Here is a 186,724-nt window from a genome sequence, read left to right as displayed (position 1 = left end):
CCCCCCCCCCCCCCCCCCCCCCCCCCCCCCCCCCCCCCCCCCCCCCCCCCCCCCCCCCCCCCCCCCCCCCCCCCCCCCCCCCCCCCCCGCCCTCCGGGCGACCCGGGGCGGGCTCCGCTCCCCCGGCGGCCACCGGGGCCCCTGCCGGAGACGCTGTGCGACCGTCCGCCGACCCGGCCGCGGCCCTGCGGCGCATGTACGTCGACACGAGCCCGTTCAGCCCGGCGCACCTGAGCCTGAACGCCGAAGTGCTGGGGCCGGAACGGATGTTGTTCGGCACCGACTCTCCGCCGATGGCCGCGCCGCTGGAGGACTTCATCCACATGGTCGAGAAGCTCCCGGTCGACGCGGCCTCCCAGCAGCTCATCCTCGGCGGCAACGCCCAAGCCCTCTTCGACCTCAGGAGTCGTCCGTGACCACCACGCAAGAGGCCGTCACCGCGGCCGAGCGGTGCACCCCGGAGTTCCGGCGCGATCCGCACGCGTTCTACGCCCATCTGCGCACAGCGGCGCCGGTCTGTCCCATGAGACCGCCGCACGGCAACGAGACGTACCTGATCACCCGGTACGACGACGCGCGGGCCGCCCTGGCGGACCCGCGGCTGAGCAAGGACATGTACGGGGCGATGGACGCGTACCGGAGGATCTTCGGCGACTCGTCCGTCGCGCTGGACGACAACATGCTCAACTCCGACGCGCCGAAGCACACCCGGCTGCGCCGGATGGTCAACTCCGCGTTCACCCCGCGGCGCGTGGAATCGCTGCGGCCGCGCATCGAGGAGATCGTCCGGGGCCTGCTGGACGCGTGCCCGACCCGGGAACCCTTCGACCTGCTGCCCGCGTTCGCGTTCCCGCTGCCGATCGTCGTGATCTGCGACCTGCTCGGCGTGCCGCCCGAGGACCGGGCGCGGATGCAGCACCTGTCCACCACGGTGGCGCAGACCGGTTTCGGCGAGGAGGCCAAGCGGGCCCAGCAGCAGGCGGAGGAGGACCTGCACGCGTACTTCACGGACCTCATCGACGCCAAGCGGGACCGCCCGGGTGACGACCTGCTGAGCGCGCTGATCGCGGTCCGCGACAACGACGACGCGCTCACCGAGAGCGAACTGGTCTCGACGGCGTTCCTGCTGATGTTCGCCGGCCACAAGACGACCGCCTACCTCATCGGCAACGCCGTCCACCACCTGCTGTCCCACCCCGAGCAGCTCCGCGCCGTGCGGGAGAACCCGGACCTGACCCGGGCGGCGGTCGAGGAACTGGTGCGCTACGACGGCTCGGTGGAGAGCGCGACCTTCCGCTACGCGACCGAGGACGTCGAGTACAGCGGGACGCTGATCCCCAAGGGCGCCCTGGTCCAGATCGCGATCAGCTCGGCCAACCGCGATCCGCAGAAGTTCGACTGCCCGGACGAGCTGGACGTGATGCGGCCGGGCAACGCGCAGGACGCCCATCTCGGCTTCGGGCACGGCAGCCACTACTGCCTGGGCGCCCCACTGGCCCGGCTGGAGACGCAGCTGGCGCTCACCCGCCTGTTCGACCGGTTCCCCCGGATGACCCTGGCCGACCCCGCCGGCGGCCCCCGGTGGCTGGAGGTTCCGTTCCCGGCCTTCCGGGGCCTCGCGGAACTGCCGGTGATCCTCGATCCCGAGGGCTGAACGAGAGCGACCCGCACCGCCCGGCCGCCGCCCGCGGCCGGGCGGTGTGTGCTGGCCGCGGCCGGGCGGTGTGTGCTGCCCGGCCACCGCGGGTCGTCCTTCCGCGCCGCCACAGCCGTCCTCGACGTGCTCACCCTAGGTGTGTTCGATAGGTGTGTTCGGTGCCGTCGACGGCCGGGGTCATGCCGGTCCCGGCGTCGTCAGCGTGAGCCATCGGCCGGCCGGACCAGGGTGTCCGGGCCCGCAGCCCCAGGCCGTCGTCCGAGTGTTCATGCGCGGTCCCTCGCCGCCGGCGGTGCACCGCGCCGCCAGGCCCCGGACCGCACCGGGCCGCCGGACCGCCGCCTCGGGCGACGGAGGGCGGGCGAGGGAGTGGTGAGGACGGCGAGGCACGCGATGACCAGCGCGATGCCGGCCCAGCCGGCGGCGGGGAGGCGTTCGCCGACGACGAGGACGGCGAGGACGGCCGCGACGGCCGGTTCGAGCAGGGACAGCGTGGTGGCGGTGCTGGCCGGCACGCGTGCCAGCCCCCAGCCGAAGAGGACGTAGCCGGCGAACATGGGAACGAGCGCCATGTAGGTGCCGACGGCCGCGTTGGACCACGAGGCGACGAGCGGTGCGCCGGTGGCCGACAGGACGGGCAGCAGGAGCAGCCCGCCGAGACCGAACACCGTGCCCATCGCCGCGCGGGAGGGGAGCCGGCGGGTGATGAGCCGGTGCGCGGCCCAGGAGTAGAGGGCGTAGGTCGCGGCGGCGAGCAGGCCGAGGCCGACGCCGGACAGCGTGGCGGCCACGGACGCCTGTCCTGTGCGGCCGGCGGCGCGGGCGGCTTCGGCGACGCACAGCAGGACGGTGCCGAGCAGACCGAGGGCGGCCGCGGCCATCCAGCGGCGGGTGAGCCGGCGGCGGTCCAGGACGCGTTCGATCAGCGCCGAGGCGAGCGGGGCCGTACCGATCGACACCACGGTGCCCACGGCGACGCCGGCCAGGCGCATGGAGCTGTAGAAGGCCAGGGGGTAGACCGCCACCGAGGCCGCGCCGAGCAGCACCGTGCCGCGCTGCGCGCGCAGACGGGATGCGTGGCGGACGATCTCCGGGGCGGCGACGAGGGCCTGGAGCAGTCCGCCCAGCCCCATCGCGACGGCCCCGATGGCGAGCGGGCCGGCGTCCGGGGCGAAGGTGGCGGCCGTACCCGTCGTCCCCCACAGGACGGAGGCGGCCAGCACGCACAGTGCGCCGGTGCCGTGTGCGGCGGGCCGCCTCACAGCCGGTCCAGCAGGTCGGCCGCCAGGGAGCGGGCGTGCCGGACGCGGTCGCCGTCGCCCTCCAGTCCGGCGCGGGCCATCGCGCCCTCCAGGAGGAAGGCGAGGTGCTCGGCCAGCGCGGACACCTCGTCCGGCCGCCCGGGCAACAGCTCCTCCAGGTGGCCCGCGATCAGCCGCTCGACCTCCTCCTTGTGCGCGCGGACCACCGCCCGGCCCTCGTCCCCGGCCGGAAGCTCGGCGGCGGCGTTGAGCAGGCCGCAGCCGCGGAAGCCGTGCTCGTAGGCGAAGGCCGCGTGGTCGGCGTAGGCGTCGAAGACCGCCAGGACGCCGTCGCGCGGGCCCCGGGCCCGCTCCAGCCGGGCCCGGTACAGCCCGAGCCACTCCTCGTGCCGTGCCTCCAGGTACGCCCTCACCAGCTCGGCCTTGGAGGAGAAGTTGTTGTAGAGGCTCATCTTCGCCACGCCGGCGTCCGCGGTGATCGTGTCGATGCCGGTCGCCGCCACGCCGTCGGCGTAGAAGCGCCGAGCCGCCGCGGCCAGCAGCCGCTCCCGCGCTGGACGCCGCCGTCCGCTCTCCGCCGTACTCATCCGGGTCTCCCTCGCCGCCGCTAATTAGGTAGGTCGGTCTACCTAGAATATGCGACGTTGCTCCCGGCGGCAGTCACCTCGCCGCGCGCGGGCCGGCGCGCACGGACAGCAGGTCGGCGTCGTACTGCCCCGCGGACACAACTCTCTAGTTCCCGCGGGGCTCCTCATCCTTCAGGGCTTCGGCGATCACGGTCGCGCCGGACCCGGGCCGGCGCTCCGGCACGACCGCCACCGGGCACTGGGCGTGGTGCAGCAGGGTGTGGGCGACGCGGCCGAGCTGGTGTCCGGAGCGGTCGTGCCGGTGGCGGGCGCCGATGACGACGAGGTCGGCCGCGGCCGAAAGCTCCGCGAGGACCTTCCGGGCCGGGCCCTCGGGTGTCGCGGGCCGGACCCGGACCCGGGGGTGGCCGGCCGTCATGTCCCGCAGCAGGGCGTCGAGCAGCTCGGCTGCCTGCCGCTCGTGCCGGTGCGCGGTGTCCTCGGCGAGCAGGGGACGGACGACGCTCTCGTGCGCGGGGGCGTGCCAGGCGCGTACGGCGTCGAGGACACAGCCGCGTGCCTCGGCCTCCTGGAAGGCGAAGCGCACGGCCTCACCGCCGGTGTCCGGTTCCCCGGCGCCGAGCAGCACCCGCCCGTGGGTGCCCGCCAGGCCGGCCCGGTCCCCGCGGACGACGATGACCGGGCAGTGGGCGCGGGCGGCCACGGCCGGCCCGACCGAGCCGGGCAGCAGCCCCTTGAGTCCGCTCCGGCCGCGTGCTCCGACGACCACGGCGAAGGCCTCGTACCCTTCGCGCAGCAGAGCGTCCACCGGGGCCTGCGGGAGGATGTCGGTGACCGGCTCGACGTCCGGGGACCGCTGCCGGGCCCGCGCGGCCGCCGAGGCGAGGATCTGCTCGGCCATCACCTGCTCGGAGGGACGTTCCTGCTCGCCCGGCGGTACGGCACCCTCGTAGCGCTCCCAGAGGGAGGCGTACACCAGCCGCAGCGGCAGTCCGCGGCGGGCCGCCTCGTCCACCGCCCAGTCGACGGCCGTCAGACTGGGCTCCGATCCGTCCACTCCCACGACCAGGGGCAGTTCCGTCATCGGGCTTCACCGCCTTTCGCCGGGCTGCCCTGCCGGCAGCACGCGCCCTCGATGCCACCGTGACACGCCTCGCGCGCGGGCACGAGCAGACGGCCCCGCTCCGGCCCCGCGGACCTTCGGCCCGCCGGCCCACGCCGACCCGCGGCGGGCGAGTGCCAGACCGCCCGGCGCCACCACCCGGCCCCACCCGACCAGCCCCGCCCCACGAACCCCGCGAACCAGACCGGCCTGGCACCCCGCCCCACCCGACCAACCCCCCGGCCCCGCGAACGCGCACGCCGAACCAGCCCGGCCAGCCCTTCGTCCCCCCAGCCCGCGCCGACCCGCGGCGGGCGAGTGCCAGACCGCCCGGCGCCACCACCCCGCCCCGCCCGACCAGCCCCCCGGCCCCGCGAACGCGCACGCCGAACCAGCCCTGCGCCGCCTGCGCCGAGGCCGGACTAGCCCTCCCCGCCCCCCAGCGGTGCGTGCCAGATCAGGCTGGTGCCGCCGGTGGCCGGGCGGTCGAGTCGCATGTCGCCGCCGAGTCCGCGTGCCCGTTCCGTGAGGTTGCGCAGGCCGCTGCGGCGGCCCTCGGGCGGGATGCCGACGCCGTCGTCGGTGACCGTGAGCCGGACCTCGTGGCCGTCGGTCTGGAGCACCACGTCGGCGCGGCCGGCGTGGGCGTGCCGGGCGATGTTGGTGAGGGACTCGGCGAGGACGGCCACGACGTGGTCGGCGGTCTCCTGCGGTACATGGGTGTCGAGCAGGCCCTCCATCCGGACGCTGGGCGCGAAGCCCAGTACCGGTGTCGCCTGGCCGACCACGCGCACCGCGCGGGCCCGCAGCCCGGGTGCCTCGTCGGCGTCGCGGGTGCGCAGGCCGAAGATGGTCGACCTGATGATCTTGATGGTCTCGTCGAGGTCGTCCACGGCCCGCCGCACCCGCTCGGAGGCCTCCGCGTGCTGGATGAACCGGCCCGCGCTCTGCAGCGTCATGCCCGTCGCGAAGAGCCGCTGGATGGCGAGGTCGTGCAGGTCCCGGGCGATCCGGTCGCGGTCCTCCAGCAGCGCGATCTGCTCGGCGTCCCGGCGGCGCTCGGCGAGTTCCATGGCGACGGCGGCCTGCGCGGCGAACCCCTTCAGCAGCTCCGTCTCCGTCTCGGAGAAGTCCCCCGCCCCCGTCTCCCGCGCGAGCAGCACCACACCCCGCACCCGGTCCTCCCGGCCGATCGGTACGGCGACGGCCGGGCCGAGGCCGGCGAACCGCGGCGGTCCCGCCGTGACCCGGTCGTCGCGCGTGACGTCCGGGCTGGTGACCGGCGCGCCGAGGGCGAAGGCCCGTCCCGTGAGGCTGCCCTCGACGGGCAGCACCAGGCCGCGGTGGGCCTCCGCCTCCCGGCCGAGGGCCAGTTCCACCGCGAGGGTGCCGGTGTCCCTCACCGGGGTCGCCACCGTGGCGAGCGCCGCGCCGGTGATGTCCCGGGCCCGCTCGGCGATCAGCCCCAGCACCTCGTGCTGGCCCGCGCCGGACATCAGGGTGCTGCTGATCTCCGCGCTCGCCTCCAGCCAGCGCCCCCGCAGCCGGGACTCCTCGTACAGGCGGGCGTTGTCGATGGCCACGCCCGCCGCCACGGCCAGCGTGGACAGCAGCGACTCGTCGTCCTCGTCGAACTGCCGCCCGCCCCGCTTCTCGGTCAGGTAGAGATTGCCGAAGACCTGGTCGCGCACCCGGATGGGAACGCCGAGGAAGCTGTTCATCGGCGGATGGTTCGGCGGGAAGCCGTACGACGCGGTGTGCTCGGAGAGCTTGGCCAGCCGCAGCGGCGCGGGGTGGCGGATGAGTTCGCCCAGGATGCCGCGGCCCTCCGGGTAGCGGCCGATGCGGGCGATCTCCTCCTCGCCGACGCCGACCGTGATGAACGCCGAGAGCCGCTTGCCGTCCGAGCCGATCACGCCGAGTGCCGCGTACTCGGCGTCGACCAGGGCCGCCGCGGCCTCGACGATGCCGCGCAGCGCCTGCTCCAGGTCGAGTTCGCGGCCGACGGAGAGCACCGCCTCCAGCAGGCTGTGCACCCGGTTCTGGGTGCCGCGGGCGGCGTCCAGGCGGGCCTGCAGCTCGTCCAGCAGCTCGTCCAGCCTCAGCTGCGGCAGCCGGACACCCCGTGCCGCGCGTCCGTCCTCGGAGCTTCCCACTGCCGTTCCTCCAGCCCCGTCCCCGCGTACGACCGCCCCACCGGGGTTCACGGTAGCGGGCCCCGGGCCGGGGGGACGACACGGGATCGCGGCGTACGGCGGCCCGGCCGGGGCGCCGGCGGCTCCGGCTCCGGCTCCGGCGAACCGCCCCGGGACAGGGCCGGTCGGCCCTACCCCTCCGGAGTGCCCGCGCCGACGATGGCCTGGTGCTTCGGAACGGCGACCTTCACGCGCTCGACCGACGGGCCTGCCTGCGCCTGCTGGGCGGGGTGCCGGTCGGCCGTGTCGTGTACACCCAGCAGGCGCTCCCGGCCGTGCTGCCGGTCGACTTCCGCCTCGACGCGGACTCCTCGGTGGTGCTGCGGACCGCGGCCGGCTCGGAGCTGGCGCGCGCGGTCGACGGTGCCGTGGTCGCCTTCGAGGCGGACGAGTTCGACGCGGTGACCCACTGCGGCTGGAGTGTGGTGGTGACCGGCCGGGCCGCGCTCGTGACGGATCCGGCCGAGCACGAACGCCTCTCGCGGTACGGCCCCGACTCCTGGATGCCGGTCCAGGACGGGGTGTTCGTACGGATCGAGTCGGACATGGTCACGGGGCGCCGGCTGACCGGCACGTGAGCGGGGGGCACCGGGGCGTTCAGTGTCCTTCGGCGCGCAGGCGGTCCTGGGCCTGGGTGGCGATGACGGCGGCCTGGACCCGGCGCTCGACGCCGAGTTTGGCCAGCAGCCGGGAGATGTGGTTCTTCACCGTCTTCTCGGCCAGGTACAGCCGCCGGCCGATCTCCCGGTTGGTGAGACCCTCGCCGACGAGGGCGAGGATCTCCCGCTCCCGCTCGGTCAGGCCGGGCAGGACGTCCGGCTCGGTCTCCCGCCGCCGGCCGTCCCGCAGCCTGGCCATGAGCCTGGTGGTGGCGCTCGGGTCCAGCAGGGACTGTCCTCCGGCCACCGTGCGCACGGCCGAGACCAGGTCGGAGCCCTGGATCTGCTTGAGGACGTAGCCGGACGCACCGGCCATGACCGAGTCGAGCAGGGCCTCCTCGTCGTCGAACGAGGTCAGCATCAGACAGACCAGCTCCGGCAGGTGCGAGCGCAGTTCCCGGCAGGCGGTCACCCCGTCGCCGTCGGGCAGCCGGACGTCGAGCACGGCCACGTCGGGGCGCAGGGCGGGGACGCGCACCAGGGCCTGCGCGACGGTGGCCGCCTCGCCGGCCACCGTGATGTCCGGCTCGTCGTCCAGCAGGTCGCGCACCCCGCGCCGGACCACCTCGTGGTCGTCCAGGAGGAAGACCCGGATCGGGTGGTCGGGTCCGGCCTGCTCGCGCTCCGCCATCGGTCGCTCCTCGTGACGCGTTCGGTTCTCCCCGGCGATCCTTCCCCTCCCCGGGACCGAAGACCAGGGCCGATCGGCCCTGCCCGACACGGCGGGTCCCTCGTCGGCGGCGCCCGGCGGGCGTCCGCACCGTCCGGCGGTGACACGGGCTACGCGCGTGGTTCCCGTGGCCGGTACCAGGTGATAGACACAGCGGGATCACAGTTCCTGTCCGCCAGCAGGAAGGTTGCTGCCGCATGTCTGCAACACGCCGTCAGGTCCTGGCCAAAGCGAGCGCCTTGGGAGCGGGTATCGCCTTCACCGGCGCCCTGTCCGAGCTCTTCGCGGGCACCGCCGCCGCGCAGAACACGGGCCACACCGGCTACGGCCCGCTCGTCTCCGATCCGAACGGCCTGCTCGATCTGCCGAAAGGTTTCCGCTACACCGTGCTCTCCCGCGAGGGCGACCAGCTCCGCTCGGGAGAGGGCCAAGTCCCCTCGAACCACGACGGCATGGCCGCCTTCGCCGGCCGAGGGGGCCGTACGCACCTGGTCCGCAACCACGAGAACCGCGTCACCGCGAAGATCCCGGTACCGACCGTCAGCGGTCTCACCTACGACCCCGCGGGCAAGGGCGGCTGTACGGCCCTGACGCTCGACGCGGGCAACCGTGTGCTGTCCGAGCGGGTCGCCATCGCCGGTACGGCCGTCAACTGCGCGGGCGGCCGCACCCCTTGGGGCACCTGGCTGACCTGCGAGGAGACCGAGGACAGGGCGGGCACCAACGGCTACACCAAGGACCACGGCTTCATCTTCGAGGTCCACCCCACCGACCCGCACCGCACCGGCGCCGTCCCGCTGACCGCGATGGGACGCTTCCAGCACGAGGCGATCGCGGTCGACCCGCGCAGCGGCGTCGTGTACGAGACGGAGGACGCCTTCCTCAAGCCGTTCGGCCTGTTCTACCGCTTCCTTCCGAACCAGCCGCTGGGCGGCGTCGGTTCGCTGCGCGCGGGCGGCCGGCTGCAGGCGATGCGGGTGCCCGGTGTGCCGGACCTGTCCACGATCCAGGAGACCGGCGCGCGCTTCGACGGCGTGGAATGGGTGGACGTACCCGACCCGCTGGCCGCCGCCACCCCCACCCGCCTGCAGGACTACGGTCCGCGGGGCATCACGCACGCGCAGAAGCTGGAGGGCTGCTACTGGGGCGGCTCCTGCGTGTACTTCGTGTCGTCCTTCGCCCGCAGCGCGGACGGCTCGGCGGCCGACCACTACGGCCAGATCTGGCGCTACGACCCGCGGCGGCGCCGCCTGACGCTGGTCGTCGTCTTCGGCCCGGCCACGGACGTGCAACTGCCCGGCGAGTCCCCGGACAACATCTGCCTCGCCCCGAGCGGCGGCCTGATGGTGTGCGAGGACGGCAACGGCGCGCAGCACGTCTTCGGCGTGACGCGCACCGGCGAGGTGTACGCCATGGCCCGCGGCCGGCAGAACATCGGCACCCCCGAGGCACCGGAATGGGGCGAGTTCGCCGGGGTCACCTTCTCCCCCGACGGCGGGACGATGTACGTCAACTGCTACACGCCCGGCACCACGTTCGCGGTGACCGGACCCTGGCGCGGATAGCACGCACAGCTCCGGCACCCGCCTGCGGACCGACCGCCGTCAGTGCTCCTGCTCGAAGTGGCTCGGCCTGCCGTCACGCAGGACCAGGCGGCCGAGCCGGGCGGCTCGGGCACGCGGCAGCAGGGTCCAGCTGCCGTCGGCGCGGCGCAGGGCCGCCGAGTGCCAGGGGGTGGTCCAGGCGTCGGGGGCGTCGAGGAGGCGGATGCCGAACTTGGGCCCGCCGACGGGCTGCGGGTGGATGGACAGCCGTACGGCGCGCCGGTGGTGCTCGGCGACGATGCCGCCCCAGGCGCGGCTGCGCTGGATGACTCCGTAGGCGCGTCTGCGGCACTCGCGTTGCAGGGCCGAGCGGGTGCCGGTGAACTCGGCGGTGTCGTCGACGAGGAAGCGGGTGATGCCCCGGTAGAGGGCGCGGGTGGTGGCGTCGGTGCGGATCTCCTTGCGGAGGGTGTCCAGCGGTGGGGCATACCGGTCGTGGACGAGGGCGCGTTTGGTGTCGTACGGCAGGTCGCCGAGGATGTCGCGCAGACCGAAGAGGGAGAGCCGGGCCGACGCCGACTCCGCCATGAGCAGGCGGAGTCGGTCCGCGTAGGCGTCTATGTGGGCGTCGGGGACGTGGATCACGTCGCCGAAGACATGGCCGTCGGAGCAGATGACGATCCGGGCGCCCGGCGGGTAGATCCGCTCGATGTCCGTGCACAGGGCGTGGAGGAAGCGGAGGGAGAGCCGTTCGGCCTGGTCGGGCAGGTGGCCGAGGACCTTGGCCGGGTTCGGGGACTTGCACGGGAAGCCCGGCAGGGTGAAGGTGACGGGTTCGCCGGTCCGTACGAAGTCGGCGAGGAGACGGAGTTGCAGGGGGAACGCCTCGGGAGTGGGCGGCGTGGCGGTCCGGTCGGTCGTGCGGTGGTACGGCAGCAGCAGGTTCAGGATCGCGGCGCTGATCCTGCCCGTGGTGCGGGTGGCGGGGGCGGTCGGGGCGGTCGTCGGCGGCATGGGGTCCTCCGTGCGGGCGTGCGGGCGGGGCGCAGGGGTGGGGTGGGTGAGGTGCTCCGTCACAGGCGCCGGTCGTACCCGACGGGCAGGTGGTGGGCGCCTCGGCCGAGGACGGACGGGATCCACTCGATGTCCTCGTCGGCGATGGCGAGGTGCAGGCCGGGCAGCCGGGCGAGGAGGGTGCCCAGGGCGATCCGGAGTTCGGCGCGGGCGAGGGCGGCGCCGGGGCAGAAGTGGATGCCGTGGCCGAAGGCGAGGTGGGGGTTGGGGCTCCGGCCGAGGTCGAGGGTGTCGGGGTCGGGGAAGCGGCGCGGGTCCCGGTTGGCGGCGCACAGGGAGACGATCACCGAGTCTCCGGCCGGGACCTCGGTGCCGTACAGGTCGCTGTCCCGGTCGAAGAAGCGCCAGGTGGTCAGCTCGAAGGCGCTGTCGTGGCGGAGGAGTTCCTCCACCGCCCGCGGCAGCAGAGCCGGGTCGTCCCGGAGCCGGGCGAGTTGCGCCGGATGGCGGAAGAGGGCGATCAGGGCCGTGGTGATCTGGTTCGTGACGGGTTCCTGGCCGGCGACGAGCAACTGGAAGATCATCGAGTCCAGTTCCTCCGGCGACAGTTCGCCCAGGTCGCGGGCGGCGACGAGCCGGCTGAGGAGGTCGTCCCCCGCGTGGTCGCGTGTGTGGGCGACGACGTCGGCGATGTAGCCCTGCAAGGCGTGCAGGCGCGCCTCGTACCGGGCGCGTCCGGGGTCGGTGGGGCCGACCGGCTGCACGACCTTGCCCCAGTCCCGGTCGAAGCGGTCCGCCAACTGCCGTGGCAGGCCGATCACTTCCGCCAGCACCCGGAAGGGGAAGTGCGCGGCGAAGGCGCCGACCAGGTCGGCGGGTCCGGTCTCCGGGAGGCGGTCCACGAGCCGGTCGGCCAGTTCCTGGATGCGCGGGGCGAAGCGCTCGATCCGGCGCGGGGCGAAGGCGTCGGTGACGTGGCGCCGCATGCGGGTGTGGTGCGGTGGGTCCTGGTGCAGCAGATGGACCTGGAGCTGGGCGTGCTGGGGCTCGGGCATGATCGAGGCGCGGGCCCGCCAGCGGTCGTTGCCCCGGTCGTGGTTCTTGCCGAGCCGGTCGTCGTTCAGGGCGGCGTGCGCGGCGTCGTACCCGGTGACGAGCCAGGCCCCGACGCCGCTCGGGAACAGCACGCGGTGGACCGGGCCGGCCTCGCGCATCCGCGCGTACAGGGGGTAGGGGTCTCTCTTGTAGGGGCAGCCCATCAGCGGTACGGGATCGGGAAGTCCGGTGTCCGGCAGGGACTCTCGGGGGTTCACGGGGCTCCTTCGGAGGGTGGGGTCGGCGACGCGTCCGGGACGGAGGCGGCGGTGGCGCCGCGGCTGCCGGCCGGGGGCGGGGTCTCCGGCTCGGCCGGTGTCCGGTGGTCGTAGGCGATCAGCGGGTCGCCGGTCAGGGGATGGTCGACCACGGCCGCCCGTACCCCGAAGACCTCGGCCAGCCGGGCGGGCGTGAGGACCTCACGGGGCGGCCCCGAGGCGACCACGGCACCGGCGTGCAGGACGTGCAGCCGGTCGCAGACGGAAGCGGCGGCGTTGAGGTCGTGCAGGGACACCAGCGTCGTACGGCGCCGGGCGCGCAGCAGGGCCAGCAGCTCGACCTGGTGGCGGACGTCGAGGTGGTTGGTCGGCTCGTCCAGGACCAGCACGTCCGGGCTCTGGGCGAACGCCCGGGCCAGCAGCACCCGTTGGCGTTCGCCGCCGGACAGGGCGGAGAAGCGGCGTGCCGCGTGGCCGTCCATGCCGACGTCGGCCAGGGCGCGCGCGACGAGGTCCCGGTCGGTGGCGTCCTCGCCCGCGAAGGCCCGCTTGTACGGCGTGCGCCCCATGGCGACCACCTCGCGCACGGTCAGCTCGAAGTCGTCGCCCCGCTCCTGCGGCAGGGCGGCGATGTGCCGGGCCGACCGTGCCGGGCTCAGCTCGCGCAGGTCGGTGCCCGCCAGCAGCACCCGGCCCGCGACGGGCTCGAGATGCCGGTAGACGGCGCGCAGGAGGGTGGACTTGCCGCTCCCGTTCGGTCCGACCAGGCCGGTGATCTCCCCTTCCGCCGCCACCAGCCGGGCGCCCGCCACGACCGTACGGCCCGCGTAGGCGATGTGCAGGTCCTCGATGTCGATCCTCACCCTCGGCTCCCCGTCCGCCGGTCCAGCAGATACAGCAGGGCGGGAGCGCCGAGCAGCGAGGTGACCACGCCGACCGGCAGCTCCTGCGTGTCCATCGCGACCCGGCAGACGATGTCGACCACGACCATCAGCAGCGCCCCGGACAGCGCCGAGACCGGCAGCAGGCGCCGGTGATCGCCGCCGACGACCAGCCGGCAGGCGTGCGGCACCATCAGCGCGACGAACGCGACCGCGCCGGAGACCGCGACCAGGACCCCGGTCAGCAGGCTCGTCGCGGTGAACAGCTCCCGGCGCGACCGCGTGACGTCGACGCCCAGACCGGCCGCCGTCTCGTCACCCATCAGCAGCGCGTTCAGCGGGCGGGCGCGTGCCTGGAGCCACAGCAGGGCGGCCGGCACCGCGCAGGCCGGTACCGCCAGCAGCTGCCAGCTCGCGCCGCTCAGGCTGCCCATGAGCCAGAACAGCACGCCGTGCGTCTGCTGTTCGTCCCCGGTCTGCAGCACCAGATAGCTGGTGAAGCCGGACAGGAACTGGCCGATCGCGACCCCGGCCAGGACCAGCCGCAGCGGTGCGAAACCGCCGCCGCGCCGGGCGACGGCCCACACCAGGACGAAGGTGGCCAGGGCGCCCGCGAACGCCGCCGCCGGCAGGCCCAGCCCCAGCGCCCCGCCCGCGCCGAGGCCGAGCACGATCGCGGCGACCGCGCCGAGCGAGGCACCGTGGGAGACGCCCAGCAGGTAGGGGTCGGCCAGCGGATTGCGCACCAGGGCCTGGGTCGCCGTACCGACGAGACCGAGCCCGGCGCCGACCAGGGCCGCCAACAGGGCGCGCGGGACGCGGAGTTGCCAGACGATCAGGTCGTCGGTGCCGGGTCTGGGCGGCTCGCCGGACAGTCTCCGTCCCACCACGCCCCACACCTCGCCGGGCGGGATGGACGTCGACCCCCAGGACACCGCCGCGGTGAGCGCCAGCAGCAGGGCGAGGCCGAGGGCCGCGGCGACCGGCCCGGCGGGCAGGCCGCGCGTTTTCCCGGACTCAGCACCGGACTTGGGGCGGGACACAGGCGGCGGGGAGACCACGGCTCAGCCGACCTTGTCCGGGTGGATGGTCTTGGCGATCTCCTGGACGGTGTCGGCGTTCCCGACCCCGGCGATGGTGGTCCGCTCGGAGTTGATCCGCAGGAAATGGCCTTCCCGGACCGCCTTCAGCCCCTTGGTGGCGGAGTTCGTCTCCAGCCACTTCCGTGCCGCGTCGAACGCCTTGTCGTTCGACGCCTCGCTGCCCCGGGTACGCACGCCGAGCTGGATCCAGTCCGGGTTCCTGGCGATCACGTCCTCCCAGCCGGCCTGCCGGAAGTCGCCGTCGCAGTCGGCGAAGACGTTGCGGGCGCCCGCCAGGGTGATCACCGCGTGGGCGATCTGGCGGTTGCAGACGGCCATGGGCTGCCGGGTGCCGGCGTCGTAGTCGAAGAAGAAGTACGTCGGCCGTTCACCGGCCGCCATACCGCCGACGGCTTTCCGGACGGCGTCGAGTTTCCCCTTCATCCCGGCGACGAGTTCCTTCGCCTTCGCGCCGGTTCCGGTGACCGCGCCGAGCGTGGTGATGTCGGCCTCGACCGCGGAGAGGTCCGTCAGGGGGCTCTTGCGCGTCGCGGCGCAGGCGGTGGACTTCAGGAAGACGTGCTTGATCCCGGCCGCCTTGAACTCCTCCTCCGTGGGCGTGTCCCCCATGCCGGCGCCCATGTTCATGGAGGCGAACGTGTCGAGGTACAGGTCGGCGCCCGAGCCGAGCAGCTTCTCCTTCGGGATCACGGTCCGGCTGAGCACCTGGACCTTCCGGGCCTGGGCGTCCAGGCCGGCGGGCAGGGTACCCCGCCCGGGCGGGAAGCCGGTGCCGATCACCTTGTCCCCGGCGCCCAGCCGCAGCAGCAGCTCCAGGCCGGCGCCGTTGCTGGTGACGATCCGCTCCGGGGGTGCGGAGAACGTGGTCCTGGCGCCGGCGCAGTCGGTGACGGTCACCGGACGCCCGCCGGAACCGGTGCTCCCGGCCCCGCCCGCGCTCGCCGTCTCCTTCCCGCCGCCGCAGCCCGTCACCATCAGGCCGCCGAGCACGACGGCGGACAGACCGCCCCACACACGAGAACGCATCGCAAGTCTCCAGGAATCACTCGGTACACGGGCGAACCTCCGTCACCCGTCCAGAAGTCGGAGCGAACCCGCGATGAGTTCCCGACCGGACCGGTGCCGCCGGTGAGGGGGGCCGGCGCCGGGACCCTCCGGCCCGGCGCCGACGCCGTACCGCCTGGCTCAGGCCGCCAGAGCGGCGGGCTCGTCCGCCTCGGCCAGCAGGTCGAGGAGCGCGGCCCGGGCACGCGCCACCCGCGAGCGGACCGTGCCCACGGGGCAGTCGCTCACCTCGGCGGCCTCCGCGTACGGCAGACCGACCATCTGGGTGAGGACGAACGCCTCCCGGCGCTCGTCCGGCAGCGAGGCGAGCAGGTCGAGCAGCGCGATGCCGTCCTCGAAGCCGGGCAGGTCCTGCGGCTGGGCCAGTTCGACGGCCAGCTGCCAGTCCGGTGCGTCGGACAGACGGGGCCGGCTGGCGGCGTACCGGTAGCTGTCGATCACGGCGCGGCGGGCGATCGACAGCAGCCAGGAACGGGCGGACGAGCGGCCCTCGAACCGGTGCAGGCTCCCGAGCGCGCGCAGGAACGTGTCCTGCGCCAGATCGTCGACCGCCTGCGGATCGCCGCACAGATGGGCGACGTAGCGCTGCACGTCGCGGTGGAGGGCACGGACGAAGTGCTCGACGGCGTGCGCGTCACCGCCCCGGGCGGCGAGCGCCCAGGCCGTTATCGCGTCGTCGACGGATCTCTCCGCGGGCGCGTCGTGCGAGGTGGTCGGGGCAGGGGTCATCACCTGGTGTCCTTCTCGGATCGTCCGGCTCCGGACCACGGGCACGCGGGGGCGCGAGCGGTCCGGCGGGTGCCGGTGCGGGGAGACGGCCCTACGGCGTCGTGGCCGTACGGCCGATGCACCGAGGCGCTCACGGGCGGCCTCGGCCTCGGGGTGAACCGGCTGTCGTCAGGCGACAGCGGTCCCCTCGGGCGGACCCCGGGTGGTGATCGCGTGGACGAGAAGGAGGAGCCGCGGCGCCCGGTCCGAGCGGCGGCGACGTACGCCGAGGCGCGGACCGTCCGGGGCCGCGGGCACGACGAGCAGGAGCCGCAGCGGTGCCGCCAGCCGTCCGGCGACGGCCCGCAGGATGCGGAACGCGGCCTTCTCGCCGCACGCCAGCCATAGGCCGCACAGCAGCGCGGCGAGCAGGTGGGCGGCGAGCATGCCGAAGGACGAGGTACCGCCGCCCATGGAGTGGCCCATGTTCATGTGACCCGGGCCGATGTGGGTTGGGGCCATGTGCGTTGAGCCCATGTGTGCTGAGCCCATGTGCACCGCGGCCATGTGCACCGCGCCCATGTCCCCTGAACCCATGTGCGGCGAGCCCATGGGCAGAGGACACAAGCCGCCCCCCGTCCCCCCGGAGACCCCCCGCTCCCCCGCTCCCCCGGTCACCGACTGGGCCAGCGAGAACGCCGAGTGCAGGACGGTCTGGACGGCGACGACGACCGTCACGATCAGCGGCAGCCCGCGCTCACGGCCCGCCAGGCACCAGCCCAGGGAACCCGTCACGGCGAACCCGGCGGCCAGCACCCAGGCGGGCACATGGCTTCCGGACATGAGGACGTGGCCGAGGGCGGCGAGCAGCACACAGACGGCCGCGAACACCGCGGCCCGTACCGTGCGAGAACACCACCCAGCAGTCACGGTGCCTCAGGAAACGCCGTCGGCCGGGCGGATCAGAACGGCTGTCGTCCTGATCGTCCCGCTGTGCTCGAAGTGCAGGGTGAACGGCACGACGTCACCGGCCTTCCACTCTTTCCCCGCCCGGAGCGTCACGTCGACACCGGCCGGTGACATGAGGACTGCCCCGCCGGCCGGGACGGTCACCGAGTCCACGCGCTGCCGGTAGGCCGCCCCGCGCCCGGACATGCGGTGGCGGCTGAGCGCGACCTCGCCGCCGGTCGCGGTGGACGTCACCTTGACCAACCGGTCGTCGGCGCCGCCGGAGTTGAGGAACGAGAAGAACGCGGCGGTCTCCGTCGTACCGCCGTACGGCAGGAAGACGCGTCCGGGAGCCACCTGGATCCGGGGCGGGCTGCCCGCCTGCCCGGCCGTCACCCAGAGGGTCAGGCCGGCGAGGGCGAGGCCGGCCGCGGCCACGGGGGCGAGCGCGGCGCTCAGGGCGTCCGTCAGGCGACGGCGGGCGGGCCGCCGGAGGTTCGTGGTCATCAGGCAGGCCTCTTCCGGACGGGCGACGGCTGCCAGGCGCGCAGCCGCAGGCTGTTGCCGACCACCAGCAGGGAACTCACCGACATCGCCGCCGCGGCGGGCATCGGGGCGAGCAGGCCGACCATGGCCGGCGGCACGGTCACGAGGTTGTAGCCGAAGGCCCACGCGAGGTTGGCGCGGATGGTGCGCAGGGTGCGCCGGGCCAGCCGGACGGCGTCCGCCAGGGCCTCGATGTCGCCGCGCACCAGGGTGACGTCGGCGGCCCCGATGGCGACGTCCGTGCCGCTGCCCATGGCGATGCCGAGGTCGGCCGCGGCGAGGGCGGCGGCGTCGTTCACGCCGTCGCCGAGGACCGCGACCCGACGGCCCTGTTCCCGCAGGTCCCGGACGAGGCGCGCCTTGTCCTCGGGGGTGCAGCGGGCGTGCACCTCGTCGATGCGCAGGGCGGCCGCGACGGCCCGGGCGGGTGCCTCCCGGTCGCCGGTGGCCAGCACCGGACGCACACCGAGGCGCCGCAGCCGGTCCACGGCCCGGTAGCTTCCGGCTCGTACGACGTCTCCCACCTCGATCAGGGCCTCCGCCCTGCCGTCCACCCGGACCAGCACCGGGGTGTGGGCAGCGGCTTCCGCCACCGCCAGCGCCTCGGCCAGGACCGGAGGCAACGCGCCGCCCGACAATGCGCCGTCCGGCACCTCGCCCTCTGGCAGCTCGCCCTCTGGCAGCTCGCCCTCTGGCAGCTCGTCCGGCAACTCGCCCTCTGGCGCGACGACTTCGACCCACCGGCCCTCGACCCGCCCGCGCACGCCCCGGCCGGGCTCCGCGGTGAAGTCACGCGTGTCCGGCAACGGCCGCCCGCCCAGGGACTGTCGGGCGTGGGCGGCGATGGCCCGGCCCAGCGGGTGTTCCGAGCCCCGCTCCACCGCTCCGGCCAGCCGCAGCACCGTTTCCCGGCCGAGTCCGTCCGCTGTGACGGTGACCCGGGCGACGGTCATGTGTCCGGAGGTGAGCGTGCCGGTCTTGTCGAGGACCACGGTGTCGATGTGCTGCAGCCCCTCCAGCGCCCGTGGTCCGCGTACCAGGACGCCGAGTCGGGCGCCGCGTCCGGTGGCCGCCATCAGCGCGGTCGGGGTGGCGAGGCCGAGCGCGCACGGGCAGGCCACGACGAGGACGGCCACGCTCGCGGTGACGGCGGCCTGCGGATCGGCTCCGGCGCCGAGCCAGAACCCGAGGGCGGTGACGGCCAGCGCCAGGACGACCGGCACGAAGACACCGGCCACCGAGTCCGCCAGCCGTTGCGCCTTCGCCTTCCCGGCCTGGGCGTCGGTCACCAGCCTGGTGATCCGGGCGAGTCGGGTGTCGGCGCCCACCGCGGTGGCCCGGACGGCGAGCAGTCCGCCGGCGTTGACGGACCCGCCGACCACCGTGGCACCCGGGCGGACCTCGACGGGCTCGCTCTCGCCGGTGACCAGGGACAGGTCCACCGCGGAACGCCCCTCCACCACCTCGCCGTCGGTGGCCACCCGCTCCCCGGGGCGGACGACGAAGACCTGCCCGACCGCCAACCGCTCGATCGGGACGAGCTGTTCGGTCCCGTCCTGCCGTACCGACACGTCCTTGGCGGTCAGTTGAGCCAGCGACCTGAGGGCCGCCCCGGTCCCGCGCCTGGCCCTGGCCTCCAGGAACCGTCCCGCCAGTACGAACAGCGGGACGCCGACGGCCGCTTCGAGATAGAGGTGTGCGGCGCCGTCCGAGGCGGTGGGCGCCAGGCTGAACGGCATCCGCATGCCCGGAGCGCCGGCACCGCCGAGGAAGAGCGCGTACGCCGACCAGGAGAAGGAGGCCACGACGCCCAGGGAGACCAGCGTGTCCATGGTGGCCGCCGGGTGGCGCAGCCCGCGTACCGCCCGCGTGTGGAACGGCCCCGCGCCCCACACCGCGACCGGGGCGGCCAGGACGAAGCACAGCCACTGCCAGTTCCGGAACTGGAGCGCGGGCACCATCGACAGCACGAGCACCGGCACGGCGAGCAGTGCCGTGACCAGCAGCCGTACACGTTCGGCCCGGTCCTCCTCGGACTCCTGCTCGGACTCCTGCTCGGGCCGCCGCTGCCCGGGCGGCTGGGGCAGGGCGGCCGTGTACCCGGCCTGCTCGACGGCGGCGACGAGTTCCCCGGGACGGATCCGCTGCGGATGGGTCACCCGGGCCCGTCCGGTGGCCAGGTTGACGCTCGCCGTGACCCCGTCGAGCCTGCCGAGCTTCCTCTCGACACGCCTGACACAGGCCGCGCAGGTCATGCCGCCCACGGCCAGGTCGGTCGTCGTCAGGTCCGCCGCCCCCGGCTCGGCGCCCATCAGCGGTCTCCCCCGTGCATGCCGCCCATGTCGTCCGTCTCGCCGCCACCGCCGTCCCGGTGCGTGCCGGTGTCCTGCATCCCGGGTGCCACGGGGCCGGCGGCCGCCCCGACGGCGTACGCCACCGCGCCCATCAGCGCGAGCAGCAGGAGGAAGCCGCACAGGGCGGGCGGGGGCAGCACCTTCCGCAGCGGCGCGCCCTCGCCGGAGGGGGTTTCTCGCAACTCGTCCATCACCGGTCCCCGATCACGTCGTACGGCATCGGCGGATCAAGCCGTACCGCTTCAGGAGTCGGCGCGGTCCGGGGACGAGTTCCGGGCAACGGGTGTGGTGCGTGTCACGGCTCAGCCCAGCTGCTTCAGCAGCTCGGTGGCGACCGGGGCGGAGGAGGCGGGGTTCTGGCCGGTGACCAGGGTGCGGTCGACCACCACGTTCGGCGCCCACGGCTCGCCGACCCGCACCTGCACGCCCGCCTCGGTGAGGCGGTCCTGCAGCAGCCACTTGGCGTGTCCGGCGAGGCCGGCCTGGGTCTCCTCGGCGTTGGTGAACGCGGCGACCTCGTAGCCGGCGAAGGCGTTGGTGCCGTCCTCGCGGGTGGCGGCGAGCAGCGCGGCGGAGGCGTGGCAGACCACGCCCAGCGGCTTGCCCGCGGCGAGGATGTCGATCAGCAGGCCGCCGGAGGTCGCGTCGACGGCGAGGTCCTCCATGGGGCCGTGGCCGCCGGGGTAGAAGACGGCGGCGTAGGCATCGAGGTCGACGTCCTCCAGCCGGAGCGGGTGCTGCAGCTCGCTCATCGCGGCGAGCCGGGCCACGATCCTGTCGGCGTTCTCCTGGCCGCCGTTGACCTCGGCGGCGAGGCTGCCCTTGTCGACGGTGGGGACGACGCCGCCGGGGGTGGCGACGACGATCTCGTGCCCGGCCGCCTTGAACGCCTCGTAGGGGGTGACGGCCTCCTCGGCCCAGAAGCCGGTGGGGTGCTTGGTTCCGTCGGCCAGCGTCCAGTGGTCGGCGCCGGTCATCACGAAGAGGATCTTCGACATGGTGTTTCTTCCCAGGGTGGCGGACGTGGTGCCGTACCTGACGCGGTGAGTGCAGAGCGCCGGCGCGGCGTCGTCCTCGAACGTACGACGGTCCGCGATAGCTTTCCAATGAGGAAACGAATGTCCGGGATTGGAAATCCTATGGGTGGTCCCGGCCGGGGTGAGGGGCGGTCCGTGACGGCTTACCGTCGAAGGAGCGCGACTGCGCGGCGCCGTCCCGTGGCCATCCGAGGGAGGCATACGTGGAGTGCGGTTCGTCAGTGACCCTGCGTGACCTGTGGCCTCGGCTGCCGGATGGCGCCCGCTCGGAGCTGCTGCGGCGCAGCGCCGAGGGCGACTGGTGGGTGCTCGACGCGTCGCCGGGCAACTGGGAGGCGCTGCGCCCGCTGGTGTTCTCCGCAGCGGACTACCACCGCTTCGGCGCGCTCGCGGCGGGCGTGCTCCGGTGCGCTCTCCTCGCGTGCAGGCGCAGGGCCGGGACCGCCGGCGAGCTGTACGGGGCGCTGCACGACCACCCCGCTCTGCCGCTCCTGGACCCGTCGCAGCCGCTGTCCGCCTCCGCTCTGCTGCGCATGGCCCGGCCCGACGCGCTGCTGGCGGGCGGTACGCCGTGGTTCGTGGAGCTGAACATCGGGCCGAACATCTACGGGGTGCCGGGTCTGGAGGAACGGGGTGCGGCGTTCGCCCGCAGCTGGCCGGACGGCACCCTCGCCGAGCCTGAGTCGACCCTGCGTGCGCGGGCGGCCGCCCTGGCCGGAGTCGTACCGGCGCCGGACGGTACGCGTCGCCGGGCGCTCGTCCCGACCTGGCGGGCGGCGTCGGGCCTCGCGGCGAAGCTGGACGGCGCCCCCGCCCTGCGCCGCTATCTCCGGCCGGCCGCGGAGGCCGCACGGGCGGCGGGCCTGGACGTGTCCGTCGCGGACCTGTCCCAGGTGCACGGCGGCGCCGGTGGGCTGTGGGTGGGCGACGACCGTATCGATGTGGTCTTCAACCAGTTCGCCGGTCGGGTGCTGACGGACGGCGCAGCCCTCGGCGTCCTGCGTGGCGCGGTCCTGGCCGGCACCGTGCGGCTGTTCGTCCCCGAGGCGTCGTGCCTGCTCAGCGCCAAGCAGGTGCTGGCCTGGATGCACGAGGATCTGGACCTGTACGAGTCCGCGGACCGCGAGCTGATCGTGCGGCATGTGCCGTGGACGGCGTGGCTGGGCCCTCGGCAGTCCGCTGAGCTGCGCCGGCGCGTCCTGGACCGGGCCGTGCGGGACAGGGCCGGTCTCGTCGTCAAACCCTCGTGCGGTCACGGGGGCGCCGGCTTCGTCGCCGGGAACGGGGTCACGGAGCGGGAGTGGCTCGAGCTGCTGACGCAGCGGTCCGTCGCGGAGACGGTCGTCCTCCAGCACCGGGTCGTGCCCGACAGGACAGGGATGCGGTTCCGGAGCCGCGACGGGGCCCGGAGCGCGGCCCGGGTGCCGTTCGTGCTCTCCCCGTTCCTGGTGGACGGCCGTGTCGCGGGCGCCTACGTCCGCCATCCGGATCCCGCTGCGGGCGCCGCCGTGGGGCCCGTGAACACCGCGTCGGGAGCCGTCTCCAACACGGTGCTGCTGCTCCGGGACCGAGAGCGGCAGCTCCCGCGGTGACCGGCAACGGCACGGCTCGGCCGCTCGGACGACGCCGCCCTGCTGCCGGCCCGCACCCGGGACGGCCTGGCGTGCACGACGGAGCTGATCGGCGGCGAACTGGTCACCGGCGTCCTCCGCCACGGCAGTGCGCCGACCCGGCTGCGCGTGATCCGCGACCGCAGGCTCCAGGGCAGCTCTCCGACCGTGCGAGCAGGAGAGGGAGAGCGGCCGCCGGCACCTGTACGCCTCACACGGCTTCGCCGCGGCATGTGCGGGGGGCGTAACCCCGTGCGCTCCCGACGCGTGACCGGGCGGAAATTCGATCTTCCTACGGTGCTGGTAACGGGGGCCGGCCGCCGGCGGCGGGTCGGTCCGGAACGGTACACGCGCGGTAGGTGGGGGTTCGGTGGCGGCTGGCTCGAAGGACGGGGACGGCGGCGTCCGCACGGTCTGCTCGTACTGCGGTGTCGGCTGCGGGATCGTTCTGGACGTCACCCGGGATCCCGTCGACGGCCGGCGGCGTGTGGCGAAGGCGTCCGGCGACAAGGCGCACCCCGCCAACCTCGGCCGTCTGTGCACCAAGGGCGCCACGAGCGCGGACATGATGGCCGCGCCCGGCCGTCTGGCCAAGGCTCTGGTGCGTGCCGAGCGCGAGGCACAGCCGGCCGAGACCGATGTGGACGAGGCCGTCGCGGCGGTCGCCGGGCGGCTGCGGGCGATCCTGGACGAGCACGGGCCCGACGCGCTGTCGTTCTACGTGTCCGGGCAGATGTCCCTGGAGGCCCAGTACCTGGCGAACAAGCTGGCCAAGGGCTTCGTGCGGACCAACCAGATCGAGTCGAACTCCCGGCTGTGCATGGCCTCCGCCGGCACCGGCTACAAGCTGTCGCTGGGCGCCGACGGCCCGCCCGGCTCGTACCAGGACTTCGACCACGCGGACGTGTTCTTCGTCATCGGCGCCAACATGGCCGACTGTCACCCGATCCTGTTCCTGCGGCTGATGGACCGTGTGAGGTCGGCGGGCGCCAGGCTGATCGTCGTGGACCCGCGGCGCACCGCCACCGCCGACAAGGCCGACCTGTTCCTGCGGATCAGGCCCGGCACCGACCTGGCCCTGCTGAACGGCCTGCTGCACCTGCTGGTGGCGGACGGCCACACCGACGAGGAGTTCGTCGCCGAGTTCACCGAGGGCTGGGAGGAGATGCCCGCCTTCCTCGCGGACTACCCGCCCGAGAAGGTCGCGGAGATCACCGGCATACCCGAGAGCGACCTCCGGCAGGCCGCCCGGTGGATCGGCGAGGCCGGGGCGTGGATGAGCTGCTGGACCATGGGCCTGAACCAGTCCACGCACGGCACCTGGAACACCAACGCCCTGGTCAACCTGCACCTCGCCACCGGTGCCCTGTGCCGCCCGGGCGCCGGTCCCTTCTCACTGACCGGCCAGCCCAACGCCATGGGCGGCCGCGAGATGGGCTACATGGGTCCCGGTCTGCCCGGCCAGCGCTCGGTCCTGGCCGACGCCGACCGCGCCTTCGTGGAGAAGCTGTGGAACGTCCCGGAGGGCACGCTGCGTACGGAGGTCGGGCGCGGCACGGTCGAGATGTTCGAGCGGATGGCGGCGGGCGCCATCAAGGCGTGCTGGATCATCTGCACGAACCCGGTCGCCTCGGTCGCGCACCGCAGGACCGTCATCGCCGGTCTGGAAGCCGCGGAACTCGTCGTGACGCAGGACGTGTTCGCCGACACCGAGACCAACGCGTACGCCGATGTGGTGCTGCCCGCCACGCTGTGGGCCGAGTCCGACGGTGTCATGGTCAACTCCGAGCGGAACCTCACCCTCGTCCAGGGGGTCGTGGACCCGCCGGGGCAGGCGCTGCCCGACTGGCAGCTGATCGCCCGGGTGGCCTGCGCGATGGGCTTCGCCGACGGCTTCTCCTACACCTGTGCCGAGGAGGTCTTCGAAGAGCTCAAGCAGGCGTGGAACCCGGCGACCGGCTGGGACCTGCGCGGAGTGACGTACGACCGGCTGCGCGGCACCCCCGTGCAGTGGCCGGCGCCGGCCGCCGACGGGCCGGACCGGAACCCGATCCGCTACCTGAACGACGGTGTCAGCCAGACCCTGCGGGTACGGGAGGACGGCAGCCGGCCCCGACTGGCCTTCCCCACGGCGAGCGGACGTGCCCGGTTCTTCGCCCGTCCGCATCTGCCGGCGGCGGAACTCCCCGACGACGACTACCCGTTCGTGCTGAACACCGGTCGTCTCCAGCACCAGTGGCACACGATGACCAGGACCGGCAAGGTCGCCAAGCTGACCAAGCTCAGCCCCGGCCCGTTCGTGGAGGTCCATCCCGAGGACGCGCGGGCGCTGGGCGTGACCGAGGGCGACCACCTGGAGGTCGCCTCCCGCCGGGGGCGTGCCGTCCTGCCCGCCGTGGTCAGCGACCGTGTCCAGCCGGGCACGTGCTTCGCGCCGTTCCACTGGAACGACCTGTTCGGGGAATACCTCAGTGTCAACGCCGTCACCAACGACGCCGTCGACCCGCTCTCCTTCCAGCCCGAGTTCAAGGTCTGCGCGGTCGCCCTCACCAGGACGGCAGCCCCCGTCCCGGCGAACCGGCCGGTCGCCCCGCACGAGAACACCTCCGTCCCGGCGAACCGCCCCGCCCCCGCGCACGAGACCGCCTCCGTCCCGGCGAACCGGCCCGGCGCCCCGCACGAGAACACCTCCGTCCCGGCGGACCGCCCCGCCCCCGCGCACGAGACCGCCTCCATGCCGGAACCGGTGACCGCGGCGACCGCCCCGGCGGGCTCGCCCGTCCACGCGCTCGCCGCCATGTTCGGCATCGGCGGCCTCGACCCCGCGCCCCTGGCCGAGCGGGAGCGCCGCTATCTCTCCGGCTATCTCTCGGGCCTCGCCCTGACCCCGCCCGACGGGCGTGTCCCGGTGCTGCCGCCGGGCGCGCCCTTCGACCCGGACCACGCCGAGTGGGTCGACGGCGTCCTCGCCGGCATGTTCTCCCGCGCCACCGCCGAGGCCCCGGCCCCGGTGCCCGCGCGGCCCGGGGCGCAGGCCGCCGGGACGGCCGTACCGGCCCGCCGTGTGCTGGTCCTGTGGGCGTCCCAGACCGGCAACGCCGAGGAGTTCGCCGCCTACACCGCCGTACACCTCACCGAGGCGGGCCGGGAGCCGGAACTGCTGCCCATGGCGGAGGCGTCCCCGGACCACCTCGGCGCCGACACCGATGTGCTCCTCGTCACCAGCACGTTCGGCGACGGCGACGCCCCCGACAACGGGGCCGGCTTCTGGGAGGCGCTGTCCGCCCCGGACGCGCCGCGGCTGGAGGGCGTCCGGTTCGCGGTGCTCGCCTTCGGTGACTCCGCCTACGACGACTTCTGCGGCCACGGCCGCCGGCTGGACGAACGCCTGGCAGCGCTCGGCGCGACCCGGCTCGTCCCCCGCACGGACTGCGAGCCCGACTTCGAGGAGCCCGCCGAGGAATGGCTCGGCCGGGTGGCCACCGCGCTGGCCACGGCCGACGGCCGGGAGCCGGTGCCCGCGGGCCCGGTCGGGACGGCCGCGCCGGAGGCGGACGGCGCCCCGGCCACCGCACGGCGGGCCGCCGCCCCGCCGCCCGCTCCGGCGCCGACCGGCTACACCAAGGCGTCACCGTTCGCGACCCTGCTGATCGGCAACCGGCTGCTGAGCCTTCCCGGGTCCGGGAAGGAGGTGCGGCAGTTCGCCTTCGACACCCGTGGCGGGGAACTGGCGTACGACGCCGGCGACGCCCTCGGCGTGTGGCCGGCCAACGGTGGCGGACTCGTCACCGAATGGCTCGCCCTCACCGGACTCGACCCCGATGAACCGGTGGACCTCGGCGGCGGCACTCCGCTCCCGCTCGAAGAGGCGCTGCGTACGCGCCTGGACATCTCCCGCATCACCCCCGACCTGCTCAGGTTCGTGACGGAGCGGACCGGCAGCCGCGAGCTGAAGCGGCTGCTGCGCCCGGACAACAAGGACGCGCTGGCGCGGTGGAGCTGGGGCCGCCAGGCCGCCGACGTCATCGCCGAGTTCCCGGTCCGTGCCTCGGCCGGGGACTGGGCGGGCGTGCTGAGGCGCCTCCAGCCCCGGCTGTACTCCATCTCCTCCAGTCCGCTCGCGCACCCCGGCGAGGTCCGCCTCACCGTCTCGGTCGTCCGCTACACCAACGACCTCGGCCGCGCCCGCAAGGGTGTCTGCTCCACCTATCTCGCCGACTGCGCGGACGACGGCCCGGTCCAGGTCTTCGTGCAGCGCTCACCGCACTTCCGCCCGCCCGCCGACCCGGCCACCCCCATGATCATGGTGGGTCCGGGGACCGGGGTGGCGCCCTTCATCGGCTTCCTCGAAGAGCGTCGGGCCCGCGGCCACACCGGCCGCAACTGGCTCTTCTTCGGGGAACAGCGCCGGGCCACCGACTTCTACCACCGCGAGGAGCTGGAGGCGTACCGGGCGTCGGGCCATCTCGACCGCCTCGACCTCGCCTTCTCCCGCGACCAGCGCAACAAGATCTACGTCCAGGACCGGATGCGCGAGAACGGCGCCCGGCTGTGGCAGTGGCTCCAGGACGGCGCCCACTTCTACGTCTGCGGCGACGCGGGGCGCATGGCCAAGGACGTCGACCAGGCGCTGCGGGACATCGTCGCGGGCCACGGCGGCATGGACACCGACGAGGCCGCGGCCTACGTCAGGCGCCTGGCGGCGGAGAAACGGTACGTCCGCGACGTCTACTGACCGTCCGGAGATCGCCGCGCGTACGCTCTGCCCATGGTCGAGCATCGCATGGTTGACGTGAACGGCATCCGGCTGCACATCGCCGAGCAGGGCAGCGGCCCCCTGGTGGTGCTGTTGCACGGTTTTCCCGAGTCGTGGCATTCCTGGCACCACCAGTTCGGTCCGCTGGCCGACGCGGGCTTCCGCGTGGTCGCCCCCGACCAGCGCGGGTACGGGCGCAGCGACCGTCCCGAGGCCGTGGACGCGTACACGATCCTCCACCTGGTCGGCGATGTCGTCGGACTGATCCACGCGCTCGGCGAGGAGAAGGCGTACGTCGTCGGGCACGACTGGGGCGCGCCGGTCGCCTGGCACACCGCGCTGCTGCGGCCGGACGTGGTGCTCGGGGTGGCGGGCCTGAGCGTGCCGCCGCCGTTCCGCGGGACCCGGCCGCCGCTGGCCGCCATGGAGGAGCGGTTCGACGGCCGGTTCTACTGGAACTACTTCGACCGCCCCGGCGTCGCCGACGCCGAGTTCGCGAGGGACACCCGCACCACGTTGCGGAAGTTCTTCTACTGGGCCTCCGGGGACGCTCCCGACGCCGGCTCGGGCCGGCAGCCGCTGGTCGACCCCGAGCGCGGCTGGCTCGCGACCATGCCGGACCCCGAGGTGCTGCCGGAGTGGTTCACCGAGGACGACCTGGACGCGCTCACCGAGAGCTTCTCCGGCGGCTTCACCGGCGCTCTCAACTGGTACCGCAACCTCGACCGCAACTGGGAACTGACCGCCGCCTGGCACGGTGCCGTCGTCACCCCGCGCGCCCTGTACGTCTACGGCGACCGCGACCTCGTCCCCGCTTTCCCCGGCACCCCCGAACTCATCGATAAGCTCCCCGAGCTGATGCCCAACCTGTGGCGCAAGCCGCTCGAGCTGGAGGGCTGCGGGCACTGGACCCAGCAGGAACGCCCTCAGGAGGTGAACGAAGCCCTCATCGACTTCCTCAGGGCCTGACTTCACAGCTCTCCTATAACATGATCGAACTCACCCGAAGACCGACCTGTTCGCCTTACAACCAACAAAACGGCCAAAACAATTGATAAACAGACCATCGCGGGCGTTTTCGCGAATAAACGACAGAACCGATATCGCGGTGTGGCGCCGGCCCCAGGCCATTCTGTGGGCCACGGCGGCAGTGGTGACCCTCGGTTTCCTCATCGCGCTGGAGATCGCCGCACGTCACTACGGCATGCCGGGGCCGATCACCAACCAGGCGAAAGAGGTAATATTTGCGCCTAAATCAGGACCACTGCTGTACGCCAGCATGGCGTTGATGATGGTGGTGCTCACCTGGCGGGAGCGGCTCACGGCGGCCGGGATCGCGGTCGGCATCGACATCGTCTTCTTCGTGGTGCGATGGGCGGTCGACGCGAAGACGCCGCCGCACAGCGGCCACCCCTTCGGCAACGGCGCGTTGTGGGTGCTGCTCGGCTACGCGGTCATCGCGCTCACGCGCCGCACCGGCCGGGAACGCGTCCTGCTGCTCAAGGGCGTCGGGCTGGGCCTGCTGCTGGTGGCCGGCCGCAAGACCGGGGACACCTGGCTGCTCATCACGTCGAAGACCCGCCCCGCGGTGCTCGACCAGTACGTGGCGACCGCCGACCACGCCCTGGGCAACCCGTCCTGGGTGGTGGGCCGGATGGTCGAGGCCACCGGCACGATCGGCGCGCACGTCCTCGACTACGTCTACATCCAGCTCGCGGTGGCCGCGGTGGTCGTCGCGCTGTACCAGCTGCGTCACGTGGCCGTCGAGCGCCGCTTCCCGGCCCACCACCTGGTGCGCACCTTCCTGGTCATCGGCCTCCTCGGGCCCGGCATCTACATGATCTTCCCGGTGGTCGGACCGATCTTCGCCTACGGCGCCGACGGCGGGCACTGGGCGGTGGCCGACCTGTGGCCGAACACACCGTCGCCGGTCATCACCCCGCACGGCATGCCGTTCGACGAGATCACCCCGCGCAACTGCATGCCCAGCCTGCACACCGCGTGGGCCACCGCGATCTTCATCCACTCCCGCAGGGGACCGCGGATCCTGCGGTTCGCCGGCACGTTCTGGCTGATCGCCACCCTCGGCGCGACCCTGGGATTCGGCTACCACTACGGCGCGGACATCATCGCCGGCGTGGTGTTCACGCTCACGATCGAGGCGGCGCTGCGTTCGCTCGCCCGCGGCTGGGACCGGTCGGGAATCCAGCTGGTCGCCCACGGTGCGACGGTCTTCGTCGCGCTCCTGGTGTCGTACCGCTTCCTGCCGATGCAGATGGCCGCGCACGCGTGGCTCTTCGGACCGCTTCTCGTCCTGGCGACGGCCTCGGTGGTCCACGCCTACGTACGCACCACCCGGCTGTGGGAACCGAAGGCCGCACCGGCCCTGCAGCCGGAACCGCAGCCCGAACCGGTGTGAGTCATGCCGGTGCGCCGGCGTCCTGAACGCCATGTGCAGATTTGGCCCCCGCTGGTCCGCCGCCCCGGGACCGGCGGACCAGCGCCACCGAGGGCGCCTTCGCGGGGTATACGGAACCTACGCCTCCACCGGGCGCGGTGGAAGACCTGGAGATGTGGCCCAGGTCACGCTCCTCAGGCGGTCCGAGAGCCTGCCGCCGACCGGGATCCCGGGCGCACCCGGGGGTAAACCCCCGGCAGGGGGTGGGGACGGGCCTTGTGTGCATACGGTGGCTGGCAGGCTTCTTCGGGCGGCACGGCCGAACCCAGAATTCTCGGCATGACGATCACTCCTGATGTCCCCGTCGCGACCGGCAGCGACTTCGCGAGGCTGGCCCGGCGGATCACCGAAGCCGGCCTGCTGGAGCGGCGACCCGGCTACTACACCGTGCGGCTCGCTCTCGTGATCGGTTCGTTCGCCGCCGGCTGGGGAGCCTTCTTCGCCCTCGGCGACACCTGGTGGCAACTGGCCGTGGCCGCCTTCCTGGCCCTGGTGTTCGGGCAGGTCGCCCTGGTGGCTCATGACCTCGCGCACCGGCAGGTCTTCCGGCGGCGCCGGCACGGCGAGATCGGAGGGCTGCTGTTCGGCAATCTCGGGATCGGGATGAGCTACGGGTGGTGGATGAACAAGCACACCCGCCACCACGCGAACCCCAACCACGAGGAACTCGATCCGGATGTCGCCCCGGACATCCTGGTGTGGTCCGCGGACCAGGCCCGCGCCAGCCGGGGCCTGGCCCGCCTCCTCGGGGGGCACCAGGCGCTGCTGTTCTTCCCGTTGCTGACGCTGGAGGGCTTCAACCTGCACGTCTCGAGCGTGCGGGCGCTGCGCTCACCGTTCATGAAGAACCGGCTGCTGGAGGGCGCTCTGCTCCTGCTGCACGTCGCCGCCGTGCTCTCCGCCCTGTTCCTGGTGCTCTCACCGGGCAAGGCGGTGGCGTTCCTCGCCGTGAACCAGTGCCTGTTCGGCGTGTACCTGGGCTGCACCTTCGCCCCCAACCACAAGGGCATGCCGACGCTCACCGGCGACCAGCGGCTCGACTTCCTGCGCCGCCAGGTGCTGACGTCCCGCAACGTGCGCGGCGGCTGGTTCACCGACGTGATGCTGGGCGGGCTCAACTACCAGATCGAGCACCACCTGTTCCCGAGCATGCCCACGGTCCATCTGCGCCGGGCCCAGGTGATCGTGCGGCAGTACTGCGCCGAGATCGGGGTGCCGTACCACGAGACCGGACTGATCCGGTCCTACCGCGAGGCGCTGACGCACCTGCACCGCGTGGGAGAGCCGATCAGGCAGCGGCGCAGGGCGTGAGCAGCGGGACGCCTCAGCTCGCCGGGGACGAGGTCCGGCGCGGCAGCTTCCAGTTGGGGCGCGGGAAGTGGCAGGTGTAGCCGTCCGGATAGCGTTCCAGGTAGTCCTGGTGCTCCGGCTCGGCCTCCCAGAAGTCGCCCACGGGCTCGACCTCGGTGACCACCTTGCCCGGCCACAGACCGCTCGCCTCGACGTCCGCGATGGTGTCCAGGGCGACGCGGTGCTGTTCCTCGTCGGTGTAGAAGATGGCGGACCGGTAGCTGCGCCCGATGTCGTTGCCCTGGCGGTCCTTCGTGGTCGGGTCGTGGATCTGGAAGAAGAACTCCAGGATGTCGCGGTAGCTGGTGACCGCGGGATCGAAGAGGATCTCGATGGCCTCGGCGTGGTCACCGTGGTCGCGGTAGGTGGCGTTCGGCGTGTCGCCGCCGCTGTACCCGACGCGGGTGGACACCACGCCCGGCTGCCTGCGGATCAGGTCCTGCATCCCCCAGAAACAACCGCCCGCGAGTACGGCTCGCTCGGTTTCCGATGCCATCGGTCGCTCCCTCACCTTCGAGCCGCTGTCCGGCGCGGTCGTGTGCGTACGGTTCTCACGTCCCTCCAGCTTATTACTACGCGCGAGTAACCATCGAGCGGGCCGGGCGGCATGCCCGCGGCCGGCCTCGCGACCGGTGTCTTGACTCGGCAGGCCGCACCGCCCATCCTCATGGCGCACAGTTTACGTAGACATGACAATCGGGTTTCCCGTCGACCGAGGGACGTGGGCCGTGGCCATGACCAGCCGCCCGTACCGCCGACGCACAGACGTCACCGTAGTCTCGCTGCTCCTCCTCGTCCTGGCCGCCGTGCTCGGCCCCACCCCGAGTTCGGCGGCCGGGAACGACTGGTGGGTCCCGGGCGCACGGCCGTCACCGGACTCCGGGATCGGCGTCACCGGCGAGCCGTTCACGGGAACCGACGCCCGGGGCGAGGTGCGCGGGTTCGTGGACGCCCACGACCACCTGTTCGCCAACGAGGCCTTCGGCGGCCGGCTCATCTGCGGCAAGGTCTTCTCCGAGGCCGGGATCGCCGACGCGCTCAAGGACTGCCCCGAGCACTACCCCGACGGCTCGCTGGCCGTCTTCGACTTCATCACCAAGGGCGGTGACGGCAGGCACGACCCGGTCGGCTGGCCCACCTTCAAGGACTGGCCGGCGCACGACTCGCTGACCCACCAGCAGAACTACTACGCGTGGGTGGAACGGGCCTGGCGCGGCGGCCAGCGGGTGCTCGTCAACGACCTCGTCACCAACGGCGTGATCTGCTCGGTGTACTTCTTCAAGGACCGCGGCTGCGACGAGATGACGTCCATCCGGCTCCAGGCGAAGCTGACGTACGACCTCCAGGCCTACGTCGACAGGATGTACGGCGGCCCGGGCAAGGGCTGGTTCCGGATCGTCACCGACAGCGCACAGGCCCGCGAGGTCGTCCGGCAGGGCAAGCTGGCGGTCGTCCTGGGCGTGGAGACCTCCGAGCCCTTCGGCTGCAAGCAGGTCCTGGACGTACCGCAGTGCGACCGCAAGGACATCGACGCCGGTCTGGACGAGCTGTACGCGCTGGGCGTGCGCAGCATGTTCCTGTGCCACAAGTTCGACAACGCGCTGTGCGGGGTGCGTTTCGACTCCGGCAGCCTCGGAACGGCCATCAACGTCGGGCAGTTCCTGTCCACCGGCACCTTCTGGAAGACGGAGCAGTGCGCGGGGCCGCAAGCCGACAACCCCATCGGCTCGGCCGCGGCGCCCGGGGCCGAGGCGAAGCTCCCGGCGGGCGTGAGCGTTCCCTCGTACGACGCGGACGCGCGGTGCAACGTGCGGGGGCTCACCGACCTCGGTGAGTACGCCGTGCGGGGCATGATGAAACGCAAGATGATGCTGGAGATCGACCACATGAGCGTCAAGGCCGTCGGCCGCGCGCTCGACATCTTCGAGTCCGCGTCCTACCCCGGCGTGATCTCCTCGCACAGCTGGATGGACATGAACTGGACCGACCGGGTCTACGGTCTCGGCGGTTTCGTCGCCCAGTACATGAACGGCTCGGAGGGCTTCGTCGCCGAGGCGCACCGCACCAAGGCGCTGCGGGACAAGTACGGCGTCGGTTACGGGTACGGCACGGACATGAACGGTGTCGGCGGCTGGCCGGGACCCCGGGGCGCGGACGCGCCGAACAAGGTCACGTACCCCTTCCGCAGCGTCGACGGGGGCTCCGTCATCGACCGGGTGACCACCGGTGAGCGCACCTGGGACCTGAACACCGACGGGGCCGCGCACTACGGCCTCGTCCCGGACTGGATCGAGGACATCCGGCTCGTCGGCGGCCAGGACGTGGTGAAGGACCTGTTCCGCGGCGCCGAGTCCTACCTCGACACCTGGGGAGCGACCGAGCGGCACCAGGCGGGGGTCAACCTCGCCGACGGGGCGTCGGCCACGGCCAGTTCGGCGGAGTGGTGGAACCCGTTCACCGGCTTCGCCCCCGGTCGCGCCGTCGACGGCACCCGCGACACCCGCTGGGCCAGCGAGTGGAGCGACAACCAGTGGCTGCGGATCGACCTGGGCTCGACCCACCGGGTCGGCCGGGTCACGCTCGACTGGGAGCGGGCGTACGGGAAGGCGTACGGCATCCAGCTCTCCACGGACGGCGCGAACTGGCAGACGGTCTGGTCGACCGGCACGGGCGACGGCGGTCTCGACACCGCGCGTTTCACCGGGACACCGGCGCGCTACGTCCGCGTCGCGGGCACGGAGCGTGGCACCCGGTGGGGCTACTCGCTGTACGAGGTCGGCATCCACAGCAGCTGACGAAAGGGCCCGGCGGTGCCGCCGTGGAGCAGGGGCGGCACCGCCGGGCTTCAGGGTCCTCGTGGACCTACTCGGTCACCTTCAGCAGCTTGTTGGGCGTTCCGCCGCTCGGGTTGCTGATCTTGTCGCTGGTGGCGCCACCGGTGAGCGCGGCGGCGACGTCGGCGGGCTTGGCGTCCGGGTGCCCGGCCAGGTAGACGGCGGCTGCTCCGGTGACGTGGGGGGTGGCCATGGAGGTGCCGGAGATCGTCTTGGTGCCCTGGTCGCTGTCGTTCCAGTCGGAGGTGATGTCCGAGCCCGGCGCGTACAGGTCCACGACCTTGCCGAAGTTGGAGAAGTCCGACTGGGCGTCGTCCTTGGTGCTGGAGGCGACCGTGATGGCCTCGGGGACCCGGGCCGGTGAACCCTGGCCCGCGTCCGCCGACTCGTTGCCGGCGGCGACCGCGAAGGTGACGCCCGAGGCGATGGCCTTCTTGACCGCCTCGTCCAGCGCCGGGTCCGCGCCTCCGCCGAGGCTCATGTTGGCCACCGAGGGACCCTGGTGGTTCTTGGTCACCCAGTCGATACCGGCGACGACCTGCTCGGTGGTCCCGGAACCGTTGTTGTCGAGGACTCTCACCGCGACGACCTTGGCCTTCTTGGCCACACCGTGGGCGGCACCGGCGACGGTTCCCGCCACATGGGTGCCGTGGCCGTTGCCGTCGTCGGCCTTGTCGTCGTTGTCGACGGCGTCGAAGCCGTAGGAGGCGCGGCCCTCGAAGTCCTTGTGGCTGATGCGTACGCCGGTGTCGATGACGTACGCGGTCACCCCTTCGCCGGCCTTGTCCGGGTAGGTGTACTTGCCGTCACCGGCCGTGTCCTGCTGGTCGATGCGGTCCAGGCCCCAGGACGGCGGCCTGTCCTGGCCGGCGTCGATGTGGAACTTCTTGTTCTGGACCACCGTGGACACCGCGGGGTCGGCGGCGAGGCGCTTGGCCTCCGTCTCGGTGAGGCTGTCGGCGGAGAAGCCGTTGACCGCCGAGCCGTAGCTCCGGCTGAGCTCGCCGCCGTACTCGGTGGCCAGCTCCTTCTTCTCGGCCGTGGACGCCTTCTGGTCCAGCAGGACGATGTAGCTGCCGGCCACGGCTCCTTCGGCGTTCAGGCCGTAGACCGTGCCCTCCGCGGGCTGTCCCGCCTGGGCCATGGGTGACACGTAGAAGGCGGTGCCTACGACGGTTGCGGCGGCCGCGATCGCGGTGGCGGTCCTGGCCTTGCCCATGCGTTTGTGTTGCGCCGTCAAGAGGGGTCTCCTCGTGGAAGTGGGGGGATTCGCGGTCGAACGGCAGCGCTGCGCGTGCTCTGGAGCGTGCCGACTTGTCGCGAGCAGATCAATCCCTTGATGTGCTCCTGACACCTTCCGGAAGATCGATCTCCACAGGATTCACGCACATTCGAGGCAACCGAAGCGCAAACGTGCAGCGCTCAACGCTGGTTGAATACCCAAGGAACAGGCCGGGATTATCCGTGCCGATTTCTTCACCGTCTGCTCACGTGCGGTGCGGGGAACCTCCCTGCGCACGATCCCCTCTGACACAGCGGCAGGTCACCGTCGACGGAAATCGGAGACACCCCCCCATGCGTCTTTCCACCGCCCACAGAACCGCGCCCCGGCGGATCGCCGCCGCCGCGATCGCCGCCGGCGCGGTGCTCGGACTCGTCGGTACGGCCGCCGGGACGGCCGGCGCGGCGACACCGGCACACCCCGGCCGCCCGGACAAGCCGATCATCGGCGGCACCGAGAAGCCCGTCGGCTCCTATCCGTTCATGGCGGCGCTGCTGGCCAAGGGCCGGGGCAACCCGCACGACCGGCAGTTCTGCGGCGGCAGCCTGCTGGACCCGAACGTCGTCATGACGGCCGCGCACTGCGTCGTCGGCGAGCAGCCCAAGCAGCTCGAAACGGTCGTCGGCCGCACCGTGCTGTCCAAGAAGAACCAGGGCCACCTGCGCAATGTCACCGACATCGTCGTCCACCCCCGCTACGCCAGGGGCCAGGAGGCGTACGACATCGCGTTCCTGGTCCTCGACAAGCCGGTCACCGGCACGGCGCCGGTGAACCTGCCGACCGCGGGCACGGACGCCCTCATCCGCCCGGGTGCCAAGGCGACGGTCATCGGCTGGGGCAACACCGACACGGAGGTGCCCGACTACCCCGACCGGCTGCGCGCGGTGGACGTCCCGATCGTGTCGCACATCGAGTGCAAGGCGTCCTACCCGGGTTACGACAAGAAGGTCAACGTCTGCGCGGGCGTCGAGGGCAAGGACTCCTGCCAGGGCGACAGCGGCGGACCGATGTTCCGGAAGCTGCCGGGCCGCCGCGGGGTCTACCAGGTGGGCATCGTGTCGTACGGCGACGGCTGCGCGGCCCAGGGCGCTCCCGGCGTGTACACGTACACCGGTTCGGCCAAGCTGTGGGACACCCTGGGCGAGTCGGCCCAGGGCAGGAAGATGAAGCGGCTGCTCGGCCGCTGATCGGCGGGAGCGTCGAACTCGCCCGGTGACCCGGCCCGTTCAGGGCCGGGCCCGGGCGATGAGCAGGGCCACGTCGTCGTCGCCGCCGGGCGGCCGGAGCATCGTGAGGATGCGGTCGCAGGAGTCGCGCAGATCGTGTCCACGCGTCGCGGTGAGGGCGTCGAGCAGGGTGTGCAGGCGGGCGTCGATGGGTTCGCTGCGGGTCTCGACCAGGCCGTCGGTGTAGAGGACCAGCTCGTCACCGGGGCCGAAGGGGATGGTGGTGGCCTCGAAGGGCACCCCGCCGACGCCCAGCGGGGCCCCGGTGGGCAGGTCGAGAAGCCGGGCCGCCTCACCCGGCCGCAGCAGGGCCGGGGGCAGATGACCGGCGAGGCAGATCTCGCACTCGCCGCGGCCGGGGTCGTAGACGCAGTAGATGCAGGTGGTGATGGTCTGCTCGACACCTTCGGTCAGGTGATCCAGGTGGCGCAGGGCCTCCGCCGGGGGAAGGGCGAGTTCGGCGAACGCCCGGGCCATGCTGCGGAGTTGACCCATGGTGGCGGCGGCCGTGATACCGCTGCCCATGACGTCCCCGACGACCAGGGCCGTCTTGTCGCCCTGGAGGGGAATGGCGTCGTACCAGTCGCCGCCGATCTCGCTCGTGACGCCGGCCGGCTGGTAGCGGCAGGCGAGTTCCAGACCGGGCAGGTGCGACGGGGGCTCGGGCAGCAGACTGCGCTGGAGCGTGAGGGCCGCATGGCGCTGGGCCTGGTACCCGCGGGCGTTGTCGATGCAGACCGCGGCGCGGGAGGCCAGCTCCCAGGCGAGGAACAGGTCGTCGTCATCGAAGGGGGCCGGGTTCCGGGTGCGTTTGAGGTCGAGGGCGCCGAGGACCTCACCCCGGGCCAGTAGCGGTACGGCCAGGTAGGAGTGCACGCCGGCCGCCGCGAGCCGGGCGGCGGCCTCGCCGTGGCGGGCGATGCGCTCCAGGTCCTGACGGTCGGTGTGGGGCAGCAGAACCGGTTGACGGGTGCGCACGCACTGGGTGATCAGGCGGTCGCTGTCGTAGGTGGCGAGTTCCCCCGGCGGATCGGCCGCGCGGACCGCCTCGGTGGCGTGGGAGGCGCTGACGGCGAGGGCGCGGAAGCGGGCCGGGCCGTCGTGCGGTGCGATCCGGCCGTCGAGGGCGCTGTCGAGGACGTCCACGGCCGCCACGTCGGCCAGGACCGGTACGACGACGTCGGCCAGCTCGCACGCCGTCTTCTCCAGGTCGAGGGTGGTCCCCACGGAGGCGGACGCCCTGGCGATCAGTGCCAGCCGTTGCCGGGCCTGTGCCGCTTCGGCGGCGGCTTGATGGCGCTCGGTGACGTCGATGACGGAGTAGGCCAGGCCCAGCACCCGCCCGGCGGAGTCCTCCAGCCGGTAGTACGAGACGGACCAGGCGTGCTCGTGGTCCGGGTCCGCCGGGGGGCGGCAGACGATGTCCCGGTCCACGACCGACTCGCCCGTCTCCAGGACCCGCCGCAGACGTGCCTCGGGGTTGGTGTACAGGTAGGTGAGGACCTCGCCGACCGGCCGGCCGAGACGGTCGGCGGCGGACTGGCCGCTGATGCGTTCGAGGGCGGGGTTCACGGCGAGGTACCGCAGGTGCGGATCGAGAATCGCGAGCCCGACCGGGGACTGGGACACCAGGCGCATGGCCAGGGCGGCGTCCCGCTCGACCCGCTCCACGGCCGCCTGGTCCGCGGCGAGGCCCAGGACGTAGGTGTCACCGAGGTCGTCCAGCAGCCGCATGTTGCGGAACTCCACCAGGCGGGTGCTGCCGTCCTTGTGCCGGATCGGGAAGGCCCCGGCCCAGTCCGTGCCGGACTCCATGACCTCGGCGAACAGCTTGATCACCTCGTCCCGGTGCTCCTCGTGGATGGTGAGCGGAGCCGCGTACTGACCGAGCGCCTCCGTCGCGGTGTAGCCGAACAACTCCTCGGCCTTCGTGCTCCAGAAGACGACCTGGCCGTGCGTGTTCAGCACCACCGCGGCGACGCTCAGCAGATCGAGCAGGCCGCTGGGCGGCGTGGCCGGGCCTGCCGCCGACCGGGCGTCGCCTGATCGGGAGGAGTCCGTCGTACCCATGCCTCATCCTCCCTCCCGCTCGGTGCCATGGCTCGTGCGGTACCGGCGGGCGTTCTCCCCATCCATGGTCGTCGCAGACCGGGGCGGCACAACACCTGGACCACCTGGTGGACACACCGGGCCGCCGCGGGCACGGGCCGGGCGGCGCGGTCGCGTGCGAAGCTGGAGCTGATCACGAGCGCCACGCTCCTCGGTGTCACGCCCGGAGAACGGTGAGTGGTGAGTACAGATGACCTCGACGTCCGCCGACGCCCCCGAGCCCGGACCCGCCGTTGCCGGCAACGGGCCCGCCGTCTCCCGCCCGGAGTTCGACGCGCTCTTCGAGGCGGTCCGCACCTGGGGCCACTGGACCCCGGCCGACCGCGGGGCCTGGAACCGTGTGACCCCGGACCATGTGCGGCGGGCCACGGCCGGAGTGCGGTCCGGCGTGGTCGTCCCGCTGGCGCTGCCCTGGAACACCCGCCCCGGCCCCGGCAACCCCAGGCCCGCCCTCCACCACATGACCGACCTCGGTGACGTCGAGAGCCCGGAACCCTCCGCCCACAAGGACTTCATCGCCGCCGACTACCACGGCAAGGGCGTCACCCATCTCGACGCCCTGTCCCACATCGCCTACCGGGGACAGCTCTACGACGGCCGGACCGCCGCCGATGTCGTCGGCAGCGAAGGCGTCCGCTTCGGCGCGGTGTCGACACTGGGGCCCCTGGTCACGAGGGGTGTGCTCCTCGACCTCCCCGCGGTCCTCGGGGTCCGCTGGCTGGAGCCGGGACGCGCGGTGCACGCGCAGGACATCACCGCCGCGGAACGGGCGCTCGGTGTGACGATCGGCGAGGGTGACGCGGTGCTCCTGCGGTCCGGGCAGGTCCGCCGCCGCACGGAGCTGGGCGCCTGGGACCCGGACACGGCGAGCGCGGGCTTCCACGTGGACGCCGTACCGCTGCTGGCCGAGCGGGGTGTCGCCCTGCTCGGCGGGGACGGCGACAGCGATGTGCGGCCCTCGCCGGTGGAGGGCGTGCACTCGCCGGTGCACGCCCTGGCCGTGGCCGCGATGGGGGTCCCGCTGCTGGACAACCTCGACCTGGAAGCACTCTCCGCCGCGACCGCGGAGGCCGGGCGGTATGCGTTCCTGCTGGTCGTGGCGCCGCTGAAGGTGCCGGGCGGAACCGGGTCACCGGTCAACCCGGTGGCGGTCCTGTGACGACCGCCCGACGTCCACACCATGTCCGTATTCTCCTTTTATGTCAGACTGTTTCCGAAAAGCGGACTATCGCGAGTGAGGCGAAGCGTGGTTCGGTCCGGCGGGGCACCGACACCGAGGGGGCGTGCGACAGGCGACGCAGAGCCCGCCCGTTCGCGCGAGCGTTTTCTGGAGGGCGGGCCGGTCGACGCGCGCGTGCGGACGCCCATCTCCGACTCGTGGCAGCGCTGCCGGTCCCTGGGGCTCTCCCCGGACCGGTCCGACCTGCCCTTCCGCGAGGACCTCGACACGGAGGCCCGGATCGTCAGCGCGGCCGTGCCGGTGCTCGACCGGCTGCAGTACAGGTTCGCCGGCACGCAGATGAACATCTGTGTCGCCGACGCGAACGGCACCGTCCTGCTGCGCCGTTTCGGAGAGTCGTCCCTGGCCAGGAGCCTCCCGGCGATCCAGCGCGTGCCGGGGTTCGTGTTCGCCGAGCAGTACGCGGGGACGAACGGCATCGGTCTCGCGCTGGCGGAGCGGCAGCTCGTCCACGTCTACGGAGCCGAGCACTTCGCCGAGCGCGCCCAGGGCAGCGCCTGCCGCGCGCTCCCGGTCCGCGACCTGCTCAGCGGCCGTATCGAGGGCGTCCTCTGCTTCGGTTATCCCCGCGGCTACGAGGACCCCGCGCTGGCCACCGTCATCCGCAAAGCCGCCCGAGCCATCGAACGGCGGCTGCTCGGGCACAGCTCCGCCCGCGAGCGCGCGCTGCTGCGGGCGTACCTGGACACCGAGGCCGAAGCCGCGGTCAGCGGTCACCACACCGTCGGGCTGGACGAACTGGCCCTCGCCCAGCACCCCCGTGACCGGGCGATCCTCATGGAGAAGGCCACCGAGCTGATCTCCTTCGCGCAGCGGGCCGCTGTCCACGTCCCCCTCTCCGACGGCCGGCGTGTCACGCTGATGAGCCGTCCGATGACGAGTGCCACCGGCGTGGAGGGCCTGGCCATCGAGGCCGTCCTGCCCGGCCCCGCACCACGGCATCCCCTGGTCGCGCCACGGCAGATCGACGCGTTGCCGGGCTTCCCCGCCGAGGCCGCCGCCTCCTCCCGCGCCGTAGTGCCGGCGGGGGCCGCTGCCGTCGCCGTCCCCGGCCGGATCTCCTCCGCCGGGGCGGAGGACGGCCGTCCCGGCCCCGCGCCCCCGTCGCGAGGGCTGCTGCTCGTCGGGGAGCCGGAGGTGGCGCGGCACGCCCTCGCCGCACGACGCCGCCTGGAGCTGCTGTCCGAGGCCAGTACGCGCATCGGCACCACCCTGGACGTGCGCCGCACCGCCCAGGAACTGGCGGAGACGGCGGTACCGAAACTCGCCGACTACGTCACGATCGACCTGCCCGAGGCCGTACTGCGCGGGGAGGAGGCCGCGGACCCGCGCGGCGACCTGCACCGCACGGTGGTCCACGGCATCCGCGACGACTGTCCCTTCCATCCGGTCGGCAAGCAGGTCGACTACGGCCCGGCCACGCCCCAGCTGCGCTGTCTGACCGGCGGGGAGGCGGTGCTGGAACCGGACCTGAAGGCCGCCGCGGGCTGGCTCGCCCACGACCCCGAGCACACCGGGGAGCTGCTGACCCACGTCCACTCCCTGATCGCCGTCCCCCTGGTGGCCCGCGGTGTCGTGCTGGGCGTCGCCGCCTTCTACCGCGGCCGGGATCCCGTACCCTTCGGCGACGACGACCGTTCACTGGCCCAGGAACTCGCCAGCCGTGCCGCCCTGTCCATCGACAACGCCCGGCGCTACACACGCGAACGCACCATGGTCCTGGCCCTGCAGCGCAGCCTGCTCCCGCACGGGCTGCCCGACCACGACGCCGTCGAGGTCGCCCATCGTTACCTGCCCGCGGAGTCCGACGTGGGCGGGGACTGGTACGACGTCATCCCGCTCTCCGGCACCCGGATCGGGCTCATGGTCGGGGACGTCGTCGGCCACGGCATGCTCTCGGCCGCCACCATGGGCCGGCTGCGCACCGCCGCCCGCAGCTTCGCCGAACTCGACTTCCCCCCGGACGAAGTCCTCACCCACCTCGACAACCTGGTGGGACGCCTGGACCGGGAGGACCCCGCCGCCGACACGACGGACATCATCGGCGCGACCTGTCTGTACGCCGTCTACGACCCGACGACCCAGCGGTGCACCATGGCCCGCGCCGGACACCCGCCGCCCGCTGTCGTCGGCCCCGACGGCACGGTGTCCTTCCCCGAGCTGCCCGCCGGGCCTCCGCTCGGCCTCGGGGGACTGCCCTTCGAAGCGGTCGAGACCGACCTGCCCGAGGGCAGCCAGCTGGTCCTCTACACCGACGGACTCATCGAGGACCGGCACCGCGACGTCGACCGGGTCCTCGACCAGTTGCGCACGGCGCTGGCCCACCCCGAGCGCACGCCCGAGGAGACCTGCCAGGTGGTCCTGAACAGCGTGGCGCCCGCCCACCCCTGCGACGACATCGCCCTGCTCGTCGCCCGCACCCACGCCCTGGACCCCGGCCGGATCGCCGCCTGGGACCTGGAGCCGGACCCGGCCGTCGTCGGCGAGGTCCGCGCCCGCGCCATGCGCCAGCTGACCGACTGGGGGCTCGACGAGGCCGCGTTCGCCGCGGAGCTGATGCTCAGCGAGCTGGTCACCAACGCCATCCGCCACGGTTCCGGCCCCGTCCGGGTACGGCTGCTCCACGGCCGCACCCTGATCTGCGAGGTCTCCGACGCCAGCAACACCGCCCCGCACCTGCGCCGGGCGGCCAGCACCGACGAGGGCGGCCGGGGCCTGTTCCTCGTCGCCCAGCTGGCACGGAGCTGGGGCACGCGCTACCTGCCCCAGGGCAAGGTCATCTGGGCCGAGTGCGGCCTCGACGGCGTCTGAGGCCCGACCGCGTCCGCCACCCGGCGGCGCCGCTGACCCATTGGCGTTACCGAAAGCGGCAAATACGGTAAATGCCGCTTATAGGGCCACTAGCATCAGGGGCGACCGTCGGGAAGAACTCGCCAGGCCGACCTTCGGAGATGTCCGTGCACGACCCTCCCGACACCCCTGCGGAGCCGCTGGTCCGCATCCGCGGGCTCGCCAAGCGGTTCGGCGGGACCCGCGCACTGGACGGGGTCGACCTCGACGTCCACGCGGGCAGCGTCCTCGCCCTCCTCGGCCCCAACGGAGCCGGAAAGTCCACCCTCATCAAGGTGCTCGCCGGCGTCCACCACGCCGACGCGGGACGGATCACGGTGGACGGCCACCCGCTCGGCAGCCATGCCGCCTCCCGCGCCATGTCCTTCATCCACCAGGACCTGGGACTGGTGGAGTGGATGACGGTCGCCGAGAACATCGCCCTGAGCATCGGATATCCCCGTCGTGCCGGAGTGATCTCCTGGCGGCGCGCCCGGGAGCGCTGCGCCGAGGCCCTGCGGGCGGTCGCCGGACACCTGGACCCGGCCGCGCCGGTCGCCCTCCTCTCCCCCGCCGAACGCTCGCTGGTCGCCATCGCCCGCGCCCTGGCCGCCCGGGCGAAGCTCATCGTCCTGGACGAGCCCACCGCCCGACTGCCCGCGACGGACTGCGCCCGGCTCTTCCGCGTCCTGCACGCCCTGCGCGACCAGGGCCACGGCATCCTCTACGTCAGCCACCGCCTGGACGAGGTGTACGAGGTCGCCGACGCCTTCGCCGTCCTGCGCGACGGCCGCCTCGTCAGCCACGGCGCTCTGGCGGGCCACAGCCCCACCCGTCTGGTGCACGACATCGTCGGCGAGGAACCGGCCGCCCACCGCCCCGCGCCGGCTCCCGCCGACGGGCCGGCCGTGCTGACCCTCGACGGCGTACGGACCGTGGGCGCGGGACCGGTCGGCCTGGAACTCGGGGCCGGGGAGGTCCTCGGCCTGGTGGGTCTCTCGGGCGCGGGGCACATGGACCTGGGCCGGGCCCTCGCCGGTGCCCGGCCCCTGCTCGGCGGCCGGGCACTCCTCGGCGGCCGGCCGTACCGCCCCCGCACGGTCGCCGACGCCGTCCGCCTGGGCGTCGGCTTCGTGCCCGGCGACCGACTGCGTGAGGGCTGCGCCGCCGAGCTGACCGTACGGGAGAACCTCCTGGCCAACCCGCGCGCCGGGGGCCTGCCGGCGCTGCGGTGGATCGCCCCGCGCCGCGAACGCGCCGAGGCCGCCGGCCTGATCGAACGGTTCGCGGTGCGGCCCCGCGACACCGAGGCACCCATCGGCACGCTGTCCGGCGGGAACCAGCAGAAGGTCATGATCGGCCGGTGGCTGCGGGTGGGGCTGCGCCTGCTGATCCTGGAGGAACCGACCGCGAGCGTGGACGTCGGGGCCAAGGCCGCCGTCTACCGCCTGCTCGACGAGGCCCTGGCCGGCGGTCTCGCGGTGCTGCTCGTCTCCACGGACTTCGAGGAGGTCGCGGGCGTGTGCCGGCGCGCGCTGGTGTTCGTCCGTGGGGCCTTGGCGGCCGAGCTGAGCGGTCCGGCCCTCACGGTCGCCGGACTCACCCGGGCGGCCTCGGCCCTGCCCCCCGCCGGCACCGCGACGGCCTCATGACCACCCCGCCCACTCCCCCCACGCCCCCGTCGCGGCCGCGCCGGCGCGGGCCCGCCGCACACCACATCGGCGCCTACGGCCTGCCGGCCCTCACGGCTGTGCTCTTCCTGGTCTTCTCCCTGCTGCTGCCGCGGACGTTCCCCACGCGGGACACCATCCACGCGCTGCTGTCCAGCCAGTCGATCCCCGCGGTCCTCGCGCTCGCCGCCACCGTCCCCATCGTGACCGGCGCGTTCGATCTCTCCCTCGGCTACGGCCTCGGCCTGGCGCACGTCATGGTGATGCAGCTCGTGGTGAACGAGCGGTGGCCCTGGCCGTGGGCCTGCCTGGTGGTGGTCGCCGGAGGGGTGGCCGTGGGGGTCCTCAACGGTGTCGTGGTCGAGTTCGGCCGGATCGACTCCTTCATCGCCACCCTCGGCACCGGCAGCATGATGTACGCCGTGACCGGCTGGGTCACCAAAGGCGGCCGGATCGTCCCCGGCCCCCAGGGCCTCCCCGCGGCCTTCACCGATCTCTACGACTCCGGCTTCCTCGGCCTTCCGGTCCCCGCCTTCTACGTGCTCGTCCTCACGGTCGTCCTCTGGCTGGTGCTGGAGCGGCTGCCGCTCGGCCGGTACCTGTACGTCGTCGGCTCGAACCCGCGCGCCGCCGATCTCGTCGGCATCCCGACCCGCAGGTACACCGTCTACGCGTTCACCGCGTCAGGACTGATCGTCGCCTTCGCCGGGGTGCTGCTCGCGGCCCAGCAGCAGATCGGCAATCCCAGCGTCGGCCTCGACTACCTGCTGCCCGCCTTCGTCGGCGCCCTCCTCGGCTCCACCGCGATCAGACCGGGCCGGCCCAACGCCCTGGGCACGCTCGTCGCCGTCGCCGTACTCGCCGTGGGTCTCACCGGCATCGGCCAGCTGGGCGCCGACTTCTGGACGATCCCCCTGTTCTACGGCGGCACCCTCCTGCTCGCCGTCGGCCTGGCCGGCTACTCCGCCCGCCGCCTGCGCACCGGCGCCGACGCGCCCCGCGAGGCGCCCGCCCCGTCCCCGCAGCCGCCGTCCTCGGGGCGGGACGGCGGCACGCCGGGCACCACCCCGTGATCCGCGTCCCGTCCGGAAGGAGCTGCCGTGCACCGCGACCGCGAGGCCGTCCCCGGCGTCGTCAAGGCACGATCGGTCTCCGTCGCCCTGCTGCTGGCGGCCACCGCCCTCACGGGCTGCGAACGCGGCTCCTCGCATGACACCGCCCCCTCCGCCACGGGCCCGAGCGGCTGCCCCGCGGCCCAGGCCGAGGCCGAGGCCGCCGTCGCCCGGGCGGAGAAGACCGACATCCCCTGGAACGGGCCGGCCGGCGGCCCCACGGCGGTGCGCGGCAGGACGATCGTCTACGTCGCGCAGACCATGACCAACCCCGGGGTCGCGGGTGTCGCCCAGGGGGTGCGGGAGGCCGCGCGGGTCATCGGCTGGACGGTCCGGGTGATCGACGGCGAGGGCACCCCCGCCGGCATCCAGGCGGCGCTGAGCGAGGCCGTGGCGCTCAGGCCCTCGGGCATCGTCATCGGTGGTTTCGACCCCAACTCGACCTCGCAGCAGGTCGCGCGGGCCACCGCGGCGCGCATCCCGCTCATCGGCTGGCACGCGGTCGCGTCCCCGGGCCCCAGCACGAGACCCCGGCTCTTCACCAACGTCACCACCCACGTGGACGACGTCGCCTCGATCAGCGCGCAGTGGGTCATCGCACGCTCCCGCGGCAACGCCGGGGTCGTCCTGTTCACCGACGCCTCGATCCCCTTCGCCCAGCACAAGTCCGAGCTGATCAGGAAGGCGCTGGCCGCCTGTCGGGGCGTGCGGCTGCTGGCGTACGAGAACATCCCGATCCCGGACGCGAGCAGCCGTACGCCCCGGGAGGTCTCCGTCCTGCTCTCCCGTTTCGGGAGTCGGTGGACCCACTCCGTCGCGATCAACGACCTGTACTTCGCCGACGCCGCCCCCGCCTTCCGCGCGGCCGGGGAGAAGGGCTCCGGGCCGCCCTTCAACATCGGCGCCGGCGACGGCGACCCGTCCGCCTTCCAGCGCATCAACACCAGGCAGTACCAGGCGGCCACCGTCCCCGAACCGCTGTCGCTGCAGGGGTGGCAGATCCTCGACGAGTTCAACCGCGCCTTCTCCGGCCGCCCGGCCAGCGGCTATGTCGCGCCCGTCCACATCTCCACGGCGGACAACAGCGCGGGCGCCACGACCTGGAACCCCTCGGGCTACCGCGAGGCGTACCGGAGGATCTGGGGCAGGTGACGGGCCGCCCGGGACCGATCACCGGACCAGCCGCCCGTCGCGCCCTGTTGCGGATCGGGGCGGCGGACGGGCGGCTGGTGGGGCCGGGTCAGAGGACCTTGACGGCGCTCCAGGCCGCGGCCACGGTGTCGTACTCGGGGCTGGTGGCGCCGTAGAGGTCCTTCGCCGCGTTCAGCGTCGCGGTGCGGGCGCCCTTGTAGTCCGTGGTGGAGGTCATGTAGACGGTCAGCGCCCGGTACCAGATGGCGGAGGCCTTCTGGTTGCCGATGCCGGTGACGGTGGAGCCGTTGCAGGTGGGGCTGTTGTAGGAGACGCCGTTGATGGTCTTGGCCCCGCTGCCCTCGCTCGCGAGGTAGAACCAGTGGTTGCCGACGCCCGAGGAGTTGTGCACGTCGAGCCGGCCGACCGACTTCGACCAGCAGTCGGCGGAGCGGCCGTCCAGGGACGGCTTGTCGAAGCGGCGCAGCCACGGCGGGGTGGACTGGTCGCTGAAGAGGTAGTCGGGGGTGTCGATCGGGTTGTCGGCGTACCACTCGACCATGGTGCCGAGGATGTCGCTGGTGGCCTCGTTCAGGCCGCCGGACTCCCCGCTGTAGCGCAGGTTGGCGGTGGCCGAGGTGACGCCGTGGGTCATCTCGTGGCCCATGGTGTCGAGGTCGACCTGCTCGGGGTCGACGGTGCCGTTGCCGTCGCCGGTCATCATGCAGAAGCAGGTGTCCGACCACTGGGCGTTGTCCCAGTTGGTGCCGACGTGGACGAAGACGGTGGCGCCGCGGCCGTCGTTCTTGATGCCGTTGCGGCCGAAGGTCGTCTTGTAGTAGTCGAACGTCTTGGCGGTGTTGGCGTGCGCGTCGACGGCGGCGGTGGCGCGGTCGGTGGAGAACTTCCTGCCGTCGCCCCAGATGTTGTCGGCGTCGGTGAACAGGGTCCCGGAGGTGCTCTTCAGGGACGAGGACGAGATGTTGTGCGCGTCCTTGGTGATGTGGCCGCGCAGCGGGTCGATCAGGGCGTAGGTTCCGTCGGCCTGCTGGGTGGTGTCGAGGCTGACGTCACCGGTGTACTCGGAGTGGCCGGTGCCGGTGGACTCGCGCTCGGCGTCGTAGTTCTCGATCGCCGCGCCGGTGGTGGCGTCGGTGACGAAGACCTCGCCGTGCGGCTGGCCCTTGTCGCCCAGGCCCTGCACGGTGGTGCGCCAGGCCAGGCGCGGGGTGCCGTCGGCGGCCCACACGATCAGCTCGGGGGTGGACTTGGCGTTGCGGACCAGCCCGTGCGAGCGCTTCAGGGCTCTGGCGGCGGTGCCCTTGGCGTCGACGGCGGGAGTGACGGAGGTGAGCGCCACCTTGTGGGCCTTGGCACGGGTGGATCCCTTGAGCGTGGCGTCGGCCTTCTGGTGGACGACGAAGTCGCCGCCGACGACGGGGAGTCCGCGGTAGGTCCGCTCGAAGCGGACGTGCTGGGTGCCGTCGGCGTCGATCACGACGTCCTTCGCCTTGAGCGTCTGGCCCGCGCCGAACCCGAAGGTGTCGGCGTGCCGGGCCACGTTCGCCTTGGCCTGGGATATCGCCGTGTCGCGCGGGGACGTTCCGCTCTGTGCTGCGTGGGGCTGCGAGTACGCGGGTACGGCCATGGCACCCGCGGTGATGACGCCGGCGGCGACCATCGCGGAAAGGGCAAGAAGAGGACGGGGCATGACGGGGTGATTCCTTCGCTCGTCGTGGGGTGACGACGTCCCGTGGACGTTGACGCGAAGTGTTCACCAGGTGACATGTTCCTGACGTGATCCCATCTGGGATATAACCGCGGAGCTATAGGGCACCGGTGGCCGCGGCCCGGCCGGTCACCTCTCCTCGCCGAGGGCGAACTCCTCTCCCCCGCCCTCCCACCAGGCCAGATACTGCGGCCGCTGCCGCACCAGCGACAGATAGGCGGCCAGCAGACGCTCGCCCGCCGCGTCGGCCAGCTCCGACGGAAACGATTCCCTGTTCCAGGCCAGCATCAGCCGCCGGTGGAAGGGGACGTCCACGAGAGGCCGTTGCACGGTGCCCTGCGCGGAGACGTCGGCGGTCGGCCACACCCCGCAGACGGCACGCCGGCCGGCGACCAGGATCTGCGCCACCGACAGGTCCGGCGTCACATGGGCGATGCGCGGGGTGAACCCCGCCGACTGGCACGTGAGATGCAGGTACGCGTGCACACCGCTCTCGTCGGCCTCCGGCATCACCCAGTCCTCGTCGGCCAGTTCCCGGAGGCTGACCGTCTCCTGGCGCGCCAGCGGATGGTCCTCGGCGAGGAGGACGAAGACCGGCTCGCGCAGCAGGGTGCGCGTCGCCACCGACTCTCCGACCGGGAGCGGGAAGCCCGGGAACTCACCGAACACCGCGATGTCGCACTTCGCCTGGCTCAGCGATTTGACCAGGGTGTGCACGGAGCGGCGGGCGTCTATGGTGAGCCGGCGCTCCGGGAGGAGTTCGAAGAGGGCGGAGAGCAGCAGGGACACCAGGGGGCCGGCGGTTCCGCCCGCCCTCAGCGGCGCGGCGGCCCGTCTGTCCGCCTCGGCCGCCGACCGCGCGTGCGCGCGCAGCCGGTCGAAGCCGGCGACGAGGTCACGGGCGCAGCTCAGGACGTACTGCCCGTTCTCGTTCGGCTTCACCCCGTCGGCACCGCGGACGAAGAGCGGGCCGCCCAGTTCGAGTTCGATCCGCTTCAGCTGAGCGCTCATGGCCGGCTGAGAGAGCTGCAGGCGCGCGGCGGCCTTCCGGATGCTGCCGGCCTCGGCGACCGTGAGCAGGACACGCAGGTGCCGGAACTCCAGGTGCATGAACAATCCCCGCTCAGCGCGGGGGACCCCTGCACCCCCCGTGACCAGCAGAACCAGCTGCCCGAGGGCATGGTGACCAAGAATCCGACGAGCCCGTTCCGGACGACAACCACGGAACGGTAAAACCTGCGAGCGAACGCGGGGGCGTTTCCCACCAGCAGGGCAACCATCCGGGCAGGTCGTGAGTCTTCTGATCGATCATGTCGTGATCGGATCCACGAGGAGACCATCATCAGCGCCATACACAAGACCCTGACCGCCGCCGCCATCGCCGGTGTCGTCCTCGCGGGGTCCGCCGCCTGCGGAACGGTGGAGCAGCTCTCCGCCGGCAAGAAGCTCGACCGGGCCTTCGAGAAGCTCGGCAAGAAGAACCGGCTCTCCTTCGAGCTCGACCTGGACACCGACGCCGCGTCCCTGAAGGCGCTGGACGCGAAGTCCGACCCGGAGCCCGGTGAGGAGATCCCGGACGAGGCCGCCGACATGCTCAGCGGCGCGAAGATCACTCTGACCGTGCAGTCGAAGAAGCCGTTCGAGGACTCCGGCGAGAAGGATTTCGTCGGCATGGCCATGAAGGTCAGCAGCCCGGACGGCGACCTCGCCGAGTACCGGGTGATCGGCGACGTCGCCTACGTCCGTGCCGACATGGACACCCTCGGCAAGGTGACGGGCAGCCCCGTACCGTCCGCCGACGACCTGCCCCCGGAGGCCGGGGCGTTCAAGAACGTCCTCGAGGGCAAGTGGGTGAAGTTCAGCACCAAGGACATGGAGAAGGCCACCGGGGGCGCGGAGGCCGAGGGCGCTCCCGCGCCCGCACCGTCCTTCGACGCCAAGACGCAGAAGAAGCTCGTGGACGCCCTCCGCAAGGTGGTCGCCCGTGAGGTCGATTTCAAGACCGCCGGCGGTGAGGACGGCACCGAGCACGTCACCGCCACGGCCCCCTTCCGCACGCTCGTCACCGAGCTGTTCGGCGAGATCCGCCCCCTGGCGAAGGACCTTCCGCCGGGCATGGAACTGCCGACGGACAAGGACCTGAAGGACGCCCCCGACAAGAAGGTGACGGCGGACTTCACCCTCAAGAACGGTGAGCTGACCGAGGTGGACGTGGACCTCGCCAAGCTGGCCGACGACGCCGAGGTCAAGAAGCTGGGCCTGACCCTGCGGATGAGCGAGGGCACCAAGCCCACCGCCCCGGCCGGTGCCAAGGAGCTGGACCTCGGCGACATCGCGCAGGGCTTCTTCGGCGGCGCGCCGATGGACGATCCCGACATCGACGTGAGCGGTCTCGGCGGCGAGGACCTCGCAGACGAGGACTTCTGATCGCGTCGAGCGCGTACGGACCGGGCGCCGTATCCGGACTCAGCGGATCTCGAGGTCCGCGAAGTCCGGATGGCGCAGGAAGCGCCACACCTCGCCGGCCGAGAAGGGGCACTGGGTCGCCGTGCGGCCCACCTCCGTCCAGTAGTAGTTGCGGGCCCGGGGATCACTCCAGGTCTTGGTGAGGTTGCGCCGGTCGACCTCCTCGTTGAACCGCCAGTACGGCTCCTCCTTGACCGTGATCGCCTTCTTGCCGTCGAGAACCAGGCGCTCGATGCATTCGAGGGCGTGGACGGTGATGAGTTCGTGGTAGGTGGGGATGTTGAGCATGCTGCTGGTGTTCGGGCCGTAGATGGTCCACAGGTTCGGGAAGCCCGGCATCATGCAGCCCTTGTACGCCCGCGCCCCGCCCTCGCTCCACAGCTGGTCCAGCGTCAGCCCGCCGCGACCGGTGACCTTCATCGGGAACAGGTAGTCCCGGGCGCGGAAGCCGGTCGCGTAGACGATCGCGTCCAGCTCGTGCTGTGTGCCGTCCTCCGTCTCGATCCCCGTGCGGTTGATCCGGCGGATGCCGTCGGTGACGAGGGTGACGTCGTCGCGCTGGATGGCGTCGAGGACGCTGTACTCGGGATCCACCAGGACCGGTCGCGCCGCGAGCACGGGATGCGGAGGTGTCATCCTCGTCACGAGCTCGGGATCGCCGAGTTTGCTCTCGAGGAAGGCCAGGGCGTTGTCCCGGGCCGCCTTGTTCGCGGCACTCAGGGCGTGCGGATCGTCGAAGTCGGGGTCGATCTCGGTCACGCTCCCCAGCGCTTCGGTCGCGTACGTCGCCCTGAACCGCATGAAGTTGGTGTGGTACGGCATGTTCCGGTCGAGCCAGGTGACCTGCTCGGGGAAGGGCGAGCGGTAGCCGGGCACCCCGAACAGCCACTGCGGGGTGCGCTGGAAGACGGTGACGTGCCCGGCCTCCAGGGCCAGCTCCGGGATGAGCTGGTAGCCCGTGCAGCCCGTTCCGACGACCGCCACCCGCTTGCCGGCCAGGTCGGCCCCCTCCGGCCACCGGGCTGTGTGCCAGGACGGGCCGTCGAACTCCTCGGCCCCCTCGATCCGGGGAACGTTCGGCCGGTTCAGGAAGCCCACGGCGGAGATGACCGCGTTGGAGCGGACCGTGTACTCCCCCTGCGGGCCTGTGACGTGGATCGCCCATGTCCCGGAGCCCTCGTCCCAGTCCATCGCGCGCACCTCCGTGTCGAACACGATGTCGGTGCGGACGTCGAACTCGTCGGCGACCCAGTCCAGGTACTCGGCGTTCTTCTCCGCCGGGCAGAAGGGGTACGGGTAACCGAAGTCGACGCCGTACAGGTGTGTGTACGCGCGGCTCGGGGAGTCGACGCGGCAGCCCGGGTAACGGTTCTCCCACCATGTGCCGCCGACACCGGAGTTCTTCTCGATGACTGTGTAGGGGATACCTGCCCGCTTCAGCTGGACGGCGGCATTGAGGCCTCCCAGGCCGGCGCCTATGACGGTGACGTGGAACTCCTCCAGCCGCTCGCGGGGCGGCGGACCCTGCCACTGCAGGGCGCGCGCCCACGGGTCCAGGGCGAGGTCCTCCAGCCACAGCCCCATGTCGTCCTCGGGGATGTCCTGGCCCGCCGCCAGCGTCAGGCTGACCGGCAGGCGCTCGGCCGGACCGGGCTCGATGGCCCCGGCTCCCGCGGCGCGGTACGCCTTCAGGAACCGTGCCGCCTTCCGCTGGAGCAGCGCGATGTCCTCGTCGCGGTACAGGACCTGCAGGGAGAGGGCGCCTGCCGGCACGGTCGTCACCTTCGTCGCGGCGACCTCCTCGTCCCCGGTCAGCTGGTACAGCAGGCCCCGCAGCACCATCGGGTCGGCGTACCGGACGGCGTCCTCGATGGTCTCGTCGCTCGCGTCGAGTAACTCCTTGCGGGGCTCGTCACGTGTCCCCATGGGGCCGTTCCTTTCGGTATGAAGTCTTCGGTATGAAGTCATCGCCTGGCTGTCGTGGACACACCAGCACCTACCTTAACTTCCTTGATCGGCAGGTTGGTTGAAAAGTGACCGATCAAGCGGTCAAGGCGCGTCACATGAACGCGACGGTCACCTTTGGGCCAACCGCCGGGGCGCGGTGGCGTAAAGGCATCCTCAGGAGGCCATCGAGCAGTTGTTCCCGTCTCAAAGCTTGCGCACAAATTCCACACATCCCCTCTTCATATCGGTTCCCATGGTCTAGATTGACCGTGCTTCAGCTGTTCGGACACGAGGCGACCAGTAATGATCTTCGTGTGAATGATCAATTCTTGGAGCCCGAGAGGGGGGCCTTGGGTGCGGGGAGCACCCGAGGTATTCGACGGGTTCTGACGCACCTTGAGCGCGTGGCGGGTCATGCGAATCCGCTGCCGCAGGGGCGGGTTGTCCAAGTAACTCCGAAACAGCCGGGACGGCATGCGCGGGGGGCCTCCTGAGGGGAGGAACAGTGCGGGGGGCGGGGGCCTCCCGAGGGGAGGAACAGTGTTAGGCGAACACGTCGAACCACTGGGACCTGGGGGGGTTCTGTGCGGCAAGGGGGACTTGTCAGCTCGTTTCCGTCGACGCGCGGGCGTCTGGAGAACGGGACAATCAGCCATCCCGCGAACGACTGGGAGCAGCGGTACCGCCGTACCGTGATCATCAGCGATACCGTGGCCACCGCCTTCGTGGTGGCGGCGATCGGCAACTTCTTCGGGGCCCGGGACGCGGCCAACTGGCACGAGAAGTGGGGGATTCTCGCATTCGGCACCGAGTTACTCGTGCTGGGGGCGCTCGCGGTGAGCCGGTCGTGGGCTCCGGCCGTGCTCGGCCAGGGCGCCGAGGAATTCCGGCGGCTCGGGCGCTCACTGTTCACGGCGACCGTCGTACTGGCGCTCGGCGGAATCGCCCTCACCTCACGCAACATCAAACTCTGGATCTTCGTCGCGATCCCCGCGATCGCGCTGGTCACCATGACCGCGCGGTATCTGCTGCGTCTGTGGCTGCACAAACACCGGAAGGAAGGACGGTGCCTGAGACCGGTGCTCGCCGCCGGAAGCGCGGCCACCGTGCGCGACCTGATCACCCGAACCCGCAAGTTCCCGCACCTCGGCTGGCGCGTGGACGCGGTGTGCACGACGGACGGTCTCGGGCTCGACGGTGACGAACTGGACGGAGTGCCGATCGTCGGCCGGCTGGCGGACGTCGCCCACCACGTCCGCCGCGACGGCTACCGCGTCGTCGCGGTCACCCCGGACCCGCACTGGTCACCGGACCGGCTGCAACGGCTGGCCTGGAACCTCGAAGGCAGCGACGCCGAGATGGTCGTGGCACCCGTGCTGATGGAGGTGGCCGGCCCCCGGCTGCACGTCGACGCGGTGCTCGGGATCCCGCTGCTGCGGGTCAGCATGCCGGCCTTCACCGGGGGCCGCCGGGCGGTCAAAGAGGTCGTCGACCGGATGGGCGCGGCGATCCTGCTGGTGCTGTTCGCGCCGCTGATGGTGCTCGTCGGGCTGCTCGTGGTGGCGGACAGCCGGGGTGGGGCGTTCTACCGCCAGCGCAGGGTCGGCAAGGACGGCCGCGAGTTCACCATGTACAAGTTCCGCACCATGGTCGTCGGTGCGGACGGGGCACGTGCCGAGCTGGCGCACCGCAACGAGGGCGCCGGCCCGCTGTTCAAGATGCGCCGGGATCCGCGGGTGACCCGGGTGGGCACAGTGCTGCGCCGGTACTCGATCGACGAGCTGCCGCAGCTCTTCAACGTGCTCACCGGATCGATGTCGCTCGTCGGCCCGCGGCCTCCGTTGCCGGAGGAGTGCGCTGCGTACGGGCCGGACATCCGGCGGCGGCTGCTGGTCAAGCCCGGACTCACCGGTCTGTGGCAGATCAGCGGACGCAGCGACCTGTCGTGGGAGGAGGCGGTCCGGCTGGACCTGCGGTACGTGGAGGACTGGTCGCTCGCCCTGGACACAGTGATCTTGTGGAAGACGCTGCGTGCGGTGGTCTACGGACAGGGCGCCTACTGATGCGCGGGGGTCGTCCGGCCGGGCGCGCGGACCGCAGGCCACAAGGCCTGCCTGGGGGGAGGAACGGGTCATGAGAGTCAGCGTTTTCGGGCTCGGCTACGTGGGCTGCGTGTCGGCCGCGTGCCTGGCCAGCATGGGGCACGAGGTCATCGGGGTGGACGTGAACCAGGTGAAGGTCGACCTGGTCAACGACGGCAAGGCCCCGGTGGTCGAGGAGCGGATCGGCGAACTCACCGCCGAGGTCGTGCGGACCGGGGCGCTGCGCGCCACCGGCGACGTCCGCGAGGCGATCATGGGCAGCGAGGTGTCACTGGTCTGCGTGGGCACGCCGTCGGAGCCCAACGGCAGCCTGTGCACCACGTACCTGGAGCGGGTCACCGAGGAGATCGGCGCGGCCCTGGCCGAGCGGGGCGGGCGGCACACCGTCGTCTTCCGCAGCACCATGCTCCCGGGCACCTGTCTGAACCTGCTGGTGCCGATCCTGGAGAAGTCCGTCGGCGGTACGGCCGGGGTGGACATCGGGGTCGCGGTCAACCCGGAGTTCCTGCGCGAGGGCACGAGCGTGCGGGACTTCTTCGACCCGCCCAAGACCGTCATCGGTGAACTCGACACGGCGAGCGGCGACGCGGTGGCGGCCCTGTACGACGGCCTGCCCGGCGAGGTGTTCCGGGTGCCTGTCCCGACGGCCGAGGCGATCAAGTACGCGGACAACGCGTTCCACGGCCTCAAGATCGGCTTCGCGAACGAGCTGGGCGCGGTGTGCCAGGCGCTCGGGGTGGACTCGCACCAGGTGATGGACGTGTTCCTGGCCGACCGCAAGCTGAACATCAGCCCCGCCTACCTGCGGCCCGGCTTCGCCTTCGGTGGCTCCTGCCTGCCCAAGGACCTGCGCAGCCTGGTCCACGCGGCGCGGCGGGCCGACGTCTCGGTACCCATCCTCGCCCACGTACTGCCCTCCAACTCCGACCATCTGCAGCGCGCGGTGGAGCTGGTCGAGCGCACCGGCAAGCGCCGGATAGGTGTGTTCGGGCTGTCCTTCAAACCCGGCACCGACGACCTCCGTGAGAGCCCGCTGGTCGAACTGGCGGAGCGGCTCTTCGGCAAGGGGTACGACCTGCGGATCCACGACGCCAACGTGAGCCTCTCCCGGCTGATCGGCGCGAACCGCGAGTACATCGAGAACCGGCTGCCGCACCTCGCGCAGTTGCTCGCGGACTCCGTCGACGAAGTGCTGGAGCACGCCGAGGTGTGCCTGGTCGGGACCAGGGATCCGGCCGTCCTTTCCGCGCTGCCGCACGGCGACGGCCCGGTGATCATCGATCTCATACGCCTTCCCGACGCCGAGGCGCGCCGGGCCGAACCGGGGTACGTGGGCCTTGCCTGGTGACGCGATACGCGGTGACGGATCGGGCCGGCGCGCCTTGATCCTGGTGGAGAACCTGTCGGTGCCGTTCGACCGGCGGGTGTGGCAGGAATGCACGACGCTGCGCGACGCGGGCTGGACCGTGCACGTCATCTGTCCGCAGGGCAGCAAGCGGGACACGGAGGCCGAGGCGGAGATCGACGGCGTGCGGATCCACCGCTACCCGTTGCGCGCCGCCACCGGAGGACCGGCCGGCTACCTGAAGGAGTACGGATCGGCGCTGTGGCACACGGCCCGGCTGGCCCGGAAGGTCGGCCCGGTCGACGTGGTCCACGCCTGCAACCCGCCCGACCTGCTGTTCCTGCCGGCCCTGTGGCTGAAGCGGCGCGGCGCGCGGTTCGTCTTCGACCAGCACGACCTGGTGCCCGAGCTGTACCTCTCCCGGTTCGACCGCGGCGAGGACCTGCTCTACCGCGCCGTGTGCGCGCTGGAACGGCGGACCTACCGGGCCGCGGACGTCGTGCTCGCCACGAACGAGAGCTACCGGGACGTCGCGATACGCCGAGGCGGCCGACGCCCCGAGGACGTCTTCGTGGTGCGCAGCGCGCCCGCCATCGAGCGGTTCCAACCAGTTCCGCCCGAACCGGAGTTGAAACGCGGCAAGCCTCATCTGCTGTGCTACCTCGGGGTCATGGGCCCACAGGACGGCGTCGACTACGCCCTGCGCGCCCTCGCGAAGCTGCGGGACGAGTTCGGGCGGACCGACTGGCACGCGGTGTTCGTCGGCTCCGGCGACGCCTTCGACGCGATGGTGGAGCTGTCCCGGCGGCTCGGGCTCTCCGACCAGGTGCAGTTCACCGGGCGCGTTCCGGACGCCGACCTGGTGCGCTACCTGTCCACGGCGGACGTGTGCCTCTCCCCCGACCCGCGCAATCCGCTCAACGACGTGTCGACCATGAACAAGGTCCTGGAGTACATGGCGATGGGCCGGCCGATCGTCTCGTTCGACCTGAAGGAGGCGCGCGTCTCCGCCGGTGACGCCGCCGTCTACGCGCCCGCCGACGACGAGGCCCAGTTCGCCAAGCTCATCGCGGTGCTGCTGGACGATCCCGAGAAGCGGGCCCGGATGGGCAGGATCGGCCAGGAGCGGATCAGCGGACCGCTCTCCTGGCGGAACTCGCAAGCGTCGCTGCTCGCCGCCTACGCCGCTGCCTGCCGTGACCACGCTCCGGTGCCGGCCGGCGCCCCGGACCGGGCAGGGAAGAGGCCGCGCCGTTGAGCGATGACACGATACGCCTGGTCACGATCGGGCGGATTCTCCGTCGGCGCCGGCGGCTGCTCGCCGTCCTCACCCTGGTGGGCGCGCTCGTCGGCTACGGCGCCTCCCTGCTGTTTCCGCCGCGGTACACGACCTCGGCATCGGTACTGCTGCCGGGGCAGTGGGAGGAGCGCGAGCTGCTGACCCAGGCAGAGATCGCGACCAGTTCGGTGGTGGTCGACCGCGCGGCCGCCACGCTCCGCTGGCCCGGGGTCGGCGGCAGAGAGCTGCGGGACCGGGTGAGCGCCAAGGCCGCCGACGGGAACATCATCAGGATCTCGGGTACGGCCGATACCCCGGAGCGTGCGCAGCGGCTCTCCGACCAGGTGGCCCAGCAGTTCGTCACCTTCGCCGCGCGGCTCACGGGCGACAGCACCGACCCCGAGTCGGCGGCCGGGCCCGAGACACTGCGGAAGATGGTGGTGCAGACCAACCGCCGCATCACCGACCTGGCGGAGGCGGCGGATCCGGGGCAGACCGTGGAGAGCGTGCAGGCCCGCACCGAGCTGGAGAAGCTGCGGACCGCGCTGCAGGACGCCATGAAAAAGCTGGACGAGGCCGACCCGGCGACCGACAAGGCCACCATGGTCGTCATGGGGCCGGCGACCCGGCCGACCGGCGAGGCAGCGCCGACCAGGACGCAGTTGATCGTCGCCGGGGCGCTGCTGTTCTTCCTGCTCACGGTCATCGGCCATCTCGCCGCCGCACGGGTGAGTCGCCGGCCGCGCACCGCACCGGAGATCGCCGCGGCGCTGGGCTCCGTGCTGCTGGGTACCGTCGACGTACCTGCCGAACGGCCCACGCGCCGACCGGAGGACGGCGGCCCGCGGGCCTGGATCCGCTGGCTGCTGGGCGTCGACACCCGGTGGGACGTACCGACCCCGCAGCCGTCCGGCGGCGAGGCCGGCAGGCAGATCCGCTACCGGCGGGTGTGTGCTCGCCTCCGGGACCAGGTGCCGGCCGCCCGGCGGCTGCTGGTTGTGGTACCGGACGGCGACGAGACCGCCCGCCGGGCCGCCGGGCAGCTCGTCGCCGAGGCCGAGAGCGATCCTTCCCCGGGCACTTCGAGCCGCGGCTGCCCCATGCTGCGGGTGGTGGAGGTTTCGGTGTCCCGGCCGCTGGTGCCGGACCGGGACACCGAGTCCGGTGCCCTGGTGGTGCTCAGCGCGGGCAGCTGGACCGCGGGCGAGCTGGCCGGTGTCGCCGAGGCGTGTGCGGACGCGGGGCACGAGGTCGTCGGCATCGTCGTCGCCGGCGCGGTCCGGGCCCGTCCGGCGCGGTCCGGGCCCGTCCGGCCCGCGGACGAGGCCACGGTGGCGCTCGCGGTGCGCGGCCGCGCGACGGGAGGTTCAGTGTGACGACGGGCAAGACTCCGGAGTCGTCGGCCGCCGCTCCCCTGCTGGATCTGCAGGCGCTGGTGGTGGCGGTGCGCAGGCGCCGCCGCCTGTGGTGCTCCCTGGCGCTGCTGGGGCTGCTGGTCGGCGCGGCGGTGGCGGTCCTGCTGCCGCAGCCCCCGACCGCGGTGACCAAGGTGCTGGTCACGCACAAGGAGGACCAGCCGAACGACACCGGAACGCTGATCCGCACCGACGTCGCGCTGCTGCACACCACGCGGATCGCCGGCGAGGCCCTGCGGTCCCTCAAGTCCCCGGAGGACCCGGAGGACTTCATGCGGGACTACCGCGGTACCGGCTTGACCAACAACCTGCTGCAGATCGATGTGACGGGTGACAGCGACGCGGACGCGGTGGCCCGGGCCAAGGCGCTGGCCGACGCGTTCGTCGCGGACCATGTGCGGCGGATGCGGGAGACCGCGAAGGCCGAGGCGAAGGCCCTGGTCGACCAGCGTGACCGCATGCGGAGGGAACTCGCAGACGTCAACAAGGCGATCGGGGACGGACCGCCGCAGAGCGACCCCAAGGCGTCGGCGAGCATGGAGTCGCTGTTCGCCCGCCGGGCCGAACTCACCTCGCGGATCGCCGACTTCGACCAGCGCGCCGAGGAGGCGCGCATGGGCACGCCCCAGCTCGTCGCCGGCACGCAGATCGTGGACGCCCCGCGCGCGGTACGGCACTCCCTGCCCAGGTCCGCTGTCACCGACGCCGCGATAGGGCTCGTCCTCGGGCTCGTGCTCGGGCTCGCGGTGGCCGCGGTCGGCGCGGTGGTGGCGGACCGCCCGGTGCTGCGCCGGGAGATCGCGGCCAACCTCGGCGCCTCGGTCGTCGCGGAGCTGCCCCGCGCGCCCCGCCGGCCGGCCGGGCTGTGGCAGCGCCGAAGGACCCGGGCGGCCCGTGAACGGCTCACCGCGTCCCTGGCCCGCACCGTGCGCGGCTCCGCGGAACCGGTGTCACTGCTGGAACTGGGCTGTGCGCGCACCACGAGCGTGATCGCCCTGGACGTCGCCAGGGCACTGGCCGCGGAGGGGCCCGTGGTCGTCGTCGACGGTCTGCCCGGCCGGCAGCTCGCGGGCCGCCGACAGAAGCCGGGAGACCCGGCCGTGGTCGGCGACGAGGGCACCGAGGCCGTGCCGCACCAGGGGCTCCGGCTCGGCGTCGGCTCGGTCGCGCCCGGCACGGCGTGGACCGACCTCCAGTACCTCGGCACCCGGACCGTGCTCGTCGTGCGCGCCGGGCACGGCAGCGCCGCATGGCTGCACACCGTGGCGCGCCAGCTCGCGGACCAGCGCATTCCGGTGATCGGTGTGGTGCTGGTCGACCCCGATCCGCGTGACCGGACCGACGGCACGCTGTGGGACGGGCTGCACATCGCGCTGCGCGGCCACGGCGAGCGGCCGGCCCGGCAGGGCGGTGGGGGTACCTCCCACGCCGTTCAGGCAGTGGCGGAGGGCCGCCATCGGACGGAGCGGCTGCCGATGTGGGCGGCACGGGTCCCGGACAGCGACCAGGAGGCACGGTAGGACATGTGTGGCATCGCAGGCACATACCGGTGGCCGGACGGGAAGGCCGTGACCGACCGGCTGACCGACACCCTCGCCCACCGCGGTCCGGACGGGGCGGGCCGGTACAGCCACCGGGCCGGTGACGGCGAAGTGCACCTCGGGCACCGCCGGCTGGCCATCATCGACCTCTCCGGGACCGGCGCCCAGCCGATGGGCAAGGACGGCCTCGTCCTGACGTACAACGGCGAGCTGTACAACGCGCCCGAGCTGCGGGCCGAACTGGCAGCCGCCGGGGTGCGCTTCCGCGGTACCTCCGACACCGAGGTGCTGCTGGAGGCCTGGCGGCGCTGGGGCACCGACTGCCTGCCCCGGCTGCGCGGCATGTTCGCGTTCGGCGTCTTCGACGAGCGCACCGGTGACCTGGTGCTCGCCCGCGACCAGCTCGGCGTCAAACCGCTGTTCCTGCTCCGGCGCGGCGCTGGCCTGGTGTTCGCCTCCGAGCTGAAGGCGCTCGCCGCCGCGACCGGCGAAACGCTGGAGGTGGACCACGCGGCGCTGGTGGCCTCGCTGCTGTACTACTGGGTGCCGGACTCACGGTGCGCGTTCCGCGAAGCGGAGAAACTGCCGCCGGGGAGCTGGCTGAGGTGCCGGCCCGACGGCAGGGTGGAGCGCGGCCGGTTCTGGAACCTGAAGGACGTCGCCGCCGAGGGCCGGGAGCGGGCCCGGGCCGGCGAACGGCCGGACATCGCCGCCGTCGTGGAGGAGTCGACGCGGCGCCACCTGCTCTCCGACGTGCCCGTGGCGACCTTCCTCTCCGGCGGCCTGGACTCCAGCTGGCTGACCGCGCTGGCGGCCCGCCACCGACCCGGGATCTCCGCCTACACGATCGGGTTCCGCGCCGAGGACGCCAGGTTCGAGGCCATGCCGGACGACCTGCGCTACGCCCGGCAGGTGGCCGAGCGGTTCGGCGTCGACCTGCACGAGATCGAGATCGCTCCGAACGTGCTCGACCTGCTGCCGCGGATGACGTACCACCTGGACGAGCCGATCGGTGACCCCGCCGCGATCAACACGTTCCTGATCTGCTCGGCCGCCCGGGAGGCCGGGGTCAAGGTGATGCTCTCGGGGATGGGCGCCGACGAACTGTTCGCCGGGTACCGCAAGCACCTGGCCAACCTGATCGCGTTGCGCTACCAGCGCGTCCCACGGCCCCTGCGGCGCGGGGTGTCCGCGGCCGTGGACCTGCTGCCGGTCGCGACGAGCCGCCGGGGGTACCGGTCGGTGCGCTTCGCGAAGCGGTTCCTGTCCTTCGCCGATCTGCCGGAGGAGACCGCGTTCCGGCGCAGCTACACCATGTACGACCAGGACGAGCTGCTCGCCCTGCTCGATCCGGACCTGGCCGGGACGGTCGACGACGTACTGACCGAACACGCGGACACCTACCAGGACAACGACCTCGACGACTTCGTCAACCGGATGTGCCTGACCGACGCCCGGATGTTCCTGCCGGGCCTGAACCTCACGTACACCGACCGCTCCAGCATGGCCGCGTCGACCGAGGTCCGGGTGCCGTACGTGGACGTCGAGGTGGTCAGGGCGGCGTTCGCCGTGCCCGGCGAACGCAAGATCGTCGGGCGGCAGGGCAAGGCCGTCCTCAAGGAGGCGGCCACCTCCATCCTGCCCCGGGAGATCGTCTACCGGCCCAAGGGCCTGTTCAGCGCCCCGCTGCGGGCCTGGATGAGCCGGGATCTGGCCCCGCTGGTGCGCGAGGTGGTCAACGACGGCGAACTCGTCCGCTCCGGGTTCCTGCGCCGCGACGCGCTGCGGCGGCTCGTCGCCGAGGACGCCGCCGGGCAGCGGGACTTCTCCAAGCATCTGTGGCACGTGCTGACCCTTGAGTACTGGTACCGCGACGCGACCTCTGGGTCCGGCCAGAGCACTCGGTTGACGGCTTAGGAATTTCAGAGGAGTTCGGGTGAAACAGGTTGTGCAGAACTACAAGAGCGGCGAGCTGGCGGTGCTCGACGTGCCGGTGCCGGGGTGCAAGCCGGGCGGTGTGCTGGTCCGCAGCGCCTACTCGCTGATCTCTACAGGGACCGAGCTGATGAAGGTCTCCGAGGCCGGCATGTCGATGCTGGGCAAGGCCCGCTCCCGCCCGGACCAGGTGGCCAAGGTCATGCAGAGCGTGGCCACCAACGGGGTGCCCGCCACCTACCGCAAGGTGATGGGCAAGCTGGACTCCTACACCCCGCTGGGCTACTCGCTGTGCGGGGTGGTCGAACAGGTCGGTGCCGGGATCGACGACGTGAAGGTCGGCGACCTCGTGGCCTGCGCCGGCAACGAGCACGCGCTGCACGCCGAGCTGAACTGGGTGCCGAAGAACCTCTACACCCCGGTGCCGGACGGCCTCGCGCCCAGGCACGCGGCCTTCGGCACCGTCGGGTCGATCGCGTTGCAGGGCGTCCGCCGCGGCGAGCCGCAGCTCGGCGAGGTGGCGCTGGTCATCGGCCTCGGGCTGATCGGACAGCTGGTGGTGCAGCTCCTCGCCGCCTCGGGGGTCCGCGTCGTCGGGGCCGACCCCGACCCGGCGCGCTGCGAACTCGCCGAGCGCCTGGGCGCGGCGGCCTGCGGCGATCCGGCGTCCATGGCCGTGGAGAGCGCCGTCGCCGAACTCACCGGCGGACACGGCGTCGACCAGGTGTACCTGGCCGCCGGCGGCGGCAGCAACCAGCCCGTCGAGCTGGCCGCCAAGCTGAGCCGGGACCGCGGCCGGGTCGTCGACATCGGCAAGTGCCGCCTGGACCTGCCGTGGAACGCGTACTACGAGAAAGAGCTCGACGTCCGGTTCTCCCGCAGTTACGGCCCCGGGCGCTACGACCCGGAGTACGAGCTGGAGGGGCGCGACTACCCGATCGGCTATGTGCGCTGGACCGAGCGCCGCAATCTGGCCTGCTTCCTCGACCTCGCCGCCCGCGGCAGCGTCGACGTGGAGCCCCTGGTCTCCCACGTCGCCGACTTCGATGACGCCGTCGAGACGTACCAGAGCCTGAAGGACGGCGGTCTGAAGGCCGTGGCCGTGCTGTTCCGTTACCCCGGACACGCGCAGGAGGCACCGGCCCCGGAGGTGGCCGTGCCCGCGGTGAACGTGCGGCGGAGTGCGGCTGCGGCCCGGGCTGCCGGTTCGCCGGTACGGCTCGCCTTCGTCGGCGCGGGGAACTACGCGACGTCGATGCTGCTGCCGCACCTGGCACAGCGCGACGGCGTCGAGTTGTCGACCGTCGTCACCACGACGGCGCTGTCCGCGGCGAACGCGCAGCGGAAGTTCGGCTTCGCCGAGGCGACCACCGACCTCGACGCCGTACTCGGCGACACGTCCGTCGACGCGGTGTTCGTCGTCACCCGGCACAGCTCGCACGCCGAACTCACCCGAAGAGCACTGCTGGCCGGCAAGACCGTGTTCGTGGAGAAGCCCCTGGCCCTCACCGAGGACGAGCTGGCCGGTGTGCTCGCGGCGGTGGAGGAGTCCGGCAACGACCGGCTGCAGGTGGGCTTCAACCGCCGGTTCGCGCCGCTGCTGCGGGAGGCCAAACAGCGGTTCGGCGCCCGGACCGGCCCGGCGAACCTCCGCTACCTGGTCAACGCGGGCCGGCTGCAGCCCGGCAGCTGGTACCTCCACCAGGGCACCGAGGGCTCACGGTTCGCCGGCGAGGGCGGCCACTTCATCGACACGGCGAGCTGGCTGCTCGACGCCGACCCGGTCTCGGTGTACGCGACCGCCACGTCCGGCAACGAGGACCTGCAGGTCGTACTGCGCTACCCGGACGGGTCCACCGCCACCATCAGCTACGTCACCACCGGCCCGGCCGGCTTCCCCAAGGAGACCCTGGACCTGGTCGCGGACGGCCGTGCGCTGCGGCTCGACGACTTCGTCCGTGCCTCGGTCTACGGCCGCAAGCGGTGGGTCAGTTCGCGGCTGCCCAAGGCCCGGGACAAGGGGCAGAACGCCGAACTGGCCGCGTTCGTCAAGGCCGTGCGGACCGGCGGGCCGATGCCGGTGCCGCTTCAGTCGCTGGTCGCCACCACGGCGGCCACCCTCGCCGTGCAGGCAGGCCTGGCCGGCGGTGCGCCGGTGACGTTGGCGAGGGCGCGATGACCGTGAGCTCGGGGAGTCCGGGCTGGTACCTGCGGCGGCTGTCCCGGATGGGACCGCAGGAGGTCGCGGGCCGGGTGGGCGACGCGGTGCGCAGGCGGCGGTGGCGGTCGGCGCGGCCGGACTGCCCGAACGTGACCGGCGCCCGGTTCACCGCCGTACTGCCCGCCGGGGCGATCGCCGCGGTACCACCGGACGCCGCGAAACGGCTCGTCGCCGAGGCGGACCGGCTGATGTCCGGGCACGCCGAGTTCTTCGGGGTGGTCCGCGACGACATGGCCGACCCGGACTGGTGGTACGACCCGAAGACCGGGCGCCGGGCTCCGTGGGGCTACGCCTTCGACGTGCCGTACCGGAACGAGGACGCGGTCGGGGACATCAAGCAGATCTGGGAGCTGTCCCGGCACCAGTACCTCACCGTGCTCGCCGCCGCCTACGCGCTCACCGGGAACGAGCGGTACGCCGAGCGGGTGGCCGAGCACCTGCGGTCGTGGTGGGCGGGCAACGCGCCGCTGCGCGGAGTGCACTGGACCAGCGGCATCGAGCTGGGGATCCGGTTGCTGTCCTGGGTGTGGATCCGCCGGCTGCTCGACGGCTGGCCGGGCGCGGCCGCCCTGTTCGAGGACAACCCGGTGGCGCGGAACCAGATCTGGCACCACCAGCGCTGGCTGGCCGCCTTCCCGAGCCGGGGGTCGTCGGCGAACAACCACGTCGTCGCCGAGGCCGCCGGGCAGTTCGCCGCGGCCTGCGCGTTCGGGTGGTTCCCCGCCTCGGCGCGCTGGCGAGCCGACGCGCTGCGGTCGCTGGAGCGGCACCTGCGCGGCAACACCTTCGGCTCCGGCCTCAACCGCGAGCTGGCCACCGAGTATCACGGACTCGTGCTGGAGCTGGGCCTGGCCGCGGTGGCCGAGGCGGATGCCGCGGGCGTGCCGGTCCCCGCGTCCGTCCGGCTGGTGCTGCTGCGGATGACCGACGCGCTCGCCGCCGTCGTGGACAACCGGCTACGGCCGCCGCGCCAGGGGGACGCGGACGACGGGCACGGTCTGGTCGTGGACGGCACGGGCACCGACCGCTGGGCCTCGCTGCTGGCCACCGGGGACGCCGTGTTCGGCCGGCTCGCCTGGTGGCCGGAGGTGCCCGGCACCGCTGTGCGCACCCCGCTGCTCGCCGCGCTCATCAAGCCCACCGAACTGCCCGTGACCCGCCCGGCGAGCCGGCCGGCCCACTTCGCCGACGCGGGGCTCACCATCCTGCGCGGCCCTGAGAAGATCTGGTGCCGCTGCGACGGCGGTCCGCACGGCTTCCTGTCCATCGCCGCGCACGCCCACGCGGACGCGCTGTCCGTGGAGGTCCGGCACGACGGGGTCGACGTGCTCGCCGACCCGGGGACGTACTGCTACCACGGGCAGCCCGAGTGGCGGCAGTACTTCCGTTCGACCCTCGGCCACAACACCCTGCAACTGGACGGCGGTGACCAGTCCGTCTCCGGCGGCCCGTTCCTGTGGACCCGGCACGCCACGAGCCGCGTCCTGACCGCGGACCCCTCCGGTGAGGGTGTGGCCCGCTGGTGTGCCGAGCACGACGGGTACCAGGGTTCCGTGCACCGCCGCCGGGTGGAGCTGACGGCCGCGAGCCAGGAGCTGAGGGTGGTGGACGAGGTGCGCGGCCCGCGCCGGGCCGCGCGTCTGGCGTTCCACCTCGGGCCGGCGATCACCGCGGACCTGGCGGGCCATCGGGCCGTGCTCACCTGGACCCGGGACGGCGAGGACCGCTCCGCGGTGCTCGACCTGCCCGGGCAGCTGTCCTGGCGGGCGCACCGCGGCGAGACCGGCCCGCCGCTGGGCTGGTACTCCGCCGGCTTCGGGCGCAAGGAACCCACCACCACGCTGGTCGGCACCGGTTTCACCGACGGCGCGGAGGGCTTCACCACCGTGCTCAGGTTCCACGGCTAGGGGGGCGCGTGGGGATCAGGAGGCGGCCCTGGGCGTGGGCGGCGGCACCGCTGGCGCTGGCCCTGCTGACGGCGGCCGGCTGTGACGGCACGCCGGACGCCGGGGCGAAGCCGGCCGCCGCGCCGACCGCCGCGCCGTCCACGTCCGCGGCCCGGTCCGTGGCCCGGGTGTGCGCCGAACCCGCGGCCGGGCCGGCGAAGGCGCCGGCGGGCGCGGTGACGGTCGACCCCCGGGTGGTCGGTGACCTGGCGGCGAAGACCAAGAGCCACCCCCCGCACACCACGTTCTGGCTTCGGCCGGGCAGGCACAGGCTCGACCCGGACCGCTACGCCCAGATCGTCCCCAAGGAGGGGAACCGCTACCTCGGTGCGCCGGGCGCGGTGCTCGACGGCCGGCGGAAGAACCAGTACGCGTTCAGCGGCACCGCCCGCGACGTCACCATCCGCCACCTGACCGTGCAGGGTTTCGTCGCGCCGCAGAACGAGGGCGTGGTCAACCATGACTCGGCCGACGGGTGGGTGATCGAGCACGCGACGATCCAGAACAACTCCGGCGCCGGACTGATGGCCGGTGCCCACCAGCGGGTCCGCGCCAACTGCCTGCGCGGCAACGGGCAGTACGGCATGAACGCGTACAAGGCCGGCGGCCCCATCCGCGATCTGGTGGTCGAGGACAACGAGATCGTGGGCAACAACAGGGACGACTGGGAGCGGCGGCGGCCGGGCTGCGGCTGCACCGGGGGCGTGAAGTTCTGGGCCGTGGGCGGCGCCGACGTGCGCGGCAACTGGGTGCACGACAACCGTGGGGCCGGGCTGTGGGCGGACACCAACAACAACGACTTCCGCATCGAGGACAACGTGCTGGAGGCCAACGACGGCGCCGCGCTGATCTACGAGACCAGCTACAACGCGGTCATCCGGAAGAACACGATCCGGCGGAACAACCGGGTCGAGGGCCGCAGGTACGCCGACCGCGGCGACACCTTCCCGTTCGCGACCGTCTACGTGTCCGAGTCCGGCGGCGAACCACGGATCCGAGCCCGCACGGACGAGATCGAGATCTACGGGAACCTGCTGGAGAACAACTGGTCCGGGATCACCCTGTGGGAGAACGCCGACCGGTTCTGCAACAGCCCGGCCAACACGTCGTCCGGTGACTGCACGTTGCTGGTGAAGAACACCGGCCGCTGCGCACAGCCGGCGATCGCCACCGCACCGCTCTACGCCGACTGCCGGTGGAAGACCCAGCGGGTGGACATCCACCACAACCGCTTCGTGCTGGACAAGTCCGTCGTCGGCTGCACGGTGCAGTGCGACCGGATGGCGGTACTGGCCAACTACGGCACCTACCCGGACTGGTCGCCGTACCAGGGCGAGCGGGTGGCCGAGGCGATCACCCGCAAGCAGCACAACCGCTGGCACGACAACGTCTACCTCGGACCGTGGAAGTTCGTCGCCCACGACCCGAGCCGGACACTCGACTACGGGCAGTGGCAGGGCACGCCGTACCAGCAGGACGCGGGCAGCACCTTCGACCCACGGGCCGGTGGTTGAGATGGGCGAGGAGACACCGAAGACCGTGGGGGTCGTCTGGGGGCTGCTGGTCCTCGACACGCTCGGTTCCGCCGGGGCGAAGACCATCGTCCCGCTGCCCCGCTCCCTCATCCAGATGGTCACCATGGGTGCGCTGGTCGCCGCGTTCGCGCTGGCACTCGCGGTCAATCTCCGGCTGCGCGTCCGAGCCAGCGCCTACGTCTTCCTGCTCACCCTGCTGCTGGTGCCGAGCGTGATCTCCAGCGCGGACCTGGAGTCCGGGTTCGGCGCGCTGTTCCGCTGCGCCCGGCTGGCTCTCTTCGTCGGCACGCTGTGGCTGCTCAGCCGCTGGTGGGACGGCGGCCTGACGTTCGTCCGGCACCACATCCGGATGTACTTCGCGGTGCTCGGGTCGGTGGCCGCCGGCCTGGTCGTCTCACCGGGCGCGGCCATGCCCGACCTCTACGGCGGACGGCTGGTCGGCGCGTTGTGGCCGCTCACCCCGCCCCAGATCGGACAGTACGCCGCGGTGATCACAGGGCTCACCGTGCTGCTCGTACTGGGCCGCCGGACCGACAGGACCAGCGCGGCGCTGGTCATCGTGCCGTCACTCGTCCTGCTCGCGCTGACCCATACCCGGACGGCCACGCTCGGCCTGCTCATCGGGCTGGCGTTGGCGATCGGCTCGCTCGTCCTGACCAGCGCCGCCGCCCGCCGGTTCTTCGCCTGGGCGGTGCTGTGCGCCGCCGTGGCCGCGGTCGCTCTCGGCTCCGTGCTCCAGGCGTGGTTCCTGCGGGGACAGAGCAAGGAGAACTTCTCCAGCCTCACCGGCCGGGCCAAGGTCTGGGACGCCCTGCTGGCAGCGCCCCGGACGACCTCGGAGCAGCTGTTCGGCACGGGCCTGGGCGACAAGTCGTTCGGCGGGCTGCCGATCGACAACAGCTGGCTGGCCGTCTACCACGAGCAGGGGCTGACCGGTGTCACCCTCGTGGCGGCGGTCGTCATCGTGCTGGGCGGCGTCGCGTTGCTGCGGCCTCCGTCGCTGTCGAGGGCCTGCGCGATCTTCCTGATCAGCTACTGCGCGATCGCGTCGTACACCGAGGCCGGGCTGGGCGACGCCTCGCCGTATCTGCTGCATCTGGCCCTGGCCGCCTCGTTGCTGGCGGCACCCGCCGCGGCCACTCCCCTGCCGGCGCCCGACATCCGTCGACGGCGTGTCCCGCGATGGGCCCAGAGATCGGAGGTGACGTGAGCATGCACGTCCTTGTGGTGCACAACCGCTACGCCTCGGCGCAGCCGAGCGGGGAGAACAAGGTCGTCGACCAGGAGGTGGCGCTGCTGCGCGGGGCCGGCCACCGGGTCGAGGTGTTCGAGCGGCGCAGCGACGACATCGCCGCCCGGTCCCTGCTGGGCAAGGCCGCGGTGCCGCTCCTGGTGCCGTGGAACCCGGCGGTCCGCACGGAACTCGCCGCCCGGCTCCGCACCGGCCGTCCGGACGTCGTCCACGTCCACAATGTCTTCCCGCTCCTGTCGCCCGCGGTCCTCGCCGCCTGTGCCGACGCCGGCGTGCCGGCCGTCGCCACGCTGCACAACTACACCCAGGTCTGCCCGCCCGGCACGCTGCAGCGGGACGGCCGGCCGTGCACCGAGTGCGTCGGGTCGGCGGCACCGCTGCCCGCCGTCCGGCACGGCTGCTACCGGAACTCCCGGCTGGCGACGGTGCCGCTCGCGGTCAGCATGTCGGTCAACCGGCGGCGGTGGTGGTCCGGCGTGGAGCGGTTCCTCTGCATCTCCGCGGCGCAGCGCAACGTCCTGGTGCGGGCCGGCATGCCGCCCGAGCGGCTGGCGGTGAAGCACAACTTCGTGCCCGACCCGGGCACGTGCCGAACGGGCGAGGGAGAGCATCTGCTCTATCTCGGCCGGCTCGCGGAGGCCAAGGGCGTACGGCTGCTCATGGCCGCGTGGGACGAGATCGCGGCGAGCGGCGGTGTGGGCGTGCCGCTCGTGATCGCCGGCACCGGGCCACTGGAGCGCGAGGTGACCGCCTGGGCTGCGCGTCGGGACGACGTGCGCTACGTCGGCCTGTTGGACCCGGCGCAGTGCCGTGAGGCCATCGCGCGGTCGGTCGCCGTGGTGGCTCCCTCGACGTGGCTGGAGGCGTTCGGTCTGGTGGTCGTGGAGGCGATGGCGGCCGGCGTCCCGACCGTCGCCGCCGGTCACGGCGCCTTCGTCGAACTCGTCGAGGACGGGGTCACCGGGCTGCTGCACCGGCCGGGCGAGTCCGCCTCGCTCGCGTCCTGCATACGCCGGCTCGCGGCCGAGCCGGCCCTGGGCCGGGAGATGGGCCAGGCGGCCCGGAGCCGTTACGAGCAGGGTTTCAGCCCGGCCGTCGGTCTCGAGCGCCTGGTGGAGGAGTACCGCACCGCGATCGCGGGTCGGACGGAATCAATGGGGGGAAGTACATGACACGATGCCGACTGTGCGGCTCGGCGGCGCTGGCGAGCGTCGTCGACCTCGGGGCGACGCCACCGTGCGAGAGCTTTCTCGCCGCGGACCAACTGGACCAGCCGGAGCCCGCGTTCCCGCTGCACCTGCGGGTCTGCACCGACTGCTGGCTGGCGCAGATCCCGCCGCTGATCACACCGGAGGAGACGTTCAAGGAGTACGCGTACTTCTCCTCGTACTCCACCTCCTGGGTGGAGCACGCACGCACGTTCGTCGCCGACGCCGTGGAGCGGGTGGGGCTCGGACCCGACGCCTTCGTGGTGGAGGTCGCGAGCAACGACGGGTACCTGCTGAGGCACGTGGTGGACCGGGGGATCCGCTGCCTGGGCATCGAGCCGTCGGTGAACGTCGGTGCCGCGGCCCGGGACGCGGGTGTGCCCACGCTCACCGAGTTCCTGAGCCCGGAGGCCGGCTCGGCCGTCCGCGCCGAGCACGGCCCGGCGGACCTGGTCGTGGCCAACAACGTGTACGCGCACATCCCCGACGTGGTCGGGTTCACGCAGGGGCTGCGCGCCCTGGTCGCCGACGACGGCTGGGTCTCCATCGAGGTGCAGCACCTGCTGACCCTGATCGAGGAGAACCAGTACGACACGATCTACCACGAGCACTTCCAGTACTACACGGTCGCGTCCGCGATCCGGGCACTGGCGAGCGGCGGACTCGCGCTCGTGGACGTCGAGTTGCTGCCCACGCACGGCGGCTCCATCCGGCTGTGGGCCCGGCCCGCCGAGGTGGCCGGCGAGCCGACGCGGCAGGTGGCCGACGTACTGGCCCGGGAGAAGGCCGCCGGGCTGCAGGAGCTGTCCGGGTACACCGAGTTCTCCGCCCGGGTGGCCAAGGTGCGCCGGGACCTGATGAAGTTCCTCATCGAGGCGGCCGAGCGCGGGCAGACGGTCGTCGGCTACGGCGCCCCCGGCAAGGGCAACACCCTGCTCAACCACTGCGGCATCCGGCCCGACCTGCTCGCGTACACGGTCGACCGCAACCCCTACAAGCACGGCCGGTTCACCCCGGGCACCCGCATCCCGATCCTGCCGCCCGAGCAGATCGCCGCCGACAAACCGGACTACGTGCTCGTCCTCCCGTGGAACCTGCGGGCCGAGCTGGTCGAGCAGCTGTCCTTCGTACACGACTGGGGCGGCCGCCTTGTCTTCCCCATCCCGGAACTGAGCATTGTCGAGGTCGCGTCTTGAGAGGTCACAGCATGAAGGTCGTCCTGTTCTGCGGCGGTTACGGCATGCGGATGCGCAACGGATCCTCCGACGACGTGCCCAAGCCGATGGCGATGGTCGGCCCCAGGCCGCTGATCTGGCACGTCATGCGCTACTACGCGCACTACGGGCACAAGGAGTTCATCCTCTGCCTCGGCTACGGGGCCCACCACATCAAGGACTTCTTCCTCAACTACGAGGAGACGACGTCCAACGACTTCGTGCTGCGCGGCGGACGGACCGAGCTGCTGTCCACCGACATCTCGGACTGGACGATCACGTTCGCGCAGACCGGCATCGAGTCCCCGATCGGGGAGCGGCTGCGCCGGGTGCGGCACCACCTGGACGGCGACGAGATGTTCCTCGCCAACTACGCCGACGTGCTCACCGACGCCCCGCTGCCGGAGATGATCGAGAAGTTCGCGCAGCGCGACGCGGGTGCGTCGATGATGGTGGTGCCGCCGCAGTCGTCGTTCCACTGCGTGGAGTTGGGCGAGGACGGCCTGGTGGGCGGCATCACCGCGGTGAGCGAACTGCCGCTGTGGGAGAACGGCGGCTACTTCGTGCTCCGCCAGGAGGTCTTCGACCACATCCCGGAGAACGGGGACCTGGTCGCCGACGGATGCGCCCAACTGGCCAAGCGGGGACGGCTGGTGGCGCACCAGCACCGCGGCTTCTGGAAGCCGACCGACACCGTGAAGGAGCGGGCCGCGCTCGACACCGCCTACGCGCGGGGCGACCGCCCGTGGGCCGTGTGGGAGCGGGACAGCGCGGGGGTGAGCGCGTGATCCGGCTCGGGGCCGGGCGCCCGGAGAGGATCGTCGCGGTGGGGGCGCACTGCGACGACATCGCCATCGGCGCCGGCGGCACGCTGCTGACGCTGTGCCACGCGCGGCCGGGTGTCCGCGTCGACGCGCTGGTGCTCTCCGGCGGCGGCGGCGAGCGCGAGCAGGAGGAGGCGGCCGCGCTCGCCGCCTTCTGCCCGGGCGCCGACCTGCGGCTGACCGTGCACAAGCTGCCGGACGGCCGGCTGCCCGTGTACTGGGACGAGGCCAAGGCCGCGGTCGAGGAACTGCGCGCGCGGACCGACCCGGATCTGATCCTGGCCCCGCGCACCGACGACGCCCACCAGGACCACCGCGGCCTGGCGAAGCTGATACCCACCGCCTTCCGCGACCACCTGGTCCTCGGCTACGAGATCGTCAAGTGGGACGGCGACCTCGGCCGGATGGCCGCGTACCAGCCGCTGTCGCCTGAGATCGCCGAAGAGAAGGTACGGCTGCTGCAGGAGCACTACCCCTCGCAGCGGCACCGGCCCTGGTACGACCGCGAAGCCTTCCTCGGGCTGGCACGGATCCGCGGCATCGAATGCCACGAGCGATACGCCGAGGCGTTCGCCGTCACCAAACTCACGCTCAACCTGGGGGGTTGAACCTTGCGCGTACTGCTCACCGGACACCAGGGATACCTGGGCACCGTCATGGCCCCGGTCCTCGCCGCCGCCGGGCACGAGGTCGTCGGCCTCGACGCCGGCCTGTTCGCCGACTGCGTGCTGGGCCCGACGCCCGCGGACCCGCCGGGGCACCGGGTGGACCTGCGTGACGTCACGGCCGACCACGTGGCCGGGGTCGACGCCGTGATCCACCTGGCCGCGCTCTCCAACGACCCGCTGGGCTCGCTGGCCCCGGAACTGACCTACGACATCAACCACCACGCGTCCGTACGCCTGGCCCGGCTGGCCCGCGACGCCGGAGTGCGGCGCTTCCTGTACGCGTCGACCTGCTCGGTCTACGGCGCCGCCGGCGGCGACGACCTGGTCGCCGAGGACGCCCCGCTGCGCCCGGTGACGCCGTACGCGGAGTCCAAGGTGCGGGTGGAGGACGACCTGCACGCGCTGGCCGACGGCGACTTCAGCCCGGTGTACATGCGCAACGCCACCGCCTTCGGCTACTCGCCCCGGCTGCGCGCCGACATCGTGCTGAACAACCTGGTGGGCCACGCGCTCCTGTCCGGCGAGGTGCTGGTGCTCTCCGACGGCACCCCGTGGCGCCCGCTGGTGCACGCCGCCGACATCGCACGCGCGTTCACGGCCGCGCTGACCGCGCCGCGGGAAGCGGTGCACGACCGGGCGTTCAACATCGGCAGTGAGACCAACAACGTCACGGTCGCCGAGATCGCCGGGCAGGTCGCCGAGGCGGTGTCCGGCGCGAAGGTGGTGATCACCGGGGAGACGGGTGCCGATCCGCGGTCGTACCGGGTGGACTTCTCCCGGTTCCGCGCAGCGGTGCCCGGCTTCGACTGCGAGTGGACGGTGAAGCAGGGCGCGCTCGAACTAGCCGACGCCTACCGCACCCACGGGCTGACCCGGGAGGACTTCGCGCAGCGCTTCACCCGCCTTGCCGTGCTGCGCGCGGCGTCCGAGGCCGGTGCCGTGGACGACACCCTGCGGTGGCGCCCGTGACCGCGGCCGGCGAGGAGATGTACGCCCTGGTGGAGCGGCTGTACCCGCTGTGCCGGAGCATCACCGGCGACGGTGTGCGCGCCACCCTGGACATCGTCGGCGCGTACATCCCGCTACAGGTGCACGAGGTGCCGACCGGGACGCAGGTGCTCGACTGGACGGTGCCGCAGGAGTGGAACATCCGGGACGCGTACATCGCCGACAGCGCCGGCCACCGGGTCGTCGACTTCGCCGCGTCCAGCCTGCACGTGCTCGGCTACAGCGTGCCGGTGTCGGCGACCATGCCGCTGGCCGAGCTGCGCGGACACCTGCACACGCTGCCGGACCACCCGTCCTGGGTGCCGTACCGCACCAGCTACTACCAGCGGGAATGGGGGTTCTGCCTGGCCCAGGAGACCCTGGACGCGATGCCGGACGGCGAGTACGAGGTGCGCATCGACTCCACCCTCGCGGACGGCCACCTCACCTACGCCGAACACGTGATCCCCGGACAGGTCCCCGACGAGGTCATCGTCTCCTGCCACGTCTGCCACCCGTCGCTGGCCAACGACAACCTGGCCGGCATCGCGGTGGCGGCGTTCCTGGCCCGGTCGCTGGCGCAGCGGACGCCGTACTACACCTACCGGTTCCTGTTCGCGCCCGGCACCATCGGGGCGATCACCTGGCTGGCCCGCAACGCGGAGCGGGTGGAACAGGTCAAGCACGGGCTGGTGCTGGCCTGCGCCGGCGACCCGGGCAGCCTGACGTACAAGCAGAGCAGGCGCGGTGACGCGGAGATCGACCGGGTGATGCGGCACGTGCTGGAGGCCTCCGAACGCCCGCACCGCATCGCCGCGTTCACTCCGTACGGCTACGACGAGCGGCAGTTCTGCTCGCCCGGGTTCGATCTCGGCGTGGGCTCGCTCACCAGGACCCCGTACGCGGGCTACCCCGAGTACCACACCTCGGCGGACAACCTGGACTTCGTCTCCCCGGAGGCGATGGCGGACACCCTCGCGGTCTGCCGCGAGGCGTTCGCCGTCCTGGACCGCAACCGGCGGTATCTCAACCTCAGCCCGTACGGCGAACCGCAGTTGGGCCGGCGCGGGCTGTACGACGCGCTCGGCGGCCGCAGCGACACCAAGCAGGCCCAGATGGCCATGCTCTGGGTGCTCAACCTCTCCGACGGCGAGCACAGTCTGCTGGACGTCGCCGAGCGGTCCGGGCTGCCGTTCGACACCGTCGCCACCGCCGCCGGCGCCCTGCACGGCGCCGGGCTGCTCAAGGCATGACGCCCATGACCACCGAGGGGGAGAAACCGCGGACGACGGCGCCACCGGGCGGATCCGCCAAGCGGGCCCTCGTCGGCCGGCTGTCCTGGGGACTGGCCGACCAGGCGGCCTCCAGCATGTCCAACTTCGCGGTGGGCATCTACGTGGCCCGCTCGCTGGGGGTGACCGCCTTCGGCGTGTTCAGCCTGGCCTGGGTGACCTACGGCGTGGTGCTCAACGTCTCCCGCGGCCTGGCCACCGACCCGCTCGTGGTGCGCTTCAGCGGCGTGCCGGACGCGTCCTGGCGCGGGGCGGTGGCGCGGTCGTCGGGTACCGCACTCGGCGTCGGTGCCGCCATCGGTGCCGTGTGTCTGGTGGTCGGGCCGGCCCTGGGCGGCCGGGTGGGGCCCGCGTTCGCCGCCCTCGGCATCATGCTGCCGGGACTGCTGCTGCAGGACGCCTGGCGGTTCTCGTTCTTCGCCGCCGGGGCCGGGCGGAAGGCGTTCGTCAACGACGTCGTGTGGGGCGTCGCGCTCGTCCCGGCCATGATCGTGGCGGCCCGCGTGGGCAGCGTGGCCGCCTTCGTGCTCGCCTGGGGCGCGTCCGCCACGGTGGCCGCGGGGTACGGCTACGTCCAGTCCGGTATCCGGCCCCGGGTGACCGGGGCGCGCCGGTGGCTTCGCGAGCAGCGCGATCTCGGCTACCGGTACCTGGTCGAGAACGTCAGCCTCAGCGGCGCGAGCCAGCTGCGGGCGTACGGGCTCGGCGCGATCGTCGGGGTCGGCGCGGTGGGTGCGGTGCGGGGCGCCGAACTGCTGCTCGGCCCGTTCCTCGCCGTGCTGATGGGTCTTTCCCTGGTCACCGTCCCGGAGGCGGCGCGGGTGCTGCGGCGGGCCCCGCACCGCCTCGGCGCGTTCTGCCTCCTGCTGGGTGGCGGGCAGGCCGCCGGCGCGCTGCTCTGGGGCGGGGCGCTGCTGCTGATGCCAAACCGGCTCGGCGCCTTCGTGCTCGGCGGCGTCTGGCACTCCGCCGCGCAGCTCATCGTGCCGGTCACCCTCGGCGTCGCGGGCGCGGGTCTGGGCACCGGCGCGGCGGCCGGGCTGCGCGCGCTCGGCGCGGCCCGGCGCAGCCTGCGCTGCCAGCTGTTCGCCTCCGCCTGTTACGTCGGCGGCGGGCTCGGCGGAGCGGCCGCGGCCGGCACGGTCGGCTCGGCCTGGGGCGTCGCCGCCGCGACCGTCGGCGGCTCGGCCGTGTGGTGGCTGCACCTGCGGTCCGCCCTGCGCGAGCACCACCATCCCCTCCCCGAAGTGAGGACCGCATGACCGACCGACCCAGGCTGAGCATCGGCCTGCCCGTGTACAACGGCGAGGAGTACCTGGCCGAGTCGCTGAACGCCCTGCTCGGCCAGACCTACGAGGACTTCGAGCTGGTCGTCTCCGACAACGCCTCGACCGACGGGACCGAGGACATCTGCCGCAAGTACGCCGCGCAGGACTCCCGCATCCGGTACATCCGGCTGCTCCGGAACGTCGGCGCCACGCCGAACCACAACTACGTGTTCACCCAGTGCCGCGGCGAGCTGTTCAAGTGGGCCTCGCACGACGACCTGTACGCCCGGGACCTGCTGCGGCGCTGCGTCCAGGCGCTGGACGAGCGGCCGGACGTGATCCTCGCGCACGCCGACCAGGCGGTCATCGACGCTGACGGCCAGGTGAAGGTCCCCTACGAGTACACGCTCGCCACCGCCTCCCCGCACGCCCCGGAGCGCTTCCGCAGCCTGCTCTTCGAGCCCGGCGGCGACGACTTCTACGGGGTGATCCGTGCCGACGTGCTGCGCCGGGTGAAGCCGATGGACAGCTACCACCACGCGGACCGCACGTTCGTCGCCGAGATCGCCCTGCACGGGCCCTTCCACCAGGTTCCGGAGCTGCTGTACTTCCGCCGCGACCACCCCACCCGCGCCGAGCGGGCGAACCCTTCCAAGCGCTCCCGGTGCGTCAACCTGGACCCGCGCCGGGCGGGCCCGCTGCACCCGACGCCCCGGCTGCTCGCCGAGTACGTCTGGGGCTTCGTCTCGGCGGTCCGACGGGCGCCGCTGACCCCGGCCGACCGGCGCGCGTGCTACCGCCACCTGGCCGCGTGGATGACCAGCCGGGCCCGGCCGGGCGCCGGCGAGCGGGTCGAGGACCGCGCCCCGGTCGACCCGGCCAAGCTGACCGTCTCCGTCGACGCGCTCGTCGCCGGCCGTGAAGGGCGGCGGGCATGAGGACTGCGCCACGCGTGGGGGTGTTCGGCCTGCTCGGCTCCGGCAACCTCGGCAACGACGGGTCGCTCGAAGCCGTGCTCGGGTACCTGCGCGCCCAGCACCCGGAGGCGGTCGTGGACGCGCTGTGCGGCGGACCCGAGGCCGTCGCGGCCCGGTTCGGGATCCCCGCGACGCGGCTGCACTGGTACCGCGGGGAGTACCGGACCGCGTCACGGGCGGGCGCGATCGCGGCGAAGGGGCTCGGCAAACTCGTCGACGCCTTCCGCACCGCCGCCTGGGTGCGCCGGCACGACGTGGTGATCGTGCCGGGCATGGGCGTCCTGGAGGCCACCCTGCCGCTGCGGCCGTGGGGCTTGCCGTACTCCCTGTTCCTGCTCTGCGCGTCCGGCCGGCTGTTCGGCACCCGGGTCGCACTGGTCGGCGTCGGCGCCGCGACGATCGGCGACCGGCCCACCCGGGCCCTGGTGCGCTGGTCGGCGCGGCTGGCCGCGTACCGGTCGTACCGGGACGCCCAGTCCCGTGACGCGATGCGGGCGATGGGCGTGGACACCGCGCGCGACGAGGTCTACCCGGACCTCGCGTTCGCCCTGCCGACGCCGCCGTCGCGGGTGAGCGCGCCCTCGGACCCGCCGGGCACGGTCTGCGTCGGTGTCATGGACTTCCACGGCGGCAACGACGACCGCGCCCGGGCCGAGGAGATCCACCGGCGCTACCTCGACGGGACGATCCGGTTCGTCCGCGCGCTGGTCGAGGAGGGCAGGCCGGTCCGGCTGCTCACCGGCGACGAGTGCGACAAGTCGGTGGTCGACGCGATCCTCGACGCGGTGGACTCGCCGCTGGTCACCGCCGCCGAGCCGGCCTCGCTGGCCGACCTGATGAAGGAGATGGCGGCTGCCGACACCGTGGTGGCGGTCCGGTACCACAACCTGATCTGCGCGCTGAAGACCGGCACGCCGGTGCTCGCCCTCAGCTATGCGGCCAAGAGCGACGCCCTCATGGACCGGATGGGGTTGGGCGCGTACTGCCACCCGGCGCGCGAGGTCGACGTCGACCGGCTGCTCGCGCAGTTCCGGGACCTGGAGCAGCGGTCGGCAAAGCTGCGGCGGACGCTCGCCGAGCGGAACCTGGCCGCCGCCCGGCACCTCGAGCAGCAGTTCACCGCCTTGACCACGGCCCTGTTCCCGGCGGCCGGCCACGCCCACACCTCGCGGGAGGCTCCATGAAAGCGACCGAAGTCCCGGAGATCGCCGGCGCGTACCTGTTCGAACCGACGCCGTACACCGACGAACGCGGCTTCTTCTGCCGCACCTTCGACGCCGACGTGGTCCGCTCGGTGGGCCTCGACCCGCACGCCTTCGTCCAGGACAGCGTGTCCCGCTCGGCCCGGGGCGTACTGCGCGGCCTGCACCTGCGCTCCGGGGCCGGCGAGGCCAAGCTGGTGCGCTGCTCGTACGGGAGGATCTTCGACGTCGTCGTGGACCTGCGACCGCAGTCGCCGACGTACCTGGGCCGGGCCTTCTTCGAACTGTCCGACGAGACGCAGACGACCCTGTACATCCCGGCGGGGTGCGCGCACGGCTTCCAGGCGCTGACCGGGACCGCCGACACCTCGTACCGGATCGACCGCCCGCACGACCCGGCCGAGGACGTGACGATCGCCTTCGACGACCCGCAGCTGGCCATTCCGTGGCCACTGCCGGTCGCTTCGATGTCCCAGCGGGACCGGGAGGCGCCGAGCCTCGCCGAGGTCCTGAAGCACAAGGAGAGTTGAGGTCCGCGTGGACGCTGAAGAGTTCCATCTGCCCCGGTCGCGGACGGCGAACGAGCGGCTGCACGCGCTGATCCCCGGCGGCGCGCACACCTACGCCAAGGGCGACGACCAGTACCCCGAGAACCTGGCCCCGGTCATCAGCCACGGCCACGGCGCCCACGTGTGGGACGTCGACGGCAACCGCTACGTCGAGTACGGCTCCGGGCTGCGGTCGGTCAGCCTCGGCCACGCCCACCCCCGCGTGACCGAGGCGGTGCGGCGGGAACTCGACCGCGGCAGCAACTTCGTCCGGCCGTCCGTCCTGGAGGTCGAGGCCGCCGAACGCTTCCTGGCCACGGTGCCGACCGCCGAGATGGTGAAGTTCGCGAAGAACGGCTCCGACGCCACCACCGCCGCGGTGCGCCTCGCCCGCGCCGCCACCGGGCGCCCGCGGGTGGCCCTCTGCGCCGACCATCCGTTCTTCTCCGTCGACGACTGGTTCATCGGCACCACACCGATGTCCGCCGGCGTTCCGGCGGCGACCACCGAGCTGACCGTGGCGTTCCCGTACGGTGACCTGGCCGCCGCGGAGGAGTTGCTCACCCGGTACGAGGGCGAGGTCGCCTGCCTGATCCTCGAACCCGCCACCCACACCGAGCCGCCACCCGGGTACCTCCCCGGCCTGCGCGAACTGGCCGACCGGCACGGCTGCGTCCTGATCTTCGACGAGATGATCACCGGGTTCCGCTGGTCCGAGGCGGGCGCCCAGGGCCTGTACGGCGTCGTCCCCGACCTGTCCACGTTCGGGAAGGCGCTGGGCAACGGGTTCGCCGTCTCCGCGCTGGCCGGGCGCCGCGAGCTGATGGAGCGGGGCGGGCTGCGCCACTCCGGCGACCGGGTGTTCCTGCTGTCCACCACGCACGGTGCGGAAACGCACTCGCTGGCAGCCGCGATGGCCGTGCAGACCACCTACGTCGAGGAGGGCGTCACCGCACGGCTGCACGCCCTCGGCGAGAAGTTGGCCGCCGGTGTCCGCGACGCCGCGGCGAGCATGGGCGTCGGCGACCACGTCGTCGTCCGGGGGCGGGCCAGCAACCTGGTCTTCGCCACCCTGGACGAGAACCGGCAGCCCTCGCAGCAGTACCGCACGCTGTTCCTGCGCCGGCTCCTCATGGGCGGGGTGCTGGCCCCGTCGTTCGTGGTGAGCAGCGCGCTCAGCGACGCCGACATCGAGCACACCGTCGACGTGGTGGCCCAGGCGTGTGCGGTGTACCGGAAGGCACTGGACGCGGCCGACCCGACCCCGTGGCTGGCCGGACGACCGGTGAAGCCCGTGTTCCGCCGCCTGGCGTGAGGTGACGTGACGTGACGTGACGTCAGCGGCGGTCGCGCCGACCGGCGCCGGCCGTCCGGTCGACCAGCCACGCGGTCACCGGAACCACCGCCAGCGCGGTGCACCAGCCGCCGAGGACGTCGGTCGGGTAGTGCGCGCCCAGGGCGACCTGCGCCCATCCCATCGCGGCGCCGGCCACCAGCGCCGCGGCGAGCACGAGTGACGTGCCGGCCGCCCTGCCGAGGCCGAGCCGGCCGGTCGCGGACAGCGCCACGACGAGGGCGAGCGCGGTGAGGAAGGCGGTGTGCCCGCTCGGATAGGACAGGTTGCCGTCGCCGTGGATGGTGCGGCCCACCAGGTGCTTGAGCAGCGTCGCGGTGCCCACGGCCACGCCGGCGCCGGCGACGACGAGCACCGCGGCGCGAGGACGCCGGAGCAGCAGACAGCCCGTCACGGCGGCCACGACCAGCGTCACTGCTCCGGCGGGCTCCCCCAGGAAGTCCATGGCCAGAGCGACGCGCCGCCACGGCGGCCGCACACTGTCCGCCGTCGGCCGGACGATCCACCTGTCCACCCTGCCGGGCTCGCTGCGACCGGCGTAGAGCACCCCGAGCACGACGACCACGAGCGCGGCGAGGACCGCGACCGGCGCGAGCCAGGCGCGCAGCGAGCGGGGCAGCACCGCGGGCACCGACCGGCCGCTCACCCGCCCACCTCCCCGTCCCCGCCGACTCCCCCACTGGCCACCCTAACCAAGGACTGACAGGTCGATGTCGTGGATCGGGACGTCGGGGGTGGTGGCGGCCGTACGCAGCAGTCGCGCGTAGCGGGCGCAGAGTGCCTCGACGGTGGACCGGTCGAACAGTTCGGTCCGGTATTCGACGACACCGTCGAGGCCACGGCAGGTGCCGTCGGCGTCCCGCCGTTCGAACAGGCCGAAGGTCAGGTCGAACCCGGCGGAACCCCTGCCGGCCAGGTCCACCGTGGCGGACGCGCCCGGTAGCTCCAGCCTTTCGGGGAGGGCGGGGGTGAGCACCAGCATCACCTGGAACAGGGCCCGGCCGAACACGGCCTGTCCGCTCGCCGCCCGCCGTGGCCCCTGCGCCTCCACGACCAGGTCGAAGGGCACGTCCTGGTGGGCGAAGGCCGCCAGATCGGCCTGTGCGACCCGGCCGAGCAGCTCACGGAAGGTCGGCTCCCCCGAGGTGTCGGTGCGCAGGACGAGCGTGTTCACGAAGAAGCCGACGAGGCCGTCGAGCTCCGCGTCGGCGCGGTCGGAGACCGCCGTGCCGATCGGGATGTCCGTACCCGCGCCGAGGCGGGTGAGCAGCGCGGCCAGTGCGGCGTGCGCCACCAGGAAGAGGCTGGCCTGCTCTTGCGCGGCCACCTCCAGGAGCCGCCTGTGTACGTCCGCGGGGACGGTGAAGGCGACCGTGTCGCCGGGGGTGCGCGCCGGGCGCCCGGACGGCGTCTGCTCCGTACGGTCGGTGGGCAGCGGGATGCGTTCCGGCAGACCGGCCAAGGTCTTGTCCCAGTGGGCGAGCTGACCGGCCCGCAGGGCGCTCGGCTCGTCGTCGGTGCCGAGCAGCGCACGCTGCCACAGGGTGAAGTCGGCGTACTGGACGGGCAGCGGTGACCAGCCCGGGGCGGCACCGCTGAGCCGGGCCCGGTACGCGGTGCCGAGGTCGTCCAGCAGCCGCCGCAGCGAGGCGCGGTCGCAGGCGATGTGGTGGAGCAGCAGGAGCAACGTCTGCCTGTGCGGGGTCTCGGTGGTGAACAGGACCGCGCGCAGGGGAAGTTCGCTCTCCAGGCGGAAGGGGCGGCCGGCCGCGGCGCTCAGCGCGTCCGGCAGCCGGTCCGGGGTGACGGGTTCGACCGTGAGTGCCGGGCGTGCGGCCGGGACCGGCAGGATGTGCTGGACTGCCTGGCCGTCCCGCTGCTGGACGAGGGTGCGCAGGGTTTCGTGCCGGGCCGTGAGGTCGCCCAGGGCGGCACGGAGCGCCTCCTGGTCCAGCTCGCCGTCCCAGCGCAGCACCAGGGGGACGTTGTAGGTGCTGTCGGGGCCGGCGAGCCTGTGCAGGAACCAGAAGCGCCGTTGGCCGAAGGAGAGCGGGACCGGCTCGGCGCCCCGGTCCTCGGCCGGCGGAATCCTGGGGACGGGCCGGGGCCCCGAAGCCACGGAGGTGCCGCCCGGGCGGTCCGTGTCGCCCAGATGAGCGGCGAGCCCGGCGACGGTCGGGTGGACGAAGACGTCCCTGACATCCAGCTCCGCCCGGGCGCCGAGGCCGGCTCGGCGCACCATGGTGACCAGCCGCGTCGCCCGCAGGCTGTCGCCCCCGAGGTCGAAGAAGTCGTCGTCGGCGCCCACCCGCTCCACGGCGAGCAGTTCGGCGTACAGCCCGGCCAGTCCGGCTTCCAGCGGCGTGTCCGGGGCGCGTGACGGCGTGTGCGCGCGGGCGTGGGGGGAAGGGAGCACCGCCCGGTCCAGCTTCCCGTTGGGGGTGAGCGGCAGCCGGTCGAGGGGGACGAACAGGGACGGGACGAGATGTGCCGGTAGCCGCGCGCGCAGCCATTCCCGCAGCCGGGCCAGACCCGGTCCGGGATCGTCCGCCGCCGTCTCGCGGGTGGGGACGACGTAGGCCACCAACCGTGCGGCCCCGTCGGCTGCCGGACCGCCGTCCGCCCCGGTGCGGGCCGGACCGTGCGGAGCACCGGAGGTCGCCAGCACGGCACCGCCCGCCACGCCGGGGGCGGCCAGCAGCGCCGCCTCGACCTCGGCCGGTTCGATCCGGAAGCCACGGATCTTCACCTGGTCGTCCGCCCTGCCGAGGTACTCCAGTGAGCCGTCCCGCCGGGCCCGTACGAGGTCGCCCGAGCGGTACAGCCGGGACCCGGCGGGGCCGAAGGGGTTGGCCACGAAGCGTTGCGCCGTCAACGCGGAACGGTGCAGATAACCCCTGGCCAGGCCGGCACCGGCGACGTACAGCTCACCGGCCACCCCGGGGGGCACCGGGCGCAGCTGGTTGTCCAGTACGTACAGGCGGGTGCCGGCAAGGGCCTTGCCGATCGGGACGGTCCGCGCCGTACCGTGGTCGTGGTCCAGGTCGAGCCGGGTCGAGAGGACCGCGGTCTCGGTGATGCCGTACGTGTTGACCAAGGCGGGCGCGGAGTCCTGGTGCCGCCCGTACCAGGAACGCACGACGGCGGGGGAGAGCGCCTCGCCACAGAAGACGACCCAGCGCAGGGCCAGCTCCCGTCCCCGCTCCGGTGCTTCCGCGTCGGCCTGCTCCAGCGACCGGAAGGCGGAGGGCGTCTGGTTGAGCACCGTCACACGCTCCCGCACCAGCAGGTCGAGAAAGGCGCGGGGGGAGCGGCTCACCTCGCGGGGGACGACCACCAGCCGGCCACCGTGCGCGAGGGCGCCCCACATCTCCCACACGGAGAAGTCGAAGGCACAGGAGTGGAACATCGTCCAGGTGTCGTCGGGGCCGAACCCGAACTCCGCGGCCCCCGCCCGCAACAGCGCCACCGGACCGCGGTGCGGGACCACCACGCCCTTGGGGCGGCCGGTGGATCCGGAGGTGTAGATGACGTACGCGGCATGGTCGGGCGTCAGCGGTCCCGTGCGGTCCGCGTCGGTCAGGTCGGCGTCGCTGTCCGTCGTGTCGGCGTCGTTCGTCGCCGACACGGTCGCGGCAGCCCCCGTCGGATCTGTTTCGGTGAGAACGCACACCGGCCGGGCGTCGGCGAGGATCCGCTCCGTGTGCTCGGGCGGCCATCCGGTGTCGAGCGGGAGGTAGGCCGCGCCGGTCTTGGACACCGCCAGGATCGCGGTGACCAGGTCCTCGGAGCGCGGGAGCAGGACGGCGACGGTGCGTTCCGGTCCTGCGCCGCGCCGGATCAACGTCCGGGCCAGCCGATTGGCGCGCGCGTTGAGCTGGGCATAGGTGAGCTGCCGCTCGCCGTGGCCGACCGCCGGGGCGTGCGGAGTGCGTGCGGCCCAGTGTTCGAACAGCTCGGGGAGGGTACGGGGCGAGGGTGGTTCGGGGGTGCCGACGCACGGTACGAGCAGCCGGCGCTCCTGCGGGGACAGCAGATCCAGCGCTCCGATGGGGCGTCCGGGTGCGTCGATCAGCTGGTCGAGGAGGCGTACGCAGCGGTCGGCCTCGGCGGCGACCTCCTCGGGTTCGTACCGCCCGGCCTCGGCGTGCACCTCCACCACCAGACCGGACCGGCCGCGTTCCGGCCTGATCATGACGGAGAGGTCCTCCCCCGCGCCGGTGTTGAGCTGTCTGAGGGTCATCGGCCGCCCGGCGAAACCGCGGCCGAAGCTGAAGGGGACGATGTTCGCGGTCAGTTGGTACGGCGCCCGCGCGGACCCGGTGAAGCCGAGGTCACGGCGGAGATCGTCGTACCGGTAGCGCTGGTGGTCGAGGGCGAGTGCGGTTGCCTCGCCGACGGTCCTGATCAGTTCGGCGGCCGGCCGGCGCGGGTCGACCGGTACCCGCAGCGGGAGCACGTTCGACGCCGCACCGGTCACGGCGCCCGCGGTCTTCGAGGTGCGGCAGGCGACCGGGAATCCCACGACGACCTCGTCGCCCCCGCCGGTGCGGGCGTGGTCCAACAGGACGGCGGCGGCGGTCGCCACCACCGTCCAGGGGACGTCGAGTTCGCGTGCGCGTGCGCGGAGAGCGGCCACCCGGTCGTCGGGCATCCGGGACGCGGCGTGCACGGGTGCCCCGCCCGTCCGGCCGGTGCCCGTCCCGCCGGGTATGTCCGCGCCGGGCGCGGCCGGCTGGGGCAGACCCGGCCAGCCGGCCATCCTCGCCGCCCAGAACGCGCGGTCGGCCTCGAAGTCGGGCGAGGAGCGGTAGGCCCGCTCGGCGTCGAGCAGGGTGTCCAAGGGCACGTGGTGGCCGGGCTCCGGGGGCTCGCCGCGCTCCAGCGCCGCGTAGACCTCGCCGAGCCGTCGGGCGAACAGCGCCAGGCCGAAGCCGTCCACCGCCAGGTGGTGGACGAGCAGGTACCAGCAGACCCGGTCCTCGGCGAGGCGCAGGAACGCGGTCCTGAACACCGGACCGTCCGCCAGGTCGAGCGGGCGGGCGATGTCCGTCCGCATCCAGTCCAGCGCGGCGGCCATCGGTGCGGGTTCCCGCCGGAGGTCGACGACCGGCACGTCCCAGGCGGGCAGGGGGCCGGCCCATTGCCGCGGCTCTCCGGAGGCCGTGACGGTGAACCGGGACCGCAGCGGCTCGGTCTCCGTCACGGCGAACCGGAAGGCCTCCTCGTACAGTTCCGGGTCGAGGTCTCCGGCGATCTCGAAGGCACTCGCCAGTTGGTACCGGGCCGGAGGCGCCAGCTGCTGCCCCAACCAGATCCCGTGCTGCGTCGTCGTGAGCGGCATCGACGGGCGATCCGCCGCGTGCACGTGCTCCGGCTCGTTCCTCACGGAGTGTTCACCGACCCCTTCCGCGGTGCCTTGGCGGCCCACTGTTCGACCAGGACACGGCCGACGTGGCCGAGCACAGCGGGGTGTCCCATCTCGTTGTGCGCGCAGTCGGCCGGCAGGACCTCGAGCGACCCCTTGACCAGCGGGCGCCACACGCCGAACGCGGCCCCCGGCGGATGCTCCCGCGCGGTGAACACCACGGCGTTCCCGCCGAACGGGCGGGGCTCGTGCAGGTCGGCGATGCGCGCGATGTTGCTGAAGGTCCCGGCCAGCGCGGCGATCCGCTGCTCGTCGAACGAGGCCAGCGGTCCCTCCTGCGCACGGGTGGTCTCCACCGCCCGCGGATACGTCAGCGACTCGCCCGCCCACAGGGTGGGGTCGTAGCCGAAGTTCTCGAGGAGCGTCGCGAGGACGTCCCGGCCGGCGACCGGAACCGGCGTGGCCGCGGGGTAGGAGTCCAGGATCGCCAGCGTCTCCACCGACTCGCCGCTCTCCTCCAGCTGCACCGCCATCTCGTGGGCGACCACCCCGCCGAAGGACCAGCCGAGGAGGTGGTAGGGGCCCATGGGCTGGACGGACCTGACATGGTCCAGGTAGTCCGCCGCCATCTCCCGCAGGGACGCCGGCAGAGCTTCGGGGCCGTTCAGGCCCCGGGCCTGCAGGCCGTACACCGGCCGGTCGGGGCCGAGCGGCGAGGTGAGTCCCGCGTAGCACCAGGAGAAGCCCACCCCCGGGTGCACGCAGAACAGCGGCGCCTTGTCGCCCGACTCCCGCAACGGCAACAGGACTCCGCTGTCGGTTTCCTCGGAACCCTCCTCGGGCGCTGCTTCGGCGGTCGTCCCGGGCAGGACGCGGGCCAGCGCTCTGACCGTCTTGTGCTCCAAGATGTCCTGCGGTGTGAGGACCAGACCCGCCCGCCGCAGTCGGCTCAGCAGCCGGATCGACATGACGCTGTCGCCGCCGAGGTCGAAGAAGCTGGCGTCCGCGCCGACTTCGGGGAGCCCGAGCACCTCCCGGAACACCCGCGCCACCTGCTCCTCCCGCGCTCCGTCGACGGTCGCAGGGTCGGCCTCCAGCGGCCGTACGCCCGTCGGCGGCTTCCCGCGGTCGAGCTTGCCGCTGCCCGTACGCGGCAGCACCGAGGCGGCGTGCAGCTCGGCCGGGACCAGATGCGCCGGCAGCCGCTCGGCCACCCACTCCCGCAGCGCGTGCCGGCCGGGGACGCGGGCCCCCTCCGCGGGCACCAGGTAGGCCACGAGCCGGGCGTCGCCACCGGTCCCCTTCCGGACACAGGCCATGGCCTCGGTGACGGCGGGGTGCCGGGTGATCACCGCCTCGACCTCGCCGGGTTCGACGCGGAAGCCGTTGACCTTGACCTGGGCGTCCGCGCGGCCGAGGAAGTCGAGCTGCCCGTCGGGGCGCGGGCGGGCCAGGTCACCGGTGCGGTACATCCGCTCGCCGGGCGGGCCGAAGGGGTCGGCGACGAAACGCTCCGCGGTCAGCCCGGGCCGGCGCAGATATCCCCGGGCAAGGCCGTCTCCCGCCAGGTACAACTCGCCCTGACGGCCGGACTCCACCGGGCGGAGTGAGCTGTCGAGCACGTAGGCGCGTACGTGGCCCAGCGGCCGTCCGATGGGCGGTGCGCCCTGCGGCACACGACCGTCGCCCACCGGGGCGGCGGCCTGGACGGTGGCCGCGGTGGCAAGGACGGTGGCTTCCGTGGGCCCGTACACGTTGAGCACCCGGGTGCCGGGCATGGTCTCCCGGATCCGCGCGGCGAGGGTCGCGGGGAGTGCCTCGCCGGTCATCGCGAGCGTGGTGGCCGACACCTCGAGACCGCCGGCCCCGATCAGCTGGGAGAACACCGAGGGGATGGCGCACAGCAGACCGCCCGACCAGCGCGGCGGGTCGCCGTCGAGCAGCGACAGGAGATTGTCGACCACCTCGACGCTGCCGCCGCCCGCCAGCGCCGGGAAGATCTCGGCCACCGACACGTCGAAGCTGAAGGAGCTCGCCGCCAGCACGTGTGCCAACGACTCGGCGCGGAACCCGTCGGCCGCCCAGTCCACCAGCGCGACCACACCACGGTGCGGCACCACGACCCCCTTGGGCGTACCGGTGGAGCCCGAGGTGTAGACGACGTACGCGGGATGCGAGGGCCGCAGTGGCTCGGGGCGGTCGGCGTCGGACGGTGCCGTGGGTGAGAGGTGCTCCAACTCCCCGGCGATCACGGGGTCGTCGAGCAGGATGGTCGTGGTTGACCGGCTCACGACGTCCGTGATGTACGAGTCGGTGGCCGTGTCGGTCAGCACACAGACGGGTTCCGCGTCCTTGACCATGAAGCGGAGTCGCTCGGCCGGGTAGGCGGGGTCGAGCGGCAGGTACGCGGCGCCGGTCTTGAGCACCGCGAGCATCGCCACGAGTGTCCCGGCGCGCCGAGGGAGCAGCAGCCCGACGACCGACTCCGGCCCGGCCCCCCGGTCCAGCAGGAGCCGGGCCAACCGGTTGGCACGCGCGTGCAGTTCCCCGTAGGTGAGCCTGCCGTCGGCGCCGATGACGGCGACCGCGTCGGAGTGGCTCAGGGCGGCGTTCTCCAACAGGTCGGTGAGCGTGCGGCGGGGTGCTCCGGAGGCCGGGCTGCTCGTCCGGGAGTGAACCGCCGCCCGCTCGTCCGCCGCTGCCAGGTCGAAGGTGTCCAGCGGGTTCCCCGGGCCGGCCACGGCCTGGGTCAGCAGGCGCCCGAAACCCCGGGCGTGCGCGTCGAGTTCGGCGGCGCAATAGCGATCCGCCGCACCGCTGAACACGACCCGCAGCCGCTGGTCCACGGGGTCGTCGTCCAGGACGACGCGTATGTCGTGGACCGCTTCGGGCACCAGGTCGTGGACCACCGCGGACAGTTCGGCGAACCGCACGCAGGTCCCGGGGGTGCGGATGTCGGCGATCGGCCCGAACAGCCGGGGACGGTCGTCCGGCGCCCCGGCCTCACGGCACAACTCCCGGTGGCCCAGCCGCTGGTGGCGGACCGCCTCGCGCGACTCCCGGGCGGCGTCCTGGACCAGCTCGGCGAAGGTGGCGGTGGACCGTACCGTCAGCCGGAGCGGCACGATGTAGTCGCTCGCGTCCGGGACACGCCGGCTCACCCGGCTCGGCCGGCCGTCCACCGGCATGCCGATCACCACGTCCGTGGCGCCGCTGAGCCGGTGGGCGTAGGCCGCCACGGCGGCGCACAGCACCGCCCGTGCCGGCACACCGCCGTTGCGGGCGGTGGCACGTACGCGTTCGGTGTCCGTGCTGCCGAGCGTCACCGGGCGGGAGTTCACCGGTGCCCGCAGCCACTCCGCGTCCCGGGCGGGAACGGACGCGAAGGTCACCGGCTCGGGCAGGCCGGCCAACCGCCGGCGCCAGTGGGCGCGGTCGGCCTTCTGCGCGGGGGATCCGGCGTACCCGGCCGCCGCCGAGGCCGGCTGGGCCCGGGTGGCCAGGGCGCCGTCGGTGGCCGGGCGGCCCTCGGCGAGCGCCGTGTACACCTCGGAGACCCGACGGGTGATCAGCGCACAGCCGAAGCGGTCGACAACGGCCCGGTGGTGTCGGTGGAACCAGTGGTGGCGGTCCGGGCCGAGCCGCAGCAACGCCTGGGCGGACCAGGGCCGCCCGGTCTCCTCGCCGCCCCGTGCGAGCACCGCGCGTGTCCACGCGTCGGCCGCGCCCCACGGGTCCGCCTCCGTGCTCAGGTCCACCACGGGCAGCGGCACGCCGTCCGGGATTGGGGCGGGCGGTCCGTCCGCTCCCTCGCCGGCGCAGCGCACCGGCCGTGCGGTGGTCTCGGCCACGACCTGGGCGACCGCCTTGCCCAGCATGGTGAGGTCCAGGTCGCCGTGGATCTCCACGAGCTGGGCGGTGTGGCTGCCGGGGGCGTCGGGCCCCGGACCCGAGTGCGGTACGGCACGCCAGGCGTCCTGTCCGGCGGCGGACAGGCCGGTGGGCGCGCCCTGGCGGTCAGCCATGGCCGGTTCCTCCCCGCGCGACGAGGTGCCGTGGCGGGTACGGGTAGAAGCCACGGCCCGACTTGCGTCCCACGTTGCCTTCGGCGACGAGACGGGCCAGCAGGGAGCAGGGCCGGAAGCGGTCCTCGCCGGTGTGCCGGCGCAGCACCTCCAGCGAGTCGACGATGGTGTCGAGACCGATGAGGTCGGCCGTGCGCAGCGGCCCCATGGGGTGACCGAAGCAGTCCTGGAAAACGCGGTCCACGGTCTCGGCGTCGGCGGTTCCCTCGCCGAGCACGGCGGCCGCCTCGTTGAGCGTCAGCATCAGCACCCGGTTCGTCACGAAGCCGGGGGCGTCACGCACCACGAGGGCGTGCTTTCCGAGGCGGGCGAGGAAGCCTTCGGTACGCTCCAGGGTGAGATCGCTGGTCTCCGGGGCGCAGATCACCTCCACCGCGTCCTTGAGCGGCGCCGGGTTCATGAAGTGGGTGCCGATGACCCGGTCGGGGCGGGCGGTGAAGGACCCGAGGCGACTGACCGGGATGCAGGAGGTGTTGGACGCGAAGATCGCCTCGGGCCCGCAGATCCGGTCCAGTTCGCGGAGGATCCCCTCCTTGATGTCCTCGTCCTCCCGGGCGCACTCCACCACCAGGAGTGCGGCCGCCATGTCGGCCGGCTCGGCGGACCAGGTCACGAGGGACTCGGCGCGGGACGCGGACGCGCCCGCCCGCGCCTGCCGGGACCTCCGGCGCAGCAGCGTGGCCGTCCTGATCCCGGCGCGGAGCCGGGCCGGCCCCGAGGCCAGCGCCCCGGGGTCGTTGTCCACGACGACCACGGGGTGTCCGGCTTCGGCGAAGCACTGCGCCACACCGACCCCCATCGTGCCCGCGCCGACGATGCCGACCAGTGCCCCGGCCGGAACGGTCTGCGCGGCCTGTTCGGCCTGTTCAGCCTGTTCGGCCTGTTTCGTCTGCGCGGTCTGCGCGGTCTGTTGTACGTCTGTCTGATCGCTCACTGTTGCAGGTCTCCTTCGTCGGCCGGGCCGCGTCAGTCGGTGTGCGCGGGCCGTGCCGCGGCCGGCCTCGCAGGTGTGCTTGCGCTGGTCGTCGTGCGGACGGGCCACAGGCTGGACAGCGGTGCACCGGGGGCGCGGGTGGCCGCGCGCAGCATCGCGAGCAGTCCCTCGACGAGAGCCCGGGCACTCGACCGGTCGAAGAGTTCGGTGCGGTAGTCCAGCGAGACGGACAGCTCGTCCGGTCCCGGCCCTTCGACCACGGACCAGGAGAGGTCCGGTTCGCTGCGGCCGGGCGGCAGCGTGAGCCGTCCCGCGTCCGTGCCGGGCCACCGCACCGGGGTCGCCTGCACCCCGGCCACCGAGCCGAGTGCCGCCGGCAGCGCCTGGTAGGAGTACGCCACATCGAACAGCGGTGCCCTTCCGGGCTCGTCGGGCAGGCCGGCCGCGCGCACGATGTCGGCGAGCGGCACATCCCGGTGCTGTTCCGCGCCGGTGACGGCACGCCGCACCCGGTCGGTGAGCTTCGCGAAGGACGGGTCGTCGGCCAGGTCCAGACGCAGCGGCAGGCTCCGCGCGAAGGGCCCCACCCGCGTGCGGGCCGCCGAGGGCGCGAGCGCCGTGCCGCTCAGCCCGATGAGCGCCTCGTCCGCCTCGGTGTGCCGGGCGAGCAGGGCGGTGAGGGCCGCCAGCACGCTCTCCCTGGTCCCGGACCGGCCCACCGCGTGGGCGAGGTCGTCGGGAACCCGGCACCCGAGGGTGGCGGTGGCGCGGGGCCGTGGGCGGGCCGGGCCCGGTCGAGCGGCAGCGCGCCATCGGCCAGTCCCGTCAGCGTCCGCCTCCAGTAGGCGAGCTGGTCCTCCCTCGGCGGTCCTGCCCAGGGCTCGGTCCGCTCACCGGACAGCGGGGCAGGCGTGGGCAGTTCGGCCGGGCGTCCGTCGAGGCGGGCACCGTACAGAGCGAGCAGGTCCCGGAAGAACACCTCCGGCTGACCGCCGTCGTAGGCCTGCCGGTGGGTGGTGACCAGCAGGACGTGCCGGGCCGGGCCCGTCGTCGCGAGGAGCGCGTGGAGCCGGCGACCCGATGCGGGATCGAGTACGGGGGCGGCCTCGGCCTGCGCGATCTCCCTGGCGGTGAAGAGGGGCTCGCTCTCGCCGGAGACGTCCGCGGTGGTGAGGAAACCGTCGCCGAGCAACGAGCCGTGCCCCACGGCTGTGCCGGTCCCGGCACGCAACACCTCGTGCCGCTCCGCCAGTTCCTCCAGCGCCGCGCTCAGCGCGGGGAGCCGTACCTCGCCGCGCAGCTCCAGACAGCTGACGACGGGGGTGGCGACCGGGACCACCGGGGCGGGCCGCGTGTCCGGCCGCTTTGCGACCGGTCCGGTCACCGCCCGGGGACCGTCGGGGAGGTCGCCGTAGCACGTGTCCTGGTTGTCCGCGACGGCGTGCAGCAGCTCCAGGTACGCCTCGGACATGGCGGAGATCGTGTCGGCGTCGAAGAGCTGCGTCGCGTACTCCGTCATGACCACGATCTCGTCCTCGTCCGCCAGCTCGCCGACGACCATCGAGAGGTCGAACTTGGCGGTGCCGGGGGGCAGCCCGGGAAAGTGCGGGATGATCTCCGGGTCGTGCGCCGGTCCGCTGACGATCTCGCCGAAGGCGGCGGCCGGCGGCAGCGTCTGGTGCACGTACATCACGTCGAAGAGCGGGTTACGGCTCGCATCGCGGTCGGCCGCGACCTCGCGCACCACCTTGTCGAACGGGATCTCCTGGTGGTCGAGGGCGCCGAGGACCACTGCGCGCTCCTGGCGCAGCAGCTCGCGGAAGCTCGGGTCACCCGACAGGTCCGAGCGCAGTGCGATGGTGTTGTTGAAGAAGCCGAGCAGACCCCACAGTTCGGGCCGGTTACGACCGACGGTCGAGGTGCCGACGACGATGTCCCGCTGGCCCGACCAGCGCGCGAGCAGCACTTTGAGCGCGGTGAGCAGCACCATGAACAGGGTGGCCGACTCCTGGGCGCCCACCTCGCGCAGCCGCCGCACCAGTGGGCCCGGGACGGTGAACCCGTGGGTCGCACCCGCGAAGTCCATCCGGCCGGGGCGCGGCCGGTCGGTGGGCAGCTCCAGCGCGGGCGGGTCGCTCAGCCGTTCGCGCCAGTAGCTCAGTTCGCCGTCGAGGAGGGAGCCGGCCATCAGCTCGCGCTGCCAACGCGCGTAGTCCGCGTACTGCACCGGCAGCGGGGCGAGGCCGGGGGCACGGTTCTCCAGGCGGGCCGTGTAGAACTCCAGCAGCTCCCGCAGGTGGATCTGCGGAGCCCAGCCGTCGTTCACCGCATGGTGCATGCACCAGCAGACGATGTGGTCGTCATCGCCGATCCGTACGACGGTCACCCGTACGAGCGGATCGTCGGCGATGTCGAAGACCCAGCGCATGGCGGAGGTGATGACGGCATCCGCCGCGGCCTTCGGGGCGTCCTCGCCGGAGACATCCAGGTACGTGAAGAAGTCGCCCAGTTCGGGCCGGATCTCCAGCCCGGGTCTGCCGTCGGCCTCGACGAGGTTGGAGCGCAGCACCTCGTGGCGCCACGCCAGGTCCTCCCAGGCGAGCCTGAACGTCTCGACGTCCAGGGGGCCGCGGTACCGGGAGGCGCCGGGGAGGTTGTAGAGCGTGGTCGTCGGGTCGAGCTGGTGGTGGAACCAGATGCGCTCCTGCCCGTACGACAGCACCCTCTCCCCGCCCGGGACGACCGGCGGCAACGCGGCGTCGGGCACCTCGGGGACGACCGGGGCCGTCGGCGCGGCCGCGGCACCGGACGCTTCCGGCGCGGGAGCGTGCCGCGCCCTGGCGTGGATGGCGTCCGCGAGCGCGCCGACGACGGGGTGGTCGTAGACGTCCGCCATCTTGAGCCGGACCCCGTGCTGCTCTCGTACCAGCGTCAGGAGCTGGGTGGCGATGACGGAGTTGCCGCCGATGGAGAAGTAGTCGGCGTCGGCCGGGACCTCGTCCGCGTGCAACAGCTCGACCAGGGTCTCCCGCAGCCAGGCCAGTACGGTCCCGGATCCCGCGGTCCGTTGCGGGCCGGGTGCGGGGACCGGCTCCTCGGCTGCCGGAGAGGAAGCCGGAGACGGAGCCGGTACCGGAGACGGAGGAGACGGAGCCGGTACCGGAGAGGGAGGAGACGGAGCCGGTACCGGAGGGAGAGCGGTGGGCCGGTGGAGCGCTTCGTGGGAGGACAGCACCTCACCCAGCGGCCTGGCCCAGCAGCGAACGCCGGTGAACGGATGTCCCGGCAGTGGAACCCGGCCCGCCGACGGGTCGGCCCGCAGCATCGGCCAGTCCAGGCCGCCACCCTCCTCGTACAGCTTGCCCAGCAGCTCCAGGACGGCGGCGTCGGTGTCGTCGGCACCGGGCCGCAGACGGAACACGCGGGCGTCCGCGCGGTCGTGGAGGAGGGCTGTCAAACGGTCACTGATCTCGCCGCGGGACGCCAGCTCCACGAACACCACCGGGCCGTCGGCGAGTTGCTCGTCCGCCGCCGCGTGGAGCTGCTCCACCCGCAGCGGGCTGCCCGCCACCGCGGGATCCTGCCCGCTGCCCGCCCGCCGCAGGGTGGCGGTGTCCTCGGCGCTGAGATCGCCCCGCAGGTACCGGGCGGTGTAGCGGGAGATCCCCGAACTCATCAGCCCGTCCGGCGAGACACCGGCCCGGACCAGCCGCTGGTACGTCGCGAGGTGTCCGCCGGCCATGGCGGCGCAGTCGGCCGGTACGGGCAACTCGTCGGGCAGCTGAGCGCGTGGCTCGCCGGGTGTGGCGTCCGCCGAGAGCAGGAAGACCACCCGTGGTGCGGCCATGGCGACGGTGGCAGCCGTCTCGGGCGTCTCGGCCCGGCGCCAGGTGACCTCGGCGGCCAGGCGTGCCGCCAGCTCGGAGGTGTCCCGGGCGACCACGGACACGCGGTAGGGGTCGTGGTCCCTGCCCTCGTTCAGCGTGCGCGCGACGTCGGCCAGCGGGTGGGTCCCGTCGCGCAGTTCGAGCGACAGCCGCTCGCACTGGGCGAGCAGGTCCGCCCGGCTGCGGGCGGACACCGCGACCAGCTGCGGGGTGCCGGCGGCGGGGCGTGCCGGGGCGGTCACCGGAGGCTGCTCCACCACGCAGTGCGCGTTGACCCCGCCGAGGCTGAACGAGCTGACGCCCGCCCGGCGCGGCTCGTCGTCCCACTGCTCGAGGGAGGTGACGACCTCGAGTCGGGCGCCTTCGAGGTCGACCTCGTCGGCGGAGTCCTCGAAGTGCAGCGAGGGATACAGCTCGCCGTGGTGCACGCTGAGTACCGCCTTGACCAGCCCGGCGATTCCCGCGGCGTGGTCCAGGTGCCCGATGTTGGTCTTGACCGAGCCCACTCTCACCGTACGGTCCCCGTCGGGACGGGCCAGGGCCAGGCCCTCGGCTTCGACCGCGTCGCCGAGCCGGGTGCCCGAACCGTGTGTCTCGATGTATCCGGCGGTCGCCAGGTCCAGCGAGGCGTTGCGCCACGCCTTGGTGATGACCTGTGCCTGCGAGCGGGCACTCGGTGTGCTGATGGTCGCGGAGTGCCGGCCGTTGTGCACCACGGCGCTGCCGCGGATCACGGCGTGGATGAACGCGCCTTCCGCCAACGCCCGTTCCAGGGTGGTGAGGACCACCACCGCGCCGCCCTCGCCGAAGCCCGCGCCGTCCGCGGCACGGTCGAACGCGCGGGACCGGGCGGTGGGCGAGCTGATGCCGGGGAAGTCGGCCGTGGTGGCCGCCGGCGGCACGATGTGGCGCACGCTCACCCCGCCCACGACGGCGTGGTCCGCGTCGCCGTCGCCGAGTTCACGGCATGCCTGGTGGACGGCGACGAGTGAGCCGTTGCAGCCGGTGTCCACGCCGTAGCAGGGGCCGGTGAAACCGAAGAGGTGGGAGATCCTGGCGGGCAGGGCACAGGGGATGTTCCCGTTCATGCTGAGCGTGCCGTGCTCGCGCACCAGAGGCGCGTAGCCGTTGTTCGGCGAGCTGAAGATCACCGCTGTCGGGCTGTCCCGGAGCACGGACGGGGCGTATCCGGCGTTTTCCAGCGCCTCCTGGGTGAGCTGGAGTGCCAGCCGGTGCTGCGGGTCGGTCACCTCCGCCTCGCGCCGGGACAGTCCGAAGCGCTCGTGGTCGAAGAGGTCGATCCGCTCCAGATAGCCCATCTCCGGATAGTCCTGCCGGGGATCGAGCCCTGTGCTCCGGATCCGTTCCGGCGGGATCGGGCGCACCGAGTCCCTGCCCGCCCGCAGGTTCGCCCGGAAGGCGGCGAGGGAGTCCGCCTGCGGGAATCTCGTGGCGATGCCGATCACCGCGATGGCCGGTCTGCCGTGGGTCACGCCCGTGCCGCTCATGTCGCCTCTCCGTTCACGCGTGTCAGAGCTCGTATGTGGCCGGTGGGGCGTGTCCGTCACCTGGCGCGCGCTCGCCCAGGCGGTCGGCGATGCGCTGTGCCTGCGCGGCGATGGTGACGTGGTCGAACAGCTCACCCACCCGCAGCGCCTCAGGCCATCGCTGGTCCAGCCTGTCGTGCAGGTCGATGACCTTGAGCGAACTCCCGCCTACGGCGAAGAAGTTGTCGTCCGGACCCGAGCGGGAGTGTCCGAGGACCTCCGCCCAGATCCGGCCGACGGCGAGCCGGTGCCCGCTCCAGTCCCCGCCCGCGGTGCCCCCGGACGCCCGCCTGCCGGTCGGGATCAGCGTGCGGAGCGCGGCCCGGTCCGCCTTGGTGCTGCGGTCGAGCGGTATGTGGTCGACCGGTACGAACAGGGACGGTGTGGCCTGTTCCATCAGCCGGCCCCGGCAGTGTTCGCGCAAGCGCGAGGCGTCCGGCGGCCCGCTGCCGGGTGTCGGCAGGACGAACGCGATCACCTGCGGCTCGTCCTGCCCGTCACGTTCGCAGAGCACCACGGCCTGCTCGACGTCCGGATGGCGTTCCAGCACGCTTTCGATCTCGCCGAGTTCGATCCTCGCACCGCGGATCTTGGCCTGGTCGTCGGTTCTGCCGTGGTAGTGCAGCGCGCCCCGCTCGTCGACGCTGGCGACGTCCCCGGTGCGGTACAGGCGCCCGCCCGGCCGCCCGTAGGGGTCCGCGACGAATCGCTCGGCCGTACGGGCCGGCTGGTTCGCGTAGCCGAGTGCCACCAGGGAGCCGCCCACGTACAGCTCGCCCCGCTCCCCGGCCGGGACTTCCCGCAGCCGCTCGTCCAGTACCAGGGTCTCGGCTCCCGGCCAGGGCCGACCGATGGGGATACGGTCCCGGGTCGGGTCCGGATCGGTCTCCACCGTGCAGGCGATGGTCGTCTCGGTGGGCCCGTACTCGTTGACGATCCGGGTCCGTGGCAGTCGCTCCTTGTGCGCGCCCACCAGCTGGGGGGTGCACGCCTCACCCCCCACGACCACCAGGCGCAGTGTGTCGGGCAGGCCGCCGGGATCCTGGAGCACCGCCCGGTAGTAGGAGGGGATGTTGAACAGGTGTGTGACACGGTGTTCCCTGGCCAGCCGGGTGAACTCCGCCACCCGCAGGAGCTGTCGGGGGTCGGGGAGCACCAGCGTGTGACCGCCGGTGAGCGACCAGAACATTCCGCCGAGGATCCCGTCGAAGGACAGCCGCAACGCGATCAGGAAGACGGAGTGCTCGGTGCCGTACACCGGCCCCCGGCAGCTGATGGACGCCGCGAGCTGGCCCCGGCTGACCATCACGCCTTTGGGCACACCGGTGGATCCCGAGGTGTAGGCGACGTAGGCGGGGCTCTGCTCGGGGACCGGTGGGTACGGGTCGGTGGGCAGCTCCCGGCCCGCCGCGACGAGCCGCGTCAGACGGAGGCCGGCCGCGTCCACGACCGTCGGCGGGGTGGACGTCGCCGCGAGCGCGGAGGCCGGCACGGCGTCGCCGCCCTCGCTCAGCACCACCGCGCAGTCGACGTCCCGGCACAGCGCCTCGAACCTCCCGAGGGGCAGGTCCGGTTCCAGGACCGCCCAGGTGGCACCGGTGCGCAGTGCGGCGAGCATGGCGACCACGGACAGGGCGCTCTGCCGCGTCCGGACGCAGACGACCCGCCCCGGCCGCAGCCCGTGCCGCCACAGCAGCCGGGCGAGTCCGGCCGAGGCGTGGTCGAGCTCGCGGTACGTCAGCGAGACCCCGCCGATGACGAGCGCGGTCGCCTCGGGCGTCCTGACCACCTGGCTGCGGAAGGCTGCCCACACCGGCCGTACCTCCGCCGGGGCGTCCACGGGGGCGAACTCGTCGGTGTCACCGGGATGCCGGGTCATCGCGGCCTCGCTTCCTCTGCCGTTGCCGTCGCACCGGCGATCACGCGCGTGTGGCCGGGGGCCTCGGGCAGCGGGCGCTCTGGGTCCACGGTGAGCACGAGGCGGTCCTCGTCGGTGACCGTCGCCTCGTAGCCGGCGAAGCGCATCGTGACCAGCATGTTCCGGTTGGCCTCGGTCGGGACGAAGTGCGCGACGGGGCGCCGGCCGGCCGCCAGGGCCTGCCGGATCAGATGGTGCAGCAGCACGCTCCCCGCACCGCGCGAGGCGACCCGGCAGGACATCAGCATCAGCCGCAGGACCGAGTCCCGTCCGACGAGCTCCGTGACGGACAGGCCGATGGTCCCGTAGTCGCCGAAGCGGTCACGGAGCGTGGCCAGCAGCACCTGATGGTCCGGTGAGGAGATCAGCCGGCGCAGTTCGTCGATACCGTAGGTCAGTCCTGTGCTGTTGAGCTGGTGCGTGCGGACGGTCAGCTCGCCGGCCCGGGACAGGTCTTCCTCGGTGGCCGGGCGCAGCTCCATGACCAGGCCGAGGGAGTCGAGGAACGCCTGGCGTCCTTCGGTGAACTCCGCTTGGGCCTCCCGGCGTTGCCACTCGGCCTGGTAGAGCCGGCGTCGCCCGGCGGCTTCCGGGGTGATGTGCTCGGGCCTGAATTCCCGGAACTGCGGCAGCTGTCCGACCTGCGCCGCCGGGTAGCAGCGGACCATGGGGAGTTCGCTCGCGACCTCCGCCCGCTCCACCGGGTCGTTGTCGACGAACGCGATCGTGTCCAGACCGATGCCGAGGGCCTTCGCGATCCGGCGCAGCGCACCGGATTTGGCGCCCCAGCCGACCTGCACCGCGCAGAACCAGTCGGCCAGTCGGCGTTCCGCCAGATGACGCTGGGTGACACCACGTTCGCCACGGCCGGCGGCGGCATGCAGGATGCCGCGGCGGTCCAGCTCGGCCAGGGTCTCCAGCGCCGCGGGGAAGGGGACGGGATCGTCGCCCTCCAGTACCACTCCGTCCCACAGCGTGTCGTCCAGGTCCCACACCAGGCACTTGACGGTGGGCGCGCCCGCTGCCGCCGTCACGGCGACTCTCCGGGACGTCGGGGCCCGACGGGGCGGTCCGTGCCGGTCGCCGCGTCACCGAAGCGCCGCAACAACCGTTCGGCTATGTGAAGTTCGGACACTTCCTGTGCTCCTTCGATGATCTCCATGACCTTGGCGTCCCGGAAGTGACGGCCCGCCCTGCTGTCGGGCGCGCAGCCGGCCGAGCCGAGCAGCTGCACGGCGGCGCGGCTGCCCGCCGCCGCCGCGGACGCCGCCGCGTACTTGGCCATGAGCGTCTCCGACACCCCGTGGCCCGGGCCCGCGGCCCGCACCTCGGCGGCCCTGCGGGCGAGTTGCCGGGCCCCGGCGGCGTCCACCGCGGCCCTGGCCAGCAGTGACCGGACCAACTGGTGGTCCCCCAGAAGGCTGTCGCCTTGCCGGCGGACCGCGGCGTGGGTGGCGGCGTCCTCGACGCACGCCTCCGCCATGCCCACGCATCCCCAGGCGACCGTGAACCGGCCGTGGTCGAGGGCGGTGCCGGCGACATGGGAGAGCCCCAGGCCGGGAGGGGCGACGAGCTGACGCCGGGGCACCCGCACGCCGTCGAAGGCCAGATGGGCGATCCGGGCGGCCCGCATGCCGAGCTGGCCGTTCACCGGCTCCCGCCCGACACCGGCGCGGTCCGCGTCCACGAGCACGGCGGCCGGCTTCCCCTCGTACGTGCCGAGGACCAGGAACACGTCGGCGACCGCCCCGAAGGTGACCCATCTCTTGTGGCCGCTCACGACCAGTTCCTGGTCCGACCGGCCCGATGCCTCGATGCGGGTCTCCACCGACCCCAGCGCGCTGCCGGCGCCCTGCTCGGTCGCCGCGAAGCCGGCGGTCAGCTCGCCGCCGGCCAGCCTGGGCAGCCAGTCGGCCCGCTGTGTCTCGGTGCCCCAGCGCAGCAGCGCCGCCGCGACCATGCCCTGTACGGTCAGCAGCCCGCGCAGGGCGCTGCACTCGGCACCGATCCGGGCGGCGATCTCCCCGAGCACGAGCGGGTGGAGGCCGGCACCGCCGTACCGCTGGGGCAGGTCCGCGGCGAGCAGTCCCGACGCGGCGAACTCCGTGCGCACCGCATCGGGCAGTCCGCCGTCCTGGTCCCAACGGGAGGCGTTGTCATGCGCGTCGGCCGCCAGATCGGCCGCGACCCGGGACAGGTCCACGGGCTCCACGGGCTCCACCGGCTCCACCAGCTTCACGGGCTCCACGGGCTCCACGGGCTCCACGGCCGGCGGATGGGTCGTCGCGGCGTCGGAGCCGCTTTCAGGGACTGTCGGCATGTGTCTCTCCCGACTCGGGCGCCCCGTTCTTGCGCCGGACGAACTCCGTGATGCGGTTGGCGGTCCTGAAGCTGTCCAGATCCAGGTCCTCGACCTCGACGGTGAGGGCGAAGCGGCTCTCGACGAAGGTCACCAGCTCCAGTGCGAACAGCGAGTCGGCCAGGCCCTGTGCGAAGTAGTCGTCGTCCGGCTCCACCGGCCGGCGGAGAGCCGCGCTCAGAAAGCCGGTGATCTGCGAGGTGATGTCGTTCATGCCGGGTCCTCCTGTGAACCTGTCTCGACCAGCAGCAGACTCCAGGCGGCCACCGGGCTCACGTTGATCAGGACCGCGAGGTCGCCGGGGGCCAGCTCCTTGCGGTCGAGTGCTGTGCGGAGATTGAGGAAGACGTCATTGGGACCGAGGTGTCCGTACTGCCGGAGGTTCTCCCGGCACGCCGGCAGCAGTTCGATGTCCAGGGAGTCCTCGATGAAGGTGAGGCTCCCGACGGACAGGTTCTGGCTGACGAAGCCGGCGACGTCCCCCCGGCCGATCCCGTTGCGCCGCAGCAGGTCGCCCAGCATCGCGGAGAGGTGGTTGCGTGTCTCCATGGCCAGGCGGAAGGAGTAGGTGCTGGGCTCCGTGCACCGTTCGCGCCACTGAGCGGTGGGGCGGTCCCGGTAGTCGACGTGGAAGAGGTCCCAGTAGCGCCCGTTGGTCAGCTGCGCGATGTCGAGTACCCGCGTCCTCCCGCTGCGGGAGAGCAGCAGTGCCTGCCCGCCGTCGCCGTTCACCGTGACGGGGTGGCGGTAGCGCAGGGTGGTGGCCGGCTTGCTGCCGTGCACGACCAGGACATCGTCCAGGGCAGGGTCGGCGGCCAGCAGCCCGCGGGCCGTCAGCAGGGCCGGGGTGATCGAGACACAGCCGAGTCCGCCCACCGAGAAGGTGAGGGCGTTCTCGGCGCCGAGCCGCTGCTGGAGCCGGGTCACCTCGGAGCTGAGGAACGTCTCCTGGACCCGTGACTCCACCATCACCAGGGCGCCCAGGTCCCGGGCGTCAAGCCCCGCCTGTTCGAGAGCCCGGCGCGCGGCGCGTTCCGCGAGAGTGACGGAGCCGAGCCGGTCGTCCGCCCGGACCGTGTCGATGCCCAGACCGTCGCGGGTGGCGCGCTCGGTGTCGTCGAACGTCCGTACATCGGTGATCGGCAGAGTGTGCTCGGGCAGATACCAGGCGGCGCTGCGAATGGCGACGGGAGCTGCGCCATGCTGGAGGGCCTGCTGGGACACGGTCGTTCCCTCTCGTCACATTCGTCGGACGTCCCAGATTCTGCTGAGGGCAACTGACGCCGAACTGACGCTCCGCTGACGGCAGGCCGCGCGGGCGTCCGCGCCCGTCGCGTACGGGGGAACCACGGGGGAACCCCTTTCTATCTCTAACCCGGATTGTTCATAGAATGGCCGGGTGGAGGACATCGACTCGATCGCACTGTTGCAGGATCCGGTGCGGCGCCGCCTGTACGAGTACGTGGCGGCACAGGGCCGCGAGGTCGGCCGCAACGAGGCCGCCGAGGCAGCCGGGGTGGCACGCACGCTCGCCGCGCACCACCTGGACAAGCTGACCGAGGCCGGCTTGCTGGAATCCGGCAGCCGCCGGCTGACGGGCCGCTCGGGGCCGGGGGCCGGCCGCCCCGCCAAGGTGTACACGCGGGCCCGGGTCGAACGGTCGGTGTCGCTGCCCGCCCGCGACTACCGCACCGCTGCCGAACTGCTCGCCGAAGCGGCCGAGCAGGCCGGGCTGGACGCCGGACTCTGCGCGGCCGCGCGTCGCCGGGGTGAGGCACTGCGCGGCTCGGCGGCACCCTGCAAAAGCCTCGAAGACGCCATGCAGGTGCTGGCCGCCCGCGGTTACGAACCGCACCTCGAAGGCACCGAGAGCACCGACGCCGTCCAGGCCGCCGAAGGCACCCAAGGGACGACCGGGGCGGCCGCACCCGTCGTCCGGATGCGCAACTGCCCCTTCCACGCCGTCGCCGAACGCTTCCCGCCACTTGTCTGCGGCATGAATCTCGCGCTGCTGGAGGGGTTGCTCGGCACCGACGGTTCCGTCCGCGCCCGCATGGCCGCCCGGCCCGGAGAGTGCTGCGTAGTGGTCGAGTCTTCTAAAAACAACGGTGATTGACATAGAAAGCGGGGGCGTGCTGGGATGAGGCCATGACCGCATCCGCGCATGCCGCCCACCTCGCCGAACTGAACGTCGCCACGCTCCGACACCCCTTCGACGACCCGCGCATGACGCCGTTCGTCGAGATGCTCGACCCGGTCAACTCCGCCGCCGACAGCGCTCCCGGCTTCGTATGGCGACTCGTGGAGGAGGGGACGGCCGACGCCACCGGCCTGCGCCCGGCGGGCGAGGACGTCATCGTCAACCTGTCCGTGTGGGAGACCCAGGAGGCCCTGTGGGACTTCACCTACCGCAGCGGGCACCTGGAGGTCATGCGGCGGCGCCGTGAATGGTTCGAACGGCACGTCGAGGCACACCTGGTGCTCTGGTGGATCCCCGCCGGTCACCTCCCGACCGTCGACGAGGCCCTCGAGCGGCTGGCCTACCTGCGGACGCACGGGCCGTCCCCGCGCGCGTTCACCTTCGCGTCCGCGTACACCGCGGCCGAGGCCGCCCGGCACCTTCCGGCGGACTCGGCGGCGGTTCAGGCCGTCTCCACCACCACAGGCAGGCAAACGCACGTGTGAACCTGCCGGTTGAACGCGGCTGAGCAGCCACACCAAGGCAAGTGTCCTATTTGCCCGATTATCCTGGAGCTGTGGAGTCGTACCCAACTCCTTCGGGCAGCGATCAGGGCGACCGGGCACCGCTGGTCTCCGGAGTACGCCCGGAGATCCTCGCTTCCTGGCAGCGCTCACAGTCCCTCGGCATCGACCGCGAGCGGGCCGCTCTGCCGATCGAGAACGACCTGGATCCCGACTCCCGGCTGCTCAGGGCTGCGGCGCCGGTGCTGACCCGCCTGTACGAACGGTTCTCGGGCGTACCGGTGACCGTGACACTGGCCGATTCGCGGGCGCACATCGTGGACCGGTGGGGCGACCCGGCGGGTCTGGCACTGATGGACGCCGCCTCCCTGGTGCCGGGCGCCAATGTCGACGAACGGTTCATGGGAACCAGCAGCGTCAGCATGGTGCTCAGCACCCGGGCGCCGTTCGTGGTCGTGGGCCACGAACACTTTCTGCACGACCTCAAGGAACTCACCTGCATGGCGGCGCCGGTGCGCGACCCGGTGGGCGGCACCGTGCGGGGCGCGGTCAACCTCTCCGTGCCCAGGGAGCTGGCCGACCCCGGCATGGCGCTGGTCCTGCAGGACGCCGCCGAACGCATCGGGGAACGCCTGCTGGAGCTGGGCACGGCCCGCGAGCGCGAACTCACGCACTCGTTCCGCCGGGCCATGGAGCGTGGCGGGCACGCCGAGCTGGACCTCGACTCGGGAGAGCTGTCCCTGCGCGGCGGACCGCCGCCCCGCCTGGCCTCCCAGGAGCGCCTGATCCTGCTGGAGCGTGCCGTCGAGCTGATCTCCTCGCCCGGTGAGGCACTCGCCGAGGTGCCGCTTGCGGGCAGTCGCGTGGCCGTCCTGCGCCGGCGGGAGCTGCACCACGGCGACGCGGAGGGGGCGGCGGTCGAGGTCACTTTCGAGGACACCGGCGGTACGGGTACGGCACGTCCGGCTACGGCGGTCCGGGGGCCGCGCGCGCCGCTCCCGGACCGCCCCGCGGAGGCGGCGGAACCGCCCGCCGCCGGAGCCACCGACGCGTGGCTGCTGCTCGTGGGCGAGCCGGGCGTCGGCCGGCTCGCCGCCGAGGCGCGCGGACGGCTGGCCCTGCTGAACGAGGCGGGTGTCCGACTCGGCACCACCCTGGACCTGCGGCGCACCGCCGAGCAACTGGCGGAGATCAGCGTGCCGCGCTTCGCCGACCTGGTCGTCGTCGACCTGGTCGAAAGCGTCCTGGCGGGTGAGGAGCCACCGCCCGGGCCGCTGCGCCCCGGCGTACCACTGCGCCGGGTGGCCGCCTGGGCCGGCGAGGACTCCCCCGGCCTCCCGAGCGGCGGGGTGAACGAGCCGAGCGGCTACCCCGCCGGTACACCCCAGGCCCTGTGCCTGGAGAGCGGGCAGCCGGTCACGGACTCGGTGGTGACCGCCGCCCTGGCCGGATACCCGGCCGGCCGGGTGCACCCCGTCGGCTTCCTCGGCCCGGGCGAGCACTCCTACCTGGGCGCTCCGCTGTCCGCGCGGGGCTCCGTCCTCGGCCTGGCGGGGTTCTACCGCCGCGGCAGGACGAGGCCGTACGAGCAGGACGACCTGACGCTGGCGGGCGAGCTGGCGGCCCGTGCCGCGATCAGCATGGACAACGCCCGCCGCTACGGCCGCGAGCATCGCGCCTCCCTCACCCTGCAGCGCAGCCTGCTGCCGCACGCCCTGCCCCGGCTGAGCACCGTCGGCCTCGCCTCCCGCTACCTGCCCGCGGACGCCAGGTCAGGTGTGGGCGGGGACTGGTTCGACGCGATCCCGCTGTCCGGTATGCGGGTGGCGCTGGTCGTCGGCGACGTGCCCGGGAACGGGCTGCAGGCGGCGGCCACCATGGGCCGGCTGCGTACGGCGGTACGGACGCTGGCCGGTCTGGACCTGCTGCCCGAGGAGGTACTGGCCCACCTGGACGACCTGGTCAGCCGCACCCCCGACGAGGAGGTCGACGAACAGGACCCGGCAACGGGGACGACCTGCCTGTACGCGATCTACGACCCGGTGTCCTGCCGATGTACGGCGGCGACCGCCGGTCACCCGCCGCCGGCCCTGCTGACCCCGGACGGGGAGGCACGGCTGATCGACCTCCCGACCGGTCCGCCCCTCGGCCTCGGCGGGATCCAGCCGTACGAGTCCGCCACCGTCGACCTGCCCGCGGGCAGCCTGCTGACGATGTACACCGACGGCCTGCTGAAGGAGAGCCGCGGCTACGAGGACACCGAAGCGCGCACCGCGCAACTGCTGGCCTCCCTGAGGCTCGCCGGTCCGGAGCTGGAGGACACCTGCGACCGGGTCACGGACACCTTGCTGTCCAGCGGCCCGTACGACGACGTGGCCCTGCTGCTGGCCCGTGTGCACGCGCTGCCCGAGGACCGGGTGGCGTCCTGGGAACTCCCGTCCGACCCCGCGGCCGTGGCCCGGGCCAGGGCGCTGACCCGGGCCCAGCTCGCCACCTGGGGCATGTCGGAGCTGGACTTCAACACCGGGCTCGTGGTCAGCGAGTTGGTCACCAACGCCGTGCGGTACGGCGGCCCGGGGCCGGTGTGCCTGCGGTTGCTGCGCGACGAATCGCTGATCTGCGAGGTCTCGGACGGCAGCAACACCTCTCCGCGCATCAGACGCGCGGCCACGACCGAGGAGGGCGGGCGCGGCCTGTTCCTCGTGGCGCAGTTCACCAAGAGCTGGGGTGCCCGCTACATGCCGCAGGGCAAAACAGTGTGGGCCGAGCAGATTCCGCAGCTGGAGCAGCCTGCGCCCGAGACGGACGAGCAGACACTGCTGGCTCTTTTCGACGACCTCGGCTGAACCCCCGGCCGACAGGGCGAGGCCGGCGTCACTCGGGGACGGAGTCCAGGGTGGGGTAGCTGTACCGCCTGGTCCGTTCCGGTCGGCGCCGGCATGCGCCCGCGCCGCCCTTGCAGCAGGCGTGGACGGCCTGCCGCACGGCGGCGGCTCCCCCCTGCCGACCAGGGTGGGAGCCGCCTGGAGAGTTGCCGTGACGGGTACGGCATCCGTCGGTCATGCGTGACGGTGCGAGTGCCGGTTGCCGGTGATGACGCGGTAGAGCGCGAGGAGGATGAGGGAGCCGACGATCGCGGCGATCCAGGTGGACAGGTCGAAGAACCCGTCGATGGAGTCGACGCCGAAGATGACCTTGCCGAGCCAGCCGCCGAGCAGACCGCCGGCCACGCCGATGAGCATGGTGATGATGATGCCGCCGGGGTCCTTGCCGGGCATGATGGCCTTGGCGATGGCGCCGGCGAGCAAGCCGATGATGATCCACGCGATGATGCCCATGTGCCTCTCCGTCTCGTCGTGTAAAGACTGTGTTAGCTCCTCGTGTGTACCGTCTGCGCTCGCACAAACGTCCTTCCGCCGGATCGCCGACTTCTGCGCCTTCCAGGGTGGCCAGTGTGCTCATCTGTGAGGTCATGCTCTCCAAGGAGCATTCCTGCTTAGTAACGGGCCTCGTGGGAAGTCGGAGGTGCACAGCCCGCCTCCGGTGGACCGGCGGGGCGGGTCGGTTCCCGGGTGAGGCAGTCAGCGTTCGCCCGTCACCTTAGGAGTGCCGTGACCGTTCGCATCGGAGTGGAAGAGGAGTTCCACATCGTCGAGGTGGAGACGGGCCTGCTCGCGCCGCGAGCCGACACCATGCTGGAAACGCTCCCCGCCGACACCTTCACGACCGAACTGCAGCAGGCGACCGTCGAGTCGAACAGCGGTGTGCACGAGTCTCTCGCCGGCCTGTACGACGACGTGATCAGTGCCAGACGCAGGCTCGATGCCACGGCGAGCGCACACGGGCTGGCCGTGGTGGCCGCCGGTACCGTACCGCTGGCCCGCACGCAGGACACTCGCCCGACCGCCGGGCGCCGCTATCGCCACATGGTCGACGAATACCGCATGATCGCCGACGAGCAGCTGATCTGCGGAACCCACGTCCACGTCGACGTGCCCGACCGCGACCTGGCCGTGCGCCTCATGTGCGAGGTGTCCCCGTGGCTGCACGTCCTGCTGGCCCTCTCCGCCAGTTCTCCCTTCTGGCTGGGCGCCGACACCGGCTATGCCAGCTGGCGGACCATGGTGTGGCAGCGCTGGCCCACCGCGGGCCCGCCGGGATGCTTCGCCGACGCCGCCGAGTACGACGCGGCCGTGCGGTGCCTGATCGACTCCGGTGTCATCAGCGACGCGGGAATGATCTACTACGACATCCGGCCCTCCGCCCACCAGCAGACCCTCGAACTGCGCATCTGCGACGCCTGCCCCCGACCGGAAACGGTCGTGCTGGTCGCCGGGCTCTACCGCGCCCTGGCGACCGAGGCCCGCGAGCGGCTGGAGGCGGCGGACGCGCCCGTCTGCGCCGGGCGGCACGAGTGGTTGCGCGCCGCTGCCTGGCGGGCCGCGCGGTCGGGCCTGGAAGGGGCCCTGATCGATCCCGAGACCCGCCACGAGGCACCCGCCGCCCAGGTCGTCCGGCTCCTGCTGAGGCGGGTCCGCCCGGCGCTGGAGGCCGTCGGGGACTGGGACACGGTCCGGGACCTCGCGGAGCGGGCGCTCGCGACCGGCAGCGCCGCCCACCGCATGCGCCGCACCGCCGCGGAGGAGGACCTGCTCGCCTGCACCGATCTGGCGATCGCGGAGACCCGGGGCGATGACCACGCGCGCCGACGGTCCGCTGCCCCCGCCCGGCACCTCACCTCCCCGGGGCGGCCCGCCGCCCACCCCTCCGGGGCCGCCCGGGCCAGGATCGCCGGCCGCTGAGCCCGCGCCACATCCCGTACACACTCTTGTCGTGAAGGAGGAGCACCACCGTGTCCATCAGTCCCGGCCACATACCGGCGGACGGCCCGCCGCGCACCTCACCGCCGCACACCCCGTGCGACCCGTACGCGCAGGGGGGAGGTGGTTCCGGATGTGCGGCCTGAGCGGAGAGATGCGCTTCGACGGCACGCGTCCCGACCTGGCCGCCGTCGAGCGCATGAACGACCGGCTCGCCGCCCGCGGACCCGACGGCGAAGGGATCTGGTCACGGGACGCCGTAGCGCTGGGGCACCGCCGTCTGAAGATCATCGACCTCTCCGAGCGCGGGGCCCAGCCTCTGACCGACACCGAGCAGGAGATCACCGGCGTCTTCAACGGGTGCATCTACAACTACAAGGAACTCCGCGCGGAGCTGTCGGCCCTGGGCCACCGTTTCCGGTCCACCTCCGACACGGAGGTCGTCCTCGCGGCGTACCGGCAGTGGGGTACCGCCTGTGTCGACCGCTTCTACGGCATGTTCGCCTTCGCCCTCGTCGAGCACCGGACCGGCCGTCTGATCCTGGGCCGCGACCGGCTGGGCATCAAGCCCCTGTACCTGGCACAGACGCCCGGGCGGCTGCGCTTCGCCTCCTCGCTGCCCGCGCTGCTCGCGGCCGGAGACGTCGACACCTCGCTGGACCCGGCCGCCGTCCACCAGTACCTCAGCTGGCACGCGACCGTGGCCGCACCCCGGACCGTGCTGGCGGGGGTGCGCAAGCTCCTCCCGGCCACCGTGCGGGTCGTCGAGCCGGACGGCACCTACCGGGAACGCCGCTACTGGCAGCCGTCGTACACGCGCCGCCCGGAGCACGCCGGCATGGGCCCCGCCGAGTGGCGGGACGCGGTGCTGGACGCGCTGCGCACCGCCGTACGGCGGCGGATGGTCGCCGACGTCCCGGTCGGTGTCCTGCTGTCCGGAGGACTGGATTCCAGCCTGATCGTGGCCCTGCTGGCCGACGAGGGGCAGCGGGACCTGGCGACGTTCAGCGTGGGCTTCGAGGCGGAAGGCGGCGACGAGGGGGACGAGTTCCGCTACTCCGACCTGGTGGCGAGGGAGTTCGCCACCGATCACCGGCAGCTGGTGGTTCCCTCGCAGCGCGTGTCGACGGCCCTGGACGCGGCGGTCGCGGCGATGAGCGAGCCCATGATGAGCCACGACGTGGTCGCCTTCCACCTGCTGTCCGAGGAGGTCTCCAAGAGCGTCAAGGTGGTCCAGAGCGGGCAGGGCGCCGACGAGGTCTTCGCCGGCTACCGCTGGTACCCGGAACTGGCCTCCGTGGCCCGCGAGGACGAGCCGGACAGATACGCCGAGACGTACTTCGACCGGCCGCACGCCGACCTCGCCGCGATGCTGCAACCGGACATGCTGCCGCGGGACGACGTCTCCGGCCGGTTCGTCCGGGAGCACATGGCGGTGCCGGGGGCCGAGACGGCGCTCGACGCCGCCCTGCGCCTCGACACCCATGTCATGCTGGTGGACGACCCGGTCAAGCGGGTCGACAACATGACGATGGACTGGGGCCTGGAGGCCCGCGTGCCGTTCCTGGACCACGAACTGGTCGAGCTGGCGGCCGCGTGCCCGCCGGAACTGAAGCTGGCCGACGGCGGGAAGGGCGTCCTGAAGGAGGCCGGCCGCAAACTGCTGCCCCGCGAGGTGGTCGACCGTCCCAAGGGCTATTTCCCGGTCCCGGCGATCACCCACATGGCCGGACCCGTCCTGGACAGGGTGCGTGAGGCGCTGGGCGCCCCCGAGGCGAAGCGGCGCGGCCTCTTCCGGGACTCCTACGTCGCCGAACTCCTGGCGGCCCCCGACCGACACCGCACCAAGCGCGGAGCGAACGCACTGTGGCAAGTGGCTTTGCTGGAGATATGGCTGCAGACGCACGGAATCTGACCGGGGAACCCCTCGCGGTACGGCCGCCCGACAGCGGCACGGCCGGCGCCGAGCGGCCTTCCACCACCCACCCCCAGCGGACCGCCCCGCCGCCCCCGCCGGCCCCGGACGGCCGTACCGCCGCGTTCGCCGCACCCGCCCGCGTCCCGCTGCCGAACGCCTCCGGGCCGCGCGAGGCGACGACCCGGCTCATCGCGCACGGCTGCTGGTACCCCTCGGCCGACCCGGCCGGCACACAGGTCGCCTTCATCTGCGACCGAGGCGGTGTGCCGCAGCTCTGGACGGGGCCCGTCGACGGAACGGCCGTACACCTGCTCGACGACGGACCGGACCCCGTGACGGAGGTGGCCTGGTCGCCCGACGGCCGCTGGATCGCCTACACCACGGCCCCCGGCGGCGGTGAGCACACACGGGTGCTGTGTGTCCGCCCCGACGGCAGCGACCGGCACATCCTCGCCGGAGCCGAGCCGGGCAGCTCCGCCCACCTGGGCTGCTGGGCGCACGACGGGTCGGCGGTCGCGGTCACCGTCGCGGTCCCCACCGCCGTACCCGCCCCGGACGCCACGGCGGAGGCCGGTCCGCCCGGCCCCGGCCCGGCCGACGGCCTGCTGCCGGCGCCCTGGCAGGGCCGGACGGGCGACACGCAGCTCCTCGGTCCGGCAGCCCACACGGACCCTGGACCCGGACTGCCGTCGCCCCTGCTCACCGTGGAGACGACGGCGATCGGCGCACCGGGCGGCAGGACCGCCCCGGCAGCCGGATTCGGTGACGGACTGTCGGCGTACCTCATCGACCCCGACGGTGTCGCCGCCCCCGTCCTGCTCGCCGTCGAGAAGGACGCGGCGACGCTCCGCGTGTGCGATCTCAGCCGGGACGGCGCGCTCGCGCTGCTGCGCCGGGGACCCCGCGGCCGGCGCGAGGCGGTCGTGCTGCGCACCGCCGACCTGGTGACGACCTGTGTGATGCCGGTGGCCGACGGGGACCCGTGGATCGGCGGCTTCTCACCCCGCGCGGAGACCCTGTGGCTGCGCAGCAACGCCCACCGGGAGTTCGCGGTCCTTCTCGCCGCGGACCTCGACCCGGACGGGCGACCGCGCGGCTGGTCGGTCGGTGCCTCGCGTGAGGGCAGCGACCTGGAGCTGCTGCGGTGTGCCCGTGACGGCGCTTCGGCCGTGCTCGCCTGGAACGTCCGGGGCGTGAGCGAGGTGGAGGTCCTGGACACGAGTGAGGCCGGTCGGCCGGGGGCAGACGCCGGCGCGTCCGGTCGGGCCGGGCGGGGCCGGGACGCGTCCGCTCGGCCCAGGGCGGACACGGGCCCGTCCCGGCCCGTGTCCCTGCCGCACGAGGTGGTCACCCGCATCACGGACGCCGGCCCCCGGCTGCTGCTGGCCCTGTCCGGGTCCCGCCGTCGTCCCGGCATCTGGTGGCTGCCCGACGGCGCGACCCCGGTGCGCACCCCGTGGTCGTCACGCGACGAGGAAGCCGTTCCCCCGGGTCGCCCGCCCGTGCGACCGGTCCCCCTGCGTCCCACCGCCCGGGACGGGCTGCCGCTGAACGGCTGGTACTACCGCGCGCCGGGCCGCGGCCCCGGCGAACCGGCGCCCTGCGTCATCCATCTGCACGGCGGCCCCGAGGACCAGGAACGCCCCGTCCTCAATCCGCTGTACCACGAGATCCTCGGGCGAGGACTCGATGTCTTCGCACCCGACGTGCGTGGCTCCTCCGGATACGGCCGGTCGTTCGTCGACGCGGACCTGGGAAGAGGACGGTTCGCCGCGATCGACGACGTGGCGGACTGCGCCGCCCACGCGGTGCTGGCCGGCCCGGCCGATCCCGCCCGGCTGGCGGTGATGGGCCGTTCGTACGGCGGCTATCTCACGTTCGCCTCCCTGGTCTGGCACCCGGACCTCTTCCGCACCGGAGTCGCGGTCTGCGGCATGTCGGACCTCGCGACGTTCTTCGAGGGCACCGAACCCTGGATCGCCCAGTCGGCGGCCCACAAGTACGGCCATCCCGAACGCGACCGTGAACTGCTGCGGGCGCTGTCACCGATGAGCCGTATCGACGCGCTGCGGGCACCGGTGCTCGCCGTGCACGGGGAGCACGACACCAATGTGCCGCCGCGGGAGTCGGAGCAGTTCGTCCGGGCGGCGCGCGAGCGCGGTGTGACCGCCGAACTGCTCACGCTGCTCGACGAAGGCCACGAGTTCCTCCGCGCCGACAACCGCCGGTTCTTCCGTCGTGCCGCCGCCGACTGGTTGCAACGGCACCTGAGCGGCTGACCGCCGTGCCCGGGGTACTCGGCCGGGGGCGGGGGTACCCAGGACGGCCTGCCACCGTGCGAGGAGCGTGCCATGACCGGGGAAGGACCACCGGCCCGCAGACGGTGGGCCGGGCGGCTGCGCGAGACGGCCGCCGAGGTGTTCGGCTGGAAGGAGCTGCGTCCCGAGCAGCTCACCGCCATGGAGTGGGTGCTGGAGGGACGGGACTGTCTCGTCGTCATGCCGACCGGATCGGGCAAGTCCGCCGTGTACCAGGTTCCCGGCCTGCTGCTGTCCCGGCCGGTCGTCGTCGTGTCACCGCTGCTGGCCCTGCAGCGGGACCAGATCGCGGGGCTGCCCGGCGGCGACCGCGTCCCGGGCGCCGTCGCCGTCAACTCCGACCTCGGCGCGGCCGAGACCGAGGATGTCTGGGCAGCGGTGCGCGAGGGTTCGGTGCGCTATGTCTACCTGTCCCCGGAGCAACTGGCCAAGGACGAGGTCGTACAGCGGCTGGCCGAGGCGCACCCGGCCCTTCTCGTGGTGGACGAGGCCCAGTGCGTGTCCTCGTGGGGCCATGATTTCCGGCCCGACTACCTGCGCCTGGCCCAGGCGGTACGACGGCTGGGCCGGCCGCCCGTCCTCGCGCTCACGGCGACCGCCGCGCCTCCGGTACGGCAGGACATCGTCGTACGGCTCGGCATGGACCGGCCGCGGCAGCTCGTCACCGGATTCGACCGTCCGGGCATCAGGCTCGAGGTGCGCCGCCACCTCGACGACACCGAACGGCGGTCCCGCGTGGTCGAGGATGCCGCAGCCGCTCCCAAGCCCGGCATCGTCTACGCGGCGACGCGCAAGGACAGCGAGTCCTACGCCGCGGAGCTGGCCTCCCTCGGTCTTGCCGCCGGCGCCTACCACGCGGGCCTGCGCGCCGCCGAACGCCGTCGGATCCACGAGGCGTTCCTCCGCGGTGACCTGGATGTCGTGGTGGCGACCTCGGCCTTCGGGATGGGCATCGACAAGGAGAACGTGCGGTTCGTGCTGCACGCGTCGCTGCCGGGCTCCCTGGACGCCTACTACCAGGAGATCGGGCGCTGCGGCCGCGACGGACGGCCCGCCCTCGCCGTCCTGCACTACCGCACCGAGGACACGGGGCTGCAGGCCTACTTCAGCAGCCGCACGCCCCGTCCGGAGGCCGTGGACGCGGTCGTACGGGCGGTCCACGCCCACCGTGACGCGCCACCGGACATCGCCGGACTGCGACGGGACACCGACATGTCGCGCGCCAGGGTCACCACGGCCGTCAACCTGCTGGAGGAAGCCGGTGCCCTGGTCACGGACGCGTCGGGCGCCATCCGTCCGGTCCGGGGCACGCCACCGTCACGCGCGGTGCGGCGCGCCGTGGACACCGCCGAGGCCCACAAGCGCATGGACCGCTCGCGAGTGGACATGGCACGGGCGTACGCCGAGACCACCGGCTGCCGGCGGCGCTTCCTCCTGGGCTACTTCGGCGAGGAGTACGAGGCCCCCTGCGGCAACTGCGACATGTGCGACGAGAACGAGCAGGAGAGCGGCGACAGCGACACGACGAGCACCGGCCGGCATCCGGACGCCGGCGCCTATCCGCCCGGCGCCGCGGTACAGCACGGCGAGTGGGGCCGCGGCACCGTGTTGAGCGAGGAAGGGGACCGCATCACCGTGCTCTTCGACGAAGTCGGCTACCGCACGCTCTCCCTGGACGCCCTGGCCGCGCGGGACGACCTGCTCACCGTGGTGAGCGGCCCGGACGAGAGCCGGGCAGAACCCTGAGCCGGCGGCACTCCCGGTCGTGCCGGGCCGAGCGGCCGGGCGGCTCCCGGCGCGCAGCCGTCCGGGCGGGAGAGCGCGCGTGTGGCGAGGCCGCTGCTCCGGTCACCACCGGTGGTCACCCGGCGTGGCTCTGTGATCAGCGTGTCAAGCGGGTCAGGGCGAGGGCGTCGTGCGGGTGAACGAGGCGGTCGAGTTCACCGCCCGGGAAGGCCCCCTGGGGGACGCTGGGGGCGTAACGGCGGCCGCAGGGTGTCGGGGGCCGTCCGTTCCGGCGCGCGAGGTGGTCCAGACCGTGCGCGGCGCCGCCCGCGGGACCCTGCCGACGAAGTGAGGAGGCCCACCGTGGTTGACAGGGCCGTGGCCGCGCTGGCGATGGTGCGGATGATGGAGGCCGGTCATACCGCCACGCTGGAGCAGCTTCCGGACCTGATCGCGGAGCACGCTGCCGGCGCCGGGCTGTACGACGTCGCCGTCTACGTCGTCGACATCCGTGAGACGGTGCTGCGTCGGCTCACCGGCAAGGGGGGCGACGCGGCGGGCGGAGGACAGGAGTTCACCGTCCAGGGCAGTCTGCCCGGTCAGGCGTACCAGCGGGTGGATGTGCTCGCCGAGTCGGGGTGGAGCGGGAGGCCGGACGGGCGACGGCGGTGGTGGGTGGCCGTCACCGACGGTGTGGAGCGTCTGGGTGTGCTCCGGGCCGACACAGACACCGGCACCGATGACGAGCCGACCCGTGACGCCCTGCGCGATCTGGCGTCGACGACGGCTCTGCTGCTGCTCAGCAAGCGCTCCTTCAGCGATTCCTACGCGCGGCTGGTGCGGACCGAGGCGATGAACGTCGCCGCCGAGATGCAGTGGAACCTCACCCCGCCTTCCGCCTATTCCGGACACGAGGTCACGGTCGGTGCGGTGATGGAACCGGCCTATCAGGTCGGCGGTGACGCCTTCGACTACGCCGTTGCCGGCACCACGCTGCATCTGAGCGTCTTCGACGCCATGGGCCACGACACGACGGCCGGTATCACCGCGAACGTCGCCGTGGCCGCCTGCCGCAACGCCCGCCGCCAGGGTGCGTCGCTGGCCGAGACCAGTGAGCAGGTGGAGCACGTGCTGCTGGAGCAGTTCAGCACCAGCCGCTACGTCACCGGCATCCTGGCGGACCTCGACATGGCGAGCGGACGGCTGACCTGGATCAACCGCGGCCATCACCTGCCGGTCCTCATCCGTGACAACCGCTGGACCATCGAGTTGACCTGTCCGCCGGCCGGTCCCATGGGTACCGATCTCCGTCTGCCGGTGACGGAATCCACCGAACAACTGCAGCCCGGCGACCGCCTGCTGCTGTACACCGACGGGATCACCGAGGCCCGTGACACTCACGGTGCCGAGTTCGGCCGGGACCGGTTCACCGACTTCATCCGCCGCCACCACGCAGGCCGCCACACCGTGCACGAAACCTTGCGCCGGCTCATGGCGGCTGTCATGGACCACAACGACGGGCGGCTCACCGACGACGCCACCGTCCTGCTCGTCGAGTGGCGCGGCGGCCACCAGGAGGAGCTGACCCCATGAGACGCACTCGCGGGCAGGTGCACACCCTGGCTCCGGACCGCCGTCTCGTGACCGTCACGGGTCATCCGGACCCGCATCGCTGATCGCACCGAGCCCGCAGGTACAGAAGAGTGCCGTGTCCCACGTGGCGAGGCGGTAACCGGGGAGGAGTGCTCAGTCCCCCCTCTCCGCGGCCGGGGTCCATGGCGCGTTCGTTCCGACCCGCCTGCGGAACACGGTGCCTGGCGCCGCGAACGCCGCGTCCAACGCGCCACGGACGACGGTCCGGCGGGCCGGGCGTCTGGGTACCTTCTGGTACCCGCAGGCCCGCATGAGATCGGTGGCCGTTCTCCAACTGTCCGCGGCTACGACGACCTCGTCGACTGCGTCGCAGGCGTTGCTCGCGTCAGCCAGGACCGCGTAGGCGATTACGCAGTCGGCGATGTTCATTCGCGCACTCGTGTCATTCATGTCCACTCGCACAACACTGTAGGCCAGGCGGCTGCCGCTCCGTCGGGTTTTTTCACGGTCCTGCAAGAGGGCCGCCGCCTTCGCCGGCACCCCGCTCCCGGTTCCAGTCCCAGCCGGTGAGGGTGGTGCGCAACTTCCGGGCAGCGGCCGGGAGAGGGCCGCCGGTGCCCCAGCTCAGCGTGACCGTGCGACGGCAGTCGGGACTGTCGACGGGAATCCAGTGCGTTGTCGTAGCCCCAGCACAGGTCGGCGGGCTTGCTGCCGTCCGCGTGCTTGACACCGTCGTCGGAGCATGGTTTGTAGCGGCGTTCGATGTAGCCGGGCCACAGCTCGAAGCCGTCCCCCACCCAGGAGGCCTGGTTGTTGGTGTTGGCCGTGCGTCCGTCGATTGATGCGGAGGAGTAGGACAGGCCTATCTGGGGCGCCAGGCGGCCTGGGACGTTGGGGGTCGGCATGCCGTAGGACCAGGTGAAGTCGCCGGTGTTAAGGCTCGTTTTCCAGGTCGCCGAGGGCGAAAGAGAGGTCGCCTTGTAGTCTCCCTTGTTGCTCTGGGTGCCGGAAATAGCCGCGAGCACCGTGGCCGAACCGGCGTTCAGAGTCACGTTCTGCGCGGTCAGCGTCTGCTTTTCCGCGTCATTGACCGTAGTGACGGGCTTGCTGGAGCGGCAGGCGGACTTGTGCGGTGCGGTGAGTACGCAGGCAGGGAGCTGGACTACGGTGAGGCGGGAGGCGTAGCCGCCACCGTAGGCGTCGGCAAAGCGTGAGTAGTTGAGGTGGGCCTGGACGTTGCCCGACTGCCCAGCCTTCGTCTCGGTCCTGGGCTTCAGGGCGAAAAGCAGTCCGTCGACGCCGGCTTTCTGCGCCACATTGTGGCTAAGGAGGCGAGCCTCGACGTCCCCCCTGAAGGGCTTTTTCGTCGCACTGCCCTGGGCGTTTAGCGTCAGTGGCAGGCCTTCGGCACGGACGGACGCCGTGGGACGCTTTGCGTCCGCGGCGGGAAGTGCAGCACAGTGGTCGCTGCCTTGGGCCAGGCGGCATCGGGCACTGCCTTCGGGGTCCGCGGCCCCTTCATCAGGGTGCGCGGCTTGACCTTGCCTGTTGTGGTGGCGACCGGTCGCTCGGAACTGGGCAGGGCGGGCCGCCCCTTGCTGTTATCCGCGGCAAGAGCCGGCTGCGTCACTCCCTGCAGGAGCGTGGCCATCATCACCGTGGCCGAAGCCAATGCGAGGCGTCGCCGGAGCTTTGCGAAGCGCCTGCTCGATCTGCCGTTCATCGTGTCCTACGTCCTTCGCTGCGGTGGTCCGCGTGTATGCCGAGCGCACGGTGGAGCGGAAATGAGGTTGGGAGGCCAAGCCTGGGAAGAGGCCGGGCGGGCCCTGCGTACAAGGGCCCGCCGGACTCGTCAGCCCGCGCCGGGGACGTCTGTCGGCATGCACAGACGGTAAACAGGAGTTCGAGGGAAGGTCTAGGCCTCACGAAACGGCCATCGCACCCCGGAGAATGCAAAGAGTCCCAGATCAACCAGTGACGTGGGCCACAAAATAGTGATTCTGTGGCGGGCGACCATTGGCGGAAATCGCATCCTCATCTACATGAAATCGGCCACATAGAGCCCTGATTCGCTCTGGCGTTATGCGCCGTCCTCTGATCCGAAAATTAGACTGCCGGGCCCCGTGGCGAGTCGAGATACGGAGGTCGGTTAAAGGGCGGGACCATGTCGGGCTGTCGCCGGTCGACCAAGGCCGTCCGGATTCCCCCACCACGTGCTCGTCGATCGCCGCGGCGCCCTGCTCGCTGTGTCGCTTACTGGCGGGAACCGGCACGACGTGACCCAGCTGCACGCCTTTCTCGACGCTGCCCCCCGCATACGAGGGGTGTGAGGCCTATACGCCGACCACGGCTCCGACTTCCACAAGCACCGCTGCCTGCCGTGGGAGCGCGGCATCAAGCCCTCATCACCCGCGGTTCAAGTCTAAGGGCTGTCCCGTAACTGCTGGTACAAATGAGATGATCTTGTCGTGTCTGGTGTGATCACGGCGTCGGAACCCTCCTGAATAGCTCCGTTCACCGGGCTGAGTCCACGTCAGTTGACAAGCTCATCATCGCGTTGCGGCGTGAGGGTGCAGATCCGGTCCGCAAGGGGCGACCGTGGAGCCAGCCTCTGGAGGACCGAGTGCTGCTGGTAGCCGCGTACTGGCGCACGAATCTCACTTTGCGCCAGCTGGCTCCGCTGTTCGGGGTGTCGAAGTCGGCCCCCGACCGTGTCATCGCTCGGCATCGCACGGCTGCACAACCTCGCCCTCGCGGCGTAACGCCCCACACGAGACCAGAGAGGCCCAATGGAGGTGGCTCCCCACCTCCCCGACTCGAAGAATCTTCAGTCGATACAGAATTCGTTGCCCTCGATGTCTAGCATCGGGATGCACGACTCGTTTTCCTCATCGGCATAAAGCGTTTGCACGTGGGTCGCACCGAGCGCGACCAGTCGTGCACACTCGGCTTCGAGCGCGGCGAGGCGCTCATCCCCCACGAGTCCGGTGCCGACCCGGACGTCGAGATGCACGCGATTCTTGACGATCTTGCCTTCGGGGACGCGCTGGAAGTAAAGGCGCGGGCCCACGCCTGAGGGATCACTGCAGGCGAACCATGATCCCTGCTTCTCAGGAGGCAGGGTGCGGTTGAAATCGTCCCAGGTGGCGAACCCCTCTGGTGGCGGCGGTGTGACATACCCCAACGCTTCACACCAGAAGCGAGCGAGGCGCTCAGGGTCTGCACAGTCAAAGGTGACTTGGAACTTCTTGATCTCTGACATCGGCGCACCGTACCGCGTACCAGGGGACCCTGCCGCTCATTTCCCCAGGCAGCTCCGCCCACCACCCGTCGCATCCTGGGCCGCCTTGGACACCAAGTGATCAAACCGAGCAGGCCAGGAGAACGACACGACCGTGGCCGCGGCGCGCCCCAGTGGTTCCCAGGCTCCAGTCCTGACCAACCACCTTCAGACCAAGATCAGTTGCAGGACGAGGTTTTAGCGCAGTCTTCTCGACACGATGGCTCGCGCTTGCCCAGAGCGGGCCGGTCACGTGTCTGGCTGTCGGCCGGGGGCCTCGTCGCTGGGTGCCGAACTGCCGGGTTCGGCGGCCGGATCGCTGGCCATATCGCGGAAGTACGCGAGATTCTGTCGGATCAAGATCACAAGTGGGTGGTCGGTGCCGAGGACCTGCAGATAGTCGGCGAGCAGCCCCTCGTACGCTGCCGCGGCGGAGGCCGGGTCACCGACCGAGCCGTAAACTTCGGCGATCTTGGCGCGGACGAAGAGGACGGCGGGGTGGTCGGGGCCGTGTATGCGAAGGCAATCGGCCAGCAGTTCCTCGTAGTCGGCGATGGCGCCTGCGTGATCTCCAGCGTCCACGCGCCACCGGGCCAGATGGGCGCGGGCCATGAGCGTTTCCGGGTGGTGCGGACCGTGGATACGGGTTAAGTCGTTCACCAGTTCCTGCAGGGTAGCCACAGTGCCGGCAATGTCGCCGGTCTCCGCCCTGGCCATCGCAACGTTGCCACGGATTCGCCAGATCTCAGGGTGGTCCGGCCCGAGGGCGCGCAGGCTCGCGGCGAGCAGCTCCTCAGGGACGCGCACACGCGGGTCGGCATCATTATCTCGCAGGAGAGTGATCAGGAGACATGCATTCCAGGCGTCGTCATGAGAAGGGCCGAGGGCGCGCAAGATGTCGTCGAGCAGCGCCTCCAGCTCGGCGATGGCGGCCGGCGCCCCGGGGCCAACATCCGCGCTCACGTCGATCAGGTGGAGGCGGGTGTTCAACGTGTCGGGATGGTCAGGCCCAAGGACCCGTTGCCGGTGAGCCAACACCGTGTCGAACTCGGCACGCGCGGCGGCCGGGTCGCCGGAACGCCCGATGGCGGCAGCCAGTTCATTGCGGGCTTTGAGAGTATGTGGATGATCAGTCCCCAGCACTCGTACTCGATCGGCGAACAGTTGCGCGAACTCGGCTGCGGCGCCGTCCGGATCACCCGCCAGGCTCCGCCATCGAGCAAGCTCATGGCGAGCCGAGAGGGTGTCGGGATGGGCGGCGCCAAGGACCCGCCGGGTGTCGGCGAGGATCTTCGTAAACTCGGTGACGACTTCGGCAACGTCGACACCCCGGCGCAAGGCGAGGTCGCCCTGGCTCTGGGCAAGGTTGTGCCGGGTCGTGAGGGTATCGGGATGGTCAGCGCCGAGGATCGCTATCCGGTCGGCGAGCAGCGATTCAAGGTCGGCCACGGCACCTTCTAGGTCGCCCTGCTGGCCGCGTGCGCGGGCCAGGGTGTGCCGGGCGGTGAGGGTGTCGGGGTGGCGGGGCCCGAGCACGCGCTCCCGGGCGTCGACCAACCGTCGAGCGATGTCCACGCTCGCCCGGTCCCCAGCTTCAGCCAGCCAGACAGCCTGGTTGCCAAGAGCGGCCAGGGTGTACCGGTGGTCCGGGCCGAGCCGCTGCACGGCCTGCTCGTGCAGCCACTCGAAGTACGTGGCGGCGGCGACGACCTGCCCGGCGTTGCCGAGGCTCTGGCCGGTCACGGCGAGGAGATCGTGATATCCCTCGGCAGTCCACAGAGCCTCACCGGCGTGCGCACGGAGGGCGTCGGCGTTGGTGCGCAAGGTCTGGCCGAGTTCGTCGCGTTCGATACGTGGCCATACGGCCAGCAGGGCGTCTGCGGCGGTGTCAGCGAGGGCGGCGAACAACTCGGGGCCGAGGCCTGTCTGGGAGGTGAGGTTTTCGCGGGTGGCGCGCTGCACCAGTCGGTGCACACGGACCTGGCGGTGGGCGGCCGTGCGGTCGTGTCCGATGAGGCTGTAGCGGTGCAGCACCCGCAATGCGGCATCTACAGTCTCGGCGTCCATCGTCTGCTGCTGGGCCGGTTCGGGCAGATAGGTGGCCAAGTAGTTGAGTGCGGGTGGGCTGGACAGTACGGCTTGGGGGATCCCTGCCGGATCCAGCAGGCTGATCAACTGCAGGACCGGCCGCGCAAGCCCTAAAGGGCGCGCGGAGTCGGCTTGGTCGATGGACAATTCCCACGTCGCCGTGATGATCCGTTGGTGATTGTCGGTCAGATCCTGTTCCTCAGGAACCACCTCGGCCAGGCGCTTGCCGGCCAGCAACTCCCGGTAGTCGTCGATGCTGGTGTCTTCGTTGACGATGTAGGCGGTGGCCTGCGCCAGCGCCAGCGGCAGCCGGCCCAGGTCTTCGGCCAGGGCGTCGGCGACGGTGGGATCGGTGGCGCGGTCGCCGAGCTTGTGGCGCAGGTAGGCGCGGGCCTCGGGTTCGGTGAAGGTATCGATCGGCACGACCTGCCGGTCCGCCCCGTCCAGGGCTGCTGCGCGGAGGCGGGTGGTGACCAGTACCTGCCCGCCTGCGGACGACTCCGCAGCGGGGGGCCACAGCCCGGTCAGAACGGCGGGATTGCGTACGTCGTCCAGGACCACCAGCCACCACCGGTCGGTGGTGGTCTCCGCCCACGTCAGGAACGCCTGCGCGGATCGGTCCGGGTTGTCCCGGTCGGCCAGCGGCAGCCCGAGCTCCAGGGCGCTGTCGGCGTAGGCGGAGACCACGCCGTCGCGGGTGGCGGCGTTCACCCATACCAGCAGCCCCACCCCCTGGTCCCAGGCGCGGCGGGCGTAGGCGGCGGCGAGCTGTGTCTTGCCGACGCCTCCCATCCCCGCCAGCACCTGAGTGAGCACCACGGTCCCGCTGGCCTCAGCCGCCTCCTCCAGACGGCCCGCTACGGCCCGGTCCTGGAAACAGTCAGCTGGCAACGGTACGGTCCCGACGCGGATCTGCCGGCCGCGCGGTGTTCGGTGCCGTTTTAGAAGGGGATCGGCCTTGGCGACCCGGGCCCGGGCCTCCAGCCACGGCTGGACGTCGCGCTCGCCGCAGGCCCGGACGAAGAGCCCCACGGTGGAGGGTCTGGGGAAGCTCTGCCCACTGACCATCTTCTGCAGCGTCGACGTCGACATCGACGTCTCGCAGCGCTCAGCCAGAGCGTGGTAACTCAGCCCGGCCTGAGTGAACAAGGCCCGCAGCGCCTTGGTCCACTCGTCCCGGGTCCGGATCTTGGACGGGTTCACCATCTCACCCCCGCAGCCGGTGCCCACGCATTGCCTGCCCGCCGATCGGTGTCCTGTCGTGACCGTAGACCATGACCTGCCGCTTTGTGTGCTTGATATCAACACTGCTGCAACCGAACAGCGAACACTCGCACGCTGCTGCCGACCGTTTTGAAAGGAGAACGCGGTGACCAGCAGCGCTACCACCACCGTGATCTTGGCGCTAATCGGTGGCATCACCCTGATCCTGACCGCCGCAGTCCGCATCCCCACGGCGCTCGCCGAGTTCCTGCGCGCATGCATCCCCGTGGTCACCGCTTGGCGTGAAGTCCACACTGCTGTCAAGGGACGAGCCCCTCGCGATGACTCAGCCAAGAACGAAGATCGAGAGTCGGCTGACGAAACCGGTCGGAGTTCATCCGCGAGCTGATCGTCTAGGCGAAGCGCGGCGAGGACAAGGTCCACGCCCCGCGCCGCCGCCGGGTCGTGCAGCGCAACGGCCGGGAGCCGGCCGGGTTCGCCGCCGCGCTCCAAGGCCCTTGGACCTCCCTGCCGCCAGCGGCACCGTGCTGGACCGCTACCTCGACATCGCGGCCGCAATCGCCCCGTAGCTGCCCGACCACCTGGCTGCCGTCGCTTTCCACCCGGTGACCGGCCATCTGGACACCTGCGCCCCGACTCCCCGGTCTACGCAACCCAGCTGCGGCTGATCAACCCCCGGATCATCGCCAGGGCGAATCAGGAGGTCGATTGACTCTGCAGCCGGTCGATACCCGGCTGCGACGCCGTCCTGCGTGATCGTTTACGGGACAAGTCTTAGGGCCGGACACCGAGGTCGCCCAGGCATTGGACCCGGCGATGCGGGATGAGATGACGATGAACCATACGCTCGGATGCCGGGGACGGTACCGACGTCACCTGCGGACACGAAAACCTCCCGCCGGGATTGCACCCGCTGACAACGCACTCGGCTGGCGCATTTCGCTCGATAATATCGCCACGCTTGTCGAAAGCCCCCTCCCCCGCAGGCCGCAGGCCGCAGGCCGCAGGCCATCCTCGCCGATCAGGGTTACGACTGCGAAACGACAGGGAGTTCTGTTTGGGCAGATGTTCAATACCGCTGTAGATCCCTAAGATCTATCCACGTTGAACACCTGTTACTCTTAATCCGATTCGCTCGGCGAGCGATCTCCGGATTCTTACCCAATACTTGAAAGTCAGCACGTGCCGCAATTGCGCGGCGCCGCACCTCCTCACACACCGCGGCACTCGGATTGCCCAAAGCGTCAGCTAGCATCATTGCACTTAGCGCCCAGTATACACGCGTGAAATGAAGCGCTTCTATTCGGATATATCTATTGCGCCCGCCTTCCAACTTGACGATTGCGAGCGCCGCTTGATACTCATTGGTCATCTTGGCTAGATCCAAGTTTTGCGCGGCGACATCGGCAAGCACTCGATGCGCCTGTAAGGCCTCCAGAGGGTCCGCCATACGCAGGCCACCAGCTCCGTCTGACTCCATACGAGTGGCCAATTTCAACGCCTGCTGGCCCATACGCTCCGCAAGTTCGAGATCCGTGGTCGAAAGCGTAAGGAATAGTCCCGTTAGTCGATAAATCGAAGCACTTAGATGTAGTCTCTCTTGACCGTATTGCGAGATGAGGGCCTCTACTTGACTTGCGAGAGTGACAATTTCATTACGTCGACTGTTTCCACCCGTGCGGTCAAGCTCACTCATCTGAACGACGTATTGGGATATCGCGGTTCGAGCTGCATCCAGCCGCTGCACATCAGCGAGGTCTCTCGAAGCATCGACACCGTAGAGCGAGGAAGCTGTCGCAGCGATGGCGGCGAGCAGGGCGATCACGGCACTAGCAACTGCTGCCCTGGCGGACAGTCTTTCAGTACCCGTGGGGGATCGCCCGCTGCGCTGGACCGGTCTGCCACTCCGAGGCACATCCACCTCCCTGGTGGTCCGACTCACGGTGGCCTATTGGCTTCAACGGTGACGCATCCAGTTCGACCGATACAAGCCGAGGCAGCCGAGAGAGGGCAGAGACAGAGTGTGACGCTGGCGTTCGTGTCGGATGTGGCGGAGCCTGAGGCCGGCACTACAAGCCAGATCAGTTGCCAATGCAGTGAGTGATCCAGGTTGCCAGCCCAGATCTTCATCATCTCAGAAGACGCGCCAGTCGGGGCGCTCCGGGCGAGCGAGCAGCTCGCGTCACGTGGCTTCACGACCGCCTCGTTACGTTCGGCTCGGGAGCGTCCCCGGACCGGAGGCATCACTCGACCCGGGCGGGCTTACGTCGCTACCTGCGGGACGCGTCAGAGCGGTAGCCATCGGCAACCGACGACGATCAAGTTTCGAAAATGTTGCTGCTTCCACCATCTACAGCAATGAAAGATCACGAAATCGCTTTCCTTGCGGTGTGTGCTCAATATGTAAGACTCAAAGAGCTGGGTGCCGCGCCGAACAGGCGGTGAAAAGAATGTCGAGTCTCATAGTTTCAATCATCGCTGCGATAATATCGCTAGGGTCTCTCTATGTCGCCCTCAGAACCATTCGCCCCATACCCAAACTGCGAGGGCGAATCACCTCAGTTTGGCACCTCGGAATCAGGTTTGCAGACCCAGGCAAACGTGGACTGGTTTCACTCGTGCATGTATTTCTGACCAACGCGTCGACTCACCCCGTTCACATACTCCACTACAAACTGGACTTGCGCATTAAAGGGGTCTGGATTCCCTCAAAACGCCTTCGCAGCCTAGGAAAAGCAACACTGCCAGAGATCCTCATCTCTAACGGTCAGTATCGAGTCGACCTCCGCCCTGAACACTTGATCGACTGGCCTCCTCTGCCAGTTCATCATGGAGCCCCGCTTATGGGATTCCTGATGTTCGCAACCACGGAGCCTGTAGATGGTGGCGCTGTCGAAGCTTACCGACTGACTGCATTTGATGCATTCGATCGCGAGGTAGAATTCATCATAAGTGCAGCAAAGGCGAAGGAATGGCAGCAAACCCCGGACACCGTCTCCCTTCCGGAATTGTTTGAATACGCCAATGTGCCAATCATTCCCGTCGATCAGTCGGGTAGCGATGGGGTCGCCGCCCCGTCGCCGCAGCTTCCCGAAGGGGAAGGCAGTTCGGCTTTAGGGCGTACTACCGGCCAGTAGTGCAGCACGAGGGCCGTTCCGTGCAAAAGACCGACGAAAGGTGGCAAACAGCCGAGGGCGGACGCTGTCTGCAATGCCTTCGCCGCCAAGCAGGCTGGCGACCCGGACCGGACGGAAGATACTCGCCAGCGTGTGGGCAGGAGCATGGCTCACAGCCGGTTCGCCACGCCTCCGTCGCCATCCGTACATTGAGCGCCCGAGCGGCCCAGGAGTAACCCTGTACGCCTGCCCGAGCCACGCCGTGGAGTCCACGCCCGTCCTCATCCCGGAAGAGCTGGAAGAGGCACGTGATGAGTAGGCGCACCTGACGGAAATGCGGCTTTGACAAGCTGACTCCCCTACCGCGTCTACTACTTGAGGCGGGGCATCGGTGTATTCTTAAGCTTGATTCTCGGTGACGTTGCGCTTGTAGCCGACGACACACCGGGTGCGACGGCGAGGAAGCTACTGCCGTCGTCCCACTGCTCACGCTCGGCATCGCGGATGTCCTGAGGAGCCGAGAGCATCCGCACCTTGTCCAGGTCGAGGACTTCGGCGAACGCGGTCGCCAGATCGGAGTTCGCGGTGGCGTCGAAACCGGTCTCGCGCTCGGAGCTGGGCCGCAGCGTCCAGGAGCGCAGGGAGTCGGCGAAGCCGGGGTAGATGACGAAGGCGTCGCGGTCGACCATGGTCAGCACGGTGTCCAGGTGCATGTACGCGCGGGCTTGCGGGCAGTTGGACGACGATCAGCTTGTTCGCTGTGCCGGTCGCGAAGAGCCGGGCGGCCAGGTTCTCCACGGCCTGGGCCTTGGTGCGCTCCCCAGGTCGACCATGACGGTGCCGTTGCCGAGGACGTGGACGTCCCCTCCTTCGAGGGTGCCGACGGGTCCGTCGAGGAGAGGGGTGGGCGCGACGCCGGCGAACATCGGGTGGAACCGGTAGATGGCCTCGGCGTGCAGGCTCTCGCGTCACCGGGCGCGCTTGGCCATCGGGTTGACCGACACCTGGTCATACACCCAGCGGGAGTTGTCGCGCGGAAAGAGGTGGTTGGGCAGCGGGGTCACGGCGAAGTCGTCAGCGCCGAGCATGTTCCACACCAGGCTGTGCGGAGTGGCGAGCGGCAGATCGCTCTTCAGGAGCCCACCGATCAAATAGCCAGCGAGCGTCTGCCCGTCGAGTTCAGCGCACAGTCGCGCACCGGCTCGATGAGGGCCGGGCCCACGGTGCCGGGAGTGACGACCCGGTCCAGGAGCCAGTCACGGGCCTCTGCGACGTCGAGGGTCTGCGCCAGCAGGTCGGCGAAGTAGTGGACACGGGCGCCGTGGTCGCACGGGACCTGGGCGTAGGCGTCGTGCTCCTCGCGGGCGCGCTTGGCCCACAGGATGTCGTCGAAGAGAAGGGCGTCGATATTGCGCGGGCTGAGGCGGGAGAGTTCGAGGCCGGGGCGGTGCAGGATGACCTGGCGCAGCGGGCCGACCTCGGAGTCGACGTGGAAGGTGTTCATCGCGGAGGTTCCTCTGTGCCTGGGGCGGTCAGTCGTGGTGGCGGAAGTCGTTGCGCTTCCGGGCTCCGCCGATGCGGCTGGTACGGAGCCCCCGGGAGAGCCGCTGGGCCGGCGGGGGCGTCTCGGGTGCGCGTTCCGGCCGGTCCACGGTCGCCGCGGTCCTCGGCGCCGTGGCCTCGCCGAAAGTGTCCTGGCCCCGCCTCAGCCAGACGTAGACGGGGACGCCGAGCAGGAGCACGAACAGGCCGTAGTCGACGATCTGGTAGCCGCTTCCCTGGATCGACCAGCACGAGAAGACGAGGGCGAGCGCGGCGAGGGTGATGTCACGGGCGAGCCTGTGGGGGTTGAGGTTCTCCCGGCCGCGGACCAGGAGCCAGTACAGCTGGGCGGCGGCGGAGAACAGATAGGGGACGACGGCGGTCAGCATGCTCAGTAGCACGATCTTGGTGAAGACGTCGTCGAAGCGGGTGTAGCTGAACACCGTGATCAGCGAGGCCAGCACGGTGGAGGCAACGATGCCGAACGCCGGGACGCCGCTCTCGCCGCGCAGCCGGGCGAAGGCCTGCGGGAAGAGGCCGTCGCGGGCGGCCGCGTACGGCATCTCCGCGCACAGCATGGTCCACCCGTTGAGGGCGCCGATACCCGAGATGATCGCGGCAACGGCCACGATGTCTCCGCCCCAGCTGCCGCCGAAGATGCTGTTCGCCGCGTCGGTGAAGGGAGCGGTGGATCCGCCGAGCTTGCCGTGGGAGACGGTGCCGATGACGGGGAGGGTGCCCAGGATGTAGACGACGGCGCAGATGAGAGTCCCGTAGACGGTGGCGCGGGGAGCGTTGCGCTCCGGCTCGCGTACCCGGCCGGCGACGACGGAGGCCGCTTCCAAGCCCAGGTAGCTGAACAGGGCGATGGCACCGGCGGCCGAGATCGCGCCCGACAGGAACTCCCGGCCCTGTCGGTTGTCGGGCTTGCCGGGCTGGAGCCGATCCGGGTCGTGCCCTGACCCCACCCGTCATGCCCTCGACTGCCCGGTATCCGGCTTCTCACAGCCGGCTCTACGCAGAGTCATGTTCAGCTCATTGAGTACGAGATCTGCATGGCTGCCGTCCTGGACGAGATCCAGCACACGTTGCGCGGCAGTCTGCACGTCCCCGTCCAGGCTGTGGGAAAGCTCTCGCAGGGCTCGGCCTGCTTCCCCGACGGGCAGCTGTCCCAAAACAGCCAGAGCGCCTTCCGCCATATGGATCACCGATTGCGCTGCCAAAGCCCGGCGGAGCTGATCCTGTTGCGAGCGCAACAGCTCCACGCTGACTGCGTCCGTCGGAGATCGCGGCTCTAGGATACTAACCTGACCAGCTCGCGCGACCCATTGGACAGCTCCTAGCGGTGGCACTGGACTGACCGGCCCGAGCTGCCCTTCGGGCACATGCCCAGTGCCCCAGCTTTCAGCTGACTCAGGCGTCGCCCGTCGAGGCGCTGCCGATATGACCGCCCGCTGCGATGGACCGGTCGCCGACTGCGGTTACCGTCCCGGACGCCGGAGGCGGAGTGGGGGCCGAGGACGGCGTCGGCGCGAATGCGGGGGCGGTGCCATTGCCTGTCGAGGCGGAGCCGATGCTGCCTCCGGCCGCGATGGACCGTTCTCCTTCGGCGCTGACCTGGGTTCCGCTGGTAGCAGGAGCGGCCGACTGCGCGAATTGGGCGTACAGCGCCAGGGCGATGCCCGCCAGACTTGCGATGCCACCACCGACGCTGGCCCACGGGTCCGCCGCCTCGACGTCGACAACCGCGCCGATAATCAAGGCGACCATGCCGGCGCCGCACAGTCCGACTCCGGTGTACATGAGCGGCTTCATGTCTCGATCAACTCCTGTGCGTGGTCGTAAGCCGGCAGGTCACGCCTGCCATCGTGGCGCGGGCTCGGCCCGTCCATCTCATCCGTGCTGGGTTGGTCTTTCGAGGCGCCGAGTGTGCCGGTGGTGGCCCGCTTTGCTATGGCAGGTCCTCCTTCTCTCTTAGCAGCGGCCCCAATGCGGCTGGCAGGGCCTGGGACGCTGTCCGGCGAACGGCCTCCAAACAGGCGGGCCATGAGGCAAGGCTCAGTGCTTCAACTGCGGCTGCACGGCCTGCGGGGCAGTTCCCCCACCCTTCGGCCGCGGCGGCCTGAAGTTGGCCTCGCCGGCGTCCCGTCCAGTCTTCCCTCGGCTCCAAGGCGGCCGTCAGCAAGGCATCGACCTCGTCGGTGAACTCGTCGATGCAGTGGTGGTCGCCGTGTCGACGGGCGGCCGCCGCGATGGCGCACAGTGCGCGCACCTGGTCCGCGGTGTCCCAGAGGGCGCGGGCGGCGACAGCAGCTTCAGCGTACTGTCTCTTCGCAGCCGCGAGGTCCACGACGTTGAGCAGAGGGAAATTGCTCTGCTCAGCGGGGTGTTCCGCGGCGCACAGGTCAATGGCGATGAGGAAGTCGCCGCGCCGAGCGGCCCAGCAGGCGACGTCATCAAGCACCCGCTCTGGCTGGAACCCTTTCGGCAGGTCCCGTGCCAGTGCGCGACCCACTTCGTAATGCCCAGAAGCCGCAAGGGCATCGGCCAACGCGGCAGCGGCCTCAGCCCTGCTGGGACAGTCATCCGGCAGTGAGTTGAGCAGGGACCATGCGCGGTCGTGCTGTCCGGTCCAGGCCAGAGCGGCCACGACCGAGGCGAGGGCCTGACGGTGATCGTGCACGTTCGTGATCTGTTCTACGAGGAAGGCCGCCTCAGCAGTCATGTCCTCGTCGGCCGGGCCGGTGCCGGAGACCGCCGTCAATCCAGCAGCGGTGACGCACAAAGCGCCCAGCTCCATACGTCGACCCGGGTCTGTGATGTGCTGGCTCAGGGCCGCGGCGAGATCGGTGCGGTCGTGGCGGAGCAGCAGTTCCGCCTGTTCCGACAGCACGTGGTCGGTCCAAGCTGGGCTGATCAGAACGTCGGCCAGGGCGTGGGCGTGACGGGCCAGGACCGAGTTCCGTACGATGCCGTCCGCCCCGGCCAGGGACTTCGCGGTCAGCGCCAGTGCCTCCGCCTGGTCCGCCGCTCCTGACAGGAGGTCAAGGGCATCCACCGCACGTGAAGTTGATCCTGCTCTCGCCCATACGGTGGCTATCGGCGCGGCAAGGTGCGCAGCACGCGGAGATATCACCAACTGCCCCACAAGAGAATGTGCTTTGTCATCCTCTCCGCGGTCGGCGAGACTCCCGGCGATCGCCGCGAGGACCTTCGGCCGACCCGAGTTCTCCTTTACGGAATCGGCTACGGCGCCCGCGGCGTCGTCCTTCCCGTCCTCGGTGAAGGCCTTGGCAAGTGCGGCAAGGGCCGCTGTGCGGTGATCGCTTGAAACGAGGCCCCCTGGAGGGAGACGGCTCTCGATGTCTCGCATCTCCTGGATCAGGCTGCCCGCCAAGCCCGTACAACCGCCTCGGGCCGCCGCCGCTGCCACCCAGCCGAACGCTTGCGCCCGGCGCCAGGCGTCCTCGATCGCGCGGGCGATGTCCGCGCCATGGGCCGGCTTGTCGGAGACTGCCGCGCCGACGGCCGCTTCCATGAGGGCCATGGCCTGTCTGTCCGGCTCGTCGATCTTCCGGGCGGCCTCGACGGCAAGACCCGGCGCGCCCGCATGGGCCAGGACCATGGCCAGTTGGGCGACGTGATGGAAGTTGTCCCACCCGGTGTTCTCACGGGTCGCGTCCGTCGCCTCCTCCGCCAAAGCCTGTGCCCGCGCACGGTCTCCGGCCGCGAGGTGGGCGGCCGCCAGGTACGCCAACGCCCGGCTCCTGCTGCGCGGAGAGCTCAGGCTGCGGGCCAGTTCGGTGGCCCGCTGGAGATCGTCCGACATTTCCGCCAGGCCCCTCACCATGTCCGCCACAGCCTCTTCCCGGGCCGCAGTCGACCTGAGAGGAGCCAGCAACTCCAAAGCTTGCTGGTGCTGTCGGGCCAGGGCCAGAGCCACTGCCCCCATGGTGAGACCGTCGGCGCGCTGGTTGTCCGCGGTCACCTTGTCCGCGAGGGCAGCGGACTCGTGGGCCAGGTCCGCGGCTTCGCCGACCTCGCCTGAGGCGGCGAGCACCGCTGCGACGCGAGCCAGGGACGTCATGCGGTCGAACGGGTCGGGCAGCGATCGGCAGATCTCGCCTGCCCGCCTGGGTTCACCGGCGTACGCGAAGGCGAGAGCAGCTGGGATGAGCGCTCGTGCTCCTCCCTCCGCGAGGGCTTCGGCGAGGGCTTCCTCGGCAACGAGCACCGCATCGGTGTGCCCGTCCTCGGCCATGGCCGACGCGACGGCCGCCAGCAGCTGTGCCCGCAGGCCGCGGTCACCGACCGTCCGGATGACCGCCACAGCCTGCGGACAGTCGCTGTCCAGGATCATGGCCTGCGCTGCCATAACCGGCACAGAGTCGGGGAGCGAGGCGGCGGCCGCACGGGCGAGGATCTCCGCAGTACCGCGCTGCCCCGCGTCCAGGGCGGCCGTGGCCGCCGACGCCAGCACCTCGTCCTGCCCTTGCTGGGGCACCCGAGCACACGCCATGTTGTACGCCCGGTTCGTGGACCCGACCAGGGCCAGTATGATCACCGCGTACGTCACGGCCTCCCTACGGCCCTCTCCAGCTACGGCATCGGCCAGCTGGGCTGCCTCGTCGGCCACCTCCGTCGCACGCTGCAGCTCACCGTTCGCGACCAGTACCCGCACCACTTCCACGAGGGCTCTCAGGCAGGCCACTTCACTCTGCCGGGCTCGAGCCAGGCTGACAGCCCGCCGCACCCGCCCCAGACCCGCCCACACCGCGATCAAAGTGTCCGACAGACTCTCGCTGCGTGACAGCAGGGCGTCGCGCCGCACGGCGAGCACGAATGCGTCGGCAACGTCAGCAGGGTCCTCGCCATCCCCGGCCACCAGGCCCTCGAACGCCGCGGACAGCTCGGCCAGCCCGTCCAGATCGGAACCGGACCGCTGCCACAGCCGGGTGTGACGGTGAGCGTCAGCGGCCAGCCGGGCAAGGCGCCGTGTGTCGCCTTGTGCGCGCAGCAGTTGGCTGTAGCCACGGAGCAGATACTCGGGCGTGCGGGGCGGCCAGCGCTGCTCTTGGAAGTCGTCCGCCCACTCATGCAGCCGCTCCCGGTTCGCCGCCAGCTCCTCTTCGGTGAGCAGTTCAACCGCGCTGCGCCGGATCTCCTCATGGGCCAGGACGTAGACGCCGGAAGCGGACGCGTCGGCGTCCTGGGAGGACCAGTGCGGCGTGCGGACGCGAAAGGCTCGTCCGGTAACGGTACTCAACTCCTTTTCGACCAGCCGGGGACGGGTGCCTGCCAGGCGGGCGAGGTCCGCCGCCGTCAGGCCACCACCGGCCGCCGTCACCAGCCCGAGCAGTTGCCGTGCGAGGCCACCGGCCTGGAGCATCCGCATGAGGCTGTCCTCCGCCTCCCTGCGCACGACTTCCGCGTACGGCGATGGTGCCAGCCACCGGTCGATGGCGCCGCTTCTCAGCGGGTGCGCGTGGGCCACATCGTCCGGGATGGGAGGATGCGGCCGCCCGGCCACCACTACCCGCATTCCGTGCCTGGGCGAGCGCGGCAGCAGCGCGGCGATGCTGTGGCTTCCGGGGCCCGCGAGCACCCCACAGTCCTCGTCCAAACCGTCGACGACGAGCACCAGTCGTCTGCCGCGGCTCTCGCACAGGGCTCCGGCCCGGTCCATCGCGGCGAGCAGGCTCTCCTCGCGCGTGTGCTCGGTGACCGCTGGTTCCTCCTCACCCAGCAGCGCGTAAAACTGCCGGTGCACCACCTCGCAGTACGCCTCACGGTCGTTTTGCCGGTTCAAGCGCGATGTGATGAAGAAGGACACGACGTCGACCCCGGCAGGGGGCTCCATCACGAACTGGGCCATGAGAGCCGTCTTTCCGGCCCATGCGGGGGCGAGCCACCTCCAGTACGAGCCCTCGGCACTGTCGGCATCTTCCCGCGCGGTGCAGAACTCTGCCATCAGCGCCAGCTCTTGAGACCGTCCGCGAAACTCGGCGGCTGCCAGGGACTCCACTTGGTAGCGGTAGTTGGACGTCGCGACGCGCTGTGGGGAGGCGACGAACTGGAACTGATTGCCGTCGCCCGTGACGACCAGATCGATGTCCCCTGCTGCCACCACGGAGCGAGCACCAGTCGCCATAAGCATGCCCTCCACGGGCAGCGACTTCTGTCGCTGTGGACGGCCCCACCACCTACCCAACAATGGTGCCGGGCCTCCCCACATCCCTCGGCGCTTCGCGACCACGCGTCACTGGATCCGGCACAGAAGATCCTGATGCATCGTCTCGACGAGTCTAGTCCCGCGAAATCACACGGCTTCCCGGATACGATCGAGGACTTCACGGCACGGGGCTCAATGGATGCGCCGGTGCTGCTGCTCGGCGCTGTACTCGTTCACGTACTGCCCGCGCGGCCCCACGAACAGCCCTTCGGCCACCAGCCGGCGCACCGCGTCTGCGGCTTCATTGGTGTCGACCTGCATCGTGTGGGCGATCCCGTCGCGGTTCACGAACCGCTCGTCGGGCAGGAAATGCGGTGGACCGAGGCACGGTTGATCCGGTAGGCGCGCTCAGCTGCGCGATCTTGGCCAGCGCGGGCAAATAAATGCCCTGCTCCGTACACGACAGCCGCACCCACCGGAGTACTGACTCCACGTCCTCCTCGCTCGCCACCAGCACGACTGCGACCGTCATGACCTGCACTCCCAATCCAGCTGGTCTTTAGGCGCTGTTTCCCGGGTCTCCCTCCGTGAGCGGGGGCGTTGGGGGCAGGCTGGCCGCATGGGACACGGAGACCCGACGAACGCGGAGTGGGATCGGCTGAAGTCGTTCTACCATGTGGTGGCGCGTGGGGGCCGGTGGAGCGATCACCCACGGTGATCTACCGGGTCCGTACGGGGGTGCAGTGAGGGATCTTCTGGAGCGGTTCGGGCCGTGGGAGACGGTCTACAAGCGCCATCGTCGCTGGTCGGCGGATGGGACCTGGCAGATGCTGCCGTCGTGGGTACAGGCTGCTGAGGGCGCCGCCAGCCGGATCGACTGGGATGTGTCCGTGGGCTCCACGGCGGTGCGTGCCCATCAGCACGCCGCCGGTGCAAGGAAGGCACCACCCCGCTCGGGGCCATTCGACTGCATAGCCGGGCACGAGCGTGGAGCCCAGAAAGACGGATCAGCCCAGGTCAGAGGTGTTCCAGCAACATCACCGCAGGTCAGCACCACTTGGTAGACGACTTCAAGAAGATCGCGTGGTCCACTGGCTTCGCGCATCACGCCTGATCCAGAGCGAGCCCCTCTCCGCCTCCGGCCTCGCCCAGTTCACGATCAAGATCCGGACATTGTACGGGCCAGAGCCAGCTCTCCCTGTCTTGAAAACTGGCATTCATACTGGTCAGAGCCAAGTGCGCCGTGCACCACCAGGAGACGAAGAACGTGCTGGGATGAACGCGCACCGCGTTCAGGCGCAGCGCCTTGCCCATGCCCGCAGAGGCTGAGCAGCGAGGTCGGGCTCGGTCTCTGAGGCCGGGCAGCTCTTACGCAACGACTCTGAGTCGATCAACCCCAGATGTCCGAGTTCAACGGAGCATAGTCAGCACCAAACCAGCACGGGAGTCAGCACCGCACCATCAAATCATCCCGAACTGCGCGTCCCGGACAGCACTCGTTTTCGACCACCTTCGAGCCCCTGAACCGCCCTTCCGCGAGCTGGCATGGTGGCCGCGCGCATAGCTACCCCCGGAACTATGGTGTTCCACCACATGTGCGCCTGACCTGCATGTTTCTACGGTGTGCCGACACGTACCCGTCCCCACCGCACACGAGGAAGTGGCGCACATGGCCTCCGGAACCACCGCTCCCCCTCCCCCCGCCAGCCTCCCCAGAATCGTCGCGGCCAGCCTCATCGGGACCACCATCGAGTGGTACGACTTCTTCCTGTACGGCTCGGCCGCCGCGCTGGTGTTCAACACGTTGTTCTTCCCGGACTCGGACCCGCTCGTCGGCACGCTGCTGTCGTTCCTGACGTACGCCGTGGGGTTCGCGGCGCGGCCGTTGGGGGCGCTCGTGTTCGGGCACTACGGTGACCGGCTGGGGCGGAAGAAGCTGCTGGTGCTGAGCCTCGTGCTGATGGGCGGGGCCACGTTCGCCATCGGGCTGCTGCCCACGCACGCCACCGTCGGCTCCGCCGCGCCGGTGCTGCTCACCGTGCTGCGGCTGGTGCAGGGCTTCGCGCTCGGCGGCGAGTGGGGCGGTGCCGTCCTGCTGGTGTCGGAGCACGGGGACGCGCGGCGGCGCGGCTTCTGGGCGTCATGGCCGCAGACGGGCGCGCCGGCGGGGCAGTTGCTCGCGACCGGTGTGCTGTCGCTGCTCACCGCCGTACTGTCCGAGGACGCCTTCGGCACCTGGGGCTGGCGGGTCCCGTTCCTGCTCTCCGGGGTGCTCGTGCTCGTCGGCCTGTGGATTCGTCTGTCTGTCGATGAATCACCCGTCTTCAAGGAGGCGCTGGAGCGGGCCGAGGCGCGGCGGGACGGCGCGGAGGAGAAGCTGCCGCTCGTCTCCGTGCTGCGGTACCACTGGCGGGACGTGCTCGTGGCGATGGGCGCCCGGATGGCGGAGAACATCAGCTACTACGTCATCACCGCCTTCATCCTCGTCTACGCCACCACCTCGGCCGGCGTCTCCAAGCAGACCGCGCTCAACGCCGTCCTCATCGCTTCCGCCGTGCACTTCGCCGTCATCCCGGCCTGGGGCGCGCTGTCCGACCGGGTCGGGCGGCGGCCCGTGTACCTGCTGGGCGCGGCCGGTGTCGGGCTGTGGATGTTCCCGTTCTTCGCGCTGGTGGACACCGGTTCGTTCGGGTACCTGATCCTGGCCGTGACCGTCGGGCTCGTGCTGCACGGCGCCATGTACGCCCCCCAGGCCGCGTTCTTCGCCGAGATGTTCGCGACCCGGATGCGGTACTCGGGCGCGTCGATCGGCGCCCAGTTCGCCTCCGTGGCGGCCGGTGCGCCCGCCCCGCTCATCGCCACCGCGCTGCTCTCGGACTACGACAGCTCCACCCCGATCGCGCTGTACGTGATCGCCGCCGCCGTGCTGACCCTGGTCGCGGTGGCCGTCTCGCGCGAGACGCGGCATCGGGATCTCGCACAGGTCGACGGTGAGGACGAGGAGACCTCCGGGACGGCGCCGGCCGCAGAGGCGCGGACGGTCTGACCGACGCCGTCACCACCGCCGCGCTGACCGGCTTCCGCACGGGGCCGGTCAGCGCCGTCCCGGTGCGGCCAGCCGGTGCAGCCGCAGGGCCAGTTGGATCTCCAGGGCCCGGGCGGGGGTCTGCCAGTCCGCGCCGAGCAGGCGGCCCACGCGTTCCAGCCGCTGCGCCACCGTGTTCACGTGGACGTGCAGCGCGTCCTTGGTGCGCGCCGGGCTCATCCCGCCCTCGAAGTACGCGTCCAGGGTGCGCACCAGTTCCGTGCCGCGCCGCTCGTCGTACGACACCACCGGGCCGATGGTCCGCTCGACGAAGCCGGCGATGTCCCGTTCGCCCGCGAGGAGCAGGCCGAGGAAGCCGAAGTCCTCGGCCGCCGCACCGTCCCCGGCCCGGCCCAGCAGGTGGAGCGCGTCCAGGCAGCGGCGGCCCTCGGCGTAGGCGGCGGCCACCGTCTCGGGGTGCACGGCGAGGTCGGTGACGGGTGCCGAGGCACCGACCGTGACCGGCTGGTGGACGGCCGTGCCCAGATGGCGGGCGGTGCGGCGGGCCACCTCCGTGGCGGTGTCCCGGGCGGCGAGCGGCAGCAGCAGGACGGTGCCGCCGTCCCGGGCGGCGGCCAGGCCGTGCCGGGTGGCCGCGAGGTGGGACGCGGCGGACCACAACCGGCGGCGGGCCGCGGCCTCCTCGTCGGCGTCGGCCGCCGGGCCGTCGAGGCGGGCGGCGAGGACGACATGGGTGGCGTCCAGGTCCGCCTGGAGGCGGCCGGCGCGTTCGCGCAGCAGGCGGGGGTCGCGGTCGCGGGCGTCGAGCAGGTCGTCCAGCAGCTCGCCGCGGACGCGCTGTTCGGCCTCGGCGGCGGAGCGGCGGGCGAGCAGCAGCAGGGAGGTGACCATCGCCGCGCGCTCCAGGGTGCGCTGGTCGACGGGGTCGAGGCCAGGATGACCGCGCAGGACCAGCGCGCCGAGGAGTTCCCCGCCGGCGGCCACCGCGGCGATCCAGTCGCTGCCGTGCCGTACGGCGTGTCCCTCGGCCCGGGACGCCTCCAGTGCCTCGGCCGGCGCCGCGGCGGCCTCGGTGAATCCGACGGTTCCGTCGAGGACCTGGGAGACGGCGGCGGCGACGTCGTGCACCCCGCCGCCGCGCAGGACGAGCTCGGCGAGCCGGTCGTGGACCTCGGACGCGCGCTCGATGACGGCGCTGCGGTCCCGGATGATCTCGTTGGCGCGCTCCAGGCCGGCCAGCGCGGCCCGGGTCTCGGTGAGCAGGTTGGCGGTGTCGATGGCCGCCGCGGCGAGCGCGGCGAAGGAGCCGAGCAGGGCGATCTGTTCGCGTTCGAAGACCCGCGCACGCCGGTCCGCCGCGAAGAGGACACCGATGACGTGCGGGCCGAGCATCAGGGGGACGCCGAGGATGGCGACCAGGCCCTCGTCGCGGACACCGGCGTCGATGGCGCGGGTGTGCTGGAAACGGCCGTCCTGGAAGTAGTCGTCGGTGACGTACGGCCGTGCGGTCTGGGCGACGAGCCCGCCGAGCCCCTCTCCCATGCCGAGGCGCAGCTGCTGGAAGCGGGCGGAGACGGAGCCCTCCGTGACCCGCATGTAGGTGTCGCCGCGGACCGGGTCGTTGAGGCTGAGGTAGGCGACGTCGGTGCCGAGCAGGGAGCGGGCGCGCTGCACGATCGCCTGCAGGACGGCATCCAGGTCGCGCAGCCCGGCGAGGTCGTGTGCGGTCTCGAAGAGCGCCGACAGCTCCGCCTCGCGCCGTCTGCGGCCCTCCAGCTCCGCGCGGACGCGCAGGGCGCGCAGTCTGGCCTCTTCCAGCGCGGCGATCCGGTCGGCGGGCTCGCCCGCGGCTCGGGCGAGCAGGACGGGCTGCTCGTAGGCCTCCACGGAGGCGTCGCGGGCCAGCAGGTCGAGGTACGGGGCCTCGGCGCTGCCGCTCGGTGCCGACTGCAGGTGATCGCGGGACATGGTCACAGGATTCCGTATCGGCCACCCGCCCCGGCAGGCCTGTGGATAACTCCCGGAGCCGGAGCGGGAACCGGAGCCGGAGCGGGAACCGGCGGAGCGGGGGCCGGAGCCGGAGCGGGAACCGGAGCCTGAGCGGGGACCGGTGCCGGCCTCGCCGGACCGGTCAGTGGGCCGTCCACCCGCCGTCCAGGACGAGGGAGGTACCGGTGACGAAGGACGCCTGCGGGCTGCACAGGTAGGCCACGGCCTCGGCGACCTCCTCGGGTTCGATGAGCCGCCGCAGGGCGCTGTCCTTCAGCAGGATCTCGGCCAGCACACGTTCCTCGGGGATGCCGTGTGCCTGCGCCTGGTCGGCGATCTGCTTCTCGACCAGTGGTGTGCGCACATAGGCCGGGTTCACACAGTTCGAGGTCACACCGTGGGCGGCGCCTTCGAGCGCGGTCGTCTTGGACAGGCCTTCGAGGCCATGTTTGGCGGCCACATAGGCGGACTTGAAGGCCGAGGCGCGCAGACCATGGACGGAGGACACATTCACGATCCGGCCCCAGCCTTGCGCGTACATGTGCGGGAGGGCGCCGCGGATGAGGCGGAAGGGTGCCTCCAGCATCACGGTGAGCACCGTGTGGAACACCTCGGGCGGGAACTCCTCGATGGGCCGCACGAGTTGCAGCCCGGCGTTGTTGACCAGCACATCGGTGCCGGCGGCGGCGCGTTCGGCGGCGTCCAGGTCGGTGAGGTCCACGACCAGCGGTACGACGGGGCCCGCGAGGCCGCCGGCCCGCTCCGCCTGCTGGGCCAGCTCGGCCAGGCCGGCCGCGTCCCGGTCGACGGCGCGCACCTCGGCCCCGGCGGCGGCCAGCCGCAGCGCGCAGGCGCGGCCGATGCCACTCGCGGCACCGGTGACGAGCGCGGTGCGGCCGTCGAGGTCGAGGGCGAGGCCCTGGGATCGGGGTTCGGGACCGGGCAGGGGGGTGGGCGAGGTCATGCGCCGACCCTAAGCGGCACCCGATGGTCCCCACATATGGTGACGACCCATACTTCAGCCGGCAGTCATAGGGTCAAACCATGTGGGTGCCTCCGACATGGCTTGCTTGATCCGGAAGAGCCCGAACTCGTGCAGCTCGGGCAGCGCGTCCACCTCGAACCAGCCGACGTCCAGCGACTCGTCGTCGTTGACCCGGGCCTCGCCGCCCACGGCCCGGCAGCGGATGGTGATGTCCATGTACTGGCAGGTGTCACCGTTGGGATAGGTCACCGGCTCCAGGGCCTGGACCAGGACGACCCGCTCGGCGACACAGTGCACCGCCGTCTCCTCGAAGACCTCCCGCACGGCACAGGCCGCGGGCTGCTCGCCCGGCTCCGGGATGCCGCCGATCACCGACCACTTGCGCGTGTCCGTCCGTCTGCCGAGCAGGACCCTGCCCTCGTCGTCGAAGACGATCGCGGTGACCCCGGGGAGCCACAGCAGCTGCCGGCCGGCGGAGGCCCTGAGCGTGCGGATGAATTCGGGAGTAGCCATGCGCCGACCCTAACGGGCCGAAGCACCGCGTCCCGCCGGGTCAAGGGGTCGTACGGCTACGCGTCACCGGCGCGCCGGGCACGCAGTCCGGAGCCGACCGCCCAGCCGATCCCGCCGACGGCGGCCAGCACCAGGGCGATCTCCGGGAGGATGCCCAGCTCGGTGGCGGGTGTGGTGGACGTGCGCAGCGGCACCTTCTGGACGAGATAGGCGGGCACGAACATGCCGGTCTTCCGGGTGATCCGCCCGTCCGGCATGATGACCGCGCTGACGCCGCTGGTCACCGGCACGGTCACGGTGCGGCTGTGCTCGACGGCGCGGATGCGGGACATGGCGAGCTGCTGGTAGGTCATCTCGCTGCGGTCGAAGGTGGCGTTGTTGCTCGGCACGGAGATCATCTCCGCCCCGTGCGTCACGGTGTCCCGCACGGCCCAGTCGAAGGCGGCCTCGTAGCAGGTGGCCAGGCCGACCTTGGTGCCGTCGATGTCGAACACGCCCGGCCTGGTGCCCCGGCTGAAGTCCTGGTGGGCCATGTCGGTCCACTGCTTGTTGATCGCTCCGACGAGCGAGCGCAGCGGAAGGAACTCTCCGAAGGGCTGGATCTGCCGCTTGTCGTAGGTCTGCGTCGGTCCCTTGACCGGGTCCCACAGGATCTGCTCGTTGAGCAGCTTGCCGTCCTTCTCCACGACTCCGCCGACGGAGACCGGCACGCCGATGTCCTTGGCCGCCTGCTCGATGACGGCGGCGGCGTCCGGGTACTCGAACGGGTCGATGTCGGAGGAGTTCTCCGGCCACAGGACGTAGTCGGGCTTGGCGGCCTTGCCCGCCCTGACGTCGGCGGCGAGTTTGTGCGTCTCGCGCGCGTGGTAGTCGAGCACGGCCCGCCGCTGGGCGTTGAACGCCAGCCCGGAGCGCGGCACGTTGCCCTGGATGACCGCCACGGTGGCGGTGCCGTACTCCGCCTGATCGCTCACCAGCGCGCGGGCCGCGACCGCGCCCGCCACCGGTACGGCGACGCTCAGCAGCGCGGCGGCCCCGGCGGCCCGCCGCACGGTCCGGGTCCGGCGCCGCTCCGCGACCAGCCGCCCGGCCTCGTACAGGCCGAATCCGCACAGGACGACCGCGAAGCCGAGCACCGGGGTGCCGCCGACCGCGGCGAGCGGCAGGAAGACGCCGTCCGCCTGACCGAACGCGATCTTGCCCCAGGGGAAGCCGCCGAAGGGCACGCGCGCGCGGAGCGCTTCGCCCGCGATCCACACCGCCGCGGCCCACACCGGCCACGCGGGCAGCCGGGAGACGGCGGCGACGCCCACGCCGACCAGCGCGACGAACACCGCCTCGATGACGACCAGCGCCAGCCAGGGTCCGGGACCGACCTCCACGCCGGTCCACACCAGCAGCGGCAGCAGGAAGCCCAGCCCGAAGAGGTAGCCGAGGCCGAGGGCGGCCTTCCAGCTCCGGTCGCGCAGCACCCAGGCAAAGCCGGCGAAGGCGGGCAGGGCCAGCCACCACAGGGCGCGCGGCGGGAAGCTGACGTAGAGCAGCACTCCGCACAGCGCGGAGGCGGCGGCCGGGACCAGGCGCAGCAGCCGGCCGCCGCGCGCGCCGGAGGCGGGGCGCGGCTGGAGCTGGTCCGGCTGGTCCACGGAAGTTGCGGTGACGGTCACCCGGGTGAGTGTACGGCGGTCGGCCTTACCCCCGACAGCACGGTCCGGCGCCGGAACAGCGGCGGTTGTCGCTGGTGGGCGCCCGTTCCCGGGCACCGCCGGCCGGATGCGCTGCCCCGGACCGGTAACGGTGCCCCCGGGTGGAAAGGCCGCCGGTATGTGCCGGAATCGCGGCGTTCCTCCGCGCCTCGTGCCCAAACCGCTCATGAGCCGTTACGGTGTGCCCAGCTTCGGCGGCGTGGCCGGACCCGGCACGCGGCCGTGGCCTGCCACAGGTCGGGGGACCGGGTACGAGGGGCGACGGGTGGGGTCGACGGGGACGGGATCCGCGACCGGTGCGTACGGTGCGGACGCCTACAACACGCGAAGAAACGTTTCCGACGGGACGGGCATGATCCTGTTGGGGGCCTGCGCCGGGTGGTCGCTGATCACCGCGGCGGCCCACGGCGGACGGCCCGAGGGCATGCTGCTCGCGGTGCTCGCCGTGGCCGGCGGGTATGCCGCGGGCCGGGTCTCCGGCGCGCTGCTGCCGGTGGCGGCGCCCTGCGCCGGCGCGGCGGCAGGGCTCGGCCTGGCCGTGGCGCTGCCCGGCCTCTCCCCCGGTCCCTGGTACGCCGCCCCGCTCGGGCACGCCGGAGCGACGGCCGCGCTGCTGGCGCTGGCCACCGGGGCCGCGTGCTGTGCGGCCTGGGCGACGGCCGTACCGGCCCTCCGGCTCGGGCTGCGCGCGCTGGCCTGCGCCGTCGTGGCGGCCGCGGCCGCGCTGGGGTCCTCGGCCGGGTGCGCGGCCGGCCTGGCCGTCCTGCTGTGCTCGCTCGCCGCGGGAGCGGCGCGCCGCCGGGCCGCATGGCTGGCGGCGCCGGTCGTGGCGGCGGCGCTGCCGGCGGCGGCGATCTGGGCGACCGCCGCCGACGTACTGCCCGACGGCCTCACCGGGGCGCTCGAAGGCCGGTTCACCGCACACCGGGTGCGGCTGTGGCGGGACGCCCTGGGACTGGCGGGCCGGCACAGCGGCCTGGGGATCGGCCCCGGCCGCTTCGGCGAGCCGCGCCCCGCGGCAGCGCCGGCCCTGCCGGCCGAGGGCACACCGCACTCCGCCCCGCTCCAGCAGGCGGCGGAGCAGGGTCTGGTCGGGGTGCTGCTGCTGGTCGCCGTGTTCTGCTGGGTCCTGTACGCCCTGTGGCGCAGCCCCCGCTCCACACCGATCGCCATCACCGCGGGCACCACCCTGACCGCGCTGGCCGCCCTCGCCTGTGTGAGCAACGCCCTGAGCTTCACGACGGTGACGGCGGGCGCGGCCCTCCTGGCCGGCTGGGCCACGGCCCGGCCGTGGGCGGGCGTCGCCGCGGAACCGTGACAGGGGGGCGGCGGTCCGAGGGCGGCCGTTCAGCCGGCTGTGCCGGGGCGGATCGTGCGCAGGCGGTCCCTGATGGCCCGTACCGCCGACTCCGCGTCGTCCACGGTGATGGTGAACGTGTGGCCGTCCCACAGGCGCAGCACGATGCCCTCGCCACGGCGTACGACGACCGCGGTGCCCTTCTCGGGGCGCCAGCGGTAGCCCCAGCCGCCCCAGTGGCGCGGGGTGACGAGGGCGGTGAAGTCGGCGCCGGCCACGTGGGAGAGCGGGATGCGGCGGCGCGGCAGCCCCATGTGTCCGCAGCGCACCTCGACGCACTCCTTGTCGAGCTTGAGGTCGACGTGCACGAAGGCGAGCGTGCCGAAGAGAACCAGCAGACCGGCCGCGATGCAGCCCACGACGGACATCGCCAGGGGGGCGATACCGGAGGTCCAGGCCGAGTCGACGGCCAGCTCGATCCCGAGGGCCAGGCAGGCGGCGCCGGCCAGCGCCAGCAGCCACTGGACCCGGTTGGTGGCGCGTCCCGTCCAGACGTCCGGGTGCGGATTGTCGTCGGCGTCGGGGTGGTGCCTCATGTTTATGAGGTTACTCAGGTTTCGCTGCGCGGGTAGCCGCTCGCGCAGGGTGACTCCTCCGGGCGGCCCAGACGTGGGCCCGGGCCGCGCCGGACGGTCACCGTGCGGTCGGTGTCAGCTTCGGTCGGCGAGCGGGCCGGGAGCCGGCAGCAGCCGCCCCTCGGCGTAGTGCAGCGCGGGCGCGGGCAGCGGGCCCGGCCGGCCACTCAGCAGGACCGTGAGCGTGCCCTCGGCGGGGGCCTCGGGGGCGGGCAGCTCGCCGAGCCGGCGCAGGGCCTGGGCGGCCACCGCTCCGGCGGATCCGTGCAGCACCAGCGGGGCGGCGCCGGGACGCTGGACGGCGGCACGGATACGTTCCGCCACCAGCTCGTAATGGGTGCAGCCCAGGACCACGGTCGTGACATCGTCGGGTGTCAGTTCGGCCGCCGCGGCGACGGCCGCGTCGATGGCCGCCTCGTCCGCGTGCTCGACGGCCTCGGCGAGCCCCCAGCACGGCACCTCGGTCACCCGCACACCACCGGCGAAGTCCTCGATCAGGCGGCGCTGGTAGGCGCTGCCCGTCGTGGCGGGGGTCGCCCAGATGGCGACGGGTCCGCCGCCGGCCGCGGCCGGCTTGATCGCCGGGACGGTGCCGATGACCGGGATACCGGGCTCCAGGCGGGCGCGCAGCGCGGGCAGGGAGTTCACCGTGGCGGTGTTGCAGCCGATGATCAACGCGTCGGGCCGGTGGGCCGCGGCGGCCTCGGCGACGTCCAGCGCACGCCGGGTGACGTCCTCGGGGGTACGCGGCCCCCAGGGCATGCCGTCCGGGTCCAGGGAGAGCACGAGATCCGCGTCGGGCCGCAGGCGCCGTACCGCGGCGGTGGCCGCCAGCAGGCCGATTCCGGAGTCCATGAGCGCGATCTTCACCCGGCCACGATAGACGATGCGGCCTCGCGGCCCGGTCGGGTGGGGCAGACTGCGGCCGTGAGCGCCTTCCTGTGGATCACCGTCGTATCACTGGTCTCCTGGTGCTGGCTGCTGCTCGGCCAGGGCTTTTTCTGGCGCACGGACGTCCGGCTGCCACGGCGCCGGGAGCCGGAGGAGTGGCCGTCGGTCTGTGTGGTCGTACCGGCCCGTGACGAGGCGGCCGTGCTGCCCGGGAGTCTGCCCTCGCTGCTGGCGCAGGACTATCCGGGGCGGGCGGAGGTCTTCCTGGTGGACGACGGGAGCACGGACGGCACCGGGGAGCTGGCCCGGGAACTGTCCCGGCGGTACGGCGGGCTGCCGCTCACGGTGGGGTCGCCGGGTGAGCCGCCGGCGGGCTGGACGGGCAAGCTGTGGGCGGTGCGGTACGGCATCGGGCTGGCACGCGCGCGTGCTCCCGAGTACCTGCTGCTGACGGACGCGGACATCGCGCACGGGCCGGACAGTCTGCGGGAGCTGGTGGCGGCGGCCCGCACCGGGGGCTTCGACGTGGTGTCGCAGATGGCGCGGCTGCGGGTGGCGAGCCTGTGGGAGCGGCTCGTGGTCCCGGCGTTCGTGTACTTTTTCGCGCAGCTGTATCCCTTCCGGTGGATCGGCCGGCAGGGTTCGCGCACGGCCGCGGCGGCGGGCGGCTGCGTCCTGCTGCGCGCGGAGACGGCCGAGAAGGCGCGCATCCCGGAGGCGATCCGGCACGCCGTCATCGACGATGTGGCGCTCGCGCGCGCGGTGAAGGGTTCGGGCGGTCGTGTCTGGCTGGGGCTTGCCGACCGGGTGGACAGCGTCCGCCCCTATCCGCGGCTGGCCGACCTGTGGCGGATGGTCTCGCGCAGCGCGTACGCCCAGCTGCGGCACAACCCGCTGCTGCTGCTCGGTACGGTCGCCGGGCTGGCGCTGGTGTACCTGGTGCCGCCGGCCGCCGTGGCGGTGGGCGCGGCAGGGGGCGGCGCGGCGGCCGCGCTCGCCGGGGCGGCGGCGTGGGCGGTGATGGCGGGAACGTACGTGCCGATGCTGCGCTACTACCGGCAGCCGCTGTGGCTCGCTCCGCTCCTGCCGTTCACCGCGTTGCTGTACCTGCTGATGACGGTCGACTCCGCCGTGCAGCACTACCGGGGGCGCGGGGCCGCCTGGAAGGGCCGCACCTACGCCCGCCCGGACGCGGTGCCCGAGGAGGGCTGAGCCCGGCTCACTTGCGGCCGGGCGTCCAGTTCATGCCCCAGCCGTAGGCGCGGTCCATGGTCCGCTGGGGGCTCGATCCGCGCTCCGGCACCAGGTACCGCGCCTCGCGCTGGACGAGGAGGTCGCCGCCGGTGTTGGTGATCAGTGCGAGCGCGCACACCGGGGAGGCGACGGTGCACTCGTCCAGCGAGAAGTCGATGGGGGCGCCGTACTGCGGCTGGAGCGTGACGGTGGCGTGCAGGTCGGCGAAGGAGCGGGCGCCCTCGTAGATGGTCACGAAGACGAGGATGCGCCGGAAGTCCTGTGCGTGGTCGAGGTTGATGGTGAGGTTCTCGCCGGTCGCCACGGCTCCGGTGCGGTCGTCGCCGTCGAGGTGGATGTACGGCGGCCGGTGCAGCGAGCCGAAGGCGTTGCCGAGTGCCTGTACGACTCCCTTGCGGCCGTCGGTGAGTTCGTACAGCGCGCACAGGTCGAGGTCGACGTCGCCACCGCCGCCCCAGCGGCCCCAGCCCGTGGACTGTGTGCGCATCTGCCAGTTGAGGTTCACCCGCATCGCGCCGGAGGTGCCGCCCTGCTTGGCCAGCGAGACCGAGGGGGCCGCCTTGGTGAGGGTGACCTTGGACAGCCGGACCGGCTGGGCGGCGGGGGCGGGCGGGGCCGCGGGCGGCGGTGGCGGGACGGCAGCCGGAGGGGAGGGCGGAGGCGGGACGGCAGCCGACGGGGGCGCCGGGGCCGTGGCGGGGCGGGGCGGCGGGGCGGCCTGGGCGGCGGCGCTGGGCGGTGCGGGGCGCTGCGGTTCGTCCACGGTGATGCCGAAGTCCGTCGCCAGGCCTTCGAGTCCGCTGCTGTATCCCTGGCCGACGGCGCGGAACTTCCAGCCGCCCTGACGGCGGTACAACTCGCCGAGTACGAAGGCCGTCTCCACGGTCGCGCCGGTGTTGTCGAAGCGGGCGACCACCTGCCCCGAGGCCGCGTCGGTCACCTCGATGTAGAGGTCCGGGACCTGGCCGAAGGTTCCGCCGTCCGCGGAGGCGGCCAGGACGATCCGTTCGACGGCGCCCTCCACGCGCGTGAGGTCGGCCAGCAGGGTGTCGGTGACGCGTCCGCCGGCCGTCCGCTTGCCCTCGTGGCGCACCGCGCCGGAGGCGTGGGCGGGCTGGTTGTAGAAGACGAAGTCCCCGTCGGAGCGGACCTTTCCGGCGGCGAGCAGCAGCGCCGAGGCGTCGGCGTCCGGTACCCCGGGGCCGGAGCGCCAGCCCAGTTCGACGCGCAGCGCCGTGGTCGGCACCGGCGTGTTCGATCCTTTCGGCATTGACATGTCCGCCCCCATCGCGTGTCGGCTTCCGGGTTTCCACTTCCGGGTTTCGTCCTGCGGTCCGCGTCGTCCCGGCCCGTGTGATCCCTACCCGTACAACCTATTCCCGGGGACAGCGCACGCCCATGAACGGCACAGGAAGATCGCCGGTCAACCGCCGGTAACCCGAGAGGAACTCGGCTTTTACACGATCCAAACGTCGATCCGCGTCCCTTTTTGCCAAGTTCGCTCGGATTGGGGATCCCCAGCACCTGCCGACACGGAAAACAACCCTCTTATCGGTCTCCCCAACCAGCACATCGTGGGCTTAACTTATGTGCCATGACCTCCCCCCGCTCCACCTATGGCGGCGGCTACTACTCCGCCTCCTTCCCGGACACCCCGATCTACGACTCGCTCGTGGCCGAGCGGGGCACCCCGCAGATCGCCCCGATCCGGGTCCCCGCCGCCTACGACACGGGCAGCAGCCTGCCCGCCCTGCCGTCGGCCCTCCCCGCCCTGCCGGCGGCCCCTGCCCAGCAGACCCCCGCCCCGGCCTACGGCTACCCGCAGACACCCCAGCCCGCCCCGCTGCAGCAGGCGCCCACGGCGTACATCCCGCAGCAGGCGAGCGCTCCGCGCGGCTACCCCGGTCCGCAGGCCCCGCAGCCGCAGCGGCCGATGGCCCCGGGCAACGGGTACGAGGCCATGCGCCCGGCCGCCCCGCGCCCCGCGCCGGCTCCCTACCAGGACCCGTACAACAACCAGCAGTACCGCGGCTACTGACGGCGGACCCGTGCTGTCGGTGCCGCCTGGCACGATGGACGGCATGGGAAACGCTGAAGTGGAGTCGATCCATGTCCATCCGGTCAAGGCGTTCCGGGGCGTGTCGCCCCGGGAGGCCGTCGTGGAGCCCTGGGGCCTGGCCGGGGACCGACGCTGGACGCTGATCGACGACGGGGGAAAGGTCGTCACTCAGCGCGAGGAGCCGCGCCTCGCACTGGCCGCCGCCGAGCCTCTGGCCGGCGGCGGCGTTCGTCTGTCCGCGCCCGGTCTGGCGCCGCTGACGGTCGCGGTGCCCGAGCCGGCGCAGACCGTGCCGCTGAACGTGTTCGGCACCAAGGTGGAGGGGGTCCCGGCCGACGCGGCCGCACACGCCTGGTGCAGCTCCTATCTGGGGGCCGAGGTCCGCCTGGTCCACATGGACGACCCGGCCACCCGCCGCCCGGTCGACCCCGCCTACGCACTGCCCGGCGAGACGGTGAGCTTCGCCGACGGCTACCCCCTGCTGGTGACCACGCTGGGCTCGCTGGACGCCCTGAACTCCCTGATCGCCGAGGGCCCGCACGCCCCTGAGGGGCCGCTGCCCATGAACCGGTTCCGGCCCAACGTCGTCGTCGCCGGCACCGAACCCTGGGCCGAGGACCGCTGGACGCGGATCTCCGTCGGTGAGGTGGTCTTCCGGGCCGCGAAGCCCAGCGGCCGGTGTGTCGTGACCACCACCGACCAGACCACGGCCGTCCGCGGCAAGGAACCGCTGCACACCCTGGCCCGCCACCGCCGGATGGACGGAAGGCTGCTGTTCGGTCAGAACCTCGTGCCGCTCTCCCCCGGCACGATCAGGGTCGGCGACCCGGTACGCGTACTGGAGTGGGAACCGGCGCGCGAAGCAGTCGCGTGATGATCCGGCGGACCGGGAACCGGGGGACGCGTCCCGCTCGTTGAAGGAGCGTGAGAAATTCGTGAGAGGCCGCGTGCTTCGGGTACCGCGGCGGACGTGACGTCGCTCTCTCCCGGTCCGGTCCGGGGGCGAGCACCGGCGCCGGGGGATATGACGGACCGGAAGGGGGTGGGGACATGCGAGCTCTCAGCGGGCTGTGGCGCTGGCGGCACAATCCATTGTGCCGTGCGACGGATCTGGCCGAGGCCTGGGTGGCCCTCGTGGCCCTGCTGCTGATCGCCGTGGCCGCGCCCGCGACCGGCTGTCTGGTCGGCGCCGCCGCGCAGGACTCGCTCCAGCGGTCGGTGCGGCAGCAGCAGCACGCCCGCCACCTGGTCACCGCCACCGTGGTGCGGGACCTGGGCGGGGCCGTGCCGGAGACCGACCCGGACACCAGCTCCGCGCGCGAGGCCCGCAGCCGCGTCCTCGCGGACTGGACCGCGCCGGACGGCACCCGGCAGCACGGCCCGGTCCTCGCCGACCTCAAGACCCCGCACCGGGGGGACCACTTCAGGCTCTGGACCGACCCGCACGGACGAATAACGACCCGTCCGCTGGACTCCGCCACGGCGACGACGCACGCCGTGCTCGCCGGGTTCGGCGCCGCCCTGCTGACGGCGGGCCTGGTCGAGACCGGCCGGCGCATCACCGTCTGGCGCCTGGTCCGCAGGCGGTACGCGCGCTGGGACCAGGCCTGGGAGCGGGCGGGCCCGGACTGGGGCAAGGCGGGCACCGGCAGCTGACGGCCTTCCGGCTCTGGTCAACTCGGCGTGCACGCACACGCTACGGTGGACCGGCCGAAGCGCTTTCGGCGACAACCCGCGGGTGCGTGAACCCCGGGGCGCGCGGGTGACCGGGGCGCGGACGCGCTCACACCGCCGGGACCGGGCACGGTCACGGCCGGGCACCGGCGGCCGCGCCCCGACGGACAGCGAGCCATCAGTACGACGAGGTGGGGGCACAGCAACGCCATGGCACAGGGCACGGTCCAGGTGACGCACACCGGTACGTCGCGGTGGCGGCGCCGCACGGGTGAGTACGCTTCGCTCGCCGCCGCCCTGGAGGCCGCCGCCGACGGCGACGTCCTCACCATCGCCCCCGGCACCTACCGGGAGAACCTCGTCGTCCAGCGGGCGGTGACGCTCCGTGGGCCCGAGGGTTCCCCCGGTTCGGTACGGATCGCGCCCGTGGACGGGGTGCCGCTGACCGTGCGGGCCTCGGCCGTCGTGCAGGACGTGCACGTGGAGGGCCAGGACGCGGCGGCGCCGGCGCTGCTGGTCGAGGAGGGCACGCCCGAGCTGATGGACGTGCGGATCGTCACCCGGTCCGCCGTCGGCATCGAAGTGCGCGGCGGCGCCCGCCCCACCGTGCGCCGGTGCACCGTCGACAACCCGGCCGGCATCGGCATCGCCGTACTCGACGGCGGCAGCGGGGTGTTCGAGGACTGCGAGGTCGTCGCCGCCGGGCAGGCGGGCGTGGCGGTCCGCGGCGGGGCCCATCCGCGGCTGGAGCGCTGCCGGGTGCACCACGCCTCCGGCACCGGAGTGACGGTCACCGGTGAGAACTCCTCGCTGGAGGCGGTGGGCTGCGAGATCTACGAGGTGCGCGGCTCGGGGGTACAGGTCACCCAGCGGGCCACCGCGCAGCTGACCGACTGCGATGTGCACCGCACCACCGCCGACGGCATCACCCTGGACACCGACGCGGTGCTCACGCTCGCCGACTGCCGCCTCCACGACATCCCGGAGAACGCGGTCGACCTGCGCTCCCGCTCGGTGCTCACACTGACCCGGACGACGGTCCGTCAGTTCGGGCGCAACGGCCTGTCGGTGTGGGACCCGGGGACCCGGGTGGACGCCCACCAGTGCGAGATCTTCGACAGCACCGGCGACTATCCCGCGGTGTGGGTGAGCGACGGGGCCACCGCCGTGCTCGACTCCTGCCGGGTGCACGACGTGCCGGACGCGCTGTTCGTGCTGGACCGCGGCTCGCGCGCGGACGTCGTGGACAGCGATCTGTCGCAGGTGCGCAACACGGCCGTGTCGGTGAGCGACGGGGCGACCGCGCAGCTGGACGACTGCCGGATCAAAGAGGCGGCCACCGGTGCCTGGTTCCGCGACCACGGCAGCGGCGGCACACTCGACAACTGCACCCTGGACGGCACCCAGACCGGTGTGATCGTCACCAAGGGCGCCGACCCGACCATCGAGCGCTGCACGGTCGACTCCCCCTCCGAGGCGGGTTTCTACGTCTCCGCGGGCGGCCGGGGCAGCTTCCTGAACTGCCGGGTCACCGGCAGCGGCGGCTACGGCTTCCATGTGATCGACGGCTGCCGTACGACGCTGCGCAGGTGCCGCACGGAGCGGTGTGCGCGCGGTGGGTACGAGTTCGCCGAGGGCGGCCCGGACGCGGGGACCGGGACCGGGCCGGTCGTGGAGGACTGCACCAGCGACGAGAGCGGCGGGCCGCGGGCGCCCGCGGCCCGGGAGGCGGCCGTGCAGACGGCTTCGCAGACCGCCGGGCTGCTGGGCTCCTTCCCCGGGCAGCGGGCGGCGGAGCAGCAGCCGGTCGCCGCGGTCGAGCCGGAGCAGGCGCAGCGCACCCCGAAGGACGTGCTGGGGGAACTCGACGCCCTGGTGGGCCTGGAGAGCGTCAAGCGCGAGGTGCGGGCGCTGACCGACATGATCGAGGTGGGCCGGCGCCGGCAGCGGGCGGGGCTGAAGGCGGCCTCCGTCAAACGGCATCTGGTCTTCACCGGATCCCCCGGCACCGGCAAGACGACGGTCGCCCGGCTCTACGGCGAGATCCTCGCCTCGCTGGACGTGCTGGAGAAGGGCCACCTGGTGGAGGTGTCCCGGGTCGACCTGGTCGGCGAGCACATCGGTTCCACGGCGATCCGCACCCAGGAGGCCTTCGAACGGGCGCGCGGCGGTGTGCTGTTCATCGACGAGGCCTACGCGCTGTCCCCGGAGGACGCCGGGCGGGACTTCGGCAAGGAGGCCATCGACACGCTGGTGAAGCTGATGGAGGACCACCGGGACGCGGTGGTGGTGATCGTCGCCGGGTACACCGCGGAGATGGAACGCTTCCTGTCCGTCAACCCCGGTGTGGCCTCCCGCTTCTCCCGCACCATCACCTTCGGCGACTACGGTCCCGAGGAACTGCTGCGGATCGTGGAGCAGCAGGCCGACGAGCACGAGTACCGGCTGGCGCCGGGGGCGTCCGAGGCGCTGCTGAAGTACTTCACCGAGATCCCGAAGGGCCCTGCGTTCGGCAACGGCCGTACCGCCCGGCAGACGTTCGAGGCGATGGTGGAGCGTCACGCGAGCCGCGTCGCCCAGCTGCCCGACCCGACCACCGAGGAACTGACCCTGCTGTACGCGGAGGACCTGCCGGAGCTGCCCTGAACACCGGCTCAGCCGCCGGGGCCCGGCTCCGGGCGCTGGACCGGTACCTCCGGGCGCAGCCGGGTCAGGAGGCGGGTGCGTTCGCGGGTGAAGGCGGGGTCCGACTGGTAGCCGGAGTGGCCGAGGATCGGGGCCGGAAGCGGGTAGTCCAGGGTGCGGCCGTAGGCGAGGGGGTCCCGCAGGGGCTCGTGGTCCACGTGGGGGGTGGTGTCGTCGGGGACGCGGACGGGGCCGCCGATGGGGTCGGTGCGCCGGTAGAGGTTGCGCCAGCAGGCGATGTCGTCGTGGAGGGCGGCGAGCGCGGGCGGGCCGAGGTGGGCCGGGAACCAGCGGCCGTAGAGGCGTTCCAGCGGGGAGCCGTAGGTGAGCAGGGCGACCCGTCCGCGGACGGACGGCGGCAGCTGCCAGGCCGCGGCGGCGGCGAGGACGCTGCCCTGGGAGTGGCCGGACAGGACCAGCCGGCCCTCGGTGCGCCGGGTCCAGGTGGCCATGCGCCAGGTGAGGTCCGGCACCGCGCGCTCGGCGTAGCAGGGCGGGGCGAAGGGGTGGGCGGCGCGGGGCCAGAAGGTGCCGACGTCCCACAGGATGCCGATGGTGCGCCGGGCGGAGGCGTCCTTGTAGGCGCGTCTGCCCCAGGTCACGAACAGCAGGAAGCCGAGTCCGACCAGCCAGGAGCCCACCGCCTGTGAGGTTTCGGCCACGGCCTGGACGAGGTGGTGGGCGCGGTGGGCCGCTCCGCCGGGCGTCTTCCGGGTGGCCAGGGCCCCGGCCAGCGCGGCGCTGCCCAGCACGAGTGTGGTGGCGGTGAGCACGGCGACGACGAGGGGCGCCCGGTCGGTGAGGCCGGCCATGGCCCGGGCGTGGGCGATGGCGCGGGTGCGGGACGGGTCCTCCGGTTCGCCGGGGTGCTCGTGGCGGACCCGGTCGCGTTCGGCGTGGGCGAGCCGGGCGGTGCGCAGCGCGAGCCCGGCGGCCAGCAGGAGCAGGACCGCGAGGAGCGACGGGATGGCGGAGGCCTGCCAGGTCAGCAGGACGGGCGGCCCGGAGAGCAGGGCGCGGGTGCCGTCCAGCCAGTCGGCGACCCGCTGTGCGACCCCGCCGGAGATCACTCCGCCCAGCGCGCAGGCGAGCAGCGCGACGGCGGGTCCGCCGAGGCCGCGCATCGCGGCGCGCGGGTCGGGGCGGCGCCGGTACAGGTACCGGGCCACGACGGCGAGGGCGACGACGAGCATGCCCTGGGCCAGCATGAGGGCGCCGAAGGCCGGGTCGCCGGGCAGCCGGCCCGTGGACCGCCAGCCGGGCCGGGACCAGCCGGCGTAGACCAGGCCGAGGAGCAGCAGGGCGAGCGCGGCCAGTTTCAGACCGCGTACGAGGTGCCGGTCGAGCCGCTGGTCGAGCCGGTTCTCGCTGCGGCCCCGGCGGCAGACCACGCCCACCACCGCCGTCCCGCAGGCGAGCAGGGCCGCGGTCAGCAGCCAGCCGAGCAGGTCCAGGATCCGGGGGCCGCCGGGCCGGTGGTCGAAGCGGGCCGCCGGGGTGGTGACGGCGGCGGCCACGGTGAGCAGGCCGGCCGCGGTGTGGGCCGCGCGCAGCCGGGCGACCAGGCGGCGGCCGTACCAGAAGCCGGGCCGGGCCAGCGCGCTGCCGTGGGCGTCGGGTCCGGGGCCGCCGGTGTCCGGCTCGGGCTCGGGGGACAGCGGCAGGTGGGACTCGTAGGCGCGCCAGGTGCGGTGCGAGAGGTACCAGAGGAGGCCGGTCAGCGCGGTCGGCAGGACCGCGGCGAGGGCGAGGCGGCGACCGGGGGCGCTCCACCAGCCGCCGGCGGCGGGCGACAGGAAGTCCAGCCAGGAGTGGCGGCGGACGCAGGCCTGGACGCCCGCGCACTGCCAGGCGACCAGGTCGAGGGCCACCTCGCAGGCGGCTGCCACCAGCAGCACGGTCAGGGTGAGGGCGGCCAGGCGCACCAGGAGGCCGTAGAGCCGGACGGTGCGCGGCCGGGCGGGTGCGGCCGGGCGCATCCAGTGGGCGAGGTTGACCACCATGAACGGCAGTAATAACAGCCACAGGGCGCGGCTGCCGTCGCCGGAGGTGAGGTTGCACCAGACGTAGGCCTCCCGGACCGGTCCGCCGCGCGGGCGCCGGCCGTCCGGGGCGGCCCCGGTGTCCTCGGCGCGCCGGAAGACGGCGGCGGTGTCGTCGCCGGTGACCCGGACCGTGCGCGGGTCGCCGAGCATCTTCTCCGGTGTGGTGCCGCCGACCCCGTGCACCAGCAGTTCCAGCTCGTTCTCCGGCTCCGCGGGCCGGTCCGGGTACGGCCCCGGCCCGGCCGTGCGGTCCCCGTACTCCCCCGGCCCGGTGGTGCGGTCCGTGTGCTGCCCGGCGGGGCGGTCCTGTGCACGTTCCACTGTTCTCGCACTTCCCCCGTGACGCGCTGACGTCTGTGTCGTGCGCGGTTCAGGATCTCCTGTCCGGCGGTCGCGTGCACCTCCCGTCACGGAATCTCCCCGAACCGTGTCATGGCGGACGGTCCGGCAGGTGGTGGCGCAACCGGGGCGGAGCCATGAAAGGATGGGACGCCCGCGCACGGCAGGATCGATGGAACGTCCTGGTCGGAGCCGGTGCGCCGGGCGTGTCGGACGGTTGGCGGCGAAAGGACCGGAGCGTACGTGAGTGAGAATCAGAACCTCCTCGCGGAGCAGCGCCGCGCCCTGATCCTGGACGAGGTCCGGCGCCGGGGCGGGGTGCGGGTCAACGAGCTGACCCGCAAGCTCGGTGTCTCGGACATGACCGTGCGCCGTGACCTGGACGCGCTCGCCCGCCAGGGGGTGCTGGAGAAGGTGCACGGCGGTGCGGTGCCGGTGGTCGAGGCGAGCACGCACGAGCCGGGGTTCGAGGCGAAGTCGGGTCTGGAGCTGACCGCCAAGGAGGACATCGCGCGCGCCGCGGCCCGCCTGGTCGCCCCGGGGGCGGCGATCGCCCTGTCCGGGGGGACGACGACGTACGCGCTCGCCCAGCACCTGCTGGAGGTGCCCGATCTGACCGTGGTGACGAACTCGGTGCGGGTCGCGGACGTCTTCCACGCGGCGCAGCGCACCTCGGGACAGCGGCAGGGCGCGGCCACCGTGGTGCTGACGGGCGGGGTGCGCACCCCGTCGGACTCGCTGGTGGGGCCGGTGGCCGACCAGGCGATCGCCGCGCTCCACTTCGATCTGCTCTTCCTCGGTGTGCACGGCATATCGGTGGAGGCCGGTCTGTCCACGCCGAACCTCGCGGAGGCCGAGACCAATCGGCGGCTGGTGCACTCCGCGCGCCGGGTGGTGGTGGTCGCCGACCACACCAAGTGGGGCGTGGTGGGCCTGAGTTCGTTCGCCGCGCTGGAACAGGTGGACACGCTGGTGACCGATGCGGGGCTGCCGGCCGAGGCGCGCGCGGAGATCTCCGAGCACCTGCGGGTGGTGGTGGCGGGCGAGCCGGAGGACGAGGACGGCACAGACAGCTGAGGCCCCGTCAGCTATCGTGACGGGGCCCGGTCAATCGCCCTGCGCAACCGTCACGAGGGGATGTCGTCCATGGCTCGTCGTCTGCGTCCGGTGGAGATCGACTTCGTCGGGGCCGCGCCCGTGCGTCTGGTCTTCGCGCGGAACATCGCCGCGCCCCCCGAGCAGGTCTTCCGCGCGCTCGCCGACGACGTGCCCGGCTGGACGCGGTGGTTCTCCGCGGTGACCTCGGCCCGGGCCACCGACGGCGGCGCCGGGCGGGAGATACGGCTGCGGGGCGGAACGCGGTTCACGGAGACGGTGCTCGTGGCGAAGGCGCCCGAGGTGTACGCCTACCGCGTCGACACCACCAACGCGCCCGGCGCCCGTGCCCTCGTCGAGGAGTGGCGCCTGGCTCCTCATGGCACGGGCACCCGGGTGCGGTGGACCTTCGCCGCCGACGGGACGGCGCCGTTCCGGTTCGTCCTCATGCTGGCCCGGACGACTCGAGCGCGCCTTCCGCGACGCGGTGACGTCCTTGGACCGGCGCCTGTCCGGACGGTGATCAGCCGTCGCCGCGGGCGTGCTGCGCCTCGGTGACGACCGCCGCCATCAGTTCCGCGTCCAGTGCGGAGACATCGGCCAGGCGGGAGGCGGCGGACAGCGAGTTCAGCAGGGTCTTGGTGACGCGCAGGGCCGCCGGGGGGCGGCGGACGACGGGCCTGGCCCAGTCGGCGACGGCCGCGTCCAGCTCGTGAGCGGGGACGACCCTCTGCAGGATGGACAGGGACCGGGCCTCCTCCGCGGTGAAGGCCCGGCCGGTGAGGACCAGTTCGCGCACCCGGGCGGCGCCGACCTCGTTGATGAGCCGGGGCAGCAGGCCACCCCACGCGGTGGGCAGCCCGAGGGCCAGTTCCGGCAGCCGGAAGGTCGCGTCCTCGGAGCCCACCCGCAGGTCGCAGGCGAGCGCCAGGGCCATGCCCGCCCCGATGACCTTGCCGTGGACGCGGGCGATGGTGACGGCCGGGTTCCCGGTCAGGGCGTCACACACGCGCCGCGCCTTCGTCCCCGACAGGCGGATGCCGCTGCCCGTGGGGTCGGCGGCGAGGTGCCGGGTGAACTCGCCGCGGTCCCCGCCGAGACAGAAGTCGTCGCCGCCCCCGGCCAGCACCAGCACCCGGACCGCCGGGTCCTGGTCCTGGAGGACGGCCAGGAGGTCGTCCAGCAGGGCGTCCGTGACCGTGTTGCCGTGCTCGGGGGTGTTCAGCTCGATGGTCAGGACGGGGCCCTCCCGGTGGGTCCGCAGGGTCTGCTGTCGGGGGGCGGCCGGGAGAGCCGTGAGGGGAAGCGCGGTCATGTCGTCACTTTCAGGGGGGTGGTGTCGTCACATGCGGGGGGCACACGCTCACGTGGTCACGTGGTCACGTGGTCACGTGCAGGGAGGTGACGCGCCGGAAGACCATCCGGTTCGCGTAGGTCGGGGCCGCGGTCGGCCGCAGCGTGGGGAAGCGTTCGAGCAGCTGGGTGAGCAGCAGTCGGGCCTCCAGGCGGGCCAGGGCCGCGCCGAGACAGTAGTGGGCGCCGCCGCCGAAGGTGAGGTGGCCGCCCTTGCGGCGGATGTCGAAGACGTGCGGGTTCTCGTTGCGGCGCGGGTCGTGGTTGGCGGCGCCGTAGAGGACGTGGACGATGGTGTCCTTGGCGATGGGCACGCCCGCGAGCACGGTGTCGTCGGCGGCGAAGCGGGAGTTGAGGTGGATGGGCGGGTCGTAGCGCAGCACCTCGTCGATCGCGTCGTCGATGTGCTCGGGGTGCCGGCGCAGCCAGTCGGCCCGGGCGGGCTCCCGGGTCAGGAACCACACCGCGTTGGCGAGCAGCGTCGCGGTGGTCTCCAGGGAGGCGATGGTGATGAACATCGTCAGGTCGTACAGCGTCTGGTCGGCCGCCGCGCGGTCGTCGGGGTACTGGGCGTCCCAGTAGCGGATCCAGCCCGAGAGGACATCGTTGCCAGGGTGGGCGCGCCGGTGGGCGAGGAGGCCGGTGAAGAAGGAGCGCATCTCCAGGGTGGCCTGGGCGGAGACGGCCAGTTCGCTCTTGGTGGGGAGCAGTTCCTGGGCGTGCACCTGGCGGTGGGTGAAGTCCAGGATCCGCGGGTAGTGCTCGGCCGGGACGGCCAGCCACCAGCCGACGGTGCGGATCGGGAGCTGCTCGGCGACCGTGGTGACGAAGTCGGCCGCGCCGCGGGTGCGCAGCCGGAGGTCGAGGCGGTCCAGGAGCCCGGTGACGTGCCCGGCGATCTGTGGCTGCAGGGCCGCCAGTGTGCCGCGGTCGAAGAGGTTGCCCAGGGCGCGGCGCTGGGCGGTGTGCACGGGCGGGTTGAGGCGGGAGAGGGTCCGCGTCATCTCCCGGGTCGCCGGCTCCCGCCAGCGTGCCGTGTCGGGCTGGCGCTCCTGCCAGTCGAAGTCGGGTACGAGCCAGTTCCTGCCGCGCAGGATCTGGTTGCACGCCTCGAATCCGGTCACGAAGTACCCGCCCCAGGGAGCGGGTACCACCTCGCCCAGGGCGCGCAGCTCGTCCCAGACGGGCAGGGGGTTGGCCCGTCCCTCTTCGGACCGCAGGCGACGAAGGAGGGGGATGACGGCTCGGCGGTCGGTGGTGGTACCGCGTATGACGCCAACGGCGGTCACGCGAAGCTCCTTTGTCGCTGGGCGCTACCGTTACCGCCGGAACCTACCCTTCCTCTCTCCTTCGTCATGCGCCTGACAGTGTTGCTCCCGTCACACAGGGCACATCAGACCCGGAAGATGTCCAGAAAGCTGCTCCAGAAGCCCTTCTTCCTGGCCGGTTCCTGACGTACGGCGACGACCGGGGCCGTGGGCAGCGGCTGCTCCGCCGCGGCGGCGACGGTACGGCTCTGCAGCGCGGAGGCCATGCGGGTGGCCGGGGTCGGGCTGAAGGCCACCGGCAGGGAGACCAGGGCCCGGTGGAACGGGCCCGGCCGCCACTCCAGCTCCTTCTCGTGGACGGCCAGCGTCAGATCGGGCAGGGCGTTGAGGATCTTCTCGATCGCGGTGACGGCGATGACCTGCGCCGGGTCCTTCGCCGGGCACGCGTGCGGACCGGCTCCCCAGGCCAGGTGGGCGCCCTTGCTGTGCATCCGGCGGGCCTCGGCCAGCGCGGGATCGCTGTTGGCCGCGGCGAAGCTGATGACGACCGGGGTGCCCGCTTCCGCCACCACTCCCCCGAGGTCCACGTCCTGGACCGGGTAGTGGGTGGCGTAGTTGGCGATCGGCGTCTGGTTCCACAGCACGTGATCGATCGCCTCCTCGATCAGCATGCCCGAGTCGCGCCCGCTCGTGTCCGGCGACAGCAGCAGGAGCAGGGCGTTGCCGATGAGGTTGCGCTCGGGTTCCACCCCGGCGCCCATCAGCATGACCAGCTGGTCCTTGAGTTCCTCGTCGGTGAGGCCCGCGGGGTGCTGGATCAGCCAGGAGGTGACGTCGTCGCCGGGCCGGCGGCGCTTGAGGGCGATCAGCTCCATGAGGCAGGCGGTCAGCTCCTCGTTGGCGCGCAGGGCGTCCTTGCCGTCGAAGATCGCCGACATGGCGCTGGTCAGGGTGTCCCCGATGTCCGCGGGGCAGCCGAAGAGCTTGTTGAACAGCAGCAGCGGCAGCAGCTTGGCGTAGTCGTTGAGGAGGTCGGCCCGGCCCCGCTCGCTGAACTGGTCGATCAGGTAGTCGGCGAGGGGCTCGACGTCACGGCGGATCCGGGTGATGTTGAGCCGGGCCAGGCTGTCCGTGACGGCCTTGCGCAGCCGCAGGTGCACGGCGCCGTCGGTGAACAGGCAGTTCGGCCGGTACGCCATCATCGGCAGCACCGGGTGGTCCAGCCCGATCCGCCCTTCGTTCAGGGCCTTCCAGCGGCGGGCGTCACGGGCGAAGAGCGTGGAGTTCTGCAGCACGCGCAGGGCCGTCTCGTGGCCGACGACCAGGGTGGCGTCGACACCGGGTGCGAGTTCGACCGGCCCGGCCGGACCGTGGGCGCGCAGCCGGTCGTAGACCTGGTGGGGGTCGGCGGCGAACGCGGCGTCGTGCATGGGGCATCTGGCGCCGGCGGGGGCGGGAGCTGACTGGCGGTCCATGAGGTTCCTTCTGCTGGCTCCGGCCGAGGGTCCGGGGGGTGGCTCCGGGCCGGGGCCGTAGGGGGGTGGTTCCGGGCGGGGGTCCGGGCGGACGGTCCGGAAAAAGAGACGGGGGATGGCGGATGGTGGGATGTCAGGCGGCTCGGGTGAGCAGGTGGCGCACGAGCGCGATCAGCGCGTGGGCCGAGGACTGCCGGTCGCGGGCGTCGCAGTAGACGACCGGGGTGTCCGGCAGGAGGTCGAGGGCCTCGCGCACCTCCGCCTCCTCGTACACCGTGCCGTGCTCGAAGCTGTTGACCGCGATGGCGTACTCGAGGCCGTACCGCTCGACGAGGTCGATGACGGGGAAGGTCTCCTCCAGCCGGGCGGGGTCGACCAGGAGCAGCGCCCCCAGCGCGCCGCGCGCCATGTCCTCCCACAGCTGCATGAACCGCTGCTGGCCGGGGGTGCCGAACAGGTACAGCACGAGGTCGTCGCTGAGGGTGAGCCGGCCGAAGTCCAGGGCCACGGTGGTGGTGGTCTTGTCCGCCACCCCCCGGAGGTCGTCCACGTGGAGCGACGCCTGCGTCATCTTCTCCTCGGTGCGCAGCGGGGTGATCTCCGACAGCGAGCCGATGAAGGTCGTCTTGCCCACGGCGAAGTGCCCGACGACCAGGATCTTGGCAGCGTTGGTCACCGCGCTGGAGACGTATATGGATCCGGGGGCCGTCTCAGCCGATGAGGGATTGGAGTCCATTCAGAACCTTTTCCAGGGTCGCTCTGTCAACGTTCTGAGCCCGGGGCGGCTCGGCGCGGCGCAGCAGGTGGCCCTGCTCGGATAAATCGGTCAGCAGCAGCCGGGCCACCCCCACCGGCAGTCCCAGGTGGCCGGCCACCTCGGCGACCGACAGGTAGCCGCCCGCGCACAGCTTCCAGATCGCCATCACCTCGGGGCCGGCTCCCAGCGGGGGTGTCCGGTCGGGAGCCAGGGTGACCAGGGTGTGCAGCGCCAGGTCGTCCGCGGCCGGCAGGGTCCGGCCGCCGGTGATGACGTAGGAGCGGACGAAGTCGCTGGTGACGGAGGCTTCCTCGCCGGGCGTCGTCATGCGCCCACGCCGTTGTCCGAGCGCGGCGCCACGCTCATCGCCTTGCTCAGGGAGGACACCGTCTTCTGCATACGGAAGGACATGGCCTCCATGTCGACGTCCGGCGCGGCCGAGACGGCGAGGTAGGAGCCCTGACCGGCCGCGATCAGGAAGATCCAGCCGCCGTCGTACTCCAGCAGCGTCTGCTTCCAGATCCCGTGCCCCGCTCCCACGAACCCCGCGACGGCCCGGCTCAGCGACTGCATCGAGCTCATGGCGGCGGCGTTCGTCTCGGCGTCGTCCCGCCCGATGTCGTCCGAGCGCTGGAGCAGCAGGCCGTCGCCCGAGACGAGGATCGCGTGCCGGGCCCCGCGTACCTCGAGTACGTCGTTCAGCACCCAGGACAGGTCGATGTTCACTTGTTGTCAGGTCCTTCCGTGGTGTTCGTGGTCCGCCCCAGCTGTGTTCCGCGCGCGAACGCCCCGAGCCGTGACGCCGTCACCTCGCTGGCCGGCTCGGGCGTCCCCTCCTGGCCGTCGAGGGCGGGGACCACCGTGACGGGTCCGCCCCGCCGCCGGCGTTTGGGCAGACCTCCCGAGGTCGTTCCCACCACGTGCGAGGGACCCACGACCGGGACCGGCGCCAGTCGCTGGGGGGCCGCCTCCGGGCCCTCGGCGTCCTGGGCGTCGGCCACGGGGGCGGGCGCGTCGGCCGCGAGGAGACTTTCGGGTACACGAATCACTGCACGCACTCCGCCGTAGGGGGACACGGAACCGACGGAGACGGCGAAGCCGTAGCGGGCGGCGAGCATGCCGCACACGGCGAAGCCGAACCGCGGCGGATCGCCGAGACCGGTGATGTCGACGGGACCGTCGACCGACAGCAGGGCCGCCGCCCGGTCCTTGGTCTCCTGGTCCATGCCCAGTCCGGCGTCGTCCACGATGAAACACAGACCGCTCGGGACGGTCTGGATGTTGACCTCGACCGGGGTCCCGGGCGCGCTGTAGTTCGTCGCGTTGTCCAGCAGCTCGGCGAGGACGACGGCCACCGGCTCGACGGCCTTGCCGACGAGGGAGACGTTGACCTGCGAGTGGACGCTGACCCGGTCGAAGTCCTTGATCCGGCCCTGGGCGCTGCGCGCGACGTCGTAGACGGTGGCGGCGCGCTCGCGCCGGCCCAGCCAGCCGCCGCACAGTACGGAGATGCCCTTGGCCCGGCGGCTGAACTGGCTGCCGGTGTGGTCGACCGTCATCAGGTCGGCCAGGACGTCCGTGGTGTCGCCGTATTTCTTCAGCAGGCTGTCCAGGAGGACCTGCTGTTCCTCGGCGAGCGACTGGAGCGTGCCCATGGCGGACTTCAGCACCGCCTTGGTCGACGCCTCCGCGTCCGCCCGTACGTCCGCCAGGTCGCGCTGGTGCTGTGCGGTCAGCGCGGCGATGTGCGCGTGGAGCTGACCGACATCACCGCGGGCCTCCCCCAGCCCTGCCTCCAGCTCCTTCCTCGTTCTTCGGAGCGCCATGTTGGTTCTCCGGGCCCGCATCACTGCGACGACCGCAGCGACGAGCACCACAAGCAAGATCCACAGCAGTGGATCCCGGGTCAATGACGTCATGAGACTCTCTTCAAGTCGCATCGCGCCGGCGAGCGTGAGCAGCGCGATGGTGCCTTTGAGACTGTCCCCCCAGACGCGTTCATGACACGCCGTCAGCCCACTCAAAAGTGCGATGATCTTATCAGTCACACAGGCACAACCGACTTGCCCACAGGCTCAATTGAGACGTCACCAAACCCTCACATGCCCGAAACCCGCCCGTCGCGCGGCGGTCGCGGAAGGGCGGGGCGGGCGGTCAGTGCGGCCACACGCCCGTCGCCAGGAACGAGTCGAGCACCGCCGTGTACGGCGTGATGTCCAGGCCCTGCTCCGCGAGCCACGCGTCCGAGTAGTACTTGTCCAGGTAGCGGTCGCCCGGGTCGCACAGCAGGGTGACGACACTGCCGGTACGCCCCTCGGCCACCATCTCGGCGACGATCTTCAGCGCGCTCCACAGGCCGGTGCCCGTCGAGCCGCCCGCCTTGCGGCCGATGGCCCCCTCCAGGGCCCGTACGGCGGCGACGGTGGCCGCGTCCGGGACCTTCATCATCCGGTCGATCGCGCCGGGCACGAAGCTGGGCTCCATGCGCGGCCGGCCGATGCCCTCGATCCGGGAGCCGCAGTCACAGGTGACGTCCGGGTCGCCGGTGGTCCAGCCCTCGAAGAAACAGGAGTTGTCCGGGTCGGCGACACAGATCCGGGTGTCGTACTGCATGTAGTGGACGTAGCGCGCGAGGGTCGCGGAGGTGCCGCCGGTGCCCGCCGTGGCGACGATCCAGGCCGGCTCCGGGAACCGCTCCAGGCGCAGCTGGCGGAAGATCGACTCGGCGATGTTGTTGTTGCCGCGCCAGTCCGTGGCCCGTTCGGCGTAGGTGAACTGGTCCATGTAGTGGCCGCCGGTCTCCACCGCGAGGCGGGCGGACTCCTCGTACATCTTCCGGGAGTCGTCCACGAAGTGGCACTGTCCGCCGTGGAACTGGATGAGGCGGATCTTCTCGGCGCTGGTCGTGCGTGGCATGACCGCGATGAAGGGCACGCCGATCAGCTTCGCGAAGTACGCCTCGGAAACCGCCGTCGAGCCGCTGGACGCCTCGATCACCGGACGGTCCGGGCGGATCCAGCCATTGCAGAGGCCGTAGAGGAACAGGGAGCGGGCGAGCCGGTGCTTGAGGCTGCCCGTGGGGTGGGTGGACTCGTCCTTCAGGTAGAGGTCGATGCCCCACCGCTCGGGCAGCGGGAAACGCAGCAGGTGCGTGTCGGCGGAGCGGTTGGCGTCCGCCTGGACCTTGCGGACGGCCTCTTTCAGCCATGCCCGGTAGGCGGCGTCACTGCGGTCGACGTCGACGGTGGCGCCGGTCCTGGTCTGGGGAGTAGTGCTCACGGCAAGGCTCCTTACGCTCGTGGCCGACGGCGCCTCACGCGGGCCGGCAGATCGAGCATAGGCAGCTTTCACACCGCTTCCCACCTGCATAAACGCATCTTTGAGCGGCCCAAAGACCCCCTGGGGCACACGCGTGCGAGCCACCTGGGGGCGCATGGGCGGAAGTGCTCCGGGCGGGTGGAGCGGGCGTCCCGGGCGTACTGGTGCTCCACGCCGTACCGGGGCAGACTGCACGCGACGGGACCACCGTCCCGGACGGGGGCGCACAGGGAACCACGGGAAGACCGTAAGGGGGCGGCGAGACATGGCGGAGCCCGAGTTCAGTGCCACAGGCGTGCGCATCGGCAAACGTCTGCGTTCGCTCACCCGGGCCGGGCAGGTCCGGATCAGCGACGGCCGACTGCAGCTGCTGACCAGCTACGGCAGCGAGATAGACAGCGCGCCGGTGCAGGCGGTGCGCGCGTCCAAGCCATGGTTCGTGCCGGACGACCGGGCGCTGGCCGACGTCAACGGCACGCGGTACCTGCTGACGCTGGGCGACCACGACCCCGCTCCGGGGCAGCCGGGGCCGCCGGCGGCACGGCGCTTCGTCGAGGCGGTGCGCCGGGCGGCGGGGCGCGGCGGCTGACGAGCGTCCACCGCGCGGCGGTACGCCGGGTTCGGTGCGCCGCGCGGCGTGGGCCGCGTACGGCACCCCGCACCGCGGGCCGCGTACGGTGCGGCGCGTACCGGTGCGGCGCGTACCGGTGCGGCGCGTACCGGTGCGGCGCGTACGGTGCGCCGCTCACGGCGTGCAGCGGTCGGTCGCGGCGAGTTGCGGGAGCGCATCCGCTGCGTCACGCTGGTCACACGTCACTCTGGGTTTACCGGCGACAACGCTGCGAACCAGCCCGCCGGCCACGACAGCAGGCGGACGTTTGGACGCAAGCACCCTGCTGGATCCGTTGTTCTCCGTGTTCCTCCGGTTCCTCCGGACCTCACATCGGGGAGTCGCAGCCGTGATCAGTCACCCAAGCAGGCACTGCACGGTGGAGCTCCAAGCCCTGCCGTCGCGGATCGGCCAGGTCCGCAGAATCGTATCTGCGCAGTTGCGCTACTGGCATCTGGACCCGTTGATAGACCGGGCCGCGCTCGGTGTGACAGAGCTGCTGAGCAACGTCCACCGGCACGCCAGGCCCGACAAGTCGTGCACCGTCGAACTGGAGTTGCTGCCGGACCGGCTCACGGTCTCGGTCCGCGACCACGATCCGCGCCTCCCGGTGCCGGCCGACGCCCCGGACACCACGGACACCGGTCCGCTCCCCACCTGCGGGCGGGGCCTGGCGATGGTGGCCGCGGTGAGCGAGAGCTGGGGCGCCCGGCCGGACGGCGAGAACGGCAAGGTGGTGTGGTTCACCCTGCCGGCCGCGGCCCCGCTCCGCGGCCATCCGGAAGGAGCGCCTCGGGGGCTGACACGGGCTGCGCCCGCCCCGACGCCGGCACCGGCGCGTACGCCGGCCCCGGTTGCCACGCCTGTCGGGGCGGGGGTCGGCGTGCCGGTGGAGGCCGGGCCCGCCGTACCCGTGGGAGCCGCTGTGGCCACCGGGGCGGCCGTGACCGCGGGTGGTGTGGTCGGGGCCGCGGCTCCGGCGCCCGGTGGGGCCGTTGCCGGGGGCGGGGGAAGCACGGCCCCCGTCACCACCACACCCCCGAACACGAGGCCGGCTGTCCACCGATGACCGGGCGGCGCCCCCACCCGGTGGCGCCCCCGCCGCAGCACGTCCACGCGGACCGCGGCCCCGCCGCGGTCGTCGTCATGCCGTACCGCTCCTGCCGGTGCGGCCGAACTGCTCCTCCAGGACGGACAGCCGGCGCCAGTACTCGTCCTCGTCGATCTCGCCGGAGGCGAAGCGGCGGCCGAGGACGGCGAGCGGCGAGTCGCCGGCCGGGCGTCCCGCGTCCATGGGCCGCCAGGGGCCGCCGCGCCCGCGCCAGGCGGTGCGGCGCAGGAGGGTGAGGGCGCCGACCACGACGGCCGCCCAGATCAACGGGAAGAACAGGATCCACGGGCCGGGGCCGCCGTCCCAGTGCGCCAGGGTCTGCATCTCGGGTCTCCCTCATCGGTTCATGTCTTCGGGTGATGCTCCGAGGCTCGCTCCGGCACGGGGTCCCGGTCGTCGTGCGGCCGGCGGCAGTGCGGGTACCTCCCGGGGAGTACGGCCGTACCGTCCGGCTGCTCCCGGGGGGTACTGGCGGGCTGTAACTACTAGTATGTACAGTGAGCGCATGAGCACCTCGGAACGACTGATCGAGTCCACCCGCGAGCTGCTGTGGGAGCGCGGGTACGTGGGCACCAGCCCCAAGGCGATCCTGGAGCGCGCGGGGGCCGGCCAGGGCAGCATGTACCACCACTTCAAGGGCAAGCCCGATCTCGCCCTGGCCGCGATCCGGCGCACCGCCGAGGAACTGCGGGCCACCGCCGAGGCCGTTCTCGGCGGACCGGGCACGCCGTACGAGCGCATCGAGGCGTATCTGCTGCGCGAGCGTGACGTACTGCGCGGCTGCCCGGTCGGCCGGCTGACCATGGACCCGGACGTGATCGCGAGCGACGAACTGCGCGCGCCGGTCGACGAGACCATCGCCGCCATCCGCGAGCGGATCGCCGCGATCGTCGAAGAGGGCAAACGGCAGGGGCAGTTCGCTCCCGCGCTGGACGGCCGGGAGATCGCCGCCGCCGTCCTCGCGACCGTCCAGGGCGGCTATGTCCTCGCCCGCGCGTCCGGATCGCCCGCCGCCTTCGACGCCGGTGTCCGGGGTCTGCTCTCCCTGCTCGCACCCCGGACTCCCGGACAGGAGAACTGAGTCACGTGCACATCACCACACGCCGGCCCGACACGCGGCAGGGCCCGGCGGAGAACTTCACCGGCACGGTCTGGCTGGACGAGACGGCCGCGCCCCCCGCTCCCTCCCGGCTGCGGATGTTCCACGTGCACTTCGCCCCGGGCGCGCACACGGCCTGGCACCGGCACCCGCACGGGCAGGTGCTGCACGTCCTGGAGGGCGAGGGGCTGGTGCAGCGCCGGGGCGGGGAGGTCCAGGAGATCCGCGCGGGCGACACGGTGTGGATCGAGCCGGACGAATGGCACTGGCACGGTGCCGGGCCCCGCACCTTCATGACCCACCTCGCCGTCGTGGAGGCCGCCGAGGACGGCACGACGGTCGAGTGGCACGCGCACGTGGCCGACTACCCCGCCTGAGAAGGGAATCGCGAGATGCACGCGATGCAGTACGAGTTCACCCTGCCCGCCGACTACGACATGGGGGTCATCCGCTCCCGCGTCGCCCGGGTCGGGCATCTGCTGGACGACTGGGACGGCCTCGGCATCAAGACGTACGTGATGCGCGAGCGCGGGGTGAACGGCTCGCCGGTCAACCAGTACGGGCCGTTCTACCTCTGGAACACCATGGAGGGCATGAACAGCTTCCTGTGGGGCGGAGCCTTCCAGGGGCCCGTGGACGACTTCGGGCGGCCGGCGGTCCGGCAGTGGACCGGCCTGGCGTTCGAGGAGGGCACCGCGACCGCCTCCGCGCCGGCGTTCGCCGTCCGCCGACGCCGACCGGTGCCCGAGGGCGTGCAGTTGGCCTCCTTCATGGCGGACGCGGTGGCGGAGACGGAGAGGCTGGCGGCCGAGGACGGTGCGGTGCTCGCGGCGGCGGCCGTGGACACCCGCGCCTGGGAGCTGGTGCACTTCTCCCTCTGGGAGCACAGCACACCGAAGGCCGACGGGGACGTCTTCGAGGTGCTGTACCTGTCCGCGCCCGGCCGGGACCGGCTCCCGCGCGGACGGCAGTGGTGACCCACGTCCGTACGGTCCTCGGCGACATCCGGCCCGAGGAACTGGGCGTGTGCGACGCGCACGACCATCTCTTCCTGCGCACGCCCCGCCTGCCGGCGCTGGACGACGTCTCCGCCGCGCGGGCCGAGCTGTCGGCCTTCCGCGCGGCGGGCGGCGCGGCCGTCGTGCAGTGGACGCCGTACGGCATGGGACGGCGGGCCGCGGACCTGGCGGCGCTGTCCCGGACGACCGGTGTACGGATCGTCTGCGCGACCGGGCTGCACCAGGCGACGCACTACGAGCCCGAGTCGCTCGCCCGGCTGCGGGGCGGGCGGCTGGCCGGGCTGTTCGTCTCGGAGCTCACCGAGGGCATCGCCACGACCGGGGTGCGGGCCGGCCTGATCAAGGTGGCCGGCGGCTTCCACGGGCTCGACGCGCACGCCCGCTGGACCATGACGGCGGCGGCCGAGGCGCACCACGCCACCGGCGCGCCCATCGCCGTCCACCTGGAGCTGGGCACCGGCGCACTGGACGTACTGGACCTGTTGTGCGGTGAGTTGGGCGTGCCGGGTGAGCGGGTGATCCTGGGCCATCTCAACCGCTCCCCCGACCCCGTGGTGCACCGGCGGGCCGCCGAGTCCGGGTGCTGGCTGGCCTTCGACGGACCTTCCCGCGCCCATCACGCCACCGACTGGCGGATGCCGGAGGCGGTGCGGGCCCTGGCGGAGGCGGGGTTCGGTGACCGGCTGCTGCTCGGCGGGGACACGGTGACCCCGGGGGCCCGCTCGGTCGACGGCGGGCCCGGGATGCCGTACCTGCTGCGCCGGGTGCGGGAGCGGCTGACGGAGGCGGTGGGCGCCGAACTGGTGGACCGCATCCTCGGGGGGCATCCGGGTCGGGCGTTCGCGGTCGGCTGGAAGAGCTGAGCGGGCCGTGGCCCGATCCTGTGGATCTCTGTCCCCGCGGACGGTTACCGCCGTCGGCCGGGGTCCGGAGGATGGAGCCGGACGACCACCGACCGCTGCCCGGAGGGACGAGAGAGCATGGCCCTGGAGATGCGCGCCCGCTGCGAGCGCTGCGAGACCACCACGCTGCCGCCGGACGGCCCGGCCCGCATCTGCTCGTACGAGTGCACGTTCTGCGAGGCGTGCGCGACGGACCTGGGGGAGATCTGCCCCAACTGCGGGGGCGGGCTCGTGCCGCGCCCGCGCCGTGCGCCCACGGCCCGGGCCGCGGTGGGCCGCGTCGGGATCATCGGGGTGGGCGAGATCGGCCGGGCCCTGGTGGAGGGGCTGTGCGACGGCACCGGGGAGCCACCGGAGATCCTCCTCTCGCCGCGCGGGTCCCGTACGGCCGCGGAACTGGCCCGGCGGTACCCGGGCGTGCGGGTGTGTGCCGACAACCAGGACGTGGTGGACCGCTCCGACCTGGTGATCGTCGCCGTCCGCCCGCAGGACCGCGCCGAGGCCCTCGCCGGGCTCCGGGTCGGCGGCGACCGTGTCGTGGTCAGTCTCATGGCCGGCGTCGGGGTGGACGAGCTGCGCCGGACGTTCGGCACCGGCGTCCCGCTGGTGCGTGCCATTCCGTTGCCCGCCGTGCGCCAACGCCGGTCCGTCACCGTGACGTACCCCGCCCACCCGGTCGTGGACGCCCTGTTCGACGGTCTCGGCGGGGCGCTGCCCGTCGCGGACGAAGCCGGCTTCGGCGTCTTCTCCGCCCTGACGGGCACGCTGACCACCCACTACGGTTACCTGGCCACGCTCACCGCCTGGGCCGCGCGGCAGGGTGTGCCCGCCGAGGACGCGGACCGGTACGTCCGGGGTCTCTTCCAGGGTGCCGGGCGCGCGCTGGGCGACGACACGCGCTCTCTGGACCAGCTCGCCGGCGACCACGAGACACCCGGCGGCCTCAACGAGCGCATCCGCACCACGTGGTTCGACACGGCCAACTCCGAGGCCCTCGCCAAGGCCCTGGACGCGCTCCTCGCGGATCTGCGGCGGTCCGGCTGACCGGCCTACCGGCGGATCGGTCGCCCGGGGCCGGCTCGGCTAGTGGGCCCCGGCCAGCGCTCCCAGCGGATCGTCGAGGACCGGCTGCCAGGCCAGTTCGGCCGCGCCGACCAGGCTGTTGTGGTCAAGGGTGCACGGCAGGATGGGGACGCCGCCGCTCTGACCCCACAGGCTGCGGTCGGCGACCACCGCGCGCAGCCGGCCCGGGTCGGCGTCCAGCAGGCTGCGGTGCAGGCCGCCGAGGATGATGCGGTCGGGATTGAGGATGTTGACCAGGCCGGCCAGACCGAGGCCGAGGCGGTCGATGAGGGCCTCGGCGGCGGTGCGGACGGCCGGGTCGTCGTACTGGGTGCGCAGCAGGTCGTTGGCCTGCTGGAGCAGGGACACCTCGGGGCCGGGGTCACGGCCCGCCTCCACCAGCAGGGCCAGCGGGTCCGCCTCGACGTCCAGGCAGCCCCGGCTGCCGCAGTGACAGGGGCGGCCCTCCGGGTTGACGGTGAGGTGGCCGACCTCCAGTGCGAGACCCGAACTGCCGGTGTGCAGACGGCCGTCCAGGACGAGCGCGCCGCCGACGCCCCGGTGCCCGGTGGCCACGCACAGCAGGTCGCGCGCGCCCCGGCCGGCGCCGTGCCGGTGTTCGGCGAGCGCGGCGAGGTTGACGTCGTTGCCGGCGAAGGCCGGGCCGGTGATGCCCGCCGCGTGCACGCGCTCCGCGAAGATCTCCCGGACGGGGGCGCCGACGGGCCAGGCCAGGTGCAGCGGGTTGAGGGCCAGGCCGGCGGGTTCGGCGACGGCGGACGGCACGGCGAGTCCGGCGCCGACGCAGCGCCGGCCGGTGCCGCGCAGCAGCTCCGCGCCCGCCTCGACCACGGAGCCGAGCACCTTCGCCGGGTCGGCGTCGACGGTCTCGCAGCCGGGCGCGGTCGCCACGATCCGTCCGCCGAGGCCGACCAGCGCGGCCCGGAAGCCGTCGGCGTGGATCTGCGCGGCGAGGACGACGGGACCGTCCTCGGCGACCTCCAGCCGGTGGGACGGCCGTCCCTGGGAGCCGGCCGCCGAGCCGGGCCGGGCGTCCACCCGGATCAGGCCCAGCGCCTCCAGCTCGGCGGCCACCGCGCCGGCCGTGGCCCGGGTGACGCCGAGTTCGGCGGTGAGCACGGCCCGGGTCGGCGCCCGTCCGGTGTGCACCAGCTCCAGCGCGGGCCCCAGCGCCCCGCGCCCCCGGTCCAGCCGCGCCCTCGAGGTGGTCCTCTCCCCCGCTGTCCGGGGATCCGCCTTGCCGCTCATGAGGGCGAGTCTCCCATGATCCGTACCCGGGGTGGCCTGCGCCGCCGGCTACAGGCCGCTGACCCGCAGGGTGATGTTCAGCCGCCCGGTGAGTCCCAGCCAGGCCGGGGCCGTGCCCGGGCGGACGCGCGGCACGCCGTGGTAGGCGAGCCGGGATGGGCCGCCGAAGACGAACAGGTCGCCGCTGCGCAGGTCGACGTCGGTGTACGGCTTCGTGCGCGTCTCGGTGTTGCCGAAGCGGAACACGCAGGCGTCGCCGAGGCTGAGCGAGACCACCGGCGCGTCCGCCCGCTCGTCGGCGTCGCGGTGCATGCCCATGCGGGCGTCGCCGTCGTAGAAGTTGATCAGCGCGATGTCGTACGGCGCCTTGGGAACGGCGTCGGGGCCGAGCGCGTCGGCCACCGCGCGGCGGCCCAGCTCGCCGAGCCAGTCCGGGAAGGGCTTCACCGGGCTGCCGTCGCCGTCGACGACGGTGCGGGCGTAGCCGTACGGGTACCAGTGCCGGCCCAGGCAGACCTGGCGGGCGGTCATGGTGCCGCCGCCCGGGGTGCGGACCGTGCGCAGCCCGGCGGGGGGCCTGGCCCACGCGCGGCAGGCGGCGAGCAGGGCGCGCTGCCGCTCGGCGTCCAGCCAGTCCACGACGTGCACGGCGCCCGGCGCGACCTCCGTGCGCTCCCGGCCGAACAGCTCGTCCTCCATGCCACCATCCTGCCCCACCGCCTCTGATCTGCGGTTCCGCTAGCCTGGACGCACGATGAGCGACCGTATGACGACACCGTGGGGCGAGGTCGAGCTGACCCGTTTCCCCGAGGACCCCCGCGACCGGCTGCGCGCCTGGGACGCCTCCGACGCGTACCTGTTGCGCCACCTCGCCGAGGAGAAGGTGCCGCTCACGGGCACGGTCGTGGTGCTCGGGGACCGCTGGGGCGCTCTGGTCACGGCGCTGGCGGAGCACCGTCCGACGCAGATCACCGACTCCTTCCTCGGCCAGGAGGCGACCCGGGCGAACCTGGCGCGGGCCGGCGTGGAGCCGGGTGCGGTACGGCTGCTCACCACGCAGGACCCGCCGCCGGAGCGAGTGGACGTGCTGCTGGTGCGGGTACCGAAGAGCCTGGCGCTGCTGGAGGACCAGCTGCTGCGGCTGGCGCCCGCGGTGCACGCGGACACGGTCGTGGTCGGCACCGGGATGGTGAAGGAGATCCACACCTCGACGCTCCGGATGTTCGAGCGGATCCTCGGCCCGACCCGGACCTCGCTGGCGCGGCAGAAGGCCCGGCTGGTCTTCTGCACCCCGGATCCGGCGCTGGAGCGGCCGGCGAACCCGTGGCCGTACAGCTATGCCCTGCCGGACGGCGTGGGCGCGGTGTCGGGGCGCACGGTGGTCAACCACGCGGGCGTGTTCTGCGCCGACCGGCTGGACATCGGCACCCGCTTCTTCCTCCAGCACCTGCCCGAGCCGGGCGCCGGGCGCGTGGTGGACCTCGGCTGCGGCAACGGCGTGGTCGGTACGGCGGTGGCGCTGGCCGATCCGGCGGCCGAGGTGCTGTTCGTGGACGAGTCGTTCCAGGCGGTGGCCTCGGCGGAGGCGACGTACAAGGCCAACGGCGTGCCGGGGCACGCCGAGTTCCGGGTCGGGGACGGGCTGGCCGGGGTGGCGCCCGGCAGTGTGGACCTGGTGCTGAACAACCCGCCGTTCCACTCCCACCAGGCGACCACGGACGCGACGGCGTGGCGGATGTTCACGGGGGCGAAGCGCTCGCTCCGGCCGGGGGGTGAGCTGTGGGTGATCGGGAACCGGCACCTGGGCTACCACGTGAAGCTGAGGCGGTTGTTCGGGAACAGCGAACTGGTGGCGTCGGACCCGAAGTTCGTGGTGCTGAAGGCGGTCAAGAGGGGCTGAACGGCACGGGCGGCGCCGGTGGGGCGATCAGGCGGGTGTGCGGGACAGAACCCCGATGATCCGCCGTACCTCCTGGGCCATCGCCTCCCGGCCCACGCTCAGGTAGGTGCGGGAGTCGACGGCTTCCGGGCGGGCGGCGAGGAACGTGCGGATCGCCCCGGTCATGGCACTGTTGAGCGCGGTCCCGACGTTGACCTTGGCGATGCCGCCGCCGACGGCCGCGACCAGGCCCTCGTCCGGCACGCCCGAGGAGCCGTGCAGGACGAGCGGCACGGTCAGCGCGGCGGACAGCCGCTTCAGCAGGCCGAGGTCGAGGACGGCGGTGCGGGTGGTCATGGCGTGCACGCTGCCGATGGCGACGGCCAGGGCGTCGACGCCGGTGCCGGCCACGAAGTCCCGTGCCCGGGCCGGGTCGGTGCGGGCGCCGGGCGCGTGCGCGTCCAGCGGGGGCCGGACGGACCTGCCCCACCCGCCCTGCCCGGCCTTGCCGCCGATCTCCCCCAACTCCGCCTCGATCCAGAGCCCTTGGGTGTGCGCCCAGTCGGCCGCGGCCCGGGTCGAGGCGAGGTTGTCGGCGTACGGCAGACGGGCCGCGTCGTACATCACGGAGCTGAACCCGGCGCCGGGCGCCTGGCGCAGCAGGTCGTCGCTCTGCACATGGTCCAGGTGCAACGCGACGGGTACGGCGGCCCGTTCGGCGGCGGTGACGGCGGCGCGGGCCAGCGGGAGCAGCCGTCCGTAGCGGAACTTGACGGCGTTCTCGCTGATCTGGAGGACGACGGGGGAACCGGCGGTCTCGGCGCCGGCGATGACGGCCTCGATGTGTTCCAGGGTGATGACGTTGAACGCGGCGACGGCCGAGCGGGCTGCGGCGGCCCGGGTGACCAGCTCGCCGGTGGACGCGAGGGGCACGTGAGGTGTCCTTCCGGGAGGGGCCGGCGGGGTCAGGGGGCGAGGATCACCGAGCGGGTGAGGTGCCGGGGCCGGTCGGGGTCGAGCCCGCGGGCGGCGGCGACGGCGACCGCGAGCCGCTGTATCCGGACGAGTTCGGCGAGCGGGTCGAGCGCCCCCTCGATCCACCGGCCGCCGGTGGCGCGGACCTGTTCGGCGAGTCCGCCGGGTGCCGTGCCGAGCATCCAGGTGGCGGTGCCCTCGGTGGTGACGCTGATCGGGCCGTGCCGGTACTCCATCGCCGGGTAGGCCTCGGTCCAGGAGAGGGAGGCCTCGCGCATCTTCAGCCCGGCCTCGTTGGCGAGACCGACGGTCCAGCCGCGCCCGAGGAAGGTGAACTGCGCGCACTCCACGATTCCTTCGGGCAAGGGAGTGGCGAGGGCGGTGCGCGCGTCGGCCACGACGGCGTCGGTGTGCAGGCCGAGGTGGGTGCGCAGGAGGGTGAGCGCGGTGGTCGCGAACCGGGTCTGGACGACGGAGCGTTCGTCGGCGAAGTCGAGGACGACGAGGTCGTCGGCGGCGGACACGACCGGGGTGTCCGGGTCGGCGGTGACGACGGTGGTGCGCGTCCGCCCGGACAGCTCGCCCAGCAGTTCCAGCACTTCGGTGGTGGTGCCGGACCGGGTGAGGGCGAGGACCCGGTCGTACGACCGCCCGTGCGGGAACTCGGAGGCGGCGAACGCGTCGGTCTCGCCCTGCCCGGCGCCCTCGCGCAGCGCGGCCACCGCCTGGGCCATGAAGTACGAGGTCCCGCACCCCACGACGGCGACCCGCTCCCCCGGTTCCGGCAGCGCGCCGCGGTACCGCTCCGCCTGCCCGGCCGCCCGTATCCAGCACTCGGGCTGGCTGTTCAGCTCGTTCTCGACATGGGTCATGCCCACACCCTCCCCTAGCTGATTGTTCCTGCAAGATATAGCGAGCTTTCGAGCACAATCAAGCATTCGAGCGTACGGCTGGGTGCGCTAGGGTCGCCGGGAGATCGAAGCGAAGGGAGGCCGCGGATGTCCCGGGACGCCCGCTGGAAGGCGCTGCTGGAACTGCTCGTGGAGCGCGGCCGGCTGGAGGTCGAGGAGGCGGCGGCCGAGCTGGCGGTGTCGGCGGCCACGATCCGCCGCGACTTCGACCAGCTCGCCGAACAGCAGATGCTGGTCCGCACCCGGGGCGGTGCGGTGGTGCACGGGGTGTCGTACGAACTCCCGCTGCGCTACAAGACGGCCCGGCGCGCCTCGGAGAAGCAGCGCATCGCCAAGGCGGTGGCCGAACTCGTCGCGCCGGGCGAGGCGGTGGGGCTGACCGGCGGTACGACCACCACGGAGGTGGCCCGCGCCCTCGCGGTCCGCGGCGACCTCGCCACCGGCTCGCCGGCCCTGACCGTCGTCACCAACGCCCTCAACATCGCCAACGAGCTCGCCGTGCGCCCCCAGTTCAAGATCGTGGTGACGGGCGGGGTGGCGCGGGCGCAGTCGTACGAACTCATCGGACCGCTCGCGGACGGTGTGCTGAGCCAGATCACGCTCGACGTCGCCGTGCTCGGCGTCGTCGGCTTCGACGTCACGCACGGAGCGTCGGCGCACGACGAGGCGGAGGCCGCGATCAACCGGCTGCTGTGCGAGCGCGCCGAGCGGGTGGTGGTGGCCGCCGACTCCAGCAAACTGGGCCGGCGCGCGTTCGCCCGGATCTGCGGGGCGGAGCTGGTGGACACGCTGGTGACGGACACGGCGGTGACCGAGGAGACGGTACGGCGGTTCGAGGAGGCGGGGGTGCGGGTGCTGGCGGTGTGAGGAGGCGGGATCCGGGTGCCAAGGGCGTGAGAGGGCGGGGATCCGGGTGCCGAGGGCGTGAGAGGGCGGGGATCCGGTCGCCGCCCGGCTCAGAAACCGCCGAGGTCCGCCTTCACGAACCCCGCGCCGCGCTGGTCGTTGCAGCCCGTCACCGGCCGGTCGACCGGGTCGGGCCATGTCTGCGGGGCCTGGAGCGCGACGCTCACCAGCGTCAGCAGCAGGTCGACGTCGCTCCCCGCGTCCAGGCGCAGGGTCACCCACTGCGAGCCCGGCACGATCCTGATCGCCCCCGAGTCCCTGAGGTCCTTGGCGAACCGCCGGATGGCCCGGTTGGTGAGCCGCAGGTCGACATCACGCTCGGAGTGGAAGTGGACGATCTCCCCCTGCGCCGAACTCACCGCCCGTCCCAGACCGCAGCTCGGGACGGCCTGTCTCAGGTCCGGCCAGGTCGCCAGTTGCGCGAGCGCGCGCGAGGCCAACGTCATGGGCCCATCATGGCGCGCTCACCCGCCCGCAACCAGCTCGTGAGCGAGCATTAACCGACCTGTATCCACGACGCGTTCAGGAATCCGCACACAGATCCCCCCATCGAACAGCCCCGCCCCGGCCGGCCCGCGTTCACTCCCGCCCCGGTCGGCGCCCGTTCAGTGCCGCCACATCCGCTGCACGTCACGCAGCCCCGCGAGCGTCTCGGGATCTGTCACGAACTCCGCCAGCGCGTCGGCGTCGGTGGGACGCAGCCGGCGCAGCGCGGCCCGCGGCAGCGTCCGAAGCAGATGGTCGGCGTGCTCACCGAGCCAGTCCTCCCTGCCGAGTTCCCGGGCCAGGCGGAGCAGTCCGATGACGGCATCGGGCGGCCGGCGATCGACCGGCACGGCACCGAGATGCGTGAGTCCCTCGTCGAGAACGCGGTGGCGGTCCCGGCCACTCCGGCGCATGACCAGGTCCCAGACGTGACTGGAGGCCGCCTCCCGCAGCAGCTGCCGCAGGCGTTCCACCGGCTCGGTGTCCTCCGTGAACAGCGCCGCGTAACGCCGCAACTGGTCGAGCAGCAGTCCGGCCAGCGACTCGGCACGCTCGGGCGACAGATCCGTCCGCTCCATCTGGGCTTCGACATGGGACCGCAGCACCGGCCATATCTGCACGGGCGGCCCGTCCCCGGCCGCGCCCGGACGCATCACCTCCTGGAGAACCCGGGAAACCACCTCGTGGGGCAGGGCGTCGGCGTCATGGGCGAGATGCCGGACAAGCATGTCCGCCGCGCGCCCGCGCTCCGCCGCCGGAAGGGCCTGGAGAACGGCGAGCGCGTCCAGATAGCGCCGCTCGGTCTCCGCCGGCTGCGCCGTGTCGCGGCTCAGCAGGGACACCAGCACGTGCGCGGCCGAACGCACCGACCCGTCCTCGCCGACGCGGTAGGTGCGCAGGGCGCCCGGCAGTACCTGGAGGAGCGGCTGTACGGCGTGCACGACCTGCTGTATGTCGCCGTCGCACAGCAGGGCCAGGCGGTGCAGCAACTCGGCCGGGTCGGCGCCTCCGGGGTCGTGGTACGCCGTCGGTCCGCCAGGTGTTCGCTGCAGGGCCCAGGACAGGTCCGCACCGGCTGTCCCCGCCCCGCTCAGGCTGATGCACAGGTCCCACTGGGTTTCCCGGCTCTCCCATGCCACGGAGAGGGCTCGTGTGAACGCCTCCCAGGACGCCTGCCCGAACTGGGAGCGCCACAGCTGAACGCAACGCCACCAGCTCTCGGCCGGTGTGGCTGGGGCGAAGAACTCGGAGGCGCGCAGGTTCTCCTCAGCGAGAAGCGCCAGCAGCAGGGCGTTCGCTCCGAAGACGGCATCCCGTGCCGCCCGGGGCCGCTCGGCGGGCCGGTACGCGGGCACCTCACGCGTGTCGTGGGCCAGGAGCGTGCCGCGGAAAAGGGTCCGGGCGAGCGTCGACAGTTCAGCGGGTTTCGGCGACGCGTCCAGCCGCAGCATGTCGGCGAGGTTGTGCATGATCTCCACGCGGTCGGTCAGCGGGACGAACGACAGCAGGGCGTAGAGGCGTCCGTCCTCACCGGAGCCCCCGGCCCCCTCGGCGGCGGCGTGCCGGAGTTCCCTGCCGATGAGCCTGGCCACCAGATACTCACCGAACGAGGCGTGCAGGAACTCGTACGACCTGAGGTGTTCGCCCTCGACCACCGCCTGGGCCTCGTGCACGAAGAAGAACCTGCCGAAGACCAGGGCGGACCCTCCCTCGCCGAGAAAGGCCTGGAGGTCGGCCTCGGCCTCCTCGCCGGTGACGCTCTGCCGACCCCGATTGAACATGCCCATGGCTATGAGGCCCAGCCGTTCGGCCTCGCGCTCCACCGCGTCGGCTTCGACGGCCGGCGGGAGAGGTCCCTGCTGTTTGACGACTTCGCGCCGTACGAACTCCGTGATGAGCCGTTCGTAGAGGTCCACACGTCCGATGTCCCGGCCGCCGAGCCGCTGGAGCGGATTGCCCACGGCGTCGTAGAGCGCCAGCATCAGCAACAGCAGCGGCTGCCGTGCGAGTTCCCGGTGGGGGCGGATCACGTCCCACGTCAGCGGCTCGGTCCCGGGTGCGGCGAAGTGACGGTGGTTGACGGCCTCCCAGACCTCCAGCCAGCAGCCGATCCGCGGGTCGTCGAAGGGCTCCAGTCGGGCGACGACGGCGTCCGTCGGCATGAGGACCTGGTCGGCGACGACCGTACGGCTCGTCACGATCACCACGGTCGGGCGCCCCAGGTCGTACTCCCGCTGCTGGAACTGCTGGACTCCTCTCAGGTACTGCCACTGCCGGCCGGCGTCCAGCCGGCCCGCACCGGCCTGGAGGAGTTCATCGAACCCGTCCAGCAGCACCACCCGCACCACGTCGGACGTGTCCTCGACCGCGTCCGGCCACGCGACCCGCGCGCCGGTGGCGGCGAACAGGGACTCCTCGATCTGCTCCTGCAAGCCGGCTTCGGCGCTGACGTGCCGCAGTTCGACCCGTAGACAGAAGAACTCGTTCTCCGGCAGCCGGGCGGCGATCAGCTGGGTGAGGAGGGATTTTCCGGATCCGGGGTGGCCCAGCACGACGAGCGGGGACTGCGTGGCCTGATGCGTGAGCAGGTGAGCGGCGAGAAATCCTGCGAGGTCGTCCCTGACGGGCTGATGCGCCCACCAGTCGTCCGTCGCCGGCTGCCACCCGACCGCGTGCCTCGCCACCCGGAAGGAGGGCTCGACGTATCCCGTCTCCAGGGACGGAACGACCGGGCCCGGTCCCTCCACCGGGGCGATCGGAGCGCGCAGGCGCGCCCGCTGCCTGCCGCTCGCGCTTGCGGTGTCGGCGAACTCCCTGAGCAGGAGGCCGAGTTCGACAAGACCGACGCTGTCCGGCGTGCTGCGGGGCCGCCCCAGTTCCTCGTCCGGGTCGAACACCTCGGAGGTCAGCCGCAGTTCGGAGCAGTCCCAGACGACCGGGGCCAGCAGGGCCTCGTACCGTCTCAGCGCAAGCAGCGCCAGTTGCTCCGCGCGCCGTCCCTGCGGGTCGGCCAGGCTGAGGACGATTCCGGCCGCGGAGGCGTAGGCGGCGGCGATTTCCTCGCGCCGCTCCGCTGTGTCCCGGACCCTTGCGGAACCGAGGACGACCCGGTCCAGTTCTTCGAGCACTCTGCCTCTGGCGTCTCCCCTCGCTCCCGCGCCCTCCGTACTACGCACCAGGCCCGTCCTGGCCACGGCGTCACAAAAGGCGGTCACGAGCAGAACGACGTCCGCCGCGCAGAGAAGGGCGGTTCGGGTGGTGCCGCTCGTGGCGCGCACCCGGACTCCGAACCCGTCGAAGAGAGCACGCGGGTCGGCGCCGCCTCCCCCCACCAGTCCCAGCGGCTCAAGCAGGTCCTCGGCCAGGTTCTCGAACCCGTCCCGTCCGCCCACGAGGATGTCGACCGCGTCCGCGAAGTCGAAGGTGACCGCGGACGGCGGATTCCGCCGGGGCCGACCGGACTCCCGGCTCCGCCGCTGCGGTGCCTGCGCCCCGACCGGTTCGCGCCGCGCCTCCAGGGTGCTCTCCAGTTCCGCGAAGCGGCTCCGCCACCAGCCCGGGTCCGTGTTCAGGCTCGGGGGTGCGTGGGCGCCCGCGCGGGTACGGCAGTGCTCCACGATCGCCAGGACCTCGTCCAGCGAGGGCGGCCGGGTACGACGGCCGTTGAGGAGTTCGGAGACCGCGGCTTCGCTGCGGTGCAGCACACGCGCCAGTTCCTTCTGCTGGACGCCCGACCCGCGCACGAGACGACGGATCGCGGCACAGAAGTCGGCGACGGCACCCGTCGCTCCCCCCATCCGGCACCCCCGTTCCCCCTGATCAAGCCCCGATCCAGCAGCGTAGGGCGTGACCTGTGTGGATGCGCTTGCATGCGCCGCATCGGCCGGAATCAGCCGTGCCGCGCCGAAGCACACCCCCTTGCAGCCCTCCCCGCCCACCCCTACCCTGAGTTTGTGCCGCAAATAAACAAAACCCGTTCGCACAGTGTCGTGCCGGGTCGGAGCCTCGTCACCCTGCGGGTGGCGATCACCGCCTTCTTCGCGTTGGACGGTTTCCTGTTCGCGGGGTGGGTCGTGCGGATCCCCGACATCAAGCATCAGACGCATGCCTCCGCCGGGGCCCTCGGGCTCGCGTTGCTCGGGGTGTCCGCGGGGGCCGTGCTCACCATGACGTTGACCGGCCGGCTGTGCCGGCGTTACGGCAGTCATCCGGTGACCGTGGTCTGCATGGTGGTGCTCGCGCTCAGTGTCGCGCTGCCTCCGCTGGCCCGCTCGGCGCCGGTGCTGGGGGCCGTGCTGCTGTTGTTCGGCGCGGGCTACGGCGGGGTCAACGTGGCCTTCAACAGCGCCGCCGTCGACCTGGTCGCCGCGCTGCGCAAGCCGGTCATGCCCAGTTTCCACGCGGCGTTCAGTCTGGGCGGCATGGTCGGCGCGGGACTCGGCGGGCTGGTGGCCGGGGTCCTCTCCCCGGCCCGTCATCTGCTGGGGCTCTGCGTGATCGGGCTGCTCGTCACGGCCGTCGCCGGGCGGACTCTGCTGCGCCACGAACCGCCGGTGCCACCGGAGCGGGCTCCCGCGTCGGCGGCGGAGCCGGGCGGCGGGGCGGCAGGAAAGCCGGGTGGGCGCGGGCTGGTCGTCGTGCTCGGGCTCGTCGCGCTGTGCACGGCTTACGGCGAGGGCGCGATGGCCGACTGGGGCGCGCTCCATCTCCAGCAGGACCTCGCGGCCTCCCCCGGCACCGCGGCCGCCGGGTACGCGTGTTTCGCGCTCGCCATGACCGTCGGCCGGCTGACCGGCTCGGCGCTGCTGGCCCGCCTCGGCCGGGCCCGTACCGTGATCGCCGGCGGCACCGTCGCCGCGGCCGGTATGCTGCTCGGCTCGCTGGCGCCCTCCGTGGCGGCGGCGCTGGCCGGCTTCGCGGTCACCGGGCTCGGCCTCGCCAACCTCTTCCCGGTCGCCGTGGAGCGGGCGGGCGCGGTGGCCGGCCCGTCCGGCGTCGCCGTCGCCTCCACCCTGGGGTACGGCGGCATGCTGCTCGGGCCACCGGCGATCGGGTTCATGGCCGACTGGTTCTCCCTGCCCACCGCCCTCACCAGCGTGGCCGCGCTGGCCGCCGTAGCCGCCGTCATCGGGGTGTCGACGCGACGGGCGCTGGGCCGCTGACCCGCCAACCGGTCTGCCCCCACGCTCCGTTGACTGCGGCGAACGGCCGTGCGACCGTGAGGGCGCGCTGCTTTCGAAAAGCCCTGGGAACGGGAGGCGGACCGCTGTGACCTTCGGAGACGAGGACTCCCGCCAGGCCGTGGGGCGAAGCCTGACGCCGGACCGGATCGAGTGGTTCGAGAAGGAGTTCGCCGCCCGGCCGGCCAACCGGCTGATGCAGAACGCGGTCACGCAGACGCCCGTGGACGACGTGGCGCTGGACCGGCGGGTGCTCACCGGCATCGACCACTCGGTCTCCCACCACCTGGACGACTGGAAGGTCACCAACCAGCGGCAGAGCGGGCGTTGCTGGATGTTCGCCGGGCTCAACCTGCTCCGGGTCGGGGCCGCGCGGAAGCTGGGTGTGAAGGACTTCGAGTTCTCGCAGAACTACCTGCTCTGGTGGGACAAGTTCGAGCGGGCCAACCACTTCCTCGAAGCGATCGTCGAGACCTCGGACCGGGACGTGGACGACCGCACGGTGGCGCACCTGCTGGCGGATCCGATCGGTGACGGCGGACAGTGGAACATGTTCGTGGCCCTGGTCGCCAAGCACGGTCTGGTCCCCAAGTCGGCCATGCCGGAGACCGACAGCTCCTCCGCGACCCGGGCGATGAACCGGGCCCTGAAGACCCTGCTCCGCCAGGGCGCCCGCGACCTGCGCCGGCTGGCCGCCGAGGGAGCCGAGGCGCAGCGGGGCCACAAGCGGGAGGTGCTGGCCGCCGTCCACCGGGTGCTCAGCATCCACCTCGGCACCCCTCCGCGGCGGTTCCTGTGGCAGTGGGAGGACAAGAACCGGGAGTTCCACCGCGACGGCTGGCTCACCCCGGCCCAGTTCGCCGCGTCGTACGTACAGCTCCCGCTGGAGGAGTACGTCTGCCTGGTGCACGACCCGCGGGAGTCCAGCCCCATGGGCCGTACCTTCACCGTCGCATACCTGGGCAATGTCGTGGACGCCCCGCCGGTGGTCTATCTCAACGCGCCGATGGAGCTGCTGAAGCGGCTGGCCATGGAGGCGATCGTCGGTGGCGAGCCGGTGTGGTTCGGCTGTGACGTGGCCAAGATGATGCGCGCGGACGCCGGCGTCTGGGACGCCGCGCTCTTCGACTACGCGGCCGTCTACGACACCCCCTTCACCCTGGACAAGGCCGACCGGCTGCTGCACCACGACACCCAGATGACCCACGCGATGCTGTTCACCGGCGTCGACGTGGTGGACGGCAGCCCGCGCCGCTGGCGGGTGGAGAACAGCTGGGGTGAGGACAAGGCGGACAAGGGCTTCTGGACCATGAACGACTCGTGGTTCGGCGAGCACGTCTTCGAGATCGCGGTCCGGCGCTCCGCGCTGCCGCCCGAGCTGGCCGCCGCCCTCGACCGGCCGCCGATCGTCCTGCCCGCCTGGGACCCGATGGGCGCCCTCGCGCGCTGAGAACACCGCCGGGCCCGGGCGTTCGACCGAGATCGTTATCCGAGCTCCACGAACAGCACACGCCTTGCGTCTGCGAAGCCCCTAGGATGGCGGGAGATTCGCGGGGGCGCCGAAAGGTGCGCGAGTGGCTGAAAGTTGTGCCTCGCTGCACCCTGGGGTGCGGGTCAGTTGAGATGCGGGCAGTGCATGTGAGGCCGGACCACCCATCGTGCTCCCTCGCAGCTTGACCTGTGAGAGGGAACCCTTGTCTTACCCCACCCCGCCGGGAGGCGGCAATCCCTACGGGCAGCCGCCCTCGCCCAGTGGCTGGCAACCGCAGCAGCAGCACGGGCACCAGCAAGTGCAATCGCAACCGCAGCAGCCCCATATGCAGCCGTACCCGCCCCAGCCGGGGCACTCACCGTACGGTGCGTACCCACCGCCTGCACCCCCTGTCCCCGGAGCGCCGGCACCCCCCTCGGCCACCTCGGGCGGAGGACGCACCGCCCGGAAGGTCTTCGGGACCATCCTCGCCGTGTTCGGCGTGCTCGGCATGCTGGGCGGCGGAGCGCTGGCGCAGCACGCGTACAGCAACAGCCGGCTGCAGGTGCCCAACGACGCCTACGGCCCGGTCCTCTGGCGCAACGCGGGCACCGAGTCGCTCTTCCCCGCGACCATCGGCGAACCGCCCAACTACACGTTCCAGGCGTCGGACAAGAAGGTCGCGCAGTGGAGCCGGATGGGCATCTCCGAGGACACCTCGTGCGACAAGGGCCTGAGCGGCAAGACCAAGGAGACCGCGCAGAAGCTCGGCTGCCAGGCAGTCCTGCGCGCCACGTACGTCGATCTCACCGGGGAGATGGTCGCCACGGTCGCGATCGTCGTGCTGCCCAAGGGCACCCCGGCGCAGGAGCTGGGCGAGTATCTCGACGAGCAGGAGACCGCGGACGCGCCCGACGCCGCGGTGGTCCCGCTCCAGGTCCCGGGGACACTCGCGGCGAAGTGGCAGGCGGACCGGCGCAACGGTATGGGCGGCACCGGCCTGGGCGGCGACCTCCCCTACGCGATCGCCGTCACCACGGGCGCGGTCGACGGCCGCCTCAGCTCCCACCTGCCCGGCGACTTCGGCGACTACGGCGGAACCGAGGAGGACCGGCAGCCCTGGATGGACGCGGCCAAGGCCCTCGGCGACACGTTCCACACGCACATCCTGAACCTGGAGAGGTGAGACCCGCGGTGAAGTACCGGACCCTACGCGCGACCTGCACCGCCGCCGCCCTCACCGGTCTGCTGTGCACCCTGGCCACCGCGCCCGCCCAGGCGGCCACGCCCGTCGGCTGGGAGGGCAACGCCCTCAGCCTGTCCGCGGCGCAGCGGCAGAGCCAGGGCGAGGGAGTGACGGTCGCCGTACTCGACAGCGGTGTGGTGGTGAGCCATCCGGCCCTGAAGGGCAGGGTGACCACCGGACCCGACTACCGCCAGGACGGGCTGAAGCCCGGTGACCCGGACTGGGGAGGACACGGGACCGCCATGGCCTCGGACGTCCTCAAGGTGGCCCCGAAGGCCAAGATCCTCTCCATACGCGTCACGTCCGACAAGGACGACAAGGAAGTCACCGAGAAGGAGCTGGAGGAGCGCAGCAAGGCGGGCAACAGCCCGGTCGCCGACGGCATCCGCTACGCCGTCGACCACGGCGCCGACGTGATCTCCATGTCGTTCGGCAGCGGTGACGGGTTCGCCAGTTACGACGAGGAGGAGACCGGGGCCGTGGCCTACGCCCTGCGCCAGGGCGTGACGCTGCTCGCCTCGGCCGGCAACTCGGGCGACGAGCTGAACGACAGCCAGTACCCCGCCGGCTACCCGGGCGTCATCGCGGTGGCCGCCACCCAACAGGGCGGCGGACGCGCCGAGTTCTCCTCGGTGCACACCTACAACGACGTCGCCGCGCCCGGCGTCGGCATCGTCAGCGCGAAGAACACCGGCGGCTACGAGCCGGTCAACGGCACCTCGCCGGCGTGTGCGCTGGCCGCGGGGGTCGTGGCCCTCATGTACGCGAAGAACCCGAAGCTGACCCCGGCCCAGGCGAACGACGTCCTGATCGCCACCACCCACCGCCCCGCCGGCGGCGGCAGTGCCCTGCTCGGCTACGGCCTGATCAACGCGGACGCCGCGGTGACGGCCGCCGCCTCGCCGCCCAAGGACACGACGGGACCGGTGGCCTACCGGGGCAAGACGTACCTGGGTACTCCGGACGGCACCCCGAAGACCAAGAACGCGCCGCTGGAACAGTCCCTGTGGCTGACCGGCCTGATCTCCGCCGGCGTCGGACTGGTCCTCCTGATCGGCGGGGTGCTCCTCGCCCGCTCGGGCCGCCGCGGGACGTCGGTTCCGGCACCGGTGCCGGCGCCGGGCCTGGCGCAGCCCCGCGGCTGAGTGCGGCACACTGCCCCGGTGTGAGTGCTCCGGCCGGCCGCTCCGGCCGGCTGGAGCACTCCCGCGTCCGGGCGTCAGCCCTGTTCCCGCTCCACCGGAAGCCACAGCTCGGCGTCGGCCTCGGTCCTGTCCTGCGACAGGCGGGTGCGCAGGATCTCGGGGCCGGGCCGGCTGCGGTACGGGTTGGACGGGAACCACTCCGTGAACACGTCCCGCCACAGCTCCTGGATGGCCTGCGGGGCCGGCCCGGACGTCGTGAAGACCGCCCAGGTACCGGCCGGAACCGGGAGGAACGCGGTGCCGTCGGGTGCGGGCGCCGAGGTGATCACCGCCTGGTAGTAGTCGAGTTCGGTGCCCTCGGCGCGGCTCGGGTCCAGGTCGTCGCAGACCGCGACGATGCCCTGCGGCTCCTGGTCCGCCAGCTTCTCCAGGCCCCGCAGGATCTCCGGGTCGATCCCGCTGACGAAGTCGATGATCGCCTGGTTCGGCCCCGTGTGCACCAGTGGCACCCTGGCCCTGAGGCCGACGACGTTGAAGTCCGGCCTGTCCACTACGCGATAGCGCATGCTGCTGCTCCCTTCGACGGTGAGGCGGAAGGCCAACCGGGCCTGGGAGACGAGCGCGGCACCGGTGCGCCGGGCCTCGCCCGGCCCGACCCCGTGCACGGCGCGGAACGCCCGGGCGAACGCCTCACCCGAGCCGTAGCCGTAGCGCATCGCGATCTCCAGCAGCGACTCACGCCCCGCGAGCACCTCGGCACCCGCGACCGTGAGCCGACGGCGCCGTATGTACTCCGACAGCGGCATCCCCGCGAGCGCGGAGAACATACGGCGCAGGTGGTACTCCGAGGTGGCCGCGATGCGCGCCAGTTCGGCTGCGTCGATCTCCTGGTCGAGGCGGCGCTCGATGTGCTCCAGGGTCTGGTTGAGACGCTCCAGCACTCCCGGTCTCCTTCCTCTTTCGTGATCACCACGCTAGGGAGCGGGCCCCCTGCCCGACCCGACATCCTGTGCCCGATCGGGTCGGGTCCGGAGAACCGCGCCCGTTGGAGCGCACTCCATCCGGCAGACTCAGCCCATGGAGACTGCCGAGTTCCTTGAGATCCTGGACCGCGAAGGTCAGTTGCTGGCGGCCGCGGCCGGTGCGGCGGGGACGGACGCCAAGGTGCCGACGTGCCCGGAGTGGCAGGTGCGGGACCTGGTGCGGCACACCGGTGCGGTGCACCGGTGGGCCGCCGCGTTCGTCGCCGACGGGCACACGGCGCCCCGGCCCTTCGGCGACCCGCCGGAGCTGGACGGCGCCGAGCTGGTGACCTGGTACCGGGACAGCCACCGGCTGCTGGTGGACACGCTGGCCGCCGCACCCGCCGACGTGGAGTGCTGGACCTTCCATCCCGCGCCCAATCCGTCGCCGCTGGCGTTCTGGACGCGGCGGCAGGCGCACGAGACGACCGTGCACCGCTACGACGCCGAGGCGGCGCGCGGCGGTACACCGTCCCCGATCGCGCGGGACTTCGCGGTGGACGGCATCGACGAGCTGCTGCGCGGCTTCCACGCCCGCTCCCGGAGCCGGCTGCGCAGCGAGGAGCCGCGGGTGCTGCGGGTGCGCGCGGTCGACGCGGGGCCGGACGCGGTGTGGACCGTACGGCTCACGGCGGAGCCGCCGGTGACCGTGCGGGCGGAGGAGGGGCCGGCCGAGGCCGAACTGTCCGGTCCGGCCGAGCTGTTGTACCTGGCGCTGTGGAACCGGACGGCGCTGCCGCGGGTGTCCGGCGACCCCGCGCTCGCGGCCCTGTGGCGGGAGCGCGCCGGTATCTGACGCCTGATCAGCCGGTCTCGGGGAGCATCCGGGCCAGCACCGGGGGGGGGGGGGGGGGGGGCGGGGGGGGGGGGGGGGGGGCCGTGGGGGGGGGGGGGGGACGGGCCCCCCCCATGGTTCTCCTTTAGCTCTCGCTCTTTCACAGGG

138 protein-coding genes and 6 pseudogenes are annotated in these 186,724 nt (G+C 72.3%); 74 read left to right on the top strand and 70 right to left on the bottom strand.

The features are described 5' to 3' along the window. Positions 1-155 precede the first annotated feature (155 nt). Complete coding sequence (locus tag ACZ4U1_RS19785) at positions 156-416, top strand: amidohydrolase family protein (protein ID WP_467904739.1); 261 nt, start codon at positions 156-158, stop codon at positions 414-416. After that, positions 413-1,654 (top strand): cytochrome P450 family protein, encoded by a 1,242-nt coding sequence (locus ACZ4U1_RS19780; protein WP_467904737.1) that lies wholly within the window; start codon positions 413-415, stop codon positions 1,652-1,654. Before ACZ4U1_RS19785 ends, ACZ4U1_RS19780 begins: the two co-directional genes overlap by 4 nt. Before the next feature lie 269 nt (positions 1,655-1,923). Here ACZ4U1_RS19780 and ACZ4U1_RS19775 read toward each other — a convergent pair whose 3' ends face one another. The 4 genes from ACZ4U1_RS19775 to ACZ4U1_RS19760 form a co-directional block, all read right to left on the bottom strand. Then, positions 1,924-2,919 carry a DMT family transporter gene (locus tag ACZ4U1_RS19775; RefSeq protein WP_467904736.1) on the bottom strand — a complete coding sequence of 332 codons (996 nt, stop codon included), beginning with the start codon at positions 2,917-2,919 and terminating at the stop codon, positions 1,924-1,926. Beyond that, the gene (locus ACZ4U1_RS19770; RefSeq protein ID WP_467904734.1) at positions 2,916-3,506 is read right to left on the bottom strand and encodes a TetR/AcrR family transcriptional regulator; all 591 of its coding nucleotides are present in this window, start codon (positions 3,504-3,506) and stop codon (positions 2,916-2,918) included. Before ACZ4U1_RS19770 ends, ACZ4U1_RS19775 begins: the two co-directional genes overlap by 4 nt. Positions 3,507-3,651: 145 nt before the next feature. Beyond that, positions 3,652-4,590, bottom strand: a complete 939-nt coding sequence (locus ACZ4U1_RS19765) for a universal stress protein (RefSeq protein WP_467904732.1) — start codon at positions 4,588-4,590, stop codon at positions 3,652-3,654. Positions 4,591-5,030: 440 nt separating this feature from the next. Then, the gene (locus ACZ4U1_RS19760) at positions 5,031-6,764 is read right to left on the bottom strand and encodes a sensor histidine kinase (RefSeq protein WP_467904730.1); all 1,734 of its coding nucleotides are present in this window, start codon (positions 6,762-6,764) and stop codon (positions 5,031-5,033) included. Between the two features lie 206 nt (positions 6,765-6,970). Here ACZ4U1_RS19760 and ACZ4U1_RS19755 point away from each other — a divergent pair, with 206 nt between their 5' ends. Beyond that, positions 6,971-7,381 carry a pyridoxamine 5'-phosphate oxidase family protein gene (locus ACZ4U1_RS19755; RefSeq protein ID WP_467904729.1) on the top strand — a complete coding sequence of 137 codons (411 nt, stop codon included), beginning with the start codon at positions 6,971-6,973 and terminating at the stop codon, positions 7,379-7,381. A gap of 19 nt (positions 7,382-7,400) precedes the next feature. On the opposite strand, the gene ACZ4U1_RS19750 is transcribed toward ACZ4U1_RS19755, so the two are convergent. Continuing rightward, a complete protein-coding gene (locus ACZ4U1_RS19750; protein WP_467904728.1) occupies positions 7,401-8,093 on the bottom strand; it encodes a response regulator in 693 nt (230 codons plus the stop codon). Positions 8,094-8,329: 236 nt separating this feature from the next. Here ACZ4U1_RS19750 and ACZ4U1_RS19745 point away from each other — a divergent pair, with 236 nt between their 5' ends. After that, positions 8,330-9,697: a PhoX family protein gene (locus tag ACZ4U1_RS19745; protein ID WP_467904727.1), complete on the top strand. Its 1,368-nt coding sequence runs from the start codon at positions 8,330-8,332 to the stop codon at positions 9,695-9,697. A gap of 39 nt (positions 9,698-9,736) precedes the next feature. Here ACZ4U1_RS19745 and ACZ4U1_RS19740 read toward each other — a convergent pair whose 3' ends face one another. From ACZ4U1_RS19740 to ACZ4U1_RS19690, 11 genes are all read right to left on the bottom strand, one after another. Continuing rightward, positions 9,737-10,690 (bottom strand): L-tyrosine/L-tryptophan isonitrile synthase family protein, encoded by a 954-nt coding sequence (locus tag ACZ4U1_RS19740; RefSeq protein ID WP_467904726.1) that lies wholly within the window; start codon positions 10,688-10,690, stop codon positions 9,737-9,739. Between the two features lie 59 nt (positions 10,691-10,749). Further along, a complete protein-coding gene (locus ACZ4U1_RS19735; RefSeq protein ID WP_467904750.1) occupies positions 10,750-11,949 on the bottom strand; it encodes a cytochrome P450 family protein in 1,200 nt (399 codons plus the stop codon). A 50-nt stretch (positions 11,950-11,999) separates the two neighbouring features. Beyond that, a complete protein-coding gene (locus tag ACZ4U1_RS19730) occupies positions 12,000-12,866 on the bottom strand; it encodes an ABC transporter ATP-binding protein (RefSeq protein WP_467904725.1) in 867 nt (288 codons plus the stop codon). Continuing rightward, positions 12,863-13,927 (bottom strand): FecCD family ABC transporter permease, encoded by a 1,065-nt coding sequence (locus ACZ4U1_RS19725; protein WP_467904748.1) that lies wholly within the window; start codon positions 13,925-13,927, stop codon positions 12,863-12,865. Before ACZ4U1_RS19725 ends, ACZ4U1_RS19730 begins: the two co-directional genes overlap by 4 nt. Before the next feature lie 21 nt (positions 13,928-13,948). After that, positions 13,949-15,013 carry an ABC transporter substrate-binding protein gene (locus tag ACZ4U1_RS19720; protein ID WP_467904723.1) on the bottom strand — a complete coding sequence of 355 codons (1,065 nt, stop codon included), beginning with the start codon at positions 15,011-15,013 and terminating at the stop codon, positions 13,949-13,951. 159 nt (positions 15,014-15,172) lie between these two features. Further along, positions 15,173-15,781 carry a sigma-70 family RNA polymerase sigma factor gene (locus ACZ4U1_RS19715; protein ID WP_467904721.1) on the bottom strand — a complete coding sequence of 203 codons (609 nt, stop codon included), beginning with the start codon at positions 15,779-15,781 and terminating at the stop codon, positions 15,173-15,175. Between the two features lie 168 nt (positions 15,782-15,949). Beyond that, the gene (locus tag ACZ4U1_RS19710; RefSeq protein WP_467904719.1) at positions 15,950-16,690 is read right to left on the bottom strand and encodes a hypothetical protein; all 741 of its coding nucleotides are present in this window, start codon (positions 16,688-16,690) and stop codon (positions 15,950-15,952) included. Positions 16,691-16,696: 6 nt separating this feature from the next. Continuing rightward, positions 16,697-17,215, bottom strand: a complete 519-nt coding sequence (locus ACZ4U1_RS19705) for a copper chaperone PCu(A)C (RefSeq protein WP_467904717.1) — start codon at positions 17,213-17,215, stop codon at positions 16,697-16,699. Beyond that, positions 17,215-19,566, bottom strand: coding sequence for a heavy metal translocating P-type ATPase (locus ACZ4U1_RS19700; protein ID WP_467904715.1), 2,352 nt, complete (start codon positions 19,564-19,566; stop codon positions 17,215-17,217). The genes ACZ4U1_RS19705 and ACZ4U1_RS19700 overlap by 1 nt, the downstream gene beginning before the upstream one ends. After that, positions 19,566-19,799 (bottom strand): hypothetical protein, encoded by a 234-nt coding sequence (locus ACZ4U1_RS19695; protein WP_467904713.1) that lies wholly within the window; start codon positions 19,797-19,799, stop codon positions 19,566-19,568. Before ACZ4U1_RS19695 ends, ACZ4U1_RS19700 begins: the two co-directional genes overlap by 1 nt. A gap of 111 nt (positions 19,800-19,910) precedes the next feature. Continuing rightward, positions 19,911-20,606 (bottom strand): type 1 glutamine amidotransferase domain-containing protein, encoded by a 696-nt coding sequence (locus tag ACZ4U1_RS19690; RefSeq protein WP_467904712.1) that lies wholly within the window; start codon positions 20,604-20,606, stop codon positions 19,911-19,913. Between the two features lie 260 nt (positions 20,607-20,866). Here ACZ4U1_RS19690 and ACZ4U1_RS19685 point away from each other — a divergent pair, with 260 nt between their 5' ends. The 5 genes from ACZ4U1_RS19685 (at position 20,867) to ACZ4U1_RS19665 (ending at position 30,780) form a co-directional block, all read left to right on the top strand. Beyond that, a complete protein-coding gene (locus ACZ4U1_RS19685; protein ID WP_467904710.1) occupies positions 20,867-22,237 on the top strand; it encodes a hypothetical protein in 1,371 nt (456 codons plus the stop codon). 388 nt (positions 22,238-22,625) lie between these two features. Further along, a complete protein-coding gene (locus ACZ4U1_RS19680; RefSeq protein ID WP_467904709.1) occupies positions 22,626-26,990 on the top strand; it encodes a molybdopterin-dependent oxidoreductase in 4,365 nt (1,454 codons plus the stop codon). Between the two features lie 33 nt (positions 26,991-27,023). Next, a complete protein-coding gene (locus ACZ4U1_RS19675; RefSeq protein WP_467904708.1) occupies positions 27,024-27,980 on the top strand; it encodes an alpha/beta fold hydrolase in 957 nt (318 codons plus the stop codon). A gap of 139 nt (positions 27,981-28,119) precedes the next feature. Then, positions 28,120-29,430 (top strand): phosphatase PAP2 family protein, encoded by a 1,311-nt coding sequence (locus tag ACZ4U1_RS19670; protein WP_467904707.1) that lies wholly within the window; start codon positions 28,120-28,122, stop codon positions 29,428-29,430. A gap of 318 nt (positions 29,431-29,748) precedes the next feature. Continuing rightward, positions 29,749-30,780, top strand: a complete 1,032-nt coding sequence (locus ACZ4U1_RS19665) for a fatty acid desaturase family protein (protein ID WP_467904706.1) — start codon at positions 29,749-29,751, stop codon at positions 30,778-30,780. A 13-nt stretch (positions 30,781-30,793) separates the two neighbouring features. Here ACZ4U1_RS19665 and msrA read toward each other — a convergent pair whose 3' ends face one another. Further along, complete coding sequence (gene msrA, locus ACZ4U1_RS19660) at positions 30,794-31,315, bottom strand: peptide-methionine (S)-S-oxide reductase MsrA (protein ID WP_467904704.1); 522 nt, start codon at positions 31,313-31,315, stop codon at positions 30,794-30,796. 238 nt (positions 31,316-31,553) lie between these two features. Here msrA and ACZ4U1_RS19655 point away from each other — a divergent pair, with 238 nt between their 5' ends. Then, on the top strand, positions 31,554-33,614 hold the full coding sequence (locus ACZ4U1_RS19655) for a galactose-binding domain-containing protein (protein WP_467904747.1): 2,061 nt from the start codon (positions 31,554-31,556) through the stop codon (positions 33,612-33,614). Between the two features lie 67 nt (positions 33,615-33,681). Here ACZ4U1_RS19655 and ACZ4U1_RS19650 read toward each other — a convergent pair whose 3' ends face one another. Next, entirely contained in the window at positions 33,682-34,872 is a 1,191-nt protein-coding gene (locus ACZ4U1_RS19650; RefSeq protein ID WP_467904746.1) for a S8 family peptidase, read from the bottom strand. 356 nt (positions 34,873-35,228) lie between these two features. Here ACZ4U1_RS19650 and ACZ4U1_RS19645 point away from each other — a divergent pair, with 356 nt between their 5' ends. Then, positions 35,229-36,122 carry a S1 family peptidase gene (locus ACZ4U1_RS19645; RefSeq protein WP_467904702.1) on the top strand — a complete coding sequence of 298 codons (894 nt, stop codon included), beginning with the start codon at positions 35,229-35,231 and terminating at the stop codon, positions 36,120-36,122. 39 nt (positions 36,123-36,161) lie between these two features. On the opposite strand, the gene ACZ4U1_RS19640 is transcribed toward ACZ4U1_RS19645, so the two are convergent. Beyond that, positions 36,162-38,231 (bottom strand): SpoIIE family protein phosphatase, encoded by a 2,070-nt coding sequence (locus tag ACZ4U1_RS19640; protein ID WP_467904701.1) that lies wholly within the window; start codon positions 38,229-38,231, stop codon positions 36,162-36,164. 229 nt (positions 38,232-38,460) lie between these two features. On the opposite strand from ACZ4U1_RS19640, the gene ACZ4U1_RS19635 reads away from it, so the two are divergent. The 5 genes from ACZ4U1_RS19635 to ACZ4U1_RS19615 all read left to right on the top strand — a co-directional run bounded on the left by ACZ4U1_RS19635 (position 38,461) and on the right by ACZ4U1_RS19615 (position 46,273). Beyond that, positions 38,461-39,429: a cyclase family protein gene (locus ACZ4U1_RS19635; RefSeq protein WP_467904700.1), complete on the top strand. Its 969-nt coding sequence runs from the start codon at positions 38,461-38,463 to the stop codon at positions 39,427-39,429. A gap of 87 nt (positions 39,430-39,516) precedes the next feature. Next, a complete protein-coding gene (locus ACZ4U1_RS19630; RefSeq protein WP_467904699.1) occupies positions 39,517-42,321 on the top strand; it encodes a SpoIIE family protein phosphatase in 2,805 nt (934 codons plus the stop codon). 140 nt (positions 42,322-42,461) lie between these two features. Then, positions 42,462-43,991: a sugar ABC transporter ATP-binding protein gene (locus ACZ4U1_RS19625; protein WP_467904698.1), complete on the top strand. Its 1,530-nt coding sequence runs from the start codon at positions 42,462-42,464 to the stop codon at positions 43,989-43,991. After that, entirely contained in the window at positions 43,988-45,082 is a 1,095-nt protein-coding gene (locus ACZ4U1_RS19620; protein WP_467904697.1) for an ABC transporter permease, read from the top strand. Before ACZ4U1_RS19625 ends, ACZ4U1_RS19620 begins: the two co-directional genes overlap by 4 nt. A gap of 27 nt (positions 45,083-45,109) precedes the next feature. Next, positions 45,110-46,273, top strand: a complete 1,164-nt coding sequence (locus tag ACZ4U1_RS19615; protein WP_467904695.1) for a substrate-binding domain-containing protein — start codon at positions 45,110-45,112, stop codon at positions 46,271-46,273. A gap of 88 nt (positions 46,274-46,361) precedes the next feature. Here the strand turns inward: ACZ4U1_RS19615 and ACZ4U1_RS19610 are convergent, their stop codons facing one another. Then, entirely contained in the window at positions 46,362-47,963 is a 1,602-nt protein-coding gene (locus ACZ4U1_RS19610; protein WP_467904693.1) for a M4 family metallopeptidase, read from the bottom strand. Positions 47,964-48,110: 147 nt separating this feature from the next. Beyond that, positions 48,111-49,091 (bottom strand): LysR family transcriptional regulator, encoded by a 981-nt coding sequence (locus ACZ4U1_RS19605; RefSeq protein ID WP_467904691.1) that lies wholly within the window; start codon positions 49,089-49,091, stop codon positions 48,111-48,113. A gap of 309 nt (positions 49,092-49,400) precedes the next feature. Here ACZ4U1_RS19605 and ACZ4U1_RS19600 point away from each other — a divergent pair, with 309 nt between their 5' ends. Then, entirely contained in the window at positions 49,401-50,408 is a 1,008-nt protein-coding gene (locus ACZ4U1_RS19600; protein ID WP_467904690.1) for a hypothetical protein, read from the top strand. Positions 50,409-50,447: 39 nt separating this feature from the next. Here ACZ4U1_RS19600 and ACZ4U1_RS19595 read toward each other — a convergent pair whose 3' ends face one another. Next, entirely contained in the window at positions 50,448-52,373 is a 1,926-nt protein-coding gene (locus ACZ4U1_RS19595; protein ID WP_467904688.1) for a flavin-containing monooxygenase, read from the bottom strand. Between the two features lie 605 nt (positions 52,374-52,978). Here ACZ4U1_RS19595 and ACZ4U1_RS19590 point away from each other — a divergent pair. The 21 genes from ACZ4U1_RS19590 (at position 52,979) to ACZ4U1_RS19490 (ending at position 80,468) form a co-directional block, all read left to right on the top strand. After that, positions 52,979-54,457 (top strand): sugar transferase, encoded by a 1,479-nt coding sequence (locus tag ACZ4U1_RS19590; protein ID WP_467904686.1) that lies wholly within the window; start codon positions 52,979-52,981, stop codon positions 54,455-54,457. 70 nt (positions 54,458-54,527) lie between these two features. After that, positions 54,528-55,844 (top strand): nucleotide sugar dehydrogenase, encoded by a 1,317-nt coding sequence (locus ACZ4U1_RS19585; RefSeq protein WP_467904684.1) that lies wholly within the window; start codon positions 54,528-54,530, stop codon positions 55,842-55,844. Next, positions 55,834-57,099, top strand: coding sequence for a glycosyltransferase family 4 protein (locus tag ACZ4U1_RS19580; RefSeq protein ID WP_467904682.1), 1,266 nt, complete (start codon positions 55,834-55,836; stop codon positions 57,097-57,099). The genes ACZ4U1_RS19585 and ACZ4U1_RS19580 overlap by 11 nt, the downstream gene beginning before the upstream one ends. Next, positions 57,096-58,496 (top strand): Wzz/FepE/Etk N-terminal domain-containing protein, encoded by a 1,401-nt coding sequence (locus tag ACZ4U1_RS19575; protein ID WP_467904681.1) that lies wholly within the window; start codon positions 57,096-57,098, stop codon positions 58,494-58,496. The genes ACZ4U1_RS19580 and ACZ4U1_RS19575 overlap by 4 nt, the downstream gene beginning before the upstream one ends. Then, positions 58,493-60,055 carry a Wzz/FepE/Etk N-terminal domain-containing protein gene (locus ACZ4U1_RS19570; RefSeq protein ID WP_467904679.1) on the top strand — a complete coding sequence of 521 codons (1,563 nt, stop codon included), beginning with the start codon at positions 58,493-58,495 and terminating at the stop codon, positions 60,053-60,055. Before ACZ4U1_RS19575 ends, ACZ4U1_RS19570 begins: the two co-directional genes overlap by 4 nt. A gap of 3 nt (positions 60,056-60,058) precedes the next feature. After that, the gene (gene asnB / locus ACZ4U1_RS19565; RefSeq protein ID WP_467904677.1) at positions 60,059-61,993 is read left to right on the top strand and encodes an asparagine synthase (glutamine-hydrolyzing); all 1,935 of its coding nucleotides are present in this window, start codon (positions 60,059-60,061) and stop codon (positions 61,991-61,993) included. Between the two features lie 19 nt (positions 61,994-62,012). Continuing rightward, positions 62,013-64,190: a bi-domain-containing oxidoreductase gene (locus ACZ4U1_RS19560; RefSeq protein WP_467904675.1), complete on the top strand. Its 2,178-nt coding sequence runs from the start codon at positions 62,013-62,015 to the stop codon at positions 64,188-64,190. Next, positions 64,187-66,139, top strand: a complete 1,953-nt coding sequence (locus ACZ4U1_RS19555; protein WP_467904674.1) for a heparinase II/III family protein — start codon at positions 64,187-64,189, stop codon at positions 66,137-66,139. The genes ACZ4U1_RS19560 and ACZ4U1_RS19555 overlap by 4 nt, the downstream gene beginning before the upstream one ends. An 8-nt stretch (positions 66,140-66,147) precedes the next feature. Then, the gene (locus ACZ4U1_RS19550; RefSeq protein ID WP_467904673.1) at positions 66,148-67,692 is read left to right on the top strand and encodes a right-handed parallel beta-helix repeat-containing protein; all 1,545 of its coding nucleotides are present in this window, start codon (positions 66,148-66,150) and stop codon (positions 67,690-67,692) included. 1 nt (position 67,693) lies between these two features. Further along, positions 67,694-68,923 carry an O-antigen ligase domain-containing protein gene (locus tag ACZ4U1_RS19545; protein ID WP_467904671.1) on the top strand — a complete coding sequence of 410 codons (1,230 nt, stop codon included), beginning with the start codon at positions 67,694-67,696 and terminating at the stop codon, positions 68,921-68,923. Positions 68,924-68,925: 2 nt separating this feature from the next. Then, positions 68,926-70,137, top strand: a complete 1,212-nt coding sequence (locus ACZ4U1_RS19540) for a glycosyltransferase (protein ID WP_467904670.1) — start codon at positions 68,926-68,928, stop codon at positions 70,135-70,137. Beyond that, positions 70,134-71,369 carry a class I SAM-dependent methyltransferase gene (locus ACZ4U1_RS19535; RefSeq protein WP_467904668.1) on the top strand — a complete coding sequence of 412 codons (1,236 nt, stop codon included), beginning with the start codon at positions 70,134-70,136 and terminating at the stop codon, positions 71,367-71,369. The genes ACZ4U1_RS19540 and ACZ4U1_RS19535 overlap by 4 nt, the downstream gene beginning before the upstream one ends. Before the next feature lie 11 nt (positions 71,370-71,380). Continuing rightward, positions 71,381-72,175: a sugar phosphate nucleotidyltransferase gene (locus tag ACZ4U1_RS19530; RefSeq protein ID WP_467904667.1), complete on the top strand. Its 795-nt coding sequence runs from the start codon at positions 71,381-71,383 to the stop codon at positions 72,173-72,175. Next, positions 72,172-72,819 carry a PIG-L deacetylase family protein gene (locus tag ACZ4U1_RS19525; protein WP_467904665.1) on the top strand — a complete coding sequence of 216 codons (648 nt, stop codon included), beginning with the start codon at positions 72,172-72,174 and terminating at the stop codon, positions 72,817-72,819. Before ACZ4U1_RS19530 ends, ACZ4U1_RS19525 begins: the two co-directional genes overlap by 4 nt. A gap of 3 nt (positions 72,820-72,822) precedes the next feature. After that, entirely contained in the window at positions 72,823-73,848 is a 1,026-nt protein-coding gene (locus tag ACZ4U1_RS19520) for an NAD-dependent epimerase/dehydratase family protein (protein WP_467904663.1), read from the top strand. After that, positions 73,836-75,119: a DUF4910 domain-containing protein gene (locus ACZ4U1_RS19515; protein WP_467904661.1), complete on the top strand. Its 1,284-nt coding sequence runs from the start codon at positions 73,836-73,838 to the stop codon at positions 75,117-75,119. Before ACZ4U1_RS19520 ends, ACZ4U1_RS19515 begins: the two co-directional genes overlap by 13 nt. Positions 75,120-75,124: 5 nt before the next feature. Beyond that, positions 75,125-76,420, top strand: coding sequence for a hypothetical protein (locus ACZ4U1_RS19510; protein WP_467904660.1), 1,296 nt, complete (start codon positions 75,125-75,127; stop codon positions 76,418-76,420). Continuing rightward, on the top strand, positions 76,417-77,364 hold the full coding sequence (locus ACZ4U1_RS19505; RefSeq protein WP_467904659.1) for a glycosyltransferase family 2 protein: 948 nt from the start codon (positions 76,417-76,419) through the stop codon (positions 77,362-77,364). The genes ACZ4U1_RS19510 and ACZ4U1_RS19505 overlap by 4 nt, the downstream gene beginning before the upstream one ends. Continuing rightward, the gene (locus ACZ4U1_RS19500; protein ID WP_467904658.1) at positions 77,361-78,587 is read left to right on the top strand and encodes a polysaccharide pyruvyl transferase family protein; all 1,227 of its coding nucleotides are present in this window, start codon (positions 77,361-77,363) and stop codon (positions 78,585-78,587) included. The genes ACZ4U1_RS19505 and ACZ4U1_RS19500 overlap by 4 nt, the downstream gene beginning before the upstream one ends. After that, the gene (rfbC, locus tag ACZ4U1_RS19495; protein WP_467904657.1) at positions 78,584-79,135 is read left to right on the top strand and encodes a dTDP-4-dehydrorhamnose 3,5-epimerase; all 552 of its coding nucleotides are present in this window, start codon (positions 78,584-78,586) and stop codon (positions 79,133-79,135) included. The genes ACZ4U1_RS19500 and rfbC overlap by 4 nt, the downstream gene beginning before the upstream one ends. A 7-nt stretch (positions 79,136-79,142) precedes the next feature. Beyond that, on the top strand, positions 79,143-80,468 hold the full coding sequence (locus tag ACZ4U1_RS19490) for a glutamate-1-semialdehyde 2,1-aminomutase (RefSeq protein ID WP_467904655.1): 1,326 nt from the start codon (positions 79,143-79,145) through the stop codon (positions 80,466-80,468). A gap of 22 nt (positions 80,469-80,490) precedes the next feature. Here ACZ4U1_RS19490 and ACZ4U1_RS19485 read toward each other — a convergent pair whose 3' ends face one another. The 11 genes from ACZ4U1_RS19485 to ACZ4U1_RS19435 are packed head-to-tail and all read right to left on the bottom strand — an operon-like array spanning position 80,491 to position 101,751. Beyond that, positions 80,491-81,153, bottom strand: coding sequence for a phosphatase PAP2 family protein (locus tag ACZ4U1_RS19485; protein ID WP_467904653.1), 663 nt, complete (start codon positions 81,151-81,153; stop codon positions 80,491-80,493). Positions 81,154-81,195: 42 nt separating this feature from the next. Further along, a complete protein-coding gene (locus ACZ4U1_RS19480; RefSeq protein WP_467904652.1) occupies positions 81,196-85,896 on the bottom strand; it encodes an amino acid adenylation domain-containing protein in 4,701 nt (1,566 codons plus the stop codon). Beyond that, positions 85,893-89,900, bottom strand: a complete 4,008-nt coding sequence (locus ACZ4U1_RS19475; protein WP_467904650.1) for an amino acid adenylation domain-containing protein — start codon at positions 89,898-89,900, stop codon at positions 85,893-85,895. Before ACZ4U1_RS19475 ends, ACZ4U1_RS19480 begins: the two co-directional genes overlap by 4 nt. Beyond that, complete coding sequence (locus ACZ4U1_RS19470) at positions 89,893-90,894, bottom strand: 3-hydroxyacyl-CoA dehydrogenase family protein (RefSeq protein ID WP_467904649.1); 1,002 nt, start codon at positions 90,892-90,894, stop codon at positions 89,893-89,895. Before ACZ4U1_RS19470 ends, ACZ4U1_RS19475 begins: the two co-directional genes overlap by 8 nt. Positions 90,895-90,926: 32 nt before the next feature. Next, entirely contained in the window at positions 90,927-91,586 is a 660-nt protein-coding gene (locus tag ACZ4U1_RS19465; protein WP_467904647.1) for a condensation domain-containing protein, read from the bottom strand. Next, positions 91,520-96,289, bottom strand: coding sequence for a condensation domain-containing protein (locus ACZ4U1_RS19460; protein WP_467904645.1), 4,770 nt, complete (start codon positions 96,287-96,289; stop codon positions 91,520-91,522). Before ACZ4U1_RS19460 ends, ACZ4U1_RS19465 begins: the two co-directional genes overlap by 67 nt. A gap of 22 nt (positions 96,290-96,311) precedes the next feature. Then, positions 96,312-98,207, bottom strand: a complete 1,896-nt coding sequence (locus ACZ4U1_RS19455) for a non-ribosomal peptide synthetase (protein ID WP_467904643.1) — start codon at positions 98,205-98,207, stop codon at positions 96,312-96,314. After that, positions 98,204-99,280 (bottom strand): HAD-IIIC family phosphatase, encoded by a 1,077-nt coding sequence (locus ACZ4U1_RS19450; RefSeq protein WP_467904641.1) that lies wholly within the window; start codon positions 99,278-99,280, stop codon positions 98,204-98,206. Before ACZ4U1_RS19450 ends, ACZ4U1_RS19455 begins: the two co-directional genes overlap by 4 nt. Continuing rightward, positions 99,277-100,566, bottom strand: a complete 1,290-nt coding sequence (locus ACZ4U1_RS19445) for an acyl-CoA dehydrogenase family protein (RefSeq protein WP_467904640.1) — start codon at positions 100,564-100,566, stop codon at positions 99,277-99,279. Before ACZ4U1_RS19445 ends, ACZ4U1_RS19450 begins: the two co-directional genes overlap by 4 nt. Continuing rightward, a complete protein-coding gene (locus ACZ4U1_RS19440; protein ID WP_467904639.1) occupies positions 100,550-100,819 on the bottom strand; it encodes an acyl carrier protein in 270 nt (89 codons plus the stop codon). The genes ACZ4U1_RS19445 and ACZ4U1_RS19440 overlap by 17 nt, the downstream gene beginning before the upstream one ends. Beyond that, positions 100,816-101,751, bottom strand: coding sequence for a 3-oxoacyl-ACP synthase (locus ACZ4U1_RS19435; protein WP_467904745.1), 936 nt, complete (start codon positions 101,749-101,751; stop codon positions 100,816-100,818). The genes ACZ4U1_RS19440 and ACZ4U1_RS19435 overlap by 4 nt, the downstream gene beginning before the upstream one ends. A gap of 253 nt (positions 101,752-102,004) precedes the next feature. On the opposite strand from ACZ4U1_RS19435, the gene ACZ4U1_RS19430 reads away from it, so the two are divergent. From ACZ4U1_RS19430 to ACZ4U1_RS19420, 3 genes are all read left to right on the top strand, one after another. Then, positions 102,005-102,721 (top strand): helix-turn-helix transcriptional regulator, encoded by a 717-nt coding sequence (locus ACZ4U1_RS19430; protein WP_467904637.1) that lies wholly within the window; start codon positions 102,005-102,007, stop codon positions 102,719-102,721. Between the two features lie 32 nt (positions 102,722-102,753). Next, a complete protein-coding gene (locus ACZ4U1_RS19425) occupies positions 102,754-103,290 on the top strand; it encodes a DUF3291 domain-containing protein (protein ID WP_467904635.1) in 537 nt (178 codons plus the stop codon). Between the two features lie 71 nt (positions 103,291-103,361). After that, positions 103,362-106,154, top strand: a complete 2,793-nt coding sequence (locus ACZ4U1_RS19420; RefSeq protein ID WP_467904634.1) for a SpoIIE family protein phosphatase — start codon at positions 103,362-103,364, stop codon at positions 106,152-106,154. 213 nt (positions 106,155-106,367) lie between these two features. Here the strand turns inward: ACZ4U1_RS19420 and ACZ4U1_RS19415 are convergent, their stop codons facing one another. Continuing rightward, the gene (locus ACZ4U1_RS19415) at positions 106,368-106,646 is read right to left on the bottom strand and encodes a GlsB/YeaQ/YmgE family stress response membrane protein (protein WP_467395398.1); all 279 of its coding nucleotides are present in this window, start codon (positions 106,644-106,646) and stop codon (positions 106,368-106,370) included. 273 nt (positions 106,647-106,919) lie between these two features. Here ACZ4U1_RS19415 and ACZ4U1_RS19410 point away from each other — a divergent pair, with 273 nt between their 5' ends. From ACZ4U1_RS19410 to ACZ4U1_RS19390, 5 genes are all read left to right on the top strand, one after another. After that, positions 106,920-108,110 (top strand): carboxylate-amine ligase, encoded by a 1,191-nt coding sequence (locus tag ACZ4U1_RS19410; RefSeq protein WP_467904632.1) that lies wholly within the window; start codon positions 106,920-106,922, stop codon positions 108,108-108,110. A 151-nt stretch (positions 108,111-108,261) separates the two neighbouring features. Beyond that, the gene (locus ACZ4U1_RS19405; protein WP_467904631.1) at positions 108,262-110,043 is read left to right on the top strand and encodes an N-acetylglutaminylglutamine amidotransferase; all 1,782 of its coding nucleotides are present in this window, start codon (positions 108,262-108,264) and stop codon (positions 110,041-110,043) included. Further along, positions 110,019-112,325, top strand: a complete 2,307-nt coding sequence (locus tag ACZ4U1_RS19400) for a S9 family peptidase (protein WP_467904629.1) — start codon at positions 110,019-110,021, stop codon at positions 112,323-112,325. The genes ACZ4U1_RS19405 and ACZ4U1_RS19400 overlap by 25 nt, the downstream gene beginning before the upstream one ends. Positions 112,326-112,397: 72 nt before the next feature. Continuing rightward, a complete protein-coding gene (locus ACZ4U1_RS19395) occupies positions 112,398-114,110 on the top strand; it encodes a RecQ family ATP-dependent DNA helicase (protein WP_467904628.1) in 1,713 nt (570 codons plus the stop codon). A 372-nt stretch (positions 114,111-114,482) separates the two neighbouring features. Next, on the top strand, positions 114,483-115,682 hold the full coding sequence (locus ACZ4U1_RS19390) for a PP2C family protein-serine/threonine phosphatase (RefSeq protein ID WP_467904744.1): 1,200 nt from the start codon (positions 114,483-114,485) through the stop codon (positions 115,680-115,682). A gap of 446 nt (positions 115,683-116,128) precedes the next feature. Here ACZ4U1_RS19390 and ACZ4U1_RS19385 read toward each other — a convergent pair whose 3' ends face one another. Next, positions 116,129-116,998, bottom strand: coding sequence for a hypothetical protein (locus ACZ4U1_RS19385; protein ID WP_467904627.1), 870 nt, complete (start codon positions 116,996-116,998; stop codon positions 116,129-116,131). A gap of 885 nt (positions 116,999-117,883) precedes the next feature. Here ACZ4U1_RS19385 and ACZ4U1_RS19380 point away from each other — a divergent pair. Both ACZ4U1_RS19380 and ACZ4U1_RS19375 read left to right on the top strand, forming a co-directional pair. Further along, positions 117,884-118,012: pseudogene (locus tag ACZ4U1_RS19380) on the top strand (IS5/IS1182 family transposase); the annotation flags it as partial. A 174-nt stretch (positions 118,013-118,186) separates the two neighbouring features. Beyond that, a pseudogene (locus ACZ4U1_RS19375) lies at positions 118,187-118,437 on the top strand (helix-turn-helix domain-containing protein); the annotation flags it as partial. 72 nt (positions 118,438-118,509) lie between these two features. Here the strand turns inward: ACZ4U1_RS19375 and ACZ4U1_RS19370 are convergent. Together ACZ4U1_RS19370 and ACZ4U1_RS19365 are read right to left on the bottom strand one after the other, a co-directional pair. Continuing rightward, positions 118,510-118,944 (bottom strand): VOC family protein, encoded by a 435-nt coding sequence (locus ACZ4U1_RS19370; RefSeq protein ID WP_467904625.1) that lies wholly within the window; start codon positions 118,942-118,944, stop codon positions 118,510-118,512. Positions 118,945-119,211: 267 nt separating this feature from the next. Further along, positions 119,212-122,256 (bottom strand): tetratricopeptide repeat protein, encoded by a 3,045-nt coding sequence (locus ACZ4U1_RS19365; protein ID WP_467904623.1) that lies wholly within the window; start codon positions 122,254-122,256, stop codon positions 119,212-119,214. 163 nt (positions 122,257-122,419) lie between these two features. Here ACZ4U1_RS19365 and ACZ4U1_RS19360 point away from each other — a divergent pair, with 163 nt between their 5' ends. After that, positions 122,420-122,662, top strand: a complete 243-nt coding sequence (locus ACZ4U1_RS19360) for a hypothetical protein (RefSeq protein ID WP_467904622.1) — start codon at positions 122,420-122,422, stop codon at positions 122,660-122,662. A 681-nt stretch (positions 122,663-123,343) separates the two neighbouring features. Here ACZ4U1_RS19360 and ACZ4U1_RS19355 read toward each other — a convergent pair. Next, complete coding sequence (locus tag ACZ4U1_RS19355; RefSeq protein ID WP_467904620.1) at positions 123,344-124,099, bottom strand: hypothetical protein; 756 nt, start codon at positions 124,097-124,099, stop codon at positions 123,344-123,346. Between the two features lie 1,018 nt (positions 124,100-125,117). On the opposite strand from ACZ4U1_RS19355, the gene ACZ4U1_RS19350 reads away from it, so the two are divergent. Further along, the gene (locus ACZ4U1_RS19350; protein WP_467904619.1) at positions 125,118-125,411 is read left to right on the top strand and encodes a hypothetical protein; all 294 of its coding nucleotides are present in this window, start codon (positions 125,118-125,120) and stop codon (positions 125,409-125,411) included. Between the two features lie 350 nt (positions 125,412-125,761). Here ACZ4U1_RS19350 and ACZ4U1_RS19345 read toward each other — a convergent pair. From ACZ4U1_RS19345 to ACZ4U1_RS19315, 7 genes and pseudogenes are all read right to left on the bottom strand, one after another. Further along, positions 125,762-126,478: pseudogene (locus tag ACZ4U1_RS19345) on the bottom strand (arginine deiminase family protein). Between the two features lie 59 nt (positions 126,479-126,537). Next, a complete protein-coding gene (locus tag ACZ4U1_RS19340; protein WP_467904618.1) occupies positions 126,538-126,894 on the bottom strand; it encodes an arginine deiminase family protein in 357 nt (118 codons plus the stop codon). Positions 126,895-126,922: 28 nt separating this feature from the next. Beyond that, a complete protein-coding gene (locus ACZ4U1_RS19335; RefSeq protein WP_467904616.1) occupies positions 126,923-127,900 on the bottom strand; it encodes an APC family permease in 978 nt (325 codons plus the stop codon). 3 nt (positions 127,901-127,903) lie between these two features. Beyond that, positions 127,904-128,197 (bottom strand): hypothetical protein, encoded by a 294-nt coding sequence (locus tag ACZ4U1_RS19330; RefSeq protein ID WP_467904615.1) that lies wholly within the window; start codon positions 128,195-128,197, stop codon positions 127,904-127,906. A gap of 148 nt (positions 128,198-128,345) precedes the next feature. Next, positions 128,346-128,747, bottom strand: coding sequence for a hypothetical protein (locus ACZ4U1_RS19325; RefSeq protein ID WP_467904614.1), 402 nt, complete (start codon positions 128,745-128,747; stop codon positions 128,346-128,348). Positions 128,748-128,883: 136 nt separating this feature from the next. Next, positions 128,884-133,062, bottom strand: a complete 4,179-nt coding sequence (locus ACZ4U1_RS19320; protein ID WP_467904613.1) for a hypothetical protein — start codon at positions 133,060-133,062, stop codon at positions 128,884-128,886. A 234-nt stretch (positions 133,063-133,296) separates the two neighbouring features. Beyond that, positions 133,297-133,452, bottom strand: coding sequence for a hypothetical protein (locus ACZ4U1_RS19315; protein WP_467904612.1), 156 nt, complete (start codon positions 133,450-133,452; stop codon positions 133,297-133,299). Between the two features lie 386 nt (positions 133,453-133,838). On the opposite strand from ACZ4U1_RS19315, the pseudogene ACZ4U1_RS19310 reads away from it, so the two are divergent. Beyond that, positions 133,839-134,045 (top strand): annotated as a pseudogene (locus ACZ4U1_RS19310) (transposase); the annotation flags it as partial. Positions 134,046-134,208: 163 nt separating this feature from the next. On the opposite strand, the gene ACZ4U1_RS19305 reads toward ACZ4U1_RS19310, so the two are convergent. Beyond that, positions 134,209-134,418 carry a hypothetical protein gene (locus ACZ4U1_RS19305; RefSeq protein WP_467904611.1) on the bottom strand — a complete coding sequence of 70 codons (210 nt, stop codon included), beginning with the start codon at positions 134,416-134,418 and terminating at the stop codon, positions 134,209-134,211. A 355-nt stretch (positions 134,419-134,773) separates the two neighbouring features. On the opposite strand from ACZ4U1_RS19305, the gene ACZ4U1_RS19300 reads away from it, so the two are divergent. After that, positions 134,774-136,150, top strand: coding sequence for an MFS transporter (locus ACZ4U1_RS19300; RefSeq protein WP_467904610.1), 1,377 nt, complete (start codon positions 134,774-134,776; stop codon positions 136,148-136,150). Positions 136,151-136,198: 48 nt separating this feature from the next. Here the strand turns inward: ACZ4U1_RS19300 and ACZ4U1_RS19295 are convergent, their stop codons facing one another. The 4 genes from ACZ4U1_RS19295 to lnt form a co-directional block, all read right to left on the bottom strand. Continuing rightward, positions 136,199-138,118 carry a helix-turn-helix domain-containing protein gene (locus ACZ4U1_RS19295; protein WP_467904609.1) on the bottom strand — a complete coding sequence of 640 codons (1,920 nt, stop codon included), beginning with the start codon at positions 138,116-138,118 and terminating at the stop codon, positions 136,199-136,201. A 163-nt stretch (positions 138,119-138,281) separates the two neighbouring features. Continuing rightward, positions 138,282-139,103, bottom strand: coding sequence for a 3-hydroxybutyrate dehydrogenase (locus tag ACZ4U1_RS19290; protein ID WP_467904607.1), 822 nt, complete (start codon positions 139,101-139,103; stop codon positions 138,282-138,284). Positions 139,104-139,157: 54 nt separating this feature from the next. Beyond that, positions 139,158-139,637 (bottom strand): NUDIX hydrolase, encoded by a 480-nt coding sequence (locus ACZ4U1_RS19285; protein ID WP_467904606.1) that lies wholly within the window; start codon positions 139,635-139,637, stop codon positions 139,158-139,160. Between the two features lie 56 nt (positions 139,638-139,693). After that, a complete protein-coding gene (gene lnt / locus ACZ4U1_RS19280) occupies positions 139,694-141,304 on the bottom strand; it encodes an apolipoprotein N-acyltransferase (RefSeq protein ID WP_467904605.1) in 1,611 nt (536 codons plus the stop codon). A 391-nt stretch (positions 141,305-141,695) separates the two neighbouring features. Between lnt and ACZ4U1_RS19275 the strand changes: the two genes are divergently transcribed. Then, positions 141,696-142,661 (top strand): O-antigen ligase family protein, encoded by a 966-nt coding sequence (locus ACZ4U1_RS19275; protein WP_467904603.1) that lies wholly within the window; start codon positions 141,696-141,698, stop codon positions 142,659-142,661. Between the two features lie 29 nt (positions 142,662-142,690). Here the strand turns inward: ACZ4U1_RS19275 and ACZ4U1_RS19270 are convergent, their stop codons facing one another. Beyond that, positions 142,691-143,236 (bottom strand): hypothetical protein, encoded by a 546-nt coding sequence (locus tag ACZ4U1_RS19270; RefSeq protein ID WP_467904602.1) that lies wholly within the window; start codon positions 143,234-143,236, stop codon positions 142,691-142,693. Between the two features lie 114 nt (positions 143,237-143,350). Further along, positions 143,351-144,145 carry a glutamate racemase gene (locus ACZ4U1_RS19265; protein ID WP_467904600.1) on the bottom strand — a complete coding sequence of 265 codons (795 nt, stop codon included), beginning with the start codon at positions 144,143-144,145 and terminating at the stop codon, positions 143,351-143,353. Between the two features lie 39 nt (positions 144,146-144,184). Here ACZ4U1_RS19265 and ACZ4U1_RS19260 point away from each other — a divergent pair, with 39 nt between their 5' ends. After that, complete coding sequence (locus tag ACZ4U1_RS19260; RefSeq protein WP_467904599.1) at positions 144,185-145,378, top strand: glycosyltransferase; 1,194 nt, start codon at positions 144,185-144,187, stop codon at positions 145,376-145,378. Between the two features lie 7 nt (positions 145,379-145,385). Here ACZ4U1_RS19260 and ACZ4U1_RS19255 read toward each other — a convergent pair whose 3' ends face one another. Next, positions 145,386-146,690 (bottom strand): TerD family protein, encoded by a 1,305-nt coding sequence (locus ACZ4U1_RS19255; protein ID WP_467904598.1) that lies wholly within the window; start codon positions 146,688-146,690, stop codon positions 145,386-145,388. A 324-nt stretch (positions 146,691-147,014) separates the two neighbouring features. Here ACZ4U1_RS19255 and ACZ4U1_RS19250 point away from each other — a divergent pair, with 324 nt between their 5' ends. The 4 genes from ACZ4U1_RS19250 (at position 147,015) to ACZ4U1_RS19235 (ending at position 151,799) form a co-directional block, all read left to right on the top strand. Next, on the top strand, positions 147,015-147,458 hold the full coding sequence (locus tag ACZ4U1_RS19250; RefSeq protein ID WP_467904596.1) for a DUF6643 family protein: 444 nt from the start codon (positions 147,015-147,017) through the stop codon (positions 147,456-147,458). Positions 147,459-147,501: 43 nt separating this feature from the next. After that, positions 147,502-148,353 (top strand): MOSC domain-containing protein, encoded by an 852-nt coding sequence (locus ACZ4U1_RS19245; RefSeq protein WP_467904595.1) that lies wholly within the window; start codon positions 147,502-147,504, stop codon positions 148,351-148,353. A gap of 176 nt (positions 148,354-148,529) precedes the next feature. After that, positions 148,530-149,135: an Rv1733c family protein gene (locus tag ACZ4U1_RS19240; protein WP_467904593.1), complete on the top strand. Its 606-nt coding sequence runs from the start codon at positions 148,530-148,532 to the stop codon at positions 149,133-149,135. A gap of 228 nt (positions 149,136-149,363) precedes the next feature. Continuing rightward, complete coding sequence (locus ACZ4U1_RS19235; protein ID WP_467904592.1) at positions 149,364-151,799, top strand: right-handed parallel beta-helix repeat-containing protein; 2,436 nt, start codon at positions 149,364-149,366, stop codon at positions 151,797-151,799. 8 nt (positions 151,800-151,807) lie between these two features. Here the strand turns inward: ACZ4U1_RS19235 and ACZ4U1_RS19230 are convergent, their stop codons facing one another. Beyond that, a complete protein-coding gene (locus tag ACZ4U1_RS19230; protein WP_467904590.1) occupies positions 151,808-154,204 on the bottom strand; it encodes a hypothetical protein in 2,397 nt (798 codons plus the stop codon). Positions 154,205-154,465: 261 nt separating this feature from the next. Between ACZ4U1_RS19230 and ACZ4U1_RS19225 the strand changes: the two genes are divergently transcribed. Then, positions 154,466-155,299 carry a DeoR/GlpR family DNA-binding transcription regulator gene (locus tag ACZ4U1_RS19225; RefSeq protein WP_467904588.1) on the top strand — a complete coding sequence of 278 codons (834 nt, stop codon included), beginning with the start codon at positions 154,466-154,468 and terminating at the stop codon, positions 155,297-155,299. A gap of 69 nt (positions 155,300-155,368) precedes the next feature. Next, positions 155,369-155,840 (top strand): annotated as a pseudogene (locus tag ACZ4U1_RS19220) (SRPBCC family protein). Here the strand turns inward: ACZ4U1_RS19220 and ACZ4U1_RS19215 are convergent. From ACZ4U1_RS19215 to cds1, 8 genes are all read right to left on the bottom strand, one after another. Beyond that, on the bottom strand, positions 155,841-156,632 hold the full coding sequence (locus ACZ4U1_RS19215; protein ID WP_467904587.1) for an enoyl-CoA hydratase/isomerase family protein: 792 nt from the start codon (positions 156,630-156,632) through the stop codon (positions 155,841-155,843). It lies immediately after the preceding pseudogene. A gap of 64 nt (positions 156,633-156,696) precedes the next feature. Next, the gene (locus ACZ4U1_RS19210) at positions 156,697-157,959 is read right to left on the bottom strand and encodes a cytochrome P450 (RefSeq protein WP_467904586.1); all 1,263 of its coding nucleotides are present in this window, start codon (positions 157,957-157,959) and stop codon (positions 156,697-156,699) included. Between the two features lie 104 nt (positions 157,960-158,063). Continuing rightward, positions 158,064-159,368 (bottom strand): cytochrome P450 family protein, encoded by a 1,305-nt coding sequence (locus tag ACZ4U1_RS19205; RefSeq protein ID WP_467904585.1) that lies wholly within the window; start codon positions 159,366-159,368, stop codon positions 158,064-158,066. 178 nt (positions 159,369-159,546) lie between these two features. Further along, positions 159,547-160,149 (bottom strand): GTP-binding protein, encoded by a 603-nt coding sequence (locus ACZ4U1_RS19200; RefSeq protein WP_467904584.1) that lies wholly within the window; start codon positions 160,147-160,149, stop codon positions 159,547-159,549. After that, positions 160,124-160,498: a DUF742 domain-containing protein gene (locus ACZ4U1_RS19195; protein WP_189977549.1), complete on the bottom strand. Its 375-nt coding sequence runs from the start codon at positions 160,496-160,498 to the stop codon at positions 160,124-160,126. Before ACZ4U1_RS19195 ends, ACZ4U1_RS19200 begins: the two co-directional genes overlap by 26 nt. Next, on the bottom strand, positions 160,495-160,896 hold the full coding sequence (locus ACZ4U1_RS19190; RefSeq protein WP_467904583.1) for a roadblock/LC7 domain-containing protein: 402 nt from the start codon (positions 160,894-160,896) through the stop codon (positions 160,495-160,497). The genes ACZ4U1_RS19195 and ACZ4U1_RS19190 overlap by 4 nt, the downstream gene beginning before the upstream one ends. Further along, positions 160,893-162,089, bottom strand: a complete 1,197-nt coding sequence (locus tag ACZ4U1_RS19185) for an ATP-binding protein (protein WP_467904582.1) — start codon at positions 162,087-162,089, stop codon at positions 160,893-160,895. The genes ACZ4U1_RS19190 and ACZ4U1_RS19185 overlap by 4 nt, the downstream gene beginning before the upstream one ends. A 235-nt stretch (positions 162,090-162,324) precedes the next feature. Continuing rightward, positions 162,325-163,449 (bottom strand): L-cysteine desulfhydrase Cds1, encoded by a 1,125-nt coding sequence (cds1, locus tag ACZ4U1_RS19180; RefSeq protein ID WP_467904581.1) that lies wholly within the window; start codon positions 163,447-163,449, stop codon positions 162,325-162,327. A gap of 304 nt (positions 163,450-163,753) precedes the next feature. Between cds1 and ACZ4U1_RS19175 the strand changes: the two genes are divergently transcribed. Together ACZ4U1_RS19175 and ACZ4U1_RS19170 are read left to right on the top strand one after the other, a co-directional pair. Then, a complete protein-coding gene (locus ACZ4U1_RS19175; protein WP_467904579.1) occupies positions 163,754-164,077 on the top strand; it encodes a hypothetical protein in 324 nt (107 codons plus the stop codon). Between the two features lie 370 nt (positions 164,078-164,447). After that, a pseudogene (locus tag ACZ4U1_RS19170) lies at positions 164,448-165,029 on the top strand (ATP-binding protein); the annotation flags it as partial. Positions 165,030-165,242: 213 nt separating this feature from the next. Here the strand turns inward: ACZ4U1_RS19170 and ACZ4U1_RS19165 are convergent. Beyond that, positions 165,243-165,533 (bottom strand): SHOCT domain-containing protein, encoded by a 291-nt coding sequence (locus tag ACZ4U1_RS19165; protein WP_467904578.1) that lies wholly within the window; start codon positions 165,531-165,533, stop codon positions 165,243-165,245. Positions 165,534-165,714: 181 nt separating this feature from the next. Between ACZ4U1_RS19165 and ACZ4U1_RS19160 the strand changes: the two genes are divergently transcribed. From ACZ4U1_RS19160 to ACZ4U1_RS19140, 5 genes are all read left to right on the top strand, one after another. Next, the gene (locus tag ACZ4U1_RS19160) at positions 165,715-166,290 is read left to right on the top strand and encodes a TetR/AcrR family transcriptional regulator (protein WP_467904577.1); all 576 of its coding nucleotides are present in this window, start codon (positions 165,715-165,717) and stop codon (positions 166,288-166,290) included. A 5-nt stretch (positions 166,291-166,295) separates the two neighbouring features. After that, positions 166,296-166,685: a (R)-mandelonitrile lyase gene (locus tag ACZ4U1_RS19155; RefSeq protein WP_467904575.1), complete on the top strand. Its 390-nt coding sequence runs from the start codon at positions 166,296-166,298 to the stop codon at positions 166,683-166,685. A gap of 15 nt (positions 166,686-166,700) precedes the next feature. Further along, positions 166,701-167,285: a DUF4865 family protein gene (locus ACZ4U1_RS19150; RefSeq protein WP_467904574.1), complete on the top strand. Its 585-nt coding sequence runs from the start codon at positions 166,701-166,703 to the stop codon at positions 167,283-167,285. After that, positions 167,282-168,190, top strand: a complete 909-nt coding sequence (locus tag ACZ4U1_RS19145; RefSeq protein ID WP_467904572.1) for a phosphotriesterase family protein — start codon at positions 167,282-167,284, stop codon at positions 168,188-168,190. Before ACZ4U1_RS19150 ends, ACZ4U1_RS19145 begins: the two co-directional genes overlap by 4 nt. 117 nt (positions 168,191-168,307) lie before the next feature. Beyond that, positions 168,308-169,273: a DUF1272 domain-containing protein gene (locus tag ACZ4U1_RS19140; RefSeq protein WP_467904570.1), complete on the top strand. Its 966-nt coding sequence runs from the start codon at positions 168,308-168,310 to the stop codon at positions 169,271-169,273. A 39-nt stretch (positions 169,274-169,312) separates the two neighbouring features. Here ACZ4U1_RS19140 and ACZ4U1_RS19135 read toward each other — a convergent pair whose 3' ends face one another. Both ACZ4U1_RS19135 and ACZ4U1_RS19130 read right to left on the bottom strand, forming a co-directional pair. Beyond that, positions 169,313-170,560, bottom strand: coding sequence for an ROK family protein (locus ACZ4U1_RS19135; protein ID WP_467904569.1), 1,248 nt, complete (start codon positions 170,558-170,560; stop codon positions 169,313-169,315). Between the two features lie 48 nt (positions 170,561-170,608). Further along, positions 170,609-171,259: an alpha-ketoglutarate-dependent dioxygenase AlkB family protein gene (locus ACZ4U1_RS19130; RefSeq protein WP_467904567.1), complete on the bottom strand. Its 651-nt coding sequence runs from the start codon at positions 171,257-171,259 to the stop codon at positions 170,609-170,611. A gap of 67 nt (positions 171,260-171,326) precedes the next feature. On the opposite strand from ACZ4U1_RS19130, the gene ACZ4U1_RS19125 reads away from it, so the two are divergent. Further along, positions 171,327-172,460, top strand: coding sequence for a methyltransferase (locus ACZ4U1_RS19125; RefSeq protein ID WP_467904743.1), 1,134 nt, complete (start codon positions 171,327-171,329; stop codon positions 172,458-172,460). A gap of 27 nt (positions 172,461-172,487) precedes the next feature. Here the strand turns inward: ACZ4U1_RS19125 and ACZ4U1_RS19120 are convergent, their stop codons facing one another. After that, a complete protein-coding gene (locus tag ACZ4U1_RS19120) occupies positions 172,488-173,372 on the bottom strand; it encodes a class II fructose-bisphosphate aldolase (RefSeq protein ID WP_467904566.1) in 885 nt (294 codons plus the stop codon). Between the two features lie 32 nt (positions 173,373-173,404). Then, positions 173,405-174,286 (bottom strand): SIS domain-containing protein, encoded by an 882-nt coding sequence (locus ACZ4U1_RS19115; protein ID WP_467904565.1) that lies wholly within the window; start codon positions 174,284-174,286, stop codon positions 173,405-173,407. 126 nt (positions 174,287-174,412) lie between these two features. On the opposite strand from ACZ4U1_RS19115, the gene ACZ4U1_RS19110 reads away from it, so the two are divergent. Then, on the top strand, positions 174,413-175,192 hold the full coding sequence (locus ACZ4U1_RS19110; RefSeq protein ID WP_467904563.1) for a DeoR/GlpR family DNA-binding transcription regulator: 780 nt from the start codon (positions 174,413-174,415) through the stop codon (positions 175,190-175,192). 89 nt (positions 175,193-175,281) lie between these two features. Here ACZ4U1_RS19110 and ACZ4U1_RS19105 read toward each other — a convergent pair whose 3' ends face one another. Together ACZ4U1_RS19105 and ACZ4U1_RS19100 are read right to left on the bottom strand one after the other, a co-directional pair. Then, positions 175,282-175,677, bottom strand: a complete 396-nt coding sequence (locus tag ACZ4U1_RS19105) for a luciferase domain-containing protein (protein ID WP_467904562.1) — start codon at positions 175,675-175,677, stop codon at positions 175,282-175,284. Positions 175,678-175,836: 159 nt separating this feature from the next. Beyond that, complete coding sequence (locus tag ACZ4U1_RS19100; RefSeq protein WP_467904561.1) at positions 175,837-179,514, bottom strand: NACHT N-terminal helical domain 7-containing protein; 3,678 nt, start codon at positions 179,512-179,514, stop codon at positions 175,837-175,839. A gap of 192 nt (positions 179,515-179,706) precedes the next feature. On the opposite strand from ACZ4U1_RS19100, the gene ACZ4U1_RS19095 reads away from it, so the two are divergent. The 4 genes from ACZ4U1_RS19095 to ACZ4U1_RS19080 all read left to right on the top strand — a co-directional run bounded on the left by ACZ4U1_RS19095 (position 179,707) and on the right by ACZ4U1_RS19080 (position 184,759). Then, entirely contained in the window at positions 179,707-180,879 is a 1,173-nt protein-coding gene (locus ACZ4U1_RS19095) for an MFS transporter (RefSeq protein WP_467904560.1), read from the top strand. A gap of 106 nt (positions 180,880-180,985) precedes the next feature. After that, positions 180,986-182,347, top strand: coding sequence for a C1 family peptidase (locus ACZ4U1_RS19090; protein ID WP_467904558.1), 1,362 nt, complete (start codon positions 180,986-180,988; stop codon positions 182,345-182,347). A 514-nt stretch (positions 182,348-182,861) separates the two neighbouring features. Beyond that, positions 182,862-183,554: a hypothetical protein gene (locus ACZ4U1_RS19085; protein ID WP_467904557.1), complete on the top strand. Its 693-nt coding sequence runs from the start codon at positions 182,862-182,864 to the stop codon at positions 183,552-183,554. An 8-nt stretch (positions 183,555-183,562) separates the two neighbouring features. Then, positions 183,563-184,759 (top strand): S8 family peptidase, encoded by a 1,197-nt coding sequence (locus tag ACZ4U1_RS19080; RefSeq protein ID WP_467904555.1) that lies wholly within the window; start codon positions 183,563-183,565, stop codon positions 184,757-184,759. Between the two features lie 74 nt (positions 184,760-184,833). Here the strand turns inward: ACZ4U1_RS19080 and ACZ4U1_RS19075 are convergent, their stop codons facing one another. Continuing rightward, positions 184,834-185,700 (bottom strand): AraC family transcriptional regulator, encoded by an 867-nt coding sequence (locus tag ACZ4U1_RS19075; RefSeq protein WP_467904554.1) that lies wholly within the window; start codon positions 185,698-185,700, stop codon positions 184,834-184,836. A gap of 136 nt (positions 185,701-185,836) precedes the next feature. Between ACZ4U1_RS19075 and ACZ4U1_RS19070 the strand changes: the two genes are divergently transcribed. Further along, positions 185,837-186,577, top strand: a complete 741-nt coding sequence (locus ACZ4U1_RS19070) for a maleylpyruvate isomerase family mycothiol-dependent enzyme (protein WP_467904553.1) — start codon at positions 185,837-185,839, stop codon at positions 186,575-186,577. Positions 186,578-186,724 lie beyond the last annotated feature (147 nt).

The organism is Streptomyces sp. NPDC028928, from assembly GCF_055564915.1.
Note: the sequence above shows the minus strand (reverse complement) of the source record. Positions and strands in the feature narration are given on the sequence as shown.

Excerpts from the sequence above, each read along its gene's own strand:
- ACZ4U1_RS19770 (WP_467904734.1), bottom strand. The coding sequence starts at position 3,506 with ATGAGTACGGCGGAGAGCGGACGGCGGCGTCCAGCGCGGGAGCGGCTG.
- ACZ4U1_RS19765 (WP_467904732.1), bottom strand. The coding sequence starts at position 4,590 with ATGACGGAACTGCCCCTGGTCGTGGGAGTGGACGGATCGGAGCCCAGT.
- ACZ4U1_RS19750 (WP_467904728.1), bottom strand. The coding sequence starts at position 8,093 with ATGGCGGAGCGCGAGCAGGCCGGACCCGACCACCCGATCCGGGTCTTC.
- ACZ4U1_RS19745 (WP_467904727.1), top strand. The coding sequence starts at position 8,330 with ATGTCTGCAACACGCCGTCAGGTCCTGGCCAAAGCGAGCGCCTTGGGA.
- ACZ4U1_RS19740 (WP_467904726.1), bottom strand. The coding sequence starts at position 10,690 with ATGCCGCCGACGACCGCCCCGACCGCCCCCGCCACCCGCACCACGGGC.
- ACZ4U1_RS19735 (WP_467904750.1), bottom strand. The coding sequence starts at position 11,949 with ATGGGCTGCCCCTACAAGAGAGACCCCTACCCCCTGTACGCGCGGATG.
- ACZ4U1_RS19720 (WP_467904723.1), bottom strand. The coding sequence starts at position 15,013 with ATGCGTTCTCGTGTGTGGGGCGGTCTGTCCGCCGTCGTGCTCGGCGGC.
- ACZ4U1_RS19715 (WP_467904721.1), bottom strand. The coding sequence starts at position 15,781 with ATGACCCCTGCCCCGACCACCTCGCACGACGCGCCCGCGGAGAGATCC.
- ACZ4U1_RS19705 (WP_467904717.1), bottom strand. The coding sequence starts at position 17,215 with ATGACCACGAACCTCCGGCGGCCCGCCCGCCGTCGCCTGACGGACGCC.
- ACZ4U1_RS19700 (WP_467904715.1), bottom strand. The coding sequence starts at position 19,566 with ATGGGCGCCGAGCCGGGGGCGGCGGACCTGACGACGACCGACCTGGCC.
- ACZ4U1_RS19695 (WP_467904713.1), bottom strand. The coding sequence starts at position 19,799 with ATGGACGAGTTGCGAGAAACCCCCTCCGGCGAGGGCGCGCCGCTGCGG.
- ACZ4U1_RS19690 (WP_467904712.1), bottom strand. The coding sequence starts at position 20,606 with ATGTCGAAGATCCTCTTCGTGATGACCGGCGCCGACCACTGGACGCTG.
- ACZ4U1_RS19675 (WP_467904708.1), top strand. The coding sequence starts at position 27,024 with ATGGTCGAGCATCGCATGGTTGACGTGAACGGCATCCGGCTGCACATC.
- ACZ4U1_RS19665 (WP_467904706.1), top strand. The coding sequence starts at position 29,749 with ATGACGATCACTCCTGATGTCCCCGTCGCGACCGGCAGCGACTTCGCG.
- msrA (WP_467904704.1), bottom strand. The coding sequence starts at position 31,315 with ATGGCATCGGAAACCGAGCGAGCCGTACTCGCGGGCGGTTGTTTCTGG.
- ACZ4U1_RS19655 (WP_467904747.1), top strand. The coding sequence starts at position 31,554 with ATGACCAGCCGCCCGTACCGCCGACGCACAGACGTCACCGTAGTCTCG.
- ACZ4U1_RS19650 (WP_467904746.1), bottom strand. The coding sequence starts at position 34,872 with ATGGGCAAGGCCAGGACCGCCACCGCGATCGCGGCCGCCGCAACCGTC.
- ACZ4U1_RS19645 (WP_467904702.1), top strand. The coding sequence starts at position 35,229 with ATGCGTCTTTCCACCGCCCACAGAACCGCGCCCCGGCGGATCGCCGCC.
- ACZ4U1_RS19640 (WP_467904701.1), bottom strand. The coding sequence starts at position 38,231 with ATGGGTACGACGGACTCCTCCCGATCAGGCGACGCCCGGTCGGCGGCA.
- ACZ4U1_RS19635 (WP_467904700.1), top strand. The coding sequence starts at position 38,461 with ATGACCTCGACGTCCGCCGACGCCCCCGAGCCCGGACCCGCCGTTGCC.
- ACZ4U1_RS19625 (WP_467904698.1), top strand. The coding sequence starts at position 42,462 with ATGTCCGTGCACGACCCTCCCGACACCCCTGCGGAGCCGCTGGTCCGC.
- ACZ4U1_RS19620 (WP_467904697.1), top strand. The coding sequence starts at position 43,988 with ATGACCACCCCGCCCACTCCCCCCACGCCCCCGTCGCGGCCGCGCCGG.
- ACZ4U1_RS19610 (WP_467904693.1), bottom strand. The coding sequence starts at position 47,963 with ATGCCCCGTCCTCTTCTTGCCCTTTCCGCGATGGTCGCCGCCGGCGTC.
- ACZ4U1_RS19605 (WP_467904691.1), bottom strand. The coding sequence starts at position 49,091 with ATGCACCTGGAGTTCCGGCACCTGCGTGTCCTGCTCACGGTCGCCGAG.
- ACZ4U1_RS19595 (WP_467904688.1), bottom strand. The coding sequence starts at position 52,373 with ATGGGGACACGTGACGAGCCCCGCAAGGAGTTACTCGACGCGAGCGAC.
- ACZ4U1_RS19585 (WP_467904684.1), top strand. The coding sequence starts at position 54,528 with ATGAGAGTCAGCGTTTTCGGGCTCGGCTACGTGGGCTGCGTGTCGGCC.
- asnB (WP_467904677.1), top strand. The coding sequence starts at position 60,059 with ATGTGTGGCATCGCAGGCACATACCGGTGGCCGGACGGGAAGGCCGTG.
- ACZ4U1_RS19555 (WP_467904674.1), top strand. The coding sequence starts at position 64,187 with ATGACCGTGAGCTCGGGGAGTCCGGGCTGGTACCTGCGGCGGCTGTCC.
- ACZ4U1_RS19545 (WP_467904671.1), top strand. The coding sequence starts at position 67,694 with ATGGGCGAGGAGACACCGAAGACCGTGGGGGTCGTCTGGGGGCTGCTG.
- ACZ4U1_RS19540 (WP_467904670.1), top strand. The coding sequence starts at position 68,926 with ATGCACGTCCTTGTGGTGCACAACCGCTACGCCTCGGCGCAGCCGAGC.
- ACZ4U1_RS19535 (WP_467904668.1), top strand. The coding sequence starts at position 70,134 with ATGACACGATGCCGACTGTGCGGCTCGGCGGCGCTGGCGAGCGTCGTC.
- ACZ4U1_RS19530 (WP_467904667.1), top strand. The coding sequence starts at position 71,381 with ATGAAGGTCGTCCTGTTCTGCGGCGGTTACGGCATGCGGATGCGCAAC.
- ACZ4U1_RS19510 (WP_467904660.1), top strand. The coding sequence starts at position 75,125 with ATGACCACCGAGGGGGAGAAACCGCGGACGACGGCGCCACCGGGCGGA.
- ACZ4U1_RS19505 (WP_467904659.1), top strand. The coding sequence starts at position 76,417 with ATGACCGACCGACCCAGGCTGAGCATCGGCCTGCCCGTGTACAACGGC.
- ACZ4U1_RS19500 (WP_467904658.1), top strand. The coding sequence starts at position 77,361 with ATGAGGACTGCGCCACGCGTGGGGGTGTTCGGCCTGCTCGGCTCCGGC.
- rfbC (WP_467904657.1), top strand. The coding sequence starts at position 78,584 with ATGAAAGCGACCGAAGTCCCGGAGATCGCCGGCGCGTACCTGTTCGAA.
- ACZ4U1_RS19475 (WP_467904650.1), bottom strand. The coding sequence starts at position 89,900 with ATGGCTGACCGCCAGGGCGCGCCCACCGGCCTGTCCGCCGCCGGACAG.
- ACZ4U1_RS19460 (WP_467904645.1), bottom strand. The coding sequence starts at position 96,289 with ATGAGCGGCACGGGCGTGACCCACGGCAGACCGGCCATCGCGGTGATC.
- ACZ4U1_RS19455 (WP_467904643.1), bottom strand. The coding sequence starts at position 98,207 with ATGACCCGGCATCCCGGTGACACCGACGAGTTCGCCCCCGTGGACGCC.
- ACZ4U1_RS19445 (WP_467904640.1), bottom strand. The coding sequence starts at position 100,566 with ATGCCGACAGTCCCTGAAAGCGGCTCCGACGCCGCGACGACCCATCCG.
- ACZ4U1_RS19440 (WP_467904639.1), bottom strand. The coding sequence starts at position 100,819 with ATGAACGACATCACCTCGCAGATCACCGGCTTTCTGAGCGCGGCTCTC.
- ACZ4U1_RS19425 (WP_467904635.1), top strand. The coding sequence starts at position 102,754 with ATGACCGCATCCGCGCATGCCGCCCACCTCGCCGAACTGAACGTCGCC.
- ACZ4U1_RS19415 (WP_467395398.1), bottom strand. The coding sequence starts at position 106,646 with ATGGGCATCATCGCGTGGATCATCATCGGCTTGCTCGCCGGCGCCATC.
- ACZ4U1_RS19405 (WP_467904631.1), top strand. The coding sequence starts at position 108,262 with ATGTGCGGCCTGAGCGGAGAGATGCGCTTCGACGGCACGCGTCCCGAC.
- ACZ4U1_RS19400 (WP_467904629.1), top strand. The coding sequence starts at position 110,019 with ATGGCTGCAGACGCACGGAATCTGACCGGGGAACCCCTCGCGGTACGG.
- ACZ4U1_RS19395 (WP_467904628.1), top strand. The coding sequence starts at position 112,398 with ATGACCGGGGAAGGACCACCGGCCCGCAGACGGTGGGCCGGGCGGCTG.
- ACZ4U1_RS19390 (WP_467904744.1), top strand. The coding sequence starts at position 114,483 with ATGGTGCGGATGATGGAGGCCGGTCATACCGCCACGCTGGAGCAGCTT.
- ACZ4U1_RS19370 (WP_467904625.1), bottom strand. The coding sequence starts at position 118,944 with ATGTCAGAGATCAAGAAGTTCCAAGTCACCTTTGACTGTGCAGACCCT.
- ACZ4U1_RS19365 (WP_467904623.1), bottom strand. The coding sequence starts at position 122,256 with ATGGTGAACCCGTCCAAGATCCGGACCCGGGACGAGTGGACCAAGGCG.
- ACZ4U1_RS19350 (WP_467904619.1), top strand. The coding sequence starts at position 125,118 with ATGGGATTCCTGATGTTCGCAACCACGGAGCCTGTAGATGGTGGCGCT.
- ACZ4U1_RS19340 (WP_467904618.1), bottom strand. The coding sequence starts at position 126,894 with ATGAACACCTTCCACGTCGACTCCGAGGTCGGCCCGCTGCGCCAGGTC.
- ACZ4U1_RS19325 (WP_467904614.1), bottom strand. The coding sequence starts at position 128,747 with ATGAAGCCGCTCATGTACACCGGAGTCGGACTGTGCGGCGCCGGCATG.
- ACZ4U1_RS19305 (WP_467904611.1), bottom strand. The coding sequence starts at position 134,418 with ATGGGCAAGGCGCTGCGCCTGAACGCGGTGCGCGTTCATCCCAGCACG.
- ACZ4U1_RS19300 (WP_467904610.1), top strand. The coding sequence starts at position 134,774 with ATGGCCTCCGGAACCACCGCTCCCCCTCCCCCCGCCAGCCTCCCCAGA.
- ACZ4U1_RS19295 (WP_467904609.1), bottom strand. The coding sequence starts at position 138,118 with ATGTCCCGCGATCACCTGCAGTCGGCACCGAGCGGCAGCGCCGAGGCC.
- ACZ4U1_RS19290 (WP_467904607.1), bottom strand. The coding sequence starts at position 139,103 with ATGACCTCGCCCACCCCCCTGCCCGGTCCCGAACCCCGATCCCAGGGC.
- ACZ4U1_RS19285 (WP_467904606.1), bottom strand. The coding sequence starts at position 139,637 with ATGGCTACTCCCGAATTCATCCGCACGCTCAGGGCCTCCGCCGGCCGG.
- ACZ4U1_RS19275 (WP_467904603.1), top strand. The coding sequence starts at position 141,696 with ATGATCCTGTTGGGGGCCTGCGCCGGGTGGTCGCTGATCACCGCGGCG.
- ACZ4U1_RS19270 (WP_467904602.1), bottom strand. The coding sequence starts at position 143,236 with ATGAGGCACCACCCCGACGCCGACGACAATCCGCACCCGGACGTCTGG.
- ACZ4U1_RS19255 (WP_467904598.1), bottom strand. The coding sequence starts at position 146,690 with ATGCCGAAAGGATCGAACACGCCGGTGCCGACCACGGCGCTGCGCGTC.
- ACZ4U1_RS19250 (WP_467904596.1), top strand. The coding sequence starts at position 147,015 with ATGACCTCCCCCCGCTCCACCTATGGCGGCGGCTACTACTCCGCCTCC.
- ACZ4U1_RS19245 (WP_467904595.1), top strand. The coding sequence starts at position 147,502 with ATGGGAAACGCTGAAGTGGAGTCGATCCATGTCCATCCGGTCAAGGCG.
- ACZ4U1_RS19240 (WP_467904593.1), top strand. The coding sequence starts at position 148,530 with ATGCGAGCTCTCAGCGGGCTGTGGCGCTGGCGGCACAATCCATTGTGC.
- ACZ4U1_RS19235 (WP_467904592.1), top strand. The coding sequence starts at position 149,364 with ATGGCACAGGGCACGGTCCAGGTGACGCACACCGGTACGTCGCGGTGG.
- ACZ4U1_RS19215 (WP_467904587.1), bottom strand. The coding sequence starts at position 156,632 with ATGACCGCGCTTCCCCTCACGGCTCTCCCGGCCGCCCCCCGACAGCAG.
- ACZ4U1_RS19205 (WP_467904585.1), bottom strand. The coding sequence starts at position 159,368 with ATGCACGACGCCGCGTTCGCCGCCGACCCCCACCAGGTCTACGACCGG.
- ACZ4U1_RS19200 (WP_467904584.1), bottom strand. The coding sequence starts at position 160,149 with ATGGACTCCAATCCCTCATCGGCTGAGACGGCCCCCGGATCCATATAC.
- ACZ4U1_RS19195 (WP_189977549.1), bottom strand. The coding sequence starts at position 160,498 with ATGACGACGCCCGGCGAGGAAGCCTCCGTCACCAGCGACTTCGTCCGC.
- ACZ4U1_RS19185 (WP_467904582.1), bottom strand. The coding sequence starts at position 162,089 with ATGACGTCATTGACCCGGGATCCACTGCTGTGGATCTTGCTTGTGGTG.
- ACZ4U1_RS19175 (WP_467904579.1), top strand. The coding sequence starts at position 163,754 with ATGGCGGAGCCCGAGTTCAGTGCCACAGGCGTGCGCATCGGCAAACGT.
- ACZ4U1_RS19165 (WP_467904578.1), bottom strand. The coding sequence starts at position 165,533 with ATGCAGACCCTGGCGCACTGGGACGGCGGCCCCGGCCCGTGGATCCTG.
- ACZ4U1_RS19160 (WP_467904577.1), top strand. The coding sequence starts at position 165,715 with ATGAGCACCTCGGAACGACTGATCGAGTCCACCCGCGAGCTGCTGTGG.
- ACZ4U1_RS19150 (WP_467904574.1), top strand. The coding sequence starts at position 166,701 with ATGCACGCGATGCAGTACGAGTTCACCCTGCCCGCCGACTACGACATG.
- ACZ4U1_RS19140 (WP_467904570.1), top strand. The coding sequence starts at position 168,308 with ATGGCCCTGGAGATGCGCGCCCGCTGCGAGCGCTGCGAGACCACCACG.
- ACZ4U1_RS19135 (WP_467904569.1), bottom strand. The coding sequence starts at position 170,560 with ATGAGCGGCAAGGCGGATCCCCGGACAGCGGGGGAGAGGACCACCTCG.
- ACZ4U1_RS19130 (WP_467904567.1), bottom strand. The coding sequence starts at position 171,259 with ATGGAGGACGAGCTGTTCGGCCGGGAGCGCACGGAGGTCGCGCCGGGC.
- ACZ4U1_RS19125 (WP_467904743.1), top strand. The coding sequence starts at position 171,327 with ATGACGACACCGTGGGGCGAGGTCGAGCTGACCCGTTTCCCCGAGGAC.
- ACZ4U1_RS19115 (WP_467904565.1), bottom strand. The coding sequence starts at position 174,286 with ATGACCCATGTCGAGAACGAGCTGAACAGCCAGCCCGAGTGCTGGATA.
- ACZ4U1_RS19110 (WP_467904563.1), top strand. The coding sequence starts at position 174,413 with ATGTCCCGGGACGCCCGCTGGAAGGCGCTGCTGGAACTGCTCGTGGAG.
- ACZ4U1_RS19105 (WP_467904562.1), bottom strand. The coding sequence starts at position 175,677 with ATGACGTTGGCCTCGCGCGCGCTCGCGCAACTGGCGACCTGGCCGGAC.
- ACZ4U1_RS19100 (WP_467904561.1), bottom strand. The coding sequence starts at position 179,514 with ATGGGGGGAGCGACGGGTGCCGTCGCCGACTTCTGTGCCGCGATCCGT.
- ACZ4U1_RS19070 (WP_467904553.1), top strand. The coding sequence starts at position 185,837 with ATGGAGACTGCCGAGTTCCTTGAGATCCTGGACCGCGAAGGTCAGTTG.